This window comes from Maribacter huludaoensis, assembly GCF_029350945.1.
Lineage (GTDB): Bacteria > Bacteroidota > Bacteroidia > Flavobacteriales > Flavobacteriaceae > Maribacter > Maribacter huludaoensis.
Genome location: NZ_JARKMS010000006.1, coordinates 1 through 230686, shown reverse-complemented (window position 1 = coordinate 230686; position 230686 = coordinate 1). Strand labels below are relative to the sequence as shown.

Sequence of the window (230686 nt, the reverse complement as noted above, 5' to 3'; positions counted from 1 at the left end):
ATTCTTGCTTTACAAAAGTACCAAGGAAATACATGAGAAGGTTGAAGACAAGGGTCATGACGAACGCGAGGTAAAAAAAGCAAGATCAACTTCTTTGACAAATGCAATACTTCAAATAACGGTGATAAACATTGTATTTTCTTTTGACTCTATCCTTACCGCCATAGGTATGACCAATGGTATTTCACCCAACCCTAACGATGCTCTTGTTCTAATGGTAGTAGCAGTTGTCATCTCTGTAGTAATCATGATGCTATTTGCCAACCCTGTAGGCGAATTTGTTAACAGACACCCTTCTATACAAATACTAGGATTGTCTTTCTTGATATTAATTGGATTCATGCTAATTGCAGAATCAGCTCATTTATGTCACTTAGTGGTATTTGGCAACGAGGTTGGCACTATACCTAAAGGCTATCTATATTTCTCAATAGCATTCTCACTAATGGTTGAATTCTTTGATTTACGCATGAAAAAGAACAAGAGACCTAATAATGAGATTGTAGATTAACTATTTAGATAACTCTGAAAAAATAAAATCCCGATTAAGCACTGGCTTAATCGGGATTATTTATTTTAAGATATTATGCAGCAAATTAGTTTCTAAGCCTGCTACAGTAGTCTAAACCGTTTAATTAGGCCTATCAAAAGCAACATCAGGATTAGCCTCCTTCTGTTCTTTGTACAAGCGTTGCTGCTGCTTTACCGTCATTGTACTGCCATCATGGCTCCATCCTGGAGGTCCAAATATGTACATCAATTTATGACTTAGTTTTTTAGACTTTTTAGTATCTGCCCAAATGTCCTTAAACTCATGAGTTAGGATCACTAAAGGATTATTGGAATTTGGAGCGTGAATTACCCCAAATTTGACATCAATATTTTCATCATATTCTTTCCAGGTCCCAAAAATTTTGTCGAAAAAATTTAAGAATCCACCGTGGTTTTTATCCAAATACTCCACGTTCTGCGCATGATGTACCTGATGCATGGTATGTGTATTAAATATTTTTTCTATGAATCCCATTTTAGGCACATATTGGGAATGTAATTGAAACTGCCAGAAAGATTCTATAGCCAGACAAACAACCACCATTTCTACCGGAAAACCAATAATAGGCATCCAGACATAGAAAAAAGGTTTATACAATAAGGTGAACCACCCGTTTCTTATAGCGGTACCAAGATTAAAATTATCTGAAGAATGATGTACTATGTGTGCGGCCCATAAAATTCGTATTTCATGATTTGCCCTATGAAACCAATAGTACGTAAAATCATCCGCTAATTGACAAAGCAACCAAACATACCAAGCATAACCAAAGGACTCATACCCCATTATATTTGTTCTAACACCATCTACCATTGGGTTGAACAATTCATAGGCATATTCAAAAAGAACAACTAATAAGATTACTTTTAACAATGGACCGATAATGGCAGATCCAATTCCCATAACACTACTTGCCGCAAAATCTTTCCAATCATAAAGATCATCATCTCCATGGGTTTTGCTATAGGTTAATTCTAATAAAATAAAGGCAATAAAGGCCGGTGCGCCATACACCAGGGGGTTAGTGAAATCCATTAATCAAAAATTTTTGTAAAGGTAGTTATAAAAGAAATTATTCTTAGAATTTGTCTGATCTTAACATTCTATCCAAGCATAAGACTTCTCAATTATTAAACAGTTTAATTACTTTTTATTTTTAAGTAGAGCATTTTGTTCCTGTAATAATTTTTCCATGCTAGATAGCAATACGATATTCTTAGGCGTTTCAACTTCTTTATTGGTGGGATCGTCAGATTTTGCCTTAAACCTATTTATAAACTTCACCATCACAAATATGGTAAACGCAATGATACCGAAATCTATCAAAGACTCAATGAGTTCACCATAACCAATGGCTACTTCCTCCACTGATTCTGCAGCTTCCCTTAGAACCCATTTTTTATTTGAAAGATTAACATCATCTGTCAACAAGGATAACGGAGGCATAATAATAGCAGAAACAATTGTACTTACCACTTTATTAAAAGCCGTACCAATTATGATACCAACGGCCAAATCTATCATATTGCCTTTAATGGCAAAATTCTTGAACTCTTCAAAAAACTTTTTCATAACAAAGACTAATCAAATAAAGTTGGTTCATCGGCAGCAGTACCATCTTCACCTTTTTTAGTTTCTGATTCTTCGGCAGAACCTAACGCCTCTTCGTCAACCACTTCAATATTTTCCACTTCTTCGGGCTCCTCAGGTTCATAAGGTACAGGATCAAGAAGATTTATATTCTTAACTTTTTCTACAATAAACTGGTTACCTAAAGCTTTAATTCCCTTAATTGATATAAAACCTTCTACATCAACCGTTTCATTCTCTTTTGCCTCTTTACCTCTAGGCTTAGGAAATTCAATTTCAACCCTAGGTTTCCAATCTGTAGAAACAAGCTCTAAATATGATTTTGGATGTTCAGAAATAAACAGTTCTTCCTTATTTTCATTTTCGATCAAAAACCTTTTAATATAATAACGTTCCTTTTCCCCTTCCCAATAAATAGCTGAAATAGGTTTTTCAGGAATCCATTTCTCCAAGACGATCATATCATCGTCAAAATGAGAAGTCAGTACAGGCAAAAATGTTTTGGCAATACCTTTTTGATTGATCACCAGTATTAGATCATCACCTTTAAATTCACCCAAAAGCTCCCCTCTACCATCAACATTCAATCTTCGCACCACATCATCGAACCAAATTTTTCTAGGCTTAAGGGTAGATACGCCTTTTTCTTTCAACTCTATGCGCTTAACAGAATACTTCGTTACAATATTTCCTTTAGAAGCCCTACCCTTTATGAGTACATCAGAAAAATCGATATCCCATTTCAATTTTTTAATACTACCAACTTGGCGCAGTAAAACCGTAATTACCTCGGCTTCACCATTTGGGTTGGCGGAGAAATACAAGACTTGAGACCCGGCCTTACCAGTTGTTAGATCATACTCCCTATCCCTTGTTATGCTGGTTACATTAAAACGCTTTATATAGGTTGGACCGCCTTTACCATCCTTGTATACCATATTATAGGTTGTACGCTTATCTTTTTTCTTAAATACCGCTACATGAATAATACCCTTGCCCACAAAAATTTTGGAATCTACTTTTGACACCATCATTTTACCTGAGTTGGTTATCATAATAATATCATCAATATCACTACAGTCGGTTACATACTCGTCTTTTTTCAAGGAAGTACCCACAAAGCCCTCTTCTCTATTTACATAAAGCTTAGTGTTCCTAATAGCTACCTTAGTAGCTTCAATATCGTCAAAAACCCGAATCTCAGTTAACCGACCTCTATCCTTACCATAAGTTTCTTTCAAATTCTTAAAGTAATCAATAGCAAACTCAATAAGATTGGCCAAATGATGCTTGACCTCCGCAATACGCTCCTGCAAACTCTCTAGATGCTGTTGCGCCTTATCCAAATCGAATTTTGATATTCTTTTGATACGAATTTCGGTTAGCCTTGTAATATCCTCTTCGGTTACCGCTCGTTTTAGGTGTTTTGTAAATGGCTCCAAGCCTTTATCTATAGCAGCAATAACACCTTCCCACGTCTCTTCCTCCTCAATATCACGATAGATTCGATTTTCTATGAATATTCGCTCAAGAGATGCAAAATGCCACTGCTCTTCAAGCTCCCTTAATTGAATTTCTAGTTCCTGCTTTAACAAATCTACCGTAGAATCCGTTGATCTTTTAAGCATTTCCGTTACCCCGATAAACAAAGGCTTATTATCTTCAATAATACACCCAAGAGGTGAAATTGAAGATTCACAAGATGTAAATGCATAAAGAGCATCAATAGTTCTGTCAGGAGATATTCCGGAAGGAAGATGAATAAGAATCTCTACATTAGCAGCTGTATTATCCTCAATTTTTTTAATTTTTATCTTGCCTTTTTCATTGGCTTTTAAGATTGAATCAATTAAACTACCAGTATTGGTACCATAAGGTATCTCACTGATTACCAACGTGTTTTTATCTAATTGAGAAATCTTGGCACGCACCCTTATCTTACCTCCCCTTAATCCATCGTTATAGTTAGTAACATCTATAATACCGGCCGTGGGGAAATCTGGAAATATTTTAAAACGTTGTCCTTTTAAATGTTTTATTGAAGCATCAATAAGCTCAACGAAGTTATGTGAAAGAACCTTTGTAGATAAGCCAACGGCAATACCTTCTGCCCCTTGGGCCAATAGTAAAGGAAATTTTACAGGTAAGTTTACCGGCTCTTTCTTTCTACCATCATAAGAAGCCTGCCATTCCGTAATTTTAGGGCTAAAAATAACTTCTAATGCAAATTTAGACAGTCTTGCCTCAATATATCTTGAAGCGGCCGCCCTATCCCCTGTTAAAATATTTCCCCAGTTACCTTGAGTATCGATCAACAGGTCTTTTTGTCCAATTTGTACCATGGCATCCGCAATACTTGCATCACCATGTGGATGGTATTGCATGGTATGACCAACAACATTGGCAACCTTATTGTAACGACCATCATCTAGCTCTTTCAGAGAGTGCATTATACGGCGTTGCACAGGTTTAAATCCATCCTCAATAGCAGGAACCGCACGTTCTAAAATTACATAAGAAGCGTAATCCAAGAACCAATCTTTATACATACCAGAAACCCTGGTCAGTGCTTCAGATGAATCAGTTTGTTCATTATTCTCTTCAGAAAGTCTATCGTTTATTTCTTCGTTCAAATCGTCATTTTCTTCCATTCAGAAGCAATCGTATTAATCTAGTTTATACTACTTTATCTTCAATTAAATCAACTTCAACTTTAAGATTGTTGATAATAAATTTTTGCCTATCAGGCGTATTCTTGCCCATATAAAAACTCAGTAATTCTTCAATGGACATAGCTTTATCTAACATTATCGGCTCTAACCTAATATCATCGCCAATGAAATGCCTGAACTCATCTGGAGAAATTTCACCCAAACCTTTAAATCGTGTAATCTCAGGTTTGCCAGATAATTTGTTTATAGCCATTTGGCGCTCCTCATCACTGTAACAATAAATTGTTTCCTTTTTATTTCTAACCCTAAATAATGGCGTTTGTAGAATATACAAATGATTCTCTTTTATCAGCTCAGGAAAAAACTGCAAGAAAAATGTAATTAACAGTAAGCGAATATGCATTCCATCTACATCGGCATCAGTAGCAATAATAATATTGTTATATCGCAAATCTTCAATAGACTCCTCTATATTCAATGCCGCCTGCAAAAGATTGAACTCCTCATTCTCATAAACAATTTTCTTGGACATCCCGTAAGAGTTCAACGGCTTCCCCTTAAGACTAAAAACCGCCTGCGTATTTACATCTCTAGATTTTGTTATAGAGCCAGATGCAGAATCACCCTCTGTAATAAACAACGAAGTTTCTAATCTACGATCATGTTTTATATCGCCTAAATGCACCCTACAATCACGGAGTTTTTTATTATGTAGACTAGCCTTTTTAGCTCGGTCACGAGCCAGTTTTCTAATACCGGAAAGCTCTTTACGCTCTTTCTCGGCCATCATAATCTTACGCTGAAGCTTTTCGGCCGTATCGGCATTTTTATGTAGGTAGTTATCTAAATACTTACCTACAAAATCGTTAATATAGGTCCTAACCGTTGGAAAATCTCCTCCCATATCAGTAGAGCCCAATTTCGTTTTTGTCTGACTTTCAAAAACCGGCTCCATTACCTTAATGGAGATTGCGGATATAATAGATTTACGAATATCTGAAGCATCATATGATTTTCCATAAAAATCACGGATGGTTTTAACGATAGCCTCTCTAAAAGCGGCCTGGTGGGTACCTCCATGGGTAGTATGTTGACCATTTACAAAAGAATGGTATTCTTCACTATATTGTGTTTTACTATGTGTAATAGCAATTTCAATATCCTCCCCTTTTAGATGAATAACAGGATAAAGCATATCCTCCACATTGTTATTGTCCTCTAGCAAATCCTTTAATCCGTTTTCAGAATGAAATTTTTCACCGTTAAAAACAATGGTCAGCCCCGGATTTAAGTACACATAGTTCTTAAGCATGCGCTCAACATACTCGTTTCTATATTTGTAATTTTTAAAAATGGTATCATCAGGAATAAAAGTAACCTTGGTACCTTTTCTCTTGCCGGTCTCTTCAGGACCAATTTCTTTTTCTAAGTTACCAGAACTGAACTGAGCAGTTTTTAACTGATTATCTCTAGATGACTGAACTTCAAAAAAACTGGATAAGGCATTTACCGCTTTGGTACCTACTCCATTTAAACCAACAGATTTCTTAAAGGCACGACTGTCGTACTTTCCACCGGTATTCATTTTAGAGACCACATCTACAACTTTACCTAGCGGTATACCACGACCATAGTCCCTCACCTTAACCACCTTATCCTTAATAGAAATCTCAATGGTCTTACCGGCGCCCATTACAAATTCATCTATACAGTTATCTATGACCTCTTTTAAAAGAATATAGATTCCATCATCGGCAGAAGACCCATCCCCTAACTTACCAATATACATACCAGGCCGTAATCGAATATGTTCTTTCCAATCAAGCGAGCGTATATTGTCTTCGGTATATTGAGTAGTGTCTTTAGACATTTAATAAAAATTATGAAAGTTGCGTTAAAGATAGCGCCACTCAACAAAAGATAAAATAGCTAACTGTTAAAGTAATTAACAATTAACCAGTTCTCTTGTTGATAGCCGTTACTATTCCGATCATGTTCCATAAAATATTTCGTTAAAAATTTATTTAAACGAGTTAGGGATAACTGACCATAGTCATTGTCAAAAAATAGTTCTTTTAATATATTTATTGTAGAATTTAAACAGCCATGGAATTCATTGATTATTACAAAATTCTTGAAATTGACAAGAAAGCAACACAAGCCGATATTAAAAAGGCTTATCGAAAATTAGCTCGTAAGCTTCATCCGGATTTAAATCCGCACGATAAAACCGCGCAAGAAAAGTTTCAACGCATAAACGAAGCAAATGAGGTTTTGAGCGATCCCGAGAAAAGAAAGAAATATGACCAATATGGTAAAGATTGGGAACATGCCGATGCTTTTGAAGAAGCTAAAAGAAATCAGCGAAGTTCTACCAGCGGAAATCGAAGAACCTATTCTAGCTCTACAGGAACACATGAAGATTTTTCCGATTTCTTTGAATCTATGTTTGGCGGCGCCAGCGGAGGTTTTACTGGTGGTGGTCGACAAAGGTCTACACGATTTAAAGGGCAAGACTTAAATGCTACCCTAAAATTAAATCTTATAGACATACTTGAAGACCAAAAACAAACCTTAGACCTGGGCAATAAAAAAATTAGAATTACCATACCGGCCGGTGTAGAAGATGGGCAAACCATTAAAATTTCAGGTTATGGCGGCGAAGGTGTAAACGGCGGACCTAAAGGAGATCTTTATTTAACTTTTGAAATTAACAACGATACTACCTTTCAAAGAGTTAAGGACGATTTATATAAAAATGAATCTATTTCATTGTATGATGCAATATTAGGTGGTTCCATTGAAGTAGAAACTTTATCAGGAAAAGTAAAACTAAAAGTAAAACCGGAAACCCAAAACGACACTAAGGTGAAGTTAAAAGGAAAAGGTATGCCTGTTTACAAGAAAAAAGGTAAACATGGCGACTTATATATTACCTACAAGGTGATCATGCCAACAAAACTGTCAGAAAAAGAAAAGGAATTATTTAAACAACTTTCAGAATTACGATAATATGAATTCAGATAACTACATACAAATAGAAGTATACTGTCAGCAAACACAAACTCCGATGGAATTCATAGAGGACCTTCTAGAATTTGAAATGATCGAAGTACAGCAAATAGAAAATAAAATCTATGTTGAACCACATTCTATTGTAGAAATTGAACGTGTTTATAGATTACGAGAAGAGCTAGGAATTAATATGGAAGGCATAGACACCTTAAACCATATGATAAAAAAAGTCAACCGATTAGAGCAAGAATTAAAACTGCTACGCGACCGGTTGACTATATATGAACATTAAACGTTAAAACGGAAATGCATTACATCACCATCTTTAACGATGTACTCTTTACCTTCAACCCTCATTTTACCAGCTTCCTTAACTTTAGCCTCACTACCAAATGACACGTAATCATCATAAGCAATAACTTCTGCCCTAATGAAACCTTTTTCAAAATCGGTATGTATAACACCGGCAGCTTGTGGAGCAGTTGCACCAACAGGAATTGTCCATGCACGAACTTCTTTTACACCAGCCGTAAAGTAAGTCTCTAAATCCAATAACCTGTAGGCTCCACGTATCAATTTTGCAGAACCTGGCTCTTCCAAACCTAAATCCTCTAAAAACATTTGGCGTTCATCATAAGTCTCCAACTCCGTAATATCCGCTTCTGTACCTACTGCCAAAAATATAACTTCCGCATTTTCGGCCGCTACAGTTTCTTTCACTTTTTCAACATATGCGTTACCCGATACGGCAGCTTCTTCATCTACATTACACACGTACATAACCGGTTTATCCGTAATGAACTGAAGAGGTTTTACAAATTCGACCCTAGACTCTTCTTCTATTTCTATGGCCCTAACAGAAGTACCGGCCTCTAATCCAGTTTTGATCGCCAATAAAACAGCTTCTTCTTTCTGTGCATCTTTATTTCCAGTTCTAGCAGCCCGTTTTACTTTCTCCAACTTTTTCTCAACAGTCTCCAAATCTTTCAATTGGAGCTCCATATCAATGGTTTCTTTATCCCTTATTGGATCTACACTGCCATCTACATGAACTATATTATCATTATCAAAACAACGCAATACATGCAATATGGCATCGGTTTCGCGAATGTTCCCCAAAAATTGGTTGCCCAAACCTTCACCTTTACTAGCGCCCTTTACCAAACCGGCAATATCCACAATCTCTACGGTAGCAGGCAAAACCCTTTCAGGATTAACCAATTCTTCTAATTTTTGCAAACGGGAATCGGGCACGTTTACAACACCTATATTAGGTTCAATGGTACAAAATGGAAAATTTGCACTTTGCGCCTTGGCATTTGACAAACAATTAAAAAGTGTTGATTTACCAACATTTGGCAATCCTACAATACCTGCTTTCATAATTTAAAATATTTCAAGGGTGCAAATATAGTTTTTACCAGAAGATTATGCATTCAAAATTTAACCTAACATTTATAACGATCTTCCTAATAATTATTTAAGCAATAACCAAAATAATTGGTCAAAGGATAGTTAAAATAAATACTTTTAACACATTTTAAGAAATTATTCTTACTTTGGTACCAGAACATGTAAGAATTTATGGAACTTCATTCTGATGAAACGATATGGTATTTTTTTAAAAAGGGCGAAGCCAATGGTTTTAGTCTACTTTTTAAAAAGTACTATCCACAATTACACGTTTATGGTTTAAAACTGAGCAATGATCAAGAATTGACAGAGGATTGTCTACAAAATTTCTTTATTCAATTATTTGAAGATCGAGATAAGCAAAATTCCATCAATAATTTAAAAGCGTACTTATTTGTATCTTTTAAAAGAAGGTTAATAAAACAATTACAAAAAAAACAAAACAACGTTCCCATCTCAGAAGCACAATTATTTAAAGCGAATTTTACATTTTCCGCAGAAGAAATTTCCATACACCAAGAAATGCAATTTCTTTGTACTTCTACCCTAGCCAACCTCATTAACAAATTATCACCAAGAGAAAAAGAAGTATTATACTTAAAATATTACAGCGAAATGAAAAGTTCGGACATTGCAGAAGTAATGGATATGAACTACCAAAGTGTTTTGAACGTATTACAAAAAGCCTTAACAAAACTTAGAAAATCATCTGAAAATCAACAAATTAAAAATATTTTAAAAAAAAGTTGAAAATAGTAGGGTATATTTTTAAGAGATCCATCTCTTATTAATGGAACACCTTACTACATGAACGAAAAGAACAAATACGATCTTCACTATTTCTTATCCGATGCTTCATTTGAAAACTGGGCCAAAGACACTAATAAAAATGATATAGCATATTGGAATAATTGGATCCAGAACAATACCGAGCATTTAGAAACCGTAGAAAATGCAAAATCTATAATTATAGGTATAAGTTTCAACCAAGAATACCCAAGCAACCAAAAGGTTAATGAAGCACTTGCCAATGTTTTACCCAAGGTAGGATTAAACGTTTCTAAAAAATCTAATTTTAAGAAAACACGCACCTTAAACAATTCTATAATTACAGCGGCAGCTGCTGTATTACTCGTTTTAATAGGTTTTACCACCTACACTTATTTAAATAATAATACAACAACTATACATAAGACCAATTTTGGTGAGATTATTGACCTAAAATTACCTGACGGAACATCTGTAGTTCTTAACGGTAATAGTAAAATATGGTACGACAATGAAAACCCTAGACTTATAAATTTAATAGGTGAAGCTTATTTTAAAGTAAAACCTATACCTAGTACCAAAGCTAAATTTTGGGTAATTACAGAAGACCTTAAAGTTGAAGTTCTTGGTACACAATTTCATGTAAATACAAGAAAACAAAAAACAAACGTGGTTCTTGACGAAGGCTCTATTCACTTAGAACTTGCCAATGGAGATGTTACTAAAATGATTCCTGGAGAAATAGTTTCTTTCTCTAATGAGAGCAAAAAATTAACACATAAAAAAGTGGACATTGAAACTCCCTATGCATTATGGCGAGGTGGAACATACACTTTTAATGAAATTCCACTTAAAGAAGTAATGTACAACCTAGAGACCACATACGGAGTTGAAGTAAGTTATGAATTGGATTACTTAAAAGAATTACCCATTTCCGGGGGAATACCAAATCAAAACTTACAAATATGTATAGCAGCTATAGAGAAAGCTACAGGAACCAGAATTATAAACAATGATAATATTTTACGCGTACAAGAAAACCCTATTAATTAACTAAACTTTTATTTATGAGAACGAACAAACTTATGAGATTACTGCTTGCGGTAATGCTTTTTTCAAGCATCACCAGCGCAACGGCAGCTAATGACCTCAAAGAAAACGTTACCCTGAGCGAATTTCTTAATGAGATCAGTGAAAAACATGAAGTCTTTTTCACTTACAACCCAACTTTGGTATCAAGTACCAGTTTAAATCCTGAGGAATATAAATTCCCTGCCTTGGATAAAATTATTAATAAACTAGAACGCAAGACTAGTTTTGATTTTGAATATCTGGGCAACAAATATTATGTTGTTTATCATAAAAAAGCAGAAAGGGCCAAAGTCCTAAAAGTTAATTCTGCTACAAATGGTATTTCCGCTACAACTTTGAACAAAAAAGTTCAAAACAGTATTTCAGGTAAAGTAACAGATGATTCAGGAATGCCTTTGGCAGGAGTTAACATTGTTGAAAAAGGTACAACGAACGGTACAACCTCTGATTTTGATGGTAATTATACCATTAACATTTCTGACAATGCAAAACTAGTATTTAGCTATATTGGTTTCGCTACTCAAGAAATATCAACGGCCGGAAAAAACACAATAAACGTGCAATTGTCCGAAGGTATGCAGTTAGACGAATTTATTGTAGTAGGTTCCCGTACCGCACCAAGAAGTAATACAGACACACCTTTACCTGTAGATGTAGTAGGCGTAAAAGAATTGACCTCTACAGGTCAGGCAACTTTTGACAAGGCCCTACAATACAGAATACCATCATTTAATACGGTACAAACTCCCGTAAATGACGCAACATCGTTATTAGATCCTTACGAAATTAGAAACATGGGACCGTCAAGAACATTGATTTTGATTAACGGTAAACGTAAGAACTTAAGTGCATTATTGTATACGCAGACATCTCCGGGCCGTGGTGAAACCGGTGCAGATATTTCAGCTATACCAACAGATGCAATTAAAAGAGTTGAAATCTTACGTGACGGTGCCTCTGCACAATATGGATCAGATGCTATTGCGGGCGTAATGAACATTATACTTAAAGATTCACCAAATGAAGGCTCTGCTACATTGAGAACGGGAATAACATCTGAAGGTGATGGAGAAATGTTCGGTGTTGCAATTAATAATGGTTCCACAATTGGTGATGACAAAGGTTTTGTAAACTACACTGTAGATTTATCTAAAGTTAATCAAGCAAATAGACCAGGTATGGTAGATGCAGCCGGTGAAGCTGGTGATTTTGGCGCTGATATTGCAGATGTACAAGAATTCCTATCTAGACGCCCCGATGCAGGGAACATTAACGGTTCGCCCGAAACTGCGGCTGCAAAGTTTTCTGTAAATTTAGGATATGACCTAAGTGCGAACACCTCTTTATATGGTAACGCCGCCTATGTTTATAAAGCAGTAAATAGTTTTGCAAACTACAGAACACCGTATTGGAGAACAGTTGATGATTTTCCTTACCTGGCTGATTTCTTTCCCGGTGACAATCCAAATACAGCTGGTGGATACGATGGATACTTACCAACATTTGAAGGTTTATTAAGTGATTATAATGCAACTATTGGTTTCAAATCGGTGATAAACGATTGGAATATTGATGCAAGTTTTACTACTGGTGGCAACTTACAAACGTACAAAGTGAACAATACCCACAATAGAAACATTGTATATTCTCCTTCTGTATTTATAGATGCCAATGGTAATGGCTCTGTAGATGACGGCGAAATTACTGAAGGTTCAGAATTATATAGAGAAAATAGCCAGCAGTCATTTGATCCGGGAGGAACTAGGTTTTCTCATAACGTAGGTAACATTGATATTTCAAGATTACTTTCTGACAAAGTAAGTATTGGTGTTGGTGCCGAGTTTAGAACCGAAACTTTTGAAATTATAGAAGGTGAATTGGCATCTTACGATGGTGGTGGTGCAGATTCATTTGCAGGTGCTTCACCTCAAAACTCAGGGAAATTCAATCGCTACAACATTGGTGGATATTTAAGTTTAGATTATGATGTATCTGATGCGTTTTTACTAAGCGGTACCATAAGAACAGAAAATTATTCTGATTTTGGTAATACTTTCATCTACAAATTTAGTTCGCGTTATAAGTTTAGTGATGCGTTCACTTTAAGAGGTTCTATTTCCTCTGGTTTTAGAGCTCCTACCCTTCACCAAATTTACACTCAAAAAGCACAGTATAGTTTTGTGCCGGGTCAAGGTATTCAAGTTGGTGGTCTAATCAACAACGTTTCTACCCAAGCAAAACTTTTGGGTATACCACAATTAGATGCTGAGACTTCTACTAACTTTACTGTTGGTTTTGGAGGGAAAATTGCTAACAAATTCAGCTATACTTTTGATTATTACAACATTAAAGTAAAAGATAGAATTGTATTGGGTAATGAAATAGGCGGAAGTGGCGACCCAACAAATCCTTTAGATGTTCTTTTGGCAAATAACAATTTAAGTGATGTTAGCTTCTTTTCTAACGCTATAGACACTAAAACCTCTGGTGTAGATGTTGTTCTAGCTTATAAAGGAATTAATATTGGTGAAGGTAGCTTAGATTTAAATTTATCAGGTAACTACACAATTCAAAATGAATTAGACGGACCCGTAAAGGATATTGCTTTAGTTGCAAATTCAGGCCAATCTGTAGTTAACCAAACGCAAGAAGCTTTATTTTTTACATCGAGACCAAGAACAAAATGGATTTTAGGTGCTAATTATGATATCAACAAATTCGGTTTTTCATTGAACAACACCTTATTTGGTAAAACAAGCTTTTTTCAACAAGGTTTAAGTACAGATGCAAACGGCAACTTTAATTTAGGTACTGAGTTTGACCCTAAAATTGTCACAGATTTAGGAGTTAATTACAGCGCTTCTGACAAATTGACTATTGCACTTAACATCAACAATTTGCTGAATGTTTTGCCTGAATGGAGTTTTGTTTCGCAAAATGCCGCAGGTGATGCCATATTGGCCGATGCTGCACAAACTCAAAACCAATCTAATTTAATAACCTTTAACCAACGTTATTCTCAAATGACTTATGATGGTTATCACTTTAGCCAATTAGGTACAATGTTCAACCTATCGTTGAATTATAAATTTTAGTTTTGATTTAGTTTTATTAAAAAAAGCTACCTATTTATTTAGGTAGCTTTTTTCATTTACTAAGTATGTTAAGTGATTTTTAAGCCTGTAAAAACCATTACCACATTTCTGTTATGCAATAAAATAACCCTTAATCTTAAGGTAATACCCCTTAAAACTTATAATATCCTTATTCTGGGTGCATGAAACGTTGCTTTGCCAAAAGTGCTTCTTCAGTTTCTACATGATCATCATCTGGCACACAACAATCTACAGGACATACTGCTGCACACTGCGGCTCTTCATGGAATCCCATGCATTCCGTACATTTATCGGGTGCTATATAATACACTTCATCACTAATAGGTTCTTGAACGTCATTGGCATCAACTTCTTTACCATTTGGCAAAACGACATTGCCTTCTAAAGAAGTACCATCAGCGTATCTCCATTCATCTGCTCCTTCATATATTGCGGTGTTAGGACATTCAGGTTCACAAGCTCCACAATTAATACATTCGTCTGTTATTATAATTGCCATAATTTCTTCTACGTTAAAATGCCCAAAAAAGAACGGGCATGCTTATTTTTGCACAAAGGTAATTCCTACCTAACTAGTATACAAATATAATGACCCATAGCAACCCTACTATAGAAGCTTTTGTTAAACTTGGAAATTTTCTAAGAACATTTTGCCATTTAGTCACAACAAACACCATTTCTGAGCATTTAAATGACGAATGGATAGCGCGTTTTAAATCCGAGGCTGAAAAAGCGCAACATTATAATGGTTGGTTTTCAGAAGAAAATTGTGTTCATGCTTATAACGAATGGGGCAATATACTTACCAGGCAAAACATAGAAACATGGTTGAACAATTATGATTTAACAATTAATAAAGAAAAGACTATTGCTTTGATTATGGCAGGAAACATTCCTTTGGTTGGATTTCATGACCTTCTGTGCGTGTTAATTACGGGTAACAAAGCGCTTGTAAAATTATCGAGCAACGATCAAAAGCTAATTCCGTTAATAATTGAATATTTAATTGCTATTGAACCATCTTTTAAGGACAAAGTAACCTTTACCAAAGAAAAGCTAACAAATTACGATGCAGTAATAGCAACGGGCAGTAACAATACTGCAAGATACTTTGAATACTATTTTAGCAAAAAACCAAATATTATCCGTAAAAACAGAAACTCTATAGCTGTTTTAAACGGAAAGGAAAGTTCTAAAGAACTAACAGCTTTGGGCGAAGATATATTTAGATATTTTGGTTTAGGCTGCAGAAGTGTATCAAAAATCTATATCCCAAAAAACTACGGTATAGATACCTTTTACAAGGCCATGTTCCCCTACAATGATATTATTAACCATCATAAATACGCTAATAATTATGACTACAATAAGGCGGTGTATTTAATGAGCGAGTTTAAAATCTTAGATAACGGTTTTCTTATTTTAAAAGAGGAAGAAAGTTTTGGTTCCCCTATCGCATCTTTATTTTACGAATATTATGAAAATGCTATAGAACTAAAAACAGCTTTAAAGAAAGATGAGGACAAAATTCAATGTATTGTATCTTCTGGTTTCATAGATGGTGAGATTTCATTTGGCAACACCCAAAAACCTTCCTTGAACGATTATGCCGATGGTATAGACACAGTTGATTTCTTGTTGAGAACATCTTAGAATTAAATACCGTTCCGTATCGAAAAATCTTTAAAAAATTCTGACATTTGCATCCTTAATTTACAGACAAATGAAAAAACATAATTTTAGTGCCGGACCATGTATTTTACCAAAAGAAGTATTATTAAAAGCTTCTGAATCCGTTATGGACTTCAATGGTTCCGGACTTTCACTTGTAGAGATTTCACATAGAAGTAAAGATTTTGTGGCCGTAATGGAGAATGCAAGATCGTTGGCATTAGAACTTTTAGATTTAAAGGATAAAGGATACAAAGCACTATTTTTACAAGGCGGAGCAAGTCTTGAGTTTTTAATGGTAGCATATAACTTATTGGAACAAAAAGCCGGATATCTAAATACAGGTACTTGGAGCGATAAAGCTATCAAAGAAGCAAAATTGTTTGGAGAAGTAGTGGAAGTGGGCTCGTCTAAAGACGAAAACTTTAAGTACATTCCAAAAGGATATTCCGTACCAACTGGTTTAGATTATTTACATATTACTTCAAACAATACAATATACGGTACCCAATTCAAAAAATTCCCTAAGACAGACTGTCCTTTGGTATGTGATATGAGTTCTGATATTTTTTCCAGGACATTGGATTTTTCTCAGTTCGATTTAATCTATGCCGGTGCACAAAAAAATATGGGACCAGCAGGAACAACGCTAGTTATCGTAAAAGAAGAGATTCTAGGTCAAGTTTCTAGAAAAATCCCATCTATGCTAGACTATCAAGTACATATATCTAAAGATAGTATGTTCAACACACCTTCTGTTTTTGCGGTATACACCTCAATGCTAACCTTAGAATGGCTTAAAAATCTTGGTGGTATAGCTGCTATAGAAGAGGTGAATGAAAAGAAAGCAAGATTGTTGTATTCTGAGATTGATTTAAATCCTGTTTTTGAAGGCTATGCAAATACTGAAGACCGTTCATTAATGAATGCAACCTTCAACATTACTGACGAAGCATTAAAAACAACCTTTGACAATATGCTAAAAGAAGCCGGTATAAATGGTTTAAACGGTCACCGCTCAGTGGGTGGTTACAGAGCCAGTATGTACAATGCGCTATCTTTAGAAAGTGTTGGTGTTTTGGTAGATGTTATGAGTGAAATGGAGCGAAAAGGATAATCACTTATCCTGAACATTTCTTTCCATAATTAGAATAAGGAAATATGCGCTTAACTATGCGATGAGTGTATTGCTTAAAAAACTCAGCGTAAAATTTTAGGTACGCTCATACCGTACTGAAAACCTTAGAAAAATAAAATCTCGATTAACGAGCAAATTATATGAAGATATTAGCAAATGATGGTATTTCTCAAAACGGTATTGCCGTACTTGAGAAATCAGGATTTGAAATTTTGACAACGACCGTTGCTCAAGAGCAGTTGGTAAATTATATTAATGAAAATAAGATTGATGCCTTATTAGTAAGAAGTGCCACAAAGGTCAGAAAAGATTTGATCGATGCCTGCCCTACCCTTAAACTAATTGGTCGCGGTGGTGTTGGCATGGATAACATTGATGTTGACTATGCAAAAGAAAAAGGCATACATGTAATCAATACACCTGCCGCATCATCAGAATCTGTAGCAGAACTAGTGTTCGGTCATCTTTTTGGTGGCGCCCGTTTTTTATATGACGCCAATAGAAATATGCCTTTAGAAGGAGACAGCAACTTTAAAGGACTTAAGAAATCATATTCAAAAGGCACCGAACTAAGAGGAAAAACCCTAGGTATTTTCGGTTTTGGCAATATAGGTCAAGCAACGGCAAAACTTGCCATAGGCGCAGGTATGAGCGTCATGTATTGTGACCCAGAGGTAGAACAAACCGACGTTGAACTTTCGTTTTTTGATGGACAAAGGGTAGTTTTTAATTTAAAAAATTCAACAAAAGAAGATTTACTTAAGCAGGCCGATTACATAACCCTACATATTCCCGGACAGGATGATTATGTTTTAGGCCAATCGGAATTTGCAAAAATGAAAAAAGGTGTAGGCATCGTTAATGCTGCAAGAGGCGGAGTTTTGGATGAAGTTGCCCTTATTGATGCTTTAGAAAACGGCACGGTAGCTTTTGCAGGTTTAGATGTATACGAATCCGAACCAAAACCAGAAATTAAAATATTGATGCATTCAAGCATTTCTCTTTCTCCGCATATTGGTGCTGCAACCTTAGAAGCTCAAGAAAGAATAGGACTAGAACTAGCGGAACAGATAATTTCATTATTAAATTAAGGTTATAAATAACCAAAATTGTGTTCGCTTTTTTGTATTTTACAACATAAACATAAAATAAACCATTACAATGGCAGGATTATTAGATTTATTAAATAGCCCAATGGGGCAACAATTAATTAGTGGAGTTGCAGGTCAGACAAATCAACCAGCAGATAAAACCGCAAATGTACTAAGTATGGCTATGCCGTTAATACTTGGTGCTATGAAGAAAAATGTTTCTACACCAGAAGGTGCACAAGGTTTAATGAGTGCCTTATCTAGCAATCACAATGGTAGTATTCTGGACAATCTAGGAGGCCTTTTTGGCGGTGGTGTTGACGATAGTTTAATGGCAGACGGCGCCGGTATTTTAGGACATGTGTTTGGTGACAAACAACCTCAGGTAGAAAGTGCCCTAAGCTCAAAATCCGGTATAGATTCTGGTTCGGTTGCTCAAATTTTAAAGATAGCCGCTCCTATAGTTATGGGAATGATAGGTAAGCAAACTGCACAAAGTAACGTAAATGACAGTACGGGAATGAATGCGTTATTAGGAAGTATGCTAGGTGGACAGCCACAGGAAAACCAAAGTTTAATTACCTCTTTATTAGATGCTGATGGTGATGGTAGCATATTAGATGATGTTGCCGGTATGGTAATGGGCGGTAATAAAAGTAGTGGCGGTATAGGAGGTCTTTTAGGAGGCTTGTTCGGTAAATAATTTTATAAAATTTTATCTATATAACCCGCTTGCTGATGCAAGTGGGTTTTTTTGTATCTTATAACTTATGAAAAAGAACTATTTACTATTTCAGAATTTGTTTTTACTTGCTGTGCTTGCATCATTTATGGTTTGTTGCGGTTCTTCAAAAGAATCTTTATCTATATCTAGTGATGAAGAGCAGGCCTTTAAACAAGTTGAAGGAGACACTATTACCATTTCAAGCGACAAAACAGAATACGAAATAATTATAATAGAACCTGGTTTTAATGTTTGGTTAAACTCCGTTGCAAAACCTGAAGGGTATTATTCTCAGAGTTTTCTTGAGAATAGAAATTATATCATGGTTTTAGAATGGAATAATAGAGTATTACAACCCTCTAAGTTTAATCCCAATTTATATGAACTACAAATAGATTACGCTCGTCATATAGATTATGGATATGAAGTAAATTATAAATTGTATAATTATTTCATCTATTTTCAAAGAAAGTACAATCAACGTTTAGGTCCTTTTGTACCCCGCATTTAAAAAGTATATTTGCGGCATTCAATAGATGTCATGCAAAAATTAAAAGAACGCTGGGGCGTTACCAGCAATTTTCAATTAATCATTATTTTCATAGTTTTTGCCATTACAGGATCTTCTTCTGTCTATGTTGCAAAACCTTTTTTAAATTTAATTGGCTTACAACAAGCTAATTTTGCAGATACATGGTGGGGTTCTGCAATCTATTGGATTTTACGAATTTTACTGATTTTTCCGTTTTATCAGATATTATTGGTAATATATGGCTGGTTATTTGGACAATTCAAATTCTTTTGGGCCTTTGAAAAAAAAATGCTTAAAAGATTAGGACTAGGATTTCTCTTTTAAATAACCGTGTTAGGTTTTCTTTAACATTCAGTTCTACTTCTTTTAGTAATTTAGCTTTGTGAAGAAATCAATATTTACATACTTCTCTGTATTTATTTTGTTTTGCCTTATGCTTATTAAGGTGACATCTTTTCATGTTTACACTCATCAAGATAATGCTGTAGATACAATTGAGAATTGTAGCATTTGTGATTTGGCAGTACAAAATCTAAATTCAGATTTTACGTTTGTTGCTACATTGATATTTATTCTTTTACCATTGATAATATATACAGGTAAAAAAATATCGCCTTTTGTTAGTAAAGTTCCTTCTTCCTATTTCAGGTATGCAACGTTTGGCAGGCCTCCCCCTATTCAGAGTTAACTCACTCCTAGAAAAAAAATAATCGATGTCAATTTCTGCATCGGTACCTATTCGCGCTAAAATTATATAATGAAATCATATTTATATATTTTTGCAATCTTTTGTTATACAATAGCTTACGCTCAAGATTGCAATTCAATTCTATTAGGGGAAATAGTAGATTTCCATGATAACAGTACGTTAAGTGGAGCAACTATCAATATAACCGGTAAAAATCTTTCTACAGTTTCTAAGGAAAATGGAAAATTTACCTTTAAAAATCTATGTGATGGAGTTATAGAATTAGAAATTTCTCACCCAGAATGTACCACCAAATTTATTACGGTAACAATCAATGGTGATACGTTTTCTGAAATTAGATTAGAACATCACTTAGAAGAATTAAAGGAAGTTAAGGTTATAGGTGATATACAAAAGACCACCAATTCTGCACAAGAAAATGTTCTATCCGTAAAAGATATAGAGCGTAATAGCGGTAACAGTTTAGGCGATGCACTTAAAAAAATAGCCGGAATATCTACGTTAAATACAGGTGGTAATATTGTAAAACCGGTAATACAAGGCTTAAATGGCAGTAGAATCTTAATTCTGAACAATAACGTTCGTATGCAGGACATGGAATGGGGTGAGGAACATGCCCCTAACGTAGATGTCAATGCAAATCAAAACATAAGTGTAATCAAGGGCGCGGCCGCTATAGAATACGGTGGTGATGCCATTGGCGGGGTAATTGTTTTAGAAGCACTACCTGTTGTTAGAACAGATTCTTTGTTTGGTAAAACACAACTAAATCTTGCTTCAAATGGTCGTGGCGGAAATATTACATCTACATTGACCAAATCTTATAAATCCGGTCTGTATATTAAGGCACAAGGTTCTTATAAAAAATTAGGGGATTTAGAAGCTCCAGATTATATACTTTCAAACACTGGTATAAAAGAAAGTGGTCTATCCCTTAATGCTGGAAAAACCGATTTTGAAAGAGGATGGGAAGGTTACTATTCCTTTTTTAATTCAGAAATTGGAATTTTAAGGGCCTCACATATTGGTAATGTAGATGATTTAATTACTGCCATTAATAGTGATGTACCAAGCGTAATCAACGATTTTACCTATGATATTGACCAACCCTACCAAGAAGTAACCCATCATTTGGGTAAACTTAGTTACTATAAAAGATTTGAAGGATTTGGAAAATGGACCACACAATATGATTTTCAACAAAATAGAAGATTAGAATATGATGTTCGTGTAGGTGATGATGCAGACAAAGCATCGTTAGATTTAAAATTGACCACACATTCCTTATTGACCAATTTAAAATTTGATGCCAAAGAAGGCTTTGATTTTAAAGTAGGGGCATTAGGTAGATTCCAAACCAATTTTGCCAACCCAGATACCGGTGTCAGAAGGCTAATTCCAGATTATGACAAATACGACTTTGGCCTTTATGCTATAGGTAGCTATGAACTTAATAGTGATTGGAATATAGATGCCGGAGCTCGGTATGACTTTAGTAGAATAGATTCAAAAAAATTCTATAGGACGTCAAGATGGGAAGAACGTGGCTACGATACCGATTTTTCGGATATAATTCTTGAGGACTTGGGCACGCAATTACTTGTTAATCCTGTTTTTGACTACCTTAATTTCTCTGGCACAGCAGGGTTGCATTACAAATTAAACAACAAAAATCATTTACGTTTTAATTACGCTTACTCACAAAGGGCTCCTAATCCGTCAGAATTGTTCAGTGATGGTTTACATCATTCTGCGGCACGTATAGAATTAGGCGATTTAAGAATTAAAAGCGAAACATCATCTAAATTCTCAGCATCTTTAGAAAGAAACACCAATACCTGGGGCTATACTGTTGCTCCGTTTCTAAACAGTATAAAAGACTTTATACTTGTGGAACCTACAGGTGTAGAATTTACGCTTAGAGGAGCTTTCCCTGTATGGTCTTATCGCCAGACTAACGCTGTTTTATTAGGACTTGATGCATCTTTATACAAAAATTGGTCTTCACATATAAGAACGGACCATAAGTTTGCTTGGGTAAGAGGAACGGATACAGATACAGATACTCCGCTTATAAATATGCCTGCCTTAAATTTCTCTAACAGTATTACATATACAAATCCTAAATGGAACAACTTTCTAGTTAGTTTAGAAAGTCAGTATGTTTTTGAACAAACAAGATATCCCGATAACATTGAAGTATTTTCTCCAGAACAGCAAGAAAATGTGATTCTGGACATAAATACACCACCAGATGCTTATCACCTTTTAGCTCTAAATACAGAAGCATCTTTTTCATTAAAAAATAAAAACGATTTTACTGTGGGCCTAAGTGCAAGCAACCTATTGAATACCAATTATCGTGACTACCTAAATAGGCAACGATATTTTGCAGACGACATGGGCAGAAATATACGTCTGCGCCTAATTTTTAACTATTAAGAATAAATATTAACAAATGAAAACAAGTACAATTATGAAAAGAAACAAAACAGTAAAAACCATTTTAGCATTAAGTCTAATGGCAACAGTAATGACATCATGTTCTAGTGACGATGATACACCAGAAGTAGTAAACGAAGAAGAAATTATCACTACAATGACTGTTACTTTAACAAGTGCTGACGGTACTGCCACACTTCAATCTCAAGATTTAGATGGTGATGGACCAAATGAACCTGTTATAACGGCAGATAATTTAACGGCAAACACAACCTACGCAGGTAGTATTGAATTATTGAACGAAACTGAAACTCCTGCTGAAGATATTACCGAAGAAGTAGCTGAAGAAGCTGATGAACACCAATTTTTCTTTGGACTATCAGGAGCTATTGCAGATGTAACATATTCTGATGAAGATGGAGATGGAAATCCTATTGGTCTTGAATTTGAATTGACAACTGGTGATGCAGGTACAGGAACTGTAACTATTACATTACGTCATGAACCCACAAAACCAAACGATGGTACTTTGGCAGATGCAGGTGGAGAAACTGATATTACTCAGACTTTTGACGTAGTAATAGAATAAGTATACGCTACCACTTAACGTAATTAAAAAGCCTTTGAATTAAATTCAAAGGCTTTTTCTATTTATTCTTCTAGTTGATACCATTCAACATCTGTAAGTACCGCCCTCCTACCCACTTTTTTTGGTGGATAGTTGGTAACTAAATAGTTGATAATTACAGCTTCATTCTCTCCTAAATCCCACAAATTCTGGGTTTCCTGCATCCATTTAATAGTAGATTTCCATCGTTCTTCATTCATTCTATTCTGCATGACCAACTTAGATGAATGGCAATTTGTACAATTCTGAATGGTCTCTGTCATACCTGGCGCCTCTATAAAACCAGTTGCTACATGAATACCATTTTCTATTTTATTAAAATCGTTTTCAGCAGGTATCTCTACAATTTCCGTTTTAGGTTCGTTAGCTTTAAAAGCAGATAAATTTGGGTCAACTATAAAGTACAGTAAAGCAATACCTCCAATAGCAATTACAACACTGGCAAGTATAGTCTTTCTATATAAATCTTTAAAATCGCGTTTTAGCGTATCAAGATTTTGCTTTTTCATCTAGGTGATTTTTACGGCTATTCTATGACAAGCATTATTTAAATATCCTTTAGGGTTCCAGCCGGGTAGTAACATAGGCTGCCCTACCCCGTCTGTATCAGTGGCTTTTGCCCAAACTTCATAATATCCCTCCTGCGGAAATGAAATATCTGCTGAAAAATGCTGCCACGCTAAACGGTTTACAGGTCTTTGTAAAGAACAAGAGTTCCAAGTAGCACCAAAATCTATGGAATATTCCATTTTGTCAACTTCTAATTCACCTGCCCAGGCATGACCCTTAATGCTTAACTTTTTACTTTTTGATAAAATAGCACCAGATTTAGGGTATGTAATTAAAGATTTTACCGGCATAGACTCAATGATACACATATCTTCATCTGCCACTTTTTCACCAGGAGCAACAGGTTTACAAGGCACTCTATATGCCGTACCGGTCATTTTGGTACCGTCATGAACTATATTTCTTATGCTAATACGTTGTAACCATTTTCCAGAAACCGAGGCAGGCCATCCTCCTGCAATGACCCGTAAGGGATAACCATGTACTAAAGGAATATCGGCTCCGTTCATTTTAAAGGCCAACAATGTTTCATCTTGCAAAGCTTTTGCAATGGGTGCTCCCCTAGATATAGGTTCTTTACCAGGATCTCTACTAAGATGCACATCTGCAGCGTGATAACCAAAATAGACAGCATCATCGTTAATACCTACATCTTCTAACACATCTCTTAACCTTACACCAGTCCAATTAGCACAGTAAACCGCACCCACTGTCCATTGATTTCCTTTTGCAGGTGGATCAAATTCGCTTCTACCATTACCGCCACACTCTAAGGTTAATTGATAGGTATGATGTTTAAATTTTGACTTTAACTCTGCAAGTGAATAAGTTTTTGGCTTTTCTACAGACTCCCCATCAATGGTAAGAGTCCAGTTTTCTACATCGATTTTTTCAGGAACAAGTCCATTATTTCTAATAAAAATAGACTTATTGGGAGTTACCTTATCATCTAGGAGATGGGCTTGTGCTTCAATATTCCAAGGCTTATCGTTTAAAACGATCATACCCTTATCTTTATTGAATAATTTAAATGGGTCAGTATCTTGTAAAGCTATTGGAGTATAACCATCGGGCATTACTTGTTTAAAGACAATATCTACTCCTAACAAAGTAGCTATGCTACTTAAACTGGATTTTGCAACAAAACTTCTTCTCTTCACAACTCATAGTATTTGAGATAAAGTTAAGTGATTTTACAAACTTAGATAATGTTCTAAACCTCTATTGTTTGACCTTTTTTTGAACCCTTAAAAACATAAGTATATAACCACATTAAGGTAAACGATGGTATTACATCAAAACCTGGTATAATCTCTTCTACAAAAGTGAATATCCCAGCTGCCTGACCTACTTTGCCTTTATACATGCGGGTCATTAACCAAGCGGAGAGCGGAGCCCAAACTATATCAGAAAATTCGCCCACAAACGGTATAGCAAATGATAACATACCTATACCATCAAAAAGCAAACCCATAAAAAGTTGCTTGTATTTTTTATCTTTTAAAATTGACATATTGAAAAATTAATTATTCTAACTAAATAATGCAACAAAGATGCCAAATTTATAAATTGATTATACGCAATTTTTCAGATTATGAAAGATCTGAGCTAATCAATTTTAAAAATTCATTTCTGGTTTCAATCTTTTCAAATTGACCTCTAAAGCCAGATGTTGTGGTAACAGAGTTCTGTTTTTGCACACCACGCATCATCATGCACATGTGCGAAGCTTCAATTACTACGGCCACTCCTTTTGGTTTCAGTGTATTGTTAATACATTCCAATATGTCATGCGTAAGTCTCTCCTGTACCTGTAATCTTCTAGCAAATACATCAACTACACGAGGTATCTTACTCAACCCAACTATTTGTCCATTAGGGATATAAGCAATATGAGCCTTACCGAAAAATGGCAACATGTGATGTTCACACAAAGAATATAGCTCAATATCCTTTATAATGACCATGTCATCATAATCTTCTTTAAACATTGCCCCTTGTAAAATTTCAACGGCATCTTGCTGATACCCCTGCGTTAAAAACAACATAGCTTTAGCTGCACGTTCCGGTGTCTTCACCAAACCTTCCCTAGATACATCTTCACCAATTTCATCTAAAATAGATGAATATCTACTTTTAACTTCATCGGTAATTTCAAGATTGTATTCTTCTAAATTCTTATAAGGGGACATAAATTTCCATTTGTGTTTAACCTAATTCATTTTAGGTTGAACAAATTTAATATTTTCTTTCATCATCAAACGTAAAAATATCATAAAATAGTGCATATTTTAGAATAGCCATATTCAATTAGGCTTAAACCGGACAATAGTTAATACTTAATATGAATAACTATATTAAGCATGATCGTTTTTCATTAAATTTGAATTTGATCAATTTACAACCTTAAACATACACTTACCCATGATAAAAGCTTCTAACATTCATAAGTACTACGGAGAATTAGAAGTACTAAAAGGAGTTGACCTCCATATTAAAAAAGGAGAAATAGTATCTATAGTTGGTGCTTCCGGTGCCGGTAAAACTACCTTATTACAAATTTTGGGAACTTTAGACGTTCAATCAAATAGAAAAGACAGTACGTTACTGATCAATGGTATTGAAACTACAGAACTAAATGATAAAGATTTAGCAAAATTTAGAAATGAACATATAGGATTCATTTTTCAATTTCACCAATTATTGCCAGAATTTACGGCCATTGAAAATGTATGCCTACCTGCATTTATTAAAAAGACGCCAAAATCTGAAGCTGAAGATAGAGCCAAAGAACTTTTAGATTTTTTAGGATTATCCCATCGTTACGACCATAAACCATCAGAACTATCTGGTGGAGAACAACAACGTGTAGCGGTTGCCCGTGCCTTGATCAACAACCCCTCCATAATTTTTGCCGATGAACCTAGCGGTAATTTAGATTCAGAAAGCGCTGATAACCTGCACAAACTATTTTTTGAGCTACGTGAAAAGTTTGGACAGACCTTTGTAATCGTTACCCACAATGCTGAATTGGCAGAAATGGCAGATCGTAAATTGACAATGGTTGACGGAAAAATTGTAGATAAGGAAATTATTTTGGCATAAATTAAATTAGATGCTAGAAGAACTACTCTTATTTGCCAAAAAACCTGTCTATACACAAGATATTGAAAGTTCTCTATCAGAAAAATTGAGAATTCTCTTTAAGCTTTTAATTATCGCATTAACAGCAAGTATTGTATTATTAATGGTAGCAGGAGTTTTAGAAAGTATTTTAAAGATTGAGATGGGCAAACATGCCATGGATGATTTATTCGGAAACTACTCAGTGGTACTTATTTTCTTTTTAGCAGTAATTGTAGCTCCTTTCTTTGAAGAAATGTTATTTAGAGGTCCGCTTATATTTTTTAAAGATTCAAAATTTTTTAAACCAATTTTCTATTTGTTTACAATTGCGTTCGGCCTTATGCATATCAGTAATTTTGAAATGAGCACTCAGGTTTTACTTTTTTCTCCATTGTTGGTTGCACCACAAATTAGTGTAGGATTTCTTTTAGGCTACATACGGGTAAAATTTGGTTTGTTATGGTCCATCGCGCTACACGCCATTTACAATATGGTTTTAGTGGTTCCTGTGCTAATTATGCAATTGTTAGATATTTCTATTGAATGACAAAAAGTGAGCTAAAAATATTTCTTGACGAAAAGGTTTTTGAATATAACAAACCTGAATTCTTAGAAACCGATCCTATACAAATTCCACATCTTTTCACACAAAAAGAAGATATTGAAATCAGTGCTTTTCTAACGGCAACCATTGCTTGGGGCAACAGAAAGAGCATCATCAATAATTCTCATAAGTTAATGGAAAAAATGGGACAAAGTCCGTATGACTTTGTGCTTAACCATACCGATGATGATTTAGATAATTTATCAGGATTTGTTCATAGAACGTTCAATGAAAATGATTTAAAATATTTTATAAAAAGCTTAAAAAATATTTACACGTTCCACCAAGGTCTTGAAGGTGTATTTACCATGCATCAATCTAATGACAGTCTACAGCCCACAATTTCAAAATTCAAGAAAACATTTTTTGAATTACCATATGAGCAACGCACAACAAAGCACGTATCTGATCCTTTAAAAGGTTCTGCCGCCAAAAGGATAAATATGTTTTTACGTTGGATGGTTAGAGATGCAACTACCAATGTGGATTTTGGCATATGGAAAGGAATACCTACTTCAAAATTATCTTGCCCATTAGATGTACATTCAGGTAATGTAGCTAGAAAATTAGGATTATTAAAAAGAAAACAAAACGATGCCAAAGCATTAGCCGAGCTAGATAAAAGCTTAAGAAAACTGGACCCTTTGGATCCAGTTAAATATGATTTTGCCCTTTTTGGTTTAGGTGTTTTTGAAAAATTCTAGTTTATGGCTTCTTTCTCAAATCTTTTATCGGTCAGTGTTTTCATAAACGCAATTATAGCCTTAGATTCTGTAGTCGTTAGATGTAAAGAGTCTGGAGGTAAAGTTTGGTAAGGTACATCTAAGCCCATGCCCTGACCGCCACCAACATTATAAAACTCCACTACTTCCTCTAAAGTTTCATACACCCCGTTGTGCATGTAAGGTCCGGTTAATTTTGCATTACGCAATGTTGAAGTTTTAAAAAAATGCTTCTTCTCCTCTACTTCATAAGGATAATACTGCCCCCAATCATCATCTAAAACAGGGTTTTCAAAACTTGCGTTTTTGGGCACGCCCAAATTTTCAAATTCGCTTTCCATATATTTAGGAGGCACCGTACCGTTAAATGCCGGTGGAAAATGACAAGTGGCACACGCCGCTTTACCCATAAAAAGATTAAAACCGGTAATCTCTTCGGTAGTCATGGTTTCTTCTAGATTGTTCATGTTCCGATCGAATTTAGAATCGAACGGAGCTAAACTTCTTATATATGTTGCAATAGCATTACGTACGTTCATATCGGAAATTTTGCCATCGTAAAGCGAATCAAATTGAACTTTATACACTGATTTATCTTGAATTTTCTCTTCTAATTTTTCCAAATCTATATGAAACTCATTTTCATTATTGGTGACTCCAACAATTTGATCCTCAAGACCATCTGCCCTACCATCATAAAACAAAGAACGTTGGTAAACAGCATAGGTTAATGTTGGTGAATTACGTTGCAAATCTTGGCCGTTTATACCTTTAGCAATTTTATGCCCGTCGGTAAATGCTTTTTCCGCAATATGGCAAGTCGCACAACTAATAGTACCGGAGCCGGATAAATCCGTATCATTGAACAACTGTCTTCCCAACTCAATTCTTTCTTCAGTAATATCTGGTGCTCTTTGGGTGGAGAACATCTTCATATTGAAAAAATTCTTATCAAAAAGATTGGTAACCTTAGGGTCCAAAGCCCTTGATTGGATTAATTCAATTCCCCAATCATTAGCAGTCTTATCCACTAGATCCAATTGCGTATTGGTATGCAATTTTATAAACGAGTATCGATCAAATTCGTCAAAATTGGCACTTTGTAAATCATCAATGGTGGAAGAAATTTCTTTTTTCCAATGTACATATAAGGTATTATCCCTAAAAGCCTCTTTATAAATATCCAAAACTGTTTGTAGCGTTTCATAATTATAAACAGCTTCGTTCAATGAGTTTGCCAACATTGGAGAATCAAAACCTGTAATACCTTTAGTAGCCACATTTACAATGGCATCTCTTATCATTTTTAAATGATGCCTATCTCTTTGGGTGATGAGAATATGATTTTTTCGAACAAACGGAATTCTAATCTTTAAATACTCCAATACAGTATTCAAATCTTCATTGGAATATCCTTCTTCACTATAAAGAAGCTCTTCCAATACTTGAAAACTCTTTGGTTTTTGTTTTTTAATATCGGTATGGTCGTCTATTTCTACCTTAAGCAAATTAGGCGCATTCATTGAGATGTAATTCTCATAATCATATGCGATAAGCATAGGCTCTACCCTTTTATACCATTCCCTACTTTTTAAAAACAGTTCTTTGTTCTTTGAGAGCGATTGTGCGGTATCTATTTGCTGCATGTAATAAGAAGTACTATCCAATGCCAAAAAATAATGTTCCCTTATAGCATTGTTGAACATAGATTGATCATTAGCATTTATAGCCAACAAAGGTTTTGTTTCCTCATTCTTGCAGGACAGAAAAAAACAAACAAATACAATCAAAATCCATTTATAATTAAATGCGCTCATGTTTCGCTTTGAAATTAATATGAATAGAAAAAGGTTCCCAGTGAAGGGAACCTTTAAACTTGGTACAATTACATCACTTATCTAGGTAAGCCTGTCAACTTAAAAAGTACGGAACCTTCTAAGCGAGCACTGCCTTCACTAATTGCAGTAGGGTCAACAAATTTAAGTCCGTCTGCCCTTACAGCTGTATCAGGAGTGGTATTAAAATTCCATCCATGTACTTGAGCTCCACCAATAAAGGTTGGTTCAGATGCACCTATGATATCGGTAACATCGATCAAGCCGGTTATTTCCCACATACTATCGGTATTACCAATACCAACACTTGCAGCATATGTTTGGTTACACTCCATAACTTCAACAAAGTTGCCCGTATTTAGGTCTAATTGCCATAACTTGGCAAAACCTGTGATATCCGCATTTAAATCTCCATAACCATTTGGATCTTCTTGAATGTAAGCATAGTTCTCAGTTACCAAAATGTTATCCGGAGAATGCATTCCATCACCTTTTCCACCTTCTAAGTCACCATCAACTACAACAGTTAATTTAGCAGGAGCCGTTGGATCTTCAGGATCTAAAACTAGTTTGTAAACACGACCAAAACCAGTACCTCTTAAGTTAAGGTCCGGATTATCTCCACGAATTCTACCGGTAGCATTAAAATATACTTCTCTTTGAGCATCGGCAGAACCTCTTCTCCAATCGATATCTTCAATTCTTTGAAATCCTATAGCACCCAAGTCAATAGCTTCTTGGTTCAACTCATCTATAGTTCTTTCAGTAACTTCTACCCATTCTACATCGTATTCAATGTCTTGAGCCATTCCCATTTCAAATAACTGACCGCCTTCTCCAGGAGCAGATTCTACTGGGTTTGTACCTCTAAGTACATAAAGTTTACCTCCATAAAGATCACCTCTTTGACCAACGTACATTCCAAAATGAGCTTGTGGGTATGTATTGTCACTGTGGTCATCACCCATAAAAACTACTGTTTGAGAAGAATAAGCATCTTTTCCAATAACAACAGCATTTTCTGTTGACCACTCACCCATTGCAGGTAATCTTTCTACTTCTACCCTATCTTCTTTTGCTCTAAAAGGGTTTACTTTAAATACACCCTTAGCGTTACCGCCCCATTCTCCACCAGAAAGGTATAAAGGACCAAACCCGTGCTCTTCAACAGTAATTGAAGATCCAGAACACATTGCTGTAAAAGCAGTAGCTGTAGAATTTACTATATAATCTCCTTGTAAAGGCTGTAGTTCAGAATTCAACATAATTCTTGCAATGGAATAATCTGCTTCTAAATTATTGATCAAAGCATAGTTACCATCTTCTGTAGGGTAAAGTGCAGCTCCATCCATATAAGAACCATAAACAAAAGTAGAATCAGATTCTAAGATATCTGCAGAGGACATGATCATATTAAGGTCAGCAGAACCTGCAAAAGCACCTTTAAGTTCGAATAGTTCGTTTGGAGTTACGGAACTAGTTAATGGAATAGATTCTTCCAGAGTCAAATCTTGTCCGTCAGCACCATCGGCGCCATTGGCTCCGTCTGCGCCATCAGCACCGTCTACACCGTCAATACCATTTGTACCATCTACACCGTCTTCTCCATCACAGCTCATAACAGCTAATCCTAAGCAAGAAAGGAAAAGGGCTTTAAATAGTAAATTTTTCGTTTGTTTCATTATCAATATAGTTTTTAGGTTATGAATGCCAAAACTATAGAGATAACCTTTAAGTAAGGTTTACTGAAAATTAGCAATAAATGAATTAAATCTTATGATAATGTTAACATGTAAACTTAACTTGAAGTTGAAGTGATCAAAACTTGAACTTAACTTTAAGTTAAGTTTTAACTATTTGTTTTTCAAATAATTACATCAAAATACCTAAATTACCTAATGACAATAACTGTTCTTGTCCACCTTCTCTTATCGAGTTGTAAATAGCCTCTACAATTATCATATCTCTTTTTCCCATTTCACCAGGAGCCACGTTTTTACTGTCCAACAAAATATGCTTTGCAAAATCATCCATCTGTAAAGCCTGTTGTCTTTTATGTGGAAACTTTAAGACATCTCCATTAGAAGTTCTACCACTTATTGGTCCGTAACTATGGGCTGGGTCAAGTTCAAACCAACCTTTACTACAATGACATTTTAATCTATTACCATTTGCATTATGCGAAGTCATCATATGTGCGATAGCACCATTCTCAAATTTAAACTGAGCGGTAATGGTCTCATCGGTATCCTTAAAATATTCTGGTCTAGTACTAAATTCTTGTGCAGAAACTGAAATAGGGTTTTGACCTGTACCATAAATACTGGTTTGTATAGCGTACACACCCATGTTCATAAGCGCTCCGCCACCAGATAATTTTTTATTTAGTCGCCATTGATCTGGATTACCGTTAGAGACATATCCTGCATCAGATGAAACAAACAAAACATCGCCAAAAGTTTTTTCCCTAACGTATTTTTTGACTTCATGGGTATAAGGGTCGCTTTGCATTCTATAACCAACAGAAAGCTTAACCTTATGTTCATTGCACGCATTCATAATTGCATCACATTCCGCAACACTTACGGCCATTGGTTTTTCACAGATAACATGTTTACCTGCCTTTGCCGCACGAATACAAAATTCCGCATGCATACTATTGGGTAATACTACATAAATAACATCTATGCTGTCATTATCCGCAATGGTATCAAAATTCTCATAATTATAAATATTCTCTTTGGGTATATTGTATTTCTCTTGCCAAACAGATTCCTTTTCTTTTGTACCGGTTACAATTCCTGCCAAATAACAATGCTCCGTATCCAATAAAGAAGGTGCTAATTGATAAGTACTGTAGCTCCCTAAACCAACCAAGGCTACACCTAACTTTTTACCGTTTTTATTAGTTGTAAAGGCATTCGCCAAAGGCATATTGGCGAGAAAAGCGGATCCTAACAGCCCTTTAGTAGCCAAACCATTAAATGATCGTCTTGTAAGTTGTTTCATGAGTATTAGTTGTATGAATTAGAAAAGTAAATAATTATCAGGTAATTCCATAATTAATTAGTTTGTATTTACATTATGGATACCAGCCAAAAAATTTAAAACATTCCATTTTTAAAACCATCATAATTACGGATTTGACATTTAAAACTCAATAGGTCCGAACAACGAATAAAATAGCACAATTATGCTTATTTTCGTTTTACAACAGAACCTTATCAAACCATGAAAAAAATAGTACAATTTACCTTTTGTTTGGTCACTGCATTTGCCTTTGGCCAGTCTAGGGAATTACCCGTAGACACCGTTATCACAACACAACATAACGCTACCATTAATGGCGCTAGTTTTTCGTACACCGCACAGACCGGGACCCAACCTGTATGGGACGAAAATGCAAAACCCATAGCCTCTTTGCATTATACCTATTATACTAGAAACAACATCAAGGATCGTGCTGCTAGACCTCTATTGATTTCATTTAATGGAGGTCCAGGATCAGGTTCGGTATGGATGCATTTAGCGTATACCGGACCAAAGGTTTTAAAAATTGATGATGAAGGATATCCTGTTCAACCTTATGGTGTAAATGACAATCCGCATTCAGTTTTAGATATTGCGGATATCGTTTATGTAAATCCTGTAAACACAGGTTATAGCAGAACTATCCCTGCAAGCGGAAAAGAAGTAGACCGCGACAAATTCTTTGGCATAAATGCCGATATTAAATATTTGGCAGAATGGTTGAACACCTTTGTAACCAGAAACAACAGATGGCGCTCGCCAAAATATATAATCGGGGAAAGCTATGGGGGCACACGCGTAATGGGTCTTTCTTTGGCTCTACAAAATCAACAATGGATGTATTTAAACGGTGTCATAATGGTTTCACCGGCTGATTATAAAGTGATACGCAATTCCGGACCCGTTGCCGAAGCAATAAACCTACCTTATTATACTGCAGCGGCATGGCATCACAAAGCTTTACCACCAGCCTTACAGAGTAAAGATCTTTTAGAAATTCTACCGGAGTCTGAAGCATATACAATTGATAAGCTTATACCGGCATTGGCTAAAGGAGGATTTTTAGAGGCTTCCGAAAAAGAAGCCGTGGCAGATAAAATGGCTTATTACTCAGGATTGAACAAAAAAGACATTCTTGACCACAACCTTTCCGTACCTACTTCTTTCTTTTGGAAAAATCTTTTAAAAGATAAAAGCGGGCATACCGTAGGACGCTTAGATTCAAGATATTTAGGAATAGATAAACAACTAGCCGGTACAAGGCCAGACTATAATTCTGAATTAACATCTTGGCTACATAGCTTTACCCCTGCCATTAACTATTACTTACAGGAAGAGTTAAATTTTAAGACGGATGTAAAATATAATATGTTCGGTCCGGTACACCCTTGGAACAATGACGATGACAATACCAGAGATAATTTAAGACAAGCAATGGCACAAAACCCATATTTAAATGTTTTGGTACAATCTGGCTATTATGATGGAGCTACCACATACTTCAATGCAAAATATACCATGTGGCAAGTAGACCCAAGCGGCCGCATGAATGATAGATTTAGTTTTAAAGGATATCGTTCAGGTCATATGATGTACCTACGAAGAGAAGATTTAAAAACCGCAAATGATGACATCCGCGATTTTATAAAGCGTACAATTGCAACAGGAAAAAGTGCAAAGTATTAGAAAAACTACCTTTCTAAAACCGTACTGGACATTCCCAATACATATAGCGAGTTGATCTCAGTTGTTTTTATTGGGAATTTCATTTGATGACGGTAATCTACCGTCTTTGTAGCATCTATAAATAATTGTTCCCTTTTACGTTGTTTTCTTTTTTTGAAAATGTCAATTGTAGCACCAACAGTTACACCACCCAGTACGGTAGCTAACAAATCTTCATTGCTCCACCCACCGTATTGATTTTCATCAATAGCCTCTTTGGCCAAACCAATTAGCAAACTGCCACCAACCGAACCAACAAAGGTCCATGTTCTATTGCCATCTGAAACTTCGTTCGCAATTCCCGCCCCTACAAGTCCGTAAAGATTGCCACCTAAAAAGTGGAGAACCTTATCTTGCTCAATTTGACCGTAAGCTTTGACAGCTAAAAATAGCAGAAGAGAAATAGTTAGTATCTTTTTCATACTGCGCAAAGATAAAAATTCTAATAGATGGCCTAGGTTAAATAATTACAAGTAATAACCCGTCAAATTCATCATAGGTCAATTTTATATTATCTTAGGATTTTAAATTAAAATATGGAAATAAAAAGTTTTATCAAAAGTCTTACAATAATGCATCTATTCCTATTAATAGGCTTAAGCATTTTTACCCTTTGGGTATTTTTACAGATCAAATCATTTAATACAAGTACAGCGGGTCAAGGTGTATTTTTATATATAGTTCCGGTATTTGCAATGTTAGGCTATTTTGGTAGTCAATGGGTCTTTAAAAAAATGACTTCCAATATTAAATCAGAAAGTCGTTTAGAAGAAAAGCTAAAAAAGTATCAATCTGCTTTACATATCAAATATGCGCTTATTGAAATTCCTGCCTTTATAGGATTGTTTGCATATTACAATACTGCCAATGCCCTTCCTTTGGTTATTTCTGTGTGCTTATTGGCCTATTTGGCAGCACAAAGACCAAATAAGGCAAGTATTATAAAAAACATTCCATTAAAGGCTGAAGAAAAAGAACTAATTCAACAATCATAGTAAAGATGCATAGAATAAAAACAATAATGTATACCTGTATGTTATCTATTTTAGGATTAACCTCTGTAAATGCACAGGATTGGGCAGATTTAAAACACTTTAAAGTTGCTAATGACACAATAGAACAAGCCACGGAAAACGAAAACCGTGTGGTGTTTATGGGCAATTCCATTACAATAGGCTGGTTAAAAACGCGTCCGGAGTTTTTTAAGGGCAAACCCTATATAAATCGCGGTATCAGTGGTCAAACTACGCCACAAATGTTAATAAGATTTAGACAAGATGTCATTGATCTTAAACCAAAAGTGGTAACAATATTGGCAGGTACCAATGATATAGCAGGTAATACAGGACCATCTACCTTAAAAATGATTATGGACAATATTAAAGGTATGGCAGAGATGGCCCATGCAAATGACATTAAGGTAATTCTTTCCTCTACCCTACCTGCCTATGATTACCCTTGGAAACCGGGTTTAGAACCTGCAGAAAAAATTATTAAGCTTAATGCGATGATAAAAAAATACGCGAATACACATGGACATATCTATTTAGATTACTTCTCTGCCATGGTTGATGAGCGTAACGGCCTACCAAAGAAATATGCAGCAGACGAAGTACACCCAACTGCCGAAGGCTATATGGTAATGGAGCCATTAGTTGAAGCGGCAATCGCCCAAGCTATTAAAAATTAAGATTTCAATTTAGTGCTATTCTCATTGTTGATAATGCGGATTGAAACCACTAAAGATTTGATTATTTTTGAAAAAATTTGATTTCGACAAAATGAAAAAAACACTATTCTTATTGGTCGCTACGGCGATTTCTTGCAATTCCTCTCAAAAAACAGTTAATGATGTCTCCACAGAGGCATCTAAGACAGCATCGGAAATTACGTTTGCAGAATCTATTACAGAGACAGAATTAAAGGAGCATCTATATATCTATGCATCCGATGAATTTGAAGGTAGAGAAACTGGACAACCAGGTCAAAAAAAGGCTATTGCCTATTTAAAAGCTGAATATGAGAAATTGGGTATTCCTGCAGCTAAAACTGACGGAAATTATTTTCAAGATGTACCATTGGAAATAAGTAAGCTACCAAAAGGAAAGCTAAGTGTAAACGGAACCGATTTTTCAATTGGGGAGCATGTTCTGACCTTTGCGGCCGCAAACACTTCTGTAAATGAAATTATTTATGTAGGTTATGGTATTGAAGATGATTCTTATTCTAGTTATAATGATATTGATGTAACCGGAAAAATAGTTTTATTAAAATCGGGTGAGCCAAAGAAGTCCGATGGAAATTACGTAATATCCGGCAATACAGAAACCTCTATATGGAGCAATATGTCAGAATCTTTAACAAAAAGAATTCAAATTGCGGTTGATAAGGGCGCAGTAGGCGTTCTGTATTATGATACGGACAATTTCAGCAGATTTAAACGTAGATTTGAAACAATGAAACAGAACAACAGTGGCAGAATGGAAGTAGTTGATAACAATGCCCCTGAATTCTACAGCCTATTTATTGATCAAGAGCTTGCTAAGAGTTTGCATGCAAGTATAGAATCTGATAGTGAATCTAAGGTATTATCAAAAAAGATTGATTTAAGTTTTGAAAGTTCTAATGATGTAATTAAGTCTGAAAATGTGGTAGCAATGATCAAAGGTTCTGAAAAACCAAATGAGTATTTGGTTATTTCATCTCACTTAGATCATATTGGTATTGCCGGAGACGGGGAAATCAATAATGGTGCAGATGATGACGGATCAGGTACCGTTGCCCTATTGGAAATTGCAGAAGCTTTTATAAAAGCATCAAATGCAGGTGTGGGTCCTAAAAGATCAATTGTATTCTTACATGTTACCGGGGAAGAAAAAGGATTATTAGGATCTCAATATTACACAGATGTTGATCCAATTGTTCCTTTAGAGCAAACCGTAGCAAATTTAAATATTGACATGATTGGTAGAATTGACCCAAAACGTGAGGGAGATAGAAATTATATTTATTTAATAGGTTCTGATAAACTTAGTATTGAATTACACAACCTATCTGAAGAAGTGAATAAGAAATTCATGAATATAGAGCTAGACTATACGTATAATGACGAAAACGACCCTAATCGTTTTTACTATAGAAGTGACCATTATAATTTTGCTAAAAATAACATTCCGATTATATTTTATTTTAATGGAACGCATGCTGATTATCATAAACCAAGTGATACACCAGACAAAATCAATTATGATCTATTGCAGAACAGAACTAGGTTAGTATTTCACACTGCTTGGGAAATAGCCAATAGAGAGCAAAAATTAAAGGTAGATTAACTATCGGCCTATTTAAATTTAAATAGTCTGCCACTTTGTGGCAGACTTATTTTTTTACTTAAAAAAGTGAAAACCAATACTTGTAAAACAAAAAAGTCCTGGAATGAATCCAAGACTTTCTATCTGCTTTAGGGTGGAAGACCGGGTTCGAACCGGCGACCCTCGGTACCACAAACCGATGCTCTAACCAGCTGAGCTACAACCACCATTTGTAAGCGAGTGCAAAGATAATTTTTTTATATAGTTCTAACAAATATTTAATTGAAATTTGAAGAAATATTTAATTTTAAGAATGGTTTAATTTATTTCTTTTAACTTTAAGTTTTAAATATAACAACTCACCTATATCACACCTAAATCATAATGTATTCTAAATCAAATTATAAGCTTAATTTTCTTCTCTTAGCTTTGGTTTGTTTTAATTTTTATACCGCATTAGCACAAAAAGACAGTGTTCAACTTTATCATGAAAAAAATTTAGAATTAGAAAAATGTCCAGATTTTTCTGAAAACGACTTTGAGTATATCGATAACTTAAACAAACTCTCCTATTACCAACGGTTAATAGCGCAAGATTCTATGAAAATAAACTCAAAACGAGCACTTGAATTGAGTAAAAAAAATAATTACGTTTATGGCGAACTGGAAGCGTTGTCAAATTTTGCCACTTTATACCTTTATACAGGAAAAACAGATAAGGCAATTGAATTTTGTTTGACAACGGTAAACAATCCTCATCTAAAGGATTATCCCAAAATAGAAATGAAAATTTATAATACCCTTGGGCAAGCCTATTTTTTCAAAAACGATTACCCATCTACATATACTCAATTTTTACACGCCCTGGCCATTGCGGAAAGGACTAATGACGAATTTAATTTGTTCCGACTAAACATGAATTTAGGAACAATTTTTAGTCGATTAGAAGATTCTGACGAAGCGTTAAAATACTATGCTGCAGCATTTGAAGTTGTTAAAAAATTAAATGACCCAACAAAAGAAGCCATGATGTTGAGCAACATGGCATTTTTAAACATAGAACTAGGAAATTTAAGAGTAGCAAAAAGTAATCTAGACGAGACCTTTAAAATGTATGAGACCCATAATAACAATACGTGGCTGGCATGGACCTACGCCACCCAAGGTCTTTACTATCTTAAATTAAACGATTATGAGAAAGCCATAAAGAATTATCAAAAGTCTTTGGACATGCATAGTACAATTAGCGATGTCAAAACTAAAGCCGATATTAAATATGGATTGGCAAGGTCTTACCTAGGTTTAAACAATCTTGTTAAATCTGAAGAATTTGTCTTAAAAAGTCTTGATCTCTATAAATCATCGGATTATGATGCAGGTTTGGAAAAAGCTTATAGAACCATGTATGAAATTAAGAAAAAGCAAAATTTAATAACAGAATCATTAAAATATTTAGAGTTAACCGAAAAAATCTCTAATGATAATTATAAGAAAAAAAATAGGCAAAATTTAATGATGCTCAACGCAAAATTGAATTTTGATAAAGAAACACAACGTTTAAAAGCAGAAAATGAATTGGCATTAAACGAACAGCGCAAATATGTTAAATGGTCTCTAGCAGGTTTAATTACATTGATGATTATTGTGTTTCTGATTTTTAGCGCTAATCAAAGAGAAAAAAAATTAAACAAAAAACTGGCGAACCAAGCAGAAATTTTAAACGAAAACCAGAAAAAACTTACCCAAATTAACGCAAATCAAGACCGTTTATTTTCAATTGTTGGTCATGACCTAAGAGGCCCCATAATTTCATTAAATGAAATTTTAGCATTGTACCTGGAAGATCCAGAAGGTAAAACTTATTTTGAAAAATTTGCGCCACAGCTAAAAGAGGATTTAGAGCAAGTGCAATTTACTATGGATAATCTTTTGCACTGGGGAAAAACACAAATGCAAGGCAGTACGGTAAATATTAAAAGTATACAGGTCAAAGAAGAATTAGATATAATTTTACAATTATATAGAAATGAAATCAACAAGAAATCCATACGTATAAATAATCAAGTTGCTACTAACCACAGTGTTTTTGCAGATTTGCAACAATTTAATATCATTTTCAGAAACCTGATCAACAATGCCATTAAGTTTACCCCTAACAATGGCATGATTACCATTTCTACCAAGATAAAAAATAGGAACCTGGTCATTGAAGTTTCCGATACCGGTGTAGGCATGACAGAGGAAGATGTTCAAAAGCTATTTAGTTCTTCTGAAAATTTTTCTAATTATGGTACAAATAAAGAAAAAGGTACAGGCTTAGGCTTAAGACTCGTTAAAGCAATGGTAATTAAGAATAACGGTGAAATAGCGGTAAAAAGTGAACCGAACAAAGGCAGCCAATTTATTGTAGAACTTCCCTTAGCTATCGCCTAACAGTGAATTTTAATTATAATAATTTTATTGAAAAATTCTAGATATCAGAATTATCTAATTGGTTACTATTTCTTCCAAAATTTTCAAAATCATCGACAAAATACATAAATACGACGTTAAAACACACAATAAATCGCGTTTCACAACATTTATTCCTAATTCCTACCACTCTAAACTAATTTTAGATTCACATTACAGTGATATCTATGAACTTAGGATTAATAAAACTGCATAAACTAATGGGCCTTTTTAGAGGTTGTATAGTCTTATGCATTTTTTTTAATGGCATACTTTATTCTATTAAAGCCCAAGATTCTAATCGTGACACACTCATAAATGAAATAGAGCAAATAAAACTTTCTGCTAATTTTAATTCTAAAGACACGGTTTACATCAATAGTCTACTTGAGTTGGCCAATAGGTATCGTTTTCACTATTTAGACAGTTTAAAAATTCTTAGTGAAAAAAGTCTTGAACTTAGCAAAAATGCATCTTACATAAACGGCGAAATAAATTCTTATCATGCTTTAGGCGGATTTTATTCTGATAAAGGAAGAATAGACCAGGCCATTGAATATTTCTCCAAAGCCTACAAACTTGCAGACAAGTATGATGATCATTTGCTAAAGGCGGGAATTTTAAACGATTTAGCCAAGGAATATGGGTATAAAGGTGAATACTCAAAAGCCCTGAAATGGTATTTGGCTACTATTGAAATTGCTGAGAAATATGATTACAAAAATATAATCTCTATTGTCAACGACAATATTGCACATTTATATCTGGAACAAAAAGATTATGAGCAAGCAATGGTTTTTCTACAGAAATCTAAAAGTATTCATGAAGAAATAGGTAATCCGATTTTTCTAGCGGAAACACTTAGTAACATAGCTTCTACATATGCTGATATGAATGAGCTAGATTATGCCATGTACAATATCAATATAAGTATTGCCACTTTTGAAAAGGAAAAAATATTGGAATGGCTAGCCTATTGTTATGAAATTAAAGGTAAAATCTACCTTAAAAAAAATAAGAATACATGGGCACTTTACTGGTATAAACAAAGTGAACTATTACATGAGGAAATTGAGGACGACAGAGCTAAAATAGACTTGTTAAATGGTATGACCGAAGCATATCTAAATCTTGAAAAAGATAGTATTGCAGAAATACATGCATTGAATGCCTTTAACCTTTCAAAAAAAATTGGCTTAAGATTAGGTATTAAAAATAGTGCACAAAAACTATCAAAGATATTCAAGAACAAAAAAGACTTTGAAAAGTCTCTTTGGTATCATGAAATTTACCAAGCAACTTATGAATCTCTTTCTGCGATCAGCAACGAAAAAGCACTGAGCATGCTTAAAACCCGAGTTGCCTACGATCAACAAAAAAAACAATTGATTCTTGATAATGAAAAAGCATTGGCCAAACAAAAAATTTACATTTATGTATTTATCGTAATCTTGTTCATCTTTGCAATCATTACTTTCCTAATTCACAGAAACGAACAAGCGCAGAAAAAACTGAATCAACAGTTAAGACATAAAAAAACGGCCCTAGAAGAAAAACAAGCTTACCTGAACGAGCTAAATCAAACCAAAAACAAATTATTTTCTATAATAGGACATGATTTAAGAGGACCTATAGGTGCATTTCAAGGACTTCTAAAATTATTTAAGGAAGGTGAAATGACCAAAGAAGAATTTCTGAATTTTGTACCTAAACTGAAAGTAGATATAGACACTATATCATTTACTCTCAATAATTTACTGTCATGGGGACAAACACAAATGAACGGATCAATAACCAAACATTCTGTTACTAATTTGGATAGTATCGTTGAAGAAAATATTGCATTGTTATCTGAAATAGCAGAATCTAAGTCTATTTCCCTTGTAAATAGAATCGAGCCTAATTGCCAAATTTGGTCAGACCCAAATCAAATAGACATTATCATTAGAAATCTTTTAAGTAATGCTCTAAAATTTACTCCAAATAATGGTCAAATAGTTATTGGTGCCATTCAAAAAATTAAAACTTGCGAGATATATGTTAAAGATAATGGTATGGGCATGAGCGAAGATATCATTAGTAAATTATTTGAAAAAGATTCTAACCATACCACTTACGGCACCAATAATGAAAAAGGAACCGGTCTAGGGCTTTCATTATGCAAAGAAATGGTCGAAAAAAATAATGGAAAAATATGGGTACATAGTGCCATAGGCAAAGGTTCTAGTTTTTACTTTACCATTCCACGAATTCAAAAACAGTATAAAGAATCTGCTTAAATAAGGTGGTCTAGTGAATCTACCGCAACCATTCTTTCTACGGTAAATCCTTCAGCATAATCAACACCAACCAACCTGCCTAAATCTTTGGCCCTGTAATGCACACTTTCTATAAATGTCTTACTGCTAATAGGCGTTTCGGGTTCATTGCTATTTGGATCATGAAACTGAGAACTATAGGCTAAAATTGCATCTGTTTTTATATCTATATACGTACTGATATCTACCACAAAATCTGGACTAATATTCTTCCATTGAATATAATGATAAACTAATTTAGGTCTCCATTCTTGCTGCTTCTCCTCTCCTATTTTAGTTTCAATTCTTCTTAATCCGCTTAAAAAGCAGGCATCGCTAACCAACTTACTTCCTTTACCGTGGTCTATATGGCGATCGTCAATAGCATTGCATAAAACGATATTAGGCTGGTATTTACGTATCAATTTTATGATTTCTAGTTGATGTGCTTCATCATTAATGAAAAAACCATCCCTAAATCTTAAATTTTCTCGAAGCGCAACTCCTAAAATCTTTGCGGCAGCGGCAGATTCTTTATCACGTATTTCTGCAGAACCCCTTGTACCTAATTCACCACGGGTCAAATCTACGATACCTACTTTTTTACCTAGAGCAATTTCTTTTGCAATGGTACCTCCTGCCCCAAGTTCGGCATCATCTGGGTGCGCTCCAAATACTAAAATATCCAACTTCATACTATTCTAATTCTATATATTTACCTTATTTTATTAGGGCAATAGCCTGTAAAATATCCTCTTTTAAATCTTCTGCTTCTTCAATTCCTACAGAAAAACGAATTAATCCGTCAGCAATACCTTGTTCGGCCCTTACCTCTGCGCTCATTAACGCGTGCGATGTCTGGGTAGGCGATATAACAGTACTCTCAACACCTGCAAGGCTCATAGATGGTTTTATCAAATTCAAGGCTTTTTGAAACTTTGAAGAATCTAAATTTTCTTTCAATTCAAAAGACAACATTCCTCCAAATCCTTTCATTTGTTTTTTAGCCAAATCATATTCAGGATGTGAAGGTAAACCTGGATAATAAACTTTCTCAATATCTATTAACTCATCAAGAAAGTAGGCCATTTCCAAGGCATTCTCATTTTGCGCCCTAACACGAATACCCATGGTTTTCATACTTCTCTCTAATAACCAAACCGTATAGTCACTAAGACTACCGCCAAAATTTTTAGCCAAGTGAAAAATACGCTCTATATTTTCAGCGGTAGATGCAACTGCACCTGCACAAATATCCGAATGACCACCCATATATTTTGTAGCGCTATGTATGACCACATCAATACCAAAATCTATAGGGTTTTGATTTACCGGACTTGCGAATGTATTATCTATTAAAGTAATAATACCATGCTTTTTAGCTAAAGCAGCAACAGCTTCTAAATCTGTAATTGTTAATAACGGGTTAGAGGGCGTTTCTATATAAATTACCTTTGTATTCTCTTTAATTTGAGCTTCAAAAGCATCTGCATGCCAACCTTCCGTAAAGGAATATTGTATACCATATTTTGAAAACTCTTCGTTCACCAAATTATATGTTCCACCATATAAAGTCTGTTGCAAGACCACATGGTCCCCTGCATTCAAAAATGCCAACAATGCCGTACTTACAGCAGCCATACCACTACCAAAAATAAGAGCAGATTCTGCATGCTCTAAAGCTGCCACTTTTTTACAAAGTCCCTCCTGGTTAGGCGTATTAAAATATCTTGGGTAACGTTTTACATCAACATCTTCATAAGCGTAAGACGTACTCATATATAATGGAGATACAGCTCCTTTATGTTGTTTATCTTCCAATTCACCTACGTGGGTACAAATGGTGTTTAAGCCTTTTTTATTCGAATTCATTTGCTAATAATTAAAGAAAATAAAGGTAAGGAATTAGAATGTAAACAGCCACGATAGAATTTTATGGATGCCTTCTAAAATAGCTTATGAATATTATATTAAGTACGATTGTAAAAAGAATTCATTCTCGCGAATATTTTAAAAAATGTTTTCATGAATTAAGAAATATGGAATACTTCATGAAATTTGTTCTTGAAGGTAGCATTCTTTCATTATTAGTTAATAGTTTTATAAGACAAACTACACAGCATTGAACCAAAAAATCATTGAATCATGAAAAAGATGTTTTATATAGCCTTACTAGCTATAACCATAGTCGCGTGCAAAAACCAAAAACCCACGGTTCAAGGCTATCAAGGTCAAGGTAAAAGTGCCATTGTATCTACCTTATCCAAACCTGTGCAAAAACAATGGAAGGGTATTTGGAGTTTTGAAAATGAAACTGTATTCTTTAGTAATGATTTTGAAAGTGGTAGATTAAACGGTATTACTTATGACGGCAACAATCACTATACCGCTTTAATTACCGCTGAAAATACACCTGTTAATGTAAGTCCTTGGTACGCTTTTAAGGTATGGTCCAATACCACAAAGACAATTACCCTAAAAATGACTTATCAAGATTCCAGAAGTAGATACTACCCTAAACTCAGTACTGACGGTATAAATTTTATTCCCTTGGACAGCGCAAATTTTACAGGAATAAACAAAGGAACGGGTAATTTTGGAATTAAAGCTGTACCGGAGATGATAGAAATTAAATTAAATATCGGCACAGCACCTATATTCATCACTGCCCAAGAACTATATGGTTCTACAAGGGTAAAAAAATGGATCGATTCCTTAGTTACCAAAGATTTTATTTCAACCTACGAAATTGGCAAAAGCAAAGAACAACGAGCAATGAATTTAATGCAAGTAGGTACTGGAGTGCATAAAAAAGCCGTTATGGTCATTTCTAGACAACACCCGCCAGAGGTTACCGGATTTCTGGCCATGAAATCATTTATTGAAACGCTGAGCGGAGATTCACCCAAAGCCCAAAAGTTTAGAGAAAACTATGAATTATTTGTTGTTCCCTTAATGAATCCTGATGGGGTAGATAATGGGCATTGGAGACACAACATGGGCGGAATTGATTTGAACAGAGATTGGCAAGATTTTAATCAACCTGAAACAAAAAGTGTTAGGGACTTTCTTGTAAAAAAAGAATCTGAGGGATACGAATTTGTGTTCGGTGCAGATTTTCATTCCACTTGGGATGATATCTACTACCCTATAGACACAACAATAACAGGAGACAAAGGTAAAATTGTATTTGACTGGATCAACAATATTACTAAAAGATTACCGCAAAAGCATACCAATGTAAAGCCATCAACAGAAATAAAACCGACGATGGTATCTAGAAATTACTTTTTTGCTAACCATAATATGCCGGCCATAGTTTTTGAATTAGGCGATAATACCCCTAGAGATTTTTTAAAAGAAAAAGGAAAGGTAGCAGCAGAAGAATTAATGGATTTGTTGGATAGTAATTAGTACAACACCTCAAGACAAGCCCATGAGGCATTCAAAAAAGACAAACTTTTAAATTCGATACAAGCCTCTGGCTATTATACCCTTTGGCGATGCCAATAAAATAAGAGCGAAACTAAAAACAAAAAAGCCTCATGGAGATTTTCATGAGGCTTTTTTTATATTTAATATTTCTATTTACTATAATGAACTTTATATCTCCAAAAGCTTATTCCGCCCAGCACTAAAACTCCTGCAACTAAATAATATATGAATGTTGGCGTAATAACCTGTGCACCACTAGCGTAACTATGAAGTCCCACTAAATAAAAGTTAACTCCAAAATAAGTCATCATAATACTACCAAAGGCAACCACACTCATAAAATTAAAAGTCCATTTACCCCTTAGACCTGGCACCAATCTGGTATGTATTACAAAAGCATATATCATAATTGAAATTAAGGCCCAAGTTTCTTTTGGATCCCAACCCCAATAACGCCCCCAACTTTCATTGGCCCATTGACCACCTAGAAAGTTACCAATGGTTAGCATAACCAGCCCTGTAGTCAATGCCAATTCGTTAATTATGGTCAATTCCTTAATATTGATTGTCATTCTAGCTTTATTTTTATTGGTCGTCAGTATCATCAAAATCAATGAAACCAAACCTAGAATCATGCCTACGGTCAATGGTCCATAACTACCTACAATAACGGCAACGTGTATCATTAACCAATAACTGTCCAGAACCGGCTGTAGGTTGGCAATAGATGGATCTATCCAGCTTTGATGCGCTATCCACAATAGCATAGAAGTAACAAATGCAGACGCCGCAAATGTCATATCACTTTTACGCCCTAAGGCCCAACCAATACCCATAGTTGCCCAAGCTACATATAGAATACTTTCATAGGCGTTACTCCAAGGTGCATGACCAGAAATATACCAACGCATGACCAGACCTGCAGTATGCCATAAAAATAGCAGCATTATTGTTCCTTTAAAGAAATATATTGCCACCCGCCATACAGAACGATCTTTAAATATTTGAAATATTAACGTGAAGAACATCAACAAACCAACAAGCGCATAAAAACGATACAACCTATTGAAAATGTTCAATTTATTATAGATCACCTCAAGATCTACTTTCTGTTGCGATGGTAAAACTTCACTACCATGATTAATTTGATTTTGATGAAAAGCAGCCAACAACTTATCTGCAGCGGTATAGTCTCCGCTTTGTTGCGCCTTCCCTAGTGTCATTAAATAATAAGGCATCGCATTTTTTACAAAATTAGAATATAGCGAATCTCTTATTTCGTACTGACCTCCTCTATATTCTACTGCTGATATCCATTTGTTATTTTCATCATCCAACAGCGGAAATATCTTAACAATGTCCTGTCCTAAAGCCTGATTCAGTAAACTCAAACGAATATTGGCATCTTTAAAATCTTGTTGAAATTTATTCGGATTATTGGTAGCTGTAGCTTCTCTTAAAAAAGGTTCTAATTTGTACTGTCCTTTTTTATCAAAGAAATCAGTTGCCTTAACGTATTGCTGACCAGAAGGTATACCTATAATTTTTCTAATACTATCATTTTGTGATTTCTTATCCAAGGCAATAAATTCGGTATTGTACCAAACCGCCGGATTCATCATCATTGATAATAATATTTGATCAGAGGTATATCCTAAATAAGAATCTTTTAGGCTTAGTTTACGAAGAAGTTCAGATGAAAATGTATTGATAGGCTTCATACGCCCACCTTCATCCTGTATAACCAGCTTACCAAACTTATCGGCATGGGCTTTACTAACCATACTGGCTTCAAGCAAAGAATCGATCTGCATTTTGCTAGGCACCTTTTGATGTCCCTCTTCTGGCGTATGCTGTTCTTGGGCAAAAGACGAAAATGAGAATGCCATTAAAACAGCTATAACCCCAAACATTTTTTTCTTCTTTACTTTTAGTTTATCCAAAGAATCCGCCAAATCTTTAAAGCGTGTTTTTCCAAAGAACATTATGCCCATTAAACCTATGTATAGAAGAAAATAACCAATATAGGTGATCCAGGTTCCCCAAAAATCATGATTTACGGACAACGTTGTCCCTTTTTCATCTGGATCAAAGCTCGATTGAAAAAAGCGATATCCCTGATGGTCCAAAACATGGTTCATAAAAATGTCATAATCAAAAGGACGCTCATCTTCAACAGTTACCTTACTCATGTATGATGAATACCCTTTCTCCGTTCCAGGATATTTTTCGGCAATAAAATCGTTCAATTTAATTCCAAAAGGCAATTCATGAACTTTTGAGCCATAACGAATAGAAAAATTGAGGCCGCCAACGTTTACTTTTTCACTAAAATCAGAAGGTCCTTTGTTACCTAATAACTTTATCTGCTTTGTTTCGCCATTTGCGGTAACATCAAAAACAATGGCATCTTGATCTATTTTCGTTTTCTCCGCATCCGGTATTTCTACAATACCATAAGAGCCTTGTGTTACAGAATCTGGAATTACAAACTGCATACCGGCAGTATTATAAAGAGAACGAAGTTGTAAAGGTTGCAAACTATCTTTCACCAAAAGTCCCTGAAATTGATCCGCCATACGCATAAAGTTACCATCAAAAGGTGCATAGATTTGGTAAACGGAATCTGTAGTCATTATATTAATGGCTCCGTCTGTTTTATTGTTCAATGCAAAAAGCACGTTGTGTATGCTAGCTACCTTACCATCTTCCAGATAATGATCATGACGCTCGCCATCACCAGCTTCAACGATTTTTAAAAATTTTGTCCCATTGGGATCTGGCAAAAGTCCCTGTTTTGCACCCTTAATAAATTCAACATAAGATATTTCAAAGTTTTCACCATTGAAATCGGTTTTCCAAGGAAGGTTAGATTTTATAGCTTCGGGAGTAACGATCAAATCATCTTCTAAAATCTTTCTTCTAGCTTCACCATCTATTTCGCCATCTACATAAACGGTTAAATATGTTTTATCGGAATAAAATACGTTCTCAGTCTTACCTTCACGAATGGGCATCATCCCTTCAAAACTGATGTAACGCGTAACGAATGCTCCTACAATGATCAATACCCAAGATAAATGTAGGACCAATACCGGCCATTTTTCCAACCTTAATAAACGATACCTACAAATATTCCCTAAAAAATTAATTACAAAAAATACCATGATTACTTCAAACCACCACGCATTATAGATCCAGATTCTTGCTGTCTCCGTGCTGTACCAGCTTTCTATAAAAGTACCGAACGCCATTGCAGTGGCGAATACGATAAATAAGATGGACATTAAACGTGTAGAAAAGAATATTTTTTTGAACATTTCCGTCATGGAAGAAAGGAGTTGATTTTCAAGATGCAAAAATAAGGCCTTTTCATCATTTACGAATACCTTTTACACCTTTTAAACTTCATTGAAACTGTTAATTTTAACACAACAAGACTTCTATAAACTTCGTACTTTTGTTAACATGATATCAGTAGTGATAGTTGGTACCGGCAATGTAGCCCAGAATCTATTTTATGCATTCCAAAAGTCTGCAAATGTAACCGTAAAACAGGTAATTGGCAGAAATAGAGAACATTTAGCATTTGTACGGAACAAAGCGCTCATAAGTACAGAATTTACACATGAAATTAACGCAGATGTATATATACTTGCCATATCTGATGATGCTATTGGTAGTGTTGCGGAATACTTTAAGAATATAGACACACTCTTGGTACATACCTCTGGTGCAACCCCACTTAAAGCTTTAAATTCTGTAAAAAAAATAGGTATATTTTACCCTTTACAAACCTTTACAAAAGGTAAAATTATTTCATTTGATGATATTCCTATATGCATAGAAGCAACCGATAAAAAAGATCTAGAGACATTAACAAAACTAGGTAATTTCCTTAGTAACAATGTCGTTGAAATAGATTCTGAACAACGAAAAACATTACATGTAGCGGCGGTATTCGTTAATAATTTCACCAATTATATGTATACCATTGGGTCTGACATTTGTGCAGAACATAATATTGATTTCTCCTTATTAAAGCCATTAATAAATGAAACAGCTGCAAAATTACAAACGCTAACGCCTTTACAAGCACAAACGGGACCTGCTAAACGCGGAGACCAAAAAACATTACACCATCATTTACAAATTATAAAAGACAAACACCAAAGGGAATTGTATACCCTCTTAAGCAACGCAATAAAAGAAAAACATGGAAAAGAGTTATAAAGAGTATTTAAAAGACATCACCACATTTATTTTTGATGTTGATGGGGTTTTTACTGACGGAAGTCTTTTAGTTACCAGCGAAGGAGAATTGTTACGCAAAATGAACGTTAAGGACGGTTATGCCTTAAAAGTTGCCCTAAAAAAAGGATATAATGTATGCATTATAACAGGAGGAACTAATGAAGGTGTTCGTATTCGGTTAAAAGCCCTTGGCGTTACGGATATATACATGGGTGCACATTACAAGATGGATGCTTTGGAAGAATATATAGGAATTAATCATATTGAACCAGAGAACATATTGTACATGGGCGATGATATACCAGATATTCCGCCAATGAAAGCGGTAGCTTTAGCTACATGTCCACAAAACGCAGTAGCCGAAGTAAAAAGTGTAAGCCAGTACATCTCTCACATTAATGGAGGCAATGGCTGTGTAAGGGACGTTATTGAACAAGTTTTAAAGGTTCGTGGAGATTGGACCAGCCACTTTAGTGCCGCAAACGATTAACAAATGTTAAAGAAGAAATTAAAGGATTACCATATAATATTAGCATCTGGCTCTCCAAGAAGGCATCAATTCTTTAAAGAAATGGAGCTAGATTTTGAGGTTAGGATTAAATCTGTGGATGAAATCTATCCAGCTGAATTAAAAGGAGCAGAAATATCAGATTACCTGGCAAAATTAAAGGCAGAAGTATTTTTACCCGAAATACAATCAAAAGATATTTTAATTACTTCAGATACGGTAGTTTGGCATAATAACGAATCTTTGGCAAAAGCAGAAGATAGTGCCGAGGCAGAAGAAATGCTCAAAAAGCTATCGGGAGATTGGCATCAAGTAATTTCATCTGTATGTTTCACCACAACTGAACGACAGATTATACAACATTCAATTACCGAAGTTAAGTTCAAAAGTTTATCAGAAGAAGAAATTCGTCATTATATAAAAGAATATCAACCTTACGATAAGGCTGGTGCATACGGCATTCAAGAATGGATCGGGCTTATTGGTATAGAAGAAATTAAGGGCTCCTATACCAACGTTGTTGGCTTACCCACCCAGCTGGTCTATACAACATTGGCCCAATTGGTGACAGAACAATTATAAAACCCATTGATGTATGAAACTATTAAGATTAAATACGGCATTTTACAGCATTTTATCACTAGTTCTATTAGTAACCAGCTGCAAGGATAAACCCGATGCCAATAGTAACGTTTTGGCAATGGCCAACATGGGCACTGCGGCAATAACCCCAAAAAAACAGCTTTCCCAAGAATTTAAAGACTATTGGTATAATGGTACCGCAGAAATCACCTCATATAAACTAGAACAAGCTAGATATGGTGAAATGAGAGAAGGTACAGCTGTGATGATATATGTTACCGAACCTTTTTTGCCAGATGCACAGGTAAAAGCTGATAATAACAACAAAAGTAATATTCCTGTTTTAAAACTTAATTCTACTAAAAACTATATCACAGGCATTTACCCCTACTCTATAATGACAAGCAGTTTTTATCCAGTACATGATAATCAACATGCTCTTAAATTATCTTTTTCATCTCAAGAATGGTGTGGTCATGTTTACGCACAGTTGAACAATAAAGATGATTTTGAAATTATGAGTCATTCTTATTTTGAATCTGAAGGTGACCAACAGTATCATTTAGATAAAGCGACACTTGAAAACGAGATATGGAACAAAGTCAGGATCAACCCTTCTGATCTACCAATTGGGGAAATTTCAATAATACCCTCTTTAGAATTTATACGACTTACCCATAAAGAATTTAGGGCGTACAAAGCAATTACCTCATTATCAACGGTTAACGGCATAAGCACCTATGAAATCACTTATCCAAAATTAGAACGTACTTTAAAAATCAATTTTCAAAACGAGTTTCCGTACTTAATAGAAAGCTGGACGGATACTTTTTATGACGGATTTGGAAATAACAAAAAGAAATTAACTTCAAAAGCAACAAGAATTAACAGGATTACAACACCCTATTGGCAGCAGAAATCGAATAAGGATTTATCTTTGCGGGATAGTTTAGGGTTATAGCATATGAAAGAGTTTATTAATGAACATTACAATGAGCTGATATATAGTCTCATTATCCTATTGGTTATCTTAGTCTTAAAATTCCTGTTTACGACCGCGGTTAAAAAAGTCAGTAAAATCAGTGATTTTAACCCTGTTCGAACCAATTTGATCATTAAGTTCATAAACATTGCACTAACCATTATAGCAATAGTAGCATTAACATTGGTCTGGAGTGTAAATTATCAAGACCTGGGTGTTATGTTGTCTTCTGTATTTGCTGTAATTGGTGTGGCACTTTTTGCGCAATGGTCAATTTTAAGCAATATAACCGCAGGTGTTATTTTATTCTTTTCATTTCCATTTAAAATAGGTAACACCATTCGTATTTTAGATAAAGAATTACTTGACCCTAACAATACAGATTTAGATCAATTTGTTATAGAGGACATTAGAGCATTTCACTTACACCTAAGAAGAAGCAATGGTGAAATTTTAACATACCCCAATAACCTTGTACTTCAAAAAGGTGTAATTCTAATTTCTACCTATCAACAGGGAGAATTTTTGAATATGGAAGAAGAGGAAGAGCAGATCATATGATTTTGTTAAAGAAGTTGTAAAAACAAGTTTGCATAGCTGGTAATCTTGTTATATTTGAAACTACTACCAAAAACCAACTTGAAATGCGATATATATTAGGTTTTTTAACCTGTAGTTTTTTTATACTTAATACCCTCCAAGCCCAAAGCAATAAAAATAGTTCTACAACTGACATTTACCATTCTATTGAAAAATTAAATTTCTTGGGCACGGCACTTTACATTGCAGCACACCCAGATGATGAAAACACTCGATTAATTGCATATTTAGCTAATAATGTAAAGGCTAGAACCGCTTACCTTTCTTTAACCAGAGGCGATGGGGGCCAAAATTTAATTGGACCTGAATTACGTGAACTTTTAGGAGTATTAAGAACCCAAGAATTATTGGCGGCAAGAAGAGTTGATGGTGGCGAGCAGTTTTTTAGTCGTGCAAATGACTTCGGCTATTCCAAACAGCCTATTGAAACTCTTAAAATTTGGGACAAGGAAGCCATTCTTGGTGATGTCGTAAGGACCATACGCAAGTTTAAACCAGATGTCATCATTAATAGATTTGACCACAGAACCCCTGGTACCACACATGGGCATCATACTTCGTCTGCCATGCTAAGTTATGAAGCCTTTGATCTTGCCAATGATCCAAATGCATATGCCCAGCAATTATCTTCAACAAGTACCTGGCAACCAAAAAGATTATTCTTTAATACTTCTTGGTGGTTTTATGGTAGCCAAGAAAAATTTAAAGCGGCGGACAAAACGAATCTGCTTCATATGGATGTAGGCACCTACTATCCTATTCTAGGTAAGTCTAACAATGAAATTTCCTCATTGGCCAGCAGCCAACATTTGTGCCAAGGATTTGGAAGGTTAAGCTCAAGAGGCTCTGAAGATGAATATATAGAATTATTAAAGGGCGATTTGCCAAAAGACAAAACCAATCTTTTTGATGGTATTGATACAACATGGTCTAGAATTGAAGGCGGTAAAGAAATTGGGGATATCCTATATGCTATAGAAGATAACTTCAATTTTAAGGACCCAACGGTACACTTGCCCAATTTACTTAAAGCCTATCAATTACTGCAGAATGTTTCAAACGATCATTGGAAGGAATTGAAAATTGCCGAATTAACAGATATTATTTCAGCGATATCAGGATTTCACTTAGAGGCTTACACCAAAACGGGCTACACCAATCCTGGAGAGGAAGTTACCATAGAAATACAGGCACTTAATAGAAGTAACATTAACGTTGAGCTAAAATCCGTTCTAATAAACAAGCAGAGCACCAACATTGAAAGTATAGCTTTGAACAATAATGAAATGTTCTCTAAAGAAATTGATTTTTTCGTCCCGGACTCCACAAATTTTACAAGTCCTTATTGGTTAATGGAAAAAGGAACATTGGGCACCTATACCGTAGAGAATACTAATTTAATAGGGAAACCAGAAACCCCCAGGGCGTTCAACGCAATATTTAATTTGAATATAAACGGAGTAGCATTTCCTGTTTCAAAACCTGTTGTATATAAGTATGCAAAACCCGATAAAGGTGAGATTTATCAGCCGTTTGAAGTCATCCCAGAAGCAACGGCAAGTTTTGCAGACAAAGTCTTGATTTTTGCAAATGCATCTCAAAAGAGAATACCAGTTACCATTAAAGCTCACAAGGACAATGTTTCAGGAACCGTAGAATTAAAATATGGTACAGGTTGGCAAGTAGACCAAAAATCGCAAACGTTCTCTATTGCTAAAAAAGGTGACGAACAAACGGTTAGCTTTATTCTAAGTCCGCCTGCTACAGAAAATGAAAGTTACATCTCCCCTATCATTAAATTGAACGGGAAAGAGATAAGCAAAGAACTTATAACGATAGCGTACGATCACGTGCCAACACAAACCGTATTGTTACCTGCAGAAGCTAAGGTAGTACGATTAAATATAGAAAAAGCAGGAGAAAATATTGGCTACATTATGGGTGCAGGGGATGCCGTACCTACCAGTTTAGAGCAAATAGGTTATAACGTTCAATTAATAGACCCTGCAACAATTACTAAAGAATCTTTACAAAAGTACGATGCAATCGTTTTAGGTATACGCGCCTATAACGTAGTTGAGGAACTTAAATTTAAGCAAAAATTTATCCTAGATTATATAAAAAACGGTGGTAACGTAGTCGTACAATATAACACGGCAAGTAGATGGGGCGCTCAATTTGAAAATATAGCGCCATATGAGTTAGAAATATCCAGGGACCGTGTTACCGATGAAAACTCTGATGTAAAAATTATTTCAAGAGATAATTCACTTGTACAATTTCCAAATGAAATTAAGGAGAGTGATTTTAACGGCTGGGTTCAAGAACGCGGTTTGTATTTCCCCAATAAATGGAGCGAAGAATTCACCCCTATTTTAGAAATGCACGATGAAGGAGAAGAATCCACAAAAGGTAGTCTTTTAATTGCCCCGTATGGAAAGGGAAACTATATTTATACCGGACTCAGCTTTTTTAGGGAATTGCCAGCAGGTGTTCCAGGAGCATATAAGCTATTCTCCAATATGTTATCCGTTGGAAAAGATAAAGTTGAAACGAAAGCCAAAATTAAAGGATGAGTAAAAATCGGGATGAAAATAGAACTTGGAAAAAAGAGTATAGCATAGTTTTATTGCTTAATCTTATATATGTTCTAGTCTTCTATTACGTAATGACTTCATTTAATTAACATGGAAGGATTAGATTGGATTATTCTTGCCGGTACACTTCTCTTTATAGTAGCCTATGGAGTTTGGAAAACCAAAGGAAGTAAAAACGTAGATGATTACGTTCGTGGCGGTAATGATTCTAAATGGTGGACGATCGGCTTATCAGTTATGGCTACGCAGGCCAGTGCAATTACCTTTTTATCCACTCCAGGCCAGGCATTTCATGACGGTATGGGTTTTGTACAGTTCTACTTTGGACTTCCATTGGCCATGATTATCATTTGTATGGTGTTTATTCCGTTATACCATAAAATGAAGGTATATACCGCCTATGAATTTTTAGAAGGCAGGTTTGACCTTAAAACTCGTTCATTAGCCGCTATTTTATTTCTGATACAAAGAGGATTGGCTGCGGGTATCACAATTTTTGCACCCTCCATTATACTATCCGCTGTGCTGGGTTGGGATTTACGAACCTTAAACATAATAATTGGCACCTTGGTGATTATATATACTGTTTCAGGTGGTACAAAGGCTGTTAGCGTAACCCAAAAACAGCAGATGTTCATTATTATGACCGGTATGTTCATTACATTCTTTTTTATACTAGGCTATCTACCTTCGGACATTACCTTTAGTAAAGCAATGAAAATTGCAGGCGCCAGTAACAAGCTAGAAATATTGAACTTTGACCTGGACACCTCTAGCCGATATACCTTTTGGAGCGGAATTACTGGTGGCCTATTCTTGTTCTTGGCATATTTTGGTACTGATCAGAGTCAGGTACAACGCTATCTATCAGGTAAATCTATAAGAGAAAGTCAATTGGGGCTTATTTTCAACGCAGTACTTAAAATACCCATGCAATTTTTTATACTCTTGGTAGGTGTTATGGTGTTCGTGTTTTATCAGTACAATCCGTCACCACTAAATTTTAACCCCTCTGCTACACAAGCCGTAATGGAGTCTAATTACGCAGATGACTACAAATTGTTACAAGAAGGACAAATTGCACTGGAAGCGGAGAAAAGAATTGCTCAAAATAAATTCTCGGCGGCCTTGGAGATAAAAGAATTTACAGCTGTAGAAGAAGCAAAAAAACAGATTATACGAATAAATAAAAAAGACAGTACCAACCGTATTGCCGCTAAATCTTTGATCAAACAGGCTAACGATACTGTTGAGACCAATGACAAAGATTACGTTTTCATACATTTTATACTTCACAACTTACCCACAGGGCTTGTCGGGTTATTGTTGGCGGTAATATTATCTGCAGCAATGTCATCGACCGCATCTGAGCTTAATGCACTGGGCACCATAACAGCATTGGATTTATATAAAAGAAATAGAAAAACAGAAAACCTGTCCGAAGAACATTATGTTAAGGCGTCCAAGGTATTTACGTTGATCTGGGGAATTATTGCCATACTAATTGCTTGTGTGGCCAATCTATTTGATAATCTAATACAGTTAGTAAATATTATAGGCAGTATCTTCTACGGCAATGTACTGGGTATATTCCTAATTGCTTTTTTCTTTAAGTTCATAAAGGGAAATGCTGTTTTTTTCGCAGCTGTGGTTACGCAGGTAATCATTTGTATTATTTATTATTACTTAATTCACATCTACCCTTCTGGTCAAGAGAAGTTAGGGTACCTATGGCTTAACTTTTTTGGTGCAGCCTTGGTCATTATCATATCATTTATATTTGAAGCTTTTGACCGTATGTTAAAAAAACCATTGACAACCAACTAAGAATAACTCACAACCATTAATGATACATAAAGAAATTAAATCCTATTTTACGGAAAATTACAACAGCCAGCCCATACTTATAAAAGCTCCCGGACGTATTAATTTAATTGGTGAACATACAGATTACAACGAAGGGTTGGTATTACCGGCATCTATTGAAAAAGGGATTTACTTTGCTGTATCGGGCAATGACAATAATAATATTCAAATTGAAACTTTTTTAACCCAACCAGAAAAAATAGTTTTTCAATTAAGTGGCGAACATGAAAAGTTCACATCTTTTTGGGGAAACTATTTTAAAGCAATTATAGAAATACTTATTGCAAAAAAATACCCGTTAAAAGGAATGGATTGTGTTTTTGGTGGAGATATACCTATTGGATCCGGCCTCTCCTCCTCTGCTGCACTCTGTTGCGGATTTATTTACGCAATTACCAAAGTATCGGACAAAGAGATTTCAAGAGAGGATATTGCTTTAATAGCACAAGAGGCAGAACATAAAATTGGCCTTAACTGCGGTTTGATGGATCAATATGCCGTGCTCTTCGGCAAAAAAGGAAATGCCTTCTTCTTAGATTGTAAAGATTTAAGCCATAGTTATATTCCTATTAATTTAGATGGCTACAGTTGGGTACTGGTGAATTCTAATATCAAGCATAATTTGGCCGTTGATTCTGAATATAACAAAAGGCGCGTTTCTTGCGAAAACATTGTAAAGGAAGTTCAAAAGAACAGACCGGAAATAACATCTTTAAGAGATGTAACCTTACAAGATTTAGTTACCGTTAAAAATGACGTTAGCAGCATAGATGCGCAACGAGCCAAATATGTAATTGAAGAAAATAACAGGGTTCGCAAAATGATGAACGTACTAACAGAAGGTAATGCTTATGCTGTTGGAGATGTACTAAAAGAAGGGCATTGGGCAATGTCTAAACAATATGAGATTACTACCGCTGAACTGGATGCCTTGGTAAAAATTGGTGAAAACCTAGAAGGGGTCGTAGGTTCCAGAATGATGGGAGGCGGATTTGGTGGTTGCACCATTAACCTCATGAAAACAGAAAATTTAGATTTTAATATAAAATCTATGCTAGAACAGTATAAGGATCAAACGGATATTGATGCGGAATATTACCATTTAGCAATTGATGACGGTGTAAAGGTCTTTGAATAAAAAATGTAAAGATTATAGTATAAAAAAAAGTCCGTGTTCTTCAACACGGACTTTTTAATTTTACAAATTGTAATTTATTTTGAACTCCATTCTTTTATAGAATCATTGTTCATTTTTATATAATCATTGTTACCGGCCGCAGTAGCACCCGCCAATGATTTTTTAGCTACTTCAATAGCACCTTTTTTATCGCCCGCTTTTGCTAAAATCAAAGACTGTTGTCTTAGCTGCCAAAATGCCGGCTTTTCTGTCATGGACATAGCTTTGTTCATCCATTCTTTAGCTTTGTTGATGTCTTTACCCTCACTTGAATAGTACACGGCAGCAGCGTAATAATCACCAGCCGATGGACCGTTCAAAGCTTTATCGATACTGCTCATTACAGTAGTGTCCGTATCAACTGTAAAAGGAATAGCTACATAAGTATTTTCCCAAATGATACCAATATTTGCACCATTACTTTTTACATCGTCAATAGTAATCGTAAAAGTTTCAACCGGCATTTCCATTTTGTAGACCGGCACAGTTAACTGTGCAACGACCTTGTTATCTTCCCAGTTACTAGGTGTACCACCGCCAACGGTATCAGTATACACAAATACTTCCCAATTAGAAGCTCCTGGCTTAGTGAATATAGAATATGTACCAGCTTTTACCTCTTTTCCTCCTATGGTTACATCAGAGTCAAAAGTTACCAAAGTATATCCATTAGCTCCTGTTCTCCATAATTTATCAAAAGGCACTAGGTCGCCAAAAATCTTTCTACCTCTCATAGAAGGTCTAGAATAGTCAATACTTACCTCTGTCAAACCTACGGTCTGCATAATTTTTGCCGCTGGACTAGGAGCAGGTGTATTTATTTGTGCCTCAACAGTTAAGGAAGCAACAATTGCCAATAAAAAGAGTACTACTTTGTTCATGATTTTTTTACTAATTAGTTATAACGCAAAACTAATTATAAAGGAGAGTTAGAACTGTTAACAATTTCTTAAATGCTAGTAAACAGCAAAAGAAGTGGCCACTACACCATCTTCCAAAAACATGGCCAAATAATAAATTGATGTTTCTAATTGATGAGATATTATTCCACTCTTATCAATTTCGCCGGTATTTTGCCAAACCTCTTTACCTGACAAATCGTAGATTGCTTGCCCATAAACTGTTTTATCCGTGGCAATGGAGTAATAATATTGGCTAGAAGAATTATCCCTATATATGATCAGTTCACCATCTTGACCCATATTTTCAGGTAATAAAGAATCATCCGGTTCATCTGTATTCTCTTCTTCTTCAGAATTTTCGGGACTTTCAGGATTTACCGGTTCTTCTGGCCCTGTGACCGGTATCTGAAAAGAAAATAATCGTGAAGGTGATTCAATAGTAGGGGTTTGCCTGGTATAATACTCCGAAGAAAATAAATAATTGCCTGTTTCGCTCTGTGTCAGCCCTTCCGCTTGAATAAAATTCAAACCTAAATCTTGTTGTTTGTATCCTTCAAAGACATCATTAAAGTCTAAATTTTCTACAATACCTATGAATGGGCTCAATATAGATGAATACCCAAGTACTACCAATCTATTGGTTTCAGCATTGAAAGTAGCATCGGTCACTAAACCAACATTTTTAATATCTCCTATTCTACGTGCTATATACGTTCCAGGAAATTTTGAAAACTCATAAGCAACCGATCCTAATGATTGCCATTGCTTTGTTAAGACAACTACCTTATCATCGATAATAAAAAATGCTTCTGCATCCCAATCACTATTTCCATTGTTTTCAAAATCTTGTTGATCTTCGTAAGAAAAGTTTATCGTGGTGGCAGATACGGTATTTGAACTTAAATAATCTTGTTTAGAGATTATATGAACAGCTAAATTGGTTCTTGAACCCACATTATTACCAAAATCACCTATATAGATAAAATCTTCATCTTGCGATAATGATTCCCAATCAACATTGGTCACATTATTGACAACAACTCTTCTTTGAACGGATAATGTTAATGTATCCAATTCAAAAAGTACGGCTTCGTTACCGGAATCATTGTGCGTAATTAAATTACCGTTAAAATATAATAATCCAGATGTTTCAAATACCTCATTGGGCAGTTCCCCTACTGTTTGCAGGTTCTCTTGCGCAGCTAATGAAGCTGTAGACAAGAAAACAAGAATTACAATCAATTGTTGAACAAAGAATTTCATAGTTACAAAGTAAACTAGAATAATATTAATGAACTGTATTTAAAAGACCTGAATACAATTTAATCGATAAAGTTAATTTTTAAACTTTTAAAAAAGCGTTATTAAATTTGTTTAACTATTTTTGAATTAAGTTAGACATGTATTTGTCAAAACTTTCAACATCGCATTTATGAAGTTATATCAATTACATTCTAAACAAGCACTGCCGATTACCAAAGAAGTTGCTTGGAAATTTTTATCGGACCCAGCAAATTTAAAAGTAATAACCCCGGAACACATGGGCTTTAATATACTTGATGGAGCGGATAGAGAAATGTTTCCTGGTCAAATTATTCAGTATAAAGTATCACCATTTCCAGGGTATACTACTAAATGGGTAACGGAAATTACACATGTAGATCATGGAAATTATTTTGTAGATGAACAAAGGTTTGGTCCTTACGCATTGTGGCATCATAAACACTTTATAAAAGAAATTGAGGAAGGTGTTAAAATGGAAGATATTATAGATTACAAAATCCCCTTCGGAATATTGGGACAAATAGCGCATCCATTAATTGTAAAAAAACAATTGACGGAAATTTTTAAATTCCGAGAGCAAAAACTAAAGGAATTATTTGGTGTGGTAGACTCCATTCCAAATCAACTACAACTAAAATCATTTTAAATGAAAAATATATTATTGATCGGTGGTTCTCATGGTATTGGACTATCAATAGTTAAAGAATTACAAGAAACCCATAAATTATTTGTAGCATCACGTACGGTAGAAGACCTACAGCACAAAAATATTACGCATATACCATTTGATGTTACTACGGACGTTTTAGATACATCGGTCTTACCGGAAAAATTAGACGGATTTGTGTATTGCCCTGGAAGCATAAATCTTAAACCATTTAAAATGATGTCTTTAGATACCATACAAACAGATATGGAATTAAATTTCTTTTCTATGGTAAGAGTGGTTAAAGAAATCATTTCAAAAATGAACGACGGCGCAAGTATGGTATTTTTCAGTACTATTGCAGTTGGTACCGGTATGCCCTTTCATACAAGTGTTTCAGCAGCTAAAGGAGCAATTGAGGGTTTTGCTAAATCATTGGCGGCGGAATATGCACCTAAGCTTAGAATCAATGTCGTAGCACCTTCTTTGGTAGACACGCCTTTGGCTAAAAGACTTTTGAACAATGATAAAAAACGAGAGATGATGAATGAGCGCCACCCCTTAAAAAGAGTAGGTAATGCAGAAGATATTGCAAATGCAGCCATTTTCCTTCTAGGCGATAAAAGCACTTGGATGACAGGGCAGGTAATTGGTGTAGATGGGGGATTATCAACTTTAAACATTAATTAAATGTCAAAAAAAGTATCTATTTTTTGGTTTAGAAGGGATTTAAGATTGGACGATAATGTTGGTTTTCTTGAAGCTTTGAAAGGAGATCATCCCGTATTGCCTATTTTCATTTTTGACAAAAAAATTCTTTCCAAATTACCAAAAGACGATGCAAGGCTTACGTTCATATATGAGACATTACAGCATATGCGAAATCAGCTACAAGAACAGAACGAAAGCTCATTGGCAATGTTTTATGGCGAACCTTTAGATGTAATTAAAAAAATAACTGAGGAGTATTACGTAAAGTCCATTTATACGAATAGAGATTACGAACCTTATGCAAAAGAGCGCGATGAATCAATAGCTTCTTTTTTATCCAAAAAAGATATTTCCTTTAAAACATTTAAAGATCAAGTAATTTTTGAAAAGTCTGAAATTGTAAAGGGAGATGGAGAACCTTATGTAGTTTACACTCCATATAAAAATAAATGGCAGGAACAGTTTAATGAGGATGAGGATTTAAAGATTCATTATACCAATCAATATTTATCTAACCTGATAAAAAATTCGCGTTTACCAAATCTATCACTAAGTGATATTGGCTTTGAAAAGTCAAAAATAGAAGTTCCTGATTTTGATGTTACTCCTACCCTAATCGATAATTATGAAGACACGAGAAATTTTCCCGCAAAAGAGAACGGAACATCTCGTTTAGGCCCTCATTTAAGATTTGGCACCGTGTCTGTTCGTAAAATGATGAAAAAGGCTATCGCCGAAGATAATAAGGTATTTTGGAGCGAATTGATATGGCGAGAATTTTTTATGAGTATTCTTTTTCACTTTCCCCATACCGTAGACAATGCTTTCCGGTCAAAATACGACCGCATAGAGTGGAGAAATAATGAGGATGAATTTGAAAAATGGAAAAATGGGGAAACCGGCTATCTCTTGGTAGATGCAGGTATGCGCCAGTTAAATGAAACAGGATACATGCACAATAGGGTTCGTATGTTGGTAGCAAGCTTTCTTTGCAAGCATCTACTCATTGATTGGCGCTGGGGAGAAACTTATTTTGCCGAGAAATTATTGGATTATGAATTAAGCTCCAATGTTGGAAACTGGCAATGGGCCGCAGGTAGCGGTGTTGATGCCGCCCCATATTTTAGAATATTTAATCCTATGACCCAAGTAGACAAGTTTGATAAAAGTAAAAAATACATTAAGGAATGGATACCGGAATATGGCACGGATAAGTATGTGAAAAAAATGGTAGACCATAAAATGGCCAGAGAGAGATGTTTAGAAACATATAAGGCAGCAGTTAGCTAAACTACTTTGCCAACTGTCTGTTTAATTCTTGTTGATCAACTACTCTCCGTTTTAGAATGTTGATATAACGTAATGCATCCTTATTTTCATAATCTGTATAGGCTTTAGAAGCATATTCTATGGCCTTATTTAAATCACCGTTAATTTCGTTGCTAATAGCCAGATTGTAATATGCCCTACCGGCAATCTTATTTTTGGTATTGGTTAAATCTGCATTCCACAATTCCGCGGCGCCCTCCCAATCACCAGCTTTTGCACGTCTATCTGCAATTTCTAAATTTTCACTACCCCTAATAAAATAATTTCTGGCAATCCTTATTTTTTCGGGCCTAGTATTCAATGCGTAATTGGCACCTAACTTAGTACTAGAACTTAATACTGCCTCTTTTCTACCTACTACAGCTTCAAATGCCTTTATAGGATTAACACCTTCGCCCACTGAAAAAAAATTGTTGTTAGATACATACTTGTCTAAAACCCTTCTATTAGCAGGATCGTATATTCTCCATCCATTTTTAATAGCTGTATTAAGCTCAATTCTATGACCAGGAACATTAGCTTCAATTCCAAAATTGTTTGGTATTGTAACCGTCGTCAGTTCATAGTTCGCAGAAGTATCGGTATCATAATATTCTAAAGAAAATAATATGTCAACACCATTTTCATTACAAATACGATCTACGACATCCCAAGAAATCTCAGCAGGAAAAACACTTAACCCTTTTTCTATATCTTTTTGATTCTCAATAACTTTAACAGTATTAAATCTGTTGCCCCTTTCCAATTCATATTTAAGTCCAGAAACAGCATTTTTAGCGCCTTCTTTATCTAAATTAAGTCCTTCTAAAGACAAAATATTGTCAATATCATCCAATATCTTATTGTTTTCAGAAGCACCACTTCTATTAACGATTCCTACGTTAACAACATCATTTGGTATAGAAATTTGAGCAGGCTGCGTAATACCCATGGTCATTCTGTTGGTAGAGCTACACGCGATAACCGAAAATAATGCCGTGAACAAAAACAATTTAAAAGCAATACGATTCATAATTCGATATTTTTTTTTAAAAACCAAGGGTTTGATTAATAACGAATTTTATGACCTTAAATTATATAATTAATCACTATAGGTTAGATAAATATTTAAATTGACAAAATAGAAATGAAAAGATCAGAAACTGCCATATACACGTATTGGGAGTTCTTAGAACTTGATCAATTACGCCATTTTATTTGGTATATTTACTAAGGCTTTAATAGGTTTTGTACCAATGGTAAGAATTGAATTTAGAATAACCAAAACTACTGTGATGAAAAAAACAATTTTAATGGTGCTATGCATTTGCATTAGTGCATCGGTCTTTTCCCAAAAAATGAGTAAGGACAAAAATCTTATAATCTCTTCTGTAGAAAAGCATAAAGAAGAACTTATAAAAATCAGCGATTCTATTTGGGCACTTGCCGAAACTGCATTTGATGAAAATGAATCTTCAAGAATTTTAGCCGATTACGCAGAAAAAAACGGAATGACCGTTACACGAGGTGTAGCCGATATACCTACTGCATTCACTGCAACATACGGATCAGGAAGTCCCGTTATCAGTATCTTAGGTGAGTTTGATGCCCTACCGGGAATATCCCAAAAAGCATCGCCAATTAAAGAACCTTTCAAAGAAGGAGCCGCAGGTCATGGTTGCGGACACAATATGTTCGGTACGGCAAGTTTAGGATCTGCAATTGCAATTAAAGAGTTAATGGATGCGGGGAAGATTAAAGGTACAGTAAAATTTTTGGGTACGCCTGCCGAAGAAAAGTACTTTGCAAAAGTATGGATGGTAAAAGCCGGACTTTGGGATGATGTCGATGTTAATATAAGCTGGCACCCTGGCGCAGGAATAGAAGCAGACGTACAAAGCGGTCTGTCTCTCATTGATTTTGTGGTTGAATTTTATGGGCAAGCCGCACATGCCTCCATGGACCCATGGAACGGCCGTAGCGCATCAGATGCTTTAGAACTGTACACTACAGGTATCAACTACTACAGAGAGCATATTTTACCAAGTTCCAGAATTCATTATCATATACAGGACGGTGGCCAAGTGGTAAACGTTGTACCAGATTATGCCAAGCTATGGGTAAGAGTAAGAGACCCTAAAAGATCAAAAATGTTGCCTACATATGAGCGTGTAAAGGCAATGGCAGAAGGCGCTGCTATTATGGCAAACGTGGATTATAAAATTTCTTTGGTTTCTGGTATTTATGAAACATTGGTAAACCGCTCTGGTGGAGAAATAATGCAGAACAATTTAGAATTATTAGGTCCAATAACTTACACAGAGGAAGAAACTGTTTTTGGAAAAGCGATTCAAAAAGCTACCGGCAAACCAGAAGTTGGTTTTGACGGTACTGTACATCCGTTAAGGGAAACGCTAGAAAACCCCGGTGGGGGATCTACAGATGTAGGAGATGTTAGTTGGAACGTACCAAATATTAATCTAAGTGTTTCAGTTGCACCCACGGGTACACCTTGGCATTCATGGGCAGTTGTAGCCTGTGGAGGAATGTCAATTGGCCATAAAGGAATGATCCATGCCTCTAAAGCAATGGGTATGACCATGCTAGATTTATTTCAAAACCCTAAATTAGTGACCAAGGTAAAAGAAGAGTTTAAAACCCGCAAAGGAGACGAGGTTTATGAACCTATGATAGACGGACCTCCACCATTGAATGGAGAATAAAAAATTAGCACAGAAGCCAGAATCCTTGCATTATAAGATAAATTAATAAAAAAGACTGCCGCCAAATAAGGTTTGTTTGTAATAAATACCAATCAAGAATTACAAAACGCCAAGAATGAGTTTACAACGACCAAATTTGGCGGTTGCCCATAGTACCATACAGACCTAACGTGTAAAGCGGAAATGGAAAATCCGCTAAATCGTAAGATGGCAGCTTAATTAAAAAGTAAATGCTAGAAACCATACGTTTAATTTGTGATAGCGGTCTATTGGTATTGATATGGATAGTACAGTTGATTATATATCCAAGTTTTTCTTATTACAAACATGAAGATTTACATAAATGGCATACGATCTATACCAAACGGATAGCAATTGTTGTAATACCATTAATGACTACCCAATTGGTTGTTAGCTTAATACAGATATACCTAGACCTAAGTTACCTTAGTCTTTTATACTTGGTAATGGTATTATTAGCTTGGATTTCAACTTTCTTAATTTTTGTGCCATTACATGATAACATATCTAAAAAAAAAGCAATAGAGCAGTCTATTAAAAAGTTAAAACTCCATAATTGGTTAAGAACCATATTATGGAGTTTTATATTTATACTTACTTGCTATATAGAAATTACACTCTTGTAATTTTAGCTCCTATAGCCCTTAATCTTTCATCAATATTCTCATAACCACGATCTATCTGTTCAATATTATGAATGGTAGAGGTCCCTTTTGCCGATAAAGCTGCAATCAATAAGGAAACACCCGCTCTAATATCTGGTGATGTCATTGTAGTCGCTTTTAAAGTAGACTGAAAATCATGACCAATTACTGTAGCCCTATGCGGATCGCAAAGAATAACCTTTGCTCCCATGTCCAATAATTTATCTACGAAAAACAAGCGGCTCTCAAACATTTTTTGATGTATTAAAACTTCACCTCGAGATTGGGTTGCAACAACCAAAATAATACTTAAAAGGTCAGGTGTTAACCCTGGCCAAGGCGCATCCGCAATGGTCAAAATAGAACCGTCAATGTAATTTTGTATTTCGTATCCGTCGGTATGGGAAGGTATATATATGTCATCACCTTTTCTTTCCAAGGTAATACCTAACTTACCGAAAACGGTTGGTATCTGACCTAAATCGTCCCAACTAACATCTTTGATAGTCAGTTCACTTTTGGTCATAGCCGCCAAACCGATCCAACTACCAATTTCAATCATATCCGGTAACATACGATGATCTGTACCACCTAGTTTATCTACACCGTCAATAACCAAAAGATTAGAACCGACTCCAGATATTTTGGCGCCCATTCTATTCAACATTTTGCAAAGCTGTTGCAAATATGGTTCACATGCCGCGTTGTATATTGTTGTTTGACCTTCTGCCAGTACCGCTGCCATAACAATATTTGCGGTTCCAGTTACAGAGGCTTCATCTAATAACATGTAAGTACCTTTCAGCTTATCCGCTTCTACCCCGTAGAAATATTCTTCGCGATTGTAACGGAATTTGGCACCTAGTTTTATAAAACCTTCAAAATGGGTATCTAATCTTCTACGACCAATTTTATCACCACCTGGCTTAGGAATATATCCTTTTCCAAAACGGGCCAATAATGGTCCTACCAACATGATGGAACCCCTTAAGCCCCTACCATCCTGTTTAAATTGATCAGATTGTAAATAGTCCAGGTTAATATCATCTGCCTTAAAAGTATAAGAGCCTTTACCCTTCTTTTGAATTTTTACCCCTAGGTCTTCTAAAAGAGCTATGAGTTTATTTACATCAACAATATCCGGAATGTTGCTGATAGTTACTTTTTCGTCTGTAAGTAGTACTGCGCAAAGTATTTGAAGTGCTTCGTTCTTTGCTCCTTGAGGTGTAATTTCACCAGATAACTGGTGCCCTCCTTCAATTTTGAATGTCCCCATCTAGAGAAGTGGAAATTTAATAGCGTTTTTTACCGCGGTTATTATTTCTTTGATTTTTCTTTCCTGAATTATTTGAACGAGGCGTTTTTGCAACTCTGTTCTTAAGAAACTGTCCGCTATCCGTTAAACTTTCACCTTCTGAGGCTAAATCTATGCGACCGTCACTTAATTCGAACAAATGTTTAAAAATAGCTTTATCGTCAACTACATCTTTATTCCAATTCAAGTAACATTTTTTCATATGATTGGCAATTGCATATTCTAGTCCAGAACGCTTATCACCTTTCTCCCACTCTACGGCAACATCGATCATACGTTTAATGTTGTTACCGTAAAAACGATACTTCGGAAAATTTTGAGGATATTCTAAAGGATCGGGTCTTTTTCGCAATACCTCTTTTGAGGTAATAGGAAAAGGGGAATCCACATCCAACTTAAAATCGGACATGATGAACAACTGATCCCACAGTTTATGCTGAAAATCGGGCACATCTCGCAAATGGGGCTGTATATTTCCCATGACGCTGATAATTGCCTGTGCTACTTTATTTCTTTCTTCACGATCTTCAATTGATATGGCATGGTTCACCATTTTTTGAAAATGACGCCCATACTCTGGTATAATCAAATGCTCACGCTCTGTATTATATTCTAGGTTTTCTACTAATTGCAAATTGAAAATTTTAGCTTAATGTGTTTGAGAAGTATTCTTATAACGATGCCAAATTAAGAAAATTATAGATGAAATGCTATTTTACAGGGATATTACACCCTCTAATTTACCCACTTCTTTATATTTTTCTATGACAGCATCCGGACTCTTTAAATTAACTGTTATAGAAACACTGGTATATTTACCGTTTTTAGATTTCTTTAAATTGATGACCGCTCCCGTATTATCAAAAATAGTATTTATTTTATCGATCTTATCAGATGCCGTCTCCACAATAAACTTGTACAGATAGTCCGAAGGCCATTTGGATGTTTCCGTTAATTGTTCGTGTAATTTTTTATAAAATTCTTCTGGGTTATTTTCGTCCATCACTAGTATTTTATGCAAAGATAAGTGTAATGTACCAGTTTTTTAATACTGCCGATTATTGTACTTTTGCTTTTATAAATAAAGAGTTTGAAAAGCAAGAGAATTGTTGTAACAGGAGGGCCGGGAACGGGTAAAACGGTATTAATAGCTTCACTTGAAGAAAACGGATATCATTGTTTTCATGAAGTAATAAGGACCATGACCTTAGACGCCTTAAGTGATGTTGGTGTAGATGATAAATTAGTGAACCCTATAGACTTCGTGGAAGATTCCAAAAGTTTCAATGATGAACTGATCAATGCCCGTTTACAACATTTTATCAATGGGAGCCAAATAAAAAAAGATCATGTATTCTATGATCGTGGGTTGCCCGATGTAATTGCCTATATGAACTATTTTGGTCAGCCTTCTGAGCAACATTATACGGACCTATGTTTAGAACACAGATATGACGAGGTTTTAATACTGCCGCCTTGGAAAGAAATATACGTTCAGGACAATGAACGAATGGAAAACTTTGATCAAGCTTGCGGTATTCACGAAAAGCTTGAAAAAACCTACGTTGATTTGGGTTACACCCCAATTGAAGTTCCTTTTGGCACTATTGAAAATCGAATGCAATTTGTAGTGGATTTTATAAATAAAGCGGGTGAATAAAACACCAAAAGAAATCTTATCTAAATACTGGGGTTTTGATAGCTTTAGGGGCTCTCAAGAAGAAATCATCAATGCCATATCCAATGGGCAAGATGTTTTAGGATTATTGCCTACAGGTGGCGGAAAATCGTTGTGCTTTCAGGTACCGGCATTAATGAAAGAAGGTATTTGCATAGTTATCTCCCCTTTGATCGCATTAATAGAAAATCAAGTCAACAACCTTCAGAAGCTTGGCATTAAAGCCTTAGGTCTAAAAGGTGGACTCAAATTTGCCGAGATAGATAAATTACTGGATAATTGTATTTATGGCAATTATAAATTCTTATACCTATCACCAGAACGTTTGCAGCAAGAGTTGGTTCAAGAACGTATAAAGGCAATGAACGTATCTATGTTCGTAATTGACGAGGCACACTGTATTTCGCAATGGGGGCATGATTTTAGACCAGCCTATCTAGGTTGTTCCATATTGCGAGAATTACACCCCGCCCCACCCGTAATAGCATTAACTGCCACTGCCACAAAGCGGGTAAGCGATGATATTATTAAATCCTTGCACCTCACCTATCCTTTTGTTGTCAAAGACACTTTTTTTAGAAAGAACATAGGTTTTGAAGTTATTACTACCGAAGACAAAAATGGCCGTTTAAAACAATATTGTCAACAAATAACACATAGTGCCATAATATATGTAAGGAGTAGGAGAAAAGCGGAAGAGCTATCTAGATATCTTGTGCAGAACAACTTAAAAGCAACATTTTATCATGGTGGCATTGATCAAAAAAAGAAAACTGAGCGCCTCAATATTTGGCTAGAAGACAAAGTTCAAATTATGGTAGCCACAAATGCATTTGGTATGGGCATAGACAAACCAGATGTTGAACTTATAGTTCACTACCAAATACCTGATAGTCTGGAAAACTACTTTCAAGAAGCAGGAAGAGCCGGTAGAAATGGAGATTTTTCAAAAGCAATATTACTTACCAATACAACCGATAAGATTTTGGTAAAAAAACAGTTCATTGAAATATTACCAGATGTGGCCTATGTAAAAATGATTTATAAAAAGCTGAACACGTACTTTCAAATAGGATACGGAGAATTTACAGAGACCAAATTCCACTTAAATTTTAATGAATTTTGCAGTATTTATAAACTAAATACATTCCTGACCTACAACGCATTACAATTGCTTGATAGAAATTCTGTGATATCGCTATCAGAGAATTTCTCTAAAAAAATTACTATAAAGTTCGTTACCGAAAAAGACACACTATACAGATACATAGACAACAATCTTAAACTAGCTGAATTTATTAAGGTTGTACTCCGCACCTACGGTGGTCTTTTTGAATTCGATACCCAGATCAACACCTATCTGCTTTCAAAGAAAACCTCGCTTTCCGAAGCATTGATACATAAAAATTTTGAACAACTTGCAAAAGACGAGATTATAGAATACCAAAGTGTATCCAGTGATTTGGAAATGGTTTTTTTAGTTCCAAGAGACGATGATCGTACCATAAACATGTTTGCCAAGAATATTGAAGAACAGAACCAGCTGAAAATAGAGAAAGTAACTAAGATGCTTAACTTTATTGAAAATGACACGGTATGCAGAAGTATCCAGTTATTAGCGTATTTTGGGGAAGTACAAGAAAATGAATGCGGTATATGCGATGTATGTATTAGCCAAAAAACAGGTAACACCCATATTGTTCATGCCAAAATCAAAATCATTCAGCTATTAAAGGAAAAATCCGCAAATTCTAAAGAATTACAAGTGCAATTAAAAGTTACACAAGAAGTGTTGATTATGGCAATACAAGAACTTTTAGAAGACAACATTATATCATTGAACACAACAAACGAATACCAACTATTATAATATGAAAGCATTGAGAATTGTATTTATGGGAACACCAGATTTTGCCGTGGGCATTTTAGACAAGCTGGTTCAAGAGAAACACAATATAGTTGGTGTTATCACAGCACCGGACAGACCGGCAGGAAGAGGACGCAAATTGAACGAATCTGCAGTTAAAAAGTATGCCGTTGAAAAGAACTTGAATGTTCTGCAGCCTACCAATTTAAAAGACCCGGAGTTTTTGAACACCTTAAAATCCTTGAACGCCAATTTACAGATCGTAGTTGCTTTTAGAATGCTGCCTAAGCTGGTTTGGGCCATGCCAGAATACGGAACCTTTAATTTGCACGCATCATTGTTACCTCAATATAGAGGGGCGGCACCAATTAATTGGGCAATTATTAATGGAGAAACAAAAACAGGCGTTACAACCTTCTTTATCGATGAAAAGATTGATACCGGCGCCATTATAATGCAACATGAAACCGTAATAGAACAAACAGATAATGCCGGAGACTTACATGACAAATTAATGCATTTGGGTGCAGATACGGTTTTAAAGACCGTAGCACGAATTCAGGAAGGAAATTTTAAAACAACAGAACAACCTAATTCAGGTGATTTAAAAGATGCCCACAAGCTTTTTAAGGAAACCTGTGAAATAGACTGGAACAAAACTGCAGTAGACATCTACAATTTTATAAGGGGCCTAAGCCCTTACCCGGCAGCATGGACCACATTAACTAACGGTGACCAAACTATTATTACCAAAATTTATAGCGCAAGCATAGAGGAAGGAAAACACGAGTTACCAACGGGATCTCTGATTTTTACTAAAAAAGAAATGAAAGTTGCAGTACAGGGAGGGTATCTAAATCTTGAAGAAATTCAACTACAAGGCAAGAAAAGGATGATGGTAAAAGATCTATTGAACGGCCTGAATTTGGAAAAAAATGCAAAAATGGGTTGAGACCCCGTGTTTGTTGGGCTGCGAGAATCGTAGAAAAAAACCTACTTTATTAACAAACGCGCTGAGTTATCAACAAAACAAGGGATTTCCCCTTGTTTTACTTGCGTTGCCCAGAAATCCATATAAATTTGTTAGTAGGTATAAATTATTTAATCACAATTAATTATCACATTATGAACAAAACAGAATTGATCGATGCAATGGCAGCTGACGCTGGCATCACAAAAGCTGCGGCGAAAAAGTCATTGGAATCTTTCTTGGGAAATGTTGAAAAATCTCTTAAAAAAGGAGATAGAGTTTCTTTAGTAGGTTTCGGTTCTTGGTCCGTATCTAAAAGAAATGCAAGAGAAGGTAGAAATCCATCAACTGGAAAAACTATCCAAATCGCTGCTAAAAATGTAGTAAAGTTTAAAGCAGGTGCTGATTTAGGTAAAGCTGTAAACTAATTTTACACAGATAAATTTATAAAAAGCGCCTTAATTGGCGCTTTTTTTATTTCTATGTTTTTGCATTTAGAAGGATTTGTCTTACTTTAGGTATATAATCATAGTAAATTTATGATAGCATTAAAGCCAACTAAAGGAAAATTACTTGTAGCAGAACCATCTTTAACAGGAGATGTTTCTTTTAACAGGTCTGTTGTTTTGTTAGCAGAACACAGCAATGAAGGTTCTGTTGGTTTTATTTTAAATAAACCATTGGAATACCATATTAACGAGCTTGTAACCGAAATTGAAATTCCCTTTCAAGTATATAATGGTGGTCCAGTAGAACAGGACAATCTATATTTTATTCATAAAGTACCCCACTTAATAGATAACAGCGTAGAAATATCCGATGGTATATATTGGGGCGGTGATTTTGAAACCACGGTAGAGCTCATTAACAAAGAAATTATTTCTGAAAATGATATTAGGTTCTTTTTAGGATATTCTGGTTGGTCTTCTTTACAATTAGATGAAGAGCTAACGTCCAAATCATGGATCGTTGTAGAAAACGAGCATGAAAGCAGAATTATTCAAAAAGCTGCCAAGGCAATTTGGAAAGAAAATATGATTCAGTTAGGTGGCGACTATTTATTGTGGTCTAATGCACCGGAAAATCCTAGTTTAAACTAAACGTTTTTAGTCAAGGACATTCTAGCTGCCGCATTTAATTTACCGATCAAGTTTTTTGCAGTTACGTTCACAAAATCTTTCTTTCTATATTTTGTTACAGAAATAATACCTACAATATTATTTACAATAAACAATTCATCTGCTTTTTGAAGTTCAAAAGGCGAGATACTTTCTTCTAAAAATTCAAAATCATTGAGTTTAGATACGATGTCAATAAGCTTTTTTCTTAAAATACCGTTTACACAACCATCCGTAACCGGTGCTGTTTTAATTTGATTTCCCTTTACAACGAACAAATTGCCATTTAAGGACTCTATGACCTGCTTTCTTTCGTTCAGCAGCAAACAATCTTGATAATCGTTTTCTTGGGCATAAACAGCCCCTACAACGTTTACTATCTTATTATTGGTATCCAAATTAGAGAGCATACTAGAATTCTTATAGAAATCTTTATATAGCTCAACTTCATAGGCTTGAGCATTTAAAATAAAAAATGGATCAGCCAAAGTTTTATGGGTAATGAAATAAGAAATACTATTATCGGAAATAGAAAAATCGTTACTACTATTTCTAAAAACAGTAAATTTTATTTGTTTTGCTTCCTTTAGTTCACCTTCAGAAATAGACTTTAAAATTTCTTGTTCCATGAACTCCATAGTAAAGTTCATAGGTATATCCATTCTCAAGATTCTCATGGACGACATTAGGCGCAGATAATGGTCTTCCAAAAAAATTATATCACCGTTTAGAACACGTAACTCCTCAAAAACCGCATCGCCAAGCTGTAACCCCCTATTCTTCTCATTTAAGAAAGAGGTATCATCATCAAGAAGAGATCCATTAAAATTGAACATAAAAAAAGCCTTAAAAAATTAAGGCTCAAAGATACTGTAAATAAGCATATTTTTATGATGATCCCAATACCTGTTTTAAATCAGATACTTGATTGGTCCAAAGCATTTTGGATTCATCAACTTCGTCCTCTTCGGCAAAATCTGTTATGAACAACGATACATCTTTAGTAATTTCATCAACAATAATCTTCATTTCAAAAAAGCTATCATCTTCTGCTTCATCCCAAGCAAAACGTACAAATTCGTCTGTTTTTCTTTTTAGTAATTTGGCTTCTTCTTCAGCTCCGTCCCATATAAATGTAAACTTTTCCCCTCTAGAGTTCACATTATCCGCAAACCACTCCGATAGTCCAGAGGGTGTTGCCAAATATTGATATAACATCTGTGGGGAAGACTGAATTACAAACTCTATTTCAAATTTTATTTTATCGCTCATGTTCATGCTACTTTAATACGGGCAATATATATATTTCTAAATGATAAAAAAATAAATGACAAGTATTATTTTTTTAATCAACTTTTGTTGAAGAACAAATAAATTACCACTATATTTGCAGCCGTTTAAAAATAATACGGCGAGGTAGCTCAGTTGGTTAGAGCGTCGGATTCATAACCCGGAGGTCGGGGGATCGTGCCCCCCTCTCGCTACAAAATAACAGGCACATTATAAACGGTTTAACTTAAGTTAGACCGTTTTTTTTATGCCAAATTTATAAGTATATCTGTGATTTATAATTCATTAAGACAGGAGGTCGTTAAACTTTTGTACCGACAAAATCTTTATGGTAAAACTGCCTATTTGCAATAAAATTGAATAATTATTTAATTAGCAGATAAATAAAATTACCTATTGCAACCACTCCCGTTAGGCATCCTAAAATAAAATCCATTCTAGAGGCAATAAAATCCAATCTATTTTCAATTCTTTTTGCTATGATTGCGTAAAGAGAATACAGGGTAAAAGAGCCTATTGTAGAACCAATTGAAAAATAAAGTGCATTTACAAAACTATACTCAAAATATTTAAATGCGATGGATAGCGAAATAAATGTAAAATAAAACGGTATTGCCATCATGTTCAGCAAGGACATCATTACACCATAGAAATACGATTTGGATTTTGGAATTTCTTTTTCAGGTACTTTTTCTTTGGATTGAAAATGAACTCTAAAAAAATTAATGGAGAGAAGAAAAAGTATACCTGTACCAATTTGTTGAATTAAAGTAATGTATTCAGAATTCTTCATTAGAACATTAGCCAAATATGCTCCTAAATTTGCTTGAAAGAATAGTACCGTAGCGTAACCTGCAATAATGTACAGTGCGGCTTTAATGCCATTCCTTAAGCTATACTTTACCACCGTTAAATTCAAAAAACTAGGTGTAATACTACCTAAAGAGGCAATTAAAAAACCAATTAGCACGTAAATGAGAGCATTCATAAACTATAAATTCTATTTCAATGACAAATAAAACATAAACGCGCACAGTAGTTGATACATTACCCGTTAATTCTAACTCTTAAAATTACACCACTAAACATAACGGAAGTTTATTACAATACTATAGTTACTTACAGCTGTAGAATATTATAGAAACTAAAAAAAAGAATTAATAAACGGCAATATAGCTTTCTGGTCGCAGAACGTAGCCTAATGGCTTATAGATTAACATAGATTTATATCCACATTAACAATTTATTTATCAGTAAAAAAATTGCAAAGAGTAATAGTGGGTTAGGAATTCTCTTCCTTGATCTGGCTTTTTGCATTTTTTATTTCCTGTGCAGAAGCTTTTGGCAATTCTTGCTCAGAGGATAATCTAGGTTCATATGTGAACTCTGTGAAAAAAGGAAAATGGTCAGAACCTATATCGTCACCCACCTGAATATCTTTTACCCTAAATGCCGCAGATGAAAAAACATGATCCAAAGGCCATCTCATTAAATAGCTTTTGGCATTATAAGTATTGTACAGACCTCTACCTTTTCTTGAATCAAGCAAACCACTTACCCTTTGAAAAAGCTTGGTTGTTTCGGACCAGGCAACATCATTAAAATCGCCCATAACGATAACTGGATATTCTGATTCTCTTGTCATTAGAGCTATTTTCATCATCTCCGCATCTCGGTCCACTGATGAGGGGTTGTGTTGGGGAGTGGGCGGAGCAGGATGTATTGCAAAAACTTGAATAGTGTCTTTAGAAGGCAACACCAACTTGGTATGTATGGAAGGTATGGTATCTTCAACAATATATTTTACCTTGGGGTTCAACAACTCAAATTTTGAGTAAAGCAACATGCCATAGGTATTATCTAAAGGTACTTCAACCTTAAATTTATAAGTATTACTAAAATGTTCATTTAATTTTATAATCCAAGTTTGATCAGTTTCGGTAAATAATAATACATCCGCCTCTTTATCTACAGCATCTTTAATCAGTAGATTTTTTTTCTTATTCTTTTGTAAAACATTAGCTGCGTAAATAGAAATACTTGTTTTGGCATTTTTGCTACCCTCATGTATTTCATATGCCGCTAAAGGAGTATATGTGTAAATTTTTTGAAATTGAACCGTAATACAGATCAATAATGATATGATAAAAGCTTGGTCTATTCTATTTTTTATTTCAAACCTAAAGAAATAGGTTAAAAATGCACTGACCGTTAAAACCGTAAGTTGAAGATGGGGAAAATCAAACACCCGTACCACCCATGTATTAAGAGGTATATACGGAAAAATTGTTAGAACAATTGCGATAAATGCAAAGCCTCGCAGAAAGAGTTTTAATTTTGACATTAGTAAAAAGAACCTGTTAGAGCTAATATTGATTATTGCTCCACAAGGTATGTAAACTAACTTCCATCTTTTACTTCAATAAAAAGAAATATTAACACGCTACAATTATAATTTCATAAAACAACTTAAATCTGAAATCAATTATATATTTAAAGTGAACCCGAAACTTACATTGGAGGAGCGGTTATCTTCCAATTCAGAATTAAAATTGATGACCGAGTAATTATAGAGTGCAGAAAAAGAAACTCTTTTGGTCAGTGGCATTTGTGCTTTAAACTGGCTTAAAATTCTATGATTGCTTATGTTATTGTACAATGGCTGAAAGTACAATGTACCCGTGACATCTAAATTATACTTCTTAAAATTTTGGTTCAATGAGATATAACTACTGTTTCTATGGTTATAGAACTTCTGACCTGTATCATCAACAACCTCAATTTCATATATGTATGAATTACCAAAATACACAAGGGAACCACTTTTTGATAATAATTTTAGACGTAGCCCAAGACCCAATAAATTTCTTTCGGATATGGTTAGTTTCTGATTATTTTGATTTTGTACAAAAGCCTCAAAACGAAATACTTCGGTCAATTTCTGATTAAATCTAGCATGTAAAAAATATGAATTTTGAAAATCTTCATCTTTAGATCTTATCAAATTCACATTACCAATAAAAAAATAAATACTTTTAAGGTTCCTAGACTTTAACTGAGTAGTAAGGTTAGACCCAATTTGTAGAATGTACTCTCCATTGTTATCCGTATAATTGAACAAAAGATCACTGCTTAATACAAATCTTATTGAATCTGTATGCATACGTTTAGATTCAATGTTTACTAGTTGTCCATTTACCGAATATGCTAGAATAAATATTGAAAAAAAACAAATGTACCTACAAAAATCAAAAGTCAGTTTCATATAAAAAGTCACAATTTTTTCCTTGTGCAAAACTATCGCTAAATACTTTCTCTGAAAAACTATTGAAATTGAGTTTACTTTTATTTACCTAACATCTTAATGCAAAACCATATTCTTAAAAACAAAGTTAGCATTATAGTCTGTACCTATATTTTCCTTTACTGCACAATACATACAAACAGCATCCACCCTATTCATATAAAAACATCTTACGTAATCTTGTAACCTTTATGGCTGTAAATAGATATTAATATTGGTAATGATCTTTTATTCTATAAATCATTCACTTTCATTAAAATGTGGCACTTTACTATATAAGACCTTAGAATAGTATAGCGGTACATCTCATTTACAAAGCAACTTCTAAATCCGCAGTGAAAGCATATCAACAAATACCGTATAATTAAAAATACCCTTAGTATCATCATTCAATTATCAGTAAATGACGAAATAAACATGTATTTTCACTATTAATTACGACCAGTTGTCTGTCAATGAAAAACACAAAATTTTATAACGAGCTAAAAATATCAAAAAAGCCGTTGGCAGAACTTTTAGCGAACGAGTCTAATTTTTTAGAAGTACCGCAATCCTGGCATGTAGTCGTCGTAGATATACAAAATTCTACCCGTGCGGTAATAAATGGTAACCATCACGAAGTTAACTTAACAGCTACAGGCAGTATTATTTCGGTTTTGAACACCGTTCGTAAATTTAAGCAGAATATAGAAATTCCATATTTTTTTGGTGGTGACGGCGCCACTTTCCTTATACCGGATAGTTTATTGAACAGAGTAATAAACGTATTACACAATTACAGTATTCATATTAAAAGAAAAACCAAACTGATTTTGCGGGTGGGCCATGTACCTGTGAAACACCTACTAGCCAAACAATGTCAATTGAAAATTGCCAAGCATCAACTAACCCAAAAATTGGCAATCCCCATTATACTTGGAAACGGCTTGCACAAAGCTGAAGAAATGATCAAAGCCAATTTCAAGGAGCTATCAAACACGGAATTCAATGAAAGTTTATTGAATTTAGAAGGTATGGAGTGTAGATGGGAAGAAGTGAACCCGGAGCAAAATAAAGCTAAAGTGGTTTGTTTATTACTAGATGCCGTAGAAGAAAAAACCCAGCAAGATGTTTATAGGCAAGTACTTACCAAAATGGATGACTTCTTTGGCACTTTTACCGATCGGCAACCTATAAAAAGTGAAAAGCTTAAACTGGATGCCAGCTTAAACAAAATTTGGGAAGAGATGAAGATAAGCCTAGCACGTAAAAATTGGCTCTACATCATTAAGAATTGGATAAAGACCAATATTGGTCATGCGTACTTTAGCCTGTCCAAAAGTGGAAAACAGTACTTAAAGCAAATAGGTCAACTGTCACATTCCTTTATGTTAGACGGTATGATCAATACCATTTTTACCGCAGATCAAGATAAAATAGATGTATTTATAGATTTTCTAAACCAATTGGAAAGCGAACATAAGATAATATACGGCATACATATTACGCATGCATCGGTTATGTCTTGCTATGTACTTGACAGAAAAACAAGTCACTCCCATTTTGTAGACGGAACCGAAGGCGGTTATACATCTGCGGCCAAAATGCTTAAAGTAAAGCGAAAGGCCAACGCTCTATAAATTCTTGCATAAAAAAGAGCTTTAGGCAATTAGCTATCATTTTTATAAGGTCAATTAATATAATATTAGAGCAAATCTATGTCTATTGATGTGGGTAACTTGCTGACATTGATAATATAAAAGCATATACAAATGATAACAGAGGATAAAAGTATTCATAAAACTAAAAGCACTGGCGGATTAGAAAATGAAACACAACAAAACAAAGGTGTTTCCTTAAAAGAAAATGTGAACGAAACATCAACAAAACCAGTAAATAATGGCGGAGTAGCCACCGCAAAATATGATTTACATTTAGAAAAGCAATGGTTGGCGGTACGAGATGAATATCTCTCCAATTTTCCTGAAACGCAAGATATTGATAGTAATGGAGAGCAAGACGGCGTAGAGGCTTTAATCAGTAATATTGCTAAAAGAAGGCAAAAAAGCGAACAAGAGATCCATGATGAAATCATGAACTGGAACATATCTAAATAGTCATGAAAAAGATAATATATATTTTGGTTGCTGCACTGGTCATAAGTTGGGTTTTAGGCTTTATTGTTTTTAAGGTAATGGGAGCGTTAATACATCTACTACTTTTGTTGGCCGTAGTTCTTTTGGTTTACAATTGGTTAAGTAACAAGACCACTACGTAAAACTGAAATACTGCTAGTAGCGCCATAAGTTTTTAATGTACTTGGTAATAAGCATGATAACTTATTACTAGTTTTGCTTTTTAAAACTAGTAGCATGATTTCAGTAGATAACCTGGCCGTAGAATTTAGTGGCACTACCCTATTCAGTGACGTTTCATTTGTTATAAACCCAACCGATAAAATAGCCTTAATGGGCAAAAACGGAGCGGGTAAATCTACCATGATGAAAATTATTGCCGGTGAACAAAATGGTACACGTGGTAATGTAAGAGTACCCAAGGATACCGTTATAGACTATTTACCGCAGCATTTGCTGACCGAGGATAATTGCACCGTTTTTGAGGAAGCTGCAAAAGCATTTAAACATGTTTTTGATATGCGGGACGAAATGGATAGGCTTAACAAAGAATTAGAAACTAGAACTGACTATGAAAGTGATGCCTACATGAGCATTATTGAAAAGGTTTCCGATCTTGGAGAAAAATATTATGCCTTGGAAGAGGTAAATTATGATGCCGAGGTTGAAAAAGCCTTAAAAGGACTCGGTTTTAAGCAAGATGATTTTCAACGACAAACGAACGAGTTTAGTGGTGGGTGGCGAATGCGCATAGAACTAGCTAAAATTCTATTACAAAAACCAGATTTAATACTCTTAGATGAGCCTACAAACCATATTGATATAGAATCTGTTATTTGGTTAGAAGATTTTTTATTGAACAAAGCCAATGCCGTAATGGTTATTTCTCACGATAGGGCTTTTATAGATAACATTACCAACCGTACCATAGAAGTGACCATGGGGCGTATTTACGATTATAAAGCAAACTACAGCCACTATTTACAATTACGCGAAGAACGAAGATCACACCAAATAAAAGCCTACCAGGAACAGCAAAAATTCATTGCAGATAACATGGCCTTTATTGAACGCTTTAAAGGTACCTACTCAAAAACCAATCAAGTAACTTCGCGCGAGCGCATGTTAGAAAAATTAGAGATTATAGAAATAGATGAAATAGACAATTCATCATTAAAACTTCGCTTCCCTCCTGCACCTAGATCTGGTGATTATCCTGTAACTGTAAAAGATGTTTCTAAATCTTATGATGACCATATTGTTTTCAAGGATGCGAACATGTCTATTTCCAGAGGCGAAAAAGTTTCTTTCGTTGGGCGAAATGGAGAAGGAAAATCTACCATGATAAAAGCCATATTAGGTGAAATTCCCGTAGAAGGCACCTGTCAATTAGGGCACAATGTTAAAGTGGGATATTTTGCTCAAAATCAGGCATCATTGCTAGATCCAGACTTAACCATCTTCCAGACCGTAGATGAGGTTGCTTTTGGTGATATACGTAACCAAATTAAGAATATTTTGGGCCGTTTCATGTTTAGTGGCGATGATATCGATAAAAAAGTTAGCATGCTTTCCGGTGGAGAAAAAACACGTTTGGCAATGGTAAAATTATTATTAGAACCAGTAAACCTTTTAATCTTGGATGAGCCCACCAATCACTTAGATCTAAAATCCAAGGATGTTTTAAAAGAAGCACTTTCCACTTATGATGGCACGCTTATTTTGGTTTCTCACGATCGTGATTTTCTACAAGGCTTATCGCAAAAAGTATTTGAATTTAAAGAGCAGCGCGTTATAGAACACTTTGAAACAATTGATGCTTTCTTAGAGCGCAATAGAATAAAGAGTATTGCAGAAATCAATTTAATGAAGTAATTATTTCTTTCCTTTTATCAAAGTCATAAATTTCAGAAAAATTAAAACAAGCTATATAGGACACTAGTTTAATTTTATTGAGATACACATGAAAAAAAATATAATAAACAGGGTTCTTACCATATTAATATTCGTTTTTTTAACAATTTCATGCAGTAAGAATAAAGAAAACAAGAAAATTCTTTTCATTACAACCAATGTTAGTGAATTGAAAAACGAACCAAACGGCACCTACCTCATTGAATTAGCTATTCCCTTTAAAAAATTTTCAGAAAATAGTCTCGATATAGACATTGTTTCACCCAAAGGAGGAAAAATTCCCATTTATCATAGTGGAGACACTACAAGTTTGGTCAAGTCTATTATACAAAATGAATTATTCATAGATAAAACAGAAAATAGTTTAAAACCACTTGACATTGATCCGAAAGAATACATCGCCGTTATAATTCCCGGTGGATACGGACAATTCTGGGACACTCATAAAAATAAGAACCTTCTTCATATAATTTCTGAGATATATGATTTTGGTGGAATTATTGGATCTATTGGCCATGGAACTGCTACGCTAATCGATGTAAAATTAAAATCTGGAGAATTTTTGGTTAAGAATAAAACTATGACAAGTTTTCCTTCATGGAATGAAAAAAATATAATGAAACAATCAGACTATGGTAAACTATTACCTTATGATATGGAAGCTGAATTATACAAGAGAGGCGCCAATTTAAAAGTATATGATCACGAGAAGAGGACAAATTATGAAATTGTTGATTATGAGAACAGATTAATAACTGCCTCTTTTGCAAATAGTGGAGAATTTGTAGCTGACGAAGTTCTAAAAATGATCAATAAAACCGATTAATCCTTAGTAACTGAGCTTTTAAACGTTTAAGAGGCATCAAAATAATAGTAAAACACCTCAGGGCAAGCCCAGGAAGCATTCAAAGAAAACAAACTTTTAAATTCGAGGCAAGCCTAGGGGTATTATACCCTTTGGCGGTGCCAATAAAATAGCACTAGAGATGAATTTCTTCAAATTAAATTTAACCGTGTCCAATTTATGTACCCTTTAATCTTATAGTTTTGACCATAAAAAAAATAATCTATAGCTTTGTTTCTAACAGGAATAAAAATTTCTTTTTCCTTTTATAATGCTCAACCTATTTGCTTTACGCTAACAGCAAAACAAAATATGACCAAAAATATTACATTAGTATTATTCATCTTATCATCAATAATATCTTATTCTCAAAAATGTAAAACGGACCGCGATCCTTTTACGAACGATAAAATAACATCGTTCAATTTCAATAATAAAACGGTCTATTTTGAAATTAAAAATGATACCATAACATTTGATATTACCTTCAATTACTGGGGTGAAAGAGAACATATATTTGACAGGAATACAGAAGTTTTATTAAAACTTGAAAATAGTTCTAAAATTGAATTAAGAACAGTTAAAAAGTCCAAACCAAAGATTGAAAGTATTACATCTTCTAATGGATTCTTTTCTGGCTTTGGAGGCGGAATGACGACATCAAGTTCTGAAAATTTTACTGCATATTCCTTTGTTTTTAATCTTACAGAAACAGAGTTGAAAAATTTGGCAGAATCTGAAATTGATATTATAAGGATACCGGATACGGATGAAGGAGAATTTATAGATTTAAAAGCTAAAGGACGAACAAAGAAAAAAATAAAAGCAATCAATAAAGGAGCTAGTTGCATTAATGAAAATTTATAACCTTGCGCGAGTAAATTATAAGGTTGGTTAAAAAATCAGTACAATCAATTGAACCTAAATAACAACTTAGTATTCTTCTTCAGTGCATTAGGTGCTTTTAACAGCGTTGTATTAAGTATTTATTTTTTGTTTTTTAATAGCGCTAAAAATAACGCTAGCTATTACTTAGGTGGGTTACTCTTAGCTTTGAGTACTCGAATTTGGAAATCTTTATTTTTCTATTTTAATCCAGAGCTTTCTAAAACATACTTACAAATTGGGCTTTCCGCATGTTTTCTAATTGGTCCGTTCTTATATTTTTACATTAAATCTAAAGTTTCAGAAACAAAAGCATCAAACAGTTTTTTAAACTTACACCTATTATTGATTATAATAGTAATATTGGGCGTTGGCATTTTATACCCTTACAAATATTATATAGAGCTTTGGGTAGATTACTTTTATTACATTATCAATATTCAATGGTTAATATATATTATCCTCTCGGCATTTTTATTAAATACGGTTTGTAAAAAATTACTGTCAAAAAGTAAAAGATTAAACTATGATGAAGTTTGGCTTGTTAGTATTTTCTTTGGAGTTTTAGTAATTTGGATAGCCTATAACACAGCTTCTTATACTTCATATATTGTTGGGGCTTTATCGTTCTCCTTTATTTTTTATCTAACCGGATTACTTATTTATTATAAAAGAAAAAAAGAGTTTGTAGTTTCTAAAAAGAAAGAGAAATATGCAAATAGCATTATTGACGATGCCGAAGTTGAACAGCTATTAGAAAAGATTGAATTTACACTAGATAACGAAAAGCTGTATAAGAATCCCAATATAACCATGCCGCTTTTGGCAAAAAAAATTAACATTCGTCCACAATTGCTTTCGCAATTATTGAATAACAATCTAAACAAAAGTTTTTCACTTTTCATAAACGAATATAGGATCGAAGAGGCAAAAAAACTTTTAAGAACAAAACCTCATTTAAAAATTGAAACCATAGCTGAGGAATGCGGTTACAATTCAAACAGTACCTTCTATGCCACTTTTAAGAAGATAACTAACACTACACCAGCAAAATACGTTGGCAAACAAACTTAATTATAGGTTCTTGATGTATACATCAGGACTTCTATAATATATGTGCTTAATGCCTACGAGTAACATTTCAACTAAAATTGTCATCTAAACAAATAATAATTTTATGAGAAATTCAATTTTAGTATTTAGTCTTTTTCTTTTAAACTCTTTAATTTATGGTCAAACAGAAGAGACCAAAATTAAAAATGTGCTTTTAGATTATGTAAATGGTACATCATATAATAGACCTGAACTTTTAAAAAAAGCATTTTATACCAACGCAAACCTATTTTTAGATAATACAGAACAAGAACTTTGGATCGTTCCCATTAATGAATACCAAAGTTGGTATAAAAATAAAAAGCAAGGGGAATTTAATGGTAGAATAGGAAATGTAGTATCAATAGACTATACAAATACTATTGCCACCGCAAAAGTAGAAATACTATTTCCAGAAGATGGAACAAGGTATAAAGACCTTTTTCTTTTAAAAAAAATAGATAGTCATTGGAAAATAATTAGCAAGGCCGCTACAAAAGATAACAACGGCATTAGTTCTGTAGAAGATAAAATTCTATTCATAGTTTCTAATGCGGCTAAGTACGGCAATTCAGATATTCCTACCGGAAATAGCTTCTCTGAACTAGTGAATGCCTATGACACGTTCAAGAAAGCAGGTTACACGGTAGATTTTGTTAGTCCAAAAGGTGGTACCGTTCCACTTTCATATATAGACACATCAGATTCATTAAGCCTATCATATCTATATAATTCAGATTTCATGTATGCTCTAAAAAATACTCAGAAACCAAATGAGATAGAACCTAAAAATTATAAAGCAGTGCATTATATAGGGGGCGGTGCCGCCATGTACGGAGTTCCAGAAAATAAAGAAATACAGCATATTGCCATGGCAATATATGAAAAGCATAATGGTATTGTTTCATCTGTTTGTCATGGCACTGCAGGTGTAGTACATCTTAAAACTGAAGATGGGGAATATCTATTTAAAGGGAAAACGGTAAGTGGATATCCAGATTCTTTTGAAAAAAAGGATGCGGAATATTTTAAACATTTTCCTTTTTTAATACAGAAAACTTTAGAAGACAGGGGTGCCATTTTTAATTTTTCACCAAGAAACAACGCTCACGTAGAAGTTGATGGAAAGTTAATTACTGGTCAGAACTATTTATCATCTAGAGGTGTTGCATTAAAAATAATTGAAAGTTTAAATGCTGTTAAAAACAAGTGATCAGAAAGAATACTATCTTACAAGTCTAACACTTAGGAAACTAAAATAGTGGGCACGAGAACGTAAAGAAATTTATTTTTAATTAGCTCCTATATCTATGAATTATTAAAGTAAAAAAAATGAAACAGTGCTATTGTATCTTATTGATGCTTTTTTGTTCAATTTTTGCTATGCATTCCCAAACTACGGCTACAACGGTAGATATTGGTGATTACAAGATGCATTTCAATATTATAAAAGGAGAAGGAACTCCTATTCTATTTGAAGCAGGTGGTGGTGATAAAAGTACTGTTTGGGCACCTATTTTAGAAAGAATACATCAGGTTACCGGTACTACGATAATAACTTATGACCGATCGGGTTTTGGTCAAAGCGAACTCAATCCCAAACTAAAAAACGATTCAGATTTCGGAATAGAAAACGGGATTAAAGAATTAGAAACCGCACTCGCAAAATTAGGATACTACGATGATATTATTCTGGTATCACATTCTTACGGTGGTCTTTATAATTTATTATATGCAAATAAACATCCTAAAAAAGTAAGATCCATTGTTTTAATAGATGCAACGCTTAGTGATTTTTGGAATGAAGATTTCTTGGCAATGAGAGATATGCACGTAGACATTAACACCATACCCAAAGGTACTGGAGATTATTACTTGAATTATAATTACAACGAAATTATACGTTCATTACGAAACACGCAGTTTCCTGAAAATATTCCGGTTACAAACATTTTCCCTGATAAATCTGCTCCAGTATTTCCAAAAGAATATTCCGATAGATGGAAAAAGGTGCATGTAGATTTAGGCGAGAAAAACAATAACATAACTAACATTATAGCTGAAAACAGTGGGCATGCGGTATTTCATGATAATCCTGCATTAGTCATCAATGCCATTATTAAAGCCTATGCTGAAACTTTAGACAAAAGCCAACAAAACCTAGTATTACAAAAGGCATTAAACAATGCAATTAACTTATCAATTGAAACTAAGGTTCAAAATCGTTCAGAACAAGATTTAAATTCTTTGGGCTATTCATTTTTACAGACCCAAGAAATAGATAATGCTTTAAACGTATTTAAAACAAACACACTATTATTTCCTGAAAGTGCTAATGCATATGACAGTTATGGTGAAGTTTTATTGATAGCGGGAAAGAAAGATGAAGGTATAAGAATGTATAAAAAATCAATTGTTTTAAATCCTGACAATGAACATGCAAAAGAGGTGTTGTTAAAATTGAAAGAAGAAGAATAACAACATAGTTTATCAATAACAACAATTATACTTGACTTCATGGGGCTATTTGATTTTTTAATAAAGAGTGATAAAAAGCAGGAGAATGTTCAATTACAATCTAAAAAAGAACCGGACGTTGCAAAAATCAAGCAATACATTGACATACCAGTATCAATTAAAGATAAGGTAGCCAAAATTGACCAGATTACTACAAATAATGATTTAGATGTGGAGCCTAGGGTTAACAAGCTCATGAAAATTTATGAATCTTTAACTGATGAACAAAAAAGAACTAGAGCAGGCAGATATGTAATTATACATATTGCAGAAGTATGCTTTTCTGAAAGATGGATTGAAGATGCTATTGACAATTTTAATTTTGCTATGAAATTTAAAGATTCAGTAGGCAATCCGTTTTTACATTTAAGATTAGGACAATTAAATTATTTAATACAGAACAAAGAGAAAATGTACGATGATTTAAGCAGGGCTCTAATTATGGGTGGTGAGGGCATTTTTAAGGATGAGGATCCTAAACTTATCAAAATGGTCAAAGGTGTATTAAAAGAACCGGCAGACTGTTCCTGGGGAGAATACGAAGGTCAAGATTGGGAGATAACCAAATAAATTTTACGTGATTCACAAAACCATAATAACTTTTGCATTCCTGTTGTATTACGCTATTTCATTTTCTCAATATACATGGACAAATGGGGAAGTAATCTTAAAAAATGGAAACACTTTTTCCGGCGAAGTAAAAATACCAGTCGTATCAAAAGATTTGATACATTTTAACGGTAAATCAAAAGTTAAGGTCAAGGATAAAATTACCGGTAATAAATCTGTATTTGATGCAGGGGAAGTGGATTTTATAAAATTTGTATTCTCTGAAAGAGAAATAGCCTATTTTAAATACATACCGGTTTCTAAAAAGAAACGGGAAATTTTCTGCATTGTAACCACGGGCGCAGTTACCTTATATGGCAGATCTGTGAGCATGACCACAACAAGACCGGGCACTTTTACTTTCAACCATTTAAATGAATTTTATGTCCGGAGGGCAAAAGAAGATATTGCCACGCCACTATTGACCGCGAGACCTTCAAAATCTTTTAAAAGTCGTGCTATGGACTATTTTAGCGATTGCCCTACACTGGTTGAGAAATTAAAAAATAAAACGTTTAGAAAAGAGGATATCGTTGCAGTTGTGGAACATTACAATAATTGCTCTAAATAACCTCAACCCTACAGTAAGCAACAAAGTAGTATTACAAACGTTTATAAAATTCAACATAAAACATTACAAACCATGTATAAAAAAGCACTCATTGCCATTGTTCTTACCATCACATTTGTGAAAACCATCAAAGCCCAAGAATTACAAACACAAGTAGAAACTATAAATGCCTTTATAGAAGAACATAGTGATGATAATAGAAATTACTATGCAAAAATAAATGCCACACAAGGCAACGTTTACTTCTACAATGAAATTCAGCATGCAATGCAGCTGACATTTCCTGTTCAAAAAATAGATGCCGATAATATAAAAATTACTAAAAAAGGACTCACATTCTATCCTAAAGAAAAAGGCTTGGTAGTAAAAAAGCAGTTTTCATCTTTTGCACCTAAAGACATTGGAACTGCTTGGCTCAATATTATTAAAATGAGCAAAAAAGACAAAACAGAACTACAAAGCATGATGAAAAAATTTATTATAGATTACCAAACTGCAATGAAATATTAACTTGTAAGCAAGAATTCTATAATAAACAAAAGCCCTAAGATATACTGTTAGGGCTTTTTGTTGTATAATACTGGCAATTATTTACCGCCATCTAATTTATCCTGTAATGTTTTTAATTTATCCCAGTCACCAGAAGCTGCCAATTTAGCCTGCTTTGGCCATGTACCTGGTTTATGCATAGTGTAACGAGGTCCAGCAGCTTTTAAAATTTCCTCTAAAGATTTTACTGATGCCTTACTAAGCGCACTGAAAGTACCATAACCGTTATCGGTCAATATTGATGCAATTTTAGGGCCAATACCTTCAATTTTCTTAAGATCATCTTTTTTGGCCTTGGTCGTTGTTTTCTTCGCTACAGGCTTTTTGGCAACCGTTTTTTTAGCTACTGGCTTTTTAGCGGCAACTTTCTTTACAGTCTTCTTTTTTTCCGGTAAAGCACTTAAATCAACCACACTGTTATCTATTCCAAAATATGGAGAAGGTACATATGCATCTGCAGCATGGTCATTGAACCATCCCTTATCATCACTCAAATACCTAAATTCATATTTTTTACCATTTTCCAGTTTTACACTCTTCTCATAGCTACCACCTTTCTTCTCCATTTGAAAAGAACTATCGTTTGTCTGCCAATTATTAAAATCGCCCAAAAGTATTACGTTAGACGTACTAGGTGCTTCATTCTCCGCTATGGTAAAGGTGACTAATGTATATTTTCCTTTTACTTGTTTTTTCAGTGCCATTTTTATAGTATTTTATTCTATTATAAAAGTAACATAGAAAATACTCATTTTCAAAAGTTTAGGTTAAGAAATTGTTGATTTAATGTATTCGGTTAAAAAGACACCTTAAAATTGTCAAACTAATAAAATCTCTTACTCCAGATTTTTCTTCTGTAATTTAACATCACTTCATGTCAACATATATTTTATATAAAAAGTATGGCAGAATACTAGCTTAATAAGCGATACACTTTTTCATTAGACGTTCTTCCTGTAAGCATATAGTCTCCTATATATTCTAACCGGTCTACACCATGGGTCAAAAGAGAAAAGAACGAATTCGAGAAAAGAATATCTTCATTGATTTCTTTGCATAATTGACATAATCTGGCTCCCGTATTTAAAACGGTGCCATGAAAAGCGATATCCCTTTTATAGTCTCCTACTTCAGCAATGGCTACCGTACCATAGCATACACCAGATTTAAACTTAGGTACCCAACCAAACTCAGTTTTAAATTCATGTGCCGCTGCATCTAAATTATCTTGAAAATCTTTAAATAGGTCCAAGCATTGTTGTGCAGCAATACTGTTAGATTTTTGCCAAGTAAGCACCGCCTCATCCCCAACATATTGGTACACCTCAGCATCATAATTTTCAATATGATGGGTTAACTTGCTAAAGCATTCTTGTATGAGTCTGCTATATTTAAGGTGCCCAATTTCTTCAGCTATTGTCGTAGATTGATTAAGGTCTAAAAACATAAAAATACGCTGAGCTTCTTTCGGTTTAAAATAAGTACCCATGATAATATCATAAAGATTTGTAGAACCAAATTTTCTAGAAACCTGTGCATATAAACTGAAATGAAAACTAACTACAAAAAAATATATGATATAGAATATATTAAGTGAAGACCCTAAATAGGCATAATGTGCATTGACCGCTTCATTAGAACTTGGTGGCATTAATTCAAAAATTATATAGGTACCTACAAAATGTATAAAATACATCACCGCAAATTGTAAAATGGCTTTTATGAATACCACTTTAGCAAACGGATAATCCCTAAGCATTTTACGTAACAAAAAAACATCGCTTGCGCTAATTATCAAGCAGTAAACCAGTACAAAAGGTAAAATTGAAGTAAACGTATATTCTAAATAAGCAAGCCAATCTTCACTTTGAAAAATTTTTATATTCAGCACTATATCAAACACCATTATAGCAATTAGCCACATTACCGCCAGGGTCAACATTCTAAATATCTGTTTCATTTTCATACGGACCTGATATTCCTTATTGATGCTGGGAATCTAGAAATTACCGCAATATAAAGTTTAGGCTATAGCTTGCGGTTATTGCTTTAAACTCTCTAAACTTGGAACTACCAATTGATCCGTTCTGTACAAATAGGTGATTTCTTTATTTTCATAATTTGTATAAGCATCTATCAATGTAGATTGGGCATTCTGCGCCATGGCCTGTGCATCTAATAAATCGGTTATGTTACTTAAGCCGTTATCATAATTGTCTCTGTTCACTTTTAAGTTTTCTTCTGCCAATTGCTTGTTTTCCAATGCATATTGAATTTGCTCGTGTGCATTCAACAAATCATACCAACTTTGGGTAATAGCCACTTTTAATTGGTCTATACCATCCATACGGTTGTTCTGGGCTATTTCTTCTTGTATTCTTTCTTGCTTAAGTCTTTGTTTACCGCCACCCCACCAATCTGAAATGGGGATACTTAAAGAACCAAAGGCAAAGCCGGTAAACTGACTATCCAAATCATCATCAAAAGCACCAAATTCAACGGCACTCACTCCTACCGCTAAAGAAGGTAACATATCTGCTTTTGCCATTTTAGTCTGTAGACTACTTGCCGTTATAGACTTTTCAAGAAGCTTATAATTACTGTTACCAGTAAGATCCATATCTGGCTCGGTATACATAAAATCAGGAACCATCGTTTGATCAAAATCTGCAGCGGCTTTCATGTTTGGTGAATAAGCCACGCCTACATAAAGAGAAAAATCCAGCAATGCGAGTTTGCGCATATTCTCCAATCTACTTTTATTTAAAAGCAATTCGCTACGGTTGACCTTTACCTGTAACAATTGGTTTTTTGCAATAAGACCCGCTTCCAATAGATCCTGCTGTTGCTTTAAAAGTTCATCTAGATAAATCTCATTGGTCTCTACCACTTTTTGTTGCTCTTGTATTTGTACCAATTGCCAAAACTTATTTTCGGTTACCAACAAAACGCTATCTACCGCTTGTTCCGCCCTAATTTGAGAAGTCTCTAATTGTATATCTGCCAATGCATTGGAGTTTCTAATTTTTCCGCCGGCATAAATTACTTCGGTTGCCGTTGCACTGGCATTATATAAGTTATCTATACCATTGGGAAGAAAACCGTCTATAGGACCAATGAGATCATTAGGCGCATATAGCCCAAGTGCACTAGCCTCTACATTAGGAAAATAGTTTGCTACCATTTCACGTTTAAAGGCTTCTGACTTCTCTATGGTCAGCAAACCGTTCTTAATGGCATTACTATGCTTTAAAGCAGCTTCTTTACTTTCTTCCAATGAAATTTGTTGGGCAAATACATTCCCTAAAATAGCTACGGAACAAAATATCGTTAAAAAGCTACGTGATTTACCAACCTTGGATAAATAAGTATTTATGTGTTTCATTACTTAAATTCTACTATTAAACATTAGTGTTGACCACTTCTTCTGTGGTAGTCTCATTATCCTCTTTTCTAAAGAATAACCAGTACAGCACAGGAAGAACAAATAAAGTAAGTACCATGGAGAACATGAGTCCGAATGCAATTACGGTACCCAACGGTCCCCATAAGCTAGAGCGACTCACGATCATTGGTATTACCCCAACAGCTGCTGCGGAAGATGTCAAGAAAATGGGGCGCATACGTCTTTCCGCTGCTAGAATAGCGGCTTTTTTAACACTATAGCCATGTTCATGCCTTAACTCATCAGCATAATCAATTAATATAATTCCGTTTCTTACTACAATTCCACATAGCGCCAAAAGACCAAGAAATGAAGTAAATCCAAAAGGATACTGCATCAATATCAACCCTAAAGCCGCGCCAAAAATGCTCAATGGCATGGTGATAAAACTTAACAGTGCGTGCATAAAGTTTTTAAAGTGCCATAGCAGTATCAAGAAAATCAAAACCACACTAAGCATAAGGGAAAGTCCCATTGGTTTATTGTTCTCTATTTGCAGCTCATACTCACCACCAAACTCTATTCTGATATCCTCGGGAAAGGTGATCTCATCAATATGAGGTATCATTTCTGCGAGTACCTCATTGGCAACCGCATCTTTGGTAATGTCTACACGAACGGTAAGGCAACGGTTTCCATTTCTATTGGTAATTTGTTCTTGAGACCATTGCGGAGTAATCTCAGCCACTTGTCGTAAAGGAACCTTTGCTTGTTTCTGAGCAGAAATTATGGATAGCTGACGCAGATCCGATACATTTTGCCGGTGCTGATTCTCACTTTTGATCTTCACATCAATAGTATAATCCTCATCCCAAACCTCTGTAGCTTTTAAGCCCGTAGTGTTCACTGCAACGGCATTGGCAATATCTCTGTTGTTTAGACCTAGCCTTGCAGCTTCATTCTGCTTAACCTCCATTTTTACAGCTTCTTTCATACTGCCAAAGTCAGTTCTGCTCCAAAGTGTTTTTGGTGTATTACGTGCAATATTGATTATGGTATCGCCATACTTTTTAAGCTGATCAACATCAGTACCATACAACCTTACCTCTATAGGCGCGTTTGCACCTGCCATATCCAATTGCTTCATTCTTAAATATGCATTTGGATACATATCCGCATATTTTTCATCATACTCGTTCAAAACCTCAACCGTAGCATCATCAGATATGGTAGTTACCAAAATTTGTGCATAGTTTTTTGCTGGCAGGTTTGGTGCATACAACGTATGGAAACGAGGAGAACTTTGACCGATAAAACTGGTGTAAAATGCTACACGTTCATCGGCTTTTAATACTTTCTCCAATCCGTTTACCACCTTGGTAGTTTCATCTAGACTACTCCCTGGGTTTAAATTGATCTCTATTGAGAATTGATTACGTTCCACTTTTGGAAATAATTGCTGGCTAATGCCTCCAAAAAGCAATACACCTACCACAACTGCCACAATACCTAAACCAATGGTCAATTTATAACGTTCCATGGCTTTATTGACCGCATTGTCAAAAAAGGATTGCAGTCTGTCCAACATAGATTTTTTATCATCTTGTCCTTTTTCTTGAGGGTTATCATGTAATCCCTTTTTTATGAAAAGTGAATTAATGAAAGGCACCAATAAAATAGATATGATCAAGGATAATGTAAGCGCAATAATTATAACGTACGGAAATGCACTAATAAAATCTGATGCCACACCTTCCATGAAAAACAACAAAGGATAAAATGTTGCCGAGATAGCCAATGTTGCGGTAAAAACAGATGGAAAAAGTTCTTTGGCGCTACTAACGGCAGCTTCAGGTATTGACATACCCTCATCAAGTTTTTCTACATAGTTATCTATAATGACAATAGGATCATCTACCACAATACCCAGTACCACAATAAGCGCCGCTAACGTTACCGTATTCAGTTCTATTCCCATAAAGTACATTATGGCAAGTGTTGCTGAAATGGTAATAGGTATGGTTGCTGCCGCTACCGATGCCACCCTGAACGGAAGCAATATTAGGGTAACGATGATTACACCGATCAAGGCATAACCAAACTCTTTCATAAAGTGGCTTATAGAATGATCCACCACTTCTGGCTGATTCGCAATTTTTGTAATGGTAATATCACTTGGCAATTCACTGATGACCTTTTCTAATCGCTCATCAATTTCTTCACCGAATTGAACAATGTTGCCTTTCTTCGCCATTTCTAAAGTAATGATCATACCCTTAGATCCGCTAATGGTCAAATAAGAATCTGGATCATCATATTCACGAACAACACGGGCAACATCTCGTACACGTATAATATTTCCGTTTTCTTCCGTTTTTATGGATTGATTGGCAATATCGGCTTCGGTCTTCAATGAAGTTTCAAGATAGATAGGTCTTTCCCTTTCTGAATTTTCCAAGGAACCCGCACTAACCACGGCACCTTGATTTTGTAAACTGTTGGCAATACTGCTAGGCGTTATGCCATAACTAGCCAATTTATCTTGATCCACATACACGGCAATTTGCTCTGTAAGTCCGCCCGAATGCGAAATTTTAGCCATGTTATCTATCTGTCGTAATTCATCTTCGATATCCTCTACATGTCGTTGCAGATCTTTGTAAGGTCTGGTATCTGACTGTACACCAAGTATTAAGGCAGCCGTACTACCAAAATCACTGTTCACCATAACACCCTGAACTTCTCTAGGAAGCTCTAGCTGTTGAAAGATCAATACCTCTGACTTTAGCTTATTCCAAAACTGTTCAGTAGCATTATGGTCTATTTTGTCCGATATCTCTACATAGATGTACATTAGACCATCTTTGGAATACGAATAGGTTTTGGTCTTATCAACCTCATTGTACCCAAATAAAAACTCTTCTACTTTTGTGGTCAGTTCTTGCTCCACCTTTTCAGAAGAGGCACCCGGATACGACCCAATGATAAGACCTTGTCTTATTGTAAAGTCGGGGAATTCGTTTCTAGGCATGTTAAAAAGCCCATAAGCACCCATGAGCACCAAGCATAACGCAAGTACTATAGGAAATGTAGAATGTTTAAAGGCCCAATCTATGGCTCCGCTTTTTTTCTTCATCTTAAAAACTACTTAGCGTCATTAACAATTTCTACCGGTGTACTCTGTGTTAGTTTGTGATAACCAGATATAATAAGATGATCTCCTTTTGCAAGTCCCTTTTTAACCACTATACCACTATCATACAATTCGCCAGTTTCTATATATTTTCTTTCCGCGATACCATTGTCAACTATATATACATACTGTTTACCATCTTCGGTAACCGCAATACTTTCTGAAGGAATTACGATAACCTCTTTTACATTTTTACCATTTTCTACCTTATCCTGTAAACGCACATTACAGGTCATACCAGGTTTTATCTGTTTATCAGGATTGTTCAATTTTACGTATGCCGTATACACTGGTGAACCTTGATTGGACTGTATGGAAACTTCATCAACAATTCCTATAATTGATTTGTCCAATGTTGGGAGATTTACATTTGCAGAATCACCTTTTGTTATGGAATTGATTTCTCCATCAGGTATTGGAAATACAGCTTTTACAGCATTGATATTCACGATCTCCACTACCGGTTGACCAGGTTGCGCCAAATCTCCAACATCCATCATTTTGTCACTTACATACCCGTCCATTGGGGCATAAAGTTTTGCATGGCGTACATTTTCATAGGTCATTTTTGCAGCTGCCTGTGCCTGTTCATATTGTGATCTAGCTTCTAACATTCTTATCTCTGCAATACTTCCTTTCTGGAAGACATTATTGATACGCTCGTAATTTTCTTTTGCCAAACGCACCTGGGCAAGTTGTTGTTCATATTGGCTAGAGTAAATAGTAGCATCAATTTGCGCGATCAATTGGTTCTTCTTTACAAAGTCGCCAATAGATACAGGAACATGTACTACATTACCAGATACTTGAAAGCTAGACTTTATAGCTACATCTGCTTCTATTGTACCATTATAAGCTACTTTACTTTGAGAATTATTGGTATTGAGACCAACGTTGATAACCTCCACCTTAATGGTTTTATTCACCTTGGGTTTTTCCTCGTTACCACAGCTTATAGTTAATAGCACCAAAAAAACAATTGAAAGACTTTTTGGTAGATACCACAGGTATTTTTTCTTCATACCAAATTCAGATTTACGCATCATATTAGAATTATCTATTTTGAGGCGCAAAGTTAACGTAGCATCTAATCGCAAAAATGGTAATTAAACATCCTATTATGGTATTATTAGAACATTATACCATAAAAAAGCACTATTTAGCTCATAAAATGGTAGTTTTAAATAAATAAATACCATTTTTTATGGAAGATATACCACAAATTGGAATACCGGAACTGTATGCTGATTACGCAAATCAAAAGAGTAGCACGCAGCCGAAATTTATTTTACTGAAGCCTGAAAATATGCCCGAATACATAAAAAGTGGCAATCCGTTTAGAAACGTTAACTACGGTATCTCATTTTTTGTGGAAAGTAATAGTGAGCTAAATATTGATTTCAATAGTTATAAACCCCAAAAAAACACGGTTTATTTTGGAAGCCCCGGGCAAGTATTCGCTATTAACGGTGAGTTTACAGAAGGTATTGGCGTACTCTTTCAAGCAGACTTTATATTAAGACATGGAGCACAACAATGGTTACAATCCTTACCCATTTTCAATAGATTTTTAAGTGAGCCTTTTATTGAATTATCAGAAGAAGATTTACTGATGTTTCAACGACTTATAAATGAAATGGACACAGAATATGTGAATGATGATTTTTTAAAGTATGAAATGCTTGAAGCTCAACTCACCCAAGTCCTCGTAAAACTATCAAGACTTTACAGAGCTTCAAAAGAAAATAAAGTAACTGTTGACACCCAGCATATGATGGCTTTAGAGTCTTTAATAAACAAACAGTTTAAAAATAATAGAAGTGTGGTAGATTATGCCGCTCAATTATATATGACACCGCAAAACCTTAACCGCATTACCAAAAAGGCTATGGGCAAGAGCGTAAGTGAACTGATCAATGAAAAGTTGATCATAGAAATAAAAAGGTATCTAGTATATACCGATATGAGTAGCGAAGAAATTGCCCATTTCTTCAATTTTTATGACAATTCATACTTTACAAAAACATTTAAAAAAGCTGTAGGCGAAACCCCTAAAGCCTTCAGAAAGAAGCAAAAAGAATTATTTTTCCCAACGAAATAGAATCTAATTTATATTTATAGCCTTCACATAACACAAATTTAACGATCAATTATCTTAGTTGCTCTATATTATATCGTAATATTGCAATGAAACAATTATTTAAAGAATGGGTTTAGCAAAAACTGAAATGTTTACTGATGAGCAGAACAAGATATCCTTGTTCGCTAAAGCATTTGGTCACCCTGCCCGTGTAGCCATTTTACAACATCTATTTAAAATCGATACTTGTATCTGTGGAGATTTGGTCAATGAAATAGGTTTAGCACAACCAACCATTTCTCAACATTTAAAAGAACTTAAAAATTTAGGATTGATAAAGGGTAATGTAGAAGGCACCAGTGTTTGCTATTGTATTGACAAAGAAAATTGGGCGAGCATGAAAGATATTATGACACACTTTCTAGATCAAGATATTTCTAGCAATAATTGTTGTTAAAAAAAATTTGAATCCTTTTATCGCATTATTGCGATGTAATAATATAAATACGAAAATTTAAAACATAGCATTATGAAACTTTCAGAAATTAAAAAGCACTTAGCAGCACTTGAAACTATCGCCTTTCAATTACCGAATGGCGAATTGGTACCAAATCACTTTCACGTTACCGAGGTAGGTAAAATAACCAAAAACTTTATTGATTGTGGCGGCACGGTCCGTAATGAAGAAGTGGTCAACTTTCAACTATGGAATGCAGATGATTATGACCACAGATTACACCCAGAGAAATTAATACACATTATTGAACTATCTGAAAAGGTACTGGGAATAGAAGATTTGGAAATAGAAGTTGAGTACCAAGGCAATACCATTGAAAAATTCGGATTAGATTTTGACGGTACCAATTTTAGACTAACATCTAAGCAAACGGACTGTTTAGCAAAAGACAACTGTGGCATACCGGCAGAAAAACCAAAATTAAATCTTTCAGAAATCAATAATGAACCTTGTTGTTCACCAGACGGAAACTGCTGTTAACCATAATAAAGATACCATAACATAATCACTAAAGAAACAACTATGTTACCAGAAATAGCGCAATTGATTAGCTCTTTAAGTACTGATTCAATTACAGAAGAACGCAAAGAAGTTTTACAACCGCTAATAGATTTTATTCAACAGAAAACAACAGCTAATTCAGCTATTAGAATAAATTTTATTTGCACCCACAATTCAAGAAGAAGTCATCTATCTCAAGTATGGGCACAGACGATGGCAACATATTTCAATATTAAAAATGTGAATTGCTATTCTGGTGGAACGGAGGCTACCGCCTTATTCCCAATGGTTGCGGAGACTTTAAAGAATCAAGGATTTCAGATTCAAAAACTTTCAGAAACCAGCAATCCGGTTTATGCCATTAAATTTTCTGAGAACGAGCATCCGGTCATAGGATTTTCAAAATCATATGAAGATCCGTTTAATCCCGCATCTGAATTTGCAGCGGTGATGACATGCTCCCAAGCAGATGGCGGTTGCCCATTTATTGCTGGTGCAGAAAAAAGGGTTCCTATTACTTTTGAAGACCCAAAGGCTTTTGACAACACACCGCAACAAGCTGAAAAATACGCTGAAAGAAGTATTCAAATTGCAACGGAATTGTTTTACATATTCTCACAAATCAATAAATAGAAATGGCATCTAAAAAATTAAGTTTTCTAGATAAAAATTTAACTTGGTGGATATTTGCCGCAATGGCTTTAGGCGTAGGGATCGGTTATTTTTTTCCAAGCTTTCCAGATATCATAAACACCTTCAACAGTGGCACAACCAATATTCCTATTGCCATAGGTCTCATATTAATGATGTATCCGCCATTGGCGAAAGTGAACTATGCGTTGTTACCAAAGGTATTTAGAAACACTAAAATTCTGTCTATCTCGTTAATCCTAAATTGGATAATTGGTCCTGTGTTAATGTTCATCTTGGCAATTACCTTTTTATCAGATTATCCAGAATATATGGTAGGTCTTATACTCATTGGTTTGGCTCGTTGTATTGCCATGGTATTGGTTTGGAACGATCTTGCCGATGGTAGCAGTGAATATGGCGCAGGTTTAGTAGCACTGAACAGTATATTTCAAGTATTTGCATATAGTTTCTACGCTTGGATATTTATCACCGTGCTTCCTCCCTACTTCGGTTTTGAGGGTGCCATAGTAGATATATCAATTGGTACCATTGCAGAAAGTGTAGCCATTTATTTAGGGTTACCATTTTTAATGGGGATATTAAGTAGATTGATTTTGGTGAAATTAAAAGGCGAAGAATGGTACACCACCAAATTTATTCCCGCCATATCACCTATGACTTTGATAGCGCTATTATTTACCATTGTTATCATGTTCTCTTTAAAAGGTGAACTGATTGTAGAAATACCAATGGATGTGCTGATAATTGCAGTACCGTTACTTATCTATTTTACATTAATGTTTATCATAGGTTTCTTTTTCACCAAGGCAACCGGAGCGGAATATGATAAAACAGCCTCTGTAGCCTTCACGGCAGCCGGAAACAATTTTGAATTGGCCATAGCAGTGGCCATTGCCGTATTCGGTCTAAATTCCGGTCAAGCATTTGCTGGAGTTATTGGTCCTTTGGTTGAGGTACCTGCCTTGATTTTTTTAGTAAAGGTTTCCTTTTGGTTAAAGAAAAAATACTTTTCAAAAACTACATCTCAAACTGCATAGCGTTATGGGTTTAATATGCTAATCTATGGCGTAAACAAATGGAATACATAACCCATTAATTAGGGTCTAAGCATTAAGCTTAGACCCTAATTTTTTTTTATAATCAATGTTCGCTTTTAGACTAATTGGGAAAATGTGTTCATTAATTAGTAAATAGTGTACGGAGATGGTATTGTATCTGCTTAATTTTGAACGCAAAATTAAGCGAAAGTCATATTTAAAATAATAGGCATCCTTAAATCACAAAGTGCGAATACGTATATTCACTTTTTAAACGCTTTACGTGACCGAAGCGGTACACAAACCAAGTGCATCAAATAATAGTAAATGTTCAAGAAAATTTTAAAAAAAATAATGATAGCAATAGTATCTATTATAGGAGTTTTAGTGGTGATCTATTTATTATTCACGAATTATTACCCAAGCTTTGGCGGAGATGTTTCAAAAGAGCAACAAAAAACCTATCAACTATCCAGTAATTATAAAGATGGTAAATTCAGAAATAGTAATGATGTACCAAAAGAAATGAGTTTAAGTGAAACCTTAAGCTTGGTATACACGTTCTTTACCACAAAAGTACCTAATGGAAGACCTACAAAAGATATTATTCCACAACATCTAAAAAAGGTAAATGTTTCTAATTATAAAGGTGATACCAGGTTGATCTGGTTTGGTCATTCTTCCTTTTTATTACAGATAAATGGGAAAAACATCCTGATAGATCCAATGTTCGGAAAAGTACCTGCACCTCACCCGCTATTGGGCAGCAGCCGTTTCAATAAAGAATTCCCCATAGAAATTGATCAACTGCCTGTCATAGATGCCGTAATATATTCGCATGATCATTATGATCATTTAGATTATGAATCGGTTTTAAAGATAAAGGATAAAACCAAACACTTTTATACACCACTTGGGGTTGGTGTTCATTTGAGTGCTTGGAACATACCAAAAGAGAAAATTACAGAAATGGACTGGTGGCAAGAAACGGCACTGGACGATATAAGATTAGTATGTACTCCGGCACAGCATTTTTCTGGCAGAAAAATGAATAACGGTCAAAGTACATTATGGAGCTCTTGGGTGATTACCACAACAACAGATAATATATTTTTTAGTGGTGACAGTGGGTATGCAAGCCATTTTAAAGAAATTGGAGATACATATGGTCCGTTTGATCTGGCTTTAATGGAGTGCGGCCAGTACAATGAAAAATGGTCAGATATACATATGATGCCTGAAGAAACAGCTATGGCAGGCGTAGATATTAAAGCTAAAAATGTAATGCCAATACACTGGGCCGGTTTTAAATTGGCCTTACATGAATGGACAGATCCCATTGTACGAGTGAAGGCTAAGGCAAAAGAATTGAACCTAAATATAATTTCACCGGAAATTGGACAAGAAATTATAGTAAAAGATACCGTAAACAATTATACAGATTGGTGGAAAAACTATGAATAGCCAACCTCCCATTTTATATTATTAATAGCATTTACAGTTAACAATTAGTTAAATCAGCTCAAAAAACATTCTATACCGTATTTTTTATTCGAACTTTACAAAATGAAACAGGCATTAAAATCTGAACTTTCCAAACAACTAATTCTTAATGAAGCCTTTAAGTTGTTTTACGAAGAAGGTTTTAAAACGACAAGCATTGATAAAATAATGAAGGCAACTACGATGACCAAAGGAGCCTTCTATCACCATTATGCAAATAAAAAAGAATTAGGCATTGAAGTAATTACCCAAAAATTACAGCGTAGAGTTCAAAAAAGAATGGTATATCCTCTATACCAAAACGGTAATGCATATGCTATTTTAGAAGATACTTTTTTAAACAGCCTTAAGTCTTTCTCCATGTATGAGAAGAAACATGGATGCCCCACAAATAATCTCATCAATGAAATTGGGGATTATGAAAATGTATATCAAAAAGCACTAAAAAATATTATAGAGGAATGGAAAAGGGCACTCGTAGAATTAATTGATAGAGGAAAATCTGAAAATACCATTAAAAAAGATATTTCAAGTGCTGCGGCCGCGATTTATTTAATCAGCGCCTTTGAAGGTATACGTGGAATTCGAAAACTTTATGATGATGATGAAGTAATCAACGAATATTTAAATGGGCTATCTATGTACCTAAATCAAATAAAGCAATAATTTTTTTACCTAAAAACATACCACATAGAATGTTTTTATAATTATATATATCATGAAAAACAACAGAAGAGACTTTATTAAGAAATCAACCATTTTAGGAGCGGCAGGTGCAACAATACCTGCTATAGGCTTTGCTAATAAAAAAGAACCAAAGACCGATAGACCCAAAGTTCTTTTTTTTGATGTCAATGAAACCTTGTTGGATTTAACCGCCATGAAAGATAGCGTAGCCAAAGCCCTTAACGGCAGAAATGATTTGTTACCGCTATGGTTTACAAGCATGTTGCAGTACTCTTTGGTTTCCACGGTTGCCAATCAATACAATGATTTTGCCATTATTGGCGCCGCTGCCTTACAAATGGTTGCCGCAAATAACGGTATCACCTTAACTCATGAAGAAGCTAAAAAATCAATTGTGGATCCTATCCGTTCGCTACCCGCACACCCTGAAGTTGCTTCCTCATTGCAGCGCTTAAAAGATGCCGGCTATACTTTAGTTTCATTCACAAATTCATCCAATAAAGGAGTTGAAACACAATTTAAAAATGCCGGACTTACCAAGTATTTTGATCAACGTTTAAGCATTGAGGATATGGGCAAGTTTAAACCACATGTAGATGCATATAATTGGGCAGCCAGAAAAATGAACATCAAACCAGAAGAATGCTTATTGGTAGCGGCACATGGCTGGGATATTTCTGGAGCTTTATGGGCCGGCTGGAGAGGAGCATTTATTAGTAGACCAAGTGCACAACTCTATCCACTTTCCCCTACCCCAGAAATAAATGAACAAAACTTGAAACTGGTTGCCGATAGACTCATCAGCCTAACATAAGCTTAAAACATTTATCTAGTTACATTTAAATAATCAGAAACAAATTATAAGAAACTATACCTATCATCATGAATTATAAAATTTCAAGCCTGATCTTTCTTAGCATACTAACTTTCTCTTGTAAAAACGATAAAAAAGTACAGCATGGGGAAACTGTTACGGCTACCTATAAAAACAAAGGACATGAACTTGTCTCTAAAATGATTGAAAAAGTAGGTGATTACAACACTTTAAGAAATAAGAAGGATGTAGTTTACACCTATACCTACCAAACGCCCGATGGCAAAACCGATATAACAACCGAAAAATACATTTTTGACGGTGAATTATCTTATGGAAAATACGAAAAACACCAGAGAACCTTAAGTAATTTTGATGGTCCCATTGAACAAGGATATAACGGACAGGAATATTGGCTAAAGCATAATGGAAATATCATAGAAGATTCTGTAGCCCTAAAAAGAGTCGCTTTTAATAGACCTACTAATTTCTATTGGTTTACCATGTTTCAAAAATTATTAGATCCCGGGATAACTTATGAATATTTAGGGGAGAAAACTGTGGATAATAAGAACTATGACATTGTTAAGGTATCGTTCGACTTTGGTAACTCCAAACCGACCGACATCTATCAATTGTATATCAACAAGAATACAATGCTAGTAGACCAATTCTTATTTACCGTTGCGGATTTTGGAGCTATGGATACTCCTAACTTAATGGTATTGGAATATGAAAAAGTAGACGACATGCTTATTCCGACCAAACGTCAATATAAAAAATCTACATGGAATGCAGATGTTACGGATGCTCCTTGGGTCAAGGTAAATTGGACCAACATTAAGTTTGATAATGGTTTAAAACTTATTGATTTTCAGAAATAACACTATGTTTTTGGCATTTTATTAAATATTTATTCCTATTTGTCACAAAACTGCATTACAATCTGTTAAAAGGTGTGTTAGTTTGTATATAATTTAAATACATTGCACCCCTGTTCAAACAGATGTAAGCATACGAAGTATTGGAACAGTATACTACATAAATTGTATTACAAACTTAACTACCAACTCAACTAATGCCAACTACTCAAAATTATTCCGCATTAAAAAAATTAAACGAAGAGCAATTACCCGTTGCAAAACATAAATTACACGATTGGACTCATTTTGCCGGTCTATATGCCGCCGAGCACGTAGCCGCAACGGAATTTGTTATTGGAGCTACTTTCGTAGCCCTTGGGGCAAAAACAATGGATATTATTTTAGGACTTCTGATCGGTAATATATTAGCGGTCTTAAGCTGGACGTTCATAACCTCTCCTATCGCCGTAGACACAAGATTAAGCTTGTATACCTACCTGAATAAGATTGCGGGGGATTCTATGACCAAACTTTACAATTGGGCCAATGTCATTATTTTCTCCGTTATATCCGCAGCAATGATTACCGTATCTGCCACTGCGGTACGTTTTGCCTTTGACATTCCGGCACAACTTAATTGGTACCCCACCAATATGTGGTTTGTGGTCATTGTTTTCTGTGTTGGTCTGGTGGTTGTATCCATTGCTTTATATGGTTTTAACGCGGTATCCGAATTTTCTGGAATATGTGCGCCATGGTTATTTGTAATGTTTACCAGCGGTGCTATGGTTTTATTACCTGCATTGTCCCTTGATGTTTTAGGAACTACGTTACCCGGCGGATGGAACGAATTGATTTCACTGGGAGATAAATCCATATGGACCGGAATCAACAGTGCAGGGGAACCTGGCATAGGATTATTGGAAGTTATTGGCTTTGCATGGGCCGCAAATACCATTACCCACTTTGGTTTAATTGATATGGCTTTGTTACGATTTGCCAGAAAGAAATCATACGGGCTAGCAACCAGTACGGGTATGATGTTCGGTCATTTCGTTGCATGGATCGCAGCTGGTATTATGGGTGCCGGTGCAGCTGTAATCATAGGTAAAACTATCGTTGAATTAGATCCAGGAGATGTAGCCTTCTATGCTTTAGGATGGTCTGGATTTGTCATTGTTATCGTTGCCGGGTGGACCACTGCAATAACTAACTTATATAGGGCAGGGTTGGCTGCACAAGCCATATTCCACAGACACTCTCGTAAAAAAACAACCATTATCGTTGGTCTTATTACAATTGCCATTGCTTGTTTTCCTTTTGTGTTTTCTCAAATTCTGCCCTTACTTACATATGCTGGTCTATTGGTTGTACCTGTAGGAGCAATAGTATTTGCCGAACACCAAATTTTCCCAAAAATAGGGTACACCCGTTATTGGTCGGCCTACCGTAATTTAACCTTTAGCACACCCGCCATTGTTTCTTGGGGATTAGGTTTAGTTTTTGGTTTTGGGCTAAATGCGTTTAACGTAATGTCTTTCTTCTATTTATTTATACCTACATGGATTTTCACCATAATCATTTACACAGTTCTTGCCGGTAAATTTGGTGCTAAAAATAAATATCCGGAAGAAAAAGAAAAAGAGAGGTTAAGAAATGAAAAAATCATTTCCTACCAAGAAGAAAAAAGTTTAACCGAAACTAAACCCGTGAAGGACACCACGCTACTCACAAAAATTTTAAAGGTGGTATCGCTCATTGCTTTGATCATAACCTTAATTTTGGCGGGCATTGTATTGTTTAGCAGTGCAAGCGAAAATATTTACATTGAAAATAGAGAAACCTTTTACTATTATGCGTTTATATGCACGGTAGTTTACTTTGTTACTGCCTACGCGGCATTATTACGCGGAAAATCTAAAAATATTAGCTAAAAAATGACAAAAGAAACGATGTTGAACTCGAAGAATTTAGCAGAAATAAGCAGACAATTGCCCACACCATCCTATCAAAGAGATATTCTTAAATCAGGAATTGTACATGTTGGCGTAGGTGGGTTCCACAGAGCACACCAAGCATATTACACCCATTTATTGCAAGAAAAAGAAAATGCTTCTGAATGGGGTATTTGTGGTATAGGCTTACGTAAAGGTGATCAAAAAATACATGATGTATTGCAACAGCAAGACGGTATGTACACCTTAATAATCAAACATCCAGATGGAAAAATTGATTCTGAAGTTATTGGTGCTATCATAGATTTTAAATTGGGATTTGATATTCCCAATGTCGTGATTGACCAAATGGCGCATCCTGACACAAAAATAGTATCATTGACCATCACGGAAGGTGGGTATAATTTTAATCCGGCTACAGGTGAATTCGATTTTGAGAATAAAGATGTGCAACATGAATTAACGAACCCAGAAGAGCCAAAAACCATTTATGGATTTTTGACCGCTGCCATTAGAAAAAGAAAGGAGAACGGTTTACCGGCCTTTACCGTAATGTCATGTGACAATATTCAACACAACGGAGATGTTGCCAAAGAAATGTTGCTAACTTTTGCCAACAAACAAGATGAGGAGTTAGCTTCATATATTGAAAAAGAGGTAAGCTTTCCTAACAGCATGGTTGATCGCATTACCCCTGTAACCACACAGGCCGACATTGATTATTTAGAACAAACTTATAACCTAATAGATGAGTGGCCCGTAACTTGTGAGCCTTTTATACAATGGGTCATTGAAGATAACTTTTCTAACGGACGGCCTGCGTTTGAAAAAGTAGGTGTACAATTTGTACCAGATGTAAAACCGTACGAAAAAATGAAACTGCGCCTTTTAAACGCTGGGCATTCCTTGCTAGGCATTTTAGGCGCATTGCATGGTCATCCAACCATTAATGCCTGTATGGAAGATGATCTTTTTGTTACCTATTTAAGAGCTTTTATGGATAAGGAAGCAACACCTGTATTAGATAAGCTAGAAGGTATTGATCTTACAACATATAAGGACAGTCTACAAGAACGTTTTGCCAACCCAAACATAAAGGATAGTGTTAGTAGAATTTGCTCAGAGAGTTCGGCAAAACTTCCAAAATTTTTAATCGCCACCATTCAAGATAACCTGGCTAAGGGTGGCAGTATTAAATATGCAACTTTAGTAATAGCTGCATGGTGTTATTATAGTGATAAGGGCGTAAATAAAGATGGTGAATCCATAGAAATTATAGATGCCATGCAAGACCAACTGCACCAAGCCGCCAGTAAAACCAATGAAGACCCACTTGCCTTTATAAAACAAGAGTCGTTATTTGGCAACTTGGCAGAGAATACGACATTCTCCAGTTTGTACAGTGAAATGGTGCAGAAAATATACGCAGACCCAGATATAAAAAAGTTAATGAAATAGCATTAGTTGAGTAACAATTTGATCTTGGCCAAAAGTATAAGCTCAGATTTATTGTTACCTGAAAATGAATTTGCAATAGCCTTGGCCGTTTTTTGGGTCAAGGCTTTTATCTCATCTGAAAAAGCATGTGGATGCTCCTTGTAAAATTCCACAAATTCTCCAAAACATTCCTTACTCCCTTTTGAAGTTTCCATAAGAACATCAAATACAATTTCAATTTGGTTAGCGGCGTCCGTACCATACCGATCCGTAAAATCATCAACGTACAACCAATCTTCTTTCACCAACTCCTTAACTTTATCCCATTCGTTACTATGTACGCTACCATCGCACATAGCCACGGCATAAAAAAGCTTTCCTAAGCTCTCATAAAGACCGTTCATTGTTTTCGCAGTATTTTCCATTTTATAGTTTTTCTATGAATTTGCCATGAAAATACAGCTCAGAACCCACTTTATATATGATAAAAATCAGTCGTAATCTATATATTTGATACTATGCAAGATTTTCAAAAGAACAGTGATATCTTCAATTTGCTTTCAGAAGGAGTTTCAGAAGGTATTATTGTTGTTGATGCCCAACAAAATGTAGTGGCCACCAATACGTCTACAGAACAAATGTTTGGGTATGAAAAGGGAGAATTATTAGGAAAACCGTTGGATATCTTAATACCCAAAAGATATCTTGCCAACCATAGTAAACATGTAAACAAGTTTATTGCCAATAGTGATAAACGACAAATGGGACACGGTAGAAATCTCTACGGCATTACTAAAAGTGGCAAAGAATTTCCGGTAGAGGCCGGCTTAAATCCGTTTGAATTTTACGGATCTACTTATGTTATGGCCTTGGTGATCGATATTACCGAAAGAAAGAACAAAGAAGAAGAACTAAGTCATTGGGCACGAATTTTTGACGAATCACTTAACGAAATTTTTGTGTTTGACGCAGAAACCTTAAAGTTTTTGAATGTCAATAAAGAAGCACAAAGAAACATTGGTTATACCATAACGGAAATGTATGAAATGACCCCGGTAAATATTAAACCGGAGTTCAATGAAGAAAACTTTAAAAAATTGATTTCCCCATTACTTACTAATGAAATTCCCAAAGTTAAATTTGAAACGGTACACGGTAGAAAGGATGGTTCTACTTACCCGGTAGAAGTTCATTTACAGTTGTCCGAATTAGGAAAGAAGAAAGTTTTTGTAGCATTTATATTAGACATAACCGAAAGAAAAAATTACACCGAAAATCTAGAGAAAAAAGTTGAGGAACGCACACAGCAATTGACGGAAGCTTTAGCCGTGGAAAAAGAACTCAACGAATTAAAGACCAGGTTTTTATCATTGGTGTCACACGAATTCAAAACACCTTTAAGTAGTATACTCACCTCTATCACATTGCTAGGAAAATATACTCAGACCGATCAGCAACCAAAGAGGGACAAACATGTGGCAACCATTAAAAGTAAAGTAAAATATTTAGACACCATACTAACCGATTTTTTATCTGTAGAGCGTTTAGAGTCCGGCAAAGTCAATTACAAAGTAGAAGAATTTCCGTTAAGCAAAATTGTAAACGAAGTGGTATACAATAGTAATATGTTATTAAAATCTGGTCAACAAATTCATTACCCAGAAAATATTGACGAGCTAAACATCAATTTTGATGAAAAAACACTAGAGTTGGCCTTATCTAATTTAATACATAACGCCATAAAGTACTCTCCTGAAGATACTACTATTACCATTAAAGTCACATTGAACAATACTAACATAATTATTAGTGTAATTGACCAAGGCATTGGTATTCCCCAAGAAGAACAGAAGCATATTTTTAATCGCTATTTTAGAGCAGAAAACGCATTACTAACCCAAGGTACCGGTATTGGTCTGAATATCGCAAAACAACATATGGAAAACTTGGGAGGAAGTCTAGAATTCACCAGTGAAATTGGTGTAGGATCTACGTTTACACTAAGTATACCTAATTTAAAAACCAGCTAACATTATGAAAAAAATTCTATTGATCGAAGATGACAAGGCCTTACGAGAAAACACGGAAGAACTTTTAGAATTAGCTGGTTATAGCGTAAAAACCGCACCCAACGGAAAAATAGGTGTTAATGCAGCCATTGAAGATGTGCCGGACATTATTATTTGCGACATTATGATGCCAGAATTAGATGGCTATGGAGTTCTACAACAATTATCAAATAACGAAAAAACAAAGCAAATTCCGTTTATCTTTTTATCGGCTAAAACTGAGCATAAAGAGATACGGAAAGGAATGGACCTAGGTGCGGATGATTACCTTACAAAGCCTTTTGATGAAGAAGATCTTATCAGCGCTATTGAAAGTAGACTTGCAAAAGCAGAATTGATCAAACGTATGCAAGATGAAAGCACCAAAGAACATGGTGTTACAGATAATGAAATACGTACGGTTCATGAACTCAAAAATTTCTTTGACGATAATGGTGAGGTTTCCAGTTTTAAAGCAGGGGAATCAATTTATGATGAAGGTGCCAGATCAAACAAGATTTATCTCATATTAAAAGGTCTTGTAAAGTGCCATTGTATGGATACTGACGGTAAAGAGTTGATTACCTCATTGTCTAAAGCAGATGACTTCTTAGGTTTCACCTCTTTTTTAAACAACGTACCGTACCAAGAGACTGCCACGGCTTTAGAAACAGTAGAACTTGCAGGGATTTCTAAAGATAACCTCAAAACAATACTGAATGAGAACAAGAACATCTCTATGGAATTAATGGAGTTGTTGTCTGAAAACATTTCAATGATCAAAGCCCAATTATTACAAATGGCCTATAGCTCCGTTCGAAGAAAAACGGCGCAGACCTTACTCCAATTTGCCGAGTTAATGAATACCAAGCCAAATGAGCCCATACGAATTTCCAGGAATGATTTGGCAAGTGTTGCCGGCATAGCAACAGAGAGTTTAATACGTACATTATCGGGTTTTAAGAAAGAGGGGCTAATTGCGATCGAAGGTAGAAATATTCAAATTAAAGAGCTAAAGGCACTTCAATATGTAAACTAAACGAAATCTGATAAATATCATTTATTACGTTTTATCGTCTATTTACTTTTGTATGGTAAGTTGAATAAATGAAACATATTTTAATTCCCACAGATTTCTCTAAAAATGCATGGAATGCGCTGGAATATGCCGCAAATCTATTTACTAACGAACCATGCAGATTCTATGTATTGCATGTAGATACTTTAAACAATTCTGGTATTAACGGTAATTCCTTCATGGTTTTAACTTCACCGCAAAAAAGCACGACTAAAGAAAAACTGAATGATCTAACAGATAAAATCTCCAGTCAGTTTTCAAATAAAATACACCAGTATATTACCTTGCAAGAATATGGCAACCTTGTAGATATAGTTAGAAAAACGGTACGTGACAAAAAAATAGAATTAATTGTAATGGGATCCAAAGGTGCCAAGGGTTTAATGGCATCGGTAATAGGTAGTAATGCAGGTAACATCATAACTAAAATAGCATGTAACGTTCTTGCGGTACCTGAAAACACCAAGATAGAATTACCCAATAGTATAGCTTTCCCAACAGATTACAATTTATTCTACAACCATTCAATCCTCAACTCAATTACAGAAATTCTACAAATAACCAATGCAAGATTAGATGTGGTGCACATGACACAATCCAGTCCTAAATTTTCAAATGCTCAATTGAACAATAAAGCCTATCTGAGCGATTATTTAAAAGAATTATTTATAGATAGCCACTGTTTTAGAAATATTCAAGGTAAAGAGATAAAACAAGCCATTGCCGAATATATACAAGACAACAATATTAAAATGCTGGTCATGGTAGCAAAAAACCTAAACTTGTTTCAAAAATTGTTCTTTAATAATCAAATCGAAAAATTAAGTCACCATACCTCGGTACCATTATTGGTAATGCACGAGTAGAATAAGATCCTCCCTTTACTTATTTACTATTCTTTACTCCATCATGTACTTCCAATTAAATCCACATTTTAAAATTATAGCCTTTTTCAAAGAATACAAGAACGTATGTAATTAGCACTCAAAATCGTACTTTTGCAACTTTGCTGTGAATACATGATTAATTTTGAAGAAAATATAGAGGTCAAGGGCGCACGCGTTCATAACCTTAAAAATATAGATGTTACCATACCTAGGGATAAACTGGTCGTTATAACCGGTTTATCTGGTAGTGGTAAATCATCATTGGCATTTGACACCATTTATGCAGAAGGACAAAGACGATATATTGAAACGTTTTCAGCCTATGCAAGACAATTTTTGGGAGGTTTAGAACGCCCTGATGTGGATAAGATAGATGGCCTGTCTCCCGTAATTGCCATAGAACAAAAAACCACTTCAAAATCTCCAAGATCTACCGTTGGTACCATCACCGAAATTTATGATTTCCTAAGACTTCTTTACGCCCGTGCCGCAGATGCACATAGTTATAATACAGGCGAAAAGATGGTAAGCTATAGTGATGAGCAAATTAAAGATTTGATCATTGAATCTTATTTAGACAAGAAAATTAACATTCTTGCACCGGTCATAAAATCTAGAAAAGGGCACTACCGTGAACTCTTCGAGCAAATTGCCAAACAAGGTTTTGTAAAAGTTAGGGTAGATGGTGAGGTAAAGGATATTGTAAAGGGCATGAAAGTGGACCGTTACAAAACCCATGATATAGAGATTGTTATAGACAGGCTAAAGGTTGTAGAAAGTGAGGACTTTCATAAACGATTATCAGAAAGTATCAATACGGCCATGTATAGTGGTGACAACGTCTTAATGGTGCTTGAAGAAGGCACTGATATACCTAGGTACTTCAGTAGGGATTTAATGTGCCCCACCACAGGTATCTCCTATCCTACTCCTGAACCCAATACATTTTCTTTTAATTCCCCTAAGGGTATGTGTCCCAATTGTAAAGGATTAGGCCATGTGTATGAGGTGAATGAAAAGAAAATATTTCCTAATAAAAAATTATCCATTAAAGGTGGTGGTATTGCTCCTTTGGGAGATTACAAAAAATCATGGGCCTTTAAACAAATTGAAACTATTTCCGAACGCTATAGTTTTAAAATTACAGACCCTATAGATACTATCCCTGCAGAAGCTATTGAGATTCTGTTGAACGGAGGAAAAGAAAGCTTTGAGGTAGATTCAAAAACCTTAGGTGTTAAACGCACCTATAAGATAGATTATGAAGGTATATCAAACTTTATAAAAAACCAGTTTGAGGAGGCTGCTTCTACTTCAATCAAAAGATGGGCAAAAGAATATATGGACAAAATCACCTGTCCCACATGTACAGGTTTTCGCCTAAAAAAGGAATCACTTTATTTCAAAATAGAAGAGAAGAATATTGCCGAATTGGCAAATTTTGACATTGTTGAACTTGCTTCGTTTTTTAAAGGGTTAGACAAAAAACTTAGCGGAAATCAGCTAAAAATAGCGGAGGAAATCATTAAGGAAATTACCACGAGAATACAGTTTTTATTAGATGTAGGTTTAGATTACCTTTCATTGAACAGAAGTTCTAAATCGCTCTCAGGTGGTGAAGCACAACGTATTAGATTGGCTACACAGATAGGTTCGCAATTAGTAGGCGTACTCTATATTCTTGATGAGCCTAGTATTGGACTACACCAACGAGATAACGAAAGATTGATAAAATCGTTGGAATCTTTAAGGGATATAGGAAATTCTGTCATAGTAGTGGAACATGACCGTGATATGATAGAGCGTGCAGACCATGTAATTGACATAGGTCCAAAAGCGGGTAAGAACGGTGGTGAAATTATTTCTCAAGGAACACCGGAAGAGTTAAAACATGTACATACCTTGACCGCGGATTACATGACGGGTGTTAAGGAGATTGAAGTTCCTAAAAAAAGAAGAGAAGGCAACGGTAATGAGATTGTGTTATCTGGCTGCACAGGTAACAACTTAAAGAACATTACCGTAAAATTCCCACTGGGAAAAATGATTGGGGTAACCGGTGTTTCAGGTAGTGGAAAATCTACCTTGATCAATGAGACGCTATATCCTATCATGAACGCACATTACTTTAATGGCGTTAAAAAACCAATGCCTTACAAAAAGATAACCGGTCTAGAGCATATAGATAAAGTAATTGACATTAACCAATCTCCCATTGGTAGAACACCAAGATCAAACCCTGCCACATACACCGGTGTGTTCAGCGAAATAAGATCTTTGTTCGCAAAAACCACCGAAGCATCTATACGAGGTTATAAACCAGGTAGATTCAGTTTTAATGTTAAAGGCGGTAGATGTGAAACTTGCCAAGGTGGAGGTCTAAGGGTCATAGAAATGAATTTCTTGCCAGATGTTTATGTGGAATGTGAAACTTGCAACGGCAAAAGATTTAATAGGGAAACCTTGGAAATACGCTATAAAGGCAAGTCTATATCAGATGTTCTGGAAATGACCATTAACGAAGCCGTATCATTTTTTGAACTTATTCCAAAAATACATCGTAAGTTAAAGACCATCCAAGATGTAGGATTGGGATATATATCGTTAGGGCAACAATCCACCACCCTATCCGGTGGAGAAGCACAACGTATAAAATTGGCTACCGAACTTTCTAAAAGAGATACCGGTAATACCTTCTATATTTTAGATGAACCTACAACCGGACTTCATTTTGAAGATATAAGGGTTTTGATGGAAGTTTTGAATAAATTAGCCAATAAAGGAAATACTGTGTTAGTTATTGAACATAATATGGACGTAATTAAAATGGTAGACCACATTATTGATATTGGTTACGAAGGTGGCCGCTCAGGAGGGCAATTGGTTGCCAAAGGTACTCCAGAGCAAGTAGCCAAAAACAAGAAAAGCTACACGGCTAAATTTTTAAAGAGAGAATTAAAATAATAAATAGGTAAAAAATTATCTAAAAGAATATATAAACGAATGAGATCAGAAAAACATCATAAAGGCTGGAATGAAATAAAAACCAATGACTCTTGGGCCATTTTTAAGATAATGGGAGAGTTTGTAAATGGTTTTGAGCGTATGAGCAAGATTGGCCCATGTGTATCTATTTTTGGTTCTGCTAGAACCAAAGAAGAAGACCCTTACTACAAATTGGCGGTTTCTATTGCAAAAAGTATAGCAGAGGCTGGCTACGGTGTAATTACAGGTGGTGGACCTGGTATTATGGAAGCGGGTAATAGAGGTGCAAATCTTGCCGGCGGAACTTCTGTAGGCCTGAACATAGATCTTCCTTTTGAACAGCATGACAATCCCTATATTGACAATGATAAAAGTTTGGATTTTGATTACTTCTTCGTAAGAAAAGTAATGTTCGTAAAATATTCTCAAGGTTTTGTGGTAATGCCAGGTGGCTTTGGAACTTTAGATGAGCTTTTTGAAGCAATAACGTTAATACAAACACATAAAATTGGTAAGTTCCCCATCATATTGGTGGGCAGTGAATTCTGGACAGGTCTTATGGACTGGGTAAAAGGCACCATGTTGAAGATGGGCAATATAAGTCCGGAAGATTTAAACCTTATCAAAATAGTAGATACAGAAGAAGAAGTAGTTGAAATAATCGATTCCTTTTACAAAGGGCACAGCATGAGTCCTAATTTTTAATCTAAGCCTTGGTACGTAACTTTCAATCCTTTTTCCTTTACTGTATTATTCTCTTAGTAACCAACATTACTATTGGTTATGCTCAGTATAACACTAACCTTACAGTTAGTTTAAACGAGTATACCAAAGAGTTGGATATTAAGCAAGAATTCACCTATTTCAATAAATCTAACTATAATTTAGGTGTTATCTATTTCAACGATTGGGCAAATGCCTATTCAGATAAAAACACAGCATTAGCAAAGAGGTTTGCTCAAGAATTCAAAAAATCGCTTCATTTGGCAAAAGCAGATGAACGCGGTAAAACTACAATTACAAGTGTAGTCGACGAAACCTATAATGGACTTGAATGGAGCCGTACGGAAGGTAAAGATATAGTAAAGGTCACCTTAAAAGATATTCTACCACCGGGCGAGTCTACCAAAATCCATATCACTTATAAAGTGAAGTTACCGCCAAATAAATACACTCCTTATGGCTATGATAATAAGGGAGATTACTATCTAAAAGATTGGTACCTAACACCTGCAGTTTATGATGGCAAATGGCACCTTTACTCAAATAAGAACATTGAGGATTTATATATGGACGTGACCAATACGGTCATAAATTTTAAATATCCAGACAGTCTTTTTTTAGCTTCAAACTTTGATATAACATCAGAATCCTCTTTTCCAAATGGTCAATTTGCCCAATTAAAAGGTAATTTGCAACGTGGTGGTGAAATCATTCTAAACCCACAAAAAAACTTTATAACACACAGAACGCCATACATGACGTTCCTAACGGATTTTAGAGCACCAAGATATAGCACAATCGGCCAAGGTCTATCAATCAATAAGGTTGCCAATTTTATTCATAACAATCTAGGTGACTATCCACATGAAAAAATATTGGTCAGCGAACTAGATTATAACAAAGATCCGCTCTACGGTATAAATCAACTCCCCTCTTTTATACGTCCTTACAGGGAACAGTTTCAATTTGAAATGAAATTTCTAAAAACGGCCATTAATAGTATTTTAAGAGAGACCATGTTCTTAAATCCTAGAAAAGAACAGTGGCTGAACAGCGCCATAGCAAATTATCTAATGATTGCGTATGTAGAGAAGTACTATCCCAATCAAAAATTAATGGGAAAGCTATCTAAAATCTGGGGTTTTAGAAGTTTTGAACTGGCAAAGATGGATTTTAACGACCAGTATTCATTTCTATACAATCTTACCGCCAGAAAAAATCTAGACCAAGCATTGCAAACCTCTAATGATTCGCTTATAAAATTCAATCAAAAAATTGCCAATAAATATAAGGCCGGACTAGGACTGGCGTATTTGGCAGATTACATTGGTGAAGAACATGTTGATGAAAGTATTAAAACCTTTTTTGAGTATTATAAACTAAATAATGTAAAAGTTGCGGACTTTGAATCTATTTTAAAAAGGTCAACAGAACAGGACATTAACTGGTTTTTCAAGGACTATGTCTCAACCGATCGAAAGATTGATTTTAAAATAAAAAAGGTAAAAAAAGAAGTAGATTCTTTGCATGTTACTATTAAAAACAAAGAAGGCACCAATGTACCCATTTCAATATTTGGACTAAAAAAAGATTCCGTAGTCTCTGAATATTGGTTCAAAGATATTAAGCTTGAAGATACATTTACCATTGCCAATAACCAAGAGGACAGATTGGTACTTAACTATGACCAAAAGATACCGGAATTCAATCAACGCGATAATTGGAAATCTTTAAAAGGCTTTCTATCAAGCAACAAAAAATTAAAATTTACATTTTTCAAAGATGCCGAAAATCCATATTACAATCAGGTATTCTATGTTCCTGTATTGAGTTTTAATGTTTATGATGGTTGGACCCCCGGAATGCGTTTATACAACAAAACCTTACTTGAAAGACCTTTTGTGTATGATTTCTCCCCCTCCTACTCCTTTAAAGAAAAAGCTTTTGTAGGCTCTGGAAAATTCAGCTATAGAAAATACCTAAGCAAAAGTGGTTTGTACGTTGCCCAATATAATATTGGTGCAGGCACATCTCACTTCAATGAAAACTCTAGATATTCATCAATTACACCATCGGTAAGCTTTGGCTTTAGACCAGCAGATTTATTATCGAACAAGAGAGAATTTCTAAGTTTCAGATATGTTAACATATTTAGGGATTTTGATCCAGCTCTTTTGAGTTTGGCCAATGACCCTGAAAATCCGGACTATAGTGTTTTCAATGCACGGTATTCAAGCAGGAACAATGGCATCTTAGATTATAACTCTTGGTTTGCGGATTTTCAATTGGCAGGCAATTTCAGTAAACTGGCCTTTGAATATGAATATCGCAAACTCTTTGAGAACAACAGACAACTTAATTTAAGATTTTTTGCCGGTAAATTTCTTAGTAATAAAACAGAAACAGATTTTTTTAGTTTTGCGTTGGATAGACCTACCGATTATCTTTTTGACTATGGCTATCTAGGCCGTTCAGAAGATTCTGGTATTTACAGCCAACAGATAATTATTGCCGAAGGCGGATTTAAATCATTTTTAGATCAACGTTACAGATTTTCTAATGATTGGATGGCAACGGTAAACGGTAGTTTCAATATTTGGAAATGGATAGAACTCTATGGTGACGCCGGATTGGTAAAAAACAAAGGTCGTGAAGGAAAGTTTGTGTATGATTCTGGAGTACGTTTAAATTTGGTTACAGATTATTTTGAACTTTACCTACCGCTACACTCCAATAATGGTTGGGAAATTTCACAACCAAACTACGGCGAAAAAATTAGGTTTATCATAACCGTTAGTCCAAAAACCTTAACTGGATTATTCACAAGAAAATGGTTTTAAACTAAGAAATTCTAATACGGCCCGTATAAATTTTAGTTAAAATTAAGATATTTTCAAAATAATATCACTTTTGTTGAAAAATATGGAATAAATTAACTGGTTACAGCGTTGCTAAAAAGTACTTGATTCGGTAATTTTGTAAAAACACGTTTTATACATGGATGTCTCTTCTAAAACCAGTAATGATATTTCTTTTGAAGATTTCAAAGAACAAATAATAAATGATTACGAAGTTGCTTTTTTGAGCAGAACGTGTAGTTTGCTGGGAAGAAAAGAAGTCTTGACCGGTAAGGCCAAGTTCGGCATTTTCGGGGATGGTAAAGAACTACCGCAACTAGCCATGGCTCGTTCATTCAAGAATGGTGATTTTAGAAGCGGGTACTATAGAGACCAAACCTTTATGATGGCCTTGGGCCTACTGCAGCCTAAAGAATTTTTTCACGCGCTATATGCCACTACGGATATTGAAAAGGAACCTATGAGTGCAGGAAGGCAAATGGGGGGTCACTTTTTGACACATAGTCTAAATGCGGACGGCAGCTGGAAAGATTTAACAAAACAAAAAAACAGTAGCGGCGACATCTCATGTACCGCCGGGCAAATGCCTAGATTATTAGGACTGGCACAAGCATCTAAAGTATATAGGAACCAAGAAGGTCTAGACAGTGCAAAATTTTCAATAAACGGAAATGAAATTGCCTGGGGCACCATAGGTAACGCAAGTACTAGTGAAGGCATGTTTTTTGAAACCATAAATGCCGCCGGTGTTTTACAGGTGCCAATGGTCATTAGCATTTGGGATGATGAATACGGCATTTCCGTACCTGCAAAATTTCATACCACCAAAGAAAACATTTCAGAAATTCTATCCGGTTTTCAAAGAACCGAAAAAGAAAAAGGTTATGAAATCTTAAGAGTAAACGGCTGGGATTACACTGCATTGATGCATGCCTATGAAAACGCTGCGGATATTGCCAGACAAGAGCATGTTCCGGTAATTATTCACGTAAACGAACTAACACAGCCACAGGGCCACTCTACATCCGGTTCCCATGAGCGTTACAAAGATAATGAAAGGCTAGAATGGGAACGTGACCATGATTGCAACAAACGTTTTAAGGAGTGGATTTTAGAATCGGGCATAGCCACATCAGAAGAATTGGAATCCATTGAAAAAAGAATTAAACGTACCGTTAGAGAAGCTAAAAAACAGGCTTGGGACGAGTATTTGAAAGATAACCTATCAAACAAAACGCTATTGCTGAATTTGATAGAAAAAGCGGCTTCTAAAAGCCCTAACAAAAACTTTTTAAATAAATTAAAAAATGATTTAATCGCAACTGAAGAGCCAATTAGAAAAGATTTGGCTATATCAGCAAGAAAATCATTGCGCTATCTTCTTGGGGAACATACGCAGGAGAAACAGGATTTAATTAATTGGACCAACAATTTTCTAGAAGAATCTCAATTTAAGTACAGCTCTCACTTATATAGCGAAAATGACAATAAGGCCACAAATATAACGGGTATAACTCCGGAATATAATGATGATGAAGAACTTGTGGACGGCAGGGTAATTCTTAGGGATAATTTTGACAAACTATTTGAGAAATACCCCAACACATTGATCTTTGGTGAAGACACAGGAGCAATTGGCGATGTTAACCAAGGTCTTGAGGGCATGCAAGAGAAATATGGCAAAATACGTATTGCAGATACCGGCATACGAGAAACTACCATAATTGGCCAAGGTATAGGTATGGCATTAAGAGGACTTAGGCCTATTGCCGAAATACAGTATCTGGATTATATTTTTTATGCGTTATCTACCCTTACCGATGATTTGGCCACCTTGTTATATAGAACTGCCGGAAAGCAAAAAGCTCCTTTAATTATTAGAACCAGGGGCCACAGGCTAGAAGGTATATGGCATTCTGGATCAGAAATGGGCGGATTGATACATTTACTAAGGGGCATGTACATTTTAGCACCTAGAAACATGACGCAGGCTGCCGGTTTTTACAATACACTTTTAAAAAGTGATGAGCCTGCATTGGTTATTGAAAGTTTAAACGGTTATAGACTAAAAGAGAAGAAACCAAAAAACCTAGGTGAATTTTGCACACCTATCGGTAAGGTTGAAACAATGAAAGAAGGCAAAGACATCACATTAGTTTCCTATGGCTCTACGCTACGTATTGTAGAAAAGGCCGCTAAAGAACTAATTGAGGTGGGTATTGATGCCGAAGTTATAGATGCGCAAACATTATTACCGTTTGACATTGAAATGGAGGTTTTGGAAAGTGTTAAGAAAACCAACCGTTTGTTGGTTATTGATGAAGATGTACCTGGAGGATGTTCTGCTTATCTTCTAAATGAAATTTTAGAAAAACAAGGTGCATTCAAATATTTGGATAGTACGCCACAAACTTTAAGTGCAAAAGCGCACAGACCGGCATATGGTACCGATGGCGACTATTTTTCAAAGCCTAACAGAGAGGATATTTTTGAAAAGGTTTATGCGATCATGCATGAAGTTAGACCGAACGATTATCCTAAATTGAGATAAGTAAAACATGAAGTTTTAGTAAGAAAAAATCCCATATACACTGGGATTTTTTTTATGCCCTAGAATTTCAAATCAATAAAAGAAAATTTTTATTTTTTATAGAAGGATCTTTAACTACTTGAAAATTAAGCTACCGTTGTCATTTATTGTTTCAAAATTTAAAATCAGTCAAATACGATTACTCATTAATTTCAATAAAACAAAAAAAAATCGATACTTTTAAGGGAAATATTGTATGACATGAAAAATACTTTACTAAAAGATATCGGCTTGGCATTTTTTAGAATTGCAATATCTGCCATGATGTTAACGCATGGTCTTCCTAAATTTCAAAAATTGATTTCTGGAGATTTTCAATTCTCAGACCCCTTCGGTATTGGAGAGGCACCATCACTATTCTTAGCTGTAATAGGTGAATTCATTTGTCCTATACTTATAATTCTAGGTTTTAAATCACGTTTAGCGGCAATACCGGCAGCCATAACTATGGCGGTCGCGGCATTTGTTGCCCATGGTGCGGATGATTTTAGCACAAAAGAAAAAGCGTTGTTTTACCTGGTAGCATTTATTACCATTTCATTAGTTGGTCCGGGTAAATTCGCAATCGATAAAAAATAATCGCTTAAAGCAAATCTATACACTAATGCATCTAATTTATTTCCGTTGAAATTTAAATGTCCAATTATTGTCATTTAGTTAAATAGCCGGTTACTACACAATTTTATAAAGCAATTCTTTTAATAAATCTGCCTCTTTCATAGGCGTAGCCCCTACTCCTTTGCCTTTTAAATCCATTTCACGCAGACTGGAGATAATACCGCTTACTTTCCTCATTGGGTAATTTCTAGCTGCTGTTTGTATTTCGCTTACGAAATAAGGATTAATACGCAAAGCACTTGCCACATTTTTAGGAGAATGATCAGCAAGCCCATGGTATTGCAATAACTGCGTAAAAAATGAATGCAATAAGGTTATTGTTAATATAAACGGATTGTCTTTTGGATTTTGGGCAAAATAATTAATGATTTTGGTAGCCTTGACGATATCCCTGTCACCAATGGCCCGTTTTAACTCAAAATTATTATAGTCCTTACTAATGCCAATATGTTCTTCAATATGCACAGGGTTAATCTCGGTCTGTTTCGGTAAAACTAATTTTAGCTTGTCTAGCTCTTTGCTAATTTTACCCAGATCTGTACCCAAATATTCTACCAACAAAAGCGCTGCTTTATGAGATATGGTATAGCCACGGCTTACTAAATGCTTTCTGATCCAGTCACTTACCTGATTCTCATATAATTTCTTACTTTCAAAAACTACACCGTTCTTTTTTATGATCTTATGCAGTTTTTTTCGCTTATCTAATTTTTTGTACTTATAACATATGACCAATACCGTAGATTGCTGAGGGTTTTCCGCATATGCACAAAGGTTTTCAATGGTACGGGATAAGTGCTGCGCCTCTTTTACGATTACTACTTGATGTTCGGCCATCATAGGGTAACGTTTGGCATTACCTACAATGTCTTCAATAGACACATCTCTACCATACAATACCATTTGGTTGAACCCTTTTTCATCTTCGGTCAACACATTGTTACTTATAAAATCTGAAATCTTGTCAATAAAATAAGCTTCTTCCCCATACAGGAAATAAATAGGACTTATTTGTCCTTTCTTAATTGTATTGACTATTTGTACAGCTTCATCCATTCAGAAAAAATCATCAACTTTGTATAATGCAGCCACTAAATTTTCCTAACTACACTTTCAGGGTCAAAAATAGCGAAAATAGAACCTTGATTTTTGACGTTATACGTAAAAAATTTTTGGTACTCACACCAGAAGAATGGGTTCGGCAGCATGTAGTTCAATATCTAGTACAAGAAAAAAAATATCCGCTTAGCCATATTAATGTTGAAAAACAGATAACCCTAAACGGTTTAAAAAAAAGATATGACGTAGTGGTGTTTAAACCAAACGGTCAGCTACACATACTTGTAGAATGTAAAGCTCCAGAAGTTTCTATATCCCAAATGACATTTGATCAAATAGCACAATACAACTTTAAGTTGAACGCTTCTTATTTAATGGTTACTAACGGACTCTCACATTACTACTGCCAAACGGACCTAATTGCTGAAAAATATGAATTTATGAAGGAAATTCCTGATTTTAGCCGTTAATTTGCGATCGTTTTGAAGATAGCTGTAGTCATATTAAACTGGAATGGTGAAGTACTTTTAGAAAGGTACCTACCTTCTGTCATCAATTATTCCGCTGATGCAGATATATACGTTGCGGACAATGCATCAACCGATGGTTCTGTTTCGTTTATTAAAAATACCTACCCCACTGTTAAGATTATTCAGAATTCTGTAAATGGAGGTTTTACCAAAGGCTATAATGATGCCCTAAAACATGTGGATGCAGATATTTTTTGCTTGTTGAATTCAGATGTAGAAGTTTCGCCCAATTGGTTAGCACCTATAAAAGAAACCTTTGAAAAAGTGCCAGAAGCTGCAATTATACAACCCAAAATTCTTGATTTACTTAAAAAAGATCATTTTGAGTATGCAGGTGCAGCCGGTGGTTTTATTGACCAACTTGGCTACCCTTTCTGCAGAGGCAGGGTATTTCAAACCTTAGAAAAGGATAATGGCCAGTATGATGATATTAGGGAAATATTTTGGGCAACCGGAGCCTGTATGTTTATTAAAAAAAATGTATTCAAGGAGTTGAACGGTTTTGACGAGGACTATTTTGCGCACCAAGAAGAAGTAGATTTATGTTGGCGCGCAAAAAACCATGGGTACAAAATATTGTATGTAGGCACTTCCCATATCTTTCATTTAGGCGGTTCTACGTTAAGCAACATGAACCCCAAAAAAACATATTTAAATTTCAGAAACACACTGTTCTCCATTACAAAAAACTTGCCCAGAAGAAAAGCCTTTATTATTATCTTCTTAAGATTACTGTTAGATGGGATAGCGGCAATTCGATTTCTTTTTCAGTTAAGATTTAAACACTTTTTCGCTATTTTTAGAGCACATTTAAGCTTTTACAGACAGTTTAGAAAAATGTATAAGAAAAGAGAAAAAACGCAGTTTCTCAGAAAATACTATGCTACGAAGTCCATTGTATGGTCTTACTTCGTACATAGAATAAGTAATTTTAACATTTTAGTAAAAGATTAACTAACAACACATATAAGTGACTTTGTAATTATATAATTTTGAAGTCGCTTAGATGCGAAAAATAGAGTAAACCACTTAAATAAGTATAATAGAATAAAATTATGAAAAAAGTATTATTAGGATGTCTTGGAGTAACCCTTTTACTTTCATCTTGTGTATCTTCAAAGAAGTACGCAGATCTTGAAGCTAAACACAAAAATGCACAGGATTTATTGAATTCAGCTACGGTTAAATTGAATGATTGCTTAGAAGAAAAAGCAACGGCTTCATCTAGACTTCAAACATTAGAAGATCAAAATGCATTTTTAAAGGCCAACAATCAAGAGTTGATCAATAATATGGGCAACTTAACCACTTTAACTACAAAAGGTGCGGAGAATTTAGAGAAATCTTTAGAAAGCTTACAAGAAAAAGATTTAACTATACGCAAGTTGAACGACGCCATAACCCGTAGAGATTCCGTAAACCTTTCTTTAGTGCAAAGTTTAAAAGGTGTTTTAGGAAATATGGATGATGAGGATATTGAAATCAGCGTTGAAAAAGGTGTTGTTTTCGTTTCTATTTCTGATAAATTGTTATTTAGCAGTGGTAGCTACAATGTAACAAGAAGAGCTAAAGAAGTGCTTGGTAAAGTAGCCAAAGTAGTAAACAACAAGCCTGATTTTGAATTTATGGTAGAAGGCCACACTGATGACGTTCCTTACAGAGGTAACGGTTCTTTGTTGGATAACTGGGATTTAAGTGTTAAACGTGCTACTGCGGTTGTACGTATTTTACAAAATGATTTCAACGTAGACCCTAAGCGTATGACTGCTGCAGGTAGAGCAGAATATGTACCGGTCTCTACTACTGAAAAGTCTAAAAACAGAAGAACACGTATTGTAGTTCTTCCAAAAATCGATCAATTCTACAGCATGATCGAAGAAGGAATGAAAGATCCTGCAATCAACAAATAATTGTAGATAGATTATAAAATTAAAGCGGCTCAATTGAGCCGCTTTTTTTTATGCTTAAACTAACAAAATATCTATTTAAATAATATCAAGACTACCTTTACCTTCACGTACAACTTCTGGCAGCCCTCCGGTAGACACATCTATTATAGTTGACCCTACATTACCACCGTATCCTCCATCAATTACTACATCTACAAGGTTATTCCATTTCTCATAAATTAATTCTGGATCGGTCGTATATTCAAGAACATCATCTTCATCTCTAATAGAAGTTGAAACAATTGGATTTCCCAGTTCTTGCACCAAAGCTTTTATAATACTGTTATCCGGCACACGAATACCCACCGTCTTTTTCTTTTTAAACTCCTTAGGCAGATTATTGTTTCCTGGTAAAATAAAAGTATAGGGGCCAGGTAATGCCCTTTTCAATATTTTAAATGTAGCAGTATCAATTTGTCGAACATAATCAGATAGATTACTCAAATCCGTACATATAAAAGACCAATTGGCTTTTGCCAGTTTAATTCCCTTAATACGCGCAATTTTTTCCAGTGCCTTAGTATTGGTAATATCACATCCCAAACCATAGACCGTATCAGTAGGATAAATAACCAAACCACCTTTACGCAGTACTTCCACTACCCTTTTTATTTCCTTAGGATTAGGATTCTCTTCGTATATTTTTATGAATTCTGCCATAACGTAAAGATTTTTAATAACTATATTAAGTAAATATTACATCATAACTACCCAATTACTTCTAATTTGGCGAAACGTAGCAATAGTTTTTTAATATCTCCTTTATCAAATAATATTTCTGCCTTTCTATCATTACCGGCACCTTCAATCTTAACAACCTTACCGCGACCAAAGCGCGTATGGTTAATCAATGAACCTACAGTAAGGTTTGGATCTATTTTATTGGTATTACCAACAGGCTCAGACAACTGTGGCTTTAATTTTCGTAATTTTTTAAGCTGTCCTGAATTGGGCTGGCCTACCATTGGCGGGGTACCCCTTTTAGGCTTTTCTTGACGTAATCTACTTTTATCTACCTCACCGAATATATCGGCATTTATAAGGGATTTATAACGGTACCCACCGTCTATAGGCGTAAGGTTCTCTACATATTTCTCATCTATCTCCTCTAAAAAACGACTGGGCTCTGCATCTATTAACTTACCCCAACGGTATCTATTTTGCGTATACGTTAAATACGCTTGTTTCTCCGCTCTAGTTAAAGCAACATAGAACAATCTTCGCTCTTCTTCCAACTCACTACGCGTGCTCATACTCATTCCGGAAGGAAACAAATCTTCTTCCATCCCTACAATATATACGTAAGGGAACTCTAATCCCTTTGCCAAATGAATGGTCATTAAGGCAACCCTATCATCATCACCAGTATCATTGTCCAAATCAGTAGCAAGGGCTACATCTTCTAAAAATTCACTAATGTTACCGGTAGCTTCATCAATTTCCTGCTGCCCTTCAACAAAATCTTTTATACCATTTAAAAGTTCTTCTATATTCTCCATTTTACCGATTCCTTCTGGAGTTCCGTCTTTCTTAAATTCTAAAAGAACACCGGTTTTTTTGGCTACATGTTCAGATAACGTAAAGGCATCCGTAGTTTCGTTCATGACCTGAAAACTCTTGATCATGTTAACAAAGTCCGTAAGTTTACGCTTGGTACCCGCATTAATTTTTAAGTCTATACGGTCTATATTTTCCATTACCTCGAAAATGGATCGGTTGTAATGATTTGCAGCTACCACCAACCTATCTAATGTGGTACCGCCAATTCCCCTGGCAGGAAAATTAATCACCCTTTTTAAAGCTTCTTCATCTTTTGGGTTGATCACTAGGCGCAAATATGACAAAACATCTTTAATCTCTTTACGCTGGTAAAATGACAATCCGCCATAAATACGATACGGAATATCCCTCTTACGCAAGGCATCTTCAATTGCCCTAGATTGGGAGTTTGTTCTATATAATACGCAAAATTGACCATTTTTCATTTGCTGCTGCATTCTGTGCTCCCAAATAGAATTTGCTACAAATCTACCTTCTTCGGCATCAGTAGTACTTCTATGAATTTTAATTGAAGGCCCATCATCATTATCGGTCCAAACTACTTTCTCGATTTGATTTTGATTTTTTCCAATGATAGAATTTGCCGCATTTACGATATTTCTGGTAGAACGGTAATTCTGCTCTAAACGGTACATACCTACATTATCATAATCTTTTTGAAAGTTCAGAATATTGCTAATGTTAGCACCCCTAAAAGAATAAATACTCTGTGCATCATCACCTACAACACATATATTTTGAAAACGATCGGCCAATGCTTTTACGATCAAGTATTGGGAATGGTTGGTATCTTGATACTCATCTACCAGTATATACCTAAACCTATCTTGATATTTTGCCAACACTTCTGGGTGGCGTGTTAAAAGCTCGTTGGTACGCAATAACAAATCATCAAAATCCATTGCCCCTGCCTTAAAACATCGATCCACATAATTCTCGTAAATGTCGCCAGTTCGTGGTTTTTTGGCCATTGCATCCTGTTCTACCAAATCCGGATCATTACGATAGGCCTTTACGGTAATCAAGCTATTTTTAAATGATGATATCCTATTTTGAATCTGTTTGTATTTATAAATATCCTTGTCCAACCCCATTTCCTTAATAATAGAGGCAATAAGTCTTTGCGAATCTTGTGTATCATAAATAGTAAAATTGGCAGGGTAGCCCAACTTGTTACCGTCTATACGTAAAAGCTTTGCAAATACGGAGTGAAAGGTACCCATCCACAGATTTTTTGCTTCGCTGGCACCAACTATATGTGCTATACGTTCCTTCATTTCCCGTGCCGCCTTATTAGTAAAGGTCAAGGCCAGAATATTAAAAGAATCTACTCCCTGCGCCATCAGGTATGCAATTCTATACGTTAATACACGTGTTTTACCAGACCCTGCCCCGGCAATAACCATTAAAGGTCCGTCTTTATGCAAAACGGGAGCTTTTTGGGCATCGTTCAATTCATCTATAAATGAGCTCAAATTTTCTTTTTTTTAGTGACGTAAATTTAGCCATAAATGAGGGATAGTAAAAGTGAAGTGTTTTAGTTTTGTAAACAATAAATGGTATTTCTTTTCATTTTGAATATATTTAAACTTTAATTCTTGCATAGAGATTACGGTTGTTAACGTTCTTATGCCATAATGATCAACAAAAAACACAGAGAACAAACAAATATTAAATATTGATTATGAAAAAACTAGGCTTATTGGTTCTCGTACTTTTCGGTTATACCGTACAGGCACAAGGTCCAAATCTTGAAAAAGACTACAAAGCAATTGAAAGCAAAGTAGTTGACTGGAGAAGGGAAATACATCAGAATCCAGAACTGGGTAATCGCGAATTTAAGACTGCGGAAAAAATTGCAAAACACCTAAAATCTTTGGGAATAGAGGTTGAAACCGGTGTTGCGCACACAGGTGTAGTAGGTCTTTTAAAAGGTGATCAACCAGGTAAGGTAGTGGCGTTAAGAGCGGATATTGATGCGTTACCCGTTACAGAACGTAACGACCTACCATATAAATCTAATGTCACTTCAGAATTTATGGGCGAAAAAGTAGGTGTTATGCATGCCTGTGGGCACGATACGCATACAGCTATATTAATGGGTGTAGCTGAAGTTATGTCTAAAAATAAGGATAAGATCAAAGGAACCGTTAAGTTCATTTTTCAACCAGCAGAAGAAGGACCACCACCAGGAGAAGAAGGCGGTGCACTTTTAATGGTAAAGGAAGGTGTAATGACCAGCCCTAAGGTAGATGCTATTTTTGGCCTTCATATTAATTCACAAACTCCCGTTGGTACCATTCGCTATAAATCTGGCGGAACCATGGCCGCAGCCCAGCAATTTGTTATCAACGTTAAAGGTAAACAATCGCACGGTTCACAACCTTGGTCCGGTGTAGATCCAATATTGATCAGTGCTAAAATTATAGACGGTCTACAAACCATAATCAGTAGAGAAACTGAACTTACCAATGAAGCCGCCGTTATTACCGTAGGTAAAATAAAGAGTGGAGTCCGTTTTAATATTATACCAGAATCTGCAGAAATGATCGGTACTATAAGAACGTTGGATTATGATATGAAAGACAAGCTTAACAAACGTATGGTTGAAATGGTGAGCGATATTGCCAAAGCCTACGGTGGCGAAGCTACATGTGTAATTACAGATGCTACGGATATTACCTATAACAACCCAGAATTGGTAGAACAAATGTTACCGACCATGAAAAGGGTTGCAGGTGAAAACAATGTACTTTTTCAAAAAGCGGTTACAGGTGCAGAAGATTTCTCTTATTTTCAGAGAGAAGCACCAGGATTTTTCTTCTTCCTAGGAGGAATGACACCTGGTACAACAGAATCATTTCCACACCACACGCCCGATTTTCTGATCGATGATAGCGGGTTATTGTTAGGTGTCCGCACACTAACAGAAATGAGCATAGATTTTTTAAACAGTGACCAAACACCTGTTTTAGATATTAAACCAAAAGGATAATTTTTGATGAACGATTTTTTAAATGCCATTCCAAGTCTACCATGGTGGACTTGGATTTTTTTGTTTCTTTTCATTGTCGCTATTTATGATGTTTTCATACAAAAACGCCATACCATTAAACATAACTTTCCGGTTGTAGGGCATTTAAGATATTGGTTAGAAAGTATTGGTCCTGAAATGCGTCAATATTTTGTAGCCAATAATAGAGAAGAACTTCCTTTTAATAGAATAGAAAGAGGTTGGATCTATGCATCTGCAAAAAAAGAAAACAATTATGAAGGTTTTGGATCTGACCGGGACTTATATGCCCACCAGCATATTTTCATTAAAAATAGGATGATAGGCTATCAAGTACCTTCCGATCACCCTAACAAGACCGAGCCCAACTTTATACCATGTGCAAAAGTTATGGGTTCGTACAATAATCGTCGTAAGCCCTTTAGACCGGGAAGTATCGTAAATGTTTCCGCCATGAGTTTTGGTTCTTTATCCGCCGCCGCGGTAGAAGCAATGAACAAGGGAGTACAAAAATCAGGAGCTTATCATAATACCGGTGAAGGCGGTCTATCTCCTTATCACAAGCATGGCGGTGATATTGTTTTTCACTTTGGCACCGGTTATTTTGGTGTAAGAACAGAAGACGGCAATTTCTCTATGGAGAAAATGAAAAAACTGGTAGCTGACAATCCATGTATCAAAGCAATTGAGATTAAACTTTCCCAAGGCGCCAAACCAGGAAAAGGCGGGGTTTTACCAGGTGCCAAAATAACCCCGGAACTTGCAGAGATCAGAGGTGTTGAAGTAGGCAAGGATGTCTTATCGCCAGCAACACACAAGGCATTTTCAAATGTGCCAGAGCTTTTGGCACTAATTGAGGACATTGCCTATGAAACAGGCTTACCTGTAGGGATCAAAGGTGCTATAGGAAAATTAGATCAATGGGAAGAACTGGCCGATCTAATGCTTAAGACAGGAAAAGGACCTGATTTTATCACTGTAGATGGTGGCGAAGGTGGTACAGGTGCCGCTCCCCCATCATTTGCAGACCATGTTTCTTTACCTTGGGTATACGGTTTTTCTAGTTTATATAGGGTTTTCTTGAACAGAAAACTTACGGAACGTATTGTTTTCATTGGCTCTGGCAAATTAGGCTTTCCGGCAAAAGCGGCCATGGCCTTCGCTATGGGTGTAGATTGTATTAATGTTGCCCGTGAGGCTATGATGAGTATTGGTTGTATTCAGGCACAAGTTTGCCATAACAACACATGCCCAACCGGTATTGCCACGCAAAGCAAATGGTTACAAAAAGGCATAAACGTACCATTAAAATCAGATAGACTGGCACAGTATTTTAATACATTCAGAAAAGAACTATTAGAGATAACCCATGCTGCAGGCTATGAACATCCTAGTCAATTTACTATGGACGATGTTCAAGTAAACGTAGATGACAACGACCTAAACAAAAGCTTAGCTTCTACGTACGGTTACAATAAAGCAAAAGTACCCTTCACGGGAGTACAAGATTTAAAAGACTGTTCGTATCTTGGCGGCAAAATTTAGATTAACCTATTCAATGCATATTACTATGAAACGATTTTTTATATGTTCGGTTTTAATCCTTTTAGGATTAAATACAATTCAAGCCCAGAAAAAAAGTGAACTGATCGAACAAAATCAAGATTTAAAATTTAAACTGGATTCCATTTCAAAAATGGTGAGCACCTCTCAACGCAATGAGAAATTGGCAAATCAACGTTCAGATGAATATCAATCTCAAGTTACAGAACTGCAAGATGCCAATGCAACTTTAATGAAAAACTTAAATAGTTTTGCAGCATTATCCAGTCAAAATTCAGAGAATATCAATAAAACCTTAGCAACATTAGAACGCAAGGAAAAACAGTTAAAAGGTATTACCGATGCTGTTGCCAGTAATGATTCTACCGCTGTTGTCATTTTAACAAATGCAAAGCAAGTCTTAGGGGAAAACGCTAAAGTTGGTGTTACAGATGGATCAGTAATAATTTCAGAAAAATTAGATTTTTTCTTTACCGACGGTGTAGGTATCAATGTTTCCAACGAATCTAGAACTTGGATTGAAAATGTTGCCAAAGTAATCAATGCAAACCCTAAAAGTGTTATCACTATTGCAAGTTTGAACATTACGGGCGAAATGAATATTGCATTGCAACAAGCTACGGCAATTGCCAGTATTTTAATCAAGGATTTTGGAGTGAATGGAGAACGGATTATTGCCGTAGGTCAAGATGGTGGCTTGCGCGAATCTCTACAAGTAAAGTTCCAACCAGATTATAAAGCATTTTATGATATGGCCAAGGGAGACATTAAAAATTAAAAACTTGCATTTCATCGATGAAGTACTATACTAATTGAAAAATTTGGACGTTCTTATTTCATAAATATTAACTGATTATAAAATGAACTCTGACCAAATTTTTCAACTATTCGCTTATTTAATACCTTCAGTAGTTACAGGTGCCATAGCCTTCTATTTCTTTAGAATGCATACCAATAATGAAGAAGGCAGAAGACGTTTTCTATTACATAAAGACTCTCAAAAAGATACTTTACCCGTACGTTTACAGGCTTATGAAAGAATGGCCTTATTTTTAGAACGTATTGCCATACCAAGCTTGGTTGTTCGTGTATCACCAATTGGTGATGATAAAAATGCGTATGAAAACTTGCTGATCAAAAGCGTAGAGACCGAATTTGAGCATAACCTTTCTCAGCAAATTTATATGACAGATGAATGCTGGAACGTTATAAAAGCTGCAAAAAGTGCCACCATACAGATGATCAGAAAAGCAGCCATGAGCAATACCGAAACTGCAGATAAATTAAGAGAAGATATCTTAAATGAGACCATGGACAAAACTTCACCATCAGCAACAGCTTTATCCTTTGTTAAAAAGGAAATTGGCGATTTATGGTAGTTGATTAAATAGTCTTTACAAGAATAAAAAAAGCTTTCCATATGGAAAGCTTTTTTCGTTTTATATCATTACCAATGAACTACATTATAATATTTATTCATGTTCATTGGGTTCAATAGGATTCGTTTCTTCATTCTTATTCTTTGCATAAAGGTAACCTCGCTTCCACCACAGTGTCATCTTTGCCTTGTCAAATATTAACGAATTAGTGGTTAAAATTGTAGGTGTATAAAATAAATTGATGATTGCATTTTTTTGATTGGCAACCAATTTTCCTATTCTAATATTTTGATGTTCAATTCGATCTAAAATAAAACTCATCATTGTTGTGATCAGCTCAAAAGGATTACGTGAAGCTACCCTGTTCATGTAGTTGACCTCCGTATGAAGCACAACGACATCTACTTCTGTAGCACCTCTTTTTATTGCTTCTTCTATAGGCACAATACTACCTAAGCCACCATCGGCATACTCGCAGTAGTTTTTACGCACTAAACTCATAAACGGTGTATAGTTGGCCGATATCCAAATCCAATCACAATAATCTTCATAAGTGCAATCTTTAATTGACTTATACTCCACTTGATTTAATGAGAGGTTAGAAACGGTTATGACTACATCAGAATCTCCATTTTTTAAAGTTTCAAATTCTTCAATGGTCAAGCTATTTTCAATAAGTTTACGCAAGTTTTCGCTTTCGCCAAAGGTCTTCTTACCGGTCATGAAGTTTCTGAATACATTCCAATGATTAATTGAAATTTCTTCATTACCACGAATATTTTTTACTAAAAAAGGACAGTTATTAAATATACTTTTCTGATTGACATTAGAATATATTTCTTTAATCTTATCTAGTTTACCTAGTGCTAAATGAGAGATAAGTAGACTACCGGTAGAAGTACCCACAAAAATATCATACTTTCTTCCTTCTTCTTGAATAAGGTATTGTGCAACGCCACCCGCAAAGGCTCCTTTACTACCACCACCAGAAATAACTAATGCTTTCATTATTAATTTAATTTCGTTTTAAGATAACGCAAATCTGACGAATTTAGTTGATTTACAATCTTTTCAATTTCTTTTTTCTGTTCTTGGTCGTTCCACAAGGCATCAAATAGCTTTCTCGCATAATTTCTAAACTGCCAAGAATGATGGTTGGTCGCCTTTATAAGATTAGCATACGCATTTCCATTTAGCGCTTTTATTTCTGAAAGGTATTGAAAAGCTGTTTGTCGTATTTCTGGATTATAAATATCACTGGTATAACTAACAAGTTCTCGATGAAAATATACATTTTCTGTAGGTCTATATTCAGGAGTGAACAATGCTAAAGTTAACCAAAGTAAACGCACATTCTTATTTGGCAAACCAACAAGGTTTTTAGTTTTTTCTAAATAAGTACTTCTATCATAATCAAAACTAGACCAAAGATTATATAGCATTAATTCATTTGTACTATAACTATCATCCAATAACAACGGCTCTGCATACTCTTTTAAAGCCTCAGGAATTACACCCATTTTCTGAGCAGCAAATTGCCGTATTCTTATATCTTCATTAGCAATTAAAGGTATAAGTTCCAATTCAGGAAAATCACCTTTTTGTTGAAGCAATTCTAATTTTAATTCTGTAGCTAATTCTGAATCGTTCAAAATTTTAGGGGAATTAAAATTTTTCTCATCATCATGTTTTAAGACATAAAACATTTTTAATGAAGCGTTATTTTTCATCAAAAAGTGTTTAGCGCGCTCTTCAGGAAAATCTTTTCCTTTCAACCAAACCTCCTTATATTCACTCAAATCTTTTCCACTCGTATCTTCCATCACATCCATGAAATAGGCAACAGTCACATTTTGGAACTTATATTTGTCCAAGTATATTTTTACACCTTCTTTAAAAGCAGATTCTCCTATTTTATCTCTTAAGATAGCCAATGCCCAAGCACCTTTTTCATAAAACGTAAGACTACTAGCTTTGGGGTTCAATAAACTCTCTCCTTCTCCCCTTTCAGATATCTCGTGTAATGTTTTAGCTGTGCCGAATAATTTCCAATAGAAATAATCATCACCAAAAACTTCTTTTTCAGCCAAATAAGCATAATAAGTAGCAAAACCTTCATGTAACCAATGGTGTTCGCTATTCTTTTCCGTAACCAGATTACCAAACCATTGGTGCGCTAATTCATGCGCATTGATATTTACATAATTTCTATCTATAAACGAGGTGGAATCAATAACATAGGCATCTGAGAAAAAAGTTGCGCTTGTATTCTCCATACCTGCATATAAAAAATCATGTACAGGCACCTGTTTATAATCTTGCCAAGGGTATTGTACACCTATTTCATTTTCTAAAAAATCAAATATTTTCTTAGTGTACCTATACGTTGGTTCCACTTTTAGACTATCGTTTGGATAATAATAGTTTTCAATCGTTACTCCGCTTTCAGATTTTAAAACTTGCTTATCATAATTGCCAATAGCAAAAGCCAATAGATAACTGCTCATAGGTTTTTTCATATCAAATAACCAAATAGCATCTTTTTCATCATTATCAGTTTTTAGAAGTAGCTTACCATTGGCAATTACCTGGTATTTTTTAGCGGCTTCAATGGTTAAATCAAATTCAACCTTTTCTTCCATGTCATCAAAACTAGGAAGCCAATGGCTGGTATATTTTCCTTGCCCTTGCGTCCATATTTGTTCATTACCTTCTAAATCATCATCCCAACCAATAAAATAGACTGTTTGTTTCGGCTTGGCTATATACTCGATCATCAGCTTATGTGATTCTCCCGCTTTAAATTTATGTCTTATGGAAATTGTCTTTTCTGTAGCAGTAAAATTTATCTTTTTCCCGTCAAGCTCTACTTTTGAAAAATCCATATTCTTTGCATCAAAAAATACGGAATCAACATTTTGGAAGACATTAAAACGATAGATTACCCCCCCTTTAATCGTTTTTTCTTTAGGCAAAAAACCTAAGTAAACCTTGGCTTTTATAAAATCTACTTTGTCTTGATGTTGCCCAAAAGCATAAAGGGATAAGAATAAAAAAAGGGTGAGAATCAATTTCTTCATACAGTAAACCAAAAAATAACATTTCAAATTTAATGTTTTGGGGAGCACTTCCCTAACCTTATTATATTTTGATTGTGATGCTAAACAACACTTATTTCGCTAGTTACTAAAAGAACCGTATTAATAACAGCAGTAATGATATTAGCCCCTTTGGGGATTAAGGGGCTTATACCTATTTTAGTGCCATGAACGCAAACTTCTTGCAAACTCCAGTTGTGTACTTAAAAGGTGTCGGTCCCAATAGGGCCGATACATTAAAGTCAGAATTAGGAGTACATACTTATCAAGATTTGCTGAATCTTTTCCCTAATCGCTATATCGATAAAACCCAATATTATAAAATTAACCAGTTACAACGTAGTAGTGCCGATGTTCAGATTATTGGGAAAATTGTTCATTTAAAAACAATAGAGCAAAAAAGAGGTTCGCGTTTAGTAGCTCGTTTTAAAGATGATACCGGGGAAATAGAATTGGTTTGGTTTCGTGGTCAAAAGTGGTTACGAGAGAATTTAAAACTAAATGTACCTTATGTCATTTTTGGAAAATGCAACTGGTACAACGGTACATTTTCAATGCCACACCCAGAGATGGAACCGCTAAAATCCCATGAGCAAGGAACAAAGGTATATATGCAACCCGTATACCCATCTACAGAAAAGCTAAGTAACAAGGGTATTACCAATAAAGTCATCAGTAAATTGATGCAGCAGCTATTTATTGAAATCAATGGTAAATTCACGGAAAGCCTCTCCGATAAATTACTACATAACCTAAAGCTTTTGAACAAAAGCGAGGCAATGTTCAATATACATTTTCCAAAAAACCAAGAATTATTGGCAAAGGCCCAATGGCGTTTAAAATTTGAAGAGCTCTTTTATATACAGTTGCAACTGATAGGAAAAAATGTTTCTAGAAAGAAGAAGATTAAAGGATTTCCATTTCTTGAAGTTGGTGAATATTTTAAAGACTTCTATAGCAACAAACTACCCTTTGAATTAACGGGAGCACAAAAACGTGTCATAAAAGAAATACGGGCAGACCTTGGCAGCAATGCCCAAATGAATAGATTATTGCAGGGCGATGTAGGATCGGGAAAAACCATAGTTGCGGTAATGACCATGTTGTTGGCCATTGACAACGGATTTCAAGCCTGTTTAATGGCGCCTACGGAAATTCTTGCCAACCAGCATTTTCAAGGCATCTCCGAGTTACTTGAAGGTACTGAAATCACCTGTGCTTTACTCACTGGTTCCGTTAAGAAATCGGCTCGTAAACCAATTCACGAGCAATTAGAGAATGGAGAATTAAATATTCTTATTGGCACCCATGCCCTTTTAGAGGATAAGGTAAAATATAAGAATTTAGGAATTGCAATTATTGATGAGCAGCATAGGTTTGGCGTAGCCCAACGTTCCAAATTATGGCATAAGAATGAATTTCCGCCACATATACTGGTCATGACGGCAACGCCCATACCAAGAACATTGGCCATGAGTCTGTATGGTGATCTGGATATCTCAGTAATAGACGAATTACCACCCGGTAGAAAACCCATTAAAACAGTGCATCGCTATGACGGTAACAGATTAAAGGTATTTCGCTTTATACGAGATGAAATTGAAAAAGGGAGACAGATATATGTGGTCTATCCTTTAATTCAAGAGTCTGAAGCCATGGACTATAAAGATTTAATGGATGGCTATGAAAGTATTGCACGTGATTTTCCTCAGCCAAAATATCAGATTTCAATTGTTCATGGACAAATGAAACCGGCGGACAAAGACTTTGAAATGGAGCGTTTTGTAAAGGGAGAAACTCAAATAATGGTGGCCACTACAGTTATAGAAGTTGGGGTTAATGTTCCCAATGCATCGGTTATGATAATTGAAAGTGCAGAACGGTTTGGCTTATCGCAACTACACCAATTACGTGGCCGTGTTGGTCGTGGTGCAGATCAAAGTTTTTGTATACTAATGACAAGTCATAAATTATCTACAGAAGCAAAAACAAGACTGGAAACCATGGTAGCCACTAATGATGGGTTTGAAATTGCAGAAGTAGATTTAAAACTCCGCGGACCTGGTGATATTATGGGCACCCAACAAAGTGGGTTATTAAATCTTAAAATAGCTGATATCGTAAAGGATAACGACATCTTAAAATCGGCTCGCTACCACGCATTACAATTGTTAAAAGAAGATCCTTCACTAAGCAAACCCGAGAATCTAATTATTAGACACATGTACGCCCAGTTGGTGAAGCATAAGAATATCTGGACTTATATTAGCTAATTATATTGACGAAATCTGGTGAATAAGGCAATTCTACTTCTCTTAAAATATTGCCATAAAAATCGCAATAGACCAATAAACCTATATCGTCAGGTCTAGAATTATCACACCCAATTATTACCATTTCATTCTTAAAATCTAAAGAAACATTAATTACCGAATATGATTCATTGTATTTCTCAACTAAATGAGTAAATATTTCTTCAAATTTAACATTCAAATCAACAATTTTATTTTCGCTAAAATTGAATAATATAGGTGTAAATGCAGACAAAGTAGTGAACTCTAAACTAGGTTTATAAAAAACCATTTTATTTTCGGAAAAAGAAGTTTTAAATATATAATTTCCATTATACTCTGAAAACACATTATTATTACCCTCATTAATCAATGTATTTGTCTTAATATCATATACTTTATAGTCGCCATTAATATACGTCAAGTAAAGCGTGTCTGAGTTTATGGTTGCAAAATTGAAACTTGAGTCCATTTCAAACATTAATGGTTCTTGATTTCCATCTAAATCAACTATCCATAATTCTCTATTTAAAGTAAAATTCTCGTCTTGCACCTCTCTTAACCTGAAACCAAGCAAGTAATTCCCAAATAATTTAGAATCATAAAGTGGTCCGTTCCCTAATAAAAACTCATTACAACTTTGATCCGTATTATTCCAAGAATTCAAATAAAGAGGTGCATTAACACTATTTAAAGAATTTAAGTAGGTATGTACAAAATAATCTTCAGAGCCGCTTAGATCAGCCTGACTAGAAGCAGGAAGATTTAAAGGGTCGCAAAAACCATCTAACACAAAAGTATTGGATTCAATAAAATTAAATTGTGATATTTTAGCTTGATATCCTGTATCCATATTATAATTTAATGAACCATGTGTAAAAATACCATCATAAAAACTGACATTTGAAGATCCAAAATTTCCTAAATCCAATGTTTCGGACAAATTTGTTATTTCAACATTTTCCGAAAAAGAATTTATCTTCATCGCATAATAATATCCAAAGTTCTTGCTGATTGCAACTAAGGTAGGAAATGAAACTTCTTGGTCCACTTCTTCCTCTTTAACTTCTTCCTTAACAACAGTTTCTGGTATTATAGGATCAACAGAATCATCACTACAAGAAATAAATAAAATGGCTAATACTATTATGGTCAGTTTTTTCATGTCAGAAATTTAACACTAAAAAAAGATGTATGGTACACTTTGAAACAAACTTTAGACAAAAAGACATTTTGCCTATATAAGCGGTACTATACATCTGTTAAAATATCACACATTTCCCGTTGAACATCGTAATTTTCAAGTGTGTTAATTTCCAAGAAATCCTTGATTTTAATAGATTTGTGAACTTAGATTATATAGAATATGAGCGCAACAAAAACATTATTTGACAAAGTGTGGGATTCCCACGTAGTACATAAAATACAAGATGGTCCAGATGTACTGTTCATTGACAGACATATGGTACATGAGGTAACCAGTCCTGTTGCTTTCCTAGGCATTAAGAATAGAAATATTCCTGTTATGCATCCAGAGAAAACTTTTGCAACGGCCGATCATAATACACCAACAATTAACCAACATTTACCGGTTGCCGATCCGCTTTCTGCAAACCAATTAAAAATGCTAGAAGAAAATGCCAATGAGTATGGTATTTCTTACTGGGGATTAGGTCATGCTAAAAACGGTATTGTACACGTTGTAGGCCCTGAATATGGGATTACCCAACCAGGTGCAACTATTGTTTGTGGAGATTCACACACCTCTACTCACGGTGCTTTTGGTGCTATTGCCTTTGGTATTGGTACATCTGAAGTTGAAATGGTATTGGCTACACAATGTATTATGCAGCCTAAACCAAAGAGAATGCGTATCAATATTAACGGAAAAATGAGTAAAGGGGTTACTCCTAAAGATGTTGCCTTATTCATTATCTCTCAATTAACAACTTCCGGGGCTACTGGATACTTTGTAGAATATGCAGGTGAAATATTTAGGGATATGAGTATGGAAGGTCGTATGACCGTTTGTAACCTAAGTATAGAAATGGGTGCCCGTGGTGGTATGATCGCTCCAGATGAAAAAACGTTTGAATATATAAAAGGTCGTGAGTTTACACCAAAAGGTGCAGACTGGGACAAGGCAATGGCTTATTGGGAAACATTGTATACCGATGAAGATGCCATTTTCGATAAAGAATTGACTTTTGATGGTTCGTTAATTGAACCTATGATTACCTACGGTACCAACCCAGGTATGGGAATGGGAATATCAAATGATATACCTATGGCAAATGCCGTACAAGGTGGTGCATCAACATATCAAAAATCATTGAAATATATGGATTTCAACGAAGGTGAAAGTATGATGGGCAAGCCTATTGATTTTGTTTTCCTAGGAAGTTGTACCAATGGTCGTATAGAAGATTTCCGTGCTTTTGCATCTATAGTAAAAGGAAAGAAAAAAGCGGATAACGTAACCGCATGGTTGGTTCCTGGATCTCACAAAGTAGAAACTGCCATTAAAGAAGAAGGCATCTTGGATATTTTGACCGAAGCCGGTTTTGAACTTCGTGAGCCTGGTTGTTCTGCTTGTTTGGCAATGAACGATGATAAGATACCTGCCGGTAAACTGGCCGTAAGTACATCTAACAGAAACTTTGAAGGTAGACAAGGTCCTGGATCAAGAACTTTGTTGGCCAGTCCTTTAGTTGCTGCTGCGGCTGCCGTAACCGGTAAAGTAACAGACCCAAGGGAATTAATGGAAGAAATGGTTGCTGGTTAATGGTTGTTGGTTAATTGTTGATTTTAACAATTATAAACTAACTCACCAACAACGAACAATTATCAACAAAAAAGTAAATAAAAATGGCATACGATAAATTCAATATATTAACATCAACGGCAGTACCGTTACCAATTGAAAATGTAGATACAGATCAAATTATACCGGCAAGATTCTTAAAAGCTACAGAACGTGTAGGTTTCGGTGATAATCTTTTTAGGGACTGGAGATACAATCAAGACAATACCCTGAAAGAAGATTTTGTTCTTAACCAGGACAAATTCAGTGGAAAAATTTTAGTAGGTGGAAAAAACTTTGGTTCAGGATCCTCTCGTGAGCACGCTGCATGGGCAGTTTATGATTATGGATTTAGATGTGTAGTATCTAGCTTCTTTGCAGATATTTTTAGAGGTAACTGTCTAAATATAGGGGTGTTACCGGTTCAAGTAAGTGCTGCTTTTTTACAAAAGATATTTGATGCTATAGAAAATGACCCTTCTACCCAATTGGAAATTAACCTTCCTGAGCAAAAAATTACATTATTGCCAACGGGTGAAAGTGAGTCTTTTGACATTAACGATTACAAGAAAAACAACATGTTGAACGGTTTTGATGATATTGATTACTTATTGAACATCAAAAAGGATATTGAGACATTTGCGGAAAATACTCCGTTATAACCTCAATAATCAAAGTACCAACATCATTTACGTTAACTAACCATTTGCCGTTTCCTGATATAAGATGAAACGGCAATTAGATCACATGAAAAAAAGAAAGTTAGAAATAATGGATACCACCCTTAGGGATGGTGAACAAACCTCTGGAGTATCCTTTTCTGCATCGGAAAAACTGACCTTGGCAAAATTGCTTTTAGAAGAACTAAAAGTAGATCGAATAGAAATTGCATCTGCTCGTGTATCTGATGGAGAGCTAGATGCTGTTCAAAAGATTACTACATGGGCTGCGGAAAAAGGTTTTCTTGAACGTGTAGAAGTTTTAACTTTCGTAGATGGCGGTATTTCTTTGGATTGGATGCAAAAATCTGGAGCAATATCCCAGAACTTGTTGACCAAAGGTTCCATGAACCATCTAAAGTATCAATTAAAAAAAACACCCGAGCAACACTTTTCTGAAATAGCGGAAATATTTAAACAGGCCACTGAAAAAGGTATCATCAATAACATCTATTTGGAGGATTGGAGCAATGGAATGCGAAATTCAAAAGAATATGTTTTTGAGTTTTTAGAATTTCTTTCTACCCAGAACGTAAAAAGGATTCTATTACCGGACACTTTAGGTATTTTAACACATACAGAAACCTACTCGTATTTATCCGAAATCATACAAAAATTTCCAAAGCTCCATTTCGATTTTCATGGACATAATGATTATGACTTAGGCGTAGCCAATATCATGGAAGCTGTAAAAGCAGGTTGTCATGGTCTACACTTAACTGTAAACGGCATGGGAGAACGTGCCGGTAATGCACCTATGGCAAGCGCCGTAGCCGTTATCAACGATTTTCTACCGGAAGTTGAAATCAATGTTAACGAGACATCGCTTTACAAGGTAAGTAAATTGGTTTCAGCATTTACAGGGTTTACCATACCGGCGAACAAACCTATTGTAGGAGACAATGTATTTACCCAAACTGCCGGTATTCATGCCGATGGTGATAGTAAAAACAATTTATACTTTAGCGAACTTATGCCAGAACGTTTTGGCAGAAAACGCAAATATGCCCTAGGCAAAATGTCCGGTAAGGCCAACATACAGAAAAACCTACAAGAACTTGGCCTAACTCTGAACAATGATGAGTTAAAAAAAGTAACTGCCAGAATTATAGAGCTAGGCGACAAAAAGGAACGTGTTACCAAAGATGACCTTCCTTTCATTATTTCCGATGTTTTGGACACTGCGGATTATAAACAGAAAGTTTTTATAAAGTCATATGTATTAACACATGCCATGGGATTAATGCCTTCTACTACGCTATCTGTCGAAATAGATGGTAAAGTTATTGAAGCCCATGCGCAAGGTGACGGACAGTACGATGCTTTCATGAACGCCCTGAAAAAAGTATACCTAGCAAAGAAGATAGCATTACCTAAATTAACGGATTACGCAGTTAGAATTCCCCCTGGCAGTACTTCTGATGCCTTGTGCGAAACAGTGATCACTTGGGAATTGAACGGAAAAGAATTCACCTCAAGAGGATTGGATTCTGACCAAACGGTTAGTGCTATAAAAGCTACCGAGAAAATGTTGAATATAATTTAATAATAAACAGCAAAAACGTAATACCATTAAAGTATTGCGTGGTGCGCATAGCGCAAAGCGAAAAGCGATTAAACCATGAAATTAAATATTGCCTTATTGGCCGGTGATGGTATCGGTCCTGAAGTTATTGATCAAGCAGTAAAGGTATGTGATGCCATTGCTAAAAAATATGAGCACCATATCACTTGGCAGCCAGCACTTACCGGTGCGGCAGCTATTGATGCCGTTGGAGAGCCTTACCCAGATGAAACCCACGAAATTTGTGCAAATGCAGATGCTGTTTTATTCGGTGCTATAGGTCATCCCCGTTTTGACAATGACCCAACTGCAAAAGTACGTCCAGAACAGGGATTGTTGAAAATGAGACAAAAATTAGGCTTATTTGCTAACGTTAGACCAACATTTACATTTCCTTCATTGATAGACAAATCTCCTTTAAAGAGAGATCGTATAGAAGGAACGGATTTAATTATCCTAAGAGAATTGACCGGAGGAGTTTATTTTGGGGAACGTGGTAGAAAAGATAATGGCAATACTGCATTTGACACCATGACCTACCAACGTTTTGAAATAGAAAGATTAGCTAAAAAGGGCTTTGAATTTGCTATGAAGCGTTCTAAAAAATTATGCTGTGTAGATAAGGCAAATGTATTGGAATCATCTAGACTTTGGAGAGAGACTGTACAAGCAATGGAAAAAGACTATCCGGAAGTAGAGGTTACTTATGAATTTATAGATGCAGTAGCAATGCGTTTAATTCAATGGCCAAAAGGATACGATGTAATCATTACGGCAAACTTATTTGGAGATATTCTAACGGACGAAGCTTCTGTAATTGCAGGATCTATGGGGTTAATGCCATCTTCATCGGTTGGTAGTAAAGTTTCATTATATGAGCCAATACATGGATCATATCCCCAAGCGGCAGGTAAGGATATTGCCAACCCATTGGCAACGGTACTTTCTGCAGCCATGCTTTTTGAAGATATGAATATGACAGAAGAAGCCGAAGAAATTAGACGCGTAGTGAACAAATCTTTGGCAGAAGGTTATGTCACCGAAGATTTAGCTGAAGGTGGAAAAAGTTATAAAACAAGTGAAGTTGGCGATTGGTTGGCCAGCAACATTTAAGAAATGTACTTAAAATGAAAATCCCTTTAATCATTGATTAAAGGGATTTTTTTTATATCACATTATTATAGTTCACCTATATACTTGTTGCCATTGTAATTTCTTGTTCGTAAATACTTTTTACGATAGCCCTTAAATCCGGTATAACGGTCTTCACCAATTTTGAAGGTCCGTTGATCAACACACAAATACCTAAATCAGATTCAGGAAAGAGAGCAATTTCATTTCTATAGTTGTTTACACTACCTCCATGGTGCCAAATAATTTCCTCTGGTGCTTTATCATTTTCTTTAACCGTATGTATTCTCCATCCCAATCCGTAACCAGAACTCACATGTCCCGGCCATCTTTGATAATACTTGTGATGTCCTTTTAATTCAACAAAAGGTTTAAATACTTGTGCCATAGCATCTTTGGACATTACATCAGGATTGTGACCTAATAGAAATCGCATCCATTTTGCCATATCCTCTGAGTTTGCATTAATTCCGCCAGCGGCAATTGCGTTATAATAATTATCCCTTGGTAAAACCGTTCTCCACCTATGCCCTCGTCTTACGTGCGGCAAAGCAATATTTTCTGTATTGATTAATGTTTTATGATCCATAGAAACAGAATTCATACCTAATGGTTCAAAGAACTTATCCGTCAACAAGGTCTTAATATCTTTCCCTGTTGCTTTTAGCATTACTTCTTGTGATACGGAAAACATTGCATTTTGGTAACTATACTGTGTCCCAGGTGCAGCTATTGGTTTTATTTTATAGAATTTCTCACTGATAGATGACATCGTATAACCTGCCTCTACCAAATCCGTATAACTATGATACGGCGTACCTGTAGTATGGGAAAGTAAATGAGCCACTTCAATTTTCTCTGTATTACGTTGATCTCCAAAATGAAAATTCGGCAAAAAATCGGCAACTTTATCATCTAAATGTAATTTACCTTCACTTGCCAAGTTAGCTGCTAAAACACCTGTAAATCCTTTTGAAATTGATCCTAACCTAAATAAGGTTTCTCCATCAACAAGTTCATTACCATTATATTTTCTTTTTCCAAATCCGTCAGAAAGAATAACCGAATCTCCATTAACAATACTGACACCGGCACCAACAATATCGCCAGAGTTGATAGCTTCATTAAAGTAATCTGATAACGCATCTTTCAGCGCTTTTTGCCGTATGTTATATATTTTGATTTCCCTTTTCTCTGCCAGTGCCTTAATGGCATTGGCATCAGTAATAATAGCTTTGGAATGTTCTGGTCTAAAAGAAGAAGCCGTAAGAACAAAGAGTAAAAGAACCATCATAACGGCTCCAAGAAATAGTTTGGTACGTGACACAGCATTGTAAGTTTTGGTTCTTTTACAACGTGCTAAAATCAAGAAAATTACCGATGAACTGCAGAAATTAAAAATTTTAACATCCAAACGGACTGACTATAAGGTAAAAAGAAAAACACATATTAGCTCCGTTTAAATATTCCAACAAAAAAAAGAGGAACTTGTTTCTTTAGTTCCTCTATTAAATTATATTGAAAATAAACCATTAACAGCTCATCGCCATTTTTCTATATTTTATTTCCTTTCTCTTTCTAACAATCAAAATAGCAACGGCAATGACCACGCCTGAGAATGCCAAAATAGCGCCTACTAAACTAGAGTAAATAATTCCGTAGCCAAATGCAATAGGTAATCCGGCCAAGTAAGCACCAGAAGCATTACCCATGTTAAATGCGCTTTGGTTCATAGAAGAACCCAACATCTCAGAACCTTTAGATGTGTTTATTATAGCCATCTGAATTGGGGTTGCCACAGTAAAGGATATCGCCCCAATAATAAATGTAAGTGCCATTAATAAATATGGATTGGTTGCTAAAAACATGTTTAAAATAAGAATACCACTCATTACCGATAAACTGACGATTACTGCTTTCAATGGAGAAAATAACTCTGCCATCTTCGCACCTAAAAAATTACCTACAACCATACCTAAACCGGCCAACATCATAGCATACCCAACAAAATGGTTAGGCAAACCGGCAACATCAGTAATTAATGGAGCTACATAACTGTACCATGCAAAGAACCCGCCCGTACCAATAGTTGTCAGCGCAATCAATGCCCAAAGCTCTGTATTTTTCAATCCTTTAGAAACGCTGACTTTCTCTTCTGCCGCTTCAACTTCAATTTTTGGCATCCAAAAGTAAATGCTTCCTAAAGCCAATAAACCAACAAAACCTACTAAGTAGAAAGAAACACTCCAGCTAAACTGTTGCCCTAAATAAGTACCAATGGGCACTCCTATTACATTTGCAACTGTAAGACCAGAAAACATTATAGATATTGCTTGAGCCGCTTTCCCGTTTCTAGCCAATTTTGTAGCTACAACGGCACCGATACCAAAAAAAGCACCATGTGGAATACCAGATAAAAATCTCATAAACAACAAACTGGTATACCCAGAGGCAAGACCGGACAAGGTATTAAATACTGTAAACCATATCATTAATAAGAACAGCATTTTCTTAGGCGTAAGTTTAGAACCTAAGCCTGTTAATAATGGAGCACCTACTACAACGCCCAATGCATAAGCTGCAATAAAGTGACCGGCCTGCGGAATTGTTATTCCTAATGACCCAGAAACTTCGGTCAAAATTCCCATGATAACAAATTCGGTAAGTCCTATTCCAAAACCACCAATAGCTAAAGCAAATAATGCTTTCTTATTTGATTTTATAGCATCCATAACTTATAAATTTTAAGTTTAACATATATACTATACGTTCTCAATCAATTTATAAAGGCAAAGTTAAAACCATAATACGGGTTAAAACACGCATTAATTACCATATTTATGTAAATAATTAACCTTCTAAAATAGCAACCATTAGCTAATTTGTGCAATTCAGGATAGCAATTCTACAATTGGGAAAGCCATTTTATTTAAACCTTCGTTTACGATTCATATTTGTGATATCAATCAAAAAAATATAATCAATAATGAAGACGAATTTATTCTTGTTACTTACATTCTTCTGTTACAATTTATTTGGCCAATCCACAATTTCAGGGAAAATTATTGACCAACAGGGCGTTCCCATAATAGGAGCTAATGTTTATTTGAACGGAACTTATGACGGCACTGCCACTACAGATGACGGTACTTTTTCATTTGAAACAACATCTACAGGTATACAGACATTGATCGCATCATTTATTTCCTTTGAAACCTATTCAAAAACTGCCGAAATCGGTAATTTTAAGAATATCACCATTAAATTAAAGGATGATGTAAATGCATTGGATGCGGTAACGGTTAACGCCGGAACTTTCAATGCTGGTGATAATGCCAAGGTAACTGCGTTAAAACCTCTGGATATTGTAACTACGGCAGGTGCACTTGGAGATTTTGTGGGAGCTTTACAAACACTACCGGGTACTTCTAATGTTGCAGAAGATGGCAGACTGTTCGTTAGAGGTGGTGGTGCAGAGGAAACTCAAATTTTTGTGGACGGTATGCGTGTTTTTACGCCCTACTCCCCTTCTGCAAATAATATTCCGGTAAGGGGCAGACTATCGCCTTTTCTATTTAAGGGCATAGCTTTTTCTACCGGTGGTTATTCGGCAGAATATGGACAGGCCTTATCAAGCGTTCTACTTTTAAATAGTATTGACCAACCTCAGGAAGAAAAAACCGAAATTTCAGTTATGACCGTTGGTCTAGGATTAGGTAATACTCAAAAATGGAAAAAAAGTTCCCTTAGTTTAAATACATCTTACATTAATTTGGCTCCTTATCAGAAACTGTATCCTGATAATAATGAATGGCACAAACCCGTAGAATCTATAGGTGGTGAAGCCGTATACAGATATAAGTTCAATAATGAAGGATTGTTAAAAGTTTATGGCGCATATAGCTCTGCCGATTTTGACTTAACTCAAGAAGACATTAATGTAGCCGATGGGGTTCGTTTTGGATTAAAAAATGAGAATCTATACATAAACGCCTCATATCAAGACTTTATGAAAAAAGACTGGAGTATACATACCGGTGTTAGTTTTGCCAGGGATCGTTCCGTAATTAAATTAAATGAAGCGAACATTACAGACATAGAAAACTCGGCACATTTAAAACTTGTGTTTAAAAAATACTTTTCTAGCCGCTATAAATTAAATTTTGGAGCAGAATATTTTCTGACCAATTTTAAAGAGGACTACCAAGATTCCAGTTTTGCCAACAAATTTAAGTTCAATAATAATATTTTTAGCAGCTTTATAGAAACAGATGTATTTTTCTCTAAAAAATTTGCCGCCAAGGTAGGACTAAGAGGTGAACACTCTGAGCTACTGCAAGAGTTTACCCTATCACCAAGACTATCATTAGCCTATAAGGCTGGTGAAAATTCACAATTCTCATTGGCGTATGGTGAATTTTTTCAAAACCCCACGAACCAGTACTTAAAATTTAATTCTGATTTTAAAGCTGAGAACACAACGCATTACATTGCCAACTATCAATATTCCAAAAACAAACAAATATTTAGAGCAGAAGCGTATTATAAAAATTACGGAAATCTGGTCAAATATGATACTCTGTTTGTATTGCCAACTTCTACTTTTAATAATACCGGAAGTGGTTTTGCAAAAGGGTTGGATATATTCTGGAGAGATAATAAAACTATTAAAAATACAGAGTACTGGATGTCTTACTCTTACTTAGATACGAAAAGGGACTATCAAAACTATCTAACAAGTGCCACTCCGGATTTTGCATCTAAACACAATGCATCTTTGGTTGTAAAGCGATGGATAGAAGATTGGAAAAGTCAATTAGGCCTGAGCTACAACTATGCATCCGGTAGAACTTATACAGATCCAAATAAAGGAGGTTTTTTAACCGAACAAGCTAAAAGTTTCAATTCGTTAAATGTCAACTATGCCTACTTGATCAGCCCACAGAAAATCTTATATCTGTCTGTAAGTAACGTATTAGGAACCAAAAATGTAAACGGATACCAATACGCCGATCAACCAAATATGGATGGCGTGTTCAACAGAAGAACAATTACACCAGCGGCAGACCGCTTCTTTTTTATAGGTTTCTTTTGGACGATCAGTGACAACAAAAACGACAATCAACTTGATCAGCTCTAGAAATAACAATTCACTACAAATAACTAACAACTCGGTCATCTATTTTATTTAAACCAGGAGATTAAAAAGATATTTGAACAACAATAATTAACGTATAAATCTATATACCATGAAATCAGTAGTATTAATTGCCACATTAATTTTCACTCTTAGCTTAACCGCACAAACTCCTTACGAGAAAGGAATGAATAAAGCCTTTTCATTATGGGAGCAACAAAAAAACACGGAGGCCGCTCAGCTATTTGAAAGAATTGCATCTGTAGAAAAAGATAATTGGCTACCCTCTTATTATGTAGGACTAATTGAAATAATAAGCAGTTTTGGTCTAAAAGATGAAGCATTATTGAACACTAAATTAACAAGGGCAAAAGAATTTTTGGATAGCGCATCGGCTATATCAAAAGACAACCCGGAAATTATGATTTCATATGCCCTTTTAAATACTGCATATATTGCTTTTGATGGTGCAAAATATGGCATGACCTTATCAGGTGAAAATGTGGCCATCTACCAAAAAGCACAAGCTATAGCACCTAATAACCCTAGAGTATTATTAGGTAAGACCGAATGGGATATGGGAACGGCCAAATTCTTTGGTAAATCTACAGCCCCTTACTGTGAAGATATTGAACGCGCAATAGATTTATTTGAAGCAGAAGAACAGGCAATACCGTACTACCCGTATTCAGGTATAGAAAGAGCAAAAGAAATTAGCAACAATTGCAAAAAAGAAACCTCCCCTAAATAATAGGAGAGGTTTTTTAAGGTCTTAATAATAGACTATTACAATATATAGTCTGTGCTTACAAAATTAGAAAGTTTAGCTTCTAATAGATTTTCAATAATTTCAGTATTCAATTCATTGTCTTTAAAAGCAACGAAAGTTCTTATTGAAAACGAGCGTAAAGCATCATGTACACTTAAGGTTGCCTGGGCAGAGTCTTTTCTTCCGGTAAACGGATAAACATCCGGACCCCTTTGGCAAGAGCTGTTCAAATTAACACGACAGACCAAATTCACCAAAGTGTCTATTAACGGAGAAAGTGCATATACATCTTTACCGAACAAACTTACTTGTTGCCCATAATTGCTTTCAGCCATATCATCCAAAGGCTCTTCAATATCAGAAAATGGTACAATAGGTATTATAGGACCAAATTGCTCTTCTTGATACACGCGCATTTCTTTGGTCACAGGATATAGCACTGCTGGCCAAATGTAATTATCAAAATGTTGACCGCCTTTTTTATTAATGATCTTAGCACCTTTAGAAAGCGCATCGTCAATTAAACCTTGAATATACGCCGCCTTATCGGGTTCTGGCAACGGAGTTAATTTAACCCCTTCTTCCCAAGGGTTTCCAAATTTCAACTCATCTACTTTCTTTGCAAAATTCTTATTGAACTCGGCACTAATTTCTTGGTGAACATACACCACTTTTAATGCGGTGCAACGTTGACCGTTAAACGACAACGTACCTGCCAAGCATTCGTTAATGGTCAAATCTAAATCGGCATCCGGTAATATTATTGCAGGGTTTTTAGCCTCTAAACCTAAGACTAAACGCAATCTATTGCTTTTAGGATGCTGGTCCTGTAAAGCATTGGCAGATTTACTGTTACCTATTAAGGCAAGTACATCTACCTTACCGGTTTGCATAATGGGTGCGGCAACCGTTCTACCACGACCGAACAATACATTTACTACACCTTTAGGAAAGCTTGTTTGAAAAGCCTCTAAAAGTGGTGTTATCAACAGAACACCGTGTTTAGCAGGTTTGAAAATGGTGGTATTCCCCATTATAATTGCAGGGATCAACAATGCAAATGTTTCGTTCAGCGGATAGTTGTATGGTCCCAAACATAAAACAACCCCTAAAGGTCCTCTCTTAATATGCGCGTACACACCATCATGCTTTGTAAATTTGGCAGCATCACGATCCAATTGCTTATAATCTTCAATAGTATCTTCAATATACTCTACCGTTCTATCAAACTCCTTTTGGGAATCTGGTAACGACTTACCAATTTCCCACATTAAAAGTTTCACTACCTCTTCTCTTTTCGTTTTCATCTTTGAAACGAAAACTTCCATACATTCAATACGATCTTTTACGTGCATGGTAGGCCAGACACCTTGACCTTTGTCATACGCTTGCAGAGCACCGTCTAGGGCATCTAAAGCCTCTGCTTCTTGCAAATCAGGAATACTGCCCAATAATGTTGGCTTGTATTCTTTAGTTGAAGAAATTGTAGAATACACATTTGTAATGTCTCCTTTCCATTCTTTTAGTTCTCCGTTGACCAAATACTGTTTTTGGTCTATAGTTGATGTAATTTGATATTCTTCTGGAATTTTAATATCGCTCATTTCATTTTCTATTTTGCACTATGATTGATAATTGTAGTACAGATTGATTTCTATAAAAGAAAGAAATTGAATCTGATAAACTAAAAGTAGTTTAAACCAAATATTCAAACAAATCTGGTTTATCATTTATATAATCGCCATAGAAATTGTTATTTTTCATACGCTCGATCAATGGTTGTAAATCATCTGGGTGTTTTAATTCTATACCTACAACTGCCGGTGCATTCTCCCTACTTGATTTTTTGGAATACTCAAAATGGGTAATGTCATCATTAGGTCCTAAAATGTCTACCACAAACTCTTTTAATGCTCCGGGGCGTTGAGGAAAGCGAATTATGAAGTAATGCTTTAATTTGGCATATAATAAAGCCCGTTCTTTTATCTCAGCTGTTCTAGTTATGTCATTATTACTTCCACCAACAATACAGACCACATTTTTGCCAGCGATTTCCGCTTTATAATCATCTAATGCAGCTATGGATAATGCGCCCGCAGGTTCTACCACTATGGCATCTCTATTATAAAGATCTAAAATAGTCTGGCATGCTTTCCCTTCATCTACGGTAATCATATTATCCAAGTAGTAGTTACAGATCGAATAAGTTAAACTGCCAACTTTCTTAACCGCCGCCCCGTCTATGAATTTATCAATATGATTAAGGGAAATTACTTCACCAGATTCAATAGCTGTTTTCATGGAAGGAGCACCTTTAGGCTCTACCCCTATTATCTTGGTACTAGGCGAAAGCTGGCTAAAAACACTTATAAGTCCAGATGCCAGACCACCACCGCCTATACAGACAAAAAGATAATCTATGGGTTCTTTTGCCTGTTCAATTAATTCTAGACCAACTGTAGCTTGGCCTTCAATAATTTTAGGGTCGTCAAATGGATGTACAAATATTTTACCAGTTTGGTCACCATGTATTTTAGCTGCAAATGATGAATCGTCAAACGTATCGCCTTCCAAAACCACTTCTACCCATTTGCCACCAAAAAGCTTGGTTTGTTCCACTTTCTGTTTTGGTGTAACCGATGGCATATAAATAGTACCCTTAATCTTTAAATGACAGCAAGCAAAAGCAACACCTTGGGCATGATTACCGGCACTTGCGCAAATAACTCCTTTAATTCTTTCCTCTTCCGTTAAAGAACTTATTTTATTAAATGCACCTCTAATCTTATAAGACCGAACGCGCTGTAGATCTTCGCGTTTTAGACGTACCTGACAATTAAATTTCTTTGACAATCTTATACTTTCAGTTAACGGTGTAACTTCTGAAATTTCAGAAATAGTCTGTGCTGCCTGCAAAACATCATCTAATACCGGAAAATATGCTGGCTTGGTCCCTTTCATGTTATTTGTTTGTTACTATTGTTTTAGAGCTGAAATAAAAACTAAATTGTCCGCTTAAGGGCAGTTCCTTTAAAATTGCTCTACCAAAAAGGGTTACAATTTTTAAGAATACACTCAACCGGACAATTAGTATATCTATGAATTTTTTTAAGTCTATACGATAGGCTTCATAGCTGTCATTGACTCACGTAAACGTGTACCAACAATCTCTACCGGATGCGTACGCAATGCTTTGTTAATAGCGATCAACTGGGCATTATCAACGTCATTTTCAATATCGCCAGAAAAATTCGTACCAATAACATCAATGTCAATATTCTTCATAAAGTCAGTTAACAACGGCTTACATGCGTGATCGAACAAGTAGCAACCATATTCTGCAGTATCTGAAATAACACGGTTCATCTCGAACAATTTCTTACGTGCAATAGTATTTGCAATTAATGGCGTTTCATGTAAAGACTCATAGTATGCAGACTCGGCAATAATACCAGATTCTGTCATAGCCTCAAAAGCAAGTTCTACACCTGCTCTTACCATAGCAACCATTAATACGCCGTTATCATAAAATTCTTGCTCGGTAATCTCTTGGTTACCTGCTGGTGTTTTCTCAAATGCAGTTTCGCCCGTTGCCGCTCTCCAGGTCAACAAATTCTTATCATCATTTGCCCAGTCTTCCATCATTGTCTTTGAGAAATGACCGGTCATAATATCATCCATATGCTTTTGGAACAACGGACGCATAATATCTTTTAATTCTTCAGATAGTTCAAACGCCTTTACTTTGGCAGGATTTGAAAGACGGTCCATCATATGGGTAATACCACCATACTTCATACCCTCTGTTATAGTTTCCCAACCGTATTGTATCAATTTAGAAGCATAACCGGCATCAATACCTTTCTCAACCATTTTATCAAAACAAAGTATAGAACCAGTTTGTAGCAGACCACAAAGAATAGTTTGCTCACCCATTAAATCTGATTTTACCTCAGCAACAAAAGAAGACTCCAGAACACCTGCTCTATGTCCACCAGTACCCGCAGCATATGCTTTAGCCTGCGCTAAACCTTTGCCTTCCGGATCATTTTCCGGGTGAACAGCAATTAATGTAGGTACACCGAAACCTCTTTTATATTCTTCTCTAACTTCAGAACCAGGACTCTTTGGTGCAACCATGATAACGGTTAAATCTTTACGTACCTGAGTACCTTCTTCCACAATATTAAAACCATGAGAATAAGAAAGGGTAGCCCCTTTTTTCATTAATGGCATTACCGCACCAACTACAGCGGTATGCTGTTTGTCCGGTGTAAGGTTGATCACAACATCGGCAGTAGGTATCAATTCTTCATACGTACCCACGTTAAAACCGTTCTCCGTTGCATTAACAAAAGATTGTCTTTTTTCTTTTATAGCAGCATCACGCAACGTGTAAGAAATATCCAAACCGGAATCTCTCATGTTCAAACCTTGGTTTAAACCTTGTGCACCACAACCTACGATTACAATTTTTTTGCCTTTTAAAGCATTTACACCATCTGCAAACTCAGACGAATCCATGAAGCGGCATTTTCCAAGTTGCGTTAACTTATCCCTTAATGATAGTGTATTAAAATAATTGGCCATTTTGTATTTACTTTATTTGATTATTGTTTTATTCTTTATTTAAAATTCTTTTAATATTGAAGAAATTTTCATTTCATCCTTAGTAACGGAAATACGACCAGAGCGTACAAACTGCATAATTCCATAAGGCTTTAATTGATCGTGCATTTCATCAATTTCACTTCTTCTACCACTTTTTGCAATAACAAAGAAATCTCTTGATACTGTTACGATCTGAGCATTATTATCCTTAATAATGTTCTGAATTTGACGCTCGTCGAACAAAAGCCCCGATGCTATTTTGAACAAAGCCGATTCTTGATAAATGGTTTCATCATCAGTATGGTAATATGCTTTTATTACCTCTATTTGTTTCTCTATTTGACCGACGATATTGTGTACCCATTTTTCAGTTGTATGAGCTACGATCGTAAATTTAGATACATCGTCAATCTCTGACTTAGAGACGTTTAAACTTTCTATATTGATATGTCTCTTTAAAAATATACCTGATATTCTATTCAGTAATCCAACGTTATTTTCTGAATATACCGATATTGTAAACCATTTATTTTCCATAAGCTTTAATTACCTATTCCTTTTTACAAAAGGACTTTATGGTGTCATTATAATTAATCTTTACTATTTCTTAACGGCCATTATTAAGCCAGTAGACCAATTCATCTTGGTCAATTGCAAATCTTCTCGCTGTTCCAAATACGCGGTCAATTCAATTACATTATCTTCATGACCCTCTGGCCAATTGGGCTGTTTGGTCATATCATCTATAATGTAGAACCCGCCCACGTTCAACAAATCTAAAACCTCATCTATTTCACTATACTTTCCTGGCCATGCATCGGCAAAGATCAAATCGAATTTGGCACCTGTATACTCCGTAATCCAATCAGACCCATCTTTACATATTACCTTGACCCTAGTGTCTTCACCAAAGTAATTAGATGCAATTGAAATCAACTCTGGATCATTATCCACTGAAATCAATTTTGAATCATCATCCATACCCTCTATCATCCAAGAAAGACTAAGACCGATACCGGTTCCTAATTCCAAAAATTTACCTTTTGGTTTAGAAGCAATTAGCGTTTTTAAAAAACTACCTACATACAGATCCGAAGGCATCGTAAACCCGATTTCTTCTGATTTACGGGTAATTTCCAAATGTATTTTTGGAATATCCTGTATGTTAGTATCGTTCATAACTGTACCGACGTCGACGTTATTTCAATCTAACTTCAGAAACAGAAGCTCCGGAAGGAATCATTGGAAACACATTATCTTCTTGTTCTACCTTTACCTCTAAAAAGTATGGTTTGTCCGAAGCCATCATTTCTTGAATGGTAGATTTTAAATCTTTACGTTCAGAAATGCGTTTGGCCTCAATGCTATACCCTTCCGCTATTTTCACAAAATCAGGATTCACCATAACCGTTGAAGCGTATCTTTTTTCAAAAAATAGTTCCTGCCACTGGCGTACCATTCCTAAATGCTCATTATTCAATACAACAATCTTTACAGGAATGTTATGCTGAAAAATGACTCCTAGTTCTTGAATGGTCATTTGATAACCACCATCGCCAATGATAGCGACTACTTCCCTATCCATAGCACCCATTTTTGCTCCAATGGCAGCAGGTAATGCAAAGCCCATGGTCCCCAATCCGCCAGAAGTAATATTACTTTTAGATTGTGAAAATTTAGCGTATCTACAAGCAATCATTTGGTGTTGGCCCACGTCAGAAACAATAACCGCTTTGTTATTGGAAGCTAAATTGATTTCTTCGATAACCTCACCCATTGTCAAACCTTCTTTGGTTGGATGAATGTCATTTTTTATAATGGTATCGAACTCTATTTTATATTTTTCTTTGAACCCATTATGCCAATCCTCATGCTTGTTCTCATTTAGCAATGGCAAAATTAAACCTAAAGTCTCTTTTGAGTTACCCAACACTGCAACATCTGCTTGTACGTTTTTATTCACCTCGGCAGGATCTATCTCAAAATGAATAACTTTGGCCTGTTTGGCATAATCTTCCAATCTACCCGTAACACGATCATCAAAACGCATGCCTATGGCAATTAATAAATCGCATTCATTGGTCATTAGGTTTGGTCCGTAATTACCGTGCATACCTACCATACCTACATTTAAAGGGTGAGAAGTATCTAAAGCGGATGCTCCCATAATGGTCCAAGCGGCCGGAATCCCTGTTTTCTCTACCAAATCCTTCAATTCTTGTTCGGCCTGACCAAGGATAACACCTTGTCCCCAAACTATAAAAGGTTTTTTAGCGCTATTGATTAAATCAGCAGCGGCCTGAATTGCACTCATTTTTGGTTTAGGTACAGGTTTATAACTTCTAACCCCTGTACATTTCTCATAAGAGAAATCAAACGCATCTATTTGCGCATTCTTGGTAATATCTACTAGAACCGGTCCTGGTCTACCAGATTTGGCAATGTAAAAAGCTTTTGCCATAACTTCTGGAATTTCAGAAGCTTCGGTAATTTGGTAATTCCATTTCGTTACCGGAGTAGAAATACCAATAATATCAGTCTCTTGAAAAGCATCGGTACCCAACAATTGTCTGGTTACTTGACCGGTAATGCACACCATTGGGGTTGAATCTATCTGTGCATCTGCTAGACCTGTCACTAAATTTGTGGCACCGGGACCAGAAGTAGCAATAGCGACACCTACTCTACCGGATACACGGGCATACCCTTGGGCAGCATGTGTAGCTCCTTGCTCATGCCTAGTAAGAATATGGGTCAATTTATCTTGAAACTTATATAGTTCGTCGTACACCGGCATAATTGCCCCACCAGGGTAGCCGTACATTGTTTCGACACCTTCTGCCAACAAACAATGAATTATTGCCTCTGCTCCAGAAATCTTAATCGTTTTCTTGGAATCTGTACCTTTTTTCTTCTCTTTTACTGTTTCCATAATTAATAATCAAATTCAAGCATTGCATATAAGAGTTACAATTACCTGATATTAAAATCCCGCTAGAAATACTAAAAATCTAGCCGGTGTTATTTAGAACTCATCTGTTACACAACCTTGCGCAGCGGAGGATACGGAACGAGCATATTTGTATAATACTCCTTTTTTAAACTTTAAAGCTGGCTCCACCCATGCTTCTTTACGCTTTGCCAATTCCTCGTCTGACACTTCTACATTAATAGAATTTGTTTCTGCGTCTATCGTAATTGTATCTCCATCTTTAACTAAGGCAATAGTACCTCCTTCTTGTGCCTCTGGCGAAATATGACCTACCACAAAACCGTGTGTACCACCTGAGAAACGACCATCTGTAATCAACGCCACATCTTTACCTAACCCTGCTCCCATTATGGCCGCTGTAGGCTTTAGCATTTCCGGCATTCCCGGACCTCCTTTAGGACCTTCATACCTAATGACGACTACATTTCCTTTTTCTACTTTACCTCCGCGTATAGCATCATTGGCATCATACTCACTATTAAATACTTTTGCTGTTCCTTTGAACAACAAACCTTCTTTTCCTGTAATTTTTGCTACAGAACCATTTTCTGCCAAATTACCATACAACATTCTTAAATGCCCTGTTGCCTTAATTGGTTTATCTAAAGGCATAATAACATCCTGGCCTTCTTCCAAATCTGGGACATTCTCTAAATTCTCAGCTAAAGTCTTTCCTGTTACCGTTAAACAATCTCCATGTAAAAGACCATTTTTTAACAAGTACTTTAAGACTGCTGGTATACCGCCTATTCTATGGACATCTTCCATTAAATATTTACCACTAGGCTTTAAATCTGCAATAAACGGTGTAGTATCACTAATATGTTGAAAATCCTTTAGGGTAAAATCTATATCCGCAGCTCTTGCAATTGCCAAGAAATGTAAAACCGCATTGGTAGAACCTCCCATAATGGTTACTAGACGAATAGCATTCTCCAAAGACTTACGGGTAACAATATCCAGAGGTTTAATATCTTTCTCAATAAGAATACGCATTTGTTTACCCGCTGCGATACACTCTTCTTCTTTATTGTTGCTAATTGCAGGGTTAGAGGAATTATATGGCATGGACATACCTAAAGCTTCTATGGCAGAAGCCATTGTATTTGCTGTATACATACCACCACAAGCACCAGCTCCCGGGATGGATTTTTTAATGATGGATTTATAATTTTTCTCGTCCATGGTACCGGCTACCTTCTCTCCCCATGCCTCAAAAGCAGAAACAATATCCAACTTTCTATCCTCATGACATCCAGAAGCTATGGTACCACCATATACTAATATTGCCGGACGGTTTAAACGTAACATTGCCATTAATGCACCTGGCATATTCTTATCACAACCTACAACTGTCACCAAAGCATCATAAGACATTCCCTGTACAACAGTTTCCATAGAATCTGCTATAATGTCCCTAGACGGTAATGAAAAACGCATTCCTGGTGTACCCATGGATATACCGTCGCTAACACCAATAGTATTAAAAATCAAGCCTACAGTTTCTTTAGAGTTGACCCCTTCTTTAACTAATTTTGCCAAATCATTTAAGTGCATATTACAAGGATTACCTTCGTAACCAGTACTTGCAATACCAACTAATGGTTTATTAAAATCCTCATCTTTAAAACCAATTGCATATAGCATTGCCTGTGCTGCCGGTTGTGTAGGATCTTGAGTAACGTTCTTACTGTATTTATTTAATTCCATAATGTAATTCTCGTATGCTTATCTTGATTTTCTGATACCGTTAAACCAAAGATATAAGTTTATAAAAATTTCTGTTTTTAACTACAATTAACAATCCAAATTCATTTTATCGAAATAATACACAAACAACTAATTATCAATAACTTAAATAGTGTTTTTATATCATATTCAATACTTCAAAAGTGACCTGTTTTATTATAGTATCATAAAAAAACCTGCATCAAATAATTCTGATACAGGTTTCTCTACATAATGAAAAGCTATATCATCCCATAACAGGAACAACAATGACTATTTCAATATTTAGGTTTATTAACATCATTTTACAATAGTACTTAAAAAATGGCTTACAGATACCCCCTTCACAAAATTGATATAAAAAGTATCAAATTACACTAATTTGATACTTAAAGAATCACCACCTTTTTTTTGAGCCAAAATACAAATAGCCTTATCCGTCAACTGCACTACCCTAGGGTAACCACCGGTGGTTTGGCCGTCTTTCATCAATACTATAAGTTTGCCTGCGGGTGTTAGTTGTACCGTACCGGGAATGGTAGCAGAAGTAAGCATTGAAATGGTATGCGGCCGTATAGTTTCGGTCAATTGATATGCCATTCTATTATTCTCATGAGCTACAGTAAATGTTTTAGAGAAAATATCTTCTAACTGCTTATCGGTCAACAGATCAAATTCTGGAGCTTTAGTTACTTCTAGAACAGTATCGTCTAAAAATGAATCTACCTTAATCTCAGATATTTTAGGTTGAAAATTTAATTGGGTAGAGTATGGTACTATATCATTATCATTCAGCCTGTTGTTCTTTGTAATGGGTCTATAAAAAGATCTACTGCCCAATACTTGTTCAGAAGTAAATCCGCCTTTTACGGCCAAGTAAGACCTAAAACCTTTTTCTAATTTACCAAAAGAAATAATATCGCCTTTCTCTATTTTATAAACCTTGTAATTCTGTATAGGCAAATTATTTAGCGTTGCAGACAATTTTGCTCCACCAAGTGCCATATATGTTTCTTTTTCAAATACAAGCGTTGGTCCTGTCATAGTAATTTCCAAGACCGCGGACGGTTCCTCATTTTCTAAAAGAGAATCTAATTTAAATACCGATATTTCATCCATAACACCTGAAACGGGAACACCTTTGTTTCTATAATAAAATCTACCGGCATCCTGTATAGTAGTATAAAAACCTGCTTTTAAGACTTTAAGCATTTATTTTAATTTTTTCAGGTTTATAAATTCCTACTTCAGCCTCTATTTTACGAAGATCATGTTCAGCCTTTGATATCCTATAAAATTCAATTTTATCACCAACACTCACAAAACACGGATTCTCTTTGGTTGCATCAAAAATTGGCACCGCGCAATTACCTATAATATTCCAACCACCAGGTGACTCTTGCGGATAAATACCAGCTTGTTTTCCTGCTACACCAACAGCACCTTTTATTACTTTAGGTCTTGGTGTAGCTTTTCTTGGTAATTCTAATCCCTCATCAATACCACCTAGATACATGAAGCCGGGCAAAAAGCCAATACCAAAAACGGTATATGTAGCTCCCGTATGCATAGCAATAATTTCTTCTTTTGTTTTCTGAAGCCTGTTTGCCACTTCCTCTAAATCTAGACCGAACTCCAAGTCATATGACACCGGTAATCGCCATAAATATCTATCCGGTTTTGGCGACTCCTTTAATTGCGCGTACCAATTATGAATATGGGAAGATAACTTTAGAAAATCTAGTTGTTCTGTCCTGTTTGTGATCAACAAAGAGTTATATGAAGGCACCAATTCCCATTCATTATCTATAAATATTTCTTTGGTTAAAAATCTTTCGAAATGTAAAATCTTTTCCAAAATAATTTCACTGACCTCATTTGGCCATTCAATCATCACAGAATGGACTCCGAACGGTTTAATATTTATTTTAGGGGAATTCACGGTTTTACTTGTAGATTATGATAAGGCAATTCATTAGAAAGATACGTTAAAATTTGTAAAGCAGCAGGTGTATCTCCATGAATACAATAGGTATCTGCTTCAATGGTTACATTCTTTCCAGTTATGGTTTTTACAAGCTTATCATTATACATATGTAAAATATGATTCAAAACCTCTTTCCCAGACGTAATCAACGCATCTTTCTCTTTCCTTGACACCAAACTTAAATCATCATTATAATTTCTATCGGCAAAGGCTTCTACTAAAACTTCAAATCCATTTTTAATTGCCAATTTTTGAATGACGCTGTTATAAGGAACATATAACAGAACAGGATGCTTACAAGGTGCTATAGCTGTTAAAAATGTTTCTGCCAATTGTACATCTTTTGCTATATCGTTATATAAAGCACCATGTGGTTTAATATGGTGCAATGGAATATCTATTTCTTTACGTACAGATTCAAATGCCTGCATTTGAGTTTGAATACTTTTAATAAGTACATCATTGGAAATTGACATACTCACACGTCCAAAATTCTCTACATCTGGATATGAAGGATGCGCACCGACCTTAACTTGATATTTCTTTGCCAGTTCTAAGCATAATTTAATGGTCTCTTTTGAACCTGCATGACCACCACAAGCAATATTACACGAACTTATCATTGGAAACAGGTCTTTCTCATTACCTACACCCTCCCCAACATCACAATTAATATCTATACTTCTTTTTGTCATCTACAAAACACCTAAAACGGTTAGTATACTTTTAGCACCTAATAAAACGGAAAGGAGAATAATTAGTCCGCCGAAAACATTCTGCAACATAGTGTTTTTATATTTCTCCATTACGCCCGCTCTATTTACAACCCATAATAAGAAGACAGCAATAACAGGCAATAACAATCCATTTGTAATCTGAGCAAATTTGATAATCTCAATAGGTTTAATTCCGAAGGACAGAAAGAAAACACCAAGCCCTAAAATAATCATCCATATTATTCTAAACTTAGCATCTTTAAATTCTGCATTCCATCCAAAGCAACTATTTGCAACATAGGCTGCAGCCAAAGGCGCCGTTATAGCCGAAGTAATACCTGCCGCACACATTCCTATTCCTAAAAAATATAAAGCAGCAGACCCGTACAATGGTTCTAAGGCCTTTGCCATATCTATTACATTATTGACCTCAGATGAATTTATAGCCGCAGCAGAAATAATAATACTTATAGAGACGAGTCCGCCTAAAATAATAGAAACCAATGTATCTCTCTTTGCTAATTTCAAATCATCTTTAGATTTCCATTTCTCACTGACCAAGGCAGCATGTAAAAAAAGATTATAAGGAACAACTGTAGTACCTACCAAAGCTATTATAGTAAGGATACCTTTTTCCGGTACTGTAGGTATTAACAGCCCTTTAAGCAGCTCCCACATATACGGCTTGGTCAATATAGCCGTCATAACAAAAGAAAGGCTCATAATAAGCACCAACACTATAAATACCTTCTCCAAGGCTTTATAACTACCTAGATATAATAAGAGAAAAGCAAGACTTCCTAATATAAAGGGATACAAATGACCATATTCCATACCAAACAAGGCCTCCATACCTAAGGTAGCACCGCCAATATTACCAGCTTCATAAGAAGCATTACCTATTATTATAGCAGAAAAGATAAGTACGATAACACTATTGCGAATTAAAGGATTGTGAAGTTCTTGCTTAATAACATCTGCCAAACCTTTTTGCGTTACAATACCCAAACGGGCGGACATTTCTTGTAAAATATAGGTTGCTATTATAGATAACAGCATGGCCCACAGCAAGCTAAACCCAAAATTAACACCTGCCAAGGTACATGCCGTAACCGTTCCCGGGCCAATAAACGCCGCAGCTACCAGTACTCCCGGACCTAATTTCTTAAACATTTGGTAAAATTATCGTTCTTGTAAATATAATTACTAAATACATCTTTTCTCACCATACCCAAAATCATTTTCACCACAATTTTAACATTTTAAAATGCAGTTTATCTAAAAAAATGCAGTTCATCTAAAAGTTGGATGTCGTTTATCGAGATTACATAATAATACAAAAAGAACACGGTTATAGCTATCCCCAAACCTTAAACTTAACCTATTAATGATTTGTTTAGAATGTAAGAAAGAACTCGGTTATTTAGATCACAAAAATGCAATGGAAAGTGCAGGTGTAGAACTTTGTGCCAAACACCATGAGCGAATAAAGTTATTGATCAACAAACACAATACACCATTAGAAGCTATACAGCTTTATTATGCGCTAAAAGAAGCAGGTGTAAATTCTATGTTAGAATGGTGGGACGGCAAAAAGTCTATTGACATTGCCATTTCTCGTGTAAAACTCAATATTGAGATAGATTCTGAATATGAAAAGCTTACGGAACACGAAGCTATAAACAATTTAGAAGAGGCCATGCACTCATTTAAAAATGGCTTTACTACCATTAGAATTCCGCATATTGTTGTGCGCTATTATTTAAATGAAACCGTGAACAATATTATTGGAATAATGGAAGGTCTCAAAGCCAACATTAAAGTTATTAACTAAAAAACTAGATATGGAAAATTCTAAAAAAGCATTTAGAAACCCCATTAGGGCAGCTATTGCAACTCTTTTGATGGGTATGGTAATGCGAATACTTCATTATCCGTTTTCTGAAGGAATAATTTTTATATCCTTTGCCGCTATATTAATACTATATACCGTACGTTTTTCTAGAAAAAAAGAAAAAAAATCTGTAGACCTAATTAAAATGGCCTTGGTACTTTTTTGGACCACCAACGGAATACTGACAATTTTAGACTTTACCCATACCTTATTTTTTCAAATTGGTACGGCATTTACCTTTATCGCATGGTTTGCCATGGAAGGCACTTCATATTTCATGTCCAGAGACGGAGATGTAAACAATAGCATGACCGAAATTATTTGGAACTTTGTTATGGTAATAGGTGTCATAACCCTAATCTGTGGCGGCCTAATGCATTTATTAACGTGGGATTACTCTATACCTGTACTTACACTTGGCCTTACAATAGTAACAAGTTATATTCTTAAAGACATTTTTACCGCTCCAAAAAGCAACGAAGACGATATAAATAATGAAGGGCTATACTCTTAATAGTGATTACTCTTTATTATAAATAATTTTACCCCAACCAACCCTCTCAAGTTGGTGAACAGTTTTGAATGGTTTTTGAAATATTATTACCATTCAAATCTTGTTCATTTTTTCATTCTACCTTTTTCAAAGTTCCAAGTATATTGACGATTACCATAATACTACCCCAACCAACCCTCTCTATCTAAAGATCGGTATTGAATGGCCTCAGAAATATGGTTGCCATCTAAATTATCTGCACCACCAAGGTCTGCAATGGTTCGTGCCACTTTTAATATTCTATCGTACGCCCTAGCAGAAAGGTTCAATCTTTCCATGGCGTTTTTCAACAAGGCTTTAGAATTATCATCTAGCTTACAATATTCACGAATCTGTTTTGTATTCATTTGAGCATTGTAATGCACATTTTCCAAACCGGCAAATCTTGCCGTCTGTACTTCTCTAGCAGCAGTTACCCGCTTTCTTATAGCTACACTACTCTCCCCTTTTCGTTCTTCCGATAATTTTTCGAACGGTACTGGAGTTACTTCAATGTGAATATCGATTCTATCCAATAAAGGACCCGATATCTTACTTAAGTAGCGTTGCATTTCTGCAGGTGATGAAGTTACAGGAGCATCCGGATCGTTAAAATATCCGCCCGGACTAGGGTTCATACTGGCTACCAACATAAAACTACTTGGATAGGTGACCGTAAAACGGGCACGGGAAATGGTTACTTCCCTATCTTCTAAAGGTTGGCGCATTACCTCTAATACTCCACGTTTAAATTCTGGCAATTCATCTAAGAACAAAACCCCGTTATGCGATAAGGATATTTCACCTGGTTGCGGATATGCTCCGCCACCTACAAGGGCAACATCTGAAATGGTGTGATGAGGACTTCTAAATGGTCGCTGACTCATTAACCCCATATTTTTAATCTTACCGACAACACTGTGAATTTTAGTGGTCTCCAATGCTTCATGTAAAGTCATTGGCGGTAAAATTGATGGTAACCGCTTTGCCAGCATTGTTTTACCTGCTCCCGGCGGACCAATTAAAATTATATTATGACCTCCCGCAGCTGCAATCTCCATACAACGCTTGATACTTTCTTGACCCTTAACATCGGAAAAATCAAATTCAGGAAAATCCAGGTTTTTATAAAATTCTTCCCTTGTATCTATGATGGTTTGTTCAAGTGGAGTGCCTTGATCGAAGAAATCTAAAACTTGTTTAATATTATCTACCCCGTAAACCTTTAAATCTCCAACAATAGCAGCTTCTTTGGCATTGGCCGTTGGTAAAATAAATCCTGTAAACCCTTCTTCTTGTGCTTTGATCGCAATTGGTAACGCCCCTTTAATAGGCTGTAGGCTACCATCTAAAGACAACTCGCCCATGATGATATACTTTTCAATGTCCTCTGATTTTATTTGACTAGATGCAGCCAAAATACCAATAGCCAAAGTAAGGTCATAAGCGGAACCTTCTTTTCGAAGATCTGCCGGAGCCATATTAATAGTGATTTTTTTACCCGGAATCTTATATCCGTTGTTCTGGAGTGCAGCAGCTATTCTATAATTACTTTCTTTAATTGCATTGTCTGGCAGTCCTACCAAATGATAACCAATTCCTTTGTCGATATTTACTTCTACAACAATGGTTGTAGCCTCAACGCCAAATACCGCACTCCCATAAACTTTTGTAAGCATTTTTAATCCTTTGGCTTAAAAATAAGGATTTCTTTACTCTTTTGAATTTCAACCTTGTTCATCATCATTTTACGAAACTCACCGTTAACATACATTTCGGCCTGATTTCTATAATGTTTGCTAAACGGATTACCCGATTGACCGGTCGGTAAGATACTTATACTATTTTCTACATCCGAAAAATCTACGAGCCTTCTTGTTGAAGGTCCTGACGTAGTTTTATAAAACCCAGTTTTGTCATAGGAAAATGCCAAATTATTAATTACCTCTCTTGTGCCGTTTACCGGAAAGGGACCTACGTTAAAAAATGAACGTAAAGCAGCTATTTGACCTATAGGATGTGGATGCTCTATACTATGCACCCTCTCCCATCGCCAATAATTCATGTTTTTTCCAAAATCTTTTTCCAACGAAATAATGGCATCCATAAAAGATGTATTTACAATAGCAGCTATATCTTCTTGAATACCGGCCGTATTCACATTATCTAACCATACAGATTCTTCATCCTTGGAAAGTGGTGCAATTAATCGCTTTACAAAATGGGTACCTAAAAATTGCTTGAACAATGCTTCACCTAATTCATCTTCAAAAGTATTTTCTAAAAAATAATATACCCATCTATTGTAGATTGTAGCCTCAATTGAAGTTAGCTCATAATTGCCCGTCCACATTTTTAAACTATCAATGGCCTTTAGTCCATTTTCGCTTAATAAAGAAACATCAATGTATTTGGATAAATTGGTTACAATTTCTGGATTTACGGATGAAATAACGTCGGTTATCATATCACTTGCAGCATCTAGGTCCCAGTCATTTTTAGGTTCTAAAAGTTGTACTATTCGTTTACCTCTATTTTCTGGCAAATAATAGCCCGGGTATAGCATACCTGCAATAGAATCTGGTTGATTATTAGCGGAATACACATAGTTGTTCGGCGGATTTATAGCCTGCGGATTCTTATTAAAAGGTATAAATCTCTTGTCTACCGGAAGCCCTTTACCGACTTCAAATACCATCTTGGTATTGACCGAATCAGGAATCTCATATAGTTGCGCCGTTGCAAACCAGGCTACGTTACCCTCATCATCGCCATACATAATATTTAAACCCGGAGCATGAATTTTTGGTAATGCTTTTTTGAATTCCGTTAGATTATTGGCGTGGCTTAAACCAAACAGTGCATCTATAACCTTATTCTCCATTTGGGTATATAACCATGACATTGCAATAGGTCTTTCTCCCTGTATTTGATCGGCTATTCCATTAAGAATTGGCCCGTGGTTCGTTTTTTTATAAGTAAAAGCTACATCAGAAGAATCTTTAACCTTAAAAGTCTTTGTTATTATTTCATAGTCAACATAACCGTTATCGGACAAATATTGATTCTCGTTATCAGGATTGTTCTTTTCAAAATAAAAATCCACATCATCGTTTTCAAACATGGTTAGACCGTAAGCAACTTTTCGATTATGTCCCAACAATGGAAAGGGAATTCCTGCAATATGATACCCATATTTAGAATATGTTGGGGTTTCTACGTGAGCCTCGAACCAAACGGATGGCTGAGAAAACCCAATGTGGGGATCATTGGCAAAAATGACCTTACCATTCTTTGTTTTCTCAGGTGCAATAACCCAGCTATTACTGCCCTCGAATAAAGGAATATCCAAAGCTCCTAAAGCTTTGTTTACTGAAGCAGTAAGATTATTTTGAATAGTGTCTAATGAAGTAGGGTTATAGTTCTTGATCCATTCCGTATCAACGCTAGAACCTACATGCAAACCATTTAAATATTCAGGTCCTAACTTGGCGTTTATAGTTGTCAATAAAGGATCTGTTTTGTGTGCCATAGCAAAACTAAAGGCCATATAACCAATAGTATTATAAACATCTTCCAGTACAAATTCTTTCTTATCGATACCGGTAAGATAGAACTCTACCGGTGTTGGCCCTTCTTTTATAAATTGATTGATGCCGTCCAAGTAAGCATTCGCCAAAACAACACCAACATCACTCTCATCTGCATTATTTGCTGTCAGTTTAGAGGCATCTGCAATACCTAGAGATAAAAAGAATTTATCGGTACCTATTAAATCTGCACCAAATACTTCTGACAGACCACCACTAGCAATTCTTCTAAGCAGTTCCATTTGCCAAAGACGATCTTGTGCATGAACATATCCTAAGGTTCTAAAGGCATCTTCTTCGTTCTCTCCATAAATATGAGGAACTCCATAATCGTCATAGTAGACGTTTACCTCTTTTTCAAGATCGGAAAGCTCTTTTTCACCTGAATAATCCGGTTTTAGAGTGTAAGCTAATACACCGACAACAATAATCAGAAGGGTAATAATAACCAATAGGAAGGCTCCTATTTTTTTTAAATTTTTCATAGTTCAGTTTGGGGGAATTGTTCCCAAGTTAAAACTATTTTTTACATAAAACACTTCGCAACCCTGCTTTTTATTGACAAGTAGTCAACATCTTACAAAAGCTATAAACTATTTATTATTCCTTAATCCTTCTAATAGCCAATTCTTATAAGTTGGAACATCAGAATTTTGAATGGACGTATTCAATACTTTCAAGTCTGGTGACAACAACACATAGAAAGGTTGGGAAATAGAACCAAAATTAACATCTTGAAAAGTACCCCATTTTTGGGCAATGTTATTTATTTCTTTTATACGACCACTTTCAAACTGATAATTAAACTGCTCTTCTTCCGGTAGCTGTTGTCTGTCATCCGTATATAATGAAATAAGTACATAGTTCTCTTTTATGATCGGAAAAACCTCAGAATCGCTCCATACGTTTTCCTCCATCTTTCTACAGTTTACACATGCCCAACCCGTAAAATCTAAAAGAATAGGTTTATTTACCTCTTTAGCATACGCCAAACCTTCATCAAAGTCTTTAAAGCAATCAATCCCTAACGGACAATCGCTTTCTTGCTCAAAAATGCTATAAAATTCAGGAGGAGGAAATCCGCTTAACAATTTCAAATTGGTGATATTGGTAACTCCTAAGATCATATAAATAGTAAATGCAGCACTTACAAAAGCAGCTACTTTTCTACTAAACGACAACTTTTTAATTGGTCCGTCATGCGGGAACTTGTATAACCCGAACAAATATAAAGTCATTGCTATACCTAGCACTATCCAAATACCCAAAAATATCTCCCGCTTTAAAATACCCCAATGCCCTACTAAGTCCGCATTGGATAAAAATTTAAGAGCCAGACCTATTTCTAAAAAGCCTAACACTACTTTTACAGTAGTCATCCACCCACCAGATTTTGGTAGAGAATTTAACCAAGCCGGGAACAAGGCGAACAATGCAAAAGGCAATGCCAATGCTACACCAAAACCGGTCATACCTGCGGTAAGGTTAGAAGCAACTTCACCTTCCGCCAAAGTTGTACCGCCTAGTAGACCTCCCAAGATAGGACCAGTACAAGAAAAAGATACAATAGCTAATGTGACGGCCATAAAAAATATACCCAAAACACCACCAACCTTTGTAGAGGCATCATCCATTTTATTTGCCCATGAACTTGGCAACGTTAGTTCATAGTATCCAAAAAAGGAAAAAGCAAAGAATATGAAGATTACGAAGAACAGCAAATTTAACCATACGTTCGTTGCAATAGAATTGAGTATTTGGGAATCTACAGAATCAAACAAATGAAATGGCAGACTTAATAAAAAGTAAATAAGGATTATAAAAAAACCATACAACAATGCATTTATAATTCCTTTAGATTTTTTCTGGGAGTGTTTTGTAAAAAAAGAGACCGTTAAAGGTATCATAGGAAATACACACGGAGTCAACAAGGCTATTAATCCGCCAAGAAAACCTAAGCCAAAAATAACCCAGATATTAGTGCTTGTAGCTATAGTATCTTGACCTTGGGTAAGTAGCGCTCTATTCTTTAAATCTAATCGTAACTTTTGCCCTAGCGCTAGACTTCTGTCATCAACAGTAGTTACAAGCTCTGCAGCGGAACCATCTAATGTAAACAAGAACTTTTTGTCCATGGGAATACAAACCTCCTCACATACCTGAAAAAACAAGTCTACATCTATTTGATTGATTGCAGGGTCTAATATTTTAACACGCTGTTTAAATGTTGCGTACTCTTTAAAATATGTTTCTTCTACCTCAAAAACTTCACTGTACTCCTTAATAGTTTCACTTTCGGTCGTTCCGCCCAAAAGTTCATAAGCAATACCATTTCCGTTGTAGGTAAAATCACTGGGTAAAGACCCAAATTCAGATGTAAATTGGGAATACATGTGCCATCCATCCAAAATTTTAGCTTGCATTACCAATTCATACTCCGAGTCGGAAATTTTATTGATTTGCTGTTCCCAAACTACGGGTTCATCTTCTGTTTGTGCGAAAGTACCAAGTGGCAAAACGACAATAAAAAGTAGTAAAGCAAAAAATCTAATCATGTAATTCTATTTTTAATATCTCTTGGTTAACATCTACCACTCTAAACCGGTGATCAGCACGCATGCCTATTACCCAAACTATTTGCTCACCTGAGCATAACAACCAAGTTTTTTCTTTTGACAAGACATCTACTTTCTCATCTTTAAAAAACTTTGCAAGTTTCTTTTTCCTGTTTAATCCTATTGGATAAAAGTAGTCGCCAGATTTCCATTTTCTTACGCTCAGCGGATATCTTAAAGCATTCTTTTGAACAAATATTTCACTATTCGTATTATCAAAACGCTCAGAAACAGACATAAATTTTAAATTCACCGGTAAGTTCAAAGGTACTTCTTCTTCAGTAATGAAATATTCCTGCCTATCTAATTTACTATCATCTATGGCTGATAAAATTAATACGTCACGATTTTTTACCAGCACATGGGAACTAGATACCAATTGTTTACCCGAAAGCCCATCTAACAAAGCCTCTAGGTTTTTCATCTCCTTAAATCCGTATGAACTGAACAAACCAAATAAATAGGTAGACAAAGGCTTTAATTCCTTCAACTTTGAAATTTTCACTTCTACCCTTTCGCCTTTTTCAACAAAGAGTTCATCTTTAAGGTTTTGTAGATATGCCGATGCAATAACTTCGGTTTGCCCTAAATAATCTAAGGTACTTTTAAAATTTTCCGTAAAAGTAGGATGCAGTTCTTTTAATTTGGGTATAATCTCTAATCTAATTTTATTTCGCAAATATTTAGCATCGGCATTACTGGCATCTTCTCGCCATTTCAACCTTTGCCCTTTTGCAAATGCCTCTAATTCTTGCCTACTAAAAGGTAATAAAGGCCTTCTGATATTATTTATTTTAGCGGGAATTCCCGTTAAACCTTCAATACCAGTTCCTCTAGATAAATTGATTAAAAAAGTTTCTAAATTATCACTGGCATGATGCGCCGTTAACAAATAAGAAATATTATGTTCTTTCATTAACTGGGCAAACCAAGTGTAACGTAATTCCCTTGCTGCCATTTGTACAGATACCTTGTGCTGATTTACATAGCCAAGCGTATCAAAATGGGTTACAAAAATTTCATTACCAATTTCCCGTGCAACATTTCGCACAAAAACTTCATCACCATCACTAGCTTTTCCCCGCAGTCTAAAATTACAATGTGCAATAGAAAAATTTAATTTTAACAGCTGGCATAATTCTACGAGCACCGAACTATCCAGACCACCGCTACATGCAATTATGAAATGATTATCCAGCAATTCCGGAAAAGAATCTTCAATATGTTTTTTAAAAGCCTTTAACACAAGACAAAGGTAACGAAGTCCCTTAATTTAATAGGAAAGCCTAAGATTAATTTAACTTGTAAAAAATTGAATTAAATTATGAAATAGCCTTTACAAAAGAGGCTACCTTATCTGCGTGAACCTTGGCCAACTCGTCATTGGTAATACCGTTGACTTCATCAAAATTTTCTCCATATTTAGGTAACGAAAAAGATGCAACCACCGTTCCTTGAAACCTTGCAAGTAATTTTTCTGTAATTTCCAACGCACCAATAGCACCACGACCACCATTAGAAGTAGCCATTAACAGTATTTTCTTATCTGCCAAAAACTTTACATCTAAACGAGATAACCAGTCTAACGTGTTTTTAAAATATGCCGAAGGAAAACTATTGTGTTCGTTTACGGCGATGATCAATCCTTCTGCATTGGTAATTTCATTCTTAAATTCTACGAGTGAATTTGAGAATCCACTTTCATTTTCCAAATCTTGACTGTACATTGGAAATGGATACTTTGACATATCTCTCAACTTTACTTCCTGCCCTTTAATTAGACTAGCGGTATACTTCACCAATTTATAATTAATGGATACTGAAGAATTGCTCCCCGCAAATGCCAAAACGTAACTCATAGACCTATTTTTATGTGTGATCGCTAATTTAACCCAATTACGGCAATCCTTAGAATATTTTATCTAATTTTACGGCTTTAAACATCCAAACTTACTGTTTTATAAGTATATAGGATATAATTGTTATAATGAACAACTCTAAATCAAGATTGTTTTTTCTAGACGCTATAAGAGCGTGGGCCATTTTAATGATGTTACAAGGCCATTTCATTGATGGTCTACTTGATAATGTATTTAGAGACGACTCTAATATATTGTTCTCTACTTGGAAATATTTTAGAGGAATTACCGCACCTGTATTCTTTACCGTATCTGGATTCATATTTACATATTTGCTCATTCGATCAAAAGAAACGGGTTGGTCTAACCCAAGAGTTAAAAAGGGTATTAAACGCGGATTTGAATTATTGGTCATTGCATACCTTTTAAGAATGAACATTTTTGGTTTGTTCAAAGGTGAAATTTATGATTCTTTCTATTTGGTAGACGTTCTGCATTGCATAGGACTTTCATTACTGTTCATTATAGGATTTTACATTTTAACTTTTGCCAAGCAAAAATGGATTTTCCCCACCATACTGATGGTCACAACACTTTTGCTATTTGTCTTTGAACCGGTTTATAAAACATCTAGCTTTGAATTTTTGCCGCAAGCACTTGCAAACTACTTAACAAAGGCCAATGGCTCGGTATTCACCATTATACCATGGCTAGGCTATGCAACAATAGGTAGTTTTATGTCGGTTATATTTTCCAAATATCAATACAGCAAAAACCTTTATAACTACATTGTACCAGCTTATATAGTAACCGGACTATCATTACTATTTCTTTCTTCAGATTTTTTCCTTGCTATTTATGATGCTACGGGTATAGCATTGTTTCAAGCTATTTTCAATAATAATTACCTGTTCATACGTTTAGGAGATGTACTTATTGTTTTTTCCATTTTCATTCTCCTAAGAAAATATTTAATGAATGCGACATGGCTTAGAATAGGTCAAAGCACCCTATCCATATACATTATACATTTTATAATTCTATATGGTAGTTTTACCGGATTAGGTTTATACCGATTTTTTCATCACTCATTAAATCCTTACGTTGTAGTACCGGGCGCCATTTTATTTATGATTGCAAGTACATATTTAGCCTTAAAATATGAAGATCACAAAGCACAGATTAAATTTAACTTACGTTCCTTACTATCAACTACAAGGATTTATTTGGAACAGTTTGCGATCATAGTTTTTGAAATGCTAAGAAGTGGCACAGAAAAGGTATTACGTTTATTAGGCCTGACCAAGAACTAACAGCCTCAAATGAAGCTCATACAAAACAAAAAAAGGCAGCCAAATGGCTGCCTTTTTCATTACTATATTATTCTATCTACTTAAACATGCAATGCACGATCATCAGTAGCCGCCAATGCAGCTTCTTTGACCGCTTCGGCATATGTTGGGTGAGCATGGCTCATTCTAGATATATCTTCTGCAGAAGCTCTAAACTCCATAGCGGTAACCGCTTCGGCAATTAAATCTGCACAACGAGCACCTACCATATGAACACCTAAGACTTCATCGGTCTTTTTATCGGCAAGGATCTTAACAAATCCGTCAGTATCCATACTCGCTCTAGCACGGCCTAAGGCACGCATTGGAAATTGACCTACTTTATATTCCACACCTGCTTCCTTAAGTTCCTCTTCCGTTTTACCAACAGCGGCAACCTCTGGCCATGTATAGACCACACCAGGAATTAAGTTATAATCAATATGTGGTTTCTGACCCGCTAATATTTCTGCTACCAACGTACCTTCTTCCTCCGCTTTATGAGCTAACATGGCACCTTTGATTACGTCACCTATGGCATATATATTGTCAACATTTGTTTTTAAATGCCCGTCAACGATCACCTTACCTCTTTCGTCAAGTTTAACTCCGGCAGCATCGGCATTTAAACCGTCGGTGTATGGTTTTCTACCAACGGCAACTAAACAGTAGTCACCTTCAAACACGACCTCTTCTCCTTTTTTATTATCGGCTTTTACAATTACCTGATCACCTTTTCTTTCAACGGATTTTACTTTGTGCGATAATGCAAACTTTACTTTTTGCTTCTTTAAAACTTTGGTAAGCTCTTTAGAAAGTGCAGCATCCATTCCTGGTATAATGCGATCCATAAACTCAACCACAGTAACCTCTGCACCAAGTCTTTTATATACCTGACCAAGTTCTAGACCAATTACACCACCACCAATAACGATCATATGTTTTGGCACTTCTTTAAGTTCCAAAGCTTCTGTAGATGTTATAATACGTTCTTTATCCAATTTAATAAAAGGCAAAGTTGATGGTTTTGAACCAGTTGCAATAATGATATTTTTAGCTTCTATCTCTTCAGTTTTACCATCGTTCTTTTTGATGTTTACATGAGTGGCATCTTTAAAACTACCCACACCTTCGTAAACGGTAATTTTGTTCTTATCCATCAAGAACTCAATTCCTTTAGTGGTCTGGTCAACAACACCCTGCTTACGGGCAATCATTTTTTCCAAATTCACTTTTATTTCTCCTGGTATTTCAATACCGTGCTCATCAAAATGTTTAATGGCATCTTCATAATGATGCGAAGAATCTAACATTGCCTTAGAAGGAATACACCCAACATTTAAACATGTTCCACCCAAAGTGGAATATTTCTCAATTATTGCAGTTTTCATTCCTAATTGAGCACAACGTATTGCGGCTACGTATCCTCCAGGTCCTGAGCCAATAACGGCTACATCATATTGATTCATAAATTTTATTTTCTAATGTCTTACAAAATTAATACTATTTTTACTTTCTAAACTCATTTTAATATATTGTTTAGAAGCGAAAATGTTAGCTTTTTCAACAGTTTAACGACATTTTTAATCCTTTAAATATAAAAACGCCCTAAAAATTCCAATTCGCTTACAACAAATATATCGTTGATTTTTGCAAAAAGAGTCCGCAAACTCAAAGCGGTATTGCGGTAGAATGTTTTACCTCTTTAATGGTAAACGAACTTTGTGTACTACCTATATGACTCATTGCGGTCAATTTATTGACCATAAAGTTTCGGTAAGCATCCATATTTTGAACGTGTATTTTTAACAGGTAGTCATAATCACCGCTTAAATGATGGCATTCAACTACCTCTTGCAAACGCATAACTTGCGCCTCAAATTGGGCAATGTTATCTTTTACATGCTGTACCAATTTAACATGACAAAATACCGTAAAATTCCTATCTACAACAGCTTTGTCAACTAAAGCTACATAACTTCTAATGGCTCCAGTTCTTTCTAGCCTTTTAATACGTTCATATATAGCGGTGGTTGAAAGCCCCAATTTAAGAGCATACTCCTTAGTTGTTTTTTTACTATCTGCCTGTAACAATTCCAGCAGTTTATTATCTATCTGATCAAGTTTTATCATGATTATTATTCCGTAAAGTTCTCACAAGTTACACATTAATAGAATATTAATCTATTATAAAATTAAAAATAGATTAATAAACTAACAAAATGATTTTGTATTGACAATTTTACACCAAAACAATATTTTTACTGAAAACAACAACACATGAGCCACAAAAACAGTAATGACTTACAAGATTTACAATATTTTGGAGAATATGGCGGAGTAAATCCTTCAATTTCCGATTCTTCTACCTATACCTTTATATCGGCAAAAACCATGTTCGATACATTTGAAGGAAATACAGAAGGTTGCTATTTGTATAGCCGACACTCCTCACCTTCAAATTTATATTTGGGCGAAGCATTGGCAGCTTTAGAAGGTACCGAAAGTGCCAACGTTACTGCAAGTGGCATGGGAGCAATTACAGCGGTTATCTTGCAACTTTGTAATGCTGGCGACCATATTATTAGTAGCAGAACCATTTATGGAGGAACGTATGCCTTTATGAAAAATTTCTTGATCAAATTCGGAATTAAAACTACCTTTTTGGACATTACAGATCTTGATGCGGTGGCGGCAGCTATTACACCTAATACTAAGATGATTTATTGTGAAAGTGTCAGTAATCCGTTATTAGAAGTTGCCGACATATCTGCTCTATCCGGCATTGCCAAGAAAAATGATCTACCCTTAGTAGTAGACAATACATTCTCCCCGCTCACCGTATCACCGGCAAAATTGGGTGCGGATATTATTATACACAGTCTTACAAAATTTATAAATGGCACCAGTGATTGCGTTGCAGGTGTAGTTTGCGGTACTTCAGAATTCTGCTTGGGTCTTAAAGATGTAAATAACGGAGCTGGAATGTTACTGGGCAGCACTCTGGACAGTATGCGCGCTGCATCCATTTTAAAAAATATGCGCACCCTGCACATTCGAATGAAAAAACATAGTGAAAATGCCCAATTCTTGGCAGAGAATTTTGAAAAAGACGGATTACGGGTTGTTTATCCGGGACTACCGTCCCATCCCGGACATTTAGTTATGAAAGATCAAATGAATCCTGAATACGGCTTTGGTGGATTGATCACCTTAGATGTAGGCAGTTTAGAAAATGCCAATGCACTTATGGAATTAATGCAAGAAAGAAAGTTAGGTTATTTGGCAGTAAGCCTAGGATTTTACAAAACATTATTCAGCGCACCCGGGAGCTCTACATCATCAGAAATTCCAATAGAAGAACAACAAGAAATGGGATTAGGCAACGGATTAATTAGATTTTCTATAGGATTGGACGATGACATACAAAGAACTTACATCTTAATGAAAAAATGCCTGGAAGACCTTAATATACTGGATGTCAAAAGCATAAAAGCCTAACCTTACAAATGCAAAATGGGTTTGCACATCCGTAACAGAAATCGTAATATTACCTAGAAACCAAACTCACATTTAATGTCTTACCAAAATACCAATGATCACAGGGAAAACGAGCATATCGTCGATAATAAGGAATTAAGCATTTTTGCCGCTCTAATACCCGTTATAGCCCTTGTGGCCATGTTGGCATATAATGTATATGTATTTGGCGATGACGCATTAAGTGGTTCAAATCAGTTCATACTATTATTGGGCGGCGCAGTTGCAGCAATAGTTGGGTTTGTAAACAAGGTTTCCTACAAGCAAATGATTGCAGAAGTGGAGGAAAACATTAAATCTACCACGGGTGCCTTATTGATTTTATTAATGGTTGGCGCATTGGCAGGAACATGGCTGGTAAGCGGTATTATACCGGCAATGATCTATTATGGCCTTCAGATACTTAATCCTACCATTTTTTTAGCGGCGTGTGTAATCATATGCGCCATTATTTCCGTAGCAACGGGCAGCAGCTGGACAACTTCTGCTACCGTAGGTATTGCCTTAATAGGTATTGGCGAAGCATTAGGGATATCTTTAGGTATGACCGCTGGTGCAGTTTTGTCAGGAGCATATTTTGGAGACAAGCTTTCTCCTTTGAGCGACACCACAAATTTGGCCCCAGCAATGGCAGGCGGAGAATTGTTTTCACATATTAAATATATGTTATGGACTACCGTACCCACCATATCGGTAACGCTCATCGTATTTTTAATAATCGGGTTTAGCATAGAAACTAATGGAGAGGCGGATGTTGACGCTATTCTGGCTTCTATAGACGCTTCTTTTGATATTAATGGTTGGTTGTTTCTTGTACCTATTGCCGTTATTGGTCTCATCGTTAAAAAAACGCCTCCGTTGGCCGCATTATTGATCGGTACCCTATTAGCCGCGCTTTTTGCCGTAATTTTTCAACCAAATATAGTTGCGGGCATTACGGGAGCAACAGAACTTACGTTTCAATCAGGATATCAGGGCATATTAAAGGCCATTACCGTAAGCACAGATGTACCCACCGAAAATAAGGCGTTGAGCGATTTATTCTCCTCAAAAGGAATGACAGGTATGTTAGGCACCATTTGGTTAATTATCTGCGCTATGTTTTTTGGCGGAATTATGGATGGCATAGGTGCCTTATCAAGAATTACAAAGTCTCTGCTTAAAATGGCAAAATCTACTTTCGGGCTATTCTTTAGCACCGGTATAAGTTGTATTGTTTTAAACGGTACGGCATCTGACCAATACTTGGCGATCGTTGTTCCAGGCAAAATGTTTTCAAAAGCTTTTAAAGATAGAGGTTTAGCGCCAGAAAATTTAAGTAGAACCTTAGAAGATACAGGTACCGTAACATCTGTATTAATACCTTACAATACTTGCGGAGCCTATCATAGCGGAGTATTGGGCGTGGGTGTAGCCGAGTATTTTGTATATGCTATTTTCAATTGGCTAAGCCCTATTATGACCTTTATATTCGCCGGTTTAAATATTAAGATCAAAAAATTGGTAGCCTAAATAAAAAAATCTTAGGTACTACTATTTATACCCAATAGCACTTTTAACTATTGATCTGATAATTTAATGGTCTAAAAATTATTTGATTCTCATTAAAACTCTATTATTTCTTTAGCTATTCAAAATAGTTATTCTAGCATTGAAAATTCTAATTTAGAAAGTCTGTAAACCTTCTTTCAAGTGTTAATTTTGCTTTATAAATTAATTATAAAACGAAAACATATTATGGCATTTGTAGGAAAGAAATTCCCAAATATTAGTGTTAACGCAATGAACGACATGGGCGACACTTTTAAACTTAATGTTTTAGAAGAAGCTCAAAAAAATAATAAGAAAGTAGTTCTTTTCTGGTATCCAAAAGACTTTACTTTTGTTTGTCCTACAGAACTTCATGCATTCCAAGCTGCCATTGGTGAGTTCGAAAAAAGAAACACATTGGTAATTGGTGCATCTTGTGACACTCCTGAAGTACATTTTGCATGGTTGAGCACAGATAAGGACAACGGTGGTATTGAAGGTATTACTTACCCAATTTTAGCAGATAGCAACCGCAACCTATCAAGCGTTTTAGGTATTCTTGATATCCAAAACGAAGTTTATGACGAAGAAACGGAAACTGTACAAGTGGAAGGTGATAATGTTACTTACAGAGCAACATATATTATTGATGAAGAAGGTGTTGTACAACATGAGAGCATAAACAATATGCCTTTAGGTAGAAATGTTGGCGAATACTTACGCTTAATAGACGCACTGACCCATGTACAGGAAAAAGGTGAAGTTTGCCCGGCTAACTGGGAAGAAGGCAAAGAAGCCATGTCCGCAAATAGAGATGGTGTAGCTAGTTACCTTTCTGCGCACGCTAACTAAAAATATTATTTTAAATGAACATGGAGTATCAAAACTTCATGTTCATTTTTATTAACATTAAACAACCTTAATTATGTTATTAGAATTAGAACAAGATAATTTACAGGAAATCATAGATAACAATCCAAACGTTGTAGTTCAATATTCTGCAACATGGTGTGGTAACTGTAGAATTATGAAGCCAAAATTTAAAAAAGAAGCTTCACAAAATGAGAATATTACATTTGTATTGGCAGATGCAGAAAAATTCCCTGAATCTAGAAAACTAGCAGATGTAAGCAACCTACCTACCTTCGCTTCTTTTGAAAAAGGGAAAATTAAAAATCAGGTTCAAACAAACAAGTACGACCTATTAAAAGATTTGATCAGTGAGATTACCCATAATTAAATTACTGACAGAGTTCATTGAGGAAAAAGATAGCGATTTTGTTCTAGAAACTATCGAGACTTTAGAAGCACTCACTGAGCTGCCTTCGTTGAAAGATGAGGAGCTTGATGTAATAGGCGAACTTATTTCTAACATGTACGGAGCCATAGAAGTAGCCAATAGCATAGAACAGGGCACACCAAAAAAAGATGCCATGAATCAGTTTATGCAGCGCGTTTTAGGCTCTATTGACAAATAATAAAACAAGAATTTAAAAAGTCCTCTCAAATATGAAAGGACTTTTTTTTGTCATATTCCCTCCCGTTTCAACTTTATATTTTATAATTTCACAATCTCAATTTTAAAAGATAAAAGTTATGGCTTCGGTTACATTAAAAGGAAACGAAATACACACATTAGGAACATTACCGGCAAATGGTGAAAAAGCTCCGGAATTTCAATTAACTAAGAATGACTTATCTACCGTAAAACTTTCGGACTACGAAGGTTCTAGAGTAGTTTTAAATATTTTTCCAAGTGTTGACACAGGAACTTGTGCACAATCTGTACGTCAATTCAACCAAGAGGCCGCAGAATTGGACAACACTATTGTACTTTGTATTTCAAAAGACCTACCGTTTGCACAAGCAAGGTTTTGTGGTGCCGAAGGAATAGAGAACGTGGAAATGCTTTCAGATTTTAGAGATGGTAATTTTGGAAAAGGTTATAACGTAGCTTTTTCAGACGGACCGTTGGCACCGTTACTTTCAAGAGCGGTTGTAGTAGTTGATGAAAAAGGCAACGTTTTGTATACAGAACAAGTTTCCGAAACTACAGAAGAGCCAAATTATAAAGCGGCTCTAGAGGCCTTAATGAACTAAAAATAAAAGGACACTTATGCCTAAAGAATCCTTTTTGGTAAATCGTATTAAAAGTGTAGGCTTTGCCCTTAAAGGCGCCTTCCTTTTAATACGAACCGAAGCAAGTATAAAAATTCAAGTTTTCATTGCTATTGTAATGACCGCTGCCGGTTTCTATTATGACATTTCAAGTACCGAATGGATTCTTCAAATATTTGCGATAGCACTTGTTTTAGGTATTGAAGGCATGAATACGGCAGTAGAAAAAATTGCAGATTATATTCAGCCAGAATTTGATGTTAAAATCGGTTTTATAAAGGATATATCCGCCGGAGCCGTAATGTTGGTTTCTATAGCATCTACAATCATTGGTCTTATTATTTACCTGCCAAAGGTTTTATAGGATAGTCTATACAGTTCTTCGTAGCTCATCGTAAATTTGTAATTTAGCATCAGAATAAAGTTTTAATGGCAAAAAAGGCAACTAAATCAAAGCCAAAACCTACTAAAAAACGAGCACCGTTTAAATTATCCAAACAGAATAAGATCATTTTGGGTAGTTTACTTATGCTTTTTAGTATTGCGTTGTTCTTTTCGTTTATATCATTCTATTTTAACTGGCAAGATGACCAAAGTCTTTTGACAGAATTTAAGGACCGTAATGAATTGGCCAAAAACTTATTGAACAAATTTGGTGCAAGCATTAGCCACTTTTTCATGTATAAAGGCTTTGGTGTAGCATCATTGATTTTTCCTTTCCTAGTTTGCATAACCGGTATATATCTTTTCCTAGGCCTTTCTTTAAAGGAGTTATTGAAAAAATGGATTTGGGGATTACTATTTGTTATTTGGATATCCATTGCCCTAGGTTTTTTTGCCACCACCAGCCCTTTGTTAGGAGGATTGATAGGGTTTGAAATGAATGATTTCCTTCAAGACTATGCCGGCAAGATCGGCGTACTTTTATTATTAATATTTGGGCTCATATTCATTCTTGTAAGATTGTTCAATGTAACCCCAGAAGGTATTTTATCTTTTTTTAAATCAAGAAAAGACGCCATTTCTACAGAATTTAAGGCCAACCAAGAACGTAAAGCAAGTAAAAAAAGAGCAGATAAAGAACAAGAGGAGATTCTTACAACTTCCCTTGAAGATGAAGCCCCTGTAATTCTAAACACCTACACCCACAAAGCAGAGATTCCACATCTAGAAAAAGAGGAAGAAACAAATGATTTTGAGGTAACCGTACCAGAACCTGAGCCAGAAGAAACCTTGGCCATGGAAGTAGAATCTGTTATAGAAGAACCAGAAGAAGTAGATGTTTTAGCCAACAAACTGGTGGATGATTTTGGTGAATTTGACCCTACCTTAGAGTTAGGAAATTATAAATTTCCGCACATAGACCTTTTGGATCAACATGGAGCAACCGGTGGTATAACAATCAACCAAGAAGAATTAGAGGAAAACAAAAACAGAATTGTAGACACACTTAAGAACTACAAAATTGGAATTGCCCAGATCAAAGCAACCATTGGTCCTACAGTAACCTTATACGAGATTGTACCGGAAGCAGGTGTACGAATTTCAAAAATTAAAAACCTAGAAGATGATATTGCACTTTCATTGGCAGCTCTAGGCATACGTATCATAGCCCCTATTCCTGGTAAAGGCACTATTGGTATAGAAGTACCTAACAAGAACTCATCAATAGTTTCCATGCGTTCCGTTATTGCTTCAAGCAAGTTTCAAAAAGCTGAAATGGAATTACCCATAGCTTTTGGTAAAACTATTAGTAACGAAACCTTTGTAGTAGATTTAGCTAAAATGCCGCACTTATTAATGGCAGGTGCTACAGGACAAGGTAAATCCGTAGGTTTAAATGCGGTCTTGACCTCGTTGCTTTATAAAAGGCATCCGGCAGAAGTAAAATTCATTTTGGTGGATCCCAAGAAAGTTGAGCTTACACTTTATAATAAGATTGAACGCCATTTCTTGGCAAAGCTTCCAGATTCGGAAGAAGCTATTATTACTGACAATACCAAAGTAATTCATACCCTGAACTCGCTTTGTATTGAAATGGACAATAGGTATGAGTTACTGAAATTGGCAATGGTTCGTAACTTAAAAGAGTATAACACCAAGTTTAAGGCTAGAAAACTTAACCCTAATGATGGACATAAGTTCTTGCCTTATATCGTATTGGTTATCGATGAGTTTGCAGATTTAATTATGACCGCCGGTAAAGAGGTAGAAACACCGGTAGCCAGATTAGCTCAATTGGCAAGGGCTATTGGTATACATTTGATTATTGCAACACAAAGGCCGTCTGTCAACGTTATTACTGGTATCATTAAAGCCAATTTCCCTGCAAGATTAGCATTTAGGGTTACCTCTAAAATAGATTCTAGAACCATTTTAGATACTGCAGGTGCCGATCAGTTGATCGGTAGAGGAGATATGTTATTTACACAAGGTAATGATGTTACCCGTATTCAATGCGCCTTTGTTGACACACCTGAGGTTGCCAAAATAACAGAATTTATTGGTAGCCAAAGAGCTTATCCTGAAGCGCATGAACTGCCGGAATATGTTGGTGAAGATTCTGGCACGAGTCTTGATAATAACGTGTCTGAAAGGGATTCCAAATTCCGCGAAGCTGCTGAAGTAATTGTAATAGCACAACAAGGTTCTGCCTCATTGATTCAACGAAAATTGAAATTAGGCTATAACAGAGCGGGTAGAATTATAGACCAACTGGAAGCTGCAGGAATTGTAGGTCCGTTTGAAGGTAGTAAAGCCAGACAAGTGTACGTGGCCGATATGGTAGCCCTTCAACAAATATTGGATAACGAATAATAGTAAAAAAAGATGAAGAAAATTATTTTTGTATTGACGATTATGCTTACGGCAACTATTGCAAATGCACAAAGTTCCGATAAAGCAAAAGCCCTGCTTGACGAAGTTTATAACAAAGTTCAAAGTTATGACAACATCTTCGTAGATTTTAAATTTGATCTAAAGAACGCAGATGCGGGCATAAACCAGGAGACAAGAGGAGATGTTACCCTTGCGGGAAATAAATACATGTTCAATTACCTGGGATCAAAACAAATATTTGACGGTAATAAGGTGTACACTATCGTTCCAGAGAACGAAGAGGTAACAATTGAGGACAAGTCTGAAGACGAAAATGCGATGACCCCTTCAAAAATGTTGACATTTTATCAGGAAGGACATAATTATGCGTGGGATATATTACAAAATGTTCAAGGTAGAAAAATACAGTATATAAAATTGACCCCTATTGATTCAGATACCGAAATAAAATCTAGATTATTGGGTATAGACATGGGCACCAAGCACATTTACAATTTAATTGAAACAGGGAAGAACGGCACAAAAACCACGATCACTGTTAATTCTTTTAAAACAGATCAAACTTTGTCCAAAACCTTATTTACTTTTGACGAAGCTAAATATAAGGATGAGGGTTATTTCATCATAAGAAATTAGGACTATTGAGAATACTAGACCGATATATTCTATCAAGGTTCGTCTTTAATTTTGTCAGTTCGTTTGTAATATTGATGTTTATCTTCATATTTCAAACGATTTGGCTTTTTATTGATGATTTGGCCGGTAAAGGTCTAGATATCGTAATTATTGGAAAGTTCCTATTTTATTTAATGCCAGATCTTACCGAGAAAGTTCTGCCCCTAACGGTTCTTTTGTCGTCCATATTAACGTTTGGCTCTATTGCAGAAAATTATGAATTCGCGGCAATGAAAGCTTCGGGCATTTCCCTGCAAAGGTCTATGCTAAGTTTGATCATATTTGTTACTATTCTTGGTGGTGTTACCTTCTTTTTTGCCAATAATGTCATCCCCCTTTCTCAACGTAAAATTTACAACCTGCGTAGAAATATTGCCAAGGTTAAACCTGCAGCCGTAGTATCTGAAGGTGTTTTTAGTGATTTTGAAGGAATGAACATTAAAGTAGATGAAAAGTACGGTGAAAATGATCGCTTTCTCAAAAATGTAATAATCCATACGAAATCTGCCAATAACATTAATACCCGTGTTATTAAATCCAACACAGGCGAACTTATTAGTAGTGAAGAATCTGACATCATTCAATTGGTACTTAAAGATGGACATATGTACCAAGATGTTGAGACCAAGAGCAATGACAATAAAATGAAGTTTCCATTTGCTCAGGCAGATTTTGATACGTACACCATGAATATTGAAATTCCTGAAATCAATAATGACGAACTTGAGGAAGAAAGAGACATTAGTACGGACAAAATGAAGAACATATCTCGGTTAACTAAAGATATTGATTCTTTGCGTGGCGATAACTACCGAATAGTCCGTGCATTCTCCAAAAATATTGAAGGCAGAACCGGTATGTTTACCCCGTTAATTGCAAAAAATAAAGATTCTACCACTTCCAAAAGGCTTTCTAAGAAAGATTCCATCATAGCATCAAAGGCACTTTTGGCAAAAAATAATATAGCCCTTCAAGATTCAATAAAGGATAATTTTTTGGTATTGTTTCCAGATTGGCAACAAATACAAATTTTAAGCAGCGCCAAGAACGCTACTTCCAGTATTCTAGGTACAGTAAGCGGCAAAAAGGAAGAAATGCAAAAAAGATATAAAATCTACAATATGCATATTCTTTCACTTCACAATAAGTACGCATTGGCGTTTTCGTGTATTATTCTATTCTTTGTTGGAGCCCCTTTAGGCGCCATTATTAGAAAAGGTGGTTTAGGATTACCAATGGTTATTGCCATAGTACTGTTCTTGATCTATTACTTTATAGGTGTTTTTGCAGGAAACTATGCAAAAGAGGGTAATATTCACCCAATATTAGGAGCGTGGCTTTCTACGCTGATCATGTTGCCGTTAGGTATCTTATTAACCAAACGGGCAACCGAGGATAAAGGAATGATGGATTTTGGTTTTATAGCCGATTTCTTTAAAAAAATATTTAAGAAAAAAGATAAAGCTGATTCATAGAAATGACAGATCTTAATACTATACAATTGAATACGATAGAGGAAGCGATTGAAGATATACGCGCCGGTAAGGTAATTATCGTTGTTGATGATGAAAATCGTGAAAATGAAGGAGATTTCTTGGCCGCGGCAGAACTTGCTACGCCAGAAACGGTCAATTTTATGGCAACGCACGGAAGAGGTCTTATTTGTGCACCTTTAACAGAGGGCCGCTGTAAAGATCTTGGATTACATATGATGGTCAGCACCAATACCGACCCCCTTGAAACGGCATTTACGGTTTCAGTAGATTTAAGAGGAAATGGTGTAACCACAGGTATCTCTGCCAGTGATAGATCTAAAACTGTCATTGCCCTTACCAATAATGACACAAAACCCCACGATCTTGCAAGGCCGGGACATATATTCCCCTTGGTAGCAAAAGAAGGTGGCGTTTTAAGAAGAACAGGCCACACAGAGGCAGCAATAGATTTTGCACGTTTGGCAGGATTACAACCTGCCGGAATTATTGTAGAAATAATGAATGAAGATGGAACCATGGCCCGACTACCACAACTGGTGGAAGTAGCTAAAAAGTTCGATTTAAAAATTGTTTCCATAGAATCTCTTGTTGCTTACAGAATGGAGCATGATAGCTTGATCGACAAGGAAATTGATTTTGACATAACCACCCGTTTTGGGGAATTTAGACTAAGGGCCTATAAGCAAACCACGAACAATCATATTCATATTGCCTTGACCAAAGGATCATGGTCCGCAGATGAAAAAATATTGACAAGAATTAATTCTACCCTTATAAACAATGACATTTTGGGTACGTTAACGCATAACCCAGACGAAAAGTTAGAGGATATGTTCAATAAAATTAATGATGAAGGTAAAGGAGCCATTGTTTTCATAAATCAAGATTCAGAGTCCCTTAATTTACTTTCTAGATTAAAAGAACTTAAAGAACTGCAAAAACAAGGCGTTCACAAAGCACCAAAGATTGAAATGGACAATCGTGACTTTGGAATAGGAGCCCAAATCTTACATGATCTAGGAATTCACAAAATGAAATTAATGACCAATAGCACACAAGCAAAACGTGTAGGCATTGTAGGTTACGGTCTAGAGATCGTAGAGTACGTTTCGTACTAAGAGATTATTACACGTCCTTAAATTTAGAAAGTACTTCTTTCATTTTTGTAGCACGATCGGCAACTTGTTCTTCCGTCCAGCTTAATTTTATTAGACAGGAAATGGTTCTCCCGATCCATGCGTCAGATTTTGAAAAATCAGATTTTGAGTAGTCAGGCAATTGATTAACAACTTCTTGCGGCAATTTACCTAAAGATCTCTTTGAGGTTAGGTGTTCCCATTTTTTGTAATAATGCCAGTTATTATCAAACCAATAAAAGCAAGCATCTACACCCGCCTCACCCAGGGCCGTATGTGCACTTTTAGCTAGTTCTGCAGTTGGTAAAAAGAAAGAAATGAAAGAGTAATTTTCTACCCCGCCAGTAGGCACCCTTCTAAAGGTAATATTTGAAAGTGTTGATAATGCATTCTTTATTACGCTATAATTTTTTTCTTGAATAGATAAAAAATTATCTAAACGCTCTATTTGTGCACACCCTACCGCCGCATGCAATTCTGAAATTCTAAAATTATAACCTAAAAAAGGATGTGTTTCCGCTCCCCTATTATTACCAACATGATCATGACCATGATCAGAGTAATGATCGGCATTCGTTTTAAATTTTTCGCTATTGGTAATAATAGCACCTCCTTCGCCACACGTAATCGTTTTTACATAATCAAAAGAAAAACAACCTATATCACCATAACTACCTAACGGCTTGCCTTCAAAACTGCCACCAATTGCCTGGCAGGCATCTTCCAACAATAACAGGTTATGCTTATCACAAATAGCTTTTAAGGCACTTAAATCTGCCATGGAGCCGCACATATGTACCGGCATCACCACTTTGGTCTTTTGGGTAATGGCGTTTTCTACAGCCACCGGATCTAAAGTCAAGGTATCATCTACATCTACCAAAATAGGAACCGCGCCGATGGCCAAAATAGATTCAAAACTAGCTACAAAGGTAAAGGTAGGCATTATAACCTCGTCCCCTGCCCCTATGCCGGCACTAGCCAATGCAACGGTCAGTGCCGCAGTACCGCTACTGACCAATTGTGCAAATTTTGTATCCATTCGCTTGGTCAAAGCTTCTTCAAGCTCTAGTGCCTTCCAATGATTATTACGCATACCGTCAAAACCATATCGCATTAAAACACCGGTATCCAAAACATCTTGAACTTGACTTTTTTCACTCTCTCCAAACAACTCAAAACCTGGCATGCTAACTATTTTATATTATACTACAAATCTTATTTAAATAATTGGTAAAACCAACAACAAGACCATCTATTATAGACAAAGAACCACCAAACCCATTTCAATTCCTTAAATGTAAATATGGTCAATGAAAGACCTTCTAAGCCTTATATGTTACAGCAGATGTTACCATTAAAGATCAACTGGCAATAATTCTATTTAAAACCCTGGTAACCAAAAGCCTTCATCTGACCAAAACCATCACTTACAGTTTTTACAGGTAATTTACAGGTGTTGTTTTGGCAGACATATATAAAGGTATCATCTATACTAAAGCGATCTTTAAAAAGAGAAATATCACTTTCAACGGTAGAACCTACTACAATAGAATTTACAATAAAAGTCTTATGTATTTCATTCATTAGGGCTTTGGCATTTTTACCAACAACAACCATTTCATAAAATGGATATGCCTGCCCTAACAATACATTACCCCAAGCACCATAACTTACGGCATGTTCTTCAAAATCAGAAGTAATTAAGCCCCCCATTAGCTCAGCTTTCTTTAAAAACTCCTTATTATACTCCAAATGTCCTAAATGAAAATAATTTTGGGCCATTATGGCGTTTGCGGAAGGCACCACACCATCTGATGTATTAATAATTTTAGGTACTAATTCATTAGAAACATTATAATAGTATAAATCAGAAGTACTCTTGAATTTTTCGGATGCCGTATGCATCAATTCTTTGGAAACATTTAAATAATCCGTACTTAGCGTAACCTCAAAAAGAGTGAATGCACTTTTGGCCAAAAAAGCATAATCTTCTAAAAAGACCTCTTTTTGCTTGCTATCCTTTGTAAAGGAATGTACTAACTCACCATTGGCAAAATTATGTTGCCGTAAATAATTAAAGACAGAAACTGCTTCTTCTAAATATTCATCATTGCCGAAAGCTTTGTAAGACTCTAATAGACCGTCTATTAAAAGCGCGTTCCAAGACGTTAAAACCTTATAATCTTTTGATGGTTTCTCCCTTTCTTGTCGAGCTTTATATAATATTGATTTCCAGTTGCTCAATTTATTATCGAACTCAACTTCATTCAGTCCAGATTCCTTTAAAAATCCGCTTTTTGAAAAGGTATTGTGCAATACAAAATTCCTATCTTCCCATACCTTCTCATCGTAGATATTAAAATACTTGGAAAACATGGTAAAATCATCTGCAAGCAAAGATTCCAACTCTGTTTTCTTCCAAACATAGTACACACCCTCTTCACCTTCTGTATCGGCATCCATAGCACTAAAGTAACCACCACCTTTATTTCTCATTTCTGTTTTTAAAAACTTAAAAGTTTCGGACACCTTTATTTTATATACTTCATTACCGGTTAATTTGTATGCCTTTGATAATAAACTTAAGAGTTGCGCATTATCATATAACATCTTTTCAAAATGCGGTACATGCCAGGTATTATCCGTACTATATCTAAAGAATCCTCCATCAACATGATCATAAATTCCACCCTGAATTACTTTATCCAATGTATTTAATACATGGTTTTTTGCATTAGCATTTTGTTGTAATACCGCATAATCCAACAACATCGTCAAATTTGCCGGCAGTATAAATTTTTCCTCGCCAATATTGCCTCCCCAGTCTTTATCCCACATGGTAGACCACTTTGTTATACCGTTTTCAATTTTATTGGGAGTAATGGTATTTACCATCTGTTTTGTTGGTTGTTCATACACCTCTTGCACACCATCTGCCAACATAGTGGCATATTCCTTCATTTTTTCAGGATTCTTTTCATACTCTGTGCTAAACTTTGTAAGAATACTTTTCCAATTTTCCTTCTCATGGTAGGTACCTAGAAAAACAGGACTTCCATTAGGCATAATAATAGCGTTCATTGGCCATCCACCGCTACCGTTTACCAATTGAAGTGCGGTCTGGTACACCATATCCAAATCTGGACGTTCTTCCCTATCCACTTTAATGCTAACAAATTTTTCGTTCATCAACTTGGCAACTTCCGCATCTTCAAAAGATTCCTCTTCCATAACATGGCACCAGTGACAAGTAGAATACCCAACACTTAAAACTACCAGCTTATCTTCTTCAGCGGCCTTTTTAAAAGCGTCATCTGACCATGGTTTCCAATCAACGGGATTATGTGCATGTTGCAAAAGGTACGGACTGGTCTCATTAATTAGGTCATTGGTATATTCATGACTTTCTTGCACAACACCTTCAGCTTGGTTCTTGTTCTGGTTTTTACAAGAACTTAAAACCAGAATACCGATAAAAACAAAAAATAAGCTATTAATCTTCATAAGTACCATATAATAGATTCAAAGATATATTTATTTTATCTATTGCATAATATTTGAAATTTAACTAAAACCAATGATTTTTTTTCTTGCCTTCATTATGAAATCATCAGTAACGGTAAACAATATTGAGAAAAACAAAAATTTGATATAGATAAAATACGGTAATAACAATTTATGCCTGCTAAAATTACCGTATTACTAGCACTCCAGACATATATGCATCATAATTACCAGTGTTCGCTTCATTTGTTTTATAGCACGTACAAGCCCCATTTTATATTTGTTGAGTAGCGTTTCACAAAACTGATTCGCTATAAATAACAACTTAAAACTTAATTAATTATGACTAAACTCAAAATGACATTCATTGCAATTATTGCAATGTTGGGGCAATTTGCCTATTCACAAACAACTACCGTAACAGGTGTTGTTTCTGATGAAACCGGTGCACCCCTTCCTGGTGCCTCTGTGGTAATATCAGGCACAACAAATGGTACGCAAACAGATTTTGATGGTAATTTTACGCTTACCAATGTACCTGCAAACTCCAGCATTTCTATTAGCTACATTGGTTATCAAACCCAACAATTGGCCATAAACGGGCAATCAACTATAAATGTATCTATGGCAATAGATGCACAGGCGCTAGACGAAGTTGTCGTTGTTGGTTATGGGGCACAAAGCAGAGCCGCGGTAACCGGCGCCATTTCTAGTGTAAAATCCGAAGATTTAAATGCAGTTCCCGTAGCTAATGCCACTGAGGCATTACAAGGCCGTGCAGCAGGTATCTCTGTAGTCAACACAGGTGCACCAGGTACAGAACCATCTATTACCATTAGAGGATTAGGTACTTTTGGAAACAATGCTCCATTATTTGTTGTAGACGGGGTAATTGTTGGCAACCTATCCGGTATAAACCAGAATGACATAGAAACTATTAACGTATTAAAAGATGCATCTACTACGGCGGTATATGGTGCACAAGGTTCCAATGGTGTAATCATCGTAACTACCAAAAAAGGAAAAAGTGGCAAAACACAATTATCGTTCAACGCACACACAGGTTTTCAGCAAAATACACAGCGATATGATGTTTTAAATACCGAACAATACCTACAATATGCAAACGATGCTTTTGGCATTGTTCCTAATACACCATCTTCTACATCTGGGGTAAATACAAACTGGCAAGATGAAATTTATACTACAGGCCTTATTAGAAGCTATGACATGGCTGCATCTGGAGGTAGCGAAACCAGCAATTTCAGAATTTCTGGCGGATATTTTGAAAGGGAAGGTATTATTATTGAAACCGGATTTCAACGATATTCTTTTAGAGCAAACAGCGATTTTACCTTTGGTAAGCTAAAGTTAGGACAGAACCTTTCCGTAAATTTCAACAAACAAAATCCTGATAGAACAGAAATTGGTCAACGTTCGCTTTTAGAGCATGCTATAAAAGCAGCACCATATTTATCTGTTTACAACCCTAACAACCTAGGTGGTTTTCAAGGTCCTAACAGCGCCGGTGATGGACAGGATGCCGAAAACCCTGTTAGAATTTTAAAGCACGGTAATGCCATTAACAATACCTTCGCGTTGGTTGGTAATATTTTTGCCGAGTATGATATTATCGATGGTTTAAAATTTAAATCGCAAGTAGGTTTAGATTACTTCAAAGGTACCAGTGATAGATTTGTACCATCTTATAATGACGATAGTTTAGGGGGCACACATCAACAAGCTTTCGCATCTATTACAAAAAACACTTCTGCAGGTCAAACAATAATATTTACCAACAGTTTAACGTACAACAAGACAATAGCGGATGTTCACAATTTTGAAGCATTGCTGTTGGCAGAGAAATTTGAAAGCCAGGGTACCAACTTAAATGCAAATAGCAGAAACACGGTATCTGACAATATAGATGAATTATCTAACGAAGATTCAAGTTTACAGAGTACATCTTTCGAATATAACAGACTAGGTTTCTTAGGAAGGTTAAATTACAATTATGATGATAAGTACATTGCCGCAGTGTCTTTAAGAAGAGATGCCTCTTCTAAATTTGGTTCCAATAACCGTTGGGGCTGGTTCTCATCTTTTGCATTGGGCTGGAACATTGCAAAAGAAAATTTTATGGCAGACTCTAATGTAAGCACCTTAAAACTAAGAGGTAGTTTGGGATATTCAGGAAATGACAGAATCGCCAATTATTTATACAGTGCAACTTTGGTAAACGATTTTCTGTACCCTATAGCTGGATCCAACGCGGTTGGTACCACCGCATTTGGCTTGGCCAACCCAGATCTAAAATGGGAAGAAACAAGACAATTGAACGTAGGTATAGATTTAGGCTTCAGCAACGATAAATTTACGGCCGCACTTGAATACTATGAAAACCAAAGTGATGATCTTTTGATCAGAGTACCTACTTCCACTTCATTAGGTATTAACGAAGGTAGCCAGGTTAGAAATGTTGGGGCTGTAGAAACTACCGGTTTTGAATTGAGCTTAGGGTACAATGATTTTGAAGGTGATTTTAAATGGTCTGCCAATTTAAACCTATCTACAAGTTCTAATGAAGCCATATCACTTGGCGGCGTTGATGAATTGAACGGTGGTAATTTTGAAAACCAAAATATTACAAGGGTTACCGAAGGAGAGTCATTATTTCACTTTTTTGGCCTAGTTACCAATGGTATCTATCAAAATCAAGCGGAAGTAGACGCTGTGTTTACGGCAAACCCAGGTCAAACTACAGTACAACCGGGTGATATTAGATTTAAAGATTTAAATAATGATGGCGACATTACTTCTGAAGACAGAGCAATTATTGGCGACCCTTTGCCAGATTTGACCTATGGCCTAAACCTAAGTGCAGATTACAAAAACTGGGATTTTAACATGTTCTGGACAGGTATTTATGGCAGAGATCTTTACAACACCAATATTTACGATTTGGAAGGTATGCCTAGATTGTTCAATGCAGGTGTTGCCGTATTGGACCGATGGACACCTACAAACCCATCTACTACCATACCTAGAGCAGGTGGCGCTCCGCAAAACCTACAATTGTCCGATCGTTTTGTTGAAGACGGTTCTTTCTCTAGACTAAAGAACTTAACCATAGGATATACACTACCAAGTGATGCTTTTGGACAAGAACTGTTCTCAAAATTTAGAATATATGTTAGTGGACAAAACCTGATTACAATTACAGATTACTCTGGTTTAGATCCAGAGGTGGGTAACGGAGATTTATTCGAATATGGTATCGATAGAGGTGCCTATCCGCAACCTAAGACCTATTTAATAGGGTTACAAGTATCATTTTAATTGCTAAAAAGAAAAGAAATATGAAAACGACAAAAATAATTTTTTCAATGTTTGCGCTCTTCACCGCTGCGGTGATTATAAATGGGTGTAGTGAAAATGATTTGGAACTGGTAAATCCTAATGGGCTGTCTCCAGAGACATTCTTTAAAACAGAGGCCCAAGTGCAATCCGCAGTAAATGCGGTATATTCCAATTTACAGACCAGAGGGCTATACTCTAGACATATGTTCTTCTCGCAAGATAACATGTCTCATGAAAATGATGGAAACCCACAATTAGAGGCGGACAAAAGACAGTATTTAGATTTCTCTTTTGACTCTAGTCATGGACCGATTGCAGATTATTGGGAAAGTTGCTACAGAGGCATCAACAAAGCCAATTTCGTGATAGGTAACGAAGAAGCAATAAATGCCATAGAAGAATCATTATTAAGTAATGCCAGCAAGCAAAAATTTATAGGTGAAGCAAAGTTTTTACGAGCGTTGTTTAATTTCTTGCTGGTTACCAGGTTTGGGGATATGCCATTGATTACGGAAATACCTACTACTACAGAAGGTGTGGCCAAATCTTCCGCAGATGAAGTATATGCGTTGATAATCTCTGACTTGCAATCGGCATCTGCAACTTTGCTTGACAAAAGTGAAGAAGCAAACGGTAGAGCAACCAAAGGAGCGGCAATTGCCCTTTTAGGAAAAGTATATTTATTTAGGGGAGAGCACGCATTGGCCCTAGCGGAATTCAACAAACTCTCCGGGTATGCACTAGAGCCAAACTTCTTTGACAATTTTACGGAAGAGACAGAACATGGTGTGGAGTCTATTTTTGAAATAGAGTATGACGACGCTTTGGGTACGAGCGCTCAATGGAATTCTTCTGTTACAGGTGCCGGACCTAACGAAGCTACTTTTAGAGGTCAAGAATATGGCTTTAACGATTGGTTCAACGTTTTTCCTTCAGATGATCTTTTAGATGAATACGAAGAGGGCGACACTAGATATGCGGATACCTTTTATTCTGTAGGCGACACTTTTGGTGGCGGCGTTGTTACAGCAGAAATGTTGACAGCTGGCGACCAAAGACGTGCTGGCTGGAAAAAATACCAGAATTATTACAAAGATGCCAATGAGGATCAAGAATCAGGTATCAATTTCAATTATTTACGTTACGCGGATGTCCTGTTGATGAAAGCTGAGTGTGAAAATGAGGTAGGTACGCAAGATGATGCTATTGACCTAATAAATGAAGTTAGGGAAAGAGCAAGTCTTGACGGTTTACCATACGGTCTTTCCAAAGCAGCGGTTTTTGAAGCTATCGTACATGAAAGAAAAGTTGAATTGGCAGGTGAACAAGTTCGTTTTAATGATATTTTAAGATGGAATCTAGCAACTACAGAATTGGCCGGCACCAACTTTCAAGTTGGTAAGAGTGAACTTTGGCCCATACCGGATAGAGAAATAACCTCCAATGAAAATGTAACTGCAGCAGACCAGAATCCTGGTTATTAAAATTTTATTGTTAAGTTAGTTAGTTGAATTACTTTAAGCAGCATGTGTGCAGTCATGCTGCTTTTTTCAATAATAAGAATTTGTACTCTATATTTATCTTCAAACAACTATAAAATGAAATTATCAATTGTGCTAAGATCAGTAATCTATTCAATAGGTTTATTGGCATTCATCAATTGTTCTAAAAAAATGGAACCGGTCGGTAAAAGAATATTTTCAAATTTAAATGCAGAACAGACCGGTATTGATTTCAGTAATGTACTTACTGAAAATGACTCTTTAAATTACTTCACATATTCTTATTTATACATGGGCGGCGGTGTTGCCACCGGCGATATTAATAATGACGGTCTTCTAGATCTATTTTTTACCGGTAACCAAGTTCCCAACAAATTATACCTTAATAAAGGAAATCTAAAATTTGAGGACATATCTGAAAAAGCAGGGGTTGCAGGAGACAGTCGCTGGTACACAGGTGTTACCATGGCAGATGTAAATGGTGACGGGTTTTTAGATATTTATTGCTCAGTAGGCGGAAAATTCGCTCCAAAAGAAAATCAGCTTTTTATAAATAATACCGATGGCACATTCACTGAAAAAGCTTCAGAATATGGTATTGCCGATACCGGCAATAGCGTACAGGCTACTTTTCTAGACTATGATAAAGATGGCGATATAGATATGTACGTTGCCAACTACCCTCCTACCAACTTTACATCGCCCACATTCTACTATTCCTTTAAAATGAAGAACCCAAAAGCTTCAGAGTCTGATCACTTATATAGAAATGACGGAAACAAATTTACCGATGTTACAGAAGAAGCAGGACTTATAAATTTTGGTTTAACACTAAGTGCCACAGTAGGAGATATCAATAATGACGGGTGGCCGGATTTGTATGTTTCCAATGATTTTAATTCTCCGGACTTTATGTACCTCAACAATCAGAACGGCACGTTCAAAGAGGTCGTTAAGCAAGCTACCGCCCATACCGCATTCTATGGCATGGGTACGGATATAGCCGATATCAACAATGATGGCAACCTGGATATATTTCAAGTTGATATGGATGCCAGAAGTAACAGAAGAAAAAAAGCCAATATGGCAAGCATGAACCCAAGTTTATTTTGGGGTGTTGTCAATGCCGGTTTTCATTACCAATACATGCATAACTGCATGCAATTGAACTCAGGTATCTATACCGATGGCATTCCTCATTTTTCTAACGTTTCTAGAATAACGGGCACATCATCTACGGATTGGAGCTGGGGACCATTGTTTGCCGATTTTGATAATGACGGCAATAAAGATCTGTTTGTCAGTAACGGCACAAGAAAAGAAATCAATAACAACGATTATTTTAAAAAACTAGAAGATATTAAAATTGAAAAGGACACCCTTTTACAATTAAGCAAGAGTATACCATCAGAAAAGATAGAAAATTTCATTTTCAAGAATAACGGCAATCTAGATTTTGAAATGGCAAATGAAACTTGGGGCATTGATTATAAAGGGTTTTCTAACGGTGTAGTATACGCAGATCTGGACAACGACGGTGACCTAGAAATTATAACGAACAATATTGACGACAAGGCATCATTATTTGAGAACAGGAGCTCTGAAATCAATAATTATATTTCAATCAAGTTTACAGGCAAACCAGGTAACACTTCTGGTCTGGGCAACCGGGTTTCTGTTACTATAGACGGTGTAACACAAACACAAGAACTAACACTATCCAGAGGGTTTCAATCATCTGTTGCCCCAGAATTGCACTTTGGTATAGGTAAGCATAGCAAAGTAGATGAACTAAAGGTAGTTTGGACAGATGGTAGGGTTCAAAAATTAACTGGTATAGATGGTAATCAAAAACTGATTATATCCTCTGAAAACGCAAAAGAAAATGCCATAGCAGACACAAAAACGCTACAGATTTTTGAAACGGATACTACTGCGGTTTTTCCGGAACATAAGCATTTAGAAAACTATTATGACGACTTTGCTACACAGGTACTCCTACCCCATCAAATGTCGGCATTTGGTCCTGCTTTGGCTGTTGGCGATGTAAATGGAGATAATTTAGAAGATTATTTTATTGGAGGTTCCGTTAGTTCAACCGGAAGCATTTTCATACAAGATACAAACGGCTTTGTAAAGGCGGACACTTCTTTTTTAGATGATGATATATTAAGCGAAGATACCGGTGCCTTGTTTTTTGATGCGGACAGTGATGGAGACAACGATCTCTACGTTGTAAGCGGCGGTTATGAGTTTACGGAAAACAGCGAGAGGCTAAAGGATAGATTGTATGTAAACAATGGTTATGGGGAATTCAGTAAGGTCCCCTCTGAAAATATGCCGTCGTTGAACATAAGCGGTTCTAAAGTGTACAATGCCGATTTTGACAAAGATGGCGATGATGATCTTTTGGTGCTAGGCAGACAGGTACCGGGAAGATACCCTAGCCCTGCGGATAGTTACATTTTAGAAAATATTAGTACCAAAGAGAAAGTAGCCTTTAGGGTCAACGAAAAGTTGCAGCCCAAAGAATTTAAGGACTTGGGCATGGCCACGAGTGCGGTCATAACAGATTACGATAATGATGGTTGGCAAGATATCATTGTAGTTGGCGAGTGGATGCCTATTAGGGTTTTTAAAAATAGTGCTACCGGTTTTACAGAAGTCTCAAAGGAGCTTGGGTTAACTGCTGATACTACCGGTTGGTGGTGGAGTATAGAACAGGGAGATTTTGATCAAGATGGTGATATGGACTATGTAGTAGGTAACAATGGGCTCAACTATAAATACAAAGCAACCAAGGATGAAACCTTTGATATTTTTGTAAATGATTTTGATAAGGACAACAAAGAAGATATTGTTTTAAGCTACTATAATGATGGTAAACAATACCCATTAAGAGGTAGAGAATGTTCTTCTCAACAAATACCGGCAATAAAGCGAAAATTTCAGAACTATGAGAGTTTTGCAGAGGCCACACTAGAAGATGTCTACACTGAAAAGTCCTTAGAATCTTCCTTACACTATCAAGTAAAGTCTTTTGCAAGTGTATACCTAGAAAATAAAGATGGCAAATTCATAGTTCATCAATTACCTATTGAAGCTCAAATTTCTAGCATCAATCAAATATTGGTGAATGATTATGACAAAGACGGATTCCTAGATATTCTTATTGCTGGCAACCTATTTGTATCCGAAGTAGAAACACCAAGAAATGATGCCGGTTATGGATTGCTTTTAAAAGGAGACGGAAAAGGCAATTTTAAAAGTGTAACAGCCAACGAAAGCGGTTTGTTTATACCAGGTGATGTAAAAGCGATGGGCATTGTCCATAAAAATAAAACACCTTATCTCATTGCGGCAAAAAACAACGACTATTTACAATTTGTAAGATGGAATTGACGAAAAGGTTATCGTTAATAATTTATATTAATCACGTGCAATAGCCGAAAAATCTCAAATGAGTTTTAAAATATAGTAACGGCAAACCATCAAAGCCTTCTAATATTACTAGTAATCAGTAATGAAAATAATCGTTTGATGGCAGATTTGAACTATTTTTAAAAATAACACTTTTAAAGTGTAGACCATAAAACTTAAAATCAACTCTAATACAACATGAGTAACAAATTAATTATATGTGTAATTACTTTTTGCATAATAATGGCCGCACACGTGAGCGGACAGAAAAGTAAAGAACCCTATAATTTTGTAACTATAGACGAAGGCATACCAAAGAGCGCGATAACTGAAATAATTCAAGATGAAGACGGTTTAATTTGGATTGCAACCAATGGCGAAGGTCTTTTCAAATACAATGGTACAGATATTAAGGCATACAAACACAATGCCCATGACAACAGCACTATAAATAATTCTATAGTGCACACCGTGTTTATGGATTCTAACCATACTATTTGGGTGGGATCGAACGAAGGACTAAATAAATATAACAAAGAATTGGATATTTTTGAACGTATACCGGTTTCAAAAAATGCACAAAACCAAAAAGATGTTGCCATCTTTGCTATCAGTGAAGATACCTCAGGGGCACTATTCATAGGCACACCTGCACAGGGGCTATACAAATTAAACGTTGCAGATAATTCAATTGAGAAAATAAACGACGCCATTGGCACGAATGGCACCAAGTCAGTAATCAATACCATTGTTCCATTTAAAAATGGCGTTATGCTAATTGGCTCCTTGAGCGGTCTATTTAAATATGAAAAAAACAATAACATACTCAACAAGGTAGAAATACGTAATGAAGACAGAACAATTATTAAAGATTACGGTGTACAGTCTATAACTTTTGATGACAATGAAAACATTTATATAGGCACGTTTAAAAAGGGTTTGTTTAAAATAACCAAAGAAAACAGCGCTGACAACATTGTCAATACATTCAACTTTACCAGTAAGAGAATTTTTGAAATTAAAGTTTTAGAGAACAAAAACATTATATGTGCTACAGAAAATGACGGGCTTTTTCTTTTAGATAGCAACGGAAATCAGCTGTACAACTATACGTATGATAAATCTGATCCCAAACGTATACGCTCTAACTCCATTTGGTCCATTTTTGTAGACAAACAGGACAGAATTTGGCTAGGATATTATAACAAGGGCATTAGTGTCTATGATAAATATTACGACAAATTTTTAGATTTAGAAAGTCTACCTTATAATGAAAACTCTTTACAATCCCCTTCTGTTACAGGTATAGCACAAGACAGCGACAACCAACTTTGGATAGGTATGGACGGTGGCGGAATAGATAAATATAATCTAGAAACCAAAGAGATTGTTCATCTATCTGACCGTTATAATGCCAATTCAAAATTAAAAAACTTAGATGTACAGACCCTCTTTCTGGATAATAACGAGAATTTATGGGCAGGTACATGGAGCTCTGGCATATTCTATTTACCAAAGGGGCAAAAAACGTTTCAAAACTTTACTTCAGAATCTACCGACCATAGTCTAACCTCAAATCATATTATTAGTTTTTCCGAAGATTCTAAAGGAATCATTTACATAGGCACCTATTTTGGCGGTCTACATTCTTACGACCCCAACACCAAAGAATTTCAGCATCACTTTAAAGACTACTTTACAAACCTTACAAGAAAAGAAGGCCATATTAGAACTGTACTAGTAGACCATAAAGATCAAATATGGTTTGGCGGGCCTGACGGATTGGCAAAGTCTTATTGGTCTAACAACAATGAACTAGAAATTGAAATTCTGAATAAATTAATTTCTAAAAATTTAGACACTCCAGAAATTATTAGTGTTAGATCTTTATTTGAAGATAGCTCAAGGCATATATGGGTAGGCACGTTTGGTAAAGGACTGTGCCAAATTAACACAAAAAACAATTCAGTTAAGTGGTATAATATTGATGACGGCCTTTTGTTAGACAATATATCATCTATCATTGAGGACGATAACCACAATATATGGGTAAGCGGAGAAACCGGTTTGGCCATGTTAGATACCAAAACCAAAAAGTTTTTCAATTACAATAAGGAAGATGGCCTACTCGCCAATAACTTTAATTACAACGCGGTAACAAAAGATAAAAATGGGCTCCTTTATTTTGGTAACTATGAGGGCATAGACTATTTCAATCCCAAAAATATTATACGCAACACGTATAGACCTCTTGTATATTTCACCGATCTTAAACTATTTAACAAATCGGTAATTCCTTTGGCAGAAGAAGCTCCAATTAAAAAAAACATTTCAGAAGTAGAGGAACTTACCTTACAACCAAATCAATTCGTATTTACCCTAGAATTTGCCGCCGTCAACTTTACTAGAGCGAACAACAACCAATATGCGTATTATTTAGAGGGCTTTGAAGATGACTGGAATTTTGTTGGAAATTCAAGATCCGCAACCTACACTAACCTATCTCCCGGAAAATACACCTTTCATGTTAAGGCATCTAACAATGATGGTGTTTGGACTACAACCCCGCTATCACTTCCAATAACCGTTCTAGCCCCATGGTGGGAAACAAAATGGGCGATTTTAGGCTACATATTACTTTTCATAGGTATAGTTTATATAACCAATTGGTTTTTAGAAAAACGAAGAGAAGAACGTAGAATAATACAATTAGAGCGTTCTCAAAGACAGCAAGAAGAAATTTTAAACGAGAAGAAAATTCAATTTTTCACCAATATATCGCATGAGTTCAGAACACCGTTGACCCTGATCATGAATCCTATTATGGATATCATGGAAACCAATAATTACAAATTAAACAAAGGGCTAAAAGAAAAACACAGAATCATTTATAGGAATGCAAATCGGCTTAAAAACTTAATTAATGAGCTGATGGATTTTAGAAAACTTCACTTACACAAATTAACCCTTAACACTTCAAAAATAAACCCTTACAAGTTTGTAAAGGAAATTACCGAACATTTTGAAGAAGAGGCATTTGAAAAGAATATTATACTAAGCACCGAAACCGATGATCATACAGAAATGGAATTTTACGGCGATCCAGGTTTGCTAGAAAAAGTTATTTTCAATCTACTCTCAAATTCCTTTAAGGCAACACCAGAAAATGGTGTAATTACCCTAGGCGTCTACGTTCATAGTAAAAAGATTATTTTTCCGCTTATTGATGATACAACTACCTATAACGCTTTAGAAATCAGTATTAAAGACACCGGTTCAGGTATTAGTGAAAATGATATAGAACATATATTTGAAAGATTTTATCAAGCGTCTGACAAAACGCAACAATATTTTGGCAGCACAGGCACCGGTATAGGTTTAGAATTGGTTCAGAGTTTTGTTCAACTACACAAAGGCATTGTAGAAGTAGATAGTGAAATTGGAGAAGGAACTAAATTTACACTGTTTTTCCCTTTAGGAAAAGAACATTTAGAATCATCCGAACTATCAGTGAACCCAACCGGAAAAGAAAATAAAGATATCTCCGAAGAGCAATTAGAAGAGGGTACAGATCATTTTTTTGACCTTGAATCAGAAAATAAAAAAACCATACTAATTGTAGAAGATAATACTGAGCTAAGAACGTATCTTAAGAATAAACTAAGAGCACATTATAAAGTAGTTGAAGCCGAAAATGGGAATATAGGACTGCAATTTGCTTTAAAAGGTATACCTGATTTAATAATTACGGACGTTATTATGCCAGAAATGGAAGGGTTTGAATTTTGTAAACATATCAAGGAAGATTTAAAGACCAGTCACATACCTGTAATAATGCTAACCGCCAAGGCCATGAGCAGTGACAAAATTAGAGGTATAGATTCTGGTGCAGATGCCTACCTCAACAAACCGTTTGAAATGAAACTGTTGAAGTCTTACATTAACAGGCTTATAGAAAGCAGGCAGCAATTCTTAGAAAACAACATTAATGATAAGAATAAAATAACCCTTTTAGAAAACACCTCTAATTTGGATAAAACTTTTATGCAAAAGGTGCTAGACTATGTAAATGAAAATTTAGCGGAACCAAACCTTAACGTAGAACATTTGGCGGATGACATGTCATTGAGCAGAAGCCAACTTTACCGTAAAATTAAAGCCATAACCGGTATGACGGCAAATGAACTGATTAGAAAAATACGCCTTAAAAAAGCCAAACAAATGATAGAAAGTGGTAGCGAATCTATAAGTGAAGTAGGTTTTAAGGTCGGTTTTTCTTCAGCTTCCTATTTTAGCAAATGTTTTAAAAACGAATTCGGCATACTTCCAACAGAGCTTAAAAGTGCCAAATAAAAAACAGAAATTTTATTTTTAAAAGGTTGTTTTATTTACAATACTTCAAAATACATCTTGCAAATATCCTAAATCCGTATTTTCCTCATCTTCCATCAGGAAAATGCAACAAGATTCTCATGTAATGCATCAAAATTTCTAATGTAAGCTATAGCTAGATTGTACATTTATCATCCTATCAACTAATTACAATCAACAAATAGATTACATGAAAAACTTTAAATCACATTACCCAAAACTAAAACCCAATTTACTTATAGCAATCTCATTGGTATTAATAGTAGCATGTAATGAAAAAAATATAACAGCTAAAAAAAGTGAGACCCTTTCATTGAAAGAGGCTTTTAAGAATGAATTTGTAATAGGTGCCGCCGTAAACGACCAACTTATTTTTGAGGAAGATAGCCTAGGGGCAAAACTTGCAAAAGAAGAGTTCAATACCATTACGCCTGAAAATTCAATGAAATGGATGTATATGGAGCCCCAACAAGGCGTATTTGAATTTGAAACTGCTGACCGTTATATAGATTTCAGCACTAAAAATAACATAGCCTTCATTGGCCATAATCTGGTCTGGCATAGTCAATTGGCAGAATGGGTAAAGAAGATAACATCTAAAGAAGAATTGAATGCCAGTTTAAAAAATCACGTGCAGACCATAGCTGCTAGGTATACAGGTAAAATTCATGGATGGGACGTAGTCAACGAAGCTCTAAACGAAGACGGCACATTACGTAATTCATTATTTCTAGAAAAGCTAGGTCCAGATTATTTAGTGAACTCTTTTAAATGGGCAGAAGAAGCCGACCCAAAAGCGGAGCTTTATTACAATGATTATAACATGACCCGTAAAGAAAAAAGAGCCGGAGCAATTGAACTTGTAAAAATGCTACAGAAGAACGGAGCCAGGGTCGATGGCATTGGTATGCAGGCACACTGGGGCTTGACCGACCCAACTTTGGAAGAAATAGAGACCAGTATATTAGCATATGCTGATTTGGGAATTCAAGTGATGATAACAGAGTTTGATATTACCGTATTACCAAACCCATGGGATCTGGAAGGTGCCGAAGTAAGCCAAAATTTTGAAGGAAGCGAAGAAATGAACCCTTACACCAAAAAATTACCGGATTCCGTAAGTACACTATTGGCGAAGCGTTATAAAGATATCTTCAGCATATTTAAAAAACACAGCGATAAAATTAGCCGCGTTACTTTTTGGGGTATTAATGACGGTGTATCATGGTTAAACAATTGGCCAATAGAAAACAGAACTAATTACCCTTTATTATTTGATAGGGAATACAATAAAAAACCTGCATACTACGGCGTTCTTGAAGTTGCAACAGATAGTACTCTTTAATTAAAAAGTAAAACACCTCAGGGCAAGCCCTTGAGGCATTCAAAGAAAGCAAACTTTTAAATTCCAGGCAAGCCTTGGGGTATAATACCCTTTGGCGGTGCCAATCAAATAATACCATATGAACAACGATTATAAAATATCTCTTAAAGAGAAAATAGGATACTCCTTGGGAGATTTATCGGCAAACTTGGTTTTTCAAACCTTGGTAACCTATTTGGCATATTTTTACACGGATATCTACGGTCTAGAAACCAATGATGCATCATTAATTATATTCATCGTAGGTATGCTTGCGGCATTTGCGTTTAATCCGATCGTAGGAGCCTTAGCGGATAGAACCAGAAGCAAATGGGGCAAATTTAGACCATGGATCCTATTTACCTCGGTTCCGTTGGGTGTAGTAGCACTATTAGCTTTTAGCACACCAGATTTTAGTTATACGGGTAAAGTGGTCTATGCAGCTGTAACCTACACCCTACTCCTGTTACTTTATGCAGCCAATAATTTGCCCTATGCCGCTTTGAGCGGTGTTATTACGGGCAGTATGAAAGAGCGTAACAGCATTTCTTCTTTTCGATTTGTTGCCGTAATGTTCGCCCAGTTCTTTGTTCAGGTATTTATGCTGCCTATTATTCAATATGCCGGTAATGGCAACAAGGCCGTAGGTATAGAAATTGTCATGACCTATTTGGCGATCATTGGCACGGTAATGTTACTAATTACTTTTTTTACCACTAAAGAAAGGGTCATACCAACAGTGGAACAAAAATCCAGTTTTAAAGAAGATTTGGGCGATTTGGTTAAAAACCGTCCGTGGATAATTATGCTGCTTTTGACAACTTTGGTATTTATAACCTTGGCTATGAAAGGTGGTTCATACGTTTACTATTTTGAAAACTACGTAGATGCCAACAGCTTAGCAGACTTCATTGGTCCTATTTTAAACGGATTGAAAAGTATAGGTGTCAATTTCTTCGGAGACAACCCTATATCAGCTGGTTTTGGACTATTCAATGCCGGAGGAATTATTTTCATGATCGTTGGCATTTCACTTTCTAAAGCTTTAGCGGATAAATATGGTAAACGCGATGTTTTTGGTTCTGCCTTATTCGTGTCAACCTTATTCATAGCGGTATTCTATTTTTTCCCCGCTACTTCTGTAGAACTTATGTTTCTATCCCAAATACTTCATGGTTTCTTTTATGGAATTACTATTCCGCTTTTATGGGCAATGATAGCTGATGTGGCCGACTATTCCGAATGGAAAAATAACAGACGTGCAACAGCCATCATTTTCTCTGCCATGATGATCGGGCTTAAACTAGGATTAACCATAGGCAGCTCTCTGGTAACTTGGATATTGGGACTCTACAATTACATCCCAAAGAAATTTGCCGCTACAGAAACAGTTGTACAGCCAGACAGCGCTATTGAGGGAACAAAAATGCTGGTAAGTATTTATCCTGCTATATCATTTTTTATCGCCATTGCCCTATTATTTCTGTATGAAATCAATAAGAAAATGGAAAACCAAATAGAACAAGATTTAATTACAAGAAGAAAAGCTTAATTATGCCAGAAGAAAGTATAGATCATATTGACTTTGACGAATTGAACAAAAACGCGGTTTCTCAACCTTTGGTGAAACACATTTACACTGCAGATCCATCTGCCCATTATTTTAATGGTAAAATATATATTTATCCATCGCATGATATAGAATCAGATATTCCATTTGATGATTTAGGCAGCCATTTTGCCATGGAAGATTACCATGTGCTTTCTATGGATAGCATTGACAGTGAAGCTACGGATCACGGAATTGCGTTGCATGTTGATGATGTAGCCTGGGCAGAAAAACAAATGTGGGCTCCAGATGCCGCACATAAAGATGGTACATATTACTTGTATTTTCCTGCTAAAAAAGCTGATGGAATATTTCAAATAGGTGTTGCGGTTTCTGATAGTCCTACTGGTCCGTTTAAGGCGCAACCCGATGCCATTAAAGGAAGTTATTCTATAGACCCAGCCGTTTTTGAAGATGAAGACGGCTCTTATTACCTATATTTTGGGGGCATTTGGGGCGGACAGTTACAGAAATACAGAAACAATGCATACCATGAGGATAATGAATTGCCTACACCAAACGAACCGGCTTTATTGCCCATAGTTGCAAAACTTACAGATGACTTATTGGAGTTTGCCGAAGAGCCTAAGGAAATTCAAATATTGGATACCGAAGGAAACCTATTGCTAGAAGCCGATAATGACCGTCGGTTTTTTGAAGCTTCATGGATGCATAAGTATAATGGCAAATACTATTTTTCATATTCTACAGGTGACACACATTTCATTTGTTATGCTATTGGTGATACTCCGTATGGTCCTTTTACGTATGGAGGTAGAATTCTGGAGCCTGTGGTCGGTTGGACTTCCCATCACTCAATTTGCGCTATAGAAGACAAGTATTATTTATTCTATCACGACAGTAGTCTCTCGCGTGGTGTTACCCACCTACGTTCGGTTAAAATGATTGAAATAGAACACCAACCAGATGGACATATAAAAACAATATCACCCTATACTAACTAACCTGAACTATACGCGATCATTAAGTACCCATTGTTGAAAGTTTACATTTCAGCAATGGGTACTTCTTTTTTGTTATAATTGGCATTGACAGTTATTTATCATCTAATTTTACACTTTGTTATAACAAAAACGTACAAATTAAGTTATACAGCAAAGTGTTAAACATACATATAAAATATGTTCAATAAAAAGTACACGGTTTTAGGTGAGACAATAGCAAAAGGTAAAGGTGCCCAGTTAAATCTAGATATTGCCAAACTACATACAAGAACAAAGATCGAGGTTCCTGTAATAGTACAGCGCGGAAAAAAAGATGGTCCTAGCCTATTGATTACAGGTGGTATTCACGGCAATGAGATCAATGGCGTTGAAATAGTAAGGCAAATAGTCTCCAAAAAATTTAACCGACCAGATTGTGGTATGGTCATATGTATACCGGTAGTCAACATCTTTGGGTTTTTAAACCAAACAAGGCAATTTCCAGATGGTAGGGATCTGAACAGGGTATTTCCCGGCAGCTTAAGAGGGTCTTTAGCCAGTAGGTTTGCATACCATTTGGTAAAAGATATAGCACCTGTTATAGACTATTGTATAGACTACCATACGGGCGGTGATAGCCGTTTTAATGCACCCCAGATTAGAATAGATAGAGATGATGTAGATGGCCTTGCATTGGCAAAAGTATTTGGAGCTGAATTTATAGTGAAGTCCGCCGGAAGGGAAAAATCCTTTCGTGAGACGCTGCATCAATTAGACAAAAAAGTGTTGTTGTATGAAGGTGGTAAATCGCTTCAAATAGACAGTGAAATAACGGATACGGGCGTTGTAGGTGCCTTACGGTTGATGCATCACTTAGGACTTCGAAATTTTGAAAAAGAATTGGCAGCATATGCACTTAAGGAATCCATACCAAAATTGGTGCATGCCTCTAAATGGATCAGGGCAAAACATTCTGGCATGTTTCACCCAAGTATAAAAGTGGGCGAATCCGTGCAAAAAGGAGATGAGATAGGAAGCATATCCGGACCGTTCGGTTACTTTGAGAAAAAAATAAAAGCGAAAGAAACAGGCTATATTATTTGTATAAACGAGTCTCCAATAGTGAACCAAGGTGATGCCATTTTTCACATTGCGCATGATGTAGAATAAATTAAGCAACCCTAAACACATCACCCAAAAAGTTAAAGATCACCTGCAACTAAAAACAGTTATTAAACTGATACTAGGATCATTATGTAACCAGCAAAAAAGTGTATTATTTTATTTTTAGGCGCATCTAAAACTTAACTCAACACCACTTTTCTCTTGTTCAACATATTGCTAAAGCGCATTTCATATGAAGACTAAGCTCCAAAAAATGCAATCACTGCTCATTTAATCATTACTTCTCATATTCTCAACACTTTACGCCAAAAAATGCCCCCAATATTTGGAAGTAAATAACATAATTTAAAGTTAAAGATCCCATGAAGTTGAAATACATCAATACATTGATTACATTAGTGTTACGGGTATTTCAAAATCATAATTTGCATGACCGAGATAGAAAAAACATTACAAAATAAAAGTGTCAGACCTACCGCCATGCGCATACTTATCTATAAGTATATGGCCAGCAAAAATACCGCTGTTGCTTTGACAGATATTGAGAATGCTTTTGACAAAGCGGAGCGCACTACACTCTACCGCACCTTAAAAACTTTTGAAGAAAAAGGACTGGTACATCAAATTGATGATGGCACTAATATCTCAAAATTTGCGCTATGCGAACCCGGCTGCAATTGTGAAATTGATCAAGATCTTCACCTACATTTTCACTGTGGCAATTGTGACAAAACCGTTTGTTTGACCGAACATAAAATTCCCCATATAAATCTGCCCCAAGGATACGTAGCCGAAGATGCCAATTTGGTCATTAAGGGCATATGCGATTCTTGCAGCCAACACTAAATGCACTTCTGTTGCACTGATGTTTTGCCCACCTTTGTGGTGTTATGAGAAAGAACCCAATAAAAGAGACTGCAACTAAAGCCCCTCAAAGTTCATGCGGACATTGTTGCAGTAACGAACATACAACAGAAAGCACTGGCAAAATTTCAAATTTTAACCTATACCTGCCTGCCATCATCAGTTTTTTGATGTTGCTTATTGGTATTGCCATTGACTATTTCAACATATTACCATTTTTCAACAACTATATACGCCTAGGGTGGTACATTATAGCATACATACCCGTTGGTTTCCCCGTCATTAAAGAAGGCTGGAAAAGCATTAAAAACGGAAACTTTTTTACCGAATTCTTTTTAATGGGAATTGCAACTATTGGTGCGTTTGCCATAGGCGAATATCCTGAAGGTGTTGCGGTAATGGTCTTTTACGCCGTTGGTGAACTCTTTCAAGGTGCCGCTGTAAAACGTGCAAAAGGCAACATTAAAGCTTTACTTGATCTACGACCGGATCACGCCTTGGTTTTCCGTGATCATAACTATATTTCAGTAGCACCGGAACTCGTGGAAATTGGAGAAAAAATACAAGTTAGAGCCGGAGAAAAAGTACCATTGGACGGACAGTTAATTTCTGAAAAAGGAACATTCAATACTGCGGCACTTACCGGTGAAAGCAAACCAAGGTCCCTAAAAAAGGGAGCTCCTATTTATGCAGGAAGCATCAACACATCTGGCGTTATAGAAATTACCACTACCAAAACATACAAAGACAGCTCTATTGCCCGCATTTTAGACATGGTACAAAATGCAACAGAAAGAAAATCAAAGACAGAACTGTTCATTAGAAAATTTGCAAAAGTTTACACCCCCATAGTCACATACCTTGCCATTGCACTGACCTTTCTACCCTACTTTTTTGTAGAAAACTATGTGTTTCAAGATTGGCTGTACAGAGCTTTGATATTCCTTGTAATCTCTTGCCCATGTGCTTTGGTAATTTCTATTCCCCTAGGGTATTTTGGCGGACTGGGCGCAGCTTCCAGGAACGGAATTTTACTTAAGGGAGCTTCATTTCTAGACACCATGACCAAAGTGAACACGGTAGCTTTGGACAAAACAGGCACATTGACCAAAGGGGTTTTCAAAATAAAGGATCTTATTAAAGATCAGATCTTTACCGAAAGCGAATTCATGAACTACTTGATCGCCATAGAATCTCAATCTACGCACCCTATTGCGAAGGCTATTTTAGAATATGAATTAAATGTACAACCCTATAAAGCATCAGAAGTAACCGAAATTGCAGGCAAGGGTTTAAAAGGATTGGTCAATACCAAAACTGTGCTTGTGGGCAACAAGGCCCTTATGAACGACCACCACATTAGCATACCAAAAGAAACGGAATGTGTTGTTGAATCTATAGTGATGATGGCAATAGACGGAAAATTTGCCGGTTACGTAACTATAGCCGATGAAATAAAAGAGGATGCCTTACTGGCTATTGCAAATATGCGTAAGGCGGGTATTCAAAAAATTATCATGTTATCCGGTGATAAAGATTCCATAACCCAAAAAGTAGCACAAGAACTGGGGTTGGATTGGGCAAAGGGCGGACTGCTACCCGAAGATAAATTGGCGGAAGTGGAGAAATTAAAAAATGAAGCAGGGACCAAGGTGGCATTTGTGGGTGACGGAATCAATGATGCTCTTGTACTGACCATTAGTGACGTAGGTATTGCCATGGGCGGATTAGGAAGTGATGTTGCCATTGAAACCGCTGATGTTATTATACAGAACGATCAGCCTACAAAAATTGCCACAGCAATTAAAATAGGGAAATCTACCCGCAAAATCGTATGGCAGAATATTGCCTTGGCCTTTGGGATAAAAATTATTGTTCTTGCTATGGGTGCTGGTGGTATGGCTACCATGTGGGAAGCCGTTTTTGCCGATGTTGGTGTTGCCCTACTAGCTATTTTGAATGCAGTGCGTTTGCAAAAGATGCAATGGAATTAATTTTTACTACGAAATAAAAATATATTGAGTAATCTGTATAACAGTAGCTACTATTTTAACATCAGTAACAATCCGTTTTTAACTGATCACTTTGCTCAAAGGCTTCAAATGTAATTTGTGGGTTTCCCTCAAGAATTTTTTCAATTACATCAAGTACATCATGCTGCATGGCCAAAGATCCGCAGAGCATTATGGTGCCTTTTTCATTTATGGTCTGCAAGACCAATTCCTTTTGCTCTAGAACGGCATCTTGTATGTATTGTCTTTGTCCTTCTCTAGAATATGTAGCAAACAGGTTGAAATTCTTTAAGCCTGACCGACTTTTTTGCAAAATATCATCATAAAGCGATTGCGAAGCCCTTGTACGCCCTCCCCAGAACAGTGTGGTATTCTGAGCTGTATTTTCAGAGATCATTCCTAAGAACGGAGCTATTCCGGTACCATTTGAGATGAAAATTGAATTTTTAGCATTTTTAGGTAAATGAAAATGCGGATTCACGTCTATAGCAGCTTTAAAAAATTGACCCGTTTCTAAGCCATATAGAAAATTAGAGCCTCTGCCCAACTCATGTTTTTTAATACTTAATAAAATATGATTATCCACCCTAGCAATGGAATACTGACGAACCATCTCATCATTATTAGGGAAAATTGCCAATAAATCCCCAGATGTAAAATCAATTTTAGATACTGGTCGTAATCGCAATAAAAAAGTATCGTCTACATTTAAATCCGTTCGCTCCACAACCTCAAAGTCCACTTTTTTATATTTCTTCTTATGGATCAACGGTCTCTCTACCGGAATGGTAAAACCAACTTTATTGGAGAATTGAATCAACCAAAGTTCAAAAGATTCAAAATCTGCCTGATTAATTTTAAACAGCGGCAATTGTCTTTCAAATTTATTATCTGCATTGATCTGCTCATCTACATCTATGGCATATTTACAGTAATCAGGATAATCCAAAGACCCAAATCCCACTACAGAATATGCTATAGCATTTGGCTGCGTTACCGTTGAAAAGATCGCAGGGAATTTGCGGGCATTGGTAGGCGGCTCACCTTCACCATAAGTGGATGTAAACACAATGATATTTTTAGCTTTCACATAAGCGCTATACTTGTTAAGCTCCGTTAAATAGACCTTCTTCCCTACTTTTGTTAATCCGTTATAAAATCGCTGTGCAAAATCGAACGCCGTACCACTTTCAGAACCTACTAAAATTACATACTCGCATTCATCTTTATCGGGCATTTGCGAAACTCCTTTAGCTTTCTTTCTCCGTTTTAAAGTTATCACGAAACCTGAGTACATAAAAAACAAAATAGACGCACTGGCCAATAACAGGATAACGGACCATATTACATTACCCGCACCGGTATGCAATACCAAACTTAATCTTGATGCTAAGGTCACAAACGGATAATCTCCTTTACTAACAATCTCACCTGTTTGCTGATGTACCTCAACTTCCTTATCCTGTAAAGCAATGAGATAGTATTCTTCTGGATCATCTGAAAAAGGAAATTCTACCTGGCGTATATCTGCCAAGGTAGTTTCCTTAAAAAACGGAATATCTGCAATGTTTTCGTATTTCTGAGCTGAATTGCTTACCGATACCTCAACCTGATCAACCGTTGTTTTCGGCAATAAATTAAATTTTTCCGTAGATAAATACACCCCGGTAAAAGCAAGAATTATAATGGGTATAAAAAACCATCTGCTCAATACTACATGGTACTTTAGCTCAAAGTAATCTTTCTGGACTTTTGTAAATAATTTTAAAAATCCGCCTTGGCGCTTAGCTAATAAAACCAATCCGGTAACAGCAATAATCAATAATAGTAATGAAATTAGACCAACAAAGAACCTACCTATACTCTTTAAAAAAAGGGAACGATGTACATTGGTAGCAAATGTATACACATAAGGCCGCTCTTCTACTTCACCAAGCTGTTCTCCAGTAAATGGATCTATATACACATCCAAAGTTTCCATCTCCATGGTCAATACGGAAGCTTTTACAAAGCCAGATGATTCCACTTCTAAACCCAACACCTCATCATATGAATCTTTAAGAGCAGTAATGGTCGTTGCCAACGGAACTTGATCTAAATCCGCCACGGCATAACCTTTGGTTTGGTGCGAAATAGGCTCTACTGCAAGTATAATACCGGTTACAGAAGCTACCACCAAAAATAGAGATGAAATTAAGGCAAGCGTAAGATGACTATACCGCCAAATAGAAATGGTCATAAGTAGGAATCTAGTTTTATAACAGTATATAATTTAAAAAATTCCAGAATGGCGGTTTAGCGCCAATCTGGAAATGTGATTGTAAAAAAAGCAAACAAGTAAAAAAATAAATGAACGCAGTCAACATGTTTTTATGAGCAAATAACATTATTGTACTTGACTGCGCTCAAAATATGATTCATCTTTTATAAGATCATTTATTGCGGCAGCATACGTACATACCTAATAAAACCTTTGCCTTCAACTTTTGTCTTTAAATTTTCGGTCGTTAAAGGAAATTGAATATCATCTGCATAATATCCTTGATCTTCTACAGAAGTTTCAAAACGAAGGTTATAACCCTGATCAATTTTATCATTAGGTATTTGCAGCACGTTCAATGCACGCTCTCCACCGCTAATAGTTTCTCCTGAAATGGCATCTATGTTTGGACGGTGTTTTCCGTAAAATTTCCACCATTCGGTTATTTCACTATACCACTCACTATCTTTGCCCTGCACATATAATGTTTCTACATACTCATTATCGGCATCCACGATAGACACTATTAAATACGCACCCTCACCTGTATAATTGGTCAATTGAATAAGGCACTTTACGGCAGTTTTGTCCACTACGGTAAAAGCGGATAATAATGATCCTACCAAAACTACGGCCGGTATAAATTTTAAAAATCTTTTCATTTTAATACTATTGATTCTTTATTTCATTGATAAGCTAAGCGACACCTAACTTATTGCTTTAAAAAGTTTAACGATGTATTTCCCTTTTGCAACATTTCATTTTCACTAGCCAGGTCATAAACCGTTTCTTCAAAATCTGTTTTGCTATTGGCATCCGCACCTTTGGCGATCAAAAACTTTAGCAGTTTATCGTTTTCCGCTTTCATGGCCGCAACGTGCAAAGCAGTCATACCCTCATCGTTTTTAGCATTTACATCGATATTGAAATCTGCTATCTTTTTCATGAGTTGCAAATCGTTCTTTTTGGCTGCAACGTGATATAAGGTATTACCCTCACCTTGTACGGTATTGAATTTTAAACCTTTTGCTTTCAACAAAGCCAGTTTAGCATCAAAAGCCTTCGCATTTCTTTTGCTGTAAGAATCGGTAAGAAAATAAGCTGCAGTATTACCGGTAGCATCTTTAGCATTGATATCCGCACCTTTTTCAATTAAAAATGCAACAACATCAGCTTTGTTATCATGAGCGGCAAGCATTAAAGCTGTTTCACCATCATTATTGGCCGCATTGATATCCTTAACATCCTTGGCCAATAATTGAACAACGGCCAAATCATTTCTAGCGGCAGCATTCAGGAACGGAGTATTTCCTTCTTCATCCGCTTGATTTACATCTGCACCAGCTTCTAAGAACAGATTAAAAATAGCAGCATCTTTATTACCAAAAGCTAAACGGTGCATTGGGGTACTACCATTCTTTTCAACAATATTAGGTTCCAATCCTAGACCTTTTAAATACGTATAGACCGGAAGACCATTGCTGAATCCGCGACCACCTTGAGATGCGAACATAAAGGCATTACCACCATTATTGTTCAATGTTTTGTAATCTACTCCTTTGCTTATCAATAATTTCAATAAATCTATATTCCCCTTTTTAGTAGCGTAGTTAAAAATACCGTTACCGTCATCATCCTTACTATCAAGAGCCAAACCTTTGTTTAAAAAGAAATTCAGCTCCTCTTCAGATTTCAATGATGGTGCCGCCAATAATAGCACATTGGCACCATGCTCATTTTTCTCCTCTTTAAGGTTCACCCCTTTTGCTTCAAAAGCCTCATATATTTTAGGATTTGTTAGTCCTGCATTGGCTCCAAAGGCAAGTGGTGTATACCTGTGACTATCCAATGCAGTTACAGAAGCACCGTTATCCAATAGATATTGAACCAATTCGGCATCACCGGCATACGTTGCCCAGTGTAAATAAATACGGCTATCATGGGTTTTCTTATCCACTTCATTACCCTCTAAGGACAATAAATATTTAACCACCTCAGTATCTGCCTTGCTGGTTATGGCCAGTGTAGTAGCATCAAAATAATTGCTGTCCTTTGCTATTGGATCGTTACCCTCTGCTATTTTTTGCTTTACAGTGGCAACACTTGGGCTACTCTTCCAAAATGTACGATCTAAAAGTTCATTCTTTTGCTGGGCAATACCCGTAACGCTTATGAACAAAAATGCGGTCAGTGCTAATTGTTTTATGGTTTTCATGTCCTTATTGTTTAACAAATGATTCTATTACTTCTTCTATTTCATCTTTTTGATCATATTCATCATCAAAAAGGTATTTGTACAAAACTTTATTAGCTACTTTTTCCTCTAAATAAAGGTCTTTGTTCCTGCCATAAACATCATCCCATTTTGTACGTACCAAAGCCCATTTATCCGCATTGGATTTCCACCATGCTGCGGCAGCGGCACATCTACTATCATCAACCTTTACATAAGTATTATACCCTTTTTCCTGAGCTAATATGACATCTTCTTTGCCTGCCTCCCGAATAACCTTTGTATTATCTTGATCGTGCAACCAACCGTAATCCGTAACCTCATGACGATTTCCACGAACGGTTAAATTATAGTCGCTTCTTGTAGTATACTCACGTCTTGGTAATGGGGCATCTGAAGTATTTTCCCAAAAGCTTTTACCATCTACATGTACCCATGTAGATGAGCCTTCATACCTAGGGCTATCATCTACTTGATATACTTTTTGGGTCCACTGCCCTTTTACCTTATCTGATGGCAATTTTTTAAATGTCCATGTATTATCGGCATTATAAGAATATAGGTCTGTATTTTGATACAACCAATCTTGCCTCCAATGCTTTACAATATGCGGGTCTGCCGGGTTACCTACCTGCAACAGGTGCTGAATGGATATTTTATCATCTTCATCCGTCACCAGTTCTGCCCACTCTAAGCCCTTATCCACTTTTGTTTTAGAAGGCTTATATAAAGAATCCGTACTATGGTTGAATGTTTCGGCAAAGTTGAACGTTACTTCAAAACAACCGCACATACTTTTTATAGCTTCACGGTCATTATTCTTTTTCGCCTTTTGGGCAATTGTACTAGCAGATACTACTAATGCCATTATGGTAGGTAATACTGTTTTCATTTTACAGGTGTATTATTTTTTGATGTTCATGGACAAAAATAGTTATTTTAATTTATTCTAAATAAGAATTGTTTATATATTTGCGTCTTATCAAGAATAAGTCTAAATAAATATAATGCAATTTCGACTAGCGACCTTACTACTACTGATAGGTACACATATTATAGTAGCGCAAAGCCAAGAGCCCAGCGTTACAGATTCCATTTTATCACAAGAATTAGATGAAGTCATAGTGACCGCCACAAGAACTGCCCGTCAATTATCATCGCTACCCCTACCCGTTACCTTGGTAGGCAAAAAACAGATTATAAAATCCGGTACCGTTCGCCTTAATGAAATACTGAACGAGCAAACAGGTATTATAACGGTTACCGATGAAAGTGGATTTCAAGGGGTACAAATACAAGGCATTGCATCGGACTATATTCTGATCCTTATAGATGGAGTTCCATTGGTAGGGCGCAGTGCCGGAAATTTCGATTTAAGCAGACTTACCGTAGGTAATATTAAACAGATTGAAGTAGTTAAAGGTCCGTCAAGCAGCTTATATGGATCTGAAGCATTGGGCGGTGTGATCAATATCATCACCGAAAAACCGGAAAAGCAAGATTTTAGCGGAAATGCATCATACCGTATCGGTAGCTTTTCTCAACAAGATATGAATCTAGACCTTAAGCAGGGTTTTAAAAAATTTCGGTATGGATTTTTTGCCAATCGTTTCTCATCCAACGGATATGACCTAAATGAAGATGCGGAGGGCCAAACCGTTAACCCGTATACGAACTACACCCTAAACGGTAGGTTGTATTATGATATTAACGATAAACTTTCTCTCTTTACCTCTGGACGATTCTACGATCAGGTACAAGATGCCGGATTTACCGTAGATAGCATTCAATACGAAGGTGATACCAAAGAACGTGAATGGAACGCACATGCCAGACTGGACCACAAATGGACCCCGGCGCTCAATATGGCTTATGAACTGTACTATACCAATTACGTTGCTACCGAATTATTGGCAGACCCTATTTCTACCGATGTTTTGAGCGATAGTGATTTCGATCAAAAATTATTGAGGCCAGAGGTACGTGGCAGCTATACCTTTAATGTTGAAGACGAAAATAGAACCGGGTTCCAATACGGGACTTTAACCGCAGGAGCGGGATTACAGTTAGATGAGCTGGACAGGACTTATTTTGAAGAAAAAGTGAATTTCACTTCTCAATACCTTTATGCCCAGTATGATTTTGACCCTTTGGAAAAACTGAATGTTATTGCCGGAGCGCGCTTTGACAATCACTCTGAATACAACAACCAATTTAGTCCCAAGTTGGCATTACGCTACCAATTAAATCCAAATCTGGCTATTAAGGGATCTGTAGGTTATGGTTTTAAAGCGCCCGATTTTAGACAGTTGTATTTTGACTTCACCAATTCCGCGGTGGGCTATACCGTACTAGGTTATAATGTAGCCTTGGATAAATTACAAGAATTAGAAGAACAAGACCAAATCTTAGATGTGGTGGTCACAGAGGACGAATTGAGCCAACCGTTGGAAGCAGAAAGTTCTATTGGCTATAACCTAGGCCTAACTCTAAAACATGGTGTTGGCAATACAGAAATCAATTTCTTTAGAAACGATTTTAAAAACCTAATAGACACCAGAATCATTGCCCGAAAGACCAATGGACAAAACGTGTTCAGTTATATGAATTTTGATGAAATATACACTACGGGCTTTGAAATCAACTCCGCCTACAAACTCACGGATAATTTAAATATAAGTGCCGGATACCAATTACTTTATGCCTTTGATAAACAAAGAAGAGAAGACGTAAAAAACGATCAAGTATTTGTACGCGATGCCAATACCGGACAATCTGTTGCCCTGGCCACTTCTGACTATTTTGGCTTGGTCAACCGTTCTAGGCATAATGCCAATTTAAAGTTCTACTATGACATACCCTCAGCCAACACCCATGCAAACTTGCGTGTACTCTACCGTAGTAAGTATGCACAATATGACACCAATGGCAACGGACTCATAGATAATTACGATACCAGTTTTATAGATGGTTTTGTTACCCTCAATGCCGCGGTAAGCAAAATATTCTATACAGATTTTACACTTCAGGTTGGCGCAAATAACCTATTGGATTATACGGATAACAATATCCCGACAATGCCGGGCATACAAGCATTCATTAAATTAAATTATCAATTCTAACCCACCTGGCAACAGGTTTTAATTACAATTACCATGACAAAGAACATTTTAGCAGTAGCATTTTTAGCAATGGCATTCACCTCTTGTAGCAGTGATGATGACAGCACACCAACGGATCCGGTACAGACGGAAACCGTTAGCAATTTATATGCACCACAAACCGGAGGCCAAGGAGAACCTGTTGGTGGTGAGTTCACCAAATTTGATTTTGAGACCGGTGCCATTACTACCAGTGATACCGCATGGGACATTGCCTTTAGGGGCACCACGATCGCCGTTAATGGCGGTACCTTGACCGGCACTGAAGATGAACCGGAAAGAAACGGTAATGTTGGCGTAGCCGAAGTTACCGGCACCTTGGCAAGTGTAACCACAGCAGAAGGACTTACTTTTGAGCAAGATGCAGAAGCTTCTTTTGCCATAGCAACAGGAAGTGATAATGGTTGGTACAACTACGCTGGAGACCCAACACATTTAATAACACCTATACCGGGTAAAGTATTTGTATTTAGAACTACCGAAGGTAATTTTGCCAAAGTAGAGTTTATAAGTTATTATGAAGATGCGCCATCTGAACCAAATGCTTTTGAAGATGCTACACCGTACTATACCTTTAATTTTGTTTACAACCCTAACGAAGGCGACACTTCTTTAGAATAGTCTTATTTTTAGAGCATAAAAGTCCAATATAAAAGGGCAACTTTAGGGTTGCCCTTTTTTTGTTTTCATTAAACCAATAATTACTTGTTCATATAATCTTGCCATTGCACAATAACATACTTTGTTACGCCATTTTTAGTCGTTTTTAAAAACCCAAAATCATAACAAAAAAGGTAAACATCATTTTTTTGATTCTTCCAGTAGTGGGTAAAAAATTTGGGATTAAAACCTTCCTCTAAAAGAATACTCTTTCTAATAGTTGTAAATCCAGACTTATTATAGCGTTTTAGTATTTTTCTATTTCTCTTCAGTTGTTTATCCACCGAAAAATAAAAGGTATTCTCTATCTGACTTTTTTCATATTGATGTATGGATTTACATTTTACGGAGCAGAAAATTTTATCCGTTCTACCTATCACTTCATTATTACATTCTGGACAAACTCTTTTCATACGTACAACCTAATCGAATATTATACGAATAATATACGCATAATAGTTGATTAATTGATTTATTTAGTATTACACTTGACATGATGAACACACCAAAATCCATTACGTTACATCATCTAATGATCAAAAATCAGAAGATGATAGGCATACAATTTACTCATGACAAGCTTATACAGAACCTGATCAAGGGGCTTCCCGAACCTAAATGGAGCAGTAAATACCACATGGTCTACATTCTAAATACAAAGAAAAACCTTGGTATTATTTTCAATACTTTTAAAGGAGTTGTATGGATCAACTATAATAAATTTTTAAGCAACAGACCCGTCAACACCCATAATGAAGTAGTAGATGTACAGTGGTTCAGGGAAAGAAAAACACCTGAAGGCTATAGGGTTTGTCCAGAGGAATACCTGTTAAAACTGGAGCTTAAAAGATATGCCAACAGCACCGTAAAAACGTATGTCAACTTTTTTGAAATGTTCATTAATCATTATATGGACAGAGATATTACAACCTTGAACGAAAGTGACATAAGGTCATATCTACAAAGGTTAATACATAGAAACGTATCTAACTCCTATTTAAATCAGACCATAAATGCCATTAAATTCTATTATGAGACCGTTCTTGGCATGCCCAACCGTTTTTACGACATTGAAAGACCAAGGAAGGAACATAAGCTACCTACCGTAATATCAAAAGAGGAGGTCATTGCCATGCTGAATTGTACAACAAACCTAAAGCATAAATGCATTTTAGCCTTGCTCTACAGTGCCGGTTTACGTAGAAGTGAACTTTTAAACCTTAGGGTCAAGGATATAGATAGTAAACGAATGCTGGTTTCTATAAAAGGCGCCAAAGGCAATAAAGACCGAGTAAGTCTATTATCCGAAACAGTTCTAGAAGATTTACGGCTTTATTTTAAAGAATGGCATCCTAAAGATTTTTTGTTTGAAGGCCGTAAAGGCGGTAAGTACAGTGCAGCAAGTGTAATACAGATTGTAAAACAAGCTGCCCATAAAGCAGGAATTTTACAAAATGTTACTCCACATACCCTTAGGCATAGTTTTGCGACACATTTGTTAGAATCTAACGTAGACCTTAGACAAATACAGGTATTATTAGGTCATGGTTCCAGTAAGACAACAGAAATATACACCCATGTAGCCACTAATACTTTTAAGACAATAAAAAATCCATTAGATTAGTATGCACAAAGTAGATATATGTGCAATTGTGCACATATACAATTGTTAGCTGTAATTACCACTCAAACCCAAGAAACAAACACCAAAAAAAATGTTTGAAGAAGAATTTAAAAAGCACATCTCAAAATTTTCAACATCACCATTCCTATTTATTGGTTCGGGTTTTTCTAGAAGATATTTAGGACTTCCTACTTGGGAATTATTACTAATGGAAATTTGTAAAGAACTTGGACTAACAAAACCTTATAATTTTTATAAATCTAATGCAGACTCAAAATTACCTAAAGTTGCATCAATAATTGGAGAAGATTTTAATGAAATATGGTGGAGCGGAGAAAAGTTTGAGGTGAGCCGTAAACAGTTTTCTGCTATCGCTGAAACAAAATATTCCCCTCTAAAATTTGAAGTTGCAAAAAAGATACAAACACAGAACGAATTAATAAAGGATGAAATAATTGACAAAGAATTAAAACTTCTTAAAAAAATAAATATAGATGGAGCAATAACAACAAATTGGGATGAGTTATTAGAAAATATTTTTCCTGAATTCAATAAGTTTGTTGGTCAAGAAGAATTAATATTTTCAGAATTATATTCTATTGGAGAAATATATAAAATTCACGGTTGCTCTTCTAAGCCTAATTCGTTAATTCTAACAGAGGAAGATTACAATAATTACGAAGATAGAAATGCATATTTAGCAGCTAAACTATTAACTATATTTATTGAAAATCCAATAATTTTCATCGGCTATAGTTTAGATGACAAAAACATTCAGTCTATTTTAAAATCTATAATTAAATGTCTAACAAAAGAAAAAATTGACAAATTAAAAGATAGACTTATTTTCTGCCAATGGAGTCCAGAACCAATTCAAACGAGCATAATCGATAGCACTTTATTAATTTCTGATACAGTAATACCAATCAAATTAATCACCACTAACAATTTTATAGAAATCTTCACAGTATTAGCTAATAATAAAAGAAAATTGCCCATTAAAATTCTTAGGCAAATGAAGGGTATGGTTTATGATTTTGTTAAGTCTAATAATTCAAAATCTAAAATATACGTTACGGACAATTTGGAAAATATAGAAAACATTCATAATGCAGAATTTGTATATGGTGTAGGTCTTAAAGACAAGTTTTCAGAAGTTGGTATCAAAGGTATAGAACTTAAAGATGTTCTATTAGACGCTATTGAGTCTAGGAATTGGGAGTGTGATAAAATATCAGAATTATGTTTACCTTATTTAAATGCAAAATACATCCCATATTTTAAACATTTAAGAAGTGCTAGTTATTTAAATGACAACAATGAAATTGATGAGGACAACGAAATAGTTGAGTTTTCTCCAGAATTTATAAAAAAGGTAAACGAAGTTAAACCTGAAAGTTTTTACCCTTCTGCTAACTATATAAGAAAAACAAAAGAAATAAATGATAAATATTCATCTTTTACTGAGTTAAAATCCGCGAACAATCAACTGCATATCTTATTATATACGCCATTATTATCCTTTGATAAGATAAACTTAGATGAACTTCTAAATTATTTAGTTGACAATAAAAAGCTACTTGATGATAGTAAAAATGGAACTCATTTTAGAAAGTTAATTTGTCTCTACGATTATCTGAAGTATAAAAATAACTACAGCTAACAATGTATAAAAAACATAGGGCTTTAGTGTTAACTCCAAAGGTCTGTAAATATTAACAAAGTCCGCTAAATATAAAATTTGGCATTTATAATAAAAAAGATAAAAGCAAAATATTTATATTTAGCTAAGTAATAAACCGAAACGAAAGTGCTTTTTAACTGCCCTACGTTTCTTATACTAAACGTTAGGCTTAATTATGAAAAACCTCATAACCATAACTCTTATATTATCCTTCAACATTGTTTTCTCACAAACAAAAGTGGAATTTACAGTTATGAATAATTGCACTGATACAATAGTAGAGAATTATGAAATCGCAATTTTGAGCATGGACTTTGATAAAGAAATAAACGAGTATTGGATTGAAAAAGATTCGACCGTAATAATAGAAAAAGGACTTTACTCAATCTTTGTAACTGTAGCTGATGGAGAGGAATACGTAAAATCTTATGGACTTATGCGTGATTTCAAAGCAGACTCTACTTACTCATTGCAATTGGAATTACCAAGAATTATGCAAAAGCGGACAAGAACGGTACATTATCCGACATATTTAGGGTTTTATAATTGCGATGATATTTGTGACGGGTTACAGCAGGATTTTTACTCAAATGGAAAAATCAGAATGGAAGGAGAATTTAAAAATGGAATACCGGTTAAAGAAATAAAAAAATATAACCAATCCGGAGAATTGGTTGAAATAGAGTTGTACAATCGAAATGGAACATTTAAAAAGTCAAAATATCCTGATTACGAACTGTACCTGAAAAATAACTAAGCCTAACAATGCCTAAACGTAATGCGGGCTTTAGGGCAAAATCAAAAGGTCTGTGTATATTTATAATGTCGCTAAATCTTTGGGATTTAGCTTTGGACAAAAAAAGAAAAAGCAAAACCAAAAGCTTTAGCTTCGTGCGCAGACGGAAACGAAAAGTTTCCTTACAACCGCACTACGCTTAGCCGAACCGTTACAACAAATAGCTCCAAAAAAATAAAATCAGAACTGAATTAAATTGTTAGGAATTAAGTGTTCAAATAAATAATGGAAGACAATGTTACTGTAAAAAAATATTCAATAAATAAACTGGCAACGGGTTCATTATTATTTGGATTTATAATTACAGGATTTTTTGATTTACTGTTACATAAGCAACCTTCTTACTCTTCGATAATGGGAATGGACACCGGTAGAGTATATTTTTATACTTTCTTTTTATTGGTAATAGGTTGTTGGCTTCTTTACAATAAATGGTTCGTAGGGATTGGTTTTATTAGTTTAGCGACATTTAGCTCATATTTTACTGAATACATTTCTATCCATAATTATTTTGCGTCAGTAGCGATTTATATTGGAATTATTATAGACATAATTACTCGAAAGAAAAAGAAATGGTTAATCCCATTGATTGCTATTGGAGTATTACAAGGCGTTGCATTTCAAACTGGTTGGCTTGGCTTTTATATGGTCGGAATCATGGAATTTTTAGGTCTTTGCGTAGGCTCTGCTTTTATTATAAAGACAATAGAATAATGTTTAACAATAAAAAATGAAAGCTTAAGTAAAGAATGTGAAATTTGGAATGGACTTCTGAGCAAGTTTATGCAGATGGACTTTTTAGCTAGTTTGCGCAGGACAAATTACTCAACCGCAACTGCTGTGCAAATGGACTTCCAACTCGAACGGAATAAATAGAAAAACAAAAGTGCGTGCTTACTCTTGGGTGTCGCAACTTGTTGTAACAATACCTAAACGTAATGCGGACTTTAGGGCAAAACCGAAAGGTCTGTGTATATTTATGATGTCGCTAAATCTTTGGGATTTAGCTTTGGACAAGAAAAATTAAAAACTAAACCCAAAGCTTTAGCTTGGTACGCAGACGGAAACGAAATGTTTCCTTGCCTCCGCACTACGCTTAGCCCAACCGTTGTAAGTAATACGAAAAACCTATGAGACAGACTTTTTTACTGATTTTATTCCTTTCATTTTTTTCCTGTAAATCAGATAAAAAAGAACACTCATTAATGGAAACGACCAATAAAATTGGAATAAAAAAATTCAAAGTTGCGGATAAAAATATTAAAGACAGTATTGTAGAATATATAAAAATTGACGGAAATGAATATGCAAATCAAATTTGGTTAATTAGTAAAACTAACGATACTATTGGAGGAAATTATTTTAACTCTTACATAAATGACACAACCAAGTTAGGAGAAGTAACAAGATTAAGATTTGTGCTAACCAAACCAACAATTGATTGGGCTTCTGAAATGTTTGTTGTACTTCCCTATGATGATGATGAATTGAAATCGGACTTTTCCAATTTGCGAGAAATAAAGCTTGATACTTTCCATAGTTTAAAAAATGATGAAATTCCGCACCTTGAACTTAATGAATTAGATTTACCATTAAATCATATTACAGAGTTCGGACTGGATTATGAAAACCCTGGAAAAAAAAGAGTTCGAGGAATTGTAGTTGAAAGAGGAAAAAAATATAATAAAAAATATGAACGCAGATTATTTTTCGACGAATCACTTTACATAAAAGAATGAATAAATGACCGAGAAGTACTACTTACAACAACGTTTATAAAACATAGCCCATAAAGGCTTAACGTGAGGTTTATGTTTATTTACAAAGACCCCCAAATTTTTAATTTGGCTTTTAGAATAAAAAATTAAAAACAAAATATAAAAATTCGGCTCTGTGTTATTCCGAAAAATTAGTGCCTTTTTACACGCTACGTTTCATACACAAACCGTTGTGTTTCATACCCCCGAAAAAATTAAAAAAGAGTAATTATGCCAAATATGACAAAATATCAAACGGAAGATTTCTCTAAGAATTTATCTATTGATATTGGTGCAAAACACTCGTTTAAAAACTATGAAAAGATAAAAACTTGGTGTGATAGCGAAATAGAATTTTTTCAAGAAATAGGCAATCCTTCCAATTGTGTTAGCACTTTTACTGGTCAAGTTATAAATCAGATAAATAGTAAGTTTACCCAAAATAGAAATGACAACTTTACTATTGATGATTTATTGGTTGAACTTAAGACTCTTATTGAAAGAGCTTATAAAACATACGGTTTAATATCTTCAAAAAGTAAGGAGGGAAAATGGTTACTGAAACAACACAAAGCTAATTCATCTTTAACATTAGGCTCATTTGCTTATTTTCAAAATAAGATAAAAGGTGTTGTAAATAACAATACTAGCCAAAGAGATGGTGAGTTCTCTGCATACCTTTTTGACAATAATATTGAGCCTGATTTTAATACTGAAAAAGAACAATACAGTTCTTTCTATCAAGAAATTATAGAACAAAAAGATGAAATTCTTAAAGAGCTTTTAGATATAAGAGAAGAAAACAAAAAGTTAAATCAAACTATACAAAAGCAAAATACCGATTGGGAAACAACTTTTAAGAACCAAAAAACAGAAGTAGCATTGAGATTTGATGAAGAATATGACCGTCACAAATCGAAAATGGAAGAATCTGAAGATTTCTATGAAAAGAAATTAGCTGTAAAAAATGCTGTGACTTATTGGTCAACAAAAGCTAAAAACCATCAAATAAATAGTTTTATTTTTGGAGGTATCGCTGGTTTACTAATGATATGCACAGTTATTATGGTATTTAATTCTGGAAAGTACATAATTGGTTTAGACCTTAATGATGCTAATGGAATAGGAAGAAAAATTTTAACAGAAAAAGGAGCTCTTCAATTATGGGTTTATGGCTTTTTTATAATTTCTATGACACTAGTTATTTGGTTCATACGGCTTTTAGTAAAAGTCTTTCTAAGCAATTTACATCTGCTGTCTGATGCAAAAGAAAGAGAAACAATGATTCAAACTTATTTAGCTTTTGAAAGGGAAGAAAACACATTAAAGGATACTGATAGGGATTTAATATTACCATCAATATTTAGAGTTTCAGCAAATGGTTTTATAAAAGATGATGCGACACCAAATACTCCTATAAATATCATAACGAAAAAATTTACAGGATAAAAAAGTACGAAAACACAACAATGGCTATAGTTAATGCGGGTTAAGGTGATTAACCAAAAATCTAATGTATTTTATGAAGTCCGCCAAATCTTTTGATTTGGCTTTAGAACAAAAAAAGATAAAACAAAGTAAAAAGTTTTGGCTAATCGCTTAACTCGAAATTAAGCGTATTTTAGTCCCGTACTAACAATAGCCTAGCCGTTAGCGGCAATAAGCTATTAATAAATTAGAGCGGCTACGGGGCTTTCCCATTTTTTACTTTTTGCACTATATTTTCTTCTCGGTTCGCAAGTCATAACGTTTATCGGAAAAGTAAAAAATCTACGGTTTTTTATTTACAGTCTGTCCGAATGCTTTGGTCAGTCCTTAAAAAGAGCAGCTTTCGGGGTATTTCCTTTTGCCGCCAGCACGCAATCTGTACGCAATCGTTATGCAGACGGACTGATGGTTTGTAACTAGTTGCTTAAGTTCTATAAGCCTTCTAAACTATATCTATGTCTACCAAAGTTCGTCGGTGGATGGAAAAAGCGGCAAAACTACGGGTATTGTCCGTTTCGCATGTCTTTGGGGTTTGGTCTGCGCCGCTTAATGCCGCTAACATAACCTATAAGTAATGCGTGGCTTAAGGTTTATAAAATGGTTTGGCTATATTTATAAGGTCGCTAAATCTGTTGGATTTAGCTTTGGACAAAAAAAGAAACAAATCAAAACCAAAAGCTTTAGCTAAGCGCGTTTCCCGAAATCCGTCGGATTTCTAAAACCCACTACTCATAGCTTTGGCGTTAGCGTTAATAAAAAATGAAAATATTTGAAATCAGAAATACTTTTGATCATTTGGCTGATATGTCATATGATATTGGGATGCTTCCTTTCGATAATTTCAAAAGTTTTAGGTATAAAATCATTCAAACAGATAAAATTGAATTGAATCACGAACTAAACTTTCTTGGGAATTTAACAGCTATTGAAAACTCTGATTATCCAATATGCGACCAAAGTATGCCGATTATAAGTTCAAAGATGCTTAATATACTAACGCAATTTGGCGGTTTGGAAATCAACAAATATCGAATCAATATTATTGATGACAGTTTTTTAGGAGAGAAATTCGATCTAAATGGAAATATTAAAAATGAAGTACCTTGTATAGTTGATTTTCAAATAGTACAACCCAAATTAAAGATTTCATTACTGGATTATGATAAATCAGATTATGATCCAATGACCGAATGGGAACAATTTCCTACTGTAATTCGCAAATTTGTTGTAAAAACTCCAGAACAAGAATTACCACCAATTTTTAGAGTAACAGAACGACCTTCATCTCTATTTATAACTGAAAAAGTAAAAAATAAATTAGAGGAAAACGAAATAAGAGGTATTCAATTTGAAGAATTATAAAATAACGCTAACACGGTATATAGCAAATAGGGCATTTGGTGATTTACGAAAGTTCAATGCTATTTAGGAACACCGCCAAATTTTTAATTTGGCTTTTAAAATGAATAAGTTAAAAACAAAATATAAAAATTTGGCTCAGTGCAAACTTGAAAGTTTATAGCTTTCTACTGCCCTACTTGCCATATACTAACCGTTGTAACCAATTTGAGAAACCGAATGGCAATTAACCAATTTATAACATACATACTGCCGAAAAAGGCGATTGAAATGAAATTTGGAGAAATACCAAATCAATTGGAAATTAAACATTCTGAATGGGAAAAGTTTTGGGAAAAATATACTGAAACTAACAACCAAGATTTAGAGCCTGAATTTGAAGATGCAAGAACAACAAATTGGTGGAAAGAGATAGAAGTTAATTTAGTAGAATTAGAAAAACAAATTGACAAAATAATTACTCGTGCAAGTTGGACTGACGATACAATTTGGAAAAGTGAAAAAGCGGAATTTGACCACGATGTTAGTCTTGGTTTAAATAAAACTAATGAATTTATCGATGAATTTATGTTTCGGACTGACTTAACAGATACTACTCTAAATTTCCTTAATTCAATGCTTGATATTTGTAAAGAAAATGATTGGATTTTAATGGACAGAAACGGAAATTTATGCAAACCAAATATTTCTGATTTAGCACAATTAATAAAAGGTTCAGATGCTGACCGATTTTTAAGAAATCCGAGCAAATTTTTTGACGAATTGAGTAATAAAAAATAAAAACTGGTTACAACACCGTATATAAAAAATTGCTGGTGTTGTGCTAAAACAAAGGTCGTTGCACGTTTGCTACGTCTGATTTTCCTTCGGAAAATCCTCGCACGCAAACACGCAACTTTCCATATACAATACCGTTGTAAAACATTTTGAAAAAGATAATATTAATCATATCAATTGCAATTGGGTTTACGTCGTTCGGACAGGAAACGATAGTAGAAAATGATACGATAATTCTTTGGTCGAAAACTCGCCCCTTGGTTTGGGCAGATTTTAAAGGCAAAACCAAATTAGCAAAGAAGGAGAATGGAATTTACACCGGAGCGTTAACTGCGGCTGGACCTGTTTTTGTTCATCAAATGGACAAGAATGGGAATATGGTTCCCTATCCACTTACTTATTTCTTCAAATCACTTTCTTCTTCTATTTCAAATGATAAACTTTTATTATTTCACGAACAGATACACTTTGATATTGCCGAGGTTTACACAAGAAAGTTGAGAAAAAGCTATATGGAATTAATAGAAGATAAAATCTATGAGAGTTCGGCATATAGTGACTTATCTAATAAAATAGCTCAAAAATGCGCAGAGTTACAAAGTGAATTTGATAAAGAGCTTTCTTTCAGCAAAACAACGCAAGAAAAATGGAGAAAACGGATTGATAAAGAATTGGAAGAATTAAAGGAGTATGAATACTTGCCTGAATAATCCAATAGCGAAATAAGAATCTCCTGTACCGTTGCGCAAAAAAACGTTTTACAACAATACCTAAACGTAATGCGGACTTATGGGCTAAATCGAAAGGTCTGTGTATATTTATAATGTCGCTAAATCTTATGGATTTAGCTTTAGACAGAAAAAAATAAAACTAAACAATAAGCTTTAGCTTCGTGCGCAGACGGAAACGAAAAGTTTCCTTGCCTCCGCACTACGCTTAGCC

Annotated in this window: 190 protein-coding genes and 2 tRNA genes (1 of these 192 cut by a window edge); 124 read left to right on the top strand and 68 right to left on the bottom strand. The window is 35.5% G+C overall.

Annotated elements, in window-relative coordinates:
• Nucleotides 1-511, top strand: partial view of a TerC family protein gene (locus PXC01_RS16455; protein ID WP_276473377.1) — the 3' portion only. Its footprint begins 299 nt before the window's first position; 511 of the gene's 810 nt are visible here — the last part of the coding sequence; its start codon lies beyond the left edge, outside the window; it ends in the stop codon at nucleotides 509-511.
• Nucleotides 512-631: 120 nt separating this feature from the next.
• On the opposite strand, the gene PXC01_RS16450 is transcribed toward PXC01_RS16455, so the two are convergent.
• From PXC01_RS16450 to PXC01_RS16435, 4 genes are all read right to left on the bottom strand, one after another.
• Nucleotides 632-1588: a sterol desaturase family protein gene (locus PXC01_RS16450; RefSeq protein ID WP_276473376.1), complete on the bottom strand. Its 957-nt coding sequence runs from the start codon at nucleotides 1586-1588 to the stop codon at nucleotides 632-634.
• 108 nt (nucleotides 1589-1696) lie between these two features.
• Nucleotides 1697-2125, bottom strand: a complete 429-nt coding sequence (gene mscL / locus PXC01_RS16445; RefSeq protein WP_276473375.1) for a large-conductance mechanosensitive channel protein MscL — start codon at nucleotides 2123-2125, stop codon at nucleotides 1697-1699.
• Nucleotides 2126-2133: 8 nt separating this feature from the next.
• Complete coding sequence (locus PXC01_RS16440) at nucleotides 2134-4794, bottom strand: DNA gyrase/topoisomerase IV subunit A (RefSeq protein WP_276473374.1); 2661 nt, start codon at nucleotides 4792-4794, stop codon at nucleotides 2134-2136.
• A gap of 25 nt (nucleotides 4795-4819) precedes the next feature.
• On the bottom strand, nucleotides 4820-6685 hold the full coding sequence (locus PXC01_RS16435; RefSeq protein WP_276473373.1) for a DNA topoisomerase IV subunit B: 1866 nt from the start codon (nucleotides 6683-6685) through the stop codon (nucleotides 4820-4822).
• Between the two features lie 236 nt (nucleotides 6686-6921).
• Here PXC01_RS16435 and PXC01_RS16430 point away from each other — a divergent pair, with 236 nt between their 5' ends.
• Both PXC01_RS16430 and PXC01_RS16425 read left to right on the top strand, forming a co-directional pair.
• Entirely contained in the window at nucleotides 6922-7827 is a 906-nt protein-coding gene (locus tag PXC01_RS16430; RefSeq protein WP_276473372.1) for a J domain-containing protein, read from the top strand.
• Nucleotide 7828: 1 nt separating this feature from the next.
• Nucleotides 7829-8122: a chaperone modulator CbpM gene (locus tag PXC01_RS16425; protein ID WP_276473371.1), complete on the top strand. Its 294-nt coding sequence runs from the start codon at nucleotides 7829-7831 to the stop codon at nucleotides 8120-8122.
• Here the strand turns inward: PXC01_RS16425 and ychF are convergent.
• Nucleotides 8119-9213, bottom strand: a complete 1095-nt coding sequence (ychF, locus tag PXC01_RS16420; protein WP_276473370.1) for a redox-regulated ATPase YchF — start codon at nucleotides 9211-9213, stop codon at nucleotides 8119-8121. The genes PXC01_RS16425 and ychF overlap by 4 nt on opposite strands.
• A gap of 201 nt (nucleotides 9214-9414) precedes the next feature.
• Between ychF and PXC01_RS16415 the strand changes: the two genes are divergently transcribed.
• From PXC01_RS16415 to PXC01_RS16405, 3 genes are read left to right on the top strand one after another with little or no spacing between them, the layout of a single operon-like run.
• Entirely contained in the window at nucleotides 9415-9993 is a 579-nt protein-coding gene (locus tag PXC01_RS16415) for an RNA polymerase sigma factor (RefSeq protein WP_276473369.1), read from the top strand.
• Between the two features lie 57 nt (nucleotides 9994-10050).
• Nucleotides 10051-11064, top strand: coding sequence for a FecR family protein (locus tag PXC01_RS16410; RefSeq protein ID WP_276473368.1), 1014 nt, complete (start codon nucleotides 10051-10053; stop codon nucleotides 11062-11064).
• Nucleotides 11065-11078: 14 nt separating this feature from the next.
• The gene (locus PXC01_RS16405; protein ID WP_276473367.1) at nucleotides 11079-14198 is read left to right on the top strand and encodes a TonB-dependent receptor; all 3120 of its coding nucleotides are present in this window, start codon (nucleotides 11079-11081) and stop codon (nucleotides 14196-14198) included.
• Nucleotides 14199-14367: 169 nt separating this feature from the next.
• Here the strand turns inward: PXC01_RS16405 and PXC01_RS16400 are convergent, their stop codons facing one another.
• The gene (locus PXC01_RS16400) at nucleotides 14368-14718 is read right to left on the bottom strand and encodes a 4Fe-4S dicluster domain-containing protein (RefSeq protein ID WP_276473366.1); all 351 of its coding nucleotides are present in this window, start codon (nucleotides 14716-14718) and stop codon (nucleotides 14368-14370) included.
• A gap of 89 nt (nucleotides 14719-14807) precedes the next feature.
• Between PXC01_RS16400 and PXC01_RS16395 the strand changes: the two genes are divergently transcribed.
• The 9 genes from PXC01_RS16395 (at nucleotide 14808) to PXC01_RS16360 (ending at nucleotide 23115) form a co-directional block, all read left to right on the top strand.
• Nucleotides 14808-15872: an acyl-CoA reductase gene (locus PXC01_RS16395; protein WP_276473365.1), complete on the top strand. Its 1065-nt coding sequence runs from the start codon at nucleotides 14808-14810 to the stop codon at nucleotides 15870-15872.
• Between the two features lie 70 nt (nucleotides 15873-15942).
• Entirely contained in the window at nucleotides 15943-17007 is a 1065-nt protein-coding gene (gene serC / locus PXC01_RS16390) for a 3-phosphoserine/phosphohydroxythreonine transaminase (RefSeq protein WP_276473364.1), read from the top strand.
• Nucleotides 17008-17168: 161 nt separating this feature from the next.
• Nucleotides 17169-18119 carry a D-2-hydroxyacid dehydrogenase gene (locus tag PXC01_RS16385; protein WP_276473363.1) on the top strand — a complete coding sequence of 317 codons (951 nt, stop codon included), beginning with the start codon at nucleotides 17169-17171 and terminating at the stop codon, nucleotides 18117-18119.
• 70 nt (nucleotides 18120-18189) lie between these two features.
• A complete protein-coding gene (locus tag PXC01_RS16380) occupies nucleotides 18190-18822 on the top strand; it encodes a DUF937 domain-containing protein (protein WP_276473362.1) in 633 nt (210 codons plus the stop codon).
• 67 nt (nucleotides 18823-18889) lie between these two features.
• The gene (locus PXC01_RS16375; protein ID WP_276473361.1) at nucleotides 18890-19354 is read left to right on the top strand and encodes a DUF6146 family protein; all 465 of its coding nucleotides are present in this window, start codon (nucleotides 18890-18892) and stop codon (nucleotides 19352-19354) included.
• Between the two features lie 30 nt (nucleotides 19355-19384).
• On the top strand, nucleotides 19385-19699 hold the full coding sequence (locus PXC01_RS16370) for a DUF6787 family protein (protein ID WP_276473360.1): 315 nt from the start codon (nucleotides 19385-19387) through the stop codon (nucleotides 19697-19699).
• A 58-nt stretch (nucleotides 19700-19757) separates the two neighbouring features.
• Nucleotides 19758-20063 carry a DUF2645 family protein gene (locus PXC01_RS18455; RefSeq protein WP_366009586.1) on the top strand — a complete coding sequence of 102 codons (306 nt, stop codon included), beginning with the start codon at nucleotides 19758-19760 and terminating at the stop codon, nucleotides 20061-20063.
• A 69-nt stretch (nucleotides 20064-20132) separates the two neighbouring features.
• Entirely contained in the window at nucleotides 20133-22526 is a 2394-nt protein-coding gene (locus PXC01_RS16365; RefSeq protein ID WP_276473359.1) for a TonB-dependent receptor, read from the top strand.
• 34 nt (nucleotides 22527-22560) lie between these two features.
• On the top strand, nucleotides 22561-23115 hold the full coding sequence (locus PXC01_RS16360; protein ID WP_276473358.1) for a type 1 periplasmic binding fold superfamily protein: 555 nt from the start codon (nucleotides 22561-22563) through the stop codon (nucleotides 23113-23115).
• A 62-nt stretch (nucleotides 23116-23177) separates the two neighbouring features.
• Here the strand turns inward: PXC01_RS16360 and PXC01_RS16355 are convergent, their stop codons facing one another.
• The 4 genes from PXC01_RS16355 to folE all read right to left on the bottom strand — a co-directional run bounded on the left by PXC01_RS16355 (nucleotide 23178) and on the right by folE (nucleotide 25916).
• Nucleotides 23178-23663, bottom strand: a complete 486-nt coding sequence (locus PXC01_RS16355; protein ID WP_276473357.1) for a monoheme cytochrome C — start codon at nucleotides 23661-23663, stop codon at nucleotides 23178-23180.
• On the bottom strand, nucleotides 23664-24884 hold the full coding sequence (locus PXC01_RS16350) for a sulfite oxidase (RefSeq protein ID WP_276473356.1): 1221 nt from the start codon (nucleotides 24882-24884) through the stop codon (nucleotides 23664-23666). It lies immediately after the preceding gene.
• Between the two features lie 53 nt (nucleotides 24885-24937).
• Nucleotides 24938-25237 carry a hypothetical protein gene (locus tag PXC01_RS16345; protein WP_276473355.1) on the bottom strand — a complete coding sequence of 100 codons (300 nt, stop codon included), beginning with the start codon at nucleotides 25235-25237 and terminating at the stop codon, nucleotides 24938-24940.
• A gap of 79 nt (nucleotides 25238-25316) precedes the next feature.
• Nucleotides 25317-25916: a GTP cyclohydrolase I FolE gene (folE, locus tag PXC01_RS16340; RefSeq protein WP_276473354.1), complete on the bottom strand. Its 600-nt coding sequence runs from the start codon at nucleotides 25914-25916 to the stop codon at nucleotides 25317-25319.
• 232 nt (nucleotides 25917-26148) lie between these two features.
• Between folE and PXC01_RS16335 the strand changes: the two genes are divergently transcribed.
• Genes PXC01_RS16335 through PXC01_RS16325 form a run of 3 tightly spaced genes read left to right on the top strand, consistent with a single transcriptional unit; the run spans nucleotide 26149 to nucleotide 28158 of the window.
• Nucleotides 26149-26829, top strand: coding sequence for an ABC transporter ATP-binding protein (locus PXC01_RS16335; RefSeq protein WP_276473353.1), 681 nt, complete (start codon nucleotides 26149-26151; stop codon nucleotides 26827-26829).
• Nucleotides 26830-26839: 10 nt separating this feature from the next.
• Nucleotides 26840-27397 (top strand): CPBP family intramembrane glutamic endopeptidase, encoded by a 558-nt coding sequence (locus PXC01_RS16330; protein WP_276473352.1) that lies wholly within the window; start codon nucleotides 26840-26842, stop codon nucleotides 27395-27397.
• On the top strand, nucleotides 27394-28158 hold the full coding sequence (locus PXC01_RS16325; RefSeq protein ID WP_276473351.1) for a TIGR02757 family protein: 765 nt from the start codon (nucleotides 27394-27396) through the stop codon (nucleotides 28156-28158). Before PXC01_RS16330 ends, PXC01_RS16325 begins: the two co-directional genes overlap by 4 nt.
• Here PXC01_RS16325 and PXC01_RS16320 read toward each other — a convergent pair.
• The 3 genes from PXC01_RS16320 to PXC01_RS16310 all read right to left on the bottom strand — a co-directional run bounded on the left by PXC01_RS16320 (nucleotide 28155) and on the right by PXC01_RS16310 (nucleotide 33020).
• Entirely contained in the window at nucleotides 28155-29993 is a 1839-nt protein-coding gene (locus PXC01_RS16320; RefSeq protein WP_276473350.1) for a cytochrome-c peroxidase, read from the bottom strand. The two genes, PXC01_RS16325 and PXC01_RS16320, sit on opposite strands and share 4 nt — an antisense overlap.
• Nucleotides 29994-30070: 77 nt before the next feature.
• Nucleotides 30071-31693 carry an alkaline phosphatase PhoX gene (locus tag PXC01_RS16315; RefSeq protein ID WP_276473349.1) on the bottom strand — a complete coding sequence of 541 codons (1623 nt, stop codon included), beginning with the start codon at nucleotides 31691-31693 and terminating at the stop codon, nucleotides 30071-30073.
• 190 nt (nucleotides 31694-31883) lie between these two features.
• Nucleotides 31884-33020, bottom strand: coding sequence for a Gfo/Idh/MocA family protein (locus PXC01_RS16310; RefSeq protein WP_276473348.1), 1137 nt, complete (start codon nucleotides 33018-33020; stop codon nucleotides 31884-31886).
• 222 nt (nucleotides 33021-33242) lie between these two features.
• On the opposite strand from PXC01_RS16310, the gene PXC01_RS16305 reads away from it, so the two are divergent.
• The gene (locus PXC01_RS16305) at nucleotides 33243-34727 is read left to right on the top strand and encodes a S10 family peptidase (protein WP_276473347.1); all 1485 of its coding nucleotides are present in this window, start codon (nucleotides 33243-33245) and stop codon (nucleotides 34725-34727) included.
• Between the two features lie 5 nt (nucleotides 34728-34732).
• On the opposite strand, the gene PXC01_RS16300 is transcribed toward PXC01_RS16305, so the two are convergent.
• The gene (locus PXC01_RS16300) at nucleotides 34733-35188 is read right to left on the bottom strand and encodes a YfiM family lipoprotein (protein WP_276473346.1); all 456 of its coding nucleotides are present in this window, start codon (nucleotides 35186-35188) and stop codon (nucleotides 34733-34735) included.
• A 150-nt stretch (nucleotides 35189-35338) separates the two neighbouring features.
• Between PXC01_RS16300 and PXC01_RS16295 the strand changes: the two genes are divergently transcribed.
• The 3 genes from PXC01_RS16295 to PXC01_RS16285 all read left to right on the top strand — a co-directional run bounded on the left by PXC01_RS16295 (nucleotide 35339) and on the right by PXC01_RS16285 (nucleotide 38098).
• Complete coding sequence (locus PXC01_RS16295) at nucleotides 35339-35761, top strand: hypothetical protein (protein WP_276473345.1); 423 nt, start codon at nucleotides 35339-35341, stop codon at nucleotides 35759-35761.
• Between the two features lie 38 nt (nucleotides 35762-35799).
• On the top strand, nucleotides 35800-36456 hold the full coding sequence (locus PXC01_RS16290) for an SGNH/GDSL hydrolase family protein (RefSeq protein ID WP_276473344.1): 657 nt from the start codon (nucleotides 35800-35802) through the stop codon (nucleotides 36454-36456).
• A 91-nt stretch (nucleotides 36457-36547) separates the two neighbouring features.
• Nucleotides 36548-38098, top strand: coding sequence for a M28 family peptidase (locus PXC01_RS16285; protein WP_276473343.1), 1551 nt, complete (start codon nucleotides 36548-36550; stop codon nucleotides 38096-38098).
• A 131-nt stretch (nucleotides 38099-38229) separates the two neighbouring features.
• Here PXC01_RS16285 and PXC01_RS16280 read toward each other — a convergent pair.
• A tRNA-His gene (locus PXC01_RS16280) sits at nucleotides 38230-38305 on the bottom strand.
• Between the two features lie 156 nt (nucleotides 38306-38461).
• Here PXC01_RS16280 and PXC01_RS16275 point away from each other — a divergent pair.
• Nucleotides 38462-40510 carry a tetratricopeptide repeat-containing sensor histidine kinase gene (locus PXC01_RS16275; protein ID WP_276473342.1) on the top strand — a complete coding sequence of 683 codons (2049 nt, stop codon included), beginning with the start codon at nucleotides 38462-38464 and terminating at the stop codon, nucleotides 40508-40510.
• Between the two features lie 206 nt (nucleotides 40511-40716).
• A complete protein-coding gene (locus tag PXC01_RS16270; protein ID WP_276473341.1) occupies nucleotides 40717-42807 on the top strand; it encodes a tetratricopeptide repeat-containing sensor histidine kinase in 2091 nt (696 codons plus the stop codon).
• Here PXC01_RS16270 and bshB1 read toward each other — a convergent pair.
• Together bshB1 and PXC01_RS16260 are read right to left on the bottom strand one after the other, a co-directional pair.
• Nucleotides 42804-43520, bottom strand: a complete 717-nt coding sequence (gene bshB1 / locus PXC01_RS16265) for a bacillithiol biosynthesis deacetylase BshB1 (protein ID WP_276473340.1) — start codon at nucleotides 43518-43520, stop codon at nucleotides 42804-42806. The genes PXC01_RS16270 and bshB1 overlap by 4 nt on opposite strands.
• Nucleotides 43521-43545: 25 nt before the next feature.
• A complete protein-coding gene (locus PXC01_RS16260) occupies nucleotides 43546-44697 on the bottom strand; it encodes a trans-sulfuration enzyme family protein (protein WP_276473339.1) in 1152 nt (383 codons plus the stop codon).
• A gap of 273 nt (nucleotides 44698-44970) precedes the next feature.
• Here PXC01_RS16260 and PXC01_RS16255 point away from each other — a divergent pair, with 273 nt between their 5' ends.
• Nucleotides 44971-46239, top strand: coding sequence for a M14 family metallopeptidase (locus PXC01_RS16255; RefSeq protein WP_276473338.1), 1269 nt, complete (start codon nucleotides 44971-44973; stop codon nucleotides 46237-46239).
• A gap of 170 nt (nucleotides 46240-46409) precedes the next feature.
• Here the strand turns inward: PXC01_RS16255 and PXC01_RS16250 are convergent, their stop codons facing one another.
• The gene (locus PXC01_RS16250; RefSeq protein ID WP_276473425.1) at nucleotides 46410-49589 is read right to left on the bottom strand and encodes a cytochrome c biogenesis protein; all 3180 of its coding nucleotides are present in this window, start codon (nucleotides 49587-49589) and stop codon (nucleotides 46410-46412) included.
• A 139-nt stretch (nucleotides 49590-49728) separates the two neighbouring features.
• Between PXC01_RS16250 and PXC01_RS16245 the strand changes: the two genes are divergently transcribed.
• The 8 genes from PXC01_RS16245 (at nucleotide 49729) to galK (ending at nucleotide 58787) form a co-directional block, all read left to right on the top strand.
• Nucleotides 49729-50493 carry a Rossmann-like and DUF2520 domain-containing protein gene (locus tag PXC01_RS16245; protein WP_276473337.1) on the top strand — a complete coding sequence of 255 codons (765 nt, stop codon included), beginning with the start codon at nucleotides 49729-49731 and terminating at the stop codon, nucleotides 50491-50493.
• Nucleotides 50477-51004 carry a KdsC family phosphatase gene (locus PXC01_RS16240; protein WP_276473336.1) on the top strand — a complete coding sequence of 176 codons (528 nt, stop codon included), beginning with the start codon at nucleotides 50477-50479 and terminating at the stop codon, nucleotides 51002-51004. Before PXC01_RS16245 ends, PXC01_RS16240 begins: the two co-directional genes overlap by 17 nt.
• 3 nt (nucleotides 51005-51007) lie before the next feature.
• Complete coding sequence (locus PXC01_RS16235) at nucleotides 51008-51604, top strand: Maf family nucleotide pyrophosphatase (RefSeq protein ID WP_276473335.1); 597 nt, start codon at nucleotides 51008-51010, stop codon at nucleotides 51602-51604.
• Nucleotides 51605-51617: 13 nt separating this feature from the next.
• Nucleotides 51618-52565, top strand: a complete 948-nt coding sequence (locus PXC01_RS16230) for a septum formation inhibitor Maf (protein WP_276473334.1) — start codon at nucleotides 51618-51620, stop codon at nucleotides 52563-52565.
• 3 nt (nucleotides 52566-52568) lie between these two features.
• Entirely contained in the window at nucleotides 52569-53147 is a 579-nt protein-coding gene (locus tag PXC01_RS16225) for a mechanosensitive ion channel domain-containing protein (protein WP_276473333.1), read from the top strand.
• Between the two features lie 83 nt (nucleotides 53148-53230).
• Nucleotides 53231-55762, top strand: a complete 2532-nt coding sequence (locus tag PXC01_RS16220; protein ID WP_276473332.1) for a PIG-L family deacetylase — start codon at nucleotides 53231-53233, stop codon at nucleotides 55760-55762.
• Between the two features lie 111 nt (nucleotides 55763-55873).
• A complete protein-coding gene (locus PXC01_RS16215; RefSeq protein WP_276473331.1) occupies nucleotides 55874-57610 on the top strand; it encodes a sodium:solute symporter family protein in 1737 nt (578 codons plus the stop codon).
• Nucleotides 57611-57629: 19 nt separating this feature from the next.
• A complete protein-coding gene (gene galK / locus PXC01_RS16210) occupies nucleotides 57630-58787 on the top strand; it encodes a galactokinase (RefSeq protein WP_276473330.1) in 1158 nt (385 codons plus the stop codon).
• Nucleotides 58788-58861: 74 nt separating this feature from the next.
• Here the strand turns inward: galK and PXC01_RS16205 are convergent, their stop codons facing one another.
• The gene (locus PXC01_RS16205) at nucleotides 58862-59707 is read right to left on the bottom strand and encodes a DUF2911 domain-containing protein (RefSeq protein ID WP_276473329.1); all 846 of its coding nucleotides are present in this window, start codon (nucleotides 59705-59707) and stop codon (nucleotides 58862-58864) included.
• A gap of 75 nt (nucleotides 59708-59782) precedes the next feature.
• A complete protein-coding gene (locus PXC01_RS16200) occupies nucleotides 59783-60991 on the bottom strand; it encodes a hypothetical protein (RefSeq protein WP_276473328.1) in 1209 nt (402 codons plus the stop codon).
• Nucleotides 60992-61160: 169 nt separating this feature from the next.
• Between PXC01_RS16200 and PXC01_RS16195 the strand changes: the two genes are divergently transcribed.
• The 3 genes from PXC01_RS16195 to PXC01_RS16185 are packed head-to-tail and all read left to right on the top strand — an operon-like array spanning nucleotide 61161 to nucleotide 63659.
• Nucleotides 61161-61658 (top strand): SRPBCC family protein, encoded by a 498-nt coding sequence (locus PXC01_RS16195; protein ID WP_276473327.1) that lies wholly within the window; start codon nucleotides 61161-61163, stop codon nucleotides 61656-61658.
• On the top strand, nucleotides 61659-62348 hold the full coding sequence (locus PXC01_RS16190; RefSeq protein ID WP_276473326.1) for an SDR family NAD(P)-dependent oxidoreductase: 690 nt from the start codon (nucleotides 61659-61661) through the stop codon (nucleotides 62346-62348).
• Nucleotides 62349-63659: a cryptochrome/photolyase family protein gene (locus tag PXC01_RS16185; RefSeq protein ID WP_276473325.1), complete on the top strand. Its 1311-nt coding sequence runs from the start codon at nucleotides 62349-62351 to the stop codon at nucleotides 63657-63659.
• Between the two features lies 1 nt (nucleotide 63660).
• On the opposite strand, the gene PXC01_RS16180 is transcribed toward PXC01_RS16185, so the two are convergent.
• Nucleotides 63661-64710: a DUF6340 family protein gene (locus PXC01_RS16180; protein ID WP_276473324.1), complete on the bottom strand. Its 1050-nt coding sequence runs from the start codon at nucleotides 64708-64710 to the stop codon at nucleotides 63661-63663.
• Nucleotides 64711-64972: 262 nt separating this feature from the next.
• Between PXC01_RS16180 and PXC01_RS16175 the strand changes: the two genes are divergently transcribed.
• Both PXC01_RS16175 and PXC01_RS16170 read left to right on the top strand, forming a co-directional pair.
• On the top strand, nucleotides 64973-66400 hold the full coding sequence (locus tag PXC01_RS16175; protein ID WP_276473323.1) for an amidohydrolase: 1428 nt from the start codon (nucleotides 64973-64975) through the stop codon (nucleotides 66398-66400).
• 230 nt (nucleotides 66401-66630) lie between these two features.
• Nucleotides 66631-67047 carry a hypothetical protein gene (locus PXC01_RS16170; RefSeq protein ID WP_276473322.1) on the top strand — a complete coding sequence of 139 codons (417 nt, stop codon included), beginning with the start codon at nucleotides 66631-66633 and terminating at the stop codon, nucleotides 67045-67047.
• Here the strand turns inward: PXC01_RS16170 and murA are convergent.
• From murA to PXC01_RS16155, 3 genes are all read right to left on the bottom strand, one after another.
• Nucleotides 67034-68341 carry a UDP-N-acetylglucosamine 1-carboxyvinyltransferase gene (gene murA, locus PXC01_RS16165; RefSeq protein ID WP_276473321.1) on the bottom strand — a complete coding sequence of 436 codons (1308 nt, stop codon included), beginning with the start codon at nucleotides 68339-68341 and terminating at the stop codon, nucleotides 67034-67036. The two genes, PXC01_RS16170 and murA, sit on opposite strands and share 14 nt — an antisense overlap.
• A gap of 16 nt (nucleotides 68342-68357) precedes the next feature.
• Nucleotides 68358-69014 carry a DUF4290 domain-containing protein gene (locus PXC01_RS16160; protein ID WP_276473320.1) on the bottom strand — a complete coding sequence of 219 codons (657 nt, stop codon included), beginning with the start codon at nucleotides 69012-69014 and terminating at the stop codon, nucleotides 68358-68360.
• Nucleotides 69015-69095: 81 nt separating this feature from the next.
• Nucleotides 69096-69383 (bottom strand): DUF493 family protein, encoded by a 288-nt coding sequence (locus PXC01_RS16155; RefSeq protein WP_276473319.1) that lies wholly within the window; start codon nucleotides 69381-69383, stop codon nucleotides 69096-69098.
• 87 nt (nucleotides 69384-69470) lie between these two features.
• On the opposite strand from PXC01_RS16155, the gene PXC01_RS16150 reads away from it, so the two are divergent.
• The 5 genes from PXC01_RS16150 (at nucleotide 69471) to PXC01_RS16130 (ending at nucleotide 73995) form a co-directional block, all read left to right on the top strand.
• Nucleotides 69471-70040, top strand: a complete 570-nt coding sequence (locus PXC01_RS16150; protein ID WP_276473318.1) for an AAA family ATPase — start codon at nucleotides 69471-69473, stop codon at nucleotides 70038-70040.
• Nucleotides 70033-71928 (top strand): RecQ family ATP-dependent DNA helicase, encoded by a 1896-nt coding sequence (locus PXC01_RS16145; protein ID WP_276473317.1) that lies wholly within the window; start codon nucleotides 70033-70035, stop codon nucleotides 71926-71928. Before PXC01_RS16150 ends, PXC01_RS16145 begins: the two co-directional genes overlap by 8 nt.
• 1 nt (nucleotide 71929) lies before the next feature.
• Complete coding sequence (gene fmt / locus PXC01_RS16140) at nucleotides 71930-72877, top strand: methionyl-tRNA formyltransferase (protein ID WP_276473316.1); 948 nt, start codon at nucleotides 71930-71932, stop codon at nucleotides 72875-72877.
• 170 nt (nucleotides 72878-73047) lie between these two features.
• A complete protein-coding gene (locus PXC01_RS16135) occupies nucleotides 73048-73323 on the top strand; it encodes an HU family DNA-binding protein (protein ID WP_276473424.1) in 276 nt (91 codons plus the stop codon).
• A 111-nt stretch (nucleotides 73324-73434) separates the two neighbouring features.
• Nucleotides 73435-73995, top strand: a complete 561-nt coding sequence (locus tag PXC01_RS16130; protein WP_276473315.1) for a YqgE/AlgH family protein — start codon at nucleotides 73435-73437, stop codon at nucleotides 73993-73995.
• Here the strand turns inward: PXC01_RS16130 and PXC01_RS16125 are convergent.
• Nucleotides 73992-74849 carry an aminotransferase class IV gene (locus PXC01_RS16125; protein WP_276473314.1) on the bottom strand — a complete coding sequence of 286 codons (858 nt, stop codon included), beginning with the start codon at nucleotides 74847-74849 and terminating at the stop codon, nucleotides 73992-73994. The genes PXC01_RS16130 and PXC01_RS16125 overlap by 4 nt on opposite strands.
• Before the next feature lie 52 nt (nucleotides 74850-74901).
• Nucleotides 74902-75285 (bottom strand): START-like domain-containing protein, encoded by a 384-nt coding sequence (locus tag PXC01_RS16120; RefSeq protein ID WP_276473313.1) that lies wholly within the window; start codon nucleotides 75283-75285, stop codon nucleotides 74902-74904.
• Between the two features lie 138 nt (nucleotides 75286-75423).
• Between PXC01_RS16120 and PXC01_RS16115 the strand changes: the two genes are divergently transcribed.
• Nucleotides 75424-75497, top strand: a tRNA-Met gene (locus PXC01_RS16115).
• A gap of 170 nt (nucleotides 75498-75667) precedes the next feature.
• Here PXC01_RS16115 and PXC01_RS16110 read toward each other — a convergent pair.
• The 3 genes from PXC01_RS16110 to PXC01_RS16100 all read right to left on the bottom strand — a co-directional run bounded on the left by PXC01_RS16110 (nucleotide 75668) and on the right by PXC01_RS16100 (nucleotide 78466).
• Complete coding sequence (locus tag PXC01_RS16110) at nucleotides 75668-76291, bottom strand: LysE family translocator (protein WP_276473312.1); 624 nt, start codon at nucleotides 76289-76291, stop codon at nucleotides 75668-75670.
• A 294-nt stretch (nucleotides 76292-76585) separates the two neighbouring features.
• Nucleotides 76586-77647, bottom strand: coding sequence for an endonuclease/exonuclease/phosphatase family protein (locus tag PXC01_RS16105; protein ID WP_276473311.1), 1062 nt, complete (start codon nucleotides 77645-77647; stop codon nucleotides 76586-76588).
• Between the two features lie 141 nt (nucleotides 77648-77788).
• Entirely contained in the window at nucleotides 77789-78466 is a 678-nt protein-coding gene (locus tag PXC01_RS16100; RefSeq protein WP_276473310.1) for a DUF481 domain-containing protein, read from the bottom strand.
• Nucleotides 78467-79062: 596 nt separating this feature from the next.
• Between PXC01_RS16100 and PXC01_RS16095 the strand changes: the two genes are divergently transcribed.
• The 12 genes from PXC01_RS16095 (at nucleotide 79063) to PXC01_RS16040 (ending at nucleotide 89663) form a co-directional block, all read left to right on the top strand.
• Complete coding sequence (locus PXC01_RS16095; RefSeq protein WP_276473309.1) at nucleotides 79063-80226, top strand: DUF3095 family protein; 1164 nt, start codon at nucleotides 79063-79065, stop codon at nucleotides 80224-80226.
• A 132-nt stretch (nucleotides 80227-80358) separates the two neighbouring features.
• The gene (locus PXC01_RS16090; protein ID WP_276473308.1) at nucleotides 80359-80703 is read left to right on the top strand and encodes a hypothetical protein; all 345 of its coding nucleotides are present in this window, start codon (nucleotides 80359-80361) and stop codon (nucleotides 80701-80703) included.
• A 2-nt stretch (nucleotides 80704-80705) separates the two neighbouring features.
• A complete protein-coding gene (locus PXC01_RS16085; protein ID WP_276473307.1) occupies nucleotides 80706-80864 on the top strand; it encodes a lmo0937 family membrane protein in 159 nt (52 codons plus the stop codon).
• Between the two features lie 94 nt (nucleotides 80865-80958).
• Nucleotides 80959-82596 (top strand): ABC-F family ATP-binding cassette domain-containing protein, encoded by a 1638-nt coding sequence (locus PXC01_RS16080; RefSeq protein WP_276473306.1) that lies wholly within the window; start codon nucleotides 80959-80961, stop codon nucleotides 82594-82596.
• 88 nt (nucleotides 82597-82684) lie between these two features.
• Nucleotides 82685-83461 carry a DJ-1/PfpI family protein gene (locus PXC01_RS16075; protein ID WP_276473305.1) on the top strand — a complete coding sequence of 259 codons (777 nt, stop codon included), beginning with the start codon at nucleotides 82685-82687 and terminating at the stop codon, nucleotides 83459-83461.
• Between the two features lie 330 nt (nucleotides 83462-83791).
• On the top strand, nucleotides 83792-84346 hold the full coding sequence (locus PXC01_RS16070) for a hypothetical protein (RefSeq protein WP_276473304.1): 555 nt from the start codon (nucleotides 83792-83794) through the stop codon (nucleotides 84344-84346).
• A 186-nt stretch (nucleotides 84347-84532) separates the two neighbouring features.
• Nucleotides 84533-85438, top strand: a complete 906-nt coding sequence (locus tag PXC01_RS16065; RefSeq protein ID WP_276473303.1) for a helix-turn-helix transcriptional regulator — start codon at nucleotides 84533-84535, stop codon at nucleotides 85436-85438.
• 103 nt (nucleotides 85439-85541) lie between these two features.
• Complete coding sequence (locus tag PXC01_RS16060) at nucleotides 85542-86669, top strand: nuclear transport factor 2 family protein (RefSeq protein ID WP_276473302.1); 1128 nt, start codon at nucleotides 85542-85544, stop codon at nucleotides 86667-86669.
• 170 nt (nucleotides 86670-86839) lie between these two features.
• Nucleotides 86840-87934: an alpha/beta hydrolase gene (locus PXC01_RS16055; RefSeq protein ID WP_276473301.1), complete on the top strand. Its 1095-nt coding sequence runs from the start codon at nucleotides 86840-86842 to the stop codon at nucleotides 87932-87934.
• A gap of 39 nt (nucleotides 87935-87973) precedes the next feature.
• Nucleotides 87974-88543, top strand: a complete 570-nt coding sequence (locus tag PXC01_RS16050) for a hypothetical protein (protein WP_276473300.1) — start codon at nucleotides 87974-87976, stop codon at nucleotides 88541-88543.
• A 7-nt stretch (nucleotides 88544-88550) separates the two neighbouring features.
• Nucleotides 88551-89153: a hypothetical protein gene (locus tag PXC01_RS16045; protein ID WP_276473299.1), complete on the top strand. Its 603-nt coding sequence runs from the start codon at nucleotides 88551-88553 to the stop codon at nucleotides 89151-89153.
• Between the two features lie 72 nt (nucleotides 89154-89225).
• Nucleotides 89226-89663: a hypothetical protein gene (locus PXC01_RS16040; RefSeq protein WP_276473298.1), complete on the top strand. Its 438-nt coding sequence runs from the start codon at nucleotides 89226-89228 to the stop codon at nucleotides 89661-89663.
• Between the two features lie 77 nt (nucleotides 89664-89740).
• Here PXC01_RS16040 and PXC01_RS16035 read toward each other — a convergent pair whose 3' ends face one another.
• The 5 genes from PXC01_RS16035 to PXC01_RS16015 form a co-directional block, all read right to left on the bottom strand.
• Nucleotides 89741-90406, bottom strand: coding sequence for a helix-hairpin-helix domain-containing protein (locus tag PXC01_RS16035; RefSeq protein WP_276473297.1), 666 nt, complete (start codon nucleotides 90404-90406; stop codon nucleotides 89741-89743).
• A gap of 209 nt (nucleotides 90407-90615) precedes the next feature.
• Entirely contained in the window at nucleotides 90616-91662 is a 1047-nt protein-coding gene (locus tag PXC01_RS16030; RefSeq protein ID WP_276473296.1) for an adenylate/guanylate cyclase domain-containing protein, read from the bottom strand.
• Nucleotides 91663-91743: 81 nt separating this feature from the next.
• Nucleotides 91744-93087, bottom strand: a complete 1344-nt coding sequence (locus PXC01_RS16025) for a TolC family protein (RefSeq protein WP_276473295.1) — start codon at nucleotides 93085-93087, stop codon at nucleotides 91744-91746.
• Nucleotides 93088-93103: 16 nt separating this feature from the next.
• A complete protein-coding gene (locus PXC01_RS16020; RefSeq protein ID WP_276473294.1) occupies nucleotides 93104-96223 on the bottom strand; it encodes an efflux RND transporter permease subunit in 3120 nt (1039 codons plus the stop codon).
• An 8-nt stretch (nucleotides 96224-96231) separates the two neighbouring features.
• Nucleotides 96232-97326, bottom strand: a complete 1095-nt coding sequence (locus tag PXC01_RS16015; RefSeq protein WP_276473293.1) for an efflux RND transporter periplasmic adaptor subunit — start codon at nucleotides 97324-97326, stop codon at nucleotides 96232-96234.
• Nucleotides 97327-97484: 158 nt separating this feature from the next.
• Here PXC01_RS16015 and PXC01_RS16010 point away from each other — a divergent pair, with 158 nt between their 5' ends.
• The 11 genes from PXC01_RS16010 to PXC01_RS15960 all read left to right on the top strand — a co-directional run bounded on the left by PXC01_RS16010 (nucleotide 97485) and on the right by PXC01_RS15960 (nucleotide 108349).
• Nucleotides 97485-98381 carry an AraC family transcriptional regulator gene (locus PXC01_RS16010; RefSeq protein ID WP_276473292.1) on the top strand — a complete coding sequence of 299 codons (897 nt, stop codon included), beginning with the start codon at nucleotides 97485-97487 and terminating at the stop codon, nucleotides 98379-98381.
• A 106-nt stretch (nucleotides 98382-98487) separates the two neighbouring features.
• Entirely contained in the window at nucleotides 98488-98817 is a 330-nt protein-coding gene (locus PXC01_RS16005) for an ArsR/SmtB family transcription factor (RefSeq protein WP_074673558.1), read from the top strand.
• 72 nt (nucleotides 98818-98889) lie between these two features.
• A complete protein-coding gene (locus tag PXC01_RS16000; RefSeq protein WP_276473291.1) occupies nucleotides 98890-99357 on the top strand; it encodes a DUF6428 family protein in 468 nt (155 codons plus the stop codon).
• A gap of 42 nt (nucleotides 99358-99399) precedes the next feature.
• Nucleotides 99400-100011: an arsenate-mycothiol transferase ArsC gene (locus tag PXC01_RS15995; protein WP_276473290.1), complete on the top strand. Its 612-nt coding sequence runs from the start codon at nucleotides 99400-99402 to the stop codon at nucleotides 100009-100011.
• A 2-nt stretch (nucleotides 100012-100013) separates the two neighbouring features.
• Nucleotides 100014-101069: an ACR3 family arsenite efflux transporter gene (gene arsB / locus PXC01_RS15990; protein WP_276473289.1), complete on the top strand. Its 1056-nt coding sequence runs from the start codon at nucleotides 100014-100016 to the stop codon at nucleotides 101067-101069.
• 354 nt (nucleotides 101070-101423) lie between these two features.
• Nucleotides 101424-102533 (top strand): MBL fold metallo-hydrolase, encoded by a 1110-nt coding sequence (locus PXC01_RS15985; protein WP_058105895.1) that lies wholly within the window; start codon nucleotides 101424-101426, stop codon nucleotides 102531-102533.
• Between the two features lie 102 nt (nucleotides 102534-102635).
• On the top strand, nucleotides 102636-103238 hold the full coding sequence (locus tag PXC01_RS15980) for a TetR/AcrR family transcriptional regulator (RefSeq protein ID WP_071342005.1): 603 nt from the start codon (nucleotides 102636-102638) through the stop codon (nucleotides 103236-103238).
• A gap of 52 nt (nucleotides 103239-103290) precedes the next feature.
• The gene (locus tag PXC01_RS15975; protein WP_276473288.1) at nucleotides 103291-104073 is read left to right on the top strand and encodes a haloacid dehalogenase type II; all 783 of its coding nucleotides are present in this window, start codon (nucleotides 103291-103293) and stop codon (nucleotides 104071-104073) included.
• Between the two features lie 68 nt (nucleotides 104074-104141).
• Complete coding sequence (locus PXC01_RS15970) at nucleotides 104142-104957, top strand: DUF6503 family protein (RefSeq protein ID WP_276473287.1); 816 nt, start codon at nucleotides 104142-104144, stop codon at nucleotides 104955-104957.
• Between the two features lie 194 nt (nucleotides 104958-105151).
• Entirely contained in the window at nucleotides 105152-106870 is a 1719-nt protein-coding gene (locus PXC01_RS15965; RefSeq protein ID WP_276473286.1) for a purine-cytosine permease family protein, read from the top strand.
• 3 nt (nucleotides 106871-106873) lie between these two features.
• Nucleotides 106874-108349 carry a mannitol dehydrogenase family protein gene (locus PXC01_RS15960; RefSeq protein ID WP_276473285.1) on the top strand — a complete coding sequence of 492 codons (1476 nt, stop codon included), beginning with the start codon at nucleotides 106874-106876 and terminating at the stop codon, nucleotides 108347-108349.
• Nucleotides 108350-108351: 2 nt separating this feature from the next.
• Here PXC01_RS15960 and PXC01_RS15955 read toward each other — a convergent pair whose 3' ends face one another.
• On the bottom strand, nucleotides 108352-108753 hold the full coding sequence (locus PXC01_RS15955; RefSeq protein WP_058105890.1) for a hypothetical protein: 402 nt from the start codon (nucleotides 108751-108753) through the stop codon (nucleotides 108352-108354).
• 93 nt (nucleotides 108754-108846) lie between these two features.
• Here PXC01_RS15955 and PXC01_RS15950 point away from each other — a divergent pair, with 93 nt between their 5' ends.
• From PXC01_RS15950 to PXC01_RS15915, 8 genes are all read left to right on the top strand, one after another.
• Nucleotides 108847-110358, top strand: a complete 1512-nt coding sequence (locus tag PXC01_RS15950; protein ID WP_276473284.1) for a sensor histidine kinase — start codon at nucleotides 108847-108849, stop codon at nucleotides 110356-110358.
• Between the two features lie 4 nt (nucleotides 110359-110362).
• Nucleotides 110363-111415, top strand: coding sequence for a response regulator (locus PXC01_RS15945; protein WP_276473283.1), 1053 nt, complete (start codon nucleotides 110363-110365; stop codon nucleotides 111413-111415).
• Between the two features lie 68 nt (nucleotides 111416-111483).
• Nucleotides 111484-112320, top strand: a complete 837-nt coding sequence (locus tag PXC01_RS15940) for a universal stress protein (protein ID WP_276473282.1) — start codon at nucleotides 111484-111486, stop codon at nucleotides 112318-112320.
• Between the two features lie 153 nt (nucleotides 112321-112473).
• Nucleotides 112474-115305, top strand: a complete 2832-nt coding sequence (uvrA, locus tag PXC01_RS15935) for an excinuclease ABC subunit UvrA (protein WP_276473281.1) — start codon at nucleotides 112474-112476, stop codon at nucleotides 115303-115305.
• Between the two features lie 39 nt (nucleotides 115306-115344).
• Nucleotides 115345-116031 (top strand): LOG family protein, encoded by a 687-nt coding sequence (locus tag PXC01_RS15930; RefSeq protein ID WP_058105885.1) that lies wholly within the window; start codon nucleotides 115345-115347, stop codon nucleotides 116029-116031.
• Nucleotides 116032-116039: 8 nt separating this feature from the next.
• On the top strand, nucleotides 116040-118889 hold the full coding sequence (locus PXC01_RS15925) for a M1 family aminopeptidase (protein WP_338089477.1): 2850 nt from the start codon (nucleotides 116040-116042) through the stop codon (nucleotides 118887-118889).
• Nucleotides 118890-119046: 157 nt separating this feature from the next.
• Nucleotides 119047-121458 carry an alpha-ketoacid dehydrogenase subunit alpha/beta gene (locus tag PXC01_RS15920; RefSeq protein ID WP_276473280.1) on the top strand — a complete coding sequence of 804 codons (2412 nt, stop codon included), beginning with the start codon at nucleotides 119047-119049 and terminating at the stop codon, nucleotides 121456-121458.
• Nucleotides 121459-121698: 240 nt separating this feature from the next.
• Nucleotides 121699-122076, top strand: coding sequence for a DoxX family protein (locus PXC01_RS15915; RefSeq protein ID WP_276473279.1), 378 nt, complete (start codon nucleotides 121699-121701; stop codon nucleotides 122074-122076).
• 93 nt (nucleotides 122077-122169) lie between these two features.
• On the opposite strand, the gene holA is transcribed toward PXC01_RS15915, so the two are convergent.
• The gene (gene holA, locus PXC01_RS15910; protein WP_276473278.1) at nucleotides 122170-123171 is read right to left on the bottom strand and encodes a DNA polymerase III subunit delta; all 1002 of its coding nucleotides are present in this window, start codon (nucleotides 123169-123171) and stop codon (nucleotides 122170-122172) included.
• A gap of 26 nt (nucleotides 123172-123197) precedes the next feature.
• Here holA and PXC01_RS15905 point away from each other — a divergent pair, with 26 nt between their 5' ends.
• The 3 genes from PXC01_RS15905 to PXC01_RS15895 all read left to right on the top strand — a co-directional run bounded on the left by PXC01_RS15905 (nucleotide 123198) and on the right by PXC01_RS15895 (nucleotide 125614).
• Nucleotides 123198-123644 (top strand): type I restriction enzyme HsdR N-terminal domain-containing protein, encoded by a 447-nt coding sequence (locus tag PXC01_RS15905; RefSeq protein WP_276473277.1) that lies wholly within the window; start codon nucleotides 123198-123200, stop codon nucleotides 123642-123644.
• 12 nt (nucleotides 123645-123656) lie between these two features.
• Nucleotides 123657-124658 (top strand): glycosyltransferase family 2 protein, encoded by a 1002-nt coding sequence (locus PXC01_RS15900; protein WP_276473276.1) that lies wholly within the window; start codon nucleotides 123657-123659, stop codon nucleotides 124656-124658.
• Nucleotides 124659-124759: 101 nt separating this feature from the next.
• The gene (locus PXC01_RS15895; protein ID WP_276473275.1) at nucleotides 124760-125614 is read left to right on the top strand and encodes an OmpA family protein; all 855 of its coding nucleotides are present in this window, start codon (nucleotides 124760-124762) and stop codon (nucleotides 125612-125614) included.
• A 75-nt stretch (nucleotides 125615-125689) separates the two neighbouring features.
• Here the strand turns inward: PXC01_RS15895 and PXC01_RS15890 are convergent, their stop codons facing one another.
• Together PXC01_RS15890 and PXC01_RS15885 are read right to left on the bottom strand one after the other, a co-directional pair.
• The gene (locus PXC01_RS15890; protein ID WP_276473274.1) at nucleotides 125690-126313 is read right to left on the bottom strand and encodes an L-threonylcarbamoyladenylate synthase; all 624 of its coding nucleotides are present in this window, start codon (nucleotides 126311-126313) and stop codon (nucleotides 125690-125692) included.
• Nucleotides 126314-126360: 47 nt separating this feature from the next.
• Nucleotides 126361-128688: an ATP-dependent helicase gene (locus tag PXC01_RS15885; RefSeq protein WP_276473273.1), complete on the bottom strand. Its 2328-nt coding sequence runs from the start codon at nucleotides 128686-128688 to the stop codon at nucleotides 126361-126363.
• A gap of 209 nt (nucleotides 128689-128897) precedes the next feature.
• Between PXC01_RS15885 and PXC01_RS15880 the strand changes: the two genes are divergently transcribed.
• From PXC01_RS15880 to PXC01_RS15865, 4 genes are all read left to right on the top strand, one after another.
• Nucleotides 128898-130208: an amidohydrolase gene (locus PXC01_RS15880; protein ID WP_276473272.1), complete on the top strand. Its 1311-nt coding sequence runs from the start codon at nucleotides 128898-128900 to the stop codon at nucleotides 130206-130208.
• Between the two features lie 6 nt (nucleotides 130209-130214).
• A complete protein-coding gene (locus PXC01_RS15875) occupies nucleotides 130215-131771 on the top strand; it encodes an FMN-binding glutamate synthase family protein (RefSeq protein ID WP_276473271.1) in 1557 nt (518 codons plus the stop codon).
• Nucleotides 131772-131796: 25 nt separating this feature from the next.
• Nucleotides 131797-132567: a hypothetical protein gene (locus tag PXC01_RS15870; RefSeq protein ID WP_276473270.1), complete on the top strand. Its 771-nt coding sequence runs from the start codon at nucleotides 131797-131799 to the stop codon at nucleotides 132565-132567.
• Nucleotides 132568-132649: 82 nt separating this feature from the next.
• Complete coding sequence (locus tag PXC01_RS15865; protein ID WP_276473269.1) at nucleotides 132650-133168, top strand: DUF7935 family protein; 519 nt, start codon at nucleotides 132650-132652, stop codon at nucleotides 133166-133168.
• Nucleotides 133169-133261: 93 nt separating this feature from the next.
• Here PXC01_RS15865 and PXC01_RS15860 read toward each other — a convergent pair whose 3' ends face one another.
• The gene (locus PXC01_RS15860; protein WP_036153933.1) at nucleotides 133262-134176 is read right to left on the bottom strand and encodes a patatin-like phospholipase family protein; all 915 of its coding nucleotides are present in this window, start codon (nucleotides 134174-134176) and stop codon (nucleotides 133262-133264) included.
• A 2-nt stretch (nucleotides 134177-134178) separates the two neighbouring features.
• A complete protein-coding gene (locus tag PXC01_RS15855; protein ID WP_276473268.1) occupies nucleotides 134179-136248 on the bottom strand; it encodes a M1 family metallopeptidase in 2070 nt (689 codons plus the stop codon).
• Between the two features lie 185 nt (nucleotides 136249-136433).
• Between PXC01_RS15855 and recG the strand changes: the two genes are divergently transcribed.
• Entirely contained in the window at nucleotides 136434-138539 is a 2106-nt protein-coding gene (gene recG, locus PXC01_RS15850) for an ATP-dependent DNA helicase RecG (RefSeq protein WP_276473267.1), read from the top strand.
• On the opposite strand, the gene PXC01_RS15845 is transcribed toward recG, so the two are convergent.
• Nucleotides 138532-139722 (bottom strand): hypothetical protein, encoded by a 1191-nt coding sequence (locus tag PXC01_RS15845; protein WP_276473266.1) that lies wholly within the window; start codon nucleotides 139720-139722, stop codon nucleotides 138532-138534. The genes recG and PXC01_RS15845 overlap by 8 nt on opposite strands.
• 201 nt (nucleotides 139723-139923) lie before the next feature.
• Between PXC01_RS15845 and leuC the strand changes: the two genes are divergently transcribed.
• The 4 genes from leuC to leuB all read left to right on the top strand — a co-directional run bounded on the left by leuC (nucleotide 139924) and on the right by leuB (nucleotide 144756).
• A complete protein-coding gene (leuC, locus tag PXC01_RS15840) occupies nucleotides 139924-141342 on the top strand; it encodes a 3-isopropylmalate dehydratase large subunit (protein WP_276473265.1) in 1419 nt (472 codons plus the stop codon).
• Nucleotides 141343-141425: 83 nt separating this feature from the next.
• Nucleotides 141426-142022, top strand: coding sequence for a 3-isopropylmalate dehydratase small subunit (leuD, locus tag PXC01_RS15835; protein ID WP_276473264.1), 597 nt, complete (start codon nucleotides 141426-141428; stop codon nucleotides 142020-142022).
• An 85-nt stretch (nucleotides 142023-142107) separates the two neighbouring features.
• Nucleotides 142108-143625, top strand: a complete 1518-nt coding sequence (locus tag PXC01_RS15830) for an alpha-isopropylmalate synthase regulatory domain-containing protein (protein ID WP_276473263.1) — start codon at nucleotides 142108-142110, stop codon at nucleotides 143623-143625.
• Between the two features lie 75 nt (nucleotides 143626-143700).
• Nucleotides 143701-144756, top strand: a complete 1056-nt coding sequence (gene leuB, locus PXC01_RS15825; RefSeq protein WP_276473262.1) for a 3-isopropylmalate dehydrogenase — start codon at nucleotides 143701-143703, stop codon at nucleotides 144754-144756.
• Nucleotides 144757-144832: 76 nt separating this feature from the next.
• Here leuB and PXC01_RS15820 read toward each other — a convergent pair whose 3' ends face one another.
• On the bottom strand, nucleotides 144833-146101 hold the full coding sequence (locus PXC01_RS15820) for a serine hydrolase domain-containing protein (RefSeq protein WP_276473261.1): 1269 nt from the start codon (nucleotides 146099-146101) through the stop codon (nucleotides 144833-144835).
• Between the two features lie 205 nt (nucleotides 146102-146306).
• A complete protein-coding gene (locus tag PXC01_RS15815) occupies nucleotides 146307-147506 on the bottom strand; it encodes an MFS transporter (protein WP_276473260.1) in 1200 nt (399 codons plus the stop codon).
• 254 nt (nucleotides 147507-147760) lie between these two features.
• On the opposite strand from PXC01_RS15815, the gene PXC01_RS15810 reads away from it, so the two are divergent.
• Both PXC01_RS15810 and PXC01_RS15805 read left to right on the top strand, forming a co-directional pair.
• A complete protein-coding gene (locus PXC01_RS15810; protein WP_276473259.1) occupies nucleotides 147761-149914 on the top strand; it encodes a TonB-dependent receptor in 2154 nt (717 codons plus the stop codon).
• Nucleotides 149915-150023: 109 nt separating this feature from the next.
• Complete coding sequence (locus PXC01_RS15805) at nucleotides 150024-150662, top strand: tetratricopeptide repeat protein (protein ID WP_276473258.1); 639 nt, start codon at nucleotides 150024-150026, stop codon at nucleotides 150660-150662.
• A 35-nt stretch (nucleotides 150663-150697) separates the two neighbouring features.
• Here the strand turns inward: PXC01_RS15805 and PXC01_RS15800 are convergent, their stop codons facing one another.
• From PXC01_RS15800 to PXC01_RS15750, 11 genes are all read right to left on the bottom strand, one after another.
• Complete coding sequence (locus PXC01_RS15800; RefSeq protein WP_276473257.1) at nucleotides 150698-152284, bottom strand: NADP-dependent glyceraldehyde-3-phosphate dehydrogenase; 1587 nt, start codon at nucleotides 152282-152284, stop codon at nucleotides 150698-150700.
• A 91-nt stretch (nucleotides 152285-152375) separates the two neighbouring features.
• On the bottom strand, nucleotides 152376-153641 hold the full coding sequence (gene ilvA, locus PXC01_RS15795; RefSeq protein ID WP_276473256.1) for a threonine ammonia-lyase: 1266 nt from the start codon (nucleotides 153639-153641) through the stop codon (nucleotides 152376-152378).
• A 153-nt stretch (nucleotides 153642-153794) separates the two neighbouring features.
• Nucleotides 153795-155270, bottom strand: a complete 1476-nt coding sequence (ilvC, locus tag PXC01_RS15790; protein WP_276473255.1) for a ketol-acid reductoisomerase — start codon at nucleotides 155268-155270, stop codon at nucleotides 153795-153797.
• Nucleotides 155271-155309: 39 nt separating this feature from the next.
• Nucleotides 155310-155828, bottom strand: a complete 519-nt coding sequence (gene ilvN, locus PXC01_RS15785; protein WP_276473254.1) for an acetolactate synthase small subunit — start codon at nucleotides 155826-155828, stop codon at nucleotides 155310-155312.
• Nucleotides 155829-155891: 63 nt separating this feature from the next.
• Nucleotides 155892-156470, bottom strand: a complete 579-nt coding sequence (locus tag PXC01_RS15780; RefSeq protein ID WP_276473253.1) for an O-methyltransferase — start codon at nucleotides 156468-156470, stop codon at nucleotides 155892-155894.
• A 19-nt stretch (nucleotides 156471-156489) separates the two neighbouring features.
• Nucleotides 156490-158223 carry a biosynthetic-type acetolactate synthase large subunit gene (ilvB, locus tag PXC01_RS15775; RefSeq protein ID WP_276473252.1) on the bottom strand — a complete coding sequence of 578 codons (1734 nt, stop codon included), beginning with the start codon at nucleotides 158221-158223 and terminating at the stop codon, nucleotides 156490-156492.
• 93 nt (nucleotides 158224-158316) lie between these two features.
• Nucleotides 158317-159993, bottom strand: coding sequence for a dihydroxy-acid dehydratase (gene ilvD, locus PXC01_RS15770; protein WP_276473251.1), 1677 nt, complete (start codon nucleotides 159991-159993; stop codon nucleotides 158317-158319).
• Nucleotides 159994-160383: 390 nt separating this feature from the next.
• Nucleotides 160384-161223: a 5-oxoprolinase subunit C family protein gene (locus tag PXC01_RS15765; protein ID WP_276473250.1), complete on the bottom strand. Its 840-nt coding sequence runs from the start codon at nucleotides 161221-161223 to the stop codon at nucleotides 160384-160386.
• A complete protein-coding gene (gene pxpB / locus PXC01_RS15760; RefSeq protein WP_276473249.1) occupies nucleotides 161216-161953 on the bottom strand; it encodes a 5-oxoprolinase subunit PxpB in 738 nt (245 codons plus the stop codon). The genes PXC01_RS15765 and pxpB overlap by 8 nt, the downstream gene beginning before the upstream one ends.
• Nucleotides 161950-162693, bottom strand: a complete 744-nt coding sequence (gene pxpA, locus PXC01_RS15755; protein WP_276473248.1) for a 5-oxoprolinase subunit PxpA — start codon at nucleotides 162691-162693, stop codon at nucleotides 161950-161952. Before pxpA ends, pxpB begins: the two co-directional genes overlap by 4 nt.
• The gene (locus PXC01_RS15750) at nucleotides 162694-163887 is read right to left on the bottom strand and encodes an Nramp family divalent metal transporter (protein ID WP_276473247.1); all 1194 of its coding nucleotides are present in this window, start codon (nucleotides 163885-163887) and stop codon (nucleotides 162694-162696) included.
• A 214-nt stretch (nucleotides 163888-164101) separates the two neighbouring features.
• On the opposite strand from PXC01_RS15750, the gene PXC01_RS15745 reads away from it, so the two are divergent.
• Nucleotides 164102-164548, top strand: a complete 447-nt coding sequence (locus PXC01_RS15745; RefSeq protein ID WP_036153892.1) for a hypothetical protein — start codon at nucleotides 164102-164104, stop codon at nucleotides 164546-164548.
• 10 nt (nucleotides 164549-164558) lie between these two features.
• The gene (locus PXC01_RS15740) at nucleotides 164559-165122 is read left to right on the top strand and encodes a hypothetical protein (RefSeq protein ID WP_276473246.1); all 564 of its coding nucleotides are present in this window, start codon (nucleotides 164559-164561) and stop codon (nucleotides 165120-165122) included.
• Nucleotides 165123-165283: 161 nt separating this feature from the next.
• Here the strand turns inward: PXC01_RS15740 and PXC01_RS15735 are convergent, their stop codons facing one another.
• From PXC01_RS15735 to PXC01_RS15715, 5 genes are all read right to left on the bottom strand, one after another.
• Nucleotides 165284-166819, bottom strand: a complete 1536-nt coding sequence (locus PXC01_RS15735; protein ID WP_276473245.1) for a YifB family Mg chelatase-like AAA ATPase — start codon at nucleotides 166817-166819, stop codon at nucleotides 165284-165286.
• Between the two features lie 2 nt (nucleotides 166820-166821).
• Nucleotides 166822-169215: a penicillin acylase family protein gene (locus PXC01_RS15730; RefSeq protein ID WP_276473244.1), complete on the bottom strand. Its 2394-nt coding sequence runs from the start codon at nucleotides 169213-169215 to the stop codon at nucleotides 166822-166824.
• Nucleotides 169216-169323: 108 nt separating this feature from the next.
• Entirely contained in the window at nucleotides 169324-171285 is a 1962-nt protein-coding gene (locus PXC01_RS15725) for a protein-disulfide reductase DsbD family protein (RefSeq protein WP_276473243.1), read from the bottom strand.
• On the bottom strand, nucleotides 171278-172591 hold the full coding sequence (tilS, locus tag PXC01_RS15720) for a tRNA lysidine(34) synthetase TilS (RefSeq protein ID WP_276473242.1): 1314 nt from the start codon (nucleotides 172589-172591) through the stop codon (nucleotides 171278-171280). The genes PXC01_RS15725 and tilS overlap by 8 nt, the downstream gene beginning before the upstream one ends.
• Nucleotides 172592-172667: 76 nt before the next feature.
• Complete coding sequence (locus PXC01_RS15715) at nucleotides 172668-173204, bottom strand: NADPH-dependent FMN reductase (protein ID WP_276473241.1); 537 nt, start codon at nucleotides 173202-173204, stop codon at nucleotides 172668-172670.
• Between the two features lie 128 nt (nucleotides 173205-173332).
• Here PXC01_RS15715 and PXC01_RS15710 point away from each other — a divergent pair, with 128 nt between their 5' ends.
• Nucleotides 173333-174517 carry a heparan-alpha-glucosaminide N-acetyltransferase domain-containing protein gene (locus PXC01_RS15710; RefSeq protein WP_276473240.1) on the top strand — a complete coding sequence of 395 codons (1185 nt, stop codon included), beginning with the start codon at nucleotides 173333-173335 and terminating at the stop codon, nucleotides 174515-174517.
• Between the two features lie 80 nt (nucleotides 174518-174597).
• Here the strand turns inward: PXC01_RS15710 and lpdA are convergent, their stop codons facing one another.
• Nucleotides 174598-176004: a dihydrolipoyl dehydrogenase gene (lpdA, locus tag PXC01_RS15705; RefSeq protein ID WP_276473239.1), complete on the bottom strand. Its 1407-nt coding sequence runs from the start codon at nucleotides 176002-176004 to the stop codon at nucleotides 174598-174600.
• 202 nt (nucleotides 176005-176206) lie between these two features.
• A complete protein-coding gene (locus PXC01_RS15700; protein WP_276473422.1) occupies nucleotides 176207-176665 on the bottom strand; it encodes an Lrp/AsnC family transcriptional regulator in 459 nt (152 codons plus the stop codon).
• Between the two features lie 150 nt (nucleotides 176666-176815).
• On the opposite strand from PXC01_RS15700, the gene PXC01_RS15695 reads away from it, so the two are divergent.
• The 11 genes from PXC01_RS15695 (at nucleotide 176816) to ribB (ending at nucleotide 187850) form a co-directional block, all read left to right on the top strand.
• On the top strand, nucleotides 176816-178036 hold the full coding sequence (locus PXC01_RS15695) for an aminotransferase class I/II-fold pyridoxal phosphate-dependent enzyme (protein ID WP_276473238.1): 1221 nt from the start codon (nucleotides 176816-176818) through the stop codon (nucleotides 178034-178036).
• 75 nt (nucleotides 178037-178111) lie between these two features.
• Nucleotides 178112-179587, top strand: coding sequence for a Na+/H+ antiporter NhaC (gene nhaC, locus PXC01_RS15690; RefSeq protein WP_276473237.1), 1476 nt, complete (start codon nucleotides 178112-178114; stop codon nucleotides 179585-179587).
• A 225-nt stretch (nucleotides 179588-179812) separates the two neighbouring features.
• The gene (locus PXC01_RS15685; protein WP_276473236.1) at nucleotides 179813-180457 is read left to right on the top strand and encodes a peroxiredoxin; all 645 of its coding nucleotides are present in this window, start codon (nucleotides 179813-179815) and stop codon (nucleotides 180455-180457) included.
• A 73-nt stretch (nucleotides 180458-180530) separates the two neighbouring features.
• A complete protein-coding gene (locus PXC01_RS15680; protein ID WP_073246691.1) occupies nucleotides 180531-180845 on the top strand; it encodes a thioredoxin family protein in 315 nt (104 codons plus the stop codon).
• A complete protein-coding gene (locus tag PXC01_RS15675) occupies nucleotides 180826-181083 on the top strand; it encodes a DUF6952 family protein (RefSeq protein WP_027066683.1) in 258 nt (85 codons plus the stop codon). The genes PXC01_RS15680 and PXC01_RS15675 overlap by 20 nt, the downstream gene beginning before the upstream one ends.
• A 118-nt stretch (nucleotides 181084-181201) precedes the next feature.
• Nucleotides 181202-181705, top strand: coding sequence for a thiol peroxidase (gene tpx, locus PXC01_RS15670; protein ID WP_276473235.1), 504 nt, complete (start codon nucleotides 181202-181204; stop codon nucleotides 181703-181705).
• Between the two features lie 16 nt (nucleotides 181706-181721).
• Nucleotides 181722-182087, top strand: coding sequence for a diacylglycerol kinase family protein (locus PXC01_RS15665; RefSeq protein WP_276473234.1), 366 nt, complete (start codon nucleotides 181722-181724; stop codon nucleotides 182085-182087).
• A gap of 65 nt (nucleotides 182088-182152) precedes the next feature.
• A complete protein-coding gene (locus PXC01_RS15660; protein ID WP_276473233.1) occupies nucleotides 182153-184540 on the top strand; it encodes an FtsK/SpoIIIE family DNA translocase in 2388 nt (795 codons plus the stop codon).
• A gap of 12 nt (nucleotides 184541-184552) precedes the next feature.
• Nucleotides 184553-185197, top strand: a complete 645-nt coding sequence (gene lolA1, locus PXC01_RS15655; protein ID WP_276473232.1) for an outer membrane lipoprotein periplasmic chaperone LolA1 — start codon at nucleotides 184553-184555, stop codon at nucleotides 185195-185197.
• Nucleotides 185198-185271: 74 nt separating this feature from the next.
• Nucleotides 185272-186711 carry an LptF/LptG family permease gene (locus tag PXC01_RS15650; RefSeq protein WP_412759645.1) on the top strand — a complete coding sequence of 480 codons (1440 nt, stop codon included), beginning with the start codon at nucleotides 185272-185274 and terminating at the stop codon, nucleotides 186709-186711.
• Nucleotides 186712-186713: 2 nt separating this feature from the next.
• Nucleotides 186714-187850, top strand: a complete 1137-nt coding sequence (ribB, locus tag PXC01_RS15645; protein ID WP_276473231.1) for a 3,4-dihydroxy-2-butanone-4-phosphate synthase — start codon at nucleotides 186714-186716, stop codon at nucleotides 187848-187850.
• Between the two features lie 7 nt (nucleotides 187851-187857).
• Here the strand turns inward: ribB and PXC01_RS15640 are convergent, their stop codons facing one another.
• Nucleotides 187858-189057, bottom strand: a complete 1200-nt coding sequence (locus PXC01_RS15640) for a DegT/DnrJ/EryC1/StrS family aminotransferase (protein WP_276473230.1) — start codon at nucleotides 189055-189057, stop codon at nucleotides 187858-187860.
• 191 nt (nucleotides 189058-189248) lie between these two features.
• Nucleotides 189249-191375 (bottom strand): thioredoxin domain-containing protein, encoded by a 2127-nt coding sequence (locus tag PXC01_RS15635; protein WP_276473229.1) that lies wholly within the window; start codon nucleotides 191373-191375, stop codon nucleotides 189249-189251.
• A gap of 342 nt (nucleotides 191376-191717) precedes the next feature.
• On the opposite strand from PXC01_RS15635, the gene PXC01_RS15630 reads away from it, so the two are divergent.
• The 10 genes from PXC01_RS15630 (at nucleotide 191718) to PXC01_RS15585 (ending at nucleotide 211927) form a co-directional block, all read left to right on the top strand.
• Nucleotides 191718-194714 carry a SusC/RagA family TonB-linked outer membrane protein gene (locus tag PXC01_RS15630; protein ID WP_276473228.1) on the top strand — a complete coding sequence of 999 codons (2997 nt, stop codon included), beginning with the start codon at nucleotides 191718-191720 and terminating at the stop codon, nucleotides 194712-194714.
• Between the two features lie 20 nt (nucleotides 194715-194734).
• Nucleotides 194735-196219, top strand: a complete 1485-nt coding sequence (locus PXC01_RS15625) for a RagB/SusD family nutrient uptake outer membrane protein (protein ID WP_276473227.1) — start codon at nucleotides 194735-194737, stop codon at nucleotides 196217-196219.
• A gap of 114 nt (nucleotides 196220-196333) precedes the next feature.
• Complete coding sequence (locus PXC01_RS15620; RefSeq protein ID WP_276473226.1) at nucleotides 196334-199639, top strand: VCBS repeat-containing protein; 3306 nt, start codon at nucleotides 196334-196336, stop codon at nucleotides 199637-199639.
• A 216-nt stretch (nucleotides 199640-199855) separates the two neighbouring features.
• The gene (locus PXC01_RS15615) at nucleotides 199856-204010 is read left to right on the top strand and encodes a hybrid sensor histidine kinase/response regulator transcription factor (protein WP_276473225.1); all 4155 of its coding nucleotides are present in this window, start codon (nucleotides 199856-199858) and stop codon (nucleotides 204008-204010) included.
• A 208-nt stretch (nucleotides 204011-204218) separates the two neighbouring features.
• Entirely contained in the window at nucleotides 204219-205373 is a 1155-nt protein-coding gene (locus tag PXC01_RS15610) for an endo-1,4-beta-xylanase (RefSeq protein WP_276473224.1), read from the top strand.
• 118 nt (nucleotides 205374-205491) lie between these two features.
• Nucleotides 205492-206943 (top strand): MFS transporter, encoded by a 1452-nt coding sequence (locus PXC01_RS15605; protein ID WP_276473223.1) that lies wholly within the window; start codon nucleotides 205492-205494, stop codon nucleotides 206941-206943.
• Between the two features lie 2 nt (nucleotides 206944-206945).
• A complete protein-coding gene (locus PXC01_RS15600; RefSeq protein WP_276473222.1) occupies nucleotides 206946-207965 on the top strand; it encodes a glycoside hydrolase family 43 protein in 1020 nt (339 codons plus the stop codon).
• A 177-nt stretch (nucleotides 207966-208142) separates the two neighbouring features.
• A complete protein-coding gene (locus tag PXC01_RS15595; RefSeq protein ID WP_276473221.1) occupies nucleotides 208143-209114 on the top strand; it encodes a succinylglutamate desuccinylase/aspartoacylase family protein in 972 nt (323 codons plus the stop codon).
• Between the two features lie 384 nt (nucleotides 209115-209498).
• Nucleotides 209499-209915 (top strand): Fur family transcriptional regulator, encoded by a 417-nt coding sequence (locus PXC01_RS15590; protein ID WP_276473220.1) that lies wholly within the window; start codon nucleotides 209499-209501, stop codon nucleotides 209913-209915.
• A 44-nt stretch (nucleotides 209916-209959) separates the two neighbouring features.
• Nucleotides 209960-211927: a heavy metal translocating P-type ATPase gene (locus PXC01_RS15585; RefSeq protein ID WP_276473219.1), complete on the top strand. Its 1968-nt coding sequence runs from the start codon at nucleotides 209960-209962 to the stop codon at nucleotides 211925-211927.
• A 61-nt stretch (nucleotides 211928-211988) separates the two neighbouring features.
• Here PXC01_RS15585 and PXC01_RS15580 read toward each other — a convergent pair whose 3' ends face one another.
• The 4 genes from PXC01_RS15580 to PXC01_RS15565 form a co-directional block, all read right to left on the bottom strand.
• A complete protein-coding gene (locus PXC01_RS15580; protein ID WP_276473218.1) occupies nucleotides 211989-214184 on the bottom strand; it encodes a PepSY domain-containing protein in 2196 nt (731 codons plus the stop codon).
• A 197-nt stretch (nucleotides 214185-214381) separates the two neighbouring features.
• The gene (locus PXC01_RS15575) at nucleotides 214382-214867 is read right to left on the bottom strand and encodes a DUF2271 domain-containing protein (protein ID WP_091605074.1); all 486 of its coding nucleotides are present in this window, start codon (nucleotides 214865-214867) and stop codon (nucleotides 214382-214384) included.
• A 50-nt stretch (nucleotides 214868-214917) separates the two neighbouring features.
• On the bottom strand, nucleotides 214918-216420 hold the full coding sequence (locus tag PXC01_RS15570) for an ankyrin repeat domain-containing protein (RefSeq protein ID WP_276473217.1): 1503 nt from the start codon (nucleotides 216418-216420) through the stop codon (nucleotides 214918-214920).
• Nucleotides 216421-216424: 4 nt separating this feature from the next.
• A complete protein-coding gene (locus PXC01_RS15565; protein ID WP_276473216.1) occupies nucleotides 216425-217330 on the bottom strand; it encodes a DUF6607 family protein in 906 nt (301 codons plus the stop codon).
• 115 nt (nucleotides 217331-217445) lie between these two features.
• Between PXC01_RS15565 and PXC01_RS15560 the strand changes: the two genes are divergently transcribed.
• Both PXC01_RS15560 and PXC01_RS15555 read left to right on the top strand, forming a co-directional pair.
• A complete protein-coding gene (locus PXC01_RS15560; RefSeq protein ID WP_276473215.1) occupies nucleotides 217446-219560 on the top strand; it encodes a TonB-dependent receptor plug domain-containing protein in 2115 nt (704 codons plus the stop codon).
• 33 nt (nucleotides 219561-219593) lie between these two features.
• The gene (locus PXC01_RS15555; protein WP_276473214.1) at nucleotides 219594-220220 is read left to right on the top strand and encodes an HmuY family protein; all 627 of its coding nucleotides are present in this window, start codon (nucleotides 219594-219596) and stop codon (nucleotides 220218-220220) included.
• An 80-nt stretch (nucleotides 220221-220300) separates the two neighbouring features.
• Here the strand turns inward: PXC01_RS15555 and PXC01_RS15550 are convergent, their stop codons facing one another.
• Nucleotides 220301-220672, bottom strand: a complete 372-nt coding sequence (locus PXC01_RS15550) for a hypothetical protein (protein ID WP_276473213.1) — start codon at nucleotides 220670-220672, stop codon at nucleotides 220301-220303.
• Nucleotides 220673-220755: 83 nt separating this feature from the next.
• Between PXC01_RS15550 and xerA the strand changes: the two genes are divergently transcribed.
• The 9 genes from xerA (at nucleotide 220756) to PXC01_RS15505 (ending at nucleotide 230454) form a co-directional block, all read left to right on the top strand.
• On the top strand, nucleotides 220756-221883 hold the full coding sequence (gene xerA, locus PXC01_RS15545) for a site-specific tyrosine recombinase/integron integrase (protein ID WP_276473420.1): 1128 nt from the start codon (nucleotides 220756-220758) through the stop codon (nucleotides 221881-221883).
• A 91-nt stretch (nucleotides 221884-221974) separates the two neighbouring features.
• Nucleotides 221975-223546: an SIR2 family protein gene (locus PXC01_RS15540; protein WP_276473212.1), complete on the top strand. Its 1572-nt coding sequence runs from the start codon at nucleotides 221975-221977 to the stop codon at nucleotides 223544-223546.
• A gap of 196 nt (nucleotides 223547-223742) precedes the next feature.
• Complete coding sequence (locus PXC01_RS15535; RefSeq protein WP_276473211.1) at nucleotides 223743-224324, top strand: toxin-antitoxin system YwqK family antitoxin; 582 nt, start codon at nucleotides 223743-223745, stop codon at nucleotides 224322-224324.
• A 264-nt stretch (nucleotides 224325-224588) separates the two neighbouring features.
• Nucleotides 224589-225077, top strand: coding sequence for a hypothetical protein (locus PXC01_RS15530; RefSeq protein ID WP_276473210.1), 489 nt, complete (start codon nucleotides 224589-224591; stop codon nucleotides 225075-225077).
• A gap of 416 nt (nucleotides 225078-225493) precedes the next feature.
• A complete protein-coding gene (locus PXC01_RS15525) occupies nucleotides 225494-226102 on the top strand; it encodes a hypothetical protein (protein ID WP_276473209.1) in 609 nt (202 codons plus the stop codon).
• 249 nt (nucleotides 226103-226351) lie between these two features.
• On the top strand, nucleotides 226352-227569 hold the full coding sequence (locus PXC01_RS15520) for a DUF6161 domain-containing protein (RefSeq protein ID WP_276473208.1): 1218 nt from the start codon (nucleotides 226352-226354) through the stop codon (nucleotides 227567-227569).
• 798 nt (nucleotides 227570-228367) lie between these two features.
• A complete protein-coding gene (locus tag PXC01_RS15515) occupies nucleotides 228368-228970 on the top strand; it encodes a hypothetical protein (protein WP_276473207.1) in 603 nt (200 codons plus the stop codon).
• A 267-nt stretch (nucleotides 228971-229237) separates the two neighbouring features.
• Nucleotides 229238-229747 carry a hypothetical protein gene (locus PXC01_RS15510; protein ID WP_139344258.1) on the top strand — a complete coding sequence of 170 codons (510 nt, stop codon included), beginning with the start codon at nucleotides 229238-229240 and terminating at the stop codon, nucleotides 229745-229747.
• A gap of 146 nt (nucleotides 229748-229893) precedes the next feature.
• Nucleotides 229894-230454 carry a hypothetical protein gene (locus tag PXC01_RS15505; RefSeq protein ID WP_276473206.1) on the top strand — a complete coding sequence of 187 codons (561 nt, stop codon included), beginning with the start codon at nucleotides 229894-229896 and terminating at the stop codon, nucleotides 230452-230454.
• The last annotated feature ends 232 nt before the right edge of the window (nucleotides 230455-230686 follow it).

Coding starts and splice junctions, on each gene's coding strand:
- PXC01_RS16450 (WP_276473376.1), bottom strand. CDS start 1,588: ATGGATTTCACTAACCCCCTGGTGTATGGCGCACCGGCCTTTATTGCC.
- mscL (WP_276473375.1), bottom strand. CDS start 2,125: ATGAAAAAGTTTTTTGAAGAGTTCAAGAATTTTGCCATTAAAGGCAAT.
- PXC01_RS16440 (WP_276473374.1), bottom strand. CDS start 4,794: ATGGAAGAAAATGACGATTTGAACGAAGAAATAAACGATAGACTTTCT.
- PXC01_RS16435 (WP_276473373.1), bottom strand. CDS start 6,685: ATGTCTAAAGACACTACTCAATATACCGAAGACAATATACGCTCGCTT.
- PXC01_RS16430 (WP_276473372.1), top strand. CDS start 6,922: ATGGAATTCATTGATTATTACAAAATTCTTGAAATTGACAAGAAAGCA.
- PXC01_RS16425 (WP_276473371.1), top strand. CDS start 7,829: ATGAATTCAGATAACTACATACAAATAGAAGTATACTGTCAGCAAACA.
- ychF (WP_276473370.1), bottom strand. CDS start 9,213: ATGAAAGCAGGTATTGTAGGATTGCCAAATGTTGGTAAATCAACACTT.
- PXC01_RS16415 (WP_276473369.1), top strand. CDS start 9,415: ATGGAACTTCATTCTGATGAAACGATATGGTATTTTTTTAAAAAGGGC.
- PXC01_RS16410 (WP_276473368.1), top strand. CDS start 10,051: ATGAACGAAAAGAACAAATACGATCTTCACTATTTCTTATCCGATGCT.
- PXC01_RS16405 (WP_276473367.1), top strand. CDS start 11,079: ATGAGAACGAACAAACTTATGAGATTACTGCTTGCGGTAATGCTTTTT.
- PXC01_RS16400 (WP_276473366.1), bottom strand. CDS start 14,718: ATGGCAATTATAATAACAGACGAATGTATTAATTGTGGAGCTTGTGAA.
- PXC01_RS16395 (WP_276473365.1), top strand. CDS start 14,808: ATGACCCATAGCAACCCTACTATAGAAGCTTTTGTTAAACTTGGAAAT.
- serC (WP_276473364.1), top strand. CDS start 15,943: ATGAAAAAACATAATTTTAGTGCCGGACCATGTATTTTACCAAAAGAA.
- PXC01_RS16385 (WP_276473363.1), top strand. CDS start 17,169: ATGAAGATATTAGCAAATGATGGTATTTCTCAAAACGGTATTGCCGTA.
- PXC01_RS16380 (WP_276473362.1), top strand. CDS start 18,190: ATGGCAGGATTATTAGATTTATTAAATAGCCCAATGGGGCAACAATTA.
- PXC01_RS16375 (WP_276473361.1), top strand. CDS start 18,890: ATGAAAAAGAACTATTTACTATTTCAGAATTTGTTTTTACTTGCTGTG.
- PXC01_RS16370 (WP_276473360.1), top strand. CDS start 19,385: ATGCAAAAATTAAAAGAACGCTGGGGCGTTACCAGCAATTTTCAATTA.
- PXC01_RS16365 (WP_276473359.1), top strand. CDS start 20,133: ATGAAATCATATTTATATATTTTTGCAATCTTTTGTTATACAATAGCT.
- PXC01_RS16360 (WP_276473358.1), top strand. CDS start 22,561: ATGAAAAGAAACAAAACAGTAAAAACCATTTTAGCATTAAGTCTAATG.
- PXC01_RS16355 (WP_276473357.1), bottom strand. CDS start 23,663: ATGAAAAAGCAAAATCTTGATACGCTAAAACGCGATTTTAAAGATTTA.
- PXC01_RS16345 (WP_276473355.1), bottom strand. CDS start 25,237: ATGTCAATTTTAAAAGATAAAAAATACAAGCAACTTTTTATGGGTTTG.
- folE (WP_276473354.1), bottom strand. CDS start 25,916: ATGTCCCCTTATAAGAATTTAGAAGAATACAATCTTGAAATTACCGAT.
- PXC01_RS16335 (WP_276473353.1), top strand. CDS start 26,149: ATGATAAAAGCTTCTAACATTCATAAGTACTACGGAGAATTAGAAGTA.
- PXC01_RS16330 (WP_276473352.1), top strand. CDS start 26,840: ATGCTAGAAGAACTACTCTTATTTGCCAAAAAACCTGTCTATACACAA.
- PXC01_RS16325 (WP_276473351.1), top strand. CDS start 27,394: ATGACAAAAAGTGAGCTAAAAATATTTCTTGACGAAAAGGTTTTTGAA.
- PXC01_RS16320 (WP_276473350.1), bottom strand. CDS start 29,993: ATGAGCGCATTTAATTATAAATGGATTTTGATTGTATTTGTTTGTTTT.
- PXC01_RS16315 (WP_276473349.1), bottom strand. CDS start 31,693: ATGAAACAAACGAAAAATTTACTATTTAAAGCCCTTTTCCTTTCTTGC.
- PXC01_RS16310 (WP_276473348.1), bottom strand. CDS start 33,020: ATGAAACAACTTACAAGACGATCATTTAATGGTTTGGCTACTAAAGGG.
- PXC01_RS16305 (WP_276473347.1), top strand. CDS start 33,243: ATGAAAAAAATAGTACAATTTACCTTTTGTTTGGTCACTGCATTTGCC.
- PXC01_RS16300 (WP_276473346.1), bottom strand. CDS start 35,188: ATGAAAAAGATACTAACTATTTCTCTTCTGCTATTTTTAGCTGTCAAA.
- PXC01_RS16295 (WP_276473345.1), top strand. CDS start 35,339: ATGCATCTATTCCTATTAATAGGCTTAAGCATTTTTACCCTTTGGGTA.
- PXC01_RS16290 (WP_276473344.1), top strand. CDS start 35,800: ATGTTATCTATTTTAGGATTAACCTCTGTAAATGCACAGGATTGGGCA.
- PXC01_RS16285 (WP_276473343.1), top strand. CDS start 36,548: ATGAAAAAAACACTATTCTTATTGGTCGCTACGGCGATTTCTTGCAAT.
- PXC01_RS16275 (WP_276473342.1), top strand. CDS start 38,462: ATGTATTCTAAATCAAATTATAAGCTTAATTTTCTTCTCTTAGCTTTG.
- PXC01_RS16270 (WP_276473341.1), top strand. CDS start 40,717: ATGAACTTAGGATTAATAAAACTGCATAAACTAATGGGCCTTTTTAGA.
- bshB1 (WP_276473340.1), bottom strand. CDS start 43,520: ATGAAGTTGGATATTTTAGTATTTGGAGCGCACCCAGATGATGCCGAA.
- PXC01_RS16260 (WP_276473339.1), bottom strand. CDS start 44,697: ATGAATTCGAATAAAAAAGGCTTAAACACCATTTGTACCCACGTAGGT.
- PXC01_RS16255 (WP_276473338.1), top strand. CDS start 44,971: ATGAAAAAGATGTTTTATATAGCCTTACTAGCTATAACCATAGTCGCG.
- PXC01_RS16250 (WP_276473425.1), bottom strand. CDS start 49,589: ATGACGGAAATGTTCAAAAAAATATTCTTTTCTACACGTTTAATGTCC.
- PXC01_RS16245 (WP_276473337.1), top strand. CDS start 49,729: ATGATATCAGTAGTGATAGTTGGTACCGGCAATGTAGCCCAGAATCTA.
- PXC01_RS16240 (WP_276473336.1), top strand. CDS start 50,477: ATGGAAAAGAGTTATAAAGAGTATTTAAAAGACATCACCACATTTATT.
- PXC01_RS16235 (WP_276473335.1), top strand. CDS start 51,008: ATGTTAAAGAAGAAATTAAAGGATTACCATATAATATTAGCATCTGGC.
- PXC01_RS16230 (WP_276473334.1), top strand. CDS start 51,618: ATGAAACTATTAAGATTAAATACGGCATTTTACAGCATTTTATCACTA.
- PXC01_RS16225 (WP_276473333.1), top strand. CDS start 52,569: ATGAAAGAGTTTATTAATGAACATTACAATGAGCTGATATATAGTCTC.
- PXC01_RS16220 (WP_276473332.1), top strand. CDS start 53,231: ATGCGATATATATTAGGTTTTTTAACCTGTAGTTTTTTTATACTTAAT.
- PXC01_RS16215 (WP_276473331.1), top strand. CDS start 55,874: ATGGAAGGATTAGATTGGATTATTCTTGCCGGTACACTTCTCTTTATA.
- galK (WP_276473330.1), top strand. CDS start 57,630: ATGATACATAAAGAAATTAAATCCTATTTTACGGAAAATTACAACAGC.
- PXC01_RS16205 (WP_276473329.1), bottom strand. CDS start 59,707: ATGAACAAAGTAGTACTCTTTTTATTGGCAATTGTTGCTTCCTTAACT.
- PXC01_RS16200 (WP_276473328.1), bottom strand. CDS start 60,991: ATGAAATTCTTTGTTCAACAATTGATTGTAATTCTTGTTTTCTTGTCT.
- PXC01_RS16195 (WP_276473327.1), top strand. CDS start 61,161: ATGAAGTTATATCAATTACATTCTAAACAAGCACTGCCGATTACCAAA.
- PXC01_RS16190 (WP_276473326.1), top strand. CDS start 61,659: ATGAAAAATATATTATTGATCGGTGGTTCTCATGGTATTGGACTATCA.
- PXC01_RS16185 (WP_276473325.1), top strand. CDS start 62,349: ATGTCAAAAAAAGTATCTATTTTTTGGTTTAGAAGGGATTTAAGATTG.
- PXC01_RS16180 (WP_276473324.1), bottom strand. CDS start 64,710: ATGAATCGTATTGCTTTTAAATTGTTTTTGTTCACGGCATTATTTTCG.
- PXC01_RS16175 (WP_276473323.1), top strand. CDS start 64,973: ATGAAAAAAACAATTTTAATGGTGCTATGCATTTGCATTAGTGCATCG.
- PXC01_RS16170 (WP_276473322.1), top strand. CDS start 66,631: ATGCTAGAAACCATACGTTTAATTTGTGATAGCGGTCTATTGGTATTG.
- murA (WP_276473321.1), bottom strand. CDS start 68,341: ATGGGGACATTCAAAATTGAAGGAGGGCACCAGTTATCTGGTGAAATT.
- PXC01_RS16155 (WP_276473319.1), bottom strand. CDS start 69,383: ATGGACGAAAATAACCCAGAAGAATTTTATAAAAAATTACACGAACAA.
- fmt (WP_276473316.1), top strand. CDS start 71,930: ATGAAAGCATTGAGAATTGTATTTATGGGAACACCAGATTTTGCCGTG.
- PXC01_RS16130 (WP_276473315.1), top strand. CDS start 73,435: ATGATAGCATTAAAGCCAACTAAAGGAAAATTACTTGTAGCAGAACCA.
- PXC01_RS16125 (WP_276473314.1), bottom strand. CDS start 74,849: ATGTTCAATTTTAATGGATCTCTTCTTGATGATGATACCTCTTTCTTA.
- PXC01_RS16120 (WP_276473313.1), bottom strand. CDS start 75,285: ATGAGCGATAAAATAAAATTTGAAATAGAGTTTGTAATTCAGTCTTCC.
- PXC01_RS16110 (WP_276473312.1), bottom strand. CDS start 76,291: ATGAATGCTCTCATTTACGTGCTAATTGGTTTTTTAATTGCCTCTTTA.
- PXC01_RS16105 (WP_276473311.1), bottom strand. CDS start 77,647: ATGTCAAAATTAAAACTCTTTCTGCGAGGCTTTGCATTTATCGCAATT.
- PXC01_RS16100 (WP_276473310.1), bottom strand. CDS start 78,466: ATGCATACAGATTCAATAAGATTTGTATTAAGCAGTGATCTTTTGTTC.
- PXC01_RS16095 (WP_276473309.1), top strand. CDS start 79,063: ATGAAAAACACAAAATTTTATAACGAGCTAAAAATATCAAAAAAGCCG.
- PXC01_RS16090 (WP_276473308.1), top strand. CDS start 80,359: ATGATAACAGAGGATAAAAGTATTCATAAAACTAAAAGCACTGGCGGA.
- PXC01_RS16085 (WP_276473307.1), top strand. CDS start 80,706: ATGAAAAAGATAATATATATTTTGGTTGCTGCACTGGTCATAAGTTGG.
- PXC01_RS16080 (WP_276473306.1), top strand. CDS start 80,959: ATGATTTCAGTAGATAACCTGGCCGTAGAATTTAGTGGCACTACCCTA.
- PXC01_RS16075 (WP_276473305.1), top strand. CDS start 82,685: ATGAAAAAAAATATAATAAACAGGGTTCTTACCATATTAATATTCGTT.
- PXC01_RS16070 (WP_276473304.1), top strand. CDS start 83,792: ATGACCAAAAATATTACATTAGTATTATTCATCTTATCATCAATAATA.
- PXC01_RS16060 (WP_276473302.1), top strand. CDS start 85,542: ATGAGAAATTCAATTTTAGTATTTAGTCTTTTTCTTTTAAACTCTTTA.
- PXC01_RS16055 (WP_276473301.1), top strand. CDS start 86,840: ATGCATTCCCAAACTACGGCTACAACGGTAGATATTGGTGATTACAAG.
- PXC01_RS16050 (WP_276473300.1), top strand. CDS start 87,974: ATGGGGCTATTTGATTTTTTAATAAAGAGTGATAAAAAGCAGGAGAAT.
- PXC01_RS16040 (WP_276473298.1), top strand. CDS start 89,226: ATGTATAAAAAAGCACTCATTGCCATTGTTCTTACCATCACATTTGTG.
- PXC01_RS16035 (WP_276473297.1), bottom strand. CDS start 90,406: ATGGCACTGAAAAAACAAGTAAAAGGAAAATATACATTAGTCACCTTT.
- PXC01_RS16030 (WP_276473296.1), bottom strand. CDS start 91,662: ATGAAACAGATATTTAGAATGTTGACCCTGGCGGTAATGTGGCTAATT.
- PXC01_RS16025 (WP_276473295.1), bottom strand. CDS start 93,087: ATGAAACACATAAATACTTATTTATCCAAGGTTGGTAAATCACGTAGC.
- PXC01_RS16020 (WP_276473294.1), bottom strand. CDS start 96,223: ATGAAGAAAAAAAGCGGAGCCATAGATTGGGCCTTTAAACATTCTACA.
- PXC01_RS16015 (WP_276473293.1), bottom strand. CDS start 97,326: ATGATGCGTAAATCTGAATTTGGTATGAAGAAAAAATACCTGTGGTAT.
- PXC01_RS16010 (WP_276473292.1), top strand. CDS start 97,485: ATGGAAGATATACCACAAATTGGAATACCGGAACTGTATGCTGATTAC.
- PXC01_RS16005 (WP_074673558.1), top strand. CDS start 98,488: ATGGGTTTAGCAAAAACTGAAATGTTTACTGATGAGCAGAACAAGATA.
- PXC01_RS16000 (WP_276473291.1), top strand. CDS start 98,890: ATGAAACTTTCAGAAATTAAAAAGCACTTAGCAGCACTTGAAACTATC.
- PXC01_RS15995 (WP_276473290.1), top strand. CDS start 99,400: ATGTTACCAGAAATAGCGCAATTGATTAGCTCTTTAAGTACTGATTCA.
- arsB (WP_276473289.1), top strand. CDS start 100,014: ATGGCATCTAAAAAATTAAGTTTTCTAGATAAAAATTTAACTTGGTGG.
- PXC01_RS15985 (WP_058105895.1), top strand. CDS start 101,424: ATGATAGCAATAGTATCTATTATAGGAGTTTTAGTGGTGATCTATTTA.
- PXC01_RS15980 (WP_071342005.1), top strand. CDS start 102,636: ATGAAACAGGCATTAAAATCTGAACTTTCCAAACAACTAATTCTTAAT.
- PXC01_RS15975 (WP_276473288.1), top strand. CDS start 103,291: ATGAAAAACAACAGAAGAGACTTTATTAAGAAATCAACCATTTTAGGA.
- PXC01_RS15970 (WP_276473287.1), top strand. CDS start 104,142: ATGAATTATAAAATTTCAAGCCTGATCTTTCTTAGCATACTAACTTTC.
- PXC01_RS15965 (WP_276473286.1), top strand. CDS start 105,152: ATGCCAACTACTCAAAATTATTCCGCATTAAAAAAATTAAACGAAGAG.
- PXC01_RS15960 (WP_276473285.1), top strand. CDS start 106,874: ATGACAAAAGAAACGATGTTGAACTCGAAGAATTTAGCAGAAATAAGC.
- PXC01_RS15955 (WP_058105890.1), bottom strand. CDS start 108,753: ATGGAAAATACTGCGAAAACAATGAACGGTCTTTATGAGAGCTTAGGA.
- PXC01_RS15950 (WP_276473284.1), top strand. CDS start 108,847: ATGCAAGATTTTCAAAAGAACAGTGATATCTTCAATTTGCTTTCAGAA.
- PXC01_RS15945 (WP_276473283.1), top strand. CDS start 110,363: ATGAAAAAAATTCTATTGATCGAAGATGACAAGGCCTTACGAGAAAAC.
- PXC01_RS15940 (WP_276473282.1), top strand. CDS start 111,484: ATGAAACATATTTTAATTCCCACAGATTTCTCTAAAAATGCATGGAAT.
- uvrA (WP_276473281.1), top strand. CDS start 112,474: ATGATTAATTTTGAAGAAAATATAGAGGTCAAGGGCGCACGCGTTCAT.
- PXC01_RS15930 (WP_058105885.1), top strand. CDS start 115,345: ATGAGATCAGAAAAACATCATAAAGGCTGGAATGAAATAAAAACCAAT.
- PXC01_RS15920 (WP_276473280.1), top strand. CDS start 119,047: ATGGATGTCTCTTCTAAAACCAGTAATGATATTTCTTTTGAAGATTTC.
- PXC01_RS15915 (WP_276473279.1), top strand. CDS start 121,699: ATGAAAAATACTTTACTAAAAGATATCGGCTTGGCATTTTTTAGAATT.
- holA (WP_276473278.1), bottom strand. CDS start 123,171: ATGGATGAAGCTGTACAAATAGTCAATACAATTAAGAAAGGACAAATA.
- PXC01_RS15905 (WP_276473277.1), top strand. CDS start 123,198: ATGCAGCCACTAAATTTTCCTAACTACACTTTCAGGGTCAAAAATAGC.
- PXC01_RS15895 (WP_276473275.1), top strand. CDS start 124,760: ATGAAAAAAGTATTATTAGGATGTCTTGGAGTAACCCTTTTACTTTCA.
- PXC01_RS15890 (WP_276473274.1), bottom strand. CDS start 126,313: ATGGCAGAATTCATAAAAATATACGAAGAGAATCCTAATCCTAAGGAA.
- PXC01_RS15880 (WP_276473272.1), top strand. CDS start 128,898: ATGAAAAAACTAGGCTTATTGGTTCTCGTACTTTTCGGTTATACCGTA.
- PXC01_RS15875 (WP_276473271.1), top strand. CDS start 130,215: ATGAACGATTTTTTAAATGCCATTCCAAGTCTACCATGGTGGACTTGG.
- PXC01_RS15870 (WP_276473270.1), top strand. CDS start 131,797: ATGAAACGATTTTTTATATGTTCGGTTTTAATCCTTTTAGGATTAAAT.
- PXC01_RS15865 (WP_276473269.1), top strand. CDS start 132,650: ATGAACTCTGACCAAATTTTTCAACTATTCGCTTATTTAATACCTTCA.
- PXC01_RS15860 (WP_036153933.1), bottom strand. CDS start 134,176: ATGAAAGCATTAGTTATTTCTGGTGGTGGTAGTAAAGGAGCCTTTGCG.
- PXC01_RS15855 (WP_276473268.1), bottom strand. CDS start 136,248: ATGAAGAAATTGATTCTCACCCTTTTTTTATTCTTATCCCTTTATGCT.
- recG (WP_276473267.1), top strand. CDS start 136,434: ATGAACGCAAACTTCTTGCAAACTCCAGTTGTGTACTTAAAAGGTGTC.
- PXC01_RS15845 (WP_276473266.1), bottom strand. CDS start 139,722: ATGAAAAAACTGACCATAATAGTATTAGCCATTTTATTTATTTCTTGT.
- leuC (WP_276473265.1), top strand. CDS start 139,924: ATGAGCGCAACAAAAACATTATTTGACAAAGTGTGGGATTCCCACGTA.
- leuD (WP_276473264.1), top strand. CDS start 141,426: ATGGCATACGATAAATTCAATATATTAACATCAACGGCAGTACCGTTA.
- PXC01_RS15830 (WP_276473263.1), top strand. CDS start 142,108: ATGAAAAAAAGAAAGTTAGAAATAATGGATACCACCCTTAGGGATGGT.
- leuB (WP_276473262.1), top strand. CDS start 143,701: ATGAAATTAAATATTGCCTTATTGGCCGGTGATGGTATCGGTCCTGAA.
- PXC01_RS15815 (WP_276473260.1), bottom strand. CDS start 147,506: ATGGATGCTATAAAATCAAATAAGAAAGCATTATTTGCTTTAGCTATT.
- PXC01_RS15810 (WP_276473259.1), top strand. CDS start 147,761: ATGAAGACGAATTTATTCTTGTTACTTACATTCTTCTGTTACAATTTA.
- PXC01_RS15805 (WP_276473258.1), top strand. CDS start 150,024: ATGAAATCAGTAGTATTAATTGCCACATTAATTTTCACTCTTAGCTTA.
- PXC01_RS15800 (WP_276473257.1), bottom strand. CDS start 152,284: ATGAGCGATATTAAAATTCCAGAAGAATATCAAATTACATCAACTATA.
- ilvA (WP_276473256.1), bottom strand. CDS start 153,641: ATGAAAGGGACCAAGCCAGCATATTTTCCGGTATTAGATGATGTTTTG.
- ilvC (WP_276473255.1), bottom strand. CDS start 155,270: ATGGCCAATTATTTTAATACACTATCATTAAGGGATAAGTTAACGCAA.
- ilvN (WP_276473254.1), bottom strand. CDS start 155,828: ATGGAAAATAAATGGTTTACAATATCGGTATATTCAGAAAATAACGTT.
- PXC01_RS15780 (WP_276473253.1), bottom strand. CDS start 156,470: ATGAACGATACTAACATACAGGATATTCCAAAAATACATTTGGAAATT.
- ilvB (WP_276473252.1), bottom strand. CDS start 158,223: ATGGAAACAGTAAAAGAGAAGAAAAAAGGTACAGATTCCAAGAAAACG.
- ilvD (WP_276473251.1), bottom strand. CDS start 159,993: ATGGAATTAAATAAATACAGTAAGAACGTTACTCAAGATCCTACACAA.
- PXC01_RS15765 (WP_276473250.1), bottom strand. CDS start 161,223: ATGCTTAAAGTCTTAAAAGCAGGTTTTTATACTACTATACAGGATGCC.
- pxpA (WP_276473248.1), bottom strand. CDS start 162,693: ATGACAAAAAGAAGTATAGATATTAATTGTGATGTTGGGGAGGGTGTA.
- PXC01_RS15750 (WP_276473247.1), bottom strand. CDS start 163,887: ATGTTTAAGAAATTAGGTCCGGGAGTACTGGTAGCTGCGGCGTTTATT.
- PXC01_RS15745 (WP_036153892.1), top strand. CDS start 164,102: ATGATTTGTTTAGAATGTAAGAAAGAACTCGGTTATTTAGATCACAAA.
- PXC01_RS15740 (WP_276473246.1), top strand. CDS start 164,559: ATGGAAAATTCTAAAAAAGCATTTAGAAACCCCATTAGGGCAGCTATT.
- PXC01_RS15735 (WP_276473245.1), bottom strand. CDS start 166,819: ATGCTTACAAAAGTTTATGGGAGTGCGGTATTTGGCGTTGAGGCTACA.
- PXC01_RS15730 (WP_276473244.1), bottom strand. CDS start 169,215: ATGAAAAATTTAAAAAAAATAGGAGCCTTCCTATTGGTTATTATTACC.
- PXC01_RS15725 (WP_276473243.1), bottom strand. CDS start 171,285: ATGATTAGATTTTTTGCTTTACTACTTTTTATTGTCGTTTTGCCACTT.
- PXC01_RS15715 (WP_276473241.1), bottom strand. CDS start 173,204: ATGAGTTACGTTTTGGCATTTGCGGGGAGCAATTCTTCAGTATCCATT.
- PXC01_RS15710 (WP_276473240.1), top strand. CDS start 173,333: ATGAACAACTCTAAATCAAGATTGTTTTTTCTAGACGCTATAAGAGCG.
- lpdA (WP_276473239.1), bottom strand. CDS start 176,004: ATGAATCAATATGATGTAGCCGTTATTGGCTCAGGACCTGGAGGATAC.
- PXC01_RS15695 (WP_276473238.1), top strand. CDS start 176,816: ATGAGCCACAAAAACAGTAATGACTTACAAGATTTACAATATTTTGGA.
- nhaC (WP_276473237.1), top strand. CDS start 178,112: ATGTCTTACCAAAATACCAATGATCACAGGGAAAACGAGCATATCGTC.
- PXC01_RS15685 (WP_276473236.1), top strand. CDS start 179,813: ATGGCATTTGTAGGAAAGAAATTCCCAAATATTAGTGTTAACGCAATG.
- PXC01_RS15680 (WP_073246691.1), top strand. CDS start 180,531: ATGTTATTAGAATTAGAACAAGATAATTTACAGGAAATCATAGATAAC.
- tpx (WP_276473235.1), top strand. CDS start 181,202: ATGGCTTCGGTTACATTAAAAGGAAACGAAATACACACATTAGGAACA.
- PXC01_RS15665 (WP_276473234.1), top strand. CDS start 181,722: ATGCCTAAAGAATCCTTTTTGGTAAATCGTATTAAAAGTGTAGGCTTT.
- PXC01_RS15660 (WP_276473233.1), top strand. CDS start 182,153: ATGGCAAAAAAGGCAACTAAATCAAAGCCAAAACCTACTAAAAAACGA.
- lolA1 (WP_276473232.1), top strand. CDS start 184,553: ATGAAGAAAATTATTTTTGTATTGACGATTATGCTTACGGCAACTATT.
- PXC01_RS15650 (WP_412759645.1), top strand. CDS start 185,272: ATGTTTATCTTCATATTTCAAACGATTTGGCTTTTTATTGATGATTTG.
- ribB (WP_276473231.1), top strand. CDS start 186,714: ATGACAGATCTTAATACTATACAATTGAATACGATAGAGGAAGCGATT.
- PXC01_RS15640 (WP_276473230.1), bottom strand. CDS start 189,057: ATGCCAGGTTTTGAGTTGTTTGGAGAGAGTGAAAAAAGTCAAGTTCAA.
- PXC01_RS15635 (WP_276473229.1), bottom strand. CDS start 191,375: ATGAAGATTAATAGCTTATTTTTTGTTTTTATCGGTATTCTGGTTTTA.
- PXC01_RS15630 (WP_276473228.1), top strand. CDS start 191,718: ATGACTAAACTCAAAATGACATTCATTGCAATTATTGCAATGTTGGGG.
- PXC01_RS15625 (WP_276473227.1), top strand. CDS start 194,735: ATGAAAACGACAAAAATAATTTTTTCAATGTTTGCGCTCTTCACCGCT.
- PXC01_RS15620 (WP_276473226.1), top strand. CDS start 196,334: ATGAAATTATCAATTGTGCTAAGATCAGTAATCTATTCAATAGGTTTA.
- PXC01_RS15615 (WP_276473225.1), top strand. CDS start 199,856: ATGAGTAACAAATTAATTATATGTGTAATTACTTTTTGCATAATAATG.
- PXC01_RS15610 (WP_276473224.1), top strand. CDS start 204,219: ATGAAAAACTTTAAATCACATTACCCAAAACTAAAACCCAATTTACTT.
- PXC01_RS15605 (WP_276473223.1), top strand. CDS start 205,492: ATGAACAACGATTATAAAATATCTCTTAAAGAGAAAATAGGATACTCC.
- PXC01_RS15600 (WP_276473222.1), top strand. CDS start 206,946: ATGCCAGAAGAAAGTATAGATCATATTGACTTTGACGAATTGAACAAA.
- PXC01_RS15595 (WP_276473221.1), top strand. CDS start 208,143: ATGTTCAATAAAAAGTACACGGTTTTAGGTGAGACAATAGCAAAAGGT.
- PXC01_RS15590 (WP_276473220.1), top strand. CDS start 209,499: ATGACCGAGATAGAAAAAACATTACAAAATAAAAGTGTCAGACCTACC.
- PXC01_RS15585 (WP_276473219.1), top strand. CDS start 209,960: ATGAGAAAGAACCCAATAAAAGAGACTGCAACTAAAGCCCCTCAAAGT.
- PXC01_RS15580 (WP_276473218.1), bottom strand. CDS start 214,184: ATGACCATTTCTATTTGGCGGTATAGTCATCTTACGCTTGCCTTAATT.
- PXC01_RS15575 (WP_091605074.1), bottom strand. CDS start 214,867: ATGAAAAGATTTTTAAAATTTATACCGGCCGTAGTTTTGGTAGGATCA.
- PXC01_RS15570 (WP_276473217.1), bottom strand. CDS start 216,420: ATGAAAACCATAAAACAATTAGCACTGACCGCATTTTTGTTCATAAGC.
- PXC01_RS15565 (WP_276473216.1), bottom strand. CDS start 217,330: ATGAAAACAGTATTACCTACCATAATGGCATTAGTAGTATCTGCTAGT.
- PXC01_RS15560 (WP_276473215.1), top strand. CDS start 217,446: ATGCAATTTCGACTAGCGACCTTACTACTACTGATAGGTACACATATT.
- PXC01_RS15555 (WP_276473214.1), top strand. CDS start 219,594: ATGACAAAGAACATTTTAGCAGTAGCATTTTTAGCAATGGCATTCACC.
- PXC01_RS15550 (WP_276473213.1), bottom strand. CDS start 220,672: ATGAAAAGAGTTTGTCCAGAATGTAATAATGAAGTGATAGGTAGAACG.
- xerA (WP_276473420.1), top strand. CDS start 220,756: ATGAACACACCAAAATCCATTACGTTACATCATCTAATGATCAAAAAT.
- PXC01_RS15540 (WP_276473212.1), top strand. CDS start 221,975: ATGTTTGAAGAAGAATTTAAAAAGCACATCTCAAAATTTTCAACATCA.
- PXC01_RS15535 (WP_276473211.1), top strand. CDS start 223,743: ATGAAAAACCTCATAACCATAACTCTTATATTATCCTTCAACATTGTT.
- PXC01_RS15530 (WP_276473210.1), top strand. CDS start 224,589: ATGGAAGACAATGTTACTGTAAAAAAATATTCAATAAATAAACTGGCA.
- PXC01_RS15525 (WP_276473209.1), top strand. CDS start 225,494: ATGAGACAGACTTTTTTACTGATTTTATTCCTTTCATTTTTTTCCTGT.
- PXC01_RS15520 (WP_276473208.1), top strand. CDS start 226,352: ATGCCAAATATGACAAAATATCAAACGGAAGATTTCTCTAAGAATTTA.
- PXC01_RS15515 (WP_276473207.1), top strand. CDS start 228,368: ATGAAAATATTTGAAATCAGAAATACTTTTGATCATTTGGCTGATATG.
- PXC01_RS15510 (WP_139344258.1), top strand. CDS start 229,238: ATGAAATTTGGAGAAATACCAAATCAATTGGAAATTAAACATTCTGAA.